The sequence below is a fragment of the Roseibium album genome (assembly GCF_001404515.1).
In the GTDB taxonomy this organism is placed as follows: domain Bacteria; phylum Pseudomonadota; class Alphaproteobacteria; order Rhizobiales; family Stappiaceae; genus Roseibium; species Roseibium album.
Window position 1 is genome coordinate 173,015 of the sequence record NZ_CXWE01000003.1, and the last position, 229,255, is coordinate 402,269.

The following is a 229,255-nucleotide window of genomic DNA, read 5'->3' on the forward strand; positions in this document are numbered from 1 at the left end:
CCACGATATGCACCTCGATCTCGGGCATGTCGGAGATGCGGATCGGTTCATAGGTATCAAAGTTTGTTTCTTCGACAATTCCGTCGGCAAGCGTCACCTGGTTGCGCAGGATGGCACCAAGACCGTAACCGATGCCGCCTTCGACCTGCGCCCGGATATTGTCCGGGTTGATCGGAGTACCGCAATCAACAGCTGCCACGACTTTTTCCACTTTCACCGTGCCGTCATCCCGCAAGGAGATTTCCGCAACCTCCGCAACATAGGATCCGAAGGACTTGTGCACGGCGACACCGCGATATCGACCCTCGGGCGCAGGCTGATCCCAGCCGGCTTTTTCGGCCGCCAGTTTCAGCACTTCCACCTTTCGCGGATCGTCCTTGATCATTTCGAGGCGATACGTGACCGGATCCTTGCCCGCCTGCTTCGCCAGGCGATCCATCATGGTCTCCATGACATAGGCAGTATGTGTGTGACCGACAGAGCGCCACCAGAGAACCGGAACCTTCGTTTCCTGGAAAGCCTGGTCCATGTTCATCAGCGGGAACGCATAGGTCGTGTCATGCGCACCCTCGGTCATGTTGTGGTCGACGCCGTCCTTCATCAGCATCGCTTCGAAAGGCGTGCCCTTGATGATCGATTTGGCCGCGATGTTGTACTTGAATGCAGTGACGTTGTTGTCGCCGTCAAATCCGACCTTGATCTTGTGCGCCGACATCGGACGATAATAACCACCAGCCATATCGTCTTCGCGGGTCCAGATGATCTTGACAGGTGCCGGGTCCATTCCAGCAGCCAGCATCGCCTTTGCCAGGAAGGCGACTTCTGCAACCGGATGACTATCGGCCTGTGCCCGCCGTCCGAAAGACCCGCCGGCCCACATGGTGTTCACTTTCACCTTTTCGAACGGAACCTCGAGGATCGTTGCAGCCACGTTGTGATCGATAGTCTGGATCTGGGAACCGAGCCACAGTTCCGCTGTCTCGCCATCATACAGGAGCGCCGCATCAAGGGGCTCCATGGCACCATGAGCGAGGAACGGAAACTCGAAATCGGCCTCGATAACGCTCGCGGATGCTTCAAGTGCCGCGTCGACATCACCGTCTTCGCGGACCTTCAGCGCCGGCTTTGCTGTCAACTCCTTCAGCTCCGCCATCATGGCATCGCTTGAACGGGTTTCCGCGTCACCGTCATCCCACTCGATTTCCAGAAGATCACGCGCCTTGATGGCAGGCCAGGTTGACTCTGCGACGACGGCTACCCCGTTCGGGATCTGGAGGACCTTGACGACGCCCGGAACTTTCTCCGCCTCGCTTGCGTTGAAGGATTTCAGCTTGCCGCCAAACCTCGGTGAGCGTGCCACCACCGCAACCAGGAGATCGTCGCGCTGAAAGTCCATGGTGTAAGTGTTCGGCGCACCGATTGTCTTGTTCTTCACGTCGATGCGCGGGAAGGTTTTTCCGATATAGACCCACTGATCCGGGGTTTTCAATTGCGGCTCGGCCGGAACATCTTGCTGAGCAGCCAATCCTGCCAGTTCACCGAGTGTCGCGGATTTTCCGGAAGAATGGCTGACCACCCCGTTCGAAACTGTGACTTCACCCGTCGGAACCCCCCATTCCTGTGCAGCGGCAGCAACGATCATGGCCTTGGCCACGGCTCCGGCCTGACGGTATTGCATGAAGGAGTTGGCCATGGCGGTCGAGCCGCCCGTGCCCTGCACACCGAACAGTGTATTTGCGTAAACCTGCGGATTTGACGGCGCGAATTCTGCCGAGACCTGGTCCCAGGACGCATCGAGTTCATCGGCGACCAGCGTGGTAAGCCCGGTTGCAGTCCCCTGTCCCTTGTCCAGATGTTTGGAAAGGACGATGACGGTGTTGTCCGGTCGGATATGCACGAACGGCTGGACAAGTCCACTGTCGCCGGTGGCAGCTTCCGCAGCACGCGGCAGGTGCATCGCGATCATCAGACCGCCAACAGTGCCTGCGGACATCTTCAGGAAGGTCCGGCGGTTCGGCTTTGCGGCTTCGAGCGGCTTTTGCAGCAAATGCAACATGGATCAGGCCTCCATCTTGTCGGATGCAAGGTGGATTGCCTTGCGGATACGGGCATAGGTTGCGCAGCGGCAGACATTTCCGTCCATGGCGGCATCGATATCTTCATCCGTTGGCTTCGGCGTTTCGCTCAAAAGAGCGGTCGCCGCCATGATCTGGCCGGACTGGCAATAGCCGCATTGCGGCACATCCAGCTCGTTCCAGGCGGCTTGCACGGCCTGCGCCGCCTTGCCGTCAACTCCCTCGATGGTGGTGATTTCGGCACCTTCCAGATCACCGACAAATGTCTGGCAGGACCGGATCGGAACGCCATCCCAATGAACGGTGCAGGCGCCGCATGAGGCAATGCCGCAGCCGAACTTCGTTCCGGTCATCCCGAGTTCGTCGCGCAGTGCCCACAAGAGCGGGCTTTCGGGATCGGCGTCGAGCGTCCGCGTTTCCCCATTGATTTTAAGTGTAACTGACATGAAGGACGTCTCCCTTGGCTGGCCTTAACTGGCTAAAGGGTGTAAACTACACTGTGCAGTTTAGTCTTTGTATTCGTATCTGTAAACTCCCTAGTTTACATAGAGTGTCTTTTTTGGGAAAAAAGAGCGGGGAACTGAAAACAAAAAAAGAAATGCAACAAGGGCTGATGTGAGCAGGACATGTCCGTATCCGACCAGAAGAAAAAGCAGATAGTCGAGGCCGCGATCGCGGAATTTCAGGAAAAGGGGTATGCCGGCGCAAGCATGGACCGGATTTCCGAACGTGCACAGGTCTCCAAGCGAACAGTCTACAATCACTTTGAAAGCAAGGACGTTCTCTTCAGGGCCATCAACCAGTGTCTCGCCGACCAGATCAATTCCGCACTTGAACTGTCCTATGATCCTGACCTGCCCATTCGCGATGCGCTCGTCAGGTTGGGCTGGGCAGAGGGCGAACTGATGATCAATCCGTGCTTCATGAGCCTTGCCCGCATGATCATGAGCGAGACCATCCGCGATCCGGAACTCGCTGCCGATATGAATGCCCGCATGACCAAACTCGTCGTTTTCGCCGAATTCATCGAACGCGCGACGAAGGAAGGCAAACTGAAGGCCGAAGATCCCGCTGTTGCCGCCGAACAGTTTCTGGGTCTCATAAAGTCCCGCGCCTTTTTCCCGAACATCTACGCCGCCCGCGTTCCCGACCGTGAGGAGATCGGAAAGATCATCGAGGAAAGCGTCGACTTGTTCCTGGCAAGGTATGGTGTTGCATCAGTGGCAAAATCGGCAGCGGAATAGGCTTTCTCTGAGCCCTGAACCGATCGCGACGACTTGTTCGTCAGGTAGCCTTCTTGTAACGCCGCAAGATTTAAACGGACATCTTTGGTTCAAAACGCTAGAGCCACCCCTTTGTCATCCCTGCGAAGGCAGGGATCCAGTATTCATTGACGGCAGAGACACACCGCCGCGGCGGCGCAATGGATCCCGAACCTCCACTCTGCAGCGTCCCAGACGACAATGGTTCGAGCCCATCAAACAAAACGACGACACAAGCTGACTAACCCGAATTCCCAACCGGCTTTTCCAGCAACTTGCCCCACCGTGTCCGCTCCGCCATCTGTTGGCGCGTCTCCTCGGAAATCAGGCCGTCTACATTTTCCGGAACCCAGCCACCCCCGAGCCCCTTGTAGACCGCGATCAGGTTGGTCAGCACGTTCGCTTCCGCGGCAATCAGCCGTTCTTCGGCGACAAGGAGGCTCTTCTGGGCATCGACCACCCGGTTGTAGGATGCGGTCCCATCTTCATACTGCGCCTCGACCTCAGAAACGGCACTGCGGGCAGCCGCCACGCTGCGGCGCAGGTAAACCGCTTCCTGCTTGGATCGAAGAAAGGCCGTCAGGGCGTTCTCAACTTCCGAATACGCATTGAGAACGGTATTCTTGTAGTTGAGCAGCGTTTCCTGGAATTCGGCATCCTGGACCCGGACATTGTTCTGGATGCGGCCATAGTTCAGGAAGTTCCAGGAAAACCCCGGATTGATGAAACCGGTTGCCGTGCCGTTGCCGAACAGGTTTGAAAAATCATCCGCACTGACACCAATCGCGCCGGAAATGGAGAACGCGGGATAAAGGTCCGCCTTGGCAACGCCGATCTGGGCCGACTGCGCCGCGGCCACATATTCCGCATAGCGTATGTCCGGGCGCCTGCGCAGAAGATCAGCTGGAACACCAATGGCAACTTCTGCCGGGGCACGCGGATAACGGGCTCTCCGCCCAAGGCGCGACTTCATCTTGCCCGGAGGCTCGCTCAAGAGCAGGCTGAGTGCATTATAGGCCTGCGCCAGTTCAGCCTCGTAACCCGGAATGCTGGCAAGCGTGTTGTTGTAAAGAACAGTTGCCTCGTCGACATCCAGCTTGGTTGCCGCGCCGTTTTCCAGACGTAGCCGGGTAAGATCCAGTGATTTTTTCTGCAGGGCTGCATTCTTGCGGGCTGTTGCCACCAGTTGCTGGAGCTCGCGGACGGTCACATAGGTCGCTGCGATATCACCCGTGAGCGTGACAAGCGCGTCATCATAGGAAGCAATGTTTGCCTTCAGGTTGGCGTCGGCCGACTGCACGTCCCTGCGAATCTTGCCCCAGACATCAATCTCCCAGGCAGCATCGAACCCCGCAGACACACGGGTAATGTGGTCATTGACCAGCCCGACCCTCTCCAAGTCCCGGATAAACGGATCTTGGGCGCTGAAACGAATGCTCTTGGAACCACCGTTGATCTCCTGCACCTGGGGAAACAGTTCGCCCCGTGCGATTCCCAGCTGCGCGCGCGCCTGATAGACGCGGACACCTGCCGCCTGCAGCTCCACATTCTGCCGGTAAGCCTGGGCAATCAGGCCGTTCAGGGTTTCGTCCCTGAAGACCTGCCACCACGGCACGGAATTCGCGCTTCTCGTGGTGAACCCGGTTCGGCTGTCGATCGGCAGATCGGCACCGGAACTCCAGCTGTCGAGAATGGGAGCTTCGGGCCGTTCAAAGTCCGGTCCGACCATGCAACCACCCAGCAGCAGCGAGCTGCCGAGAACCGCCCATAGTCTTGCCTTTTGCAATCGCCCCATAAACCTGTCGCCCGTCCTAGACATCAAAAGGTACGATGAAGTTGACCCAGGAATAAAGGCGCATGTTCACGCGCCGGAGGACCGCGACCCAGTTTCCACCACCTCCGGTATAGATTGCAGCGGCGCCATGGGCTCCCGCCGGATAGCGTTTCAGGGCCGGGTCGTCATCGAGAACAATTTCAACCGCGAACCGCCCCTGCGGGCTCATGAACAGGAATTCCGGCACGCGTCCGCGGGGAATGATCTGTCCCTGACCGGTTCCTTCCCAGATGGCCCTCACCTTGCCGTTGAAGATCTGGCCCGGATAGATGTCCAGCGCCACTTCCACCGGTTGACCCGGTTCGACGAATTTCAGGTGTTCCTGATAGAATGTAGCCAGAAAATAGGGATTTGCATCGGCAACGAAAGCTGCGATGGAGCCGACACGGAAACCACCCACGACCAGCCCCGGCCGCGCCTGCTGGCTGATGATCACGCCGTCTTCCGGCGCGTAGATCGTCGTCTGGTCGAGATAGTATTGCGCCTGATCCACCTGGGACTGCGCGGCGGCAACCTGTGCGTTGACACCATCGAATTTCGCATCCACGGCCAGTTGAGCTTTCTTCACATTGGCCTCGGCCTCCGCGACCTGCGCCTCTGCACCGGCCAGCTGCGCGTTCCACTGGTCCAGTGTTTCCTGCTTGGCCCCGCCGCGCGGCACAAGGTTGGAATAGCGGTTCACCTGTTCGTTCGCGAATTGCTCGTTCGCCCGGGCCTGATTGAGGGAGTCGTGTGCAAGCACCACGTTTTCCTCCAGGATCAGCGCATTCTGCTGGGCGTTGGCCAGGTTAGCCTCGGCTTCCGCAAGTTGCGCCGCATAAAGGGTTGGATCAAACTGGTAGAGCTGGTCCCCCTTCTTCACTTTCTGGTTCTGGGAGACGTAGACTTCCTGCAATACCGTGGGATGCGGAAGGCGTGGTGCGATCTGGATCGTCTGCCGGATGACATGCCCGTCGATCGTGTAGGGCGTATAGAACCGCAGAAACACGATCAGCAGAAAAAGAACGTGGAAACCTACCCAGAAGCTCACCACACCCCAGGCGATGTTGAACTTGAGCCACTGAAACTTGTAGAACACCAGCCACATGAAGAGGGCATAAAACCCGAGGATCAACAACGCGACAGTCATGAGGACGCTCCGTCCTTTGCTGCGTTTCGTGTCGCGTCCGCCGCTTCGGTTCCGGACAGTGTTGCCTGGATTGCCGCCGTCCGGGCAACCTCACCCGTCTCCGGATCCTCGTCTTCAGGTGTGTCGCGCATGTCCTTGGGAAGTTTGCGGACATCAATGGTCAGGCTGTCGTGATAGGCCCAGATAAGGGCATGAATCCAGGGAAAGACCGTGAAAAGCCCGATCCATCCGCCGAGCTTCACGGATTCCGCATGCGGATGTTTGCGCTTTTCCGCGAGCTTTCCGGGCAAGCCCCCCAGTGTGATCATCGCATAGAAAAAAGCGATCACGACCAATAGCAGAATCAGAAAGGTCGCGTAGTCATATCCATCGAGTTTGAAGTCGATAAGATCCATTCTACCTCCCAGACCGGCAACACAACCAGACTGATGTTTTTGTCTCCTGAACACCCTCGACCGGAGCGCGACCAATTGCAAGTACCGGCTCGGACGTACCGACGATTGAGCCATCTTTTGCAGGCCGGGGGAACGGCGACCATTTGGCCGAATTGAAGGGCTTGCACCGCCAAGAGAACCGGCTAAATTGCCGAAAATTTTCAACGGTGCGGTAGAACCGCCACAACATCGGACTGGATCCACCCCAAAATGGCGCATGGAGATATCAAAAAAGTCGTGCTGGCCTATTCCGGCGGCCTCGACACTTCCATCATTCTGAAATGGCTGCAGACCGAGTTCGGCTGCGAGGTGGTAACATTCACCGCCGATCTCGGCCAGGGTGAGGAACTCGAACCTGCGCGCAAAAAGGCTGAGATGCTCGGCATCAAGGAAATCTATGTCGACGATTTGCGAGAGGAATTCATCCGCGATTTCGTCTTCCCGATGTTCCGCGCCAATGCCGTCTACGAGGGCGTCTATCTGCTGGGCACTTCCATCGCGCGCCCGCTGATCTCCAAGCGTCTCATCGAAATTGCGGAAGAAACCGGCGCTGATGCGGTAGCACACGGTGCGACCGGCAAGGGAAATGATCAGGTTCGATTCGAACTCTCGGCCTACGCTCTCAACCCGGACATCAAGGTGATCGCGCCCTGGCGCGACTGGTCCTTCAAATCTCGGACCGATCTTCTCGATTTTGCCGAAAAGCACCAGATTCCGGTACCGAAGGACAAGCTCGGCGAGGCTCCGTTTTCCGTGGACGCCAACATGCTGCACTCGTCGTCGGAAGGCAAAGTCCTGGAGGATCCGGCCGAAGAAGCCCCCAATTACGTATTCCAGCGCACTGTCGACCCGACTGAAGCGCCGGACGTCGTCACGGAAATCGAGATCGGTTTTGAAAGGGGTGACGCAGTCTCGCTCAACGGTGATAAAATGTCACAGGCGACACTTTTTGCCAAACTCAATGACTATGGCCGTGACAACGGGATCGGCAGGCTCGATCTGGTCGAGAACCGGTTCGTCGGCATGAAAAGCCGCGGCATATACGAAACTCCGGGCGGCACCATCTTGCTGACGGCGCACCGCGCGATGGAATCGATCACGCTCGATCGCGGTGCATCGCACCTGAAGGACGAGTTGATGCCGCGCTACGCGGAACTGATCTACAACGGTTTCTGGTTCTCTCCGGAGCGTGAAATGCTGCAGGCATTGATTGACAAGAGCCAGGAACACGTCACCGGTACAGTCCGTCTGAAGCTTTACAAGGGTAATGTTATTCTTGTTGGCCGGTCGTCACCCTACTCGCTCTATTCCGAAGAGCTTGTTACATTCGAAGACGACCAGGGCGCCTACGACCAGAAGGACGCCGCGGGCTTTATCAAACTGAATGCCCTGCGCCTTCGCACGCTTGCCAAGCGCGACCGGCTCGACTGAGGCAGACCGACATGGCAACTCCGGCGGCGGCGACCATTGAAAAAGATCTCGCGGCCACCGGTTTCTTGTTGCTGGGTGGTTTTATGCCTGAAGATGCGGACGGTGTTCCGGCACTCTCTGACGGCGCCGCAACCCGAGCGCTGCTTCTGCTCGGCAGCACCGGACCTTCGCTCGGTCCTGTGCTTCGTCTCAGCCCCGAGTATTCCGACAATTGTCCGGACCCGCTGGACCGGTACACAAGACGTGTTCTGGGTACCATGGCGTCCAGGTACGGTTTCCAGATTCTTTTTCCGTTCGACGGCCCCCCCTATCATCCCTTTCAGCGTTGGGCCGTGAGGTGTGGCGGGTTTTCACAAAGCCCGCTCGGTGTCCTCGCGCACACCGAATTTGGCCCCTGGTCTGGCTTTCGCGCTGTGTTTCTGTCATCTTCGCCTTCGGATCTTTTGACACGAACTTCCCGGCAAGGACCCTGTGAGACATGTGTGGACAAACCCTGCCTGACGATATGTCCGGTGAACGCGGTGTCCCTCAAGGGTGATTACGATGTTGCCGGTTGCCGAACCCATCTGGAGCAGAACCCCGATGCGGATTGCTGGTCCGGCTGCCTTGCCCGGCGCGCCTGCCCCTTTGGCGTGGACCACAAGCCACCGGCAGATACCGCCCGGTTTCACATGAAGAGTTTTGTCGGGCTCTAATTTTTTGTTTCGTCGCCGGAGCGCAGTCCGACTGCAGCAAATTGCTCTGGTTGCCGACTATTCGGCCGTTTGAGATGCAACCAGGCGACTTGACCCGGCTCGAACAGTTTTCTGGCTTTTCTATTGAATAGGGGTGGATGGTGATCGCCCACCAAAAGGATTTCGGTCTCTCGAAGGTTTTCATTCAAAGCGATTTCTTTCACGAGATGTGAGATGTTCAACCACTGCTCACTCATTCGACAAAGTTCCTGGTCGCCGAAGACACCGCCATCTTCACATCCAAGTCTTTCGGGGACTTCACCCGGCATGACCGGTTTGTGCGAATTCAGGGTAAGCCAATAAGCAAATTTCGGTTGGGCTTCTTCCCCAGTCAGGTAGGCTTCTACAGATCGGGAAACATCAGCATCACATAGTCCTCTGAACGTGATACCACAAAGACTGAGAAGTTCAGACGGGTTCAATCCCGCACGGTTTTCCAGGAAAAACAATTCCTCAAAACCGATTTTTGGAAACCAGTCTTTGCGTTCGAAGAACTCATTGGTAAAGGCGTGAAATGCCGCTGTCTTGTATCCTGTTTCCAGAGCCCATTTTGGCAGACAATCAGCAAATTTTTTGTGGCGAAAGTCGCGGTAGTCGGCCCGCAGATTGCAAAGTTCTCGTGCTTCTCCAGATGTAGTCGAACCGAAATATTGAGTGGTTCCCTGCTTTATGGCGTACATTGCACCGATTTCTTCATCGAGAAGCGGCCCCCAGACGGTCTTCTGGTGTTCTGGTGAGGAAAATGCGCCTAGCCCTTCAACCATAACGATGAGAACATTACTCCTCTGATCGTCTTGCAGTACTTGTGCGATGCCTGTTTTGAGACTTGCGGCATCCTTGATCGGCACAAACGATTCGGCAAACTGCATTTTAATTTTCATTGCTTCTTGCGGCGTTGCGTTGAGCCAGTGATCCAGGCTGCCGCAGAAAATTGCGAAGACCAGAAAAGATACAAGTGATATATTGTTTCGATGTTTTTTAATGCTTGTCACCATTTTGTAGGTGAGAACCAGCGAAGCTACCAGTATAGCAAGGAAAGCCAGATAGGTAGCTGACTGGCTCAAGTTCAATTCATCTAAAAATTGCATTGAGTCCAAAAGCATCGGCAGCGGCATCTGAAAATATCGCGACACAAACGCGGCGAAATCAAGTAAGTAAACTCCAGTCAATAAAAAAAGAAAAACATATCTATTTAAATATAGACCGGAAATACACACTACTGATATGATAAAAACGAACATAGTCCGTGGAGGACTATATAATATACATATTATTAGATAGATAAAATTAGGAATAATCAATGAATAGGCTGAAAATTTTATTGTTTCCTTAGAAAGTAGCTTAAGATCGTTAATCAATTCAACAGAAGGCAAGGAAAGTTTCAAAATTAAACTCCGCTACACGTTATAGTAGAGTTACGAATAGCAATCCAAGGTTTAAAAATATAATAACATATGCTGGTATTTTTCTCTTTTAACGTGCAATTTACAACTGAGTGCAGGCGAGTGCAAACGCTGACATGAAAAATCACACAAACGAGAGTTATTCTCTGTTATCAGATCAACAGCCTGCGAAGCGCAAGAACGGATAATTCGCTATCCCGTTTTCAAACGAGGCAAAATTCGGTTTGATTTGGTCCGAATTTATCGGGATTCAATTCATCCTGATCACCCCGTCCTGACCCGGACAGGTTTCCAGTGCTTCTGCGGCGGTCCGCCCGTCAATCAGCAGGGCGTCCGGCCAGATTTCGGCGAGCGGAACAAGAACGAATGCACGTTCACCCATGCGCGGGTGCGGCACTTCCAGATTGTCCTCATGAATGTTTCGCGAACCGTAGAGCAGAACATCGACATCGATCACCCTTGGTCCCCAGCGGACCTCTCGGACCCGGCCGAGCTCATTTTCCACTTCAAGACAGCGTTTCAGAAGCTGCTGAGGGCTGAGAATGGTGTCAATGACAACACAGATATTGACGAAATCGTCCTGGGGCACCGGTCCCCAGGGAGGTGTCCTGTAGTTGGAAGAACGCGCAACCAGCGTAATCCCGTCCGTTTCCGACAGACGTCTGACGGCATCATCGAGATTGCCAATCGGATCTCCCAGGTTCGAGCCAAGCCCGAGCGCGGAGCGGAACGGGGCATCGGTTGCGTGTGAGGAGGAATTCATGTCAGTCGGGTGTCCGTTCAAGATGGGTCGCTTCCAGCATACGTACACAATCTGCATGCGGACCGACATCATGGGCACGGACAATTGCAGCGCCTTTCAGGAGCGCTGTCATATGCACCGCAAGTGATCCATGCAGCCGGTCATCCGTTTCCACATTCAGGATCGCGCCGATCATGCGTTTGCGTGACGCGCCGGCCAGGACAGGAAGACCGTATTTTCCAAGGGTCTCGAAGCGATTCAGAATGACGAAATTCTGGTCAACCGTCTTGCCGAAGCCAAAACCCGGATCGAGGATCTGCTTTCCGTTGGGAATTCCGGCCTTGTCGGCCAGATGGAGGGATCTTTCGAAGAACCGGTCAATGTCGTCCATAATATTGATGCTTCCATCAGCCGCCTGCCGGTTGTGCATCATCACCACATGGACACCGGCTTCGGCAACGGTATCGGCCATGGCGGGATCCCGCTGCAGCCCCCAGACATCATTGACGATCACGGCCCCGGCGCGGCACGCCCGCCGGGCAGTTTCCGCCTTGTAGGTATCGATGGAGACAGGAATCCCGAGATCACAGACAGGTTCCAGAACGGGCGCCAGACGCTTCCACTCGTCTTCCAGCGTAATTGGCGCCGAGCCCGGGCGGGTACTTTCAGCACCGATATCCAGAATATCGGCCTTCTCGGAAATCATGACCGCTGCATGCGTCAAGGCAGCCTGGTCTTCATTGTGACGGCCTCCGTCCGAAAAGGAATCCGGGGTCACATTCAAGATGCCCATCACGTGAGCGCGATGCGTCGGCAAGGTATATTCAGCGGCTTTCGCCATTCCCGGACCATCCCTTTCTTGTCTTCCCCGACAGATGCCTGTTTGACCGGGCAGGGTCAAGCAAAGAGCTATGCGGGAAGACACAAAGAACAGCTGCCTATTCGGCGGCCGCCAGACGGGTTGCCCGGTATTTGAAAAGCAGGTGGAGCAACATGCCGACGATCGGCATCAATGGCAACACCGAAGCCAGGCCCACAAGCGGATCGCCAAGCGCGGCGACAATCAGACTGGCAACGATGCCGCCACCGAATTGCATGAAACCGGTCATGGCCGATGCGGCTCCGGCAATGTGAGGGAACGGCGCCATGGAATCTGTGAAACTTGCCGGCAGAATGAATGCGAGTGCAAAAACAAACAGGGCCACCGGTCCCATGACGGTCAGGACTGTCGGCTCCCGTGTCAGCGTCAAAAGGCACATGAGTGTGGATGAACCGATCCAGAGGACCATGCCGACGGGAACAAGCCGCCGCGCCTCGACGACCCGGAGCAAACGTCCCGTCACGACAGTACCGACGATAAACGACCCGGACTGAATGATCATTGCGAGACCGAATTCGAAAGGTGTCAATCCCACTTTCTCTATCAGAATGAACGGCAGAATGGTCGCAAGCGCGTAAAGACCTCCAAGTCCGCACCCGATCAGGATGCTGGAGGCAAGAAACCTCGGATCCCGCAGAAGCGTCAGATAGTTGACGGCGAGTTGGCCGGGATTGAGATGGTGCCGGCCCGGGTTCGGATTGGTTTCAACCTGGCAAAAGACAACGGCCACCATCAGAACCACGCCGTAGATCACCATGCACCAGAAGACTTCGCGCCATCCGAACAGTTCCAGGACAAATCCACCGATTGTCGGAGACACGGCCGGGCCCAGTGCCAGCATCATCGCAATTGCGTTCATGATCCGCGCTGACGCCTGTCCCGTGAACTGGTCACGGACAATCGACCGCGAAACGGAAATGCCGACCGCGGCGCCGATTCCCTGCAGCGCTCTTGCGGCGACCATGAACTCAACCGTCGGTGCAAATGTCGCCAGAAAACTTGAAGCCAGATAGAGGCTCAAGAACGCAAGAGTAACAGGCTTGCGTCCGAATGCGTCTGCCAGCGGGCCGCAGATGAGCTGCGCGATCGCAAATCCCGCGAAATAGGCAGTCAGGGTCAGCTTGACGGCCGCGTCTGTCGTTCCGAAAACCTCGACGAGTGTCGGCATGGCAGGCGTATAGAGCGCCATCGAAACCGGTCCGATGGCGACGAGGCCAGCGCCCAGCAACGATGTGCGCCGCGCGCTCATGATGGCGGTGCCGGACTTCATTTCCGCTTGCCGATGCCTTCCTCGGATATCAGGTTGTCCTTCATGTCCTGCAGCAGTCTTTCCAGAACGGCCCTGTCATCTTCCGGGATATCTTCAAGCGCCTTGGCCCGTACCGACTGCAAGGCTGCTCCGATGCGTTCCAGAAGCGGATTGGATTCCGGCGTCAGTTCAACCAGTTTTGCCCGCTTGTCCTTCGGGTCCGGGCACCTTTTGATCAGACCCGATCCTTCAAGGGAATCCAGATATCCGACCAGCGTCATCGGCTCGACAAACATGATGTCCGCAAGCGCTGCCTGTCGCTGGCCCGGATGGCGCCAGACGTAAAAAAGCGTACGTGCCTCTCCGGCCGTCAATCCGGTCTCCACGTCGGCGAGTGCGGCCTCGAAGCGGCGCCTCAGCAAGCGTGCAAGATCAACGACCAGCATGGTGACGCTGACATTTGGGTAAGCAATGTTCATGGACAGCCTATTAGTAAGGTTCCCTTACGAATTAGGGTTCCAGATACGATCTGTCAATGCACAGAAAGTCGAGGTTCGCCACTTGGGATGCAAGCCTGGACACCACCGCATTGCACAATTCAGGCAGTCCACGTATAAAGGCGCCAAATTCGGCGGGTGCGCCGATGCCAGATTTTACAAGTCCAGACATGTCGCGGGTCCCAATCGGGCCCGCTCTGTCTTTTGGAGCCACTCATGAAACTTCGAAATATTGCCATCATCGCGCACGTCGATCATGGCAAAACAACCCTGATCGACGTCCTGCTGAAGCAATCCGGTGCATTTCGCGACAACCAGCGCACTGAAGAGCGGATGATGGATTCCAACGACATCGAGCGCGAACGCGGGATTACGATCCTGGCGAAAGTCACCTCGCTGGTCTGGAAGGACACACGCATCAACATCGTTGACACGCCGGGCCACGCCGACTTCGGCGGTGAGGTCGAACGTATCCTGCACATGGTCGATGGTGTCATCCTGCTTGTCGACGCTGCAGAAGGCCCGATGCCGCAAACGAAATTCGTGCTCGGCAAGGCACTGAAGCTCGGCCTGAAACCGATTGTCGCCATAAACAAGATCGACAAGCCGGAGCAGCGTGCCGACGAAGTTCTGGACGAAGTTTTCGATCTCTTCGCCGCGCTCGATGCCAATGAAGACCAGCTGGATTTTCCGGTTCTCTATGGTTCCGCCAAACAGGAATGGATGGCGCTGGAACCGGACGGACCGCAGGACAATATGGATCCGCTGTTCGATATGGTTCTGGACAAGGTCGCTGCTCCTGAAGCGGACCCGGGTGAATTTCGCATGCTGGCGACCACGATCGAGTCCGACCCTTTCCTGGGCCGCATTTTGACCGGGCGCGTCGTTTCCGGAACAGCATTGCCCAACATGCCCATCAAGGCGCTTGCCCGTGACGGCAGCCAGGTGGAATCCGGGCGTGTCTCCAAGATCCTCGCGTTCCGCGGACTGGAACGCCAGCCGATCGAACAGGGCGAGGCCGGAGACATCGTCGCCATTGCCGGTATGGCAAAGGCAACCGTCGCCGACACTCTCTGCGCAACCGGCGTCACCGAATCACTGCAGGCGCAGCCGATCGATCCGCCGACGCTGTCCATGACCTTTCGCGTCAATGACAGCCCGCTGGCCGGCACCGAAGGTTCCAAGGTTCAGTCCCGTGTCATCCGCGAACGTCTGATGAAGGAAGCCGAAGGCAACGTCGCCCTCAAGGTGGAAGACACCGGCGAACCGGACGCATTTGTCGTTTCGGGCCGCGGCGAACTGCTGCTCGCAATCCTGATTGAGAACATGCGTCGCGAAGGCTTCGAACTCGGGGTCGGCAGACCCCGCGTTGTCTACCAGTTCGACGATGCCGGCAATCGCCTTGAGCCGATCGAGGAAGTCATCATCGACGTTGACGAGGAACATTCCGGTGTCGTGGTGCAGAAGCTGCAGGAACGGAAAGCCGATCTTCTGGAAATGAAGCCCTCCGGTGGCGGCCGCACCCGGCTCGTGTTCAATGCTCCGACCCGTGGACTGATCGGCTATCAGGCCGAGCTCCTGTCCGACACACGCGGAACGGCCATCTTCAACCGTATCTTCCACGGCTACGAGCCCTACAAGGGCCCGATCCAGGGACGTCATACCGGTGTGCTGCTGTCCAACGGCACCGGTGAAGCCGTTGCCTATGCCCTCTTCAATCTGGAAGATCGCGGCCCGATGATGATCGACCCGGGCACCAAGGTTTATCCGGGCATGATAGTTGGTGAGCACACGCGCGGCAATGACCTGGAAGTCAATGTGCTGAAAGGCAAGCAGCTGACAAACATCCGTTCTGCCGGAAAGGACGATGCGGTCAAGCTGACAACGCCGAAGAAACTCACGCTGGAAGCCGCGCTTTCCTACATCTCAGACGACGAGTTGGTGGAAGTCACTCCCAGCTCCATCCGCCTGCGCAAGGCCATTCTCGATCCGCACGAGCGCAAACGCATCGAACGCGCGGCCAACAAGGAAAGCGCGTAAGGCTGGCTTTGCCGACCGTTTCTGGAAACAGCCCGGGCATCGTCCCGGGCTTTTTTTGTTTCCGGTGGTGGCCTGCAACACACGGGCCGTTGCTCCAGCCGGTGCGGTCGCGGAAACCTCTATCACTCAGGCACTGTCGGGTATTTCATACCGGCAACTTCTTGCATCAACCGGATCACCTGGGTGCTGTATCCCGCTTCATTGTCATACCAGACGTAAAGCACGAGGCGGTTGCCGTCGACGATCGTGGCCTGGCTGTCGACCACACCGGCATGGGTGGAGCCGACCAGGTCAGAGGAGACCAACTCGGTTGACGCCGTGTAGTCGATCTGGTCCTGCATCGGCGATTGAACGGAAATCCCACGCAGGTAGTCGTTCATTTCCGCGTCTGTCGTTTCGCGCTGAAGGTTCAGGTTGAGGATTGCCATGGAGACATTGGGAACCGGCACCCGAACCGCGTTGCCGGTCAACTTGCCCTTCATTTCAGGCAGGCACTTTGCCACTGCGCTGGCCGCACCTGTGCTCGTCAACACCATGTTCAAAGGCGCGGCCCGACCGCGGCGATCGCCCTTGTGATAGTTGTCGATCAGGTTCTGGTCGTTGGTGAAGGCGTGAATGGTTTCCACGTGGCCATTCTCGATCCCGAACCCGTCATTGATCACCTTGAGTACCGGCGTGATCGCGTTGGTGGTGCACGAGGCAGCGCTCAGAATGTCATCATCTTCGGTAATGTCACCATGGTTCACGCCATAGACGACATTCTTGATGTTGCCTTTTCCCGGCGCGGTCAGGATGACCTTCGACGCGCCCGAACATTTCAAGTGTTGACCAAGCCCTTCCTCGTCGCGCCAAATCCCGGTGTTGTCGACCACCAGCGCATTACGGATGCCGTATTTGGTGTAATCCACCTCGGCAGGCGAGTTGGCGTAGATCACCTGAATGTAATTGCCGTTGGCAATAATCGCGTTCTGTTCTTCGTCAACCGTGATTGATCCGCTGAACGCGCCGTGAACGGAGTCCCGCCGCAGAAGGCTGGAGCGTTTCTTCAGATCACCGCCCTTGCCGCCACGCACGACGATTGCGCGCAACCGCATTTTGTTGCCGGCGCCAACGCGCTCGATCAGCATGCGGGCGAGGAGACGGCCAATGCGCCCGAACCCATAAAGAACGACGTCCTGCGGTTCCTGCAAAATAGAGGTTTTGCCGGTGTTGATGCTGGCAAGCTGCTCCAGCACGAAGCTCGAAACATCGCCGCCCTCCTCCATGTAGCGGTGACACAGCTTGCCGAGGTCGACACGGGACGCGGCGAGATCCATCTCAAGCATCGCCTTGACGATTTCGAGACTTTTGGAGACTTCCAGTTCCTGCCCGGTAATCTGCAAGGCATAACGGTGTGCCTTGAGGATCTCGATTGCGGAGTTGTTCAGCAGTCGCCGTCCAAAGATCCGGATGTTGATGCCGTAATCCCGATAGAGATGGCCAACCAGCGGGATCATCTGCTCGGCGGCGGACTGTTGTTCCTTCCAGTTGTCGAAGTGATTATCCATGGCCGCCATTTCCAGCAACTCCCTTATGGTATTTCCAGCGCAATATCTGGCCGTCTTCAGGGTCAGGACCCCGGCTCGCGCCCGGTGTTTAGCTCTTGTGCAAACACAATGTCCATAAGCTGTTTGAAGATTAATCGATTGAAATTGGGGGGCTTTGTCGGCGGAGCATTTTTGTCCCTTTTCGACACATCATGAGCATGCCAGATCATCGGAAATCGACACATGGATGCTTGGGTTGATTGTAAAATCTTAAGGCAGGTACTGGTTGTTCGCGGGCATCATCTGGTGTGGCTGTTAAAGCCGCTTTTCGGTCTTGTGCAGGCATACGTGCACTGCGCTGCAAAAGTCAGCTTCGAACCCAAACAACCGATTGCTGCGCCTTGCATGAAGGTCGGCTTTGCCGCCATTGTCCATAATCACACCAAGCTTTGCGGAGTTATGGTGCCGCTTAAGTTAAGCAGCGCAATAATGTTGTTCCACGGGGAGTGTCGTGAACGCGTGGCTTAGCCTCCGAACCCCGCCACCTCGGGAAGCCATGTGGACAAAGCTGGGAATGCAAAGACGAGGATCAGGCCCAGAAGCATCAGCGCTGCATAGGGCAGGGCGCCGCGGATTACTTCGGACAAAGGGGCTTTGGCAATACCTTTGATGACGAAAAGGTTCATCCCCACGGGAGGTGTGATCAACGCAAGTTCGAGGTTGATCATAAGCAGGATACCATACCATATCGGGTCGATCCCAAGTGCCAGCATTACAGGAAAAACAATTGGCGTCGTGATCAGGATTATCGAGATTGTCTCGAGGAACATGCCCAGCACAAGAATGAGCAACATAACTGCAACGACAAACAGGGCGGGGCTGAGTCCGATTGCCGTCACTTGTTCGACGATCTCGATTGGGAGACGAATGATGGTTACTGCATGACCAAACAGCGCAGCAGCCGCCAGGATCATGAAAAGCATAGCCGTTGTGCGCACTGTCTCAAACGCTGTAACCCAAAGGTCACGGAGACCGAAATTCCGGTAAACCAGAACACTGATTAACAGAGCGTAGAGGCAACCGATTGAAGCAGCTTCAGTCGCTGTAAAGATTCCGAGGTAAATCCCGCCTAACACGACCGGCGGCATCAACAAGGCCCAGATCGACTGTCTTATGCGCGCCCAGATGACCCGCATGCCTGCAAAAGGTTGGGAGACAACTGCGCTCCCAAACCCGGCGCTGATCATCGCCCAGACTGCAAAAATGGCCGCCATCATGATACCCGGCAACAACCCGGCTAGAAAGAGAGCTCCGATCGATGCCTCGGTTACGATTGCATAAAGAATGAGTGGTCCAGAGGGTGGGATTAAGATCCCCAGCGTACCGCCAGCCGCAATCACGCCGTAGGAATAACTCGGGCGGTAGCTGAAGCGCTTCATCTGCGGGATGGCCGTCGAGCCGATTGTCAGCGCCGTTGCAACAGAAGAACCGGAAATGGCTGCGAAAATGGTACAGGAAAGGATCGTTGCAACTCCAAGACCACCACGCAGATGGCCGACCATGGCATTGGCTGCGTCATAAAGGTCCTTGACCACACCAGCACGGATCATCACGTGCGCCATGAAGGCAAACATCGGTATCGCCGTTAGAAGTCCGTTGTTCAGTTTGGCAAACACCGTATCGGCTGCGCTGTTCACGTTGCCTTCCGTCAGCAACATTATGATCAGCGATGTCAGCCCCAGTCCGGCAAAGATTGGCATGCCTGTTAGCAGGAGGACAATCAAACCGGCCAAGATCAGAAACGTCATCATGGCCGGCGCACCGTCACAAGTGTGAAGATGCGAGCCAGCGCCGCAAGGATCAAAATGATCATGCCGATCAGCAGAAAACCTTGTGGAATCCACATTTGGATGCCCAGATATCCATCTGAATAGATGCCGAAGTCATATGAAAACCGCACCATGAGCACCGCGCTATAAAGAACAGCTGCGGCTACCAGGATCACACCAACCATCCCCCAAACCTCGATCAGCCACTGAATTCGGGGGCCAGCGCGTTCAGTCAGCAGGTCGACCCCGAAATGTTCGCCGCGCAAGAGTACTTCGCCAGCTCCGAGGGCCACCATAGCCACAACGATAAAGCCGTTGAGTTCGTCGGAAAAAGTGATCGGTGTTCCAAGGACGTAGCGCATGAAAACGCTATAACTCACCACTCCAAAGACGATGAGCACCAGCAATGCGGCAATGCCTGCCCCGGACAACGTAATCAGGCGCACCCCGCGTTCCACCCCTGAGACCGGCAAGGCCTCAGAGGCGTCAGTTTCATGATCTAGTTTCACGTTAGTTCGAAATCTGGTTGACCAGCTCCAGCAGCTTGACGCCGTCTTCGCCGGTTGCGTCGCCAAACGACTTGTCGAAAGCCGGTACCATTATCGCATTCCAGGCAGCTTCTTCCTCGGGTGTTTGGAAATGCACCTTCATACCGTTATCGGCCAGTTGCTGAGGCGCCGAGGCCGACGCTTCTTCGGACGCGGCAACCGCCCATTCCGCAGCTTTGGTCCCCGCCTCGGCAATCGCAGCCTTCTGCGCATCAGTCAGACCGTCATACCAGGCCGGGTTGAGGTAACCGTGGAAGAACACGCTAAAGAGCGGCACGACCGTGACGTGGTCTTGCACTTCGAAATACTTGCGCGAATAGGCGGCTGCAATATCGGTCATGCCCGCATCGATCACGCCGGTTGAAAGCGCTTCATAAACCTTCGATCCCGACATCGCTGAAGGCGCAGCACCCATGGCGACAAGGCCCTCATCGGCCACTGGGTTCAGTCCCCTGATCTTGACGCCTTCGAAGTCTTCGGGATTGATCAACGGTGACCCCTTCGAAGTCATCGCCGTCATTCGCGTAGTGAAAAGCCACACCGCGTTTTGCACGCCTTTTTCAAGGAGCTTTTGGTCCAGAAACGCAGCCGCATCGCTGCCCGGCCAAGCAGCAAGTGTCTCCAGATCAGTTACGGCATAAGGTTTCAGCGTCACGTTCATGATGGGTAGGGTCTTGCCCCACTGCGGGTTGATCGAAAATGCGCATTCGATGTTGCCTTTGGCCACGGACGGGATGTTTTCCCGCGCGCCAACGAGGCTGTTTGCGCCAAATACCTGAACGTCGATTTCTCCGTTTGACAGGGTTTCAATCTCTTCGGCCCACCGATCGATGACCTTCGCGATATGGTGCGCAGGCGGTAGCTGGTGGCTGCAGCGCATCTCGGTTGCTTCGGCGTGAGCCACACTGCTCATGGTCGTTGCGGCCAGCAATGCGGCGGCTGCAGTTTTCAGGATGTTCATATTCTCCTCCATTTTGTCATCCAGTTGATTGTTGGGCGTGCCAGCTGATCTGGCGCGGAGCTCCTGCACGCGCCAGCGCACCGCGAAGATGTTCATCAGGCATTTCGGATGCGGCGATCTCGCGGGCAGACATCAGCTTTTCCAGATCGATGCCGGTCGCAAAGCCCTTTCGTTCACAAAGGTATATTAGGTCTTCAAAGACCACGTTCCCGGTCGCGCCAGGGGCAAAGGGGCAGCCTCCGAGACCCGCCAGCGAGCCATCGATCACCCGGATTCCAGCGTCGAGGGCAGCAGAGGCATTGGCGACCCCCATCCCCCTTGTGTCATGCAGATGAATGCTCAGCGCGACATCGCCCAGTTCATTTTTTACACACTCAACAAGGTCTTGCACCTGATCTGGGCCTGCAAATCCCACGGTATCCGCAAGACCAATGATGTCTGCGCCGGCGTCCGCACACGCTGCTGCGATACGCACAACTTCGTCTGGGTCGACTTCACCGGCAATCGAGCAGCCGAAAGCCATAGAAATACCGGCCTGAACCAAAGGTAAGGTTTCCGAGTTCCTGGCCATTTCAACGGTTCTACCGACCAGAGCGATTGCGTCCTTCCGAGAACGGCGGGCGTTTGCCTGGCTATGCTCTTCGGTTGCCGAGACGACCGTGACGATTTCACCGACCGGGGTTTGAACTGCATCAGCTGCACCTCGATCGTTCAAGACAAGTGCCGCCGAATGCACGTCAAGACGTTGGCAGATGTCGATGATCTCCCGAACATCCGCGAACTGCGGCATAGCCATTGCCGGAAGGAAAGATCCGATCTCAAAATGTCGAACACCGGCGGAACTTTCCCGTCGCAGCCAATCGGCCTTCGCTGCTGTTGACGGGTGCCGTTGGACCATCTGGAGACCGTCGCGCAAACCGACTTCCCGCAACACGACCCTGTCGGGAGGGTACACTTCGGACAGACGGGTCACGCCGTTCTCCTGTTAACAGCGCCGCTTGCGGCCTGTACTTCAGAAGGTGACAGTCCAAGCTCTGAAAGAACGTTTTCGGTATCATGACCGACATCTGTGACATCGAGTGATGCCGGACGGGGACTGTCGCCATCAACTTCTATGGGCAATCCCGGAGCCCGGAATACCTGCCCACCAGACAGCATCGAGTGCTGTAAACCGCCGGGACGCAAGACATGTGGATCCCGATACATGTCAGCCGGACGGTTGATTGGAGAAAAGGGTATGCCTGAAGCTTCAAGAATTTCGACCAATTCAGTGAAATCGCGTTTATTGATCGCTTCTGCAAAAATGGGGATCGTCCAGTGCCGCGCTTCGATTTGGCTCATTTTCGTCTGGAGCCGGCTATCCTCCAGCAAATGCTCTAATCCGATGGCGTTGCACAATATCTGCCAATGGCCCTCCGTGACAGCACCCACAAAGATCTGGCGCTGGTCATGCGTGTCGAAGATATCGTAGACCGGCCAAGAAAACTCCCGCTCGGGCATAGGGGCTGGTTCGCGTCCGTCCAGATCGAACTGAACCATGTGTTGCATGACAAGCATTAGGCAATTCTCAAAAAGGCCGACGCGTAAGGCGCGCCCCTGGCCGGACTGTTGTCGCTCCATCAGGGCCCCGAGAACCGCAAGAGCCCCGAAAACCCCACCCATGATGTCATTTGCAGACGAACCAATGCGCAATGGACGACCCGTTGGGCCAGTCATGTAGGCCATTCCGGTCATCATCTGAACGACTTCGTCCATTGCCGTTCGATCCTGATAGGGACCGCGCAGGAAGCCTTTGCAGGACGTTATGATCAGTTTGGGGTGCTTGTTTCGCAACTCGGAGGGCGCAAATCCCATCTTGTCAAGTGACTGGTCGCGGAAGTTCTCAACGAAAACATCGGCGGTAGCCAACAGCCGATCGAGCGCAATCGTTCCTGCCTCGGCCTTGAGATCCAAAGTGATCGAGCGCTTGCCGCGATTGAAACTTGGAAAGAACCCACGCCCCATTCCTGTCAGGTGCCTTGTCTTATCCCCTGCAGGAGGCTCAACCTTGATCACCTCGGCCCCGAGATAGGCGAGGACTTGGCCGCAACTTGGCCCCATTATCATGTGGGTCATTTCAACGACCCTGATGCCCTGCAAGGGTCTGAAATCGTTTGACACCGTTTGTGCTCCGGTTGGACTCGCGCCAGCCAACGGTACTCGATCGGCGTGCTTTGCAAAATTTCAATGTTAGTAAAGCTCCTTTCTGTTATTGAGAACGCATGGACAGTCGACAGCTCCGATATTTTGCAGCGATCTTTGAGGAAGGTGCGCTGGCTCGCGCCGCGGATCGGGAAAGGGTCGCAGTGTCTGCTTTGAGCAGGCATCTTTCCAATCTGGAAGCTGAACTTGGAACGCCGTTATTTGAGAGATTGCCAAGGGGCGTTCGGCCGACGGCATCTGGTGCTCGATTGTATGAGCACGCGCGAGCGATCCTGCGCTCCATGCAGGCCGCCAGTGCCGATATCAGAGATAATGCGAACGAGGTTGCGGGTGAGATCTCGGTGGGCTTTGCGCATTCGGCCGTTAAGGCAATCGGTGTGCCCCTGGTGCAGCGTGTCTCGCAAGCCTATCCGAAACTCCGCCTGCATCTTTCCGAGATCTTTTCCGGGTCCACCGCCCAGCAGCTTGCGTCTTCGGAAGTCGATTTGACCCTTACCTACAATCAGTCTCCTGACTCACGCTTCAGGTTCCAGCCAATATTGGAAGAAGAGTTGGTTCTGGTGGGCCGCCCGGATGTAATGGGCGGGACTGATGCAATCAGCTTTGAGGCACTGCTGGAATTACCGCTGATTATTCTTCGTCAAGGCCTGAACACCCGGGCCGTGATGGACGATCCGTCCCTGCTTAGACGGATCGAAGAAAACGCTCAGTTCCAGATAAACTCGATCGCCGCTATCGGCGGATCCCTTCTTTCTGGCATCGGCTGCCTCATAGGCACCGAGTTTATCCTGAAAGAACACATTGACGCAGGCACATTGGTGACTCGCCCGATTGTCAGGCCGAAGCTCAGTCGCGCGCTCTATATCGGAGAATTGAGCGATCGCCCGGCAACGTTTGCCTTAGAGGCTGTGCGTCAACTCTGTATCGAACTCACGGTTGAAGCGGTGGAAGCGCGGCAATGGAAAGCGACGCTGTCAGGTTAACCGCATCACATCGATATCGGTTCGAAGCAGCCGTTCACTGCGAAGTGTTCCGCTGATCGCTTTGCACCACAGGCACCAGTTCGAACAATTTGATCAGATGACGCCTTGGTCCGCTCCCTGTTTGCCGATCTCGATCGCAGCGAAGGCTCAATACGGAACCAGTGTCAAACAGCGGCATTCAATAATGGTTTGGGAGGTGTAGCCCGCATCGCGGCGACAATCACGCCATGCATGCGAACGTATTCTGCATTCGAGAATGCATGACGTTGTAAATACTGCGCAAAACATGAACGTCCGCTCGGCAATCAAAACTGCGCTCATGCGCGACCACTACAGTTCTATGTTGTTAGTTGGACTTTTCTGTCTTTGGTGGGCCGCCGCCAAGCGCTCTGCTGAGTTTGTCCGAGAGTGCAAAGAAACGTTTGCTTTCTTCTGGTCCGAGGATGTTCTCGATAATCTTGTCACCCTCTCGCCAAATGTCTGCGACACCCGCAAGAGCCGTCAGCCCTTCAGCTGTGATGTTGACGACATCGGCGCGTCGATCTGTAGGGTTGGTCTCACGTTGCACGTATCCAAGTGTTTCAAGCCGAGAAATCATCGAACTCATGGTTCCAGGTGAGACGCTGAACTGTTTGGCAAGGTGCTGCTGAGAGGACGGTCCGATTTGCAATAGCGCATCCAGAACAAGAGCTTGTCGATGCCGTATCTTGGATGATCCGAGCAGGTTTTCCAATTGCTTCTCCATTATTGCCGCTGAATGGAGGAAGGGGTGAATTTGTGCGTGCTGACGTTTCATGAACTCACTTTAAGTGAACTTGCGGCCTATCAAAAGAGCCAGAATACGACCAGGAAAAATAGTTCTAATTCAAATTGTTTCAGTTGATAGTAAATCAAAAAGCCGCTAATCAGATGTAATCTCGACAAGCTATGAAAAGGACGCACTATGCGACTTGCCATAATTTCTGCTGCGCTGCTCGGAGCAACTGGCATTGCCGGCGCCGACGCACCAAAGGTTCCGTCTGAAGCGCCGTACATCGTCCTCAGCGACAACCAGGACGAACCAAACGGATACGGGTTTTGCATCGATACATATGGCCCCGGGCGGTCCGATCTGTTGCAGACCCATTCTTGCAAACCACCCAGTGAGGGCGAGCCGCGCAGCTATGAGGGGCATGACACCCGCTTTGAGTACAACACAACCACCATGCAGGTCGTGTCCTACCCTTTCGAAGGCTTCTGCATGCAGGCCTTAGTCGCGACTGGAAAGTCGGAGTTTGCCCTGCTGGAATGCAGCGATCATTCGCGCCAGAAGTTCATTTACAATGAAGCAGATCAGACCCTGAGACTGAATGAGGACAAGGCGATTTGTGTGGCGGTCGCTGCGGAAACCGTCCCAGCGGGTCCCTGGGTGAAACGGCCACTCACTTTGGGAACCTGCGATGAGATCGATGCCTCGCTGAAGCAATGGAAAGTTGTCAGCCAATGACTCAAGTTGGGGTCGGCGGCGAGCTCGACACCTCAGCACAGGAAGGTTTTGAACGTCTGACCCCAACAGCAGTTTCAACCATTGCAGACACCTTTCAACTGACCGCAATGTCCGCTGACCTGGCGTTCATTCACCGAGCAGAAAAAGTCCGGAACCGCCCGCGCGAGTGCCGTCTCCTATGACGAGGCTGCCAGGATCTTCGGCACCTTGTTCGGACGAAGGCGATGGGCGTCCGGCATGCCCTTGCCCAAAAGGGGGCGAAGATACATCCGGAACTCGTCTGTAACATCGTGACCGGAAGCCGTTATGAATTCGTCGGGCATTGTGCGGGTCTTTCCGGCGACCATTTCCAGCGGCACCAGTTCGTAATCCACCGAGTAGTGGCCGGTGCGTTTTATCGTCACCGATCCGTCGCGATCGCCGAACATCCCGTACTGGACGGCCTTTTCACCGACCTCTCGGGCTTCATTCTGGTCAACATCGGAAACGCATCCGACAAAGCTTCGCTGGATATAGCCGAGCGTGTCTCCCCGGACCCGCGTGATTTGCAGCTCCTCCTTGACCTTCTGCGTCAACAGATCGGCCAGTGCACCGCTTCCGGACAATTGCACATTGCCATGTGCATCGCGCTCGACCTCCTTGGCCAGCTTGGCGATGATCGGCTCACCCGAGCCGTCATGGATGCCTTCACTGACGGCAACGACGCAGCGCCCGTAGCGTTCATACACCTGCTTGACGTCACCGATGAACCGATCGATCTCGAAGGTACGCTCGGGCATGTAGATGAGATGTGGACCATCATCGGAGAATTTCTTTCCCAATGCCGATGCGGCGGTGAGAAAACCGGCATGGCGCCCCATGACAACGCCAATATAGATGCCGGTCAGCGCCGCATTGTCGAGATTGATGCCCATGAATGCTTGAGCCACATACCGCGCGGCTGAGGGAAAGCCTGGCGTGTGGTCGTTCTCGACCAGGTCATTGTCGATGGTTTTCGGAATATGGATGCAGCGCAGATTGTAGTCTGCCTTGCGCGCTTCATCATTCACGATGCGAACCGTGTCCGAGGAATCGTTGCCGCCGGTGTAAAAGAAATAACCGATCTTGTGCGCCCGCAGGACCTTGAAGATTTCCTGGCAATACTTCAGGTCCGGTTTGTCGCGCGTCGAGCCAAGCGCCGAAGACGGCGTGTTTGCGACCATTTCCAGATTGTGGGTGGTCTCCTGGGTCAGATCGTAAAAATCCTCGTCCAGTATCCCGCGCACGCCGTGCACGGCGCCGTAGATCAACTCGACGGAGCGGAACTTGCGTGATTCCAGGACCGCCCCAACCATGGACTGGTTGATAACCGCCGTTGGACCGCCTCCCTGGGCGACCAGTACCTTGCCGTGAAACACAGAGATGTCCTCCCGAATCTATCTATAGAAACTGGCACCAATGATGGTCAAAGAACAAGCGTCTAATTGGACGGCCGGCATTATCGGACCAAACTCATCCTCGCTGCGGCCTTGGGCTTGATCACTTGTGGACGCATGGACGCACTTGCGTTTGCTGTCTAGCCCAATCCGGCGCGTAAACCCTTAAATTTTTGCGTCATGCCTCGGACGGATACTCCGGGAGATCCCAAGCACAATCAAAAGCAGGACGACAGGCAGAAGCGCCAGCGGGCTCCCCGCCGCGATCAGTGCCGTGCCCGCCGCACAGGAAATGGACGCACCGGCCTCCGCGAGCGTCGAGGCCTTCGAAGCGACCTGCCGGCGCCGGAAGGTTGTGCGTTCGGCTTGAGATCGAAACCAGAGTTGAACCAGGATTGCACTTGCTGCTGCGATCATCGCGCCGGCAAAGGTGACCACTGCCCCCCATAACGATATGAGCGCCAGGCACAGAGCAATCGGCAGTAGTATTGTGGCGATAAGCGTCAGGACCGACAACACTTTCGCCCAGAGGCGTGTAAACAGGGAGATGGGGGCCGTTGCGATCAGATCGGGGGCATCTTCACCGGAGATGGTCAGCCAGGCAAGGCCGCCGGCAAGCTGGCCGACTGCCATAACGATAACGGGAGCGATAATCACGGAAATCTCGGTGTTCTCGCCAAAACTGACCCAGAGCATGACAGCCGGCGGGATAAGATAGAGAACCTGCATCAGTGTCTGGGAAACCAGCCACGGGTCGCGGAAGATCAGACTGAGTTCCTTGTGAACAAGCGCGCCGAACGGCGAGTAACTGCGAAAGGCCCGTTCGGATGCGCGTCCGCGCGTGGTCTTTTCCGTGACACCGAGTGCCAACACGACAATGCGGCGAAACTGAACCGCGCCAAGCCAGGCTCCCATCGCAAAAAACAGGACGGAGGCTGCAAAGATCAGAATAACGGCATTGGTCTGTCCGGCCACAGCGTGGGCGGGAAACCACCATGGGGAGCCTGCAGACGGCGCATGGTTCGCCAGAAAGGCCGGGTCGAAGAGAGTGAACCGGGAGATCGACCCGAAGGACAGGATTGCAACCACCTGCATCCCGATCAGGAAGGCCGCACCGACAATGGCAGCCAGTATTTGCGCAGTGAGGCGCGTACGCTGCGCGCCCACCGTTCGAAACAGCGCGAGCGTGATCAACACACCTGCTCCTGTTGCGCTCAGCGATACTGAAAGAAGAACCACATATCCCGCAAGCCAATGCTGCCCGCCAAGCACCACGGCAACGTTGAGGAAAGGAGACATGACGAGTGCCGACATCACCCAGCTTGTCAGAGCCATCATGACGATACGCACAAGAAACAGGTCACGGGAGGGCGCGGGTGAAGACAGTATCAGGTCGAGATCATCGCGGGCGTAGAACGCGCGCGTTACCGATTCCATCGCCTGCGACAGCATCATGGTGAAGCTGAGCAGGACAGTGACCGAAAGCATTGCTTGCGTGGTCTGATCGAGCATGATCCCCGTGGCAAAATAGGGCGAAAGCACGGCGTACGCGATCAAATGCATGATCGCATAGAACATGCCCATGCCGATCAGTGCGCGCCGCAGGCTGGTGTTGCGCCAGCCCGAAAACATCCAGGCCCAGTCGCGCCAGGCGAGTCGCAATTCATGCCTTGAAAAACGCATCAGGGCGGAATGTGCTGCGAGTGCGCTCATGCCACCTTCTCGTCAGGGTAATCTGCTTTGCCCGTTTGTGCGCCGCCTTCGGAGCCGCCGCCCACGATTTTGAGGAAAATGTCCTCCAGGGAATTGCCGTCGGCGCTCGCTCGTTCGCGCAACTCTTCCAGCGTGCCTTCGGCAACGAGCTGTCCGCGCGCAATGATCCCGATCCGGTCAGCCATCCGCTCCGCGACTTCAAGGATATGCGTCGTCATGACGATCGACACACCCTGCGCAACAAGGCCGGACAGCACCTTCTTCACCTGCCGCGCAGATCCTGCATCAAGTCCGGTGAGCGGCTCGTCGAGGATTATCAAACGCGGTTCGTGGATCAGGGCACCGGCAAGCGCCACTTTCTGACGCATCCCCTTGGAGAACCCGCCACAACGTTCATTGGAATGAGACGCAAGTCCGAAGGAGTCGAGCAGAGTATCGGCCCTGAAACGCGCAAGGTCCGGTTCCATGCTCCAGAGGCCTGCCACAAACTCAAGATATTCGAGCGGTGTCAGCTTGTCGTAAACCATGGGTTCATCCGGGACCCAGGCCAGGACATGCTTTGCGGCAATCGGGTCGGAAAAAGCGTCGATGCCACAGACCTTGACGGAGCCCGCATCAGCCTCGAGCAGTCCCGCCACCATCCTCAGCGTCGTCGTTTTGCCCGCGCCGTTCGGACCCAGCAGGGCATAGAATTCACCATCACGCACTGTCAGCGAGAGATCGTTTACTGCGGGTTTGCCAAAGCATTTTTTGAGATTGAGAATATCGAGTGCGGCAGGGCTGGAGGACGGCATCAGTATCTCGTCGAAAGGAGGTTTCGGCGAGTTTACCGCGGGGACCTTTCGCTAGGGTAAAATCCGGTCATTAGTCGCGCATCGAGGCACCCTGAACGAACAGAAGAGCCCAAAGTGGCGAAAGATACGTACAGCATTATTGGCTGCTATACGCCCCCAAGTCTGCATTTCAACGTCCTGAGGTAACACCCTAAAAGCCGACACTCATCTTGGACGCAGTGAATTCACAGGTTGGGCGGGAAGCAGACGTTCGCGGCACGGGTAAGGAATGTCCGCTCTGCGGGATTTCTTACCTTAGGTTCACTGGTCGATTTCTGACACAGCGCACCCGTCGCTGCGTTGAAGTTGGTTTCAACAAACCGAGGACTCGGTCCGCAGGAAAAGCATGCTACTAAAAGCCGGCTCCTCCAACGTTTAAGTCTTGGCATTGCGACAAAAGCCAATTCTTAAACACGATTGCGGATCTGGATAGGTAAACTCCATTTGGAATTCCCAGATAATAAGCAAACGAAGTATCGAATGTATGTCCAAAAGGGTTCATCAATACGCCGGTTGAAAGTTCGTTTTGAATCATGCTCTCAGGGAACAAGGCGACACCGAGCCCGTTTATCGTCGAGCTAAGCTGAAAATGCGGCTCTTGCGGTATCAGTTGTGCTTTGGAAGGCAAGAACTCCAGTTGATTGTTGTTGAACCATTCTTGCCATCTCGATTCATCGTCAACATGCAATAACGCGCGGTTTTTCAATTCTGCAGGTAAGGTAAAAGGGTGTTCATGCCAGTACTCCGGACTGCAGACAACAACCATACTTTCAGACCAAAGGCGAAAGACCTGAAATTCCTTCCAATCTCCAAGCCCCCATATGATCCCCAAGTCGGCAAACTCGTTCGGACGTTCTTCTTCCGCGAAAGTATTGTTATGGTTTCGGAACGATAATTGCACGTCCGGGTGAGCTTCCCAGAAATCGCCTAAACGTGGCGAAAGCCATCGACTGGCGAACATCGGCAATATGGCGACTCGTACCGCTTCGGCTCGGCCTGTAATCTGTTCCAATCCTGTCTGAATTGACCGTAAACCATTTTCTACATGCGACGCCAGAACCTTTCCTTGAGAGGTCGGCGCCAATCCCTCAGGCTTCCGATCAAACAGGAGAACCTGCAATTCGTCCTCCAATTTTTTGATGTGATAACTCACCGAACTCTGGCTGATGTTCAAGAATTGCGCAGCGAGCGTAATACTATTAAGCCGCAAAACCACAACAAAAACTTGGATTGAATTGAGATTTCTGACGATTTTCACTATTGGATCGTGTTCCTTCCCAGACCCCTGAAACTTCTAAACATCTAAAAATTAGATGCATTGAAGAATCTTTGTATCACATTTTCATGTGAAATTCGTTGAAAGGAAATCAGGTTCTGTCGCACCATTATGGCAACACCGCTTCCCGGTCGAAATGCCGCTTGCCGGAGTGTTCACAAGCAACTCATGCCTTCGAGCTTAGGAGACATTGCGAAACTATAAGGAGCGAAATATGAGCACGATTATCGAGAATATTCGCAAGTATGGATTACTTGTGATCACCGTGTTGGTAGCGAATACTATTGCTGCGTCAGCGGAAACCACACTTGAAAAGATAAAGCAAACTGGAAAGGTAACGGTCGGAACCGAGGCAGCTTTCCCGCCGTTCGAATTCGTAGAGGACGGCAAGATTGTAGGCTATGGCAAGGACATTCTGGATACGATTGTCGCAGATCTCGGAGTTGAGCTAAACCAGTTGGACCTGCCATGGCAGGGTATTCTGCCAGGTGTTCTAGCCGGGAAATTCGATTTTGTAGCGACCAGCGTAACGATCAAACCGGACAGAGCTAAGAAATATGCCTTCACGGTGCCCATTGCCGAAGGCACGACATGGATTATGAAGCGCAAGGGCGATACATCCGTTATGAGCGTGGAAGACATGGCTGGTAAGGTTGTGGGTACGCAACTTGCGTCAGGAAATGAAGCTGCGTCTCGAGCTTTTGAGGAAGACCTGAAGGCCAAGGGGTTGGGCGGCTTCGGTGAATTAAAGCTCTTCACCAGCTACCCGGAAGTTACACTTGCCTTGGCAAATGGTACATTGGACGTGGCCGTACAGAACCTTCCGAACCTTGCCGTCATCATACAAAAACAACCGGACTTGTTCGAGCTCGTGGGGCCAATCACCGATACAAGCTATCTGGCCTGGGTCACACGTCCAGAAGACACTGATTTGCGCGATTACCTGAGCGATCAAATCCTCAAGATGCGAGATAGCGGAAAGATCGATGAACTTCAGGACAAATGGTTTGGTTTCAAGATGAAAATTCCCGGTGACGGCTATCTGCCTGAAGGCGCTCTTTGAGCTCTGAGTTAAGGTTCACAGCCCCGGCCAGCAACTCCAGGGCTGTGAAGATCTAGACAAAAGCCCTGACAGTTGGGCGGAAGCTGTCAGGGCGGCCTTTACCAGGACTGAGCACAGTGAAATTCGACATCAGCTACACTTTCGATGCATTGCCACGTCTTTTTGAAGGATCTCTTGTTACACTAACTTTGGCACTACTCGGATTTGCTTTTAGTGTCGTGCTGGCGACAATTGTTACAGTCGCACGCACCGCTTCAAAGTCCCGAATTCTTGCTTATTCGGTAGCCATCTACATCAGTTTCATCCGTGGTACACCGCTTCTAGTACAGATATTCCTTGTTTTCTATGTGCTTCCGATTGTTGGCATTAACATTGGCCCGATGTCGGCGGGTATTCTCGCGCTGACACTTAACAGCGCAGCGTTCGTGATTGAGATCCTTCGCGGCGGATTGGCATCTGTGCCGCAAGGCCAGTTCGAAGCCGCCCGTTCGCTTGGTCTCTCGGGATTTGCTCTTTGGGTAAAGGTGGTTCTGCCGCAAACGTTTATGGCTTCAATTCCACCTTTAGTGAATGAGTTCACTCAGGTACTAAAGGCGACCGCACTGCTCTCCACCATCACCGTTGTGGAACTCATGCGCGTTTCACAACAAATATACAGCAATAACTACCACCCGGTGGAAGTCCTTACCGGGGCCTTCGTCATGTACTTTCTGATGTGTTTTGCCGTCAGTCGCAGCGCGTCGTTGCTTGAATCCAAATTTGAAGTCAAGCGGGCATAGACGACCATGAGCATCGATCTGTCAATCATTACAAATTATGGCCCGCAGCTCCTCCTCGGCTTCTGGATGACCATAAAGATCGTGGTCGGCGCGATCATTCTGGGTATGCCATTCGGGTTGGTTCTGGCTCTTGGCCGACGCTCGAGACTGGCAATCATACGATTCTTTGCCACGAGTTTCATTGAGGTTTTTCGCAATACGCCGTTTATCATCCAGGTCTTCATGTTATTCTATGTGCTGCCATTTTATGGGCTGCACCTGCCGGCGGAGTATGTCGGTGTGGTGGCATTGGCCGCCTTTGGGAGTGCTTATTTCGCCGAAGTCATTCGCGGCGGGATAGACGCCGTTGCCAAAGGGCAACTGGAAAGTGCACGAGCCACGGGAATGTCGGACTGGCAGGCGATGCGCTACATCATCTTGCCTCAAACGCTGCCAATCATACTGCCTGCGATGACCAATCAGACACTCTCGCTGGTCAAAGAATCTGCAATCTTGTCCACGATTACCGTCGGCGAACTGACGATGGCGGCGATCACCGTCCAGGGCGAGACATTTCGCCCGTTTGAGGCGTTTATCATGGTCGCGCTTTTGTACTGGGCGCTGAACGAAACCTTGGCGATCATCATGCGCCGGGTTGAACGGAAAGTTTCGAGACGAACGAGTAGCAGTTCCCGAGCCAAGGTCGTGCGCGCAGCTCCCGCCGCGACGGAGGGATGAAGACATGGCAGCGGGCTCTGAAACAAAACACAACTTTCTTGAAATGACCGAAATACGAAAGTCATTCGGTGACATGACCGTCTTGCATGACGTTTCGTTGAGCGTTTCCCAAGGGGAAGTTATCTGCATCATCGGCCCCAGCGGGTGTGGCAAAAGCACATTCCTGCGGACCGCCAACTGGCTGACACCAGCCGATGGGGGCGAGGTGCGCTTGGCAGGCGAACTGGTCGGTGGCGTGCCTGACGCGCGGTCGGTTTCGACGCAAACAAAGGAACTCAACGCGCTACGCGCGCGTGTTGGAATGGTGTTTCAGAACTTCAACGTCTGGCCTCATCTCAGTGTCCTCGAAAACGTAGTTTGCCCACAGATGGTTGTCGCCAAGCGCCGCCGTGGCGAGGCCGAAAAACAAGCGCTCGCTGCGCTGGCAGAAGTAGGACTGGACGACAAGAAGTCAGAATGGCCTGACAATCTTTCCGGAGGGCAAAAGCAGCGGCTTGCCATCGCGCGAGTTCTGGCGATGGATCCGGTCCTGGTGCTGATGGACGAACCAACCTCAGCTTTGGATCCCGAGTTGGTGTCCGGCGTATTGAATGTCCTGAAGCGTCTTGCCCAAAAAGGGATGACGATGATCATCGTGACCCATGAACTGGGCTTTGCCTCCAGCGTGGCCGACCGCGTTGTGTTCATGGAGGAAGGGAGAATTGTCGAAGAGGGTGCACCTGACGTAATCCTTCAAACCCCGAAGACCGAGCGCCTTAAGCTCTTCTTGGAAAAACTTAACATCACCGCCTTCAAACCCAATTCGGATAGTGCTGGCCATCCGACAATGGACTCCGGTTCATGAGTTCTATTTCAGCCGCTTCAGAAAATTCTGCGGTCAAACGCTGGGCGCACAATTGGTCGCCATTGCCCGCCGCTTCAATGCGCACAAGGAGAAATAGTTCATGACATCCGACCTCACAGCTCCTCCCAAACGGGAATTCCAGAGCTTCCACGATTTTCCAATTGTTACTGATCTGGACAACCTGGACGCCGACATTGCGATACTGGGGATCCCCTTTGGCGATCCTTATTCGATGGGCGAAGCAAGTAATGATCAGTCGAATGCTCCAACGCATATCCGGCGGTATTGCGAGCGCGCCCTTCGTGGGCTTGATCGTTATGATTTCGATATTGGCGGTACCCTGCTTGACGGGCGCGACATTAAAGTTGTCGATTGTGGAGACGTCGTTGCCGAAGCCAAGGACGTAGCTGGCAACCATGACCGATCGGAACAGGCGGTGCGCAAAATCCTCGCGTCCGGTGCATTGCCCATTATCCTCGGTGGCGATCACGCTATTCCCATTCCAGTTTTTCGGGCATTCGAAGGACGCGGGCCGATCACATTGGTTCAGGTCGACGCCCATGTCGACTGGCGGGACGTTTTCCATGGTGTGAGCTTCGGATTGTCGAGTGTCATCCGTAGGGCATCCGAAATGGAGCACATTGAAGATATTTACCAAATCGGATTGCGTTCCGCGGGCAGCGGACGGCCGGAAGAAGTTGAAGCCGCGCTGGCGTACGGGTCAAATCTGATCTCTGACATGGAGTTGCAGGAACTTGGAATGAATGCCATTTTGGATCGCATTCCAGATGGCGGCGATTACTATCTGACAATTGATGCTGACGGCGTCGATCCCACAATCATGCCTGCGGTTGCGGGCCCCGCCCCTGGTGGTGTCAACTATTCCCAAATGCGGACCCTGATTCAGGGCTTGGTCAAAAAAGGCAATGTCGTCGGTATGGATATCGTCGAGATTACTCCCAGTCGCGATGTGAATGGGATCACCGCCATTACCGCCGGAAGGTTTATTTGCAATCTGATCGGTACGGCTGTCAGGGCCGGATATTTCGACAAGAAATAGCAGGCAACATTCGTTGGACCGGCCTCACACTCACTGGTGTGAGGCATTGGAAATATAGTGAGAGAACCGTTTTGAAAGCAAATAGGCACGCGATACATAGTCTTGCAGATGCCGTGGTGTCTCTGCGGCTTGAGGACATCCCGCACGATGTCCTGAACCTGGCAAAACGTTGCCTGATCGATGTTTGTGGCGTGACTTTAGCAGGAGCGAATACAGAATCTGCAAAATTGCTTTTGCAGACAGCGGTCGCGACTTACGGGGAGGGCAATTGCGACATTGTGGGGACGCCGCACAGGCTGAATGCGCCTGGAGCTGCGTTTGCAAATGGATCGGCTGCTCACGCTCTCGATTTTGACGATAATTGCTATGCCGGTATTGTGCATGCGTCAGCCGTTGTTTTCCCGGCTGTCCTGGCCATGGCGCAAAAGCACGGTGCAAGCGGGGCCGATCTTCTACTTGGGTTCATTGCAGGATTAGAGGTCGAATTTGCGGTCGCAAAAGCGCTGTCCAATTCAATCTACGATAAGGGCTGGTGGACCACCTCTGCCCTCGGGGCCATCGGCAGTGCAGCAGGCGTCGCCAAAGTCGCGGGCCTGGAACGCGAGAAAACGACTCATGCGCTTGCTCTCGCCACCGCTGGTGCTGGTGCCATACGAGCCGTACGCGGTACTGCTGCAAAGCACTACTATTGTGGCCGAGCGTCCGAAAGCGGTGTTACCGCTGCCATTGCGGCGATACAGGGCGCAACCGGGCCAGCCAACGCATTCGAAGATCAGTCGGGTATTGCGCAGGTACTTAACGGGGGGACGTTCGACCCCGGGGAAATCGAGACGCTGGGAGTGGAATTTAGTATTTCCGACCCAGGCGTCGATTTGAAGAAGTATCCGGTTTGCTACGCCAGCCACGCTTCAGCCGATGCAGTCAAAGAGATTATGGATGCGGAGGGATTCAGCGCCAGTGATGTGGTCGCTGTTACCTGTACAGTGCCGCCGGTTGTGACCTCCAATCTGACTTATCCAAACCCGCAAACCGCCACTGAAGCGCAATTCAGTTTGCACTTCGCGATTGCAGCAATCATTGAGCACGGCGATATCAAACTTGAGCATCTGACAACCGAGATGTTGTCGAGTGCACCAATCAAGCGACTCTTGCCGAAAATTGACGTCAAGGTTGGCGATATCCCGGAGCCATACAGGTCCTCACGCTTGATCTGTCCAGAATGGGGCTATGTCGAGTTGACGACCCAGGCCGGAGATCGCAAATGCAGTTTCGTTGGCTCGCCTTTAGGCTCGGCTTTGAGGCCGATGTCCGACGAAGTGCTGCAGAAGAAATTCAATGCTTGCGCTGAATACGGCAATGTAAACGGCTCAGCTTCTGTACTCTATGACAAAATTCTGAACTTGGAATTGTTGACGAATACCCGGGAATTATTTTCCTAGTCCCGAGACGCCGGTGCTCCAGGCCAATGGCAGTTCACCGACGCCGATAAGTTGATGAATAGAGCGCGAGATGTTCAACAGTGCTTCGTCCTGCCCGAAGCGCCCTATTATCTGAACCGAGTAAGGCAAGTTTCGGTCGTCTGTTCCGGTTGGGAAAGTGATGACAGGCAGGCCGGTATAGCTCCAGATCGCATTCATGCGAAAATCACCCGTCGTAGCGAAGCCTTCCGGAGCCAGATCGGGCGCAACCGGCGCTATCCATGCATCAAGAGCGTGCTCCGCCATCAGTTGCTGCATCCGGAGCTGCACTCTTCTCGCCTGCTTCAGGCTGTCAGACAGCGTTTTCTCGGACACGTTTTGACCGAATTCCAACATTGCGCGGAACTTCGGTTTGTAGATGTCCCGATAGTCGTCGAACCAGCCCTTATGCACTTGGTAAAGTTCTGCATTGGCGATCAAATCATGATTGTCATTGTCGATAGAGATGTCTTCGCACAATGTGATCAGTTTTAACTCGCAACCCGCGCCTTCGAGATTGCGCGCGCTTGCCTCGAACTGCGCTCGAATATGCGGCTTCGCAAGATCGAGATAAGACCCCATTGGCACGCCGATAACCGGTTTGTTCCGAGCACCGTCATTGGTGTTTTGCCAATCGGTCACTAAAACCGGCAGGGATGCAGCAAGCGTTTGCATGTCTTTTGCAAACAACCCGATATGGTCCATGGATTTCGAGTACGGTAACACGCCGTCCAGCGCGACCCGCCCAAAACTCGGTTTGTAACCAAATGTCCCGCAATAGCCCGCTGGTCGGATCACTGAGCCAGAAGTCTGCGTCCCAAGCGCAATGTCACAGAAGCCAGCGGCAACCGCGGCTGCGGATCCGCTGGAGGACCCGCCAGGTGTGTGCCCTAGATTGCGTGGGTTTCGCGTGGGACCGGGATCCGACACTGCAAACTCGGCGGTAACGGTTTTTCCCGCCATGATGGCACCGGCACCGAGAAGACGTGTCACACAACTTGCCTGTGGCCCTTCAAACAGGTGGGCGGGCAGTTCCGAACCGCACCGGGTGGGAAATTGATCGACATTAATGATGTCCTTCACACCAAGTAGCAAACCAGAAAGGGCGAGATCCTGATTTGGTCGGGCACGGGCATCCAAAACACGGGCACCGTCGAATGTTTCACCGACGAACGCCTGCACAACGGGTTCGTACTTTGAGATGTAGGTGACGCGCTCCTTCATCATTTCGGATCTGACATGCTGACGACGCAAATGATACTTGCCTGTATCGGTGGCCGCATCGAATGATGATTTCTGCTTCTACCAGCCACCAAACCGCTCCCAGATTTCAATGTCACGATCGCGATCAGAAATTACATGATACCGATCGTGCGCAACCGAAGTGGCACACACCTGATTTGGAAGAACCCGCAGCAAATCTCTGGGCTCAACATGGGGCAAATTTGCAACACTACCTTCCCGTCACGTTTCGTTGCCATGTCCAACCTTGAGCGGCGGCCTCTTCTGTTCAAGCTATGAACACAGGTAATTATTCCGACGAGTCACTCGGCCGGAGCTTTAACTGGTTTCACTTGAAGAGTTAGTCGTCAAGGTTCGCAGAATGGATGGTTACATTCAATAGGGTATATGGCTGCTCGGAACCTAAACATTCGATCGGACCAATGAATTTTTAGATATCAAATCCCTCTGTTTGCTCAAGTTGCACCAGTCACGGCCAAAAAAATTGTAAGTTGAATTAAATCGGTTGGGTTTAGTGTGTATAAAATCTCGCACTTTTGTCTTCAGACGGTGGCTCAGCGGGTTTGATTTTACTCTTGGTAGAGCGGTGTCATGCACATGTGTTTTCGTGCGGACCAGTTAGCGGCCGCGATGTGCCCAAGACGTGCCGCAGCCAGGTCGAGACACGATTATTCATCTGGAAAGGCCACAACGACGCTGGCTATTTGTCGAATTTGCTTCTTGATTCTTTGCGGCGGATTTTTGCCAATGAAGCGACTGAGGCAAAATCTGTCGTCGTCCTGCGACCTGTTGTTCGCAGTCAAATTTACTCAGCAACGAGCCTGAGTGACCTACTTCTCTACCGGGAACTAACTTAGAGATTAGCCTGCCGCAAAATTGTACCAGGAGCGCTCGCAGTTAGAAAACCCAATTCCCAGGATAGGTCTTATTAAGACGTTCGCTACAGCGTGATCGAGTGTCCGCAATGGGCAGAAAGCAACAGTGCGCCTGCTCTGTGCGAATGTCCGCTACAATGACTTTGCGTACAAAACCGGATAGTCCCCTCCCAGCCCCAGAGATGTCGTTCGTTGGGACCGCACATGTGACAGCCCGTCCGCACTCAGGTTATTTGCCTCGAACAGATGAAAAGTCTGCTTGCCTCGCCAGGCCCCAAAGGAACGTATGTCGGAAATGCGGGCGCAAATCCACCAAGCACAATCGGCAGCTCGTACACAGCCATCGCCTCGAAACAATCCCGACAACAACGACACACACATTCCCTGCCCCTTCCCTAAACGTCGTACTTGCCTGTGTGCGCTGCAATAGGCTCTAATCGACGGCAACGAACCGCACCCCGGGAGGAACCGTTGAGCAAGACCAATCGCGGTAATTTTTTTGAAGACTTCGAGATCGGCCAGGTAATCCGCCACGCAACGCCGCGCACGGTCACAGGCGGCGACCAGGCGCTCTACACCGCGCTCTACGGATCCCGCTTTGCCGTGCAGTCTTCAGATGCATTCGCACGTGCGCTTGGCTATGCCCACGCTCCGGTCGACGATCTGCTGACCTTTCACATCGTCTTCGGCAAGACGGTACCGGATATCTCGCTGAACGCCGTTGCCAATCTCGGTTACGCAGGTGGCCGTTTTCTGGCACCCGTCTACCCGGGCGACACGTTGTCGACCGTGTCGGAAGTGATCGGCAAGAAGGAAAATTCCAACGGCAGGACTGGTGTCGTCTATGTCCGCTCGACCGGCTACACCGCCAATGGAACCGAAGTGCTGGATTATGTCCGCTGGGTCATGGTCAACAAGCGTGATCCCGGTTCGCCGGCGCCCGACCCGGTCGTTCCGGACCTTCCCGCCGCGATCGATCCGGACGCGCTCGGCACCGCGGTTCCCCTGCTGGACAGCGCGAAGTGGGACAACGACCTGTCGGGGTCTGCGTTCCGGTTTGGCGATTATGCAATCGGCGAGAAGATTGATCACGTCGACGGCATGACCGTCGAGGAGGCGGAACACCAGATGGCGACCCGTCTTTATCAGAACACGGCCAAGGTACATTTCAATCAGCATACCGAATCCAAGGGCCGTTTCGGCAAGCGCCTGATTTACGGCGGCCACGTGATTTCGCTGGCCAGGGCCCTGTCATTCAACGGGCTCGGCAATGCCTTTCACATCTCGGGCATCAACGGCGGGCGTCATGTCGCGCCGCTGTTTTCCGGCGACACCGTCTACGCCTGGTCGGAAGTCCTCGACAAATCCGAGATCGAGGGCCGGATGGACGTTGGTGCGCTGCGCCTCCGGCTCACTGCCACCAGGAACCGTTCTTGCCAGGACTTCCCGCTGAAAGATGGAGACGGCAAATACCTGGAAGATGTCATCCTCGATTTCGACTATTGGGTTCTGATGCCGAAATAGGCGGACACGGCGTTCCCCCTTCCAGGTGACGACAAGCCATATCCCGGTTACCTTGCATGAGGGAATGACCTAGAGGAGGCCGGTATGCTGACGACGCTCTCTGGAAGGGAAACCAACCTGCTGTTCGCCATCATGGAGGACATGGTCGCGATCCGGGACGCGCGGAAACTCAGAACGCAGATCGGCGAGCGCCTGCTCGATCTGCTGGAGGCAGACTATTTCGCCTCCTATGTCTGGACAAAATCCGACGGTGACACCGGCGGCGTCTATCTGAACATGGACGAAAGCAACCTTGCTGCGTATGAAAGTCACTACCAGTACTGCGATCCGATTACACCGAGATTCCGCATGTGCCAGCGAGCCGCCCACGTAGAACAGGTTATCTCCAGGGAACAATTCGACCGCACCGAATTCTACAACGATTTTCTGGCCCGGGACGGGCTGTACCATGGCATGAACTATCACGCTTATTCGGCTTCCGGCCATCTCGGCGACCTGCGCATCTGGCGAGGTGGCAATCGCGAGACCTTTCAGGAACGGGATCTTGAACTGCTCGATGCAATCGGAGCCGCATTCGGCAAGGCACTCGGCAACCTGCGATCCGACGCGGAAAAATTGCGCGACACGGACCCGCGTATCCGAGTGGCCAACTGGGCGTCACAGCACGGATTGACGGCTAGGGAACGGGATGTGATCTGCCTGCTCGCCGAGGGAAGGCGGGATCGGGAGATAGCGACGGTTCTCGGCGTTTCGGTGACGACCGTGCGGTCGCATCTCAAGTCGATTTTCCAGAAATCCGGCGCATCCAGTCGCGCAAACCTGATCGTGAGCCTCAACGCACCTGTGCAATAAGTTGCATCTTCTCCTCATTTTTGAGGATGCGGACCGACATATTTGAGCGTTTGCTGTTGCCCCTACCGGAAGAAGGGGAACGATCATGAAAAGGCATATCACCGCCGGCCTGGCAGCTGTGGTTGCGCTTGTCACCAGCCCGGCTTCGGCCACCGAGGACATCACCACAATGTCCGCTCGGGAGGTTGCCGAAGCAATTGCCGCTCAAAGTCTCACCGCCACGGATCTCGTGAAGGCGTTCATTGCAAGAACGGGCGACGACGCCGGCAATGTCTACATCACGCTCGACAGCGAAGGAGCCCTGGCAGCGGCGACGGCTGCCGATGAGGCAGTAAAGGCCGGCGCCGACCTTGGACCGCTGCACGGCGTTCCCCTTGTCGTGAAGGACAATATTGCCTCCGCTGGTTTACCGACCACCGGCGGAACGCCGGCACTGGAAGCCTGGATACCGGCGACAGATGCACCCGTCCTTGCAAAACTCCGGGACGCTGGTGCAATCCTTCTCGGCAAGACCAATCTGCACGAACTTGCCTTCGGCATCACATCCAACAATGCGGCCTTCGGAGCGGTCGCCAATGCCTACAACCCGGAACGTTTTGCCGGTGGTTCGAGCGGAGGAACAGGTGCCGCCATTGGTGCGCGACTGGCTTCTGCCGGACTTGGAACAGATACTGGAGGCTCCGTGCGCATTCCAGCAGCTCTCAATGGTGTTGCCGGATTGCGCCCGACGACGGGTCGATATCCGGCAGGCGGTATCATCCCGATCTCGTCTACGCGCGACACACCCGGACCGATTGCAAGAACCGTCGGCGATCTTGCACTCCTGGACGCCGTAATCACGGGTTCACCGGGCGCACTGCCTGCAGTCGAGCTTAACTCGGTGCGGCTTGGCGTCCCCTCGGGCCTGACTGAAAACCTGTCGCCGGAAACGGAAAGAGTGTTCAGGGCTGCCCTGGACAAACTGGAGAAGTCCGGAGCCACGCTGATCGAAGTCGATATCAGTACGGAACTCGACCTTGCAGGCAAAGCCGGCTTCCCGATCGCCCTTTGGGAAGTCAAAAGAGACCTCGCGGCCTTTCTGGAGCAATACGAAACCGGGCTCACGCTGGATGATATTGCCGGTGCGGTGGCCAGTCCGGACGTCAAATTCGTGTTCGAAAACCTGGTCCTCGGCAACCAGGCGATACCCGAGGAGGTTTACCGGATGGCCATGAACGACCTGCGCCCCCTCGTCCAGTCGGGCTATGCGGATGTCTTTGTGACCAACAAGCTCGATGCACTTGTATTCCCGACAACCCCGCTGGAAGCGCAGTCGATTACGGGATCCGACCAGACGGTCTCCCTCAACGGCGAGGATGTTCCGACGTTCCAGACATTCATTCGCAACACGGATCCCGGTTCGATTGCCGGCATACCGGGATTGTCTTTGCCGATCGGCGTCACCTCTGAAGGACTGCCGGTCGGCCTCGAGCTCGACGGCCCGGCCCATTCAGACCGTCACCTGCTGTCGCTCGGACTTGCCATCGAAGCCGCTCTTCCCGAGATGTCTGCACCGGCGCCGCGTTGACCAAAAGCGACCAGACGGGAAATCTGGAATTTCCTGTCTGGACTTTTGCCAAAATCATGGCACACACTCCCGGAAATCGAGAGGAGCGTGCGCCGTGAAAACAGTTTCGTTCACCCAGATGAAGGACGGTTCGAAAGAAGACTACCAGCTTCTTGAACAGGCCGAAAAGCCGTATCTTGCGATGACGGCGGAAAGGATTCTTTCTGAGCTCCGCCGCCAGGGTGAAGACACGCTGACCGGATACAAGATCACGCGGATGGACCATGGACTTCAGGCCGCGACGCGCGCACGCCGGGAAGGCGCGGATATCGACTGGATCATCGGCGCACTTCTTCATGATATCGGTGACGGCCTTGCACCGCAGAACCATGACCGCTTTTCAGCAGAAGTGATCCGCCCCTTCGTGCGCGACGAAGTCGCCTGGGTTGTTGAACACCACGGCATTTTCCAGATGCTTTATTACGCCCGGCACTACGGCTGGGACGAAAATGCACGGGACCGTTTCAAGGATCACGTGCATTTCAAGGCATGTTCCGATTTCTGCGAACGCTGGGATCAGAGTTCCTTCGACCCGGAATTCCCCACCGATACGTTGGAAAGTTTCGAGCCATTGGTCAGGGAAGTTTTCGCACGCAAGGCTTATGATCCCACCGTCCTGCAGGTAGGCGTCTCAAATGGGTTGCCGACAATCTGAATATCCAGCCGTGACCGTTGAGGTCAGGGCTTGGCGCCCGGCACCACATCCGTGGTGATCGGTCCGACGAGACCTTCTTCCTCGGTCGCTTTCGGTCCGAACGGAACCCAACGTTTCAAGAACCTTCCAGTCGCACTGCCACCGGACTTCTTCTGTGGCGCGAACGCCGTTTCAACGGCAGTACCGGTGGCATCTGCTTGCGGCGCTGCCGGGTTACCGGCGCCCGCAACCGCGGCTGTTGCTTCCTCATTCGTGGCCGATTGCTCGCCCGATGGAATCGCAGCCGTCGTGATACCGGTTTCCTCCGTACCGCCACCGAGCGCCGTCGCAAGGCGGTTGGAGCGATTTTCCCAACGCTGCTGACGTTCGTCACGCGCATCGAACTTTGCAGCAAGCTGCTGGAATTTCTGGTCGTCCTTGCGTTGCTTTGAGGCAACGGCAGATGCAATGCGCGGGCTTACCTGGTATTCCGGGCACTTGGCGCTGGCCCGGAAGGGAACGCCCTCGACCAGTGTTGTCGCGTCAAAGACATATTTCTTTTCGCAAACAGAGACCTTTGGCGGCGTCTTGGTGACCTCGAAATGGTCATAGCCGGTCTTCAACATGTTCCAGTAGCCAAGATGATCGTTGTCGCGGTGGCGCGCCATGTTTTCCGGCGTCATGCGAAACGGAAATGCCTGTACCTGGAAAGAGCGCTGTCCGCCCTTGAAGCTCTCGCGGGCGAGAGCGTAGATGTCTTCCACCTGCTCATCGGTCATGGCATAGCACCCGCGCGAGGAGCACGCGCCGTGCACCATCAGATGCGACCCTGTGCGCCCGTGCGAGCGGTCATACTTGTTCGGGTAACCGAGATTGAAAGCCAGATGGTAGCTCGAATTCGGATTCATGAGCGCCGGCGTGATCTCATAGAAACCTTCCGGAGCCTGACGGTCGCCTTCCTTGAATTTCGGACCGAGTTTGCCGGACCACTTGCAGATCTCGAATTCGTCCAGAAGCTTGAATTTACCCGTCCGGGTCTGCTTCCAGACTTCAAGTTCGGACTCTTCCTTGAAGATACGGATCATGATCGGCGACGTCGAACTCATGTTGAGATCGGTCATCTTGCGCTTGATGGATTCGCTGACGGGACGCAGATGCTTGGGTCCGGCGCCGAACTCGTCGGCCTGACACGCGGCCAGAACACCGGCTGCCAAAACCAGCGCGCCGGCCCTTGATGCCGCGCGGCCGCTCCTGCGGCGTGAACCCGGGTACAGTCCGGCTGGCGATTTCGATAGGCGCCCAAAGACCATGTTACTTTCCCAAACTGATCGGAAACCGAAAAGCTGCGGCAAATGGCTTGCGTCAGCTTCGACAAGGTTTCCTGCGTCTTGCCCCCGCGCAAGGCTAGGGAATGTTAGTTGACGATAAGTTACTGAAACCCGCCTGCCCTCGCGAAGCAAATTCCGGTGATAAATAAAAATATCTTCGGCAGACGACCACCTGAATGCCTCATATGTGCCTGAATGCAGGCAGAATCTGGCCACAGCAAGGCAAACGCGGCCGCAAAATCTGCCAGCGTACCTGTAATTCTTCTGACATTCCCGTGAATTAAGGCACTTCAGGAGATACCTGATGTCTGTTGTTGACGCATTTGGAAACCGGAGCCCTAGGAAAGGGTTCGCCCGATCGCGACGAATTTTTCGCGCCTTTGCTTGCGGATTTCTTCCGGTTCGAGGCCCGACAATTCCTCAAGAGCGGCTTCGATTGACTTGCCGGCAGTATCGATCACGATTTCGCGCGCACGGTGCGCACCGCCCACCGGCTCGACGATAATGTCGTCGATCACACCAAGCTGCTTAAGGTCCTGGGCCGTGATTTTGAGCGCAGTTGCAGCATCCTGCGCCTTGGCGCTGTCCCGCCACAGGATGGACGCTGCGCCTTCCGGCGAAATGACCGAATAAATGGCGTGCTCCATCATGAGCACCTTGTTGGCGGTCGCGATCGCGATCGCGCCTCCCGATCCGCCTTCCCCGATGACAACGGCGACCGACGGCACACCGAGGCCAAGACCGATATCGGTGGACCGCGCAATTGCCTCGGACTGGCCGCGCTCTTCAGCGCCGCGCCCCGGATAGGCACCGGACGTGTCGACGAAGCTCAACAGCGGAATACCGAAGCGTTCCGCCAGTTCCATGATCCTGACTGCTTTCCGGTATCCCTCGGGACGGACCATGCCGAAATTATGCTTCAGCCTGGTTTCGGTGTCGTGGCCTTTCTCCTGGGCGAGAATGGCAACAGACTGGCCGCGAAAGCGCCCGATCCCGGCGATGAGCGCATGATCCTCGGCAAATTTGCGGTCGCCGGCCAGAGGCGTGAAATCTTCAACAAGTCCGGCAACATAATCGACCGCATGCGGCCGGTCCGGGTGCCGGGCAACCAGCGTTTTCTGCCAGGGGGTCAGCTTGGAGTAAAGGTCCTGAAGGGTCTGGGCGGACTTGGTGTTGAGCCGCTCGATTTCGCCGTCGACATTGACTGCTTCACCATCTTCCGCTGCGATTGCCCGCAGTTCCTGGATCTTGCCTTCAATATCCGCGACGGGTTTTTCGAACTCCAGATAGCTGTGCATGTACTTGTTTACCCGAAACATCCCGACCCGCCGGCTGTTGATCGACCGGTCCGGAAATCTGTTACAAAGGTGTTTCCACACCCAGATGGCGTAATGTGGAGCGCTGTATCAAGAGACGCAAGAGGGCGCAAGTCTCCGCCTGAACCTCTCGGACAATTCCAGATACCAGAACATTCCCGAAGCATGAGAAAGTGCGCGCGGCAACATATTCACGCACGCACGAGGATGAGGTGTGAACTACCTGGCAGCCTGATCGCTACCGGCACCGTCTATCGTAAGCTTGCTGGCTTCCACCAGCAGTCGTCCATTCTTGGTGTCGATTGCGATACGATAAGGGACCAGCACGTTGTCCCGTCCCATAGGAGCAATCCAGACTTCCATATTGGCCTTCGCCATATACTTGACGGATTCCTTGGACGGACGGTGACCGGCAACGGGTACCCATCGCGCCTTGCAAACAACCACGGTTCCGTCGTAGCCCCTGCCGGAGACTTCTTTTGTGCCTTCAAAACTCAGTTTGATATCGAAACGGGTCCAGCCGTCGAAAATCGGCAATTTACGGGAACAGGCCTTCGGTCCGAAGCTGTCCTTGGACCGTCTGACGGGCATCAGGGCCGCGCTGAGCGGATCGATCGCGTTGCGTTTGTGGCGCTTGGTGATCTTGACCCGTTCCGGATTCGGTTTGAACTGCGGCGCAACTTCCATGGAGCGGATATTGCGCGATCCCTGGTTCAGATTGACGTAAAAATCGAGATTGGACGCGTGGGACGCCATCCTGTACTTGGACGGGACGACCTTGGAGCCGACGAGCCAGCCCGAGGCTTCGGCACCGCCCTTGCCGGTCGAAAACAACGTGCCTATCCCAGCAGGAGCGACCGTAACCTTGGCCGAATAGGCGTTCCCCTGCATGACAAGCGACAGCGTGCCGCGCCCGATCTTGAAACCGGCCAGAGAGATTGAATAAACCCCGCCGACACCGTTCTTTTTGGCTTCCGCAGGCGCGACAAACAGCGCACCTGCCAGCAATGGGAGGACGACGAGGCGCCCGAATGACGTCAGACCAATCACTTTAACAAACCTCCGCACTGCCCCTCCGGCAGTGAACAACGCCCCCACGCCAACAATGTTCCGCCAAGCCAACCTTAGCATGAAAATCACCTGCCGAACGCAGTCAATCATTCTAAATTATGGTAACTCAGAGGTTAACATCTGAACTTGGCATAAATAAAACCACAGAATCATGCCAATGGGCAGGAGATGTCTTGACGTTGGCGCGAGCTGCCATTATAGCGGGGCAACTTTTTCCGAGAAATGCCGGAGACGATGTCGCCGGACCTCAGGTCCGCGCCGGTTCCGGTTTGGACATGCCGGGTTCCATGTAACGGCCCGGCCGCGAAAACAAAAGGTGATATCATGGCACGCCGTTGCGAACTTTCCGGCAAAGATGTGATGACAGGCAACAACGTCTCTCACGCAAACAACAGGTCCCGCCGCAGGTTTCTGCCGAACCTGTGCAACGTCTCTTTGATGAGCGAATCCCTTGGCGAGAGCTTCAAGCTGCGTGTCAGCGCCCACGCCCTGCGCTCTGTTGAGCACCGTGGCGGTCTGGACGCATACCTTCTGAAGGCATCCGACGACCAGCTCTCCGGCGCTGCCCGCAAGATCAAGGTCAGCATCAAGCGCAAGCAGGCTGACGCCGCCGCTGCCTGATCCAACCCTTTGGGGCAATTGAAATGACGGATACCCGGAGCTTCTCTGCGGGCCATCACGCCATCGCGATTCTCGCGATGGCGCTTGTCGTTGCAGCCTCCAATTACCTGGTGCAGTTCCCTGTCGAGCATGTTGTCGGTGGTATTAACCTGGCCGATACGCTCACCTGGGGTGCGTTCACGTACCCCATCGCGTTTCTGGTCACGGATCTGACCAACCGACGTTTCGGCCCTGTCGCGGCCCGCAAGGTCGTTGTTTCCGGCTTCATCCTGGCAATTGTCGTTCCGATGATTTTCTGGGCTGTCGACGAGGCCTTCACCACCCCCCGCATCCTGATTGCTTCCGGCACCGCGTTTCTTGTCGCCCAGCTGCTTGATGTCACGATCTTCGACAAGCTGCGCCGCCTGACGTGGTGGAAGGCACCGATGGCGTCCTCGCTGATCGGCTCCGTCATCGACACGCTGCTGTTCTTCGGCATCGCCTTTTCCGCAAGCTTTGCTTTTGTCGACAGCCTGTTCGGCATGGAGGACGGCTCGCTGGCCTTCCCGGTCCCGTTCCTCGGCATTGGCGGGGAAACAGAGGTTCTCCTCTGGATGTCGCTCGCGGTCGGTGACCTGATGGTCAAGATCCTCGTGGCCCTCGCCTTGCTGGCCCCCTACAGGATCATCCTGAATATCTTCAGGCCTGTTCCGAATGGTACAGCGGCGTAGATGCTGAATTCAAAATGCGCTTCAAGCTGTTTTTTTATTTAAAATCAATTGATTGAGTCGCTATCTAGTTTCAAAAATGAATAGCTGTTTTATACTTTTTGCCACTCACGCTTCGAAATACGGCTGGTTTGCCAACCGGTGTCGGATCATTCCTCCAGCCTGAACCGCAGGAAAACCGTGCGCTGCAAGATCGACCGGTTATTGTCCGACAGAAGTGTCAGGATCGTCTCTCCTTTGGAATTCTGGTGAACGGCTAAGGCTTCCATATTGTCGATCTGGTACTTGAAATCCGCTTCCAGGATGACTTTGCCCTCAAGCACCGCACCGGGTTTGATCGCCGCCCCGTCAATGCGTCTCAGACGCAGTCCGATCAGGTCACGCAGATTGAATCTCCGCTCCATCAGGATGAGGCCACCGTCCGGCAGAAAGGCCGCGTCGGTCGCATCAAAACGGTTGCTCCGCTTGATGGAAAAACCTTCGACACCGTTCGGCCCGACGATATAGGCAGATAGGTCGTGGGCGTCGCTCTGGCTCGATTCCGCAATGGCAATCAGTTTGCCGGTCAACGCGCTGTCATCCGGTGCTGCGGTGAGCGATTCAAGGCCGGTATTGCGAGGCAGTGCGCGAATCTCGTCCGGCAGATTGACCTCGCCGATCATACGCTCCTTGCCAGTGATCAGCGGCCAGGGATAGTGGTAGATCGCATTCTTGGTTTCCGCAGAGACATAAAGACCCGATTCCGACAGTGTCAGCGCTTCCGTGTCATGACCCCATCTGGCCTGAAGCGTCTTGCCGTCGGTTCCCAGTAGAGGGGTGAAGCGGATTTCACTGATATCAACTGGTTTGCCATCCGTCGTTTGCTTGATCGCACCGCTGACCCAGTGGCCATTGTCCGTCACCGCAAGAAAGGCGTTGCCATCATCAAGGCTGAGAAGTCCGGAAAGGCCGCCGATTTTCCTGTCGGAGGCCAGAAGCTCCAGACCACCAAGAAATGTCAGCGCTCCGAATTTTGTGTCGTCATGACCTATGTGAAACGTCTCTATGATCTTCGTCCGCGCCTTGACAGACCGACCTTCACTCAAGATCTCCTGCGCCAGGGCGACAGGCGTGTCCGCAACCCACACAGCAACGAATGCAGTCAGCACCAGAGCAAAACAGGAACTGAAATTCGGCAACCGACGCGCCATGGTCTCTTCAGAACCTATCGTCGGCCACCGCGGCGCCTGCCGCGGTTCTGATGATCCTGCTGGACCTCGTCGTCGAACAGATCCGCAAGCTGATCTGTCATGGCACCGGCCAGTTCTTCCGCATCCACGATCGTCACGGCCCGACGGTAGTAGCGGGTGACATCATGCCCGATGCCGATCGCAATCAACTCGACAGGTGACCGGGTTTCGATTTCCTCGATAACGTAGCGCAGGTGGCGTTCCAGATAGTTGCCAGGATTGACCGACAGGGTCGTATCATCCACCGGCGCCCCGTCGGAAATCATCATCAGGATGCGGCGTTGTTCCTGACGGGCGAGCAGACGGTCATGCGCCCACAACAGCGCTTCACCGTCGATGTTTTCCTTCAAGAGGCCTTCACGCATCATGAGGCCGAGGTTACGCCGCGCCCGGCGCCATGGCGCGTCTGCAGACTTGTAAATGATATGCCGCAGATCGTTCAGCCGGCCAGGGGTCGGCGGTTTGCCCGCACCGATCCAGCTCTCGCGCGACTGACCGCCTTTCCATGCCTTTGTCGTAAAGCCCAGAATTTCCACCTTCACGCCGCAGCGCTCCAGCGTGCGCGCAAGGATATCAGCACATGTCGCTGCGACCGTGATCGGACGCCCGCGCATGGAGCCGGAATTGTCAAGCAGCAGGGTGACCACGGTATCTCGGAAGTTGGTATCGCGCTCCTGCTTGAAGGCAAGAGGTGACATCGGATCGGTGACTGCACGTGTCAGCCGTGCCGTATCGAGCAGTCCCTCTTCCAGGTCGAAATCCCATGCGCGGTTCTGCTGCGCCATCAGCTTGCGCTGCAGGCGGTTCGCAAGGCGGGCGACAGCGCCCTGGAGATGCGTGAGCTGCTTGTCGAGAAAACCGCGTAACCGGTCCAGTTCAGCCGTGTCACACAATTCTTCAGCAGTGACCGTTTCATCAAACTGATGTGTGAATACCCGGTAATCCGTTTCAGGACGATTGGAAAAGGGCGTGTCCTGCCTGTCGTTCTCACCCGGCTCTTCCGAATCCTCCGCCATGTCCTGTTCGGCGAAGTCTTCCATATCGATGTCAGCGGCTTCGGTTTCCCCCGCTTCCTGCTCCTCGCCGGAAAGCTCCATCTCCTGCGGGGCGGCTTCCTGTTCGCCGGTGTCGTTTTCGTCGTCGCCGGTTTCGGCTTCCTCGTTGTTGCCCTGGTCTTCGTTCTGATCAGGGTCGCTGTCCTGATCCTGATCGCCAAGTTCATCGCCCATATCAAGCGATTTGAGAACATCTCTGAGGCGCGAGGCGAACGAATTCTGATCTTCAACCTCGGTCCTCAGCAGATCCAGTTCCTCGCCAGCCTTCTCCTCGACCCAGCCGCGCCACATGTCGACCAGGTTCGCCGCACTCTCCGGTGGAGGTGCACCGGTCAGGCGTTCGCGAACGATCATGGAAAGGGCATCCTGAAGCGGGGCTTCCTCCCGGCTTGAAATGTCCGGAGCTCCCGACTTGCGGAACCTGTCGTCCAGCATGACGGCAAGGTTCTCGGCAACACCCTGCATCCGCCGCGCGCCGACCGCCTCGCAGCGCGCCTGCTCCACGGCTTCGAAAATGGCTCTGGCATCAGAACCCTGCGGCATGTTTTTCGAGTGCACTGCCTTGTCATGACAGGCCATGCGAAGAGCCATGGAATCCGATAGTCCCCGTGTAACGGCGACATCCCGCGCATTGAGCTTGCGAGAGGGCTCCGGCAGACGGGCGGTCTGACCGCTCAGTCCCGGGCGATCACCTGAGAACACCACCTCAAGTTCCGCATCTCCAGCAATCGCCCGCATTGTTCCGCTGACCGACTGCTTGAAAGGTTCGGTCGACGGCGCGGGCTTGTTGCCCGGAAGTGTATTGTGACCGGGGCGCGGTGCCATGGGTTTCTCAGCTCATCACGACATTGACAGAGGATTCCGGCAGATCTTCCCCGAAACAGCGCTGGTAGAATTCAGCGACAAGGGACTGTTCCATATCGTCGCACTTGTTGAGGAAGGTGAGGCGGAAGGCAAATCCGACATCACCGAAGATTTCGGCGTTTTCCGCCCAGGTGATGACCGTACGCGGGCTCATCACGGTCGACAGGTCGCCATTGACGAAAGCGTTGCGGGTCATATCGGCAAGGCGAACCATCTTCGAGATGGTGTTTCTTCCTTCGTCGGTCTGGAAGTGCTTTGCCTTGGACAAGACGATATCGACCTCGTTGTCGTGAGGCAGATAGTTGAGCGTGGTCACGATCGACCAGCGGTCCATCTGGGCCTGGTTGATCTGCTGCGTGCCGTGATAGAGGCCGGACGTATCGCCGAGGCCGACCGTATTCGCCGTCGAGAACAGGCGGAACGCACCGTGAGGCCGAATGACGCGGCTCTGGTCCAGCAATGTCAGGCGGCCCGAAGACTCCAGGATACGCTGGATCACGAACATAACGTCCGGCCGTCCGGCGTCATATTCATCGAACACAAGCGCGACATTGTGCTGGTACGCCCAGGGCAGGATACCATCCTTGAATTCGGTGACCTGCTGTCCGTCCTTGATGACGATGGCGTCCTTGCCGACAAGATCGATACGCGAGATGTGGCTGTCGAGGTTGACGCGGATACAGGGCCAGTTCAGGCGGGCGGCAACCTGCTCGATATGGGTCGATTTACCGGTGCCGTGATAACCGGTCACCATAACGCGCCGGTTATGCGCGAACCCCGCAAGGATCGCCAGCGTTGTTGCTCGGTCGAACAGATAATCCTCGTCGCGCTCCGGCACATGCTCGGACGGCGTGGAAAATGCCGGTACCTTGAGGCTGGACTTGAATCCGAAAACCTCTTCTACAGAAACTTCAGTGTCCGGCATGGCCATGGCCGCAGTCGTCGTCTCAGTCATCAGTCCTCCGCTGCCCCGGAATATTCGGGCAGGATCATTTGGGAAAAGCCGGCAGGACCCTGCAGGCTTAAAGGAAACCGGCTTTTTTCAGGACGTTGTAGGCCTGGATGATCTCCCGCAGTCGGTCTTCAGAAGATCGGTCACCGCCATTGGCGTCCGGATGGTTGAGTTTTACAAGCTCCTTATAGCGCGCTTTTATCTCGGCGCCACGGGCTGTGTTAGGCAGATTGAGCACATCCAGGGAACGTTTTTCAAGCGTTAGTAGTTTTCTTTGGCGCGGTCTGCGCACCTGTTCCGCGCGCTGCTGCGCATTATTGCGCATATTGGCGCGCGGGTCGTACCCGTCGGGGCCATCGGCGGCCTGCTTGTTGACGCCCATCTGCCAGGTAGGCCGGTGACCTGTCAGACTGTCCTTTTGATAGGACCGGACGTCATCGTCACCCATTCCCATGAAGTAGTTATAGGACTTGTTGTACTCGCGTACGTGGTCGACGCAGAAATTGAAATATTCCCCTTCCCGGTCGCGGCCCTTTGGCGCCCGGTGCATACCGGGACGCTTGCAGCCCGGATGCTCGCACACAGGATGCTTGTCCTGCGCCGCGCGCTCCTTGTCGGGCTTCACTCTAATACTGTCGAAGAGTTTTGATTCCAGTTTCATGCGGTCGAATATCGAGTTCTATCAGATCGCGGACAAGCCGCTGGGTGTTGCATTTCCCCGGTGTCCAAAGTTAATTTCCGGGTTCCGATTCATTCAGGTCTCAAACAGCCCGACACCATATCAGTCGCGACTGTGCCAGCAAAGACTTGACTTTGAAAACTCCGGTCACACGTTGAGGATCATGAGCACAAAAGACACGATTTCCGCCAAACTGACGGCAGAGTTTTCACCGGATTATCTGAATGTGATCGACGAGTCCGAAAACCACAGGGGGCACGGCGGTTGGCGCGAAGGCGGCGAGACACATTTCCGGGTCCAGATTTCCGCGAAAGCCTTTGAGGGCATGAACCGTGTTGCCCGTCACCGGGCCATCCATGAAATTCTGGCCGAGGAACTTGCCGACAGCGTCCACGCGCTGGCTCTGGAAATCCGGACACCGGATGAGCCGGATCCGCGCGCAGCGCGCGTGGCCGGACAGGGTTGATCATCGCTTCTAGGCAGGAACCCGCGACGATTCGCCGCTTGTAGCGACGCGCGGCTGACCGAGCGGCATGATGCGCAGACGCGTGATCCGGTTTTTTTCGCGCCGCAGCACGGTAAAGCGGAAGCCGTGGAACGTGAAGATCTGGCGCTCTTCCGGGATCATTCTGGCTTCGTGAATCACCAGTCCGGCGATTGTCGTTGCCTCGTCGTCCGGAAGGCTCCAGTCCGCGGCACGGTTGAGATCCCTGATCGGAACCGACCCGTCGACGATCACCGAGCCGTCTGCCTGCGGACGCAGACCCTCAAGCTCAAGGTCATGCTCGTCGGCAATCTCGCCGACGATTTCTTCCAGAATATCCTCAAGCGTGACCAGGCCCATCACTTCGCCATACTCGTCGACAACGAGCGAGAAATGCGACTTGTGCCGCAAAAACGCGTTCAGTTGATCCTGCAGGCTGGTCGTATCGGGAACGAACCAGGTGGGGGATGCAATGTCGAGTATGTTGATCTTTGCCGCATCCCCACCTGCTGCATGGAGAGCCCTAAGCAGATCTTTTGCGTGCAGAACCCCGACGAAGTTGTCACTTTCACCGCGCCAGAGCGGCAAGCGTGTATAGGGAGCCGCAAGCGCCGAGTTGACCAGTTTCGCGGCATCCTCGTCCGCATTCAAAGCCAGCATGTTGGTCCGGTGGACCATCACGTCGGAGACTTCCAGTTCGGCAAGATCCAGCAATCCGCCCAGACGGTCGCGTTCACCCTTTTCAAGCCCACCTTCGATATGCTGAAGATCAACCGCTCCGCGCAATTCATCGTGGGCGGACAATATGAATGCATCTGCGCCGATCTGAACACCGGCGAACCTCAGGATATGACGGACAATCCACTCCACGCCGACGACTACGGGGCCAAAGACGGCCACGACGATGCGCACGATGGGCGCTACCATCAGAGCGAAGCGTTCCGGATTGGAAATGGCCCAGGTCTTGGGCAGGACCTCGGCAAAAATCAGCACGAGTGCCGTCATGACAAGCGTTGCGATGGCGACCCCCGCCTCTCCGAAGAGCGACAGGAATACGGTAGTCGCCAGAGCTGAGGCGAGAATGTTGACGAGGTTGTTGCCTAGCAGAAGAGCGCCGATCAGCCGCTCACGGGAGGCGATCAGGCGGCTGGCCACGCGAGCGCGCCAGTCTCCGGTCTTCTCCAGCTGGTGCATACGGGCTCTGGACGCCGCGGTCAGCGCCGTTTCCGAGCCGGAAAAGAAACCTGACAGGAACAGGAGCACGAAGATGGCGGCGATCGCCAGCCAAAGAGCCGATTCCATCATGGTTCGAGTTTCTCCTTGAGGAATTCAGTTACGATAGCGGGGTCGACACCCTTTTCAACGAAGGCATGTCCGATCCCGCGCGTCAAAATAAAAGTCAGCGAACCCCGGCTGACTTTCTTGTCCTGGGCAATGATATCCATGAAGGTCTCGGCGCCAGGGAGCTGGCCCGGTATGTCTTGTAACCTGACAGGAAGTCCCACAGCGGTGAGATGCCTGTGTACCCGCATTACGGTGTCTTCACCGATCAGGCCGAGCCGCGCCGAGAACTCGTGAGCGAGCATTGTGCCGATGGATACGCCTTCACCATGTACAAGGCGCTCGGTTTCATAGGAAACCGCCGACTCAAGCGCATGACCGAAAGTGTGTCCGAGATTGAGAAGAGCACGCTGGCCTGCTTCAAGTTCATCGGCGGCAACAATGTCCGCTTTCGCCTGGCAGGATCGTGCAACGGCTTCATCTCTTTCCGGACCACCTGCAAAGATGGCTTTCCAGTTGACCTCCAGCCAATCGAAAAAATCCGCGTCGCCCAACAATCCGTATTTGGCAACCTCGGCGTAACCGGACCGGAAATCTCGTATTGGAAGCGTGTCGAGCACTGCTGTATCTGCCAGCACGAGAACCGGTTGATAGAAGGCGCCGATCAGGTTCTTGCCGTGCCGCGAGTTGATACCGGTCTTGCCGCCCACCGAGCTGTCCACCTGCGCCAGCAATGTGGTCGGCACCTGAACGAAAGCCATTCCACGACGGGTTGCGGACGCCACGAACCCCGCCAGGTCGCCGACGACGCCACCACCCAGCGCGACAATTGCATCGCCGCGTTCGAGGCGGGTGGCCAGGACGTCATCGCACAGCCGTTCGAACTCGCGAAAGCACTTGGTGGATTCGCCAGCAGGAACCGTCAGCACGGTGTGCACGATGCCTGCTGCGTCCAGACTGGTTGAAAAGGCGTCCAGATGCAGCCCGGCGACGGTTTTGTCGGCAATCACGCAAAGACGTGCCCCCGGCAGAACAGACACTATTTCGGCACCTGCTGTCTCAATCAGTCCCCGGCCGATCTTGATGTCATAACTGCGCGTATCAAGGTCAACGCGCACTGTATTTCTGTCTGATGTGGCCGGTGCCGCGATCGTGTCTGCCATGTGGTCGAAAGTCCAGGTGTCGGGTATGAAATCAGGTATGAGGCGTCGATGAGGTCAATGTGTCCTCACGTTGAAGTAGATAAGCAGCCATGGCGACAATGATCTGATCCACGACCGCATCGTGGGGAACATCCTTGGATGTTACCGTCAGCGCTGCTGTTGCATAAACCGGCTCCCGCTCGTCGAGCAACTGACGCATCGTTCCTTCCGGATCCGCATTTTGGAGCAAAGGCCGGGTTGCACGCCGCCTGACCCGCGCCATGACTGTATCAAAGTCCACTTTAAGCCAGACCGACAAACCGTGTTCCGAAATCTCGGTTCGGGTCGTTTCGCTCATGAATGCGCCGCCACCCGTCGCAAGAACCTGAGGCCCTTCTCCGAGAAGCCTGGCGATAACCCGCTCTTCACCGCTGCGGAAATATGGCTCGCCATGTGCCGCAAAAATTTCGGAAACCGTCATGTTGGCTGCGCGTTCTATCTCGGAGTCAGCATCGATAAACTCAAGGCCGAGTCGCTGCGCAAGCCGCTTGCCGACTGTTGATTTTCCGCATCCCATGATGCCGACGAGCACGATCGACCGGGAACCGAGCGCTGCGACGAGCCGGTCGGGATCTACCGATTTTGCATTCAGTCCTGCGGTATGCACGTTCAAGTCCCGTGTCTTGTCGTTTTCAGTCATGGCTGCGTTGTAACATATTCGCTAAAAAAGACACGTCGTGGAACATCGTCAGCGAAATTCTTTGCGAGCCTTGCGCTTGCCGCTGCGTTTTTGAAACAATCCGGTATTCGATTCGCCCGGGAGATCACATTTGCCGACCCTGACCCGCCTGTTGCTTGTGCTGATTCTGCTTGGCGCGCTTGGCTATGGCGCAATCTATGCCTTGGCAAATTTCGTCGATCCGCGTGAGCGGGAAATCACCGTCAGAGTAAAAAAGGACGGATTCGGACGCTAGGTCTCACACCCGCAAATGAAGTTGTAAGCGCCGGATACAAGGAACTTCCGCCAGACGAAGCACGAAGTGTGCCTGCCCTGGTAAAAGCGGACTGATCCGGCAGATCCAGGCGGTTCTGGCCGTGCCTTGCGATGGTGTGAATTTGCCGGACAAAGGGGCTGCAAGCGCTTGAAAACCGGACAGTTTCCTGCAAGCTTACACTTCCGGCAGTGTCAGGAATGGTGAGAACCGGTATTCCGTCGGTGGTCGGACCCAACCAAGAACTTAGCCATTTTATGTTTGGGCGTCCAAATTGAAAATGGCCGTTCTTGCGGACAAAAAATACCTCCACCGTTTCAGTCTCATTTGCGAAGGCGTGACCTAGGATCTGAACAAATGGCAACCGGCTTCGACCTGGAGAACTTTCTGGAAATGCTCGCCGCCGAAAGGGGGGCGGCAGACAATACGCTCGACGGTTACCGGCGGGACCTTGAGGACTTTTCCGGCTTTCTCGGCGGAAAAAAGATCGCAGACGCCCAAAGCAGCGATGTTTCCGCCTATCTGAGTGATCTGACCAGGCGAGGCTTTGCAGAAACCTCCCAGGCCAGACGCTTGTCGGCCCTGAAGCAGTTCTTCAAGTTTCTCTATTCCGAAGGCATTCGCCAGGACGACCCGACGCGCACATTGTCTGCTCCCAAAAAGCGCGGCAGTTTGCCGAAGGTCATGTCGATGGACGAAGTCGACAGGTTGATCGAGTGCGCGAGAGTGGAGACGGAAACTCCTCAGCGCAGCGCAGCGGCACGACTTCGGGCCCAGCGGATGTATACGTTGATCGAGGTGCTCTATGCGACAGGACTGCGCGTATCGGAACTGGTAGCACTTCCCGTCAGGGCCGCCTTGCGCGACACGCGACTGATCGAAATCAAGGGCAAGGGTGGCAAGGAACGCCTCGTGCCTTTGTCGCATGCAGCACAGGCCGCCATGAAAGACTATGTCGGTCTTCGTTCAGCCGAAGGTGCCTTTGAGAAAAGCCCCTGGTTGTTTCCCTCGCACGGAAACAGTGGTCACTTGACCAGACAGCATTTCGCCCGTGAACTGAAGGATCTCGCAACCAAGGCCGGGCTGGATGCCACCAAGGTATCGCCGCACGTGCTTCGACACGCCTTCGCATCTCATCTTCTTCAAAATGGGGCTGATCTGCGTGTTGTTCAGCAACTGCTGGGCCACGCGGACATCTCCACGACACAGATCTACACGCATGTTCTGGACGAGCGCCTCCGCGAACTGGTTGAAAGCGCGCATCCGCTGGCGCAGCGCGAATAAGACGCCCTATTGCACTGCAGCAATCCCGGTCTTAAAGTCCGTGCCTAAAAAAATAGCATCGGATCTGGAATATGCTGCAGCCTGCCGGCGATTATGACACGCTGAAAACCCGCTTCCAGTGGTCGCTGCCTGATACATACAATGTGGCGGGTGTGGTCAGCGATGCGTGGGCTGCAAGCGATCCTCAGCGGCTTGCAATCCGGCATATCCATACAAACGGAACCGCCGAAGATTGGACACATCAGGCGCTGAACCGGGTCGCCAATCGGCTTGCAAACGCGTTCAGGTCTCTCGGAATTCGCCCTGGTGACCGCGTTGCACTGCTTTTGCCGCAATGCCCGCCGACTGCTATTGCGCATTTGGCTGCCTATAAACTCGGTGCAATCGCGGTGCCTCTCTCGGCCCTCTTCGGGCAGGATGCACTGCGGTACAGATTATCCGATTCCGGCGCCAGGGTCCTTTTCACCGATGCCGCGGGTTTGGAAAAGCTCGACGAAATACGCGACGACCTGCCCGATCTGGAATTTGTTGTGTCGGTGGATGAAGCCGGTTCGAAAGATCTGTCGTTCAACGCTCTTGCCGAGAGGGCAAGTGATCGATTTGAAACACTTGCAACGACCCCGGATGACCCCGCCCTGATGATTTATACGTCCGGCACGACCGGCCAGCCCAAAGGCGTGCTGCACGGGCACCGGGTGCTGATTGGCCATATGCCGGGCATTGAACTTTCCCAGAATTTTCTGGGCAGATCCGGTGATCTCCTCTGGACTCCTGCCGACTGGGCCTGGGCGGGCGGTCTGTTGAACGCGCTGTTTCCGGCGTTGAAACTGGGCGTTCCGGTGGTCTCTTTTGCGTCGCGGAAATTCGACCCGGAGTTTGCATTTCACTTGCTGGAAAGCCAGGGGATAAGGAACGCGTTCATACCGCCGACAGCCCTTAAAATGCTCCGTGCCGTTGATAATCCGGCGAAACGATTCACGTTGAACTGGCGCAGCGTCGGGTCGGCCGGCGAGTCCCTCGGCAGGGAAACCTACGATTGGTTCGCGGAAGAATTCGGCTTCCATGTCAACGAGTTCTACGGACAGACAGAATGTAACGCCGTCCTGGGATCCGCAGCATCACTTGGTGTTACCAGAGCCGGCGCGATCGGAAAGGCAACGCCTGGACATGACGTCGCGATCATCGATGACGGTGGGAACGTGCTGCCGGCGGAAGCATTGGGCCAGATTGCCATACGAAGACCAGACCCGGTCATGTTTCTGGAATACTGGAACAAGCCGGAGGCGACGCAGGAAAAGTTCATCGGAGACTGGATGATCACCGGCGACCAGGGCCTGATGGATGAGGATGGCTATGTACATTTTGTCGGCCGTGACGATGACATCATAACGTCTGCAAGTTACCGGATTGGTCCTGGCGAAATAGAAGACTGCCTGATCAAGCATCCGGCTGTCGCACTGGCCGCCGTCGTCGGCAAACCCGATCCGCTGCGCACCGAGATCGTCAAGGCCTACGTTGTCCTGCGGCCTGACAATGCCGAGAGCGTTGGGCTTGAGGACAATATCAGGGGCTTTGTCCGTGACCGCTTGTCAGCACATGAATATCCCCGTGAAATTGAATTTGTCGAAGACCTTCCCATGACCACCACTGGTAAGGTGATCCGCAGAAAACTGCGCGAACTGGCACGCTCCGAAACAGTCTGACCGGATTTTTACATCAGGATTTGAGCTTTGCCCTGATCGTGCGAGCAACCCGACGGAGTTTCCGTTCGAAAGCCATATCCGCCGCGCAAAGACTGTTTTTCAGATCACCCAGAGGCTGGCTGGCCAGCAGCAGCGTCCCAATCTCCAGGCGGCCACGCCAGAGAGGCTCGATCATCGAATGTCCCGGAACCGCAAGGGAGTCCGCATACCTGAAACCGGATTGCGCCAGATTTTCCCGGAATGTGTGAAGAACCAGCTGGGCACCAGGCGAATAGCGCGCATAGCCCTCGTCAAACGCAATTTTCCAGGAAAAGACACAGCCGCCGTCAACAAATGAGACGAGCGACGCGATAAGACTGTCGCCTGCGCGCAGTTCGTCGATCCGGATTTTGTCCGAATGTGCGCACGAAGCAATCACGCCACGTGAAAAGGCCGCGGTCTGCGGATTGCTGCCCAGCGCGGTTTCCTCCCGCCCCTTCCATCCGGACGCTTCAAGCTCAAGAAACTGTTCGAAACACTCGCGTGTCCTGGCCCCGGTAACTCTCGACAGGTTGACGGTTCCGTGATCCTCGAGCCGGCGAAGGAGACGGCGCATTTCCTTGCGACGCTTGCCTTTGAAGGCGTCTTCCAGCTGTTTTTCGCCTTCGTCCCCGCCTGCATGACTTGCCCGTTCAAACCGGGCTGTCTTCGCAACGTTCATGTTCTCCAGTTTCGTCAACCGCATTGCAACGCCTGAAGCCATTGGCAAGAACGGAACGGCCAAAATGCCGGCACCGCCGGCAGCCGTGTTGACGAATGTCTTTACCTGTTCATCGTCGGCCTGCGGAGACATTAGCGGCGTTCCGAGCGGGGAATATTCCGTCGTCCAGACCATGGCAACCGGAAGAACGAGCCCGGCCGGACATCGTCGGATGGGAGCGGCCATCAACCAGCGGCCAGTCGGTCTCTCTCTCAAGGCCAACAAGCGGATATTCCGCGCACTCATGTTCCTCAGGAACGGCTGCAGGAATGAAGGGTTGAAAAACGGGTTCGGATCAACTGCTTCATCGCACAGGGCCTGCCAGGCCTCGACCGGTGTATTTTCGCCTAGCGGATCGAAGAAAACAGTTTCTATCGCTGATGTGCCTGAGGCGTCAGTCTTCATCCGCGCGCCCTCTGCTCGAGTACATCAAGGGCACAACAAATGTCGTCACATTCAGCTTCCTCTTCGCGGCAATGGCAAGCGCCGACGCTTCAAGGAATATCGCGCAACTGGTCGCGATTGCGGCACCGGCGAGCCCGAACAGTGGTATGAATATCAGGTTGAGCAGCACGTTGAACACAAACGTCACGGCATATATGCCGGCGCAGGTTCGCTGGTGACCGGTCATGGACAGCAATGCATCCGCCGGCCCGACCGACGCGCGTGCCAGAACGCCGATCATGAGGAGCGCGATCAACGGATAACCGCTTTCGAAACCGTTGCCGAATAGCCGCAGCAACAGCGGAGCGACAATCAGCAAACCCGCACCGGCCAAGAGAGACGGCCAGAAAGTCCAGAGCGTCGCCTGCCGGGTATAGGTTGCCAGACCTTTCAGGTCCTGATTGTGCGTATAGGCGGAAAAACGGTGTGCCGATGCTGCCCTGACAGCGAAATAGACGAAATGCACCAGGGCCAATGTTCGTGACGCAGCAAAGTATACAGCGACCTCATCCGGACTTTGGAAGAAACTGACCATGATCACGTCGGCACTGGTGATCAGTTGGAGAAAGCCTTCCACCATCAGCATTGGCAGGGAAACCACGACCCATGATTTCAGCTCGACCCTTGACGGACCGGGCGGGATCTGCTGCGGCAGGCGTTTTCTGAGATGAAAATACTGGTATCCTGCCACGAGCAAGGTCGCCGCGACGGCAACAAACGCCGCAGTTTCCGCGGAGGCCGGCCGACCGGCGAAGACCGCGGCCACCAGCAGTAAAAGGATGGCAAGCGGCCTCCAGATGTAGGTTGGGAGCATTGCGAGTGAAGGCCAGTCGTAACTGCGGGCAATCCCGTCCTGTACGAGGCCAAACGCGAAAAACGGCAGGGCCAGAAACACGATTATGAGTGGCTGATTGTAGGAAGGGTCTATTGCCGGACGCAAAAGGTGGACCAGTCCGATTCCAATCACAGCTGCGCCAATGCCTATCAGAAATGCAATCAGGCGGCTCGCCTTCAGGAAACCGCGCAGCGCGGCAAGATCTCCGGCTTGGCGGTACTGGGGAATGAACCGGCTGGCCGATGTCGAAAACCCCCCACAGGCCATCACGCCCAGAATGATCACGACCGTCCAGGCAACCGAATAGATGCCGTAGTCATGTGCGCCCAGGAGACGTGCCAGGACAATCTGTGACAGATAGGCCAACGCAGCGCCGCCGACACGCACGGCAAACGTGGACACTGCCATGCGTCCTGCCGTCTGTTGGCCTGAAGGACTTCCACGTTTGAGGAATCCGAGTTGGTCTATGCTCTTACCGAGCCCCTGAAACCAGGTGGCGTCTTGAAAACGCTTCGTCCAGGAATGGGCGGTAAATCGCACGTTCAGGGTCCTTGAGAAAATCACCCCGTATTTGTGACATGTGGGACTTAATATTCCGTGGCTTTGAATTGACCGGCACGGAATCAGCTTCACAGATGCGTGATACCCCCTTTGGCCGGCTGTGTACCCGAACTTCGCTGCGGCATCGTCACAGGCACCAGGTCCAGATACGGACCAATTCCGAAACCGAAGGCCGGTTTGGCTTGCTGACCCCATTTCCTGCAAGGCCGCAGGTATCGTGTTCCTGTTCCGGATCAGCAGCAAATGAGAAGAACAGATTGCAAAATGAACCGTTGACATTCATGAAAAATTGAGAACAAATAGGGAACAATTTGTTGGGCAAACAGGATCATGAAACACGGATTGTCGTTTGTTCAATTGGATTGATCTTCGCGGATTCGAAAGGTTGCCTCCCCTACGGTCCGCCCTACGATCCGGTCCCTGTGACGCCGCCAAGCTCAGGGACCGGATCTTTTTCTTTCAACCGAAAATTCCGACGGTAAATTCGAATTAACCATAATTCTCAATTACGTGGCGGAATCCCTTGTCCTTTCTTGCTCGCGAAATAAATAAAGTTTATAGAGTCTTAAAGTTCTCTTATGGGAACCAAAAAAATGGACAATGTGCACACAAGCGAGTGTTCAGGACACACGTTGGCGGTCAAATTTCATCGTCGGCATTCAGCTTGTTATTTGAGGTGATTACCATGATGAAATCGATAATGGCTGCGACCGTTGCCGTGACCGCCCTGCTTGGCGCAAATGCAGCGAATGCGATGATTGTAAATGGCGATTTTGAAGACACGACCACCCTGGACCCGACCGGACTGGTTAAAGGCAACAAGCTTTCAAATCTCGCCACAACCGGTTCGTCCTGGGACGTTTTCAGTGAGATCAGTGGCTGGAAGACCACTGCCGGAGCCGGCATCGAGGTTCAGACGAACCGGACTTTGGGCTCCATCGACGCTCATTCCGGTCAGCATTATATCGAACTGGACAGTCACCCGAAGCCAAACTCGAATTCGACAATGGAACAGGAAGTTTCGCTCGGCGTTGGAACTTATGAGCTTTCCTTCTGGTATAGCCCACGCACCAACGATGCGAGTTCCAATGGCATCGAGTATTCGGTGAGCGATGGTCTCTTGTCCGGCTTCATAACCGGTCCGGGAGCATCTCCGGATACTTCCGTTGGTGTCTGGACCCTTGTAAAGTCACTGTTCAAGGTCGACACCGCAGGCGACTATTCACTCTCATTCGCAGCCACCGGGAAACAAAACACACTTGGCGGCTTCATCGATACGGTGAATTTGACCGCGGTGCCGATCCCGGCAGCCGGACTGTTGCTTCCGGTAGGTGTTGCAATGCTCGGATTTGCAGCCCGCCGCCGCAAATCGGCCTAAGCGAAGACACAGCGGCAAAAAAAAGTGCGGCCCTTGCGGGCCGCATGTGTTTTGGAAACGACTGAACCTGGCAATCTATCTGATTTCGATGCGCCGTGCTGCTCAGTTGTTCCCTATCGAATGAAACGATCCCTAGGCGAACTGACGCCAGAATTGATAGGATCGATCCAGCCGATCCAGTTTCTTGCTTTTTTCGGACGGCTCAATATCTCTGCGATTGAGCAGAATTTCGATCTCTTTCCTGAGTTCATCCATGTGTTTGTTTGCATATCTCAACATATGAAGTCCTCCGCTTAAACAACGTTGCGTCTGAACAAAAGATGTTGTTTCGCAAAGGCATATGCAAATTAAAGATTATTCATAACTGTGGATTTATATGTTTTTTGAATTTAGTAAATCTGATAAAATATCTCGCAAGATCTTTTCTATACTTTCTACACAAGAAGTTATTTTGTAATATCCGCAGACAGTTTTGATGTCAGATCATCAAACCAGCCTGGTTGACCCTGGACGCGCGCTATCAACATGGCACCTTCGAGTTGCGCCAGAATGGCAAAGCTCTGTTTTTCGAGATCAGTATCAGAAAAATCGCGACCCAAAGCGCTGTTCTTCAGCCCGGTTTTCAACCAGAAGGCTGTCCGGTTGAAAAATGTCCTCGCCTCTTCAACAACCGCCGCAGGCAATCCGGCAGATTCCGCAGCCAGGACACCACACAAACACATCTGCCCATCCTGTCCCAGGGCGGCGGCAAATACGGTGCTAAGTCTTCCAACCGGTCCTTCGGCCGTTATTTCCGGTGATCCCGGATCACCGAGCGTCTCCATGAATTGGTCCGTGTATCTCTTGGCAACCCGGGCACCGAGATCGGCTTTCGTCGGAAAATAGTAGTGCACGCTCGAACTCTTCACCCCGACACCGGACGCGATATCGCGGAAACTGAACCCGTTGTATCCGTTTTGACGGATCAGGGTCTCTGCCAGATCGAGAATTTTGGCTTCGGTGTCTGCAATCGGCGCGTTCACGGGTCAACCTCTTTATCTACCAACTGATAGATAGGGGTTGACAGAACCCTTTGCAACACTGATATGTCGACCATCAAATCTATCTATCAGTAGGTAGATAAAATAGCGTATCGAATGTGAGGAATGTGGAAATGATGGATTCAATCGCAATAATTCAAGGTGGCACCTCCGGCATGGGACTGGCCACTGCACACCGACTGGCAGCACGCGGCATTCCGTTGATCCTGATAGGTCGAAGCACAGAAAAACTTGCCGGTGCGAAATCCGACATCGAAAACCGTCACAATGTTCCAGTCGAAATCTGGCAGGCAGATGTAACCGACACACGGGATGTGGACGGTCTCATAAGGAATATCGAGAACCTTGACGGAGCGATTGGATATCTGGTCAACGCGGCCGGATATTTCAGCCCGAAACCGTTTCTGGACCACACGGGCGAAGATTTTGATCTGTACAACGCCTTTAATCGCGGCACGTTTCTGATCACCCAGGCGATTGTGCGCAAAATGGCAGGTGCCGGAAAAGGTGCAATCGTCAATCTCGGCTCCATGTGGGCGCATCAAGCCGTCAAGGCCACACCATCTTCTGCCTATTCCATGGCCAAGGCCGGCCTGCATGCCTTCACCCAACACCTGGCAATGGAGCTCGGGGACCAGGGCATCCGTGTCAACGCCGTTGCTCCGGCGGTTGTGGAAACGCCCATATACGGCGCATTCATTCCCGAAGAACAGATTTCAAAAACACTGAAGGACGGATTTGATGCGTTCCACCCGCTTGGTCGCATCGGAACTGCTGACGACGTCGCATCCACTGTCGACTTTCTGTTGTCGGACGAGGCCAGTTGGGTCACCGGTGCGATCTGGGATGTCGACGGCGGGGTCATGGCGGGCCGGAACTAGCCGATCGAAAAAATTCTTACCGGAGTTGCCCCCATCGTGTGGCTCCGGTGGGGCCCGGACCCCTGATTGAAGCTGATCCACCTCGTTTTGGCTGCGCGCTGGAAGGATGCACGCGGAAAGCACGGTTCATTTTCAAGGGCCTCACAACCAAGCGGTGAGACAAGGCAACCAAATCCGAAAGACGGTTGCTTTGCTTCGCAAGGAACCACCACACTAGGGCGTGTACTCATAAACGGGCGAGCGTCGATGAGCACCTTCGGTGGAACCTCCGAAGACGATCAATCAACCGTGCAGGTCAGCATTGCGGACGAACCGTTAGTTCGCTGCAGCCGCGCCGATGCCCTCTCCGGTCCTGCTTTTGGGTGTGTTCATTGTTTCGTTGAAGCGCACAATTGCAAGAAGGTATGCGAACCGGTATGCGCCACATCTGGTGAAACCCACATGATTGAGCAGCGGCTCATTTAGCGGACAAACGACGGAATCGGGGCGCGTGAACCAGTATGACCGCGGTCAAAAAACGTAGTTCAAGGCAAAATTCAGCCCGTGATAAGTCAGGTCCCCGTCACTCAGAGATGTCGCATAGTTGGCGCCGGCAGTGAAGCCGCCGCCGAAGGCATAATCGAGACCAAGATCGAAATTCACACTGCCACCGTCGTTTCCAACATATTGCTGTGTGGCCGTCAGGCTCGGGTCCTGAATCAGGCTGACGGTGGCGTCCCCCAGATCCAGATTGTTGTATTGATAAAACACGCTGACATATGGACTGAAGTTGCCGTGGTTGTAGCGGGTGCTGAAGCCCACGGAAACGGAGACATTGTCTGAGTTTTGCTCGTCAACGGAAAGAGACCCGCTGCCTGCATTCCCCTCGGTGTAGCCATCAACGTTGATATTCGTGTACCAAAGCCTTGATTCGACACTTGTCGTAAACGCCTTCACAGGTGGAAACCGATATCCGATGGTCCCCTGAACACTGTGGGCACCCGCATTTGTTGATGCCTTGGCAGTCCCCGAGGAGCCTGCATTCCGGTCCAGGTCGAGATCGAAATGGCCGTAGCTGTATACCAGACTGGAAAAAAATCCGTTCTCGTGGATGTATTGTGCGAACGCCGAGAAATGGTCGCTGTTTGACTGCGTGTTCCCCAAATCGTCCACATAATCGGTGTCGGTGTAGTTTCGGCCATAGGCAACGCCGAGCGCGAGGGAATTCGTGATGTCGATGTCGGCGCCCAGCTGACCGCCAACCAGATTACCGTCATAGCCGCTGAAGCTGCCTGTCGAACCGTGATCGATGGAAACGAAGCTGCCTTCCGACCAGACCCTGATGCGGCCCGCCAAGTTGGCAGCGCCCGGGTTTCCGTTGGTCCCGATTGCAGTGTCCGGAAAGGGCGTGTTGCCAGACGGGGGTTCCGCATACCGGTTCAGATATGTTTCGTCGAAATACCCATTTGGACCTGCAGCAGCGCCAGCCCGGGCGGCCAGATACTTGTCGTTCTGCATTCGCGACAAGCGTCGATTGATCAACGCGAGTGTCAGGGAGCTTATGGAGTTGACCTGCGACACGTTGGCAGGGATCGTGTTGAAGGCAATATTCTTCTGTTCGTCAAAAGTAGCGTCAAACAGACCGATGCCGTACAGGATCGTATACATGTGAAAATTTGTGCCGGCCAGAAAAGGCAACCCACCATTTTCGGCAAGCAACGGCTCGGGGTCGTCGCCTGTATTGGCAGCAACCTGATAGGTGTTCCCGTCGCTTGCGTGGACGGCGATCCAGTAGGTTCCTGGATCCAGGGTCAGCCCTGAAATGGAGAATTCATCCAGATTGGTGTTGTTTCCGGCCAACGTGACATTGCTGTAGACGGTTCTGTTTGTGCGCGTTGCGGTTCCGGTGAAGAGCTCCGCATAAGGGGAGGCAAGAGCTCTTACGGAATAGGAAAATCCGTTGGCACCCGTGAGCGTTGAATTTGACAGCTGCACAAAGCGCGTGACTTGTGTTTGCCGCGCAAAGGTATGCTGCGTCAAGAGGATCTGCCGGCCGCCGGCACCGGCCGTCTGATTGTTCAGGGAATTGCTTGCGGCCGAGTTGAAGCCCGTAATCTTGTCCTTGACGGCGAACTCCTGCGCCTGTGAAGAATAAGATAACAGAAAAGCGAATATAGCGAAAATGATGGCTGTTGAACCAAGCCTCATAGCCGCCCCCCAAAAAAACGTTTGCTACAACACGATCCGAAAATTCAGGACCACATTTGTTTTCTTACAACGCATATCGATCGAGCTTTGCTTGCGCAAGTAACGTGCGTCGTACCGCCATACAGATAGCACCTAGAACATGAACATGTCACATTAAAGCTGCCTGTTGAAGCCATTTAGGTGAATGGTCCTGTTCGAGTTCGAAGCGGTTGGTCGACCTAACGGACCAGGCTGCAGTGTCTTGGTACAAAGCAGACATTGAAGTCTGGCATGCGGGTGTGATTCATGCTCCGAATAGGAGCCTTGAGCATGAGACATGCCTTCTCGGTCGCCGAATGGCGGTCGATCGCACCAATCCTTCCGTGCGAATCGGGAGGCGTCCCGCGTGTGGATGACAGGCGTGTCCTGAACGGCATTTTCTGGATTTTGAGATCGGTAGCACCGTGGTGTGATCTGACGGAGCGATACGGTCCCTACACCACCTGCTACAATCGCTTCGTGCGTTGGCGTTGCGCAGGCGTTTGGGGTCGTATCCAGACTGCCATATCGCATCGGGAAGACGCCGAGGTGCAGATGATCGACAGCACGGTAATTCGCACCCATCAGCACGCAAGATGCGTCCAGAATAGTGCCAGCGAAGGCTTTGGACGTTCACGTGGAGGCTGGGCGAACATCCCACCCCGTCGGAACCGGCGCGATCCGATCTGCTTCGGTCCGTATCTCTACCGTCATCGAAATCACGGTGATCGGTTCTTCAACCGGATGAAGCACTGTTGGCACATTTCTAAGCAATTTGAGAAACACGCAGACAACTTCCTTGCTTTCGTCAAGCTTGCTGCCATCCGCTTTGGCTACGCGTTAATGAGTCCACCGCCTAGTGAGCCAGCGCTTCGACATAGTACCAGTTGCCGGCTTTCTTCCGAAAGCGGCTACATTCCCGGTGCGTATTCAGTTTGCCACCTGACAGATACCTTGCTTCGAACAACACTGTTCCTTCACGATCTGCCGCCCCACCCTTTTGCACGTCAAGAACGGTCAATCCGGTCCAGTGATTTTCAGCAGCCCATTTCGCAGTGGCAACCTCATCAAAACCACGCAGATTTTTCGGCCAAAGGGTGGTTCTCAGATACGATATGTCCTGACGCACAAAAGCTGTGTAACGGGACCTCATCAAGGCTTCGGCGGTTACAGGGACCGAAGCCCGGGAGAGATAAGGTCCGCAGCAGGCATCAAAGGACTTGCCATCACCGCAGGGGCATGTTTTTTCCGTCATCCCGGCCTCTAGTTCTCCTGTCATTCTTGCGCTGTCTACCACCAGGCGTGCCTTGCCGCTATCGTCTGAACAGGAATTTCCCGGGGGCATCATTCATGAAACTTGCCACATTCAACATGGAATCATTCGGGTTCGACCGGTATGACGCCACCGCGCTGAAGCCGCGGCTGGACGCGTTGCGTCCAAGGATCATGGAACTCGAAGCGGACATTCTCTGCCTTCAGGAAGTAAACGCACAAAAGATCAAGGGTTCCTCCCATCGCCAGTTTCCGGCGCTTGAACGCCTGCTGGCGGGAACTCCCTATGAGACCTATCATCGAGTTGCCAGCGAACGCGCTCCCGGCAAGGGCCCCGGCGACAAGCACAATCTTGTCTTGTTGTCGCGATATCCGATATCGGAGCATGAGAGCCTGTTTCAACAGCACGCAAACGCGCCGCTCTGGCAACCAACAACAGCCGATCCGGCATACGAAACTCCCGAAGCCATCACATTCGAACGTCCCATCCTGAAATCTGTCGTCGATTTCGGTTCGGCAAAACCCCTGCACCTCTTCGTGGTTCATCTGCGCGCGCCGATCGCGGCGATGATCCGCGGCGGCAAGAACCCGGACCGTTCCTGGAAAAGTGCTTCAGCCTGGGCGGAAGGCTATCAGCTGTCGGTCCTGAAACAGACCGCTCAGGCCCTCGAGCTTCGCCTTTCGGTCGAGAAGCTGTTTGATGAAGACGAAGAGGCCCGGGTTGTCTTGACGGGCGATTTCAATGCGACAGGCGACACAGGCACGTTGCGGTTGCTGCGCGCCGACCCGGACGACACGGCGTCACCTGAATTCGAAAACCGCCGACTGTTTCAACTCGACGCCTCGTTGCCGCTCGACCGGCGTCAAACAGTCATCCACAAGGGCAGGGGTCAGGCGCTCGACCATATACTTGCAAGCCGGGCAATGACGGACAGGACAGCTGACGTTCGGGTCTTCAACTGCGGACTGCCCGACGAGGTCCTTGATGCGGGTGATGACGGATATGCTGGATCCTATCACGCGGCGATGCGTGCGGAATTCGAACTATAGGCCGGATTGTTCACTCAGGCGCGAGCGAACTGATGTATTTCGCCAGGTTCGCGATTTCCCTGTTGCCCAGGCTCATGTTCGGCATCTTGGGATGAGGGTCGGCAAGGAATGTCGCCAGTGTCGCCTCTGTCCAGTCCGGGTCTTTCGCCATGTCATAGAAACTCGGAAGGGAAACGCTTGTCGCCATTGGCTGGTCCTCGGCAACAAGATGGCACGCAGAACACCATTGAAGCGCGAGAGCCTTACCGGCTGCCGCGTCGGCGGCCAACGCAGGGCTAAGAGCGCCGGAAAGGCACAAAACCGCCACCATCATGCCCTGCAATCCAACGCGATGACCCTTGGCCAGAAAAGATTGTGGTGCTTCCTGTTGCCGAACCATGAATTCTCCCTCCTGCGCTTCTGATGAAGACGTGAATTGCAGTGTGTCGGTTTCCTGTTGCACTCACCTTGCGGTGAGTCAAAACTTGCAAAATACCGACAACCTGCGCGCGCTTTTTTGTTGCCTCTCTAGCGCCCGTCAGACAGACTTCGGAAATTCCGAACAAGGGAGATTGATATGGGACGTCGTCTGAAAACCGTCGTTTGCGCTGTCGCAGCGGCCATGCTTGCCATGCCACCGGTTTCTGTCACCGCACAGGATGCTCCCATCTACGCCCTGACGGACCTGTTTCATCCGGTCACGGCACAGAACGGCATGGTTGCAAGCCAGGAAGCCGTTGCCACTTCTGTCGGGCTCGAGATCCTCAAACAGGGTGGGAATGCCGTGGATGCCGCCATCGCGACCGGCTTCGCGCTCGCCGTCACGCTTCCGCGCGCCGGCAATCTTGGCGGCGGTGGTTTCATGATGATCCACATGGCCGAAAGCGGTGAAACCCAGGCACTCGACTATCGCGAAAAGGCACCCTCCGGCGCCTCCAGGGACATGTTCCTCGGACCGGATGGCGAACCCGACAAGCAGAAGTCAAGGTTTTCCGGCCTGGCGATTGGTGTTCCCGGAACCGTCGCTGGATTTGCGGACGCTTTTGCCAGATACGGCAGCGGCAACGTAACCTGGGCAGAATTGGTCGCGCCGGCGATCGAACTTGCCGGTTCCGGCATCACGGTAACTCCGGGTCTATCTTCCGCTCTTGGCGCCAGGGCAGAACGTCTGACGAAGGATCCGGCTACCGCGGAGATTTTCTTCAAGGCAGGCCCCATTCCCTATTTGCCGGGCGAAACACTTGTGCAAGCGGATCTCGCCCGCACGCTGCAGCTGATTTCCGAGCAGGGAGCAGAGGGTTTTTACAAGGGTGACGTCGCCGAAAAGATTGCCAAGAAGGTTCAGGACGCCGGTGGCAGCATGACCGTCGAAGATCTCGCGAATTATGAACCGGTCTGGCGCGAGCCTGTGACGGGAAACTACAGGGGCTATGACATCGCTTCGATGCCACCGCCGTCGTCCGGCGGTGTGCACATTGTGCAGATCCTGAACATTCTGGAAAATTTTCCGATGAATGAATTCGGTCCGAATTCGGCCGACTCGATCCATGCCATGTCCGAGGCCATGCGCCTGGCCTACGCGGACAGGTCGGAATATCTGGGGGATCCGGACTATGTCAGCGTTCCTATCAAGGGATTGACCTCGCCGGACTACGCCGCGGAATTGACGAAAACCATTCAAATGAATGTTGCAAGACCGTCGGAAGACGTGAAACCCGCGGACCCGCTTCCCTATGAAAGTAATGAAACCACGCACTATTCGGTCGTCGACAAGGACGGGAACGCAGTTTCAAACACTTACACGTTGAACTTTTCTTATGGTTCGGGCCTGACAGCTGACGGAACCGGTGTCCTGTTGAACAATGAACTCGACGACTTTTCCGCCAAGCCCGGCGTTCCCAACGCCTATGGCCTGATTGGCGGTACGGCCAACGCGGTCGAGGCCGGCAAGCGACCCTTGTCATCCATGAGCCCGACCCTGGTGTTCAAGGACGGCAAGTTTCTGTTGGCAACCGGTTCACCGGGCGGCAGCCGGATCATCACAACGACGTTGCAGATCGTCCTGAACATTGTCGACCACAAGATGAACATCGCCGAAGCGACGGTCGCGCCGAGGATCCACAATCAGTGGCTTCCAGACGAAATTCGGATCGAAGAGGGCGTTTCACCGGATACAGTCAAGCTTCTGGAAGACCGCGGACACAAGGTCGTCGTCAAGAACGCCATGGGGTCGACGCAGTCGATCATGAATGTCGGCGGTGTGCTTGCCGGTTATTCGGACCCCAGGCGTCAGGGCGCCCTGACAGCAGGTTACTAGGCTTTGGGAGGATAGTGCCTGTTGAGGGTGCTCTGGCTGTCGAGATCTTTCAGGTGCCGGAAGAAACTTTCTGCCGACACCGCCAGAAACGACACCAGGAGCACCCCGATATAAGTCGAGTGCTCGAGCAGTTCGGCCCGATCCCCCACGATGACGTCGAAAATCGTGAAACCGAGAAAAACGGCAATCGAAACGGTGATTGCCAGATCCGTGCGATAGGCAACGCCGGGCTCACCCCGCAGGAGCTTGATTGCCGCCCAGACAAAAAAGCCGGCCGCTCCGAATTCAACAAGTCCGGCAAAGATCAGCGTTGCCTCGACAAGTGCCGGGTCCAGCGCAAGCCTGTCGAAATACATGGTGAATTTTTCAACGCGGTGATTCCCCCACCAGTGAACGAAACCGACATTCTGGCGCGCGAAGAACTTGTCGAGACCGTTCAGCAGCCAGAAGAAAAACCAGAAGACAATGACAACTGCGGTAATAGGTTGGCGAAGTGCGTGCATGACGGATGCCGTTTCATGTGGTCCGGATCAGTCACTGACTAACAGAAAGCCGTTGAAGATTGGTTAGCGATCACATTCGCGTGAGCGCAGTGTTCACTCGATCGTTGTTTCGGAACAAATCGTACCCAGTTGCCGGTCCGCCGAAGCTCAGCTTGCACCCCGCCGGAAGGCTTTGGCTACCATCGAGGCGAAGCGTTGATCAAGACGGATCCGGTCCTGCGCATTCATGTCGGGCCAGACAATCTGTGAGCCGACATAAGCTGCATATTCGAGTTGGGCAATTTCTCTTGCAAGGCTGTCTTCCAGACCCGCATCCCGGTAAAGGCCCACGACAAACTCGGTTCTGATCCGGTCGACATCCTGGACAATTCGCCTCGCAATGGAATTTGACTGGGAAAATTGTCGAACCGCTCTTTCAAGGTCCTGGTCCAGCATGTTGGCAACATCCGACAAGGTCTTTGCGCGTTTGTCGTGCGGTTGCTGCATGATCGCATCCGCCACATCAAGGGTGTTTCGCTGTTTCCACTCCGAAAACAGCTCTTTGAGGAAAACATCGTGATCGGCAAAATGGTGGTAGAACGAGCCCCTTGTCCGTGCGGCGGCGTTGCAAAGGGCTTCGACCGTAAGCCCGGATCCGCCTTCTTGCGCAAGACACGAGAGAGCAAGGTCCAGCCAGTCCTTTTTTGCAAAGCGTTTCCTTGAACTCATCAGGCTCCACCGGCCGCACCAAAAACCGCAATCGGCAGGAACAGCCAGCCTTGCGGCATCGCTTTGTAGGACTGTTTCTTCATTGGGGGAAGCACCAACCCGAGAATACAGAATGATGCCGCCAGGAATGTCGCCATCCATCCGAGTTCCCAACTTTCAGGATAGATCGCCGCGATCGCGAACATCAGCGAGATTGCGGCAAGCGCTATGGTCACGAGATGCCAGCAGTAGTAGCTGACATATTTAGGCACCGGTGCGAGATCAACCGCGTTGAGCAAGGGAACGGCAATTTCCCGACCTCCGAGGAACGTGTGGATCAGGCAGGTAAGCGCGGACAAGCCGGCAGCCAGGGCGAGAAATGTATTCATATCAATCTCCAAACATACCATATGTTATGGTTTGTATATTCTAAACCTGCAGCGCATGCCATGCGACGCACAGTCACGCATCGCCAAACATTTCCCGGAGGATTGATACAGACAGATTGACACTCAAAAAATGGAATGATAGCGCTATCCAAAGCGCTTTGAATAAGTAAGGCGTCCTTCCTGAAACATTGATGGAACCGGGAGAAACGGCGATGCCGATCAGAACCGTCGTCTGGGGCGAAAACGTCCATGAACAGCACAATGCGATTGTTGCCCGGACCTATCCGGACGGCATGCATCAATGTATCGCCGACACGCTCAACGAGGATCCTGATATCGAGGCGACAACAGCGACCCTCCAGGAACCCGAGCACGGACTGACCGAAGAACGCCTTGCCCGAACGGACGTTCTTGTCTGGTGGGGCCACGCCGCCCACGGCGATGTCTCCGATCTCGTCGTCGACCGCGTTTGCGACGCTGTCTGGTCGGGCATGGGTTTGATGTTCCTTCATTCGGCCCATTTCGCAAAACCCTTCAAGCGCCTGATGGGCAGCCCGTGCAATCTTACCTGGCGCGAGGCCGGTGAACGCGAGCGACTTTGGGTCACCAGTCGAAATCATCCGATCACGCAAGGCTTGCCGGACAGTTTCGAACTCGAGATGGAGGAAATGTACGGCGAACCGTTCGGGGTGCCGGAACCTCTCGAAACCGTCTTCATCAGTTGGTTCCAGGGTGGTGAGGTCTTTCGGTCCGGCCTGACCTACAAGCGTGGCGCTGGCAACATTTTCTATTTTCGTCCCGGGCATGAGACCTATCCGACCTATCATGACGCGACGGTGCAAAAAGTGCTGAAAAACGGCGTCAAATGGGCCTTCAATCCGATGGTCCGGATTGCCGAACCGAATGCGGCCCCGAATGTCCCGGTCGACACAGCACCCGAAAAGATCGAGGAACGCGGCCCTAAACTTCATTCCGACGGTGAAGAAGGGTTTCGCTGATCACCTGCCACACCGGAGCAGAAGCCATGTTCTCCGGGTCTCTACATCCAATTGACGACGGAGTTGCCAATGGCCTCCCCTGAAAAACCGATCCGCATCCTAATCCTTGGCACCGGAAACATGGCCCAAAGCCATGCCACCGCCTATCAGAAGTGTCCCGGTGTCGAAATTGTCGCCGGCGTCGACCGGCGCCCCGACCCACTGTCGGAGTTTTGCGAAAGTTTCGGCATTCCCCGACAGTTTCAGGATCTGGAAGAGGCGATTGGCTGGGGTGAATTCGATGCTGTTTCAAACGTGACGCCGGACGCTGCGCATCACCCGACAACACTTATGCTGCTGAACGCCGGCAAGCATGTCCTGTGTGAAAAACCGCTTGCAACCAATGCGGCCGACGCTCATGAAATGGCTGCCCTTGCGAGAAAGAACAATCTCGTCGGCATGGTCAATCTGAGCTACCGGGACGTTGCCGTTCTTCAAGCGGCGGCGGGACTGGTGGCAGACGGTGCCATAGGCGCTCTGCGGCACTTCGAGGCTTCCTATCTTCAAAGCTGGCTCGCTCAACCTGCCTGGGGTGACTGGCGCACCGAAAGCCAGTGGCTCTGGCGCCTTTCGACGGAACACGGCTCCAAGGGCGTACTTGGTGATGTCGGCATCCACATTCTCGACTTTGCCACCTTTGCAGCCGGAAGCCCTGTCTCCGAACTGTCCTGCCGCCTGAAGACTTTCGACAAGGCCAAGGGCAACAGGATTGGCGAGTATCCTCTAGATGCCAATGACAGCTTCACTCTTCAGGCGGAACTGGCGAATGGTGCACTCGGCACCATCAGTGCAACCCGATTTGCCTCAGGTCATCTCAACGACCTGCGCCTGCGTCTTTATGGAGACAGGGGCGGACTGGAAGTTCTGTTTGAAAAACGCAAGGAAAGCTTGCGTATCTGCAGGGATGAAAACCTGACCGAGGGCCGCTGGGAAGATGTCGTCGCAAAACCGGTGCCGACTGTGTACGAGCGCTTTGTCGATGCCATTCGCGACAGGGAACCACCGGAGCCCGACTTCGTTCATGGCGCTCGCCTGCAGGCCGCACTTGACGCGGCTGAACACTCCGATGCTGAAAACGGACGTTTTCTCAAGGTCGAGTGAAGGCCATTGAAGCAATCCCCAAATGAATTGCAGCGGAGCTGGGGGCTCCGCCGCACAAGTGGGTACTATAGCAAGGCACCATCACAGGAAGTCCGCCAGTCTCTCGTCGTGCTTCCATGCAATGTATGCAAAGACTAACGCATTCACCCTGACGCTTCGTTCAGACGAGGCTTCAGGTTTGCCTCTAATTTTAGACGAAACGTGTTTATGGGGCGGGCAAGTCTCGCAGATGCCGGCTTTTCTGGCTCAGTGGAGATGACTGACGGAACTGGAATTGCTTCACATGCAGCCCGGTTTCGCCCCCATATCGTCAACAAAATGCAAAGCGAACGACAGGTGCAATCAGCGGACAGACACCGCACCGGTTCATCCGCTGGTCTGTCCCTTCAATTTCTGCCAAAGTACGGCGATTGAAATGGGACAACAGGTTGCTCGGACATGCGGCGCTTTTTTTTGCTTTTTTCATTGTTGTCATTCGCAGCCTTGCCTGCGAAAGCCGAAATCACCAAGCACGCGTTTATCTTGTCCAATTCCGATTATGTCGAAGTGGATGATCTGCAGACCCCCCAAACGGAGACCGATGAATACGCCAGCTTTCTCGCAGGCCATGATTACAAGATCACTCACGTAAGAAACGAAACGCAAGAAAAGACCCTTGAAGTCTTCGAGACATTTGTCGAGGGCCTTCTGCCTGGCGACGAGGTGGTTCTTGTCTATTCCGGGCACGGATGGTCGGACGGCAGCACCAATTTTCTGGTACCGACGGATGCCCCTGCGCAAGCAACCGACAAGTTCCTGAAAACGAGAACCATTCCTCTCATGAATGGTGAAGACGGGTTGCTGGATGAACTCCGGGCTGCGGAGGTGAGGATCGTCGCGATCATAGACGCCTGCCGCAACAATCCATTCAAACCTCCAAAGGGACGGCGTTCCCAGGCCATGGCAAGGGGCATGACCCAGATGGTCGCAAATGACGGCATGTTCGTTGTTTTCTCTGCCGGTGTGCAGCAGGAAGCTCTGGACAGGTTAACTGGCGACCCGGAGGGACAACGTCTTTCGGTCTTCGCACGATCTTTTCTCCCCCTGCTGCGCGACGGATTGTATCTTGAGGACGCTATCAACGAAGCGCAGATCAAAACGTCCGAGCTTGCGCGTCTTGAAGGCGGACATGTCCAGCAACCCGCTTATTACGATCAGGTATTGGGTTCCACTTGCCTGGGAAAATACTGTGTTCCGAGAGGCATCGAAGCAAGCCTTCAGCTGAATGAGGCATTGTCGCTTCGCGGCGAAGAACGGCGCGCAGCGGTCGCGGCAATCATCGTGAAACACCCCGGCACCGAGGCGGCTCGCACAGCCGAAAAGCTTCTGCAAGACCTGATTGCCGCCGTGCCACCGGAACTCCGCAATGAAACGATCGGGCCGCTGGAACAGGATTCTTCCCCAAACGGCGGCGAACTTGCAGATGAACGGGAGCGTTTCGCCGTGGGCGGAACCGAAATTGATCTGCCGGATGGTGTTTCCATTGACCTGGCTGCAGGACCGTCTTCGCTGGCGGTTGGCGGATTCCATGTACTCAGCAAGGACGGCAGCCGCCTCGTGATCACCAACCCTCATGGGCATCAGAAGAAGATGCTGGTGGTCTACGACACCGAAACAATGACCGTATTGAGCCAAAAGGTGATTTCCGGAGATCCCGGCTCACTTTCTTTCAGCGAAAACTCCGAGTTTTTGGCTATCGGCATCTCGGAACTCACGCTGGGCGACCTGCCATGGGTTTCACGAATTGAATTGCTCAGATCAGATGATCTGTCCCTCGTGCGTGAACTGTCGAATGTCGATGACCTTTTGGGACGGGTCGCCTCCGTCACCTTCAGCCCCGACGGAAATAAAATCGCTGCGGCGGCAGGCTACACAAGTGCAGATTATGGGGTATGGCGCGTTTCCGATGGCAAGCGTATTTTTACGGGCAAAACCGGCGGGAAACGAACCGACATAGTCAGGTTCAGCCCTGACGGAACCAGGCTGATGGCAATCGGGAACGAACCAAACGCCTGGTCTGTCGTGGATGCAGGCAATGGCCGTCCGGTTTCCGAAATCGATGTCACGGAAGTTGGCACGCGGAACCTGGTAGCGCCGCATTTTTCCGGTGACGGCAAGACAATCTTTGCACAAACCGAATTCTCCACCTTGGCGGAACAAAACAGCCTTGTTGGAGAATGGAACGTTTCCGATGGGCGCTTGCTACGCCGCTTTGGAAATCTGAAAGACAGGGAAGATCGCGTTCTGGGCATCTCGCAGGATGACAAGCAAGTTGCGGTTTTGTCTGGTGACAGGAACATTCGCTTCCTGCGGATTGAAGACGGGTCGGTGTCTGACACATTGCTTCTGGAAGGTGCTGAAACAGGCAATCCTGGTTTTTCCGGCGACCTGCGTAAAGTCGCCATATCCTATCCATACGGATTGAGATTGCTGGAACTGCCGTCCGGTCGCGTGATCGCTGATATTCCAAGCCTGGCGTCAAATGTCTCGACGGTCGCATTCAGTCCGGATGGGCGCAGGCTCGCAATGGGGCTCGACAGCGCCTACCAGAAAAGAGTTCCAGCCCCGGCAGATGGCGAAGACAAATTCCAGTTGCAGGCATACCGGGCATTCGGTGTCTGGAACTGGGCATCCGGAGAACCGGCCTTTGTCGACAACGGGGAACAAAACACATTCGAAAGCGCGGGAGCGATGAACTGGCATCCCACCAAACCCTGGCTTGCGGTCGCCGGCAAAGGCGACAACATAGCGATTTTCGAAACCGAAGGTTTTGACATCGACAAGAGGCTTGCGCCTCTGCCGGACAAGGATGCTGCTCAACCCTACGGCGCCGATAATCTCGAATTCATCGCCGGTTCCAACCTGGTATTGAGTGGCTACAACCGGGACGCCCTGAAATTGTGGGACGGCGATACTGGAGAGTTTGTCCGATCGCTTGGCGCGGACAGGTTTGCCGTGTCGAAACAGGGTGACAAGGTTGCCGCGATCGATCTCCATTTTGGATCTCGAAAACTCGACCGAGCCGATCTGCTTCTTTTCAACCCGGAGGATGGGACCCGGCTTTGGACGCAGGACCAGGAAGACAATATCCCCACGGCAATTGAGTTCACCAATGCCGGAGACCGGATAATCGGACTGCTCAGCGCCAAAAATGGGGAAGGTCTGGGCTGGCGTACAAGGCTGGCAATCTGGCGAGCGACGGACGGAAGGTTGTTGGCAAGCTTCGGCGACTTCGAGGGTTACATTGGCCGGTTTGCCCTGTCCGCGAACGACCGCACGGCTGCTGTCGTCACCGAATCGGGACAAATGATCGAGATTTGGGACATTGAAGACCGGCGGAAAATCCGGACACTCCGCTTGCCCAATGCAGAAGTCAGCTCCCTGGACATGAGCCCCGATGGGCGTTTTCTCGCCGTTGGCGCGCGTCCTGCACAAACATTCGTCTTTCAGGTCGATACGGCAAAACTCATCGCACAATTCGCGATCTATGCGGACGGCACCGCCTCTTTCGTAAGAAATCGGCTTCAGTTATCCGATCAAGACCTTATGAGGCGGGTACATGCTTATCTCGGCGGAAACAGATACGCATCAGTCAAGGAACTGAGCGAAGGTCAGATTTCTCCGTCAGACACTGCCGAGCGGGACATCAGTTCACTCAGCCCGGAAGAAGCCATGACGCTTCTAAAGCGCGGCGACAAGGACCTGCGCATTGCTGTTGTCGAGGAACGCGCACAACGTTTCGACGACGGCTTTCGCAAGCAGGTCCAGCGCATTCTTGCAGATGCAGGTCACTACAATGGAGCTATCGATGGCTTGTTCGGGCCCAACACGCTGCGTGGACTTTCAAATTACCTGCAAGGAATTTGAGATCGATGCCAGCCCCAGTCGATGCCGGGGAAACAATCTCGTCTCAAGAACGCCGGGCACCAACAAACTAATTTTGCACAAACGCGTTGTGAGCCGGGTGTTTCCGCTCGAACCTGCGAATTGGACCGGGTGCGATTAACGGCTCTCTCAACCGAGGTTGCGCTTGCCGGAAAGCCGGTTCGTAATATTCGTGGTTTGTCGGGTGCCTCAAAAGAATACTCATCAGACCCCAACCGCTATCGGTTCAGATCTGTCCAGCCGACACATTTTCAAAAATCGCACAAACTGGCAGAGCTGCTTTTTTACCCTCAATTGCCGCGGGCTTTGACCATCGCATCAAGAACGATCAGCTGCTCCGGTGGTAACGCATCGCTTTGCGGCAGGCCGAATTGTTTCTGGAATGCATGGATGGCAGTCACCGTTCCCTCGGTCACGACACCGTCGACCGGACCGGGGTCAAAGCCGAGCGCTTTCAGCTGTTCTTCGATTTCGAGATCCGAACTTGTTCCACTGTTTGAGCTTTGATTGCTCTGTTTTGGATCACTTCCCGTGGAAGTTGTGTAGAGAGGCCCGTAACCTTGGATCAGAATTGAGCCGAATGATTTATGAACGAATCCATCCTGGTCCACGGTTTGGCCGGTGATGAAGCCAAGGCCGCGAAATTCCTGGCCTCTCGTGCCGACGAAATAGCCGACAATATTGGAGATCTTCCAGTCCACGATTTTCCAGTCTGTCGGATTGAGCCCCGCAGCACGGGAATTTGTCATATAAAATGTCCCGGAACCTTCTATCTGACCATCTTCGGCTATTTCCAGACGAAGGTTCATATCGCCAGTTCCGTCCGCCTCGGTGTCAGCCTTAACCACAACATCGTTGACTGGACCGATAATTTCCGCTTCGTCGCTCAAGACGACGACTGGTGTTTCACCGCTCCGCTTGAGACCGCTTGCCCTGTTCAGATGGCTCCACATGTCAGTCACATGTATTGTGATCTGATAGTTCCCCAATTGAACACCGCTAAGCGGTGTGGTGTCCTTGTAGACAAAGCCGGTGGCCGAATGCTGCTGAGCACTTTGACGTATCGCAGAATTGTAGTCAGCCGAGTGATAACTGAAGCTTCCCGATTCAACTGCCCACTCATCATCCGCAAGATGGGGACGGTAGAGTTGCGCCGACACCTTCGTTCGCTGAAAGGATTGTGTGTTCGGTTTGATGACTTCGAAAGATTCGATGTTTGAGAGATTCTCTACAAATGTCAGATTGGAAACCGGCTCAGCTGCCTGAACTTCTCCCCCTTTTCGATCGAAACACAGATCCGTAAGCTCCGCTTTTGCTGGACTGTCCAGGAAACTGTAACGGGTGATTGCCAACCCTTTTTCATGTTTACAGGCTCCCAACTTGTAGTAGACAAATCCATTCTTTTCCGTGCGAGTAAAGTGCCCGGGAGAAGAGTTCGTTTTCTTGGCTTGCGTGCCCGTTGTCTCCGGCACCAGTGCACTCGGCAAGGCCGTTGCCTGGGTTGAGGGTTGCTGGAGCCTGCTGATAACCTTGGCGGAATCGCTCGGCGGTGCGGCCATCGCCATAAGCGTCGCCTCTGTTTGCCTCTCCAGCAGTCCGATGTGCTCCGGTAACAGCCGCCCGAGAACCTCCAGTCCGTTCGTCTGCTGAAAGGCAATGATCGCGGCTGTTGTCGAAGCGTCAGTGACACCATCGACCGGCCCGGGATCGAACCCGAGGATCTTCAGGTATCTTTCATGAGACTGGTTTTGATTGCGCAGGTCCTCCTCATAACCTTCCGATTCGGCGATGGTCTGAGGGGCAGACCCCTGACCTGTGCCTGGCGCCGGACTGGCGTCCTTTGCGACATTTTCGATCTGAAGTACTGGCGCAGAATGGGTCGCAGACCCGGTGTCGGAACTTGGGCCGCTCACGTCACGATCATTGAACTGGCCACGATTTTCGACTTCCTCCGGGTCATAGAAACAAAAATCGTCCGCAGCCGGAACTGTCCGCTCTGCGAGAACGCGCCAGCGCATGCCTTCAACGGCCAGATCCCGTTCGCTGCAGGTGTTGCCGTCCCAGCTGCCTTTCCAGCGGACCTTGACAAGGCGGCTGTCGCGAAAGAACAGCAGGTCCATCTGATACTGCTCTTCGCCGCCGTAAGGAAAGTCAAACACTTCGCCAGATCTGAGATCGACCACGAAAGCGAACCGGCAGCTGGTGCCGCAGCCGATCGTTACAAAGGAATAGTGCCCTGCAAAGTTCACTCCCGCGTTCACGCCGTCGCGCAGTCTCGTCCGATAATCCCTGAATGCATTGTCGCGTCCGTTGAATTGCGGAAACTTCGCTGCGGAATTCAGGATCGCCGTGGGAGGGTAGTCAGCAAATTTGTTGTCGGAACCGCCGCTTCCCTGTTTTGAAGATGCAGCCGGTCGCGCTGCTGCGGCAGTGGCTGCCGTCAAGTCGCGCGCTGTTGGCGTCGCTGGACAATTGCCGATCGCCCTGCTCGATCCCCGGAGCGAAAAGCGGGCCTGTTTTCCGTTCGGCAGGCTCACCAGCACGGTGCTGTGCCGCTTCAGACTGCTGACGATGAAATTGAACTGACCGATGCTTGCATTGGAGTTTTCGACCTGGACCGAGTTGTCGGCATTGAAATGGACCGGTATCGGCTGCCCGCCATCGAAAGCCATCGTCCCTGTCGAACCGGCCGGCGCCTTGTCGCCTCCGATCTCGATCGAAAGAGAGCTTCCGGCGCCAAAGGGAGATGCACCCAGGTCGCAGGCAAGGAGAAGCTGGTTTTGTGGTCCGCTGGTGACCGATGCTTCCCGGATGCCCTGCCCGGTATATGATCCCCAGCGGGCATTCGGATCGTATGCGGGACGCGCGTTGCTTGCCGAAGTCGGTTGCTGCAGCCGCTCGAACCCGTATCCCGTCCATCGGATCGCGGCTTGCCCGCCACCATGACCCAGAACACGAATGACCGGAACCTGCTCATTGCCGATAGAAGGCTGCATGCCGAGAAAGTCTTCCTTGAGCTGCAGCAACTGACCTTCGCGCACATAGATCCTCATCGAGCAGACCTGCATGCCGCACTCGAGACTGGATCGTGGCGAACCGTTGCAGCTGATCCCCCGATGATCGATGAGCAAATCGTCCTTGCCGTCTCCAGTCAGATCGCGTTCGATGAGCCCGCCCGGTTCAAAGGTACCACCACGTCCGTCGCAGGCGACGCCGATCTGTTCATCCCGCAGGTAGGCCGCCGCCCGCGAAATGGTTTTGGGTGAGCCTGGCCCCGCAGACTGCCCCACATTCGGTCCAAAGACCGCCTGCCGGCGTTTTGCGAGCGAGAAACCGTTGCCGTCGCGGTTCGTGCAGGTCAGGCCCTGACGGGAAGAGTGACAGGTTATTCCGACAAACTCTCCCGTGACCCCGTACTCCGCCCTGCTTGACCCGCCGCGATCCTGGCTCGGAGCACCACATTCCATTTGGACAGGTCCCCTGTTACGCATGGAGAAGACATGCCCCCAACCTGATGCGCAATCATTGGGTCGCGGCAGGGCCGGCGGTCCGGATCGGTCAATGATCGTACAGGTAATGTCCGACTGGGCCTGCTCGTTTTCGTCGAAGCCCTCACCCACGGTGCATTGAATGTTTTCCGAGGGCGTTTCGAACGTCCAGACATCTGCAAGTGCCGGCAGGGAGAAAAGGGTTAAGAAGCAGGCGAGCGATGATCTGAACATGTATGACCCTGAGGTATCCGGATAGGCACTGAAATTTGCGTGTAGACAAGTTGTAAAGTTACGCTTGCAACCTGTCACATGATCAAAATCACAAAATCTGTTTATTCGTGCGCAATACGCCATCCGCAGGCGGCATTGCCGGTTTTGCGGGGGCGGTTTATGGCCAGAAACTGCTATTCGGCGAATTGGGCGCGTAGGGATGCACCCCAATCGTTTAGCGACTGAGCCTGTTCAGCATCGGGCATGAAACATTCCCGTCCGAGCAGTTCCTGGTAAGTTCAGCCAACGCCGCCTCGAGCCTTTGAAGTTCCTCTATTTTCTCCCTGACTTTGGCGGTGTGACGCTCGGCTATTGTCTTTACGGACTGGCATTCATCGTCATCGCGGTGCGACAGTTCCAGCAATGCCTTTGCATCGGCAAGCGGAAATCCGAGGTCGCGGCATCTCTTTAGGAAGCGAAGTCGCCCGACATCATCTTCCGAGTAAAGCCGCCTGTTGTTGGCAGCCCGCACCGGTCTGGGGACGACGCCCTCGCGCTCGTAGTAGCGAATTGTCTCAATGCCGACGCCGCTCCGCCGCGAGGCCTCGCCAATCGCAATCATGTGAAATCTCCTCGCTTGATCCTGTAGTTGCTACAGGATTTATAAAGGCACAGACTGCAGCCTGCAACGCATTTTGGCCTGCCACCTGGGAGAATCGGCTTGAGAAAGCACATTGAATTCAGCTACTTGAGCTCTTTCACAGCACTTGGTGTTGCCACCTGCTGCGTGTTGCCCATGACAATGATGTTGCTCGGCTTTGGCGGAAGCTGGCTGGTAATCTTCGGAAAGATAGCGGCGGCCAGTTACTACGTGTTGGCCGTTGCAACGCTTTTTGCCGCATTGTCCTGGTGGTTGTCGCTTCGTCAAGGCGCGGTCTCGCGGCTCAAATGGTGGCTGACAGGCAGCACGGCAGTGACCGCAGCAGCGTGGGTGATCGTTTTTTACGAAACTCAGATCAACGAATTTCTCATTACACAGATGTGAGCACATGGAAAAAGAAAGTATGGAGCTTCAAAGCACGCTGACATGCCCGGAATGCGGACACAGGGAAACTGAGACAATGCCGACAGACGCATGCCAGTGGTTCTACGAATGCAAATCTTGCGGAAGCATCCTCAAGCCGAACAAAGGCGACTGTTGCGTCTTCTGTTCGTTCGCAACGGTCCCTTGCCCGCCAATTCAGGCGGGCGAGAACTGCTGTCGTTGATAGCGATCCAGCCTCCCGGTTTCGAAAACCTCGGTGGCCTGCAATACCCTTGAACCGAACCGGTTACGCACATCGGGACGGGAGCGCGTTCGTCATCTTCCGCAAACACTTTGTAATGAGCTATGGAAACGCGAACAGGCCGCAGCAAGCGGCGAATTGAACCAAGTTCCTGAAAACGAAAAAAGGCCCAGGTGTTGTCCTGAGCCTTTCTGAAAATCTGGAGCGGGCGATGGGATTCGAACCCACGACCCCAACCTTGGCAAGGTTGTGCTCTACCCCTGAGCTACACCCGCATAGTGTCACGAGCGCTCCGGCGGTGGCCGCCTCGGCGTCGGTGGCGCAGTATATGGACTAAGCCGGGACGGATTGCAACAAGGAAATTGAAGAAATTATGTGAGCTGCCTTTCTGTGGACGTCCTGTGAATCGGGATCGTAAAATCCGCGGATTTATGCGGCTTTTCATCAGCGATTGAGCTTGTGGCGCAACCCGTAATCGCGTTAAACAGCCGGAAAGCTCAAATTGTCGGAAAAAAACATGCCAGCGACACGCGACGAACTGATGACCTTCCTCGAGGAACTCGATATCGGGGTTTCGACCGTAGATCACGAACCGGTTTTCACCGTTGCAGAATCCGGGGGTCTTCATGACCGGATCCCGGGCGGTCACACCAAGAACCTTTTCGTGAAGGACAAGAAAAGCCGCCTGTTTCTGATTGTCGTCCTGCATGACGCGGAAATTGATCTGAAAAAGGTTCATCAGATTATCGGTGGCCAGGGCAGGGTCTCCTTTGGCAACGCGGATCTCTTAATGGAAGTCCTCGGCGTGGAACCGGGATCGGTCACGCCGTTTTCACTGATGAACGACCGCGAGGCATTGCGGGTCACCCCGGTTTTCGATGCCGCGATGATGCAGCACGACATTCTCAACTATCATCCGCTGAAGAACGATGCCACCACGACGATCCGCGCGGAAGATCTGGTGAAATTCGCAAAGGCTTGCGGACATGATCCGCAGGTTTTGGCGGTCAGTGAACAGGCAAGGAATGCTGCACATTAATCTTCGCGACGCCGGAGTTTGTATTTCCGGCGCGACAGCTCCATGTTAGGAGCAAATTCAACCAGTTTAGGGTTCCAGATTGGCCGGAGCGCGGCAAGCGCCGGCCGGAAAGCATGAGGCGGGCAGATGAGTAACGGCAACTACAGCGTCGGTGGCCAGGTTGGCGGCGGATTCGGGGCCAGCATGGGCGGCGGCTATGGCGGTCAGGGCGGTGGATTCGGTGGCGACGGCGGCAATGGTGGCCCGACCGGTGGCAGCGGTCCGACCGGCGGCGACCTCATTTTCGATGTTACCACCCAGACATTCATGGCCGACGTTCTCGAAGCCTCGCGCCAGCAACCGGTACTTGTCGATTTCTGGGCACCCTGGTGCGGCCCCTGCAAACAGCTCACGCCGATCATAGAAGCTGCGGTGAAGGCGGCAGGTGGCACGGTCAGGCTGGCAAAGATGAATATTGACGATCACCCGGAGATCGCCGGCCAGATGGGCATCCAGTCGATTCCCGCCGTGGTCGCCTTCAAGGACGGTCAGCCGGTGGACGGCTTCATGGGTGCACAACAGGAAAGCCAGGTGAAGGCCTTCATCGAAAAACTCGGTGGACCGGCCCCGGCGAACGAGGCTGACGCCTACCTGGAACAGGCCACGGAACTTCTGGCGGCGAACGACTTCGCCCAGGCCGCACAGCTGTTCGGTGCCGTGATGCAGATGGAACCGGAAAATGTGAAAGCGTTGGCCGGTCTTGCCCAGTGTTATCTCGGCGCGGACGAACTGGAACGGGCCAAACAGGCGCTAGAACTGGTGCCGGAAGACAAGCGTTCGGACGAAGCCTACACTGCCGCCGTGGCTGCGCTGGATCTCGCCGAGCAGGCCGCGTCCCTCGGTGACCTTGCCGAGTTTCACAATCGTATTGCCAGCAACCCGCTCGATCACCAGGCTCGCTTCGACCTGGCTCTTGGGCTGAACGGCAAGGGTGACAAGGAAGGTGCTGTTGATCAACTGATCGAAATCGTCCGGAACGACCGCGAATGGAACGAGGACGGCGCCCGTATGCAACTGCTGCAGTTTTTCGAAGCCTGGGGCTTCAAGGACCCGGCAAGCAATTACGGTCGCCGCAAACTGTCTGCAGTCCTGTTTTCTTGACGATTGCCGGAAATGACACACATTTACGGGGGATACCGGTGCAATCGGTCCCCGGTGCCGAAACAAACACAATAAGAAGGCGCGGAAATGCAGGCAGGAAACGCCATTTATGAAACGATCGCGGACTTGCCACCGGTCTTGCCCGTGTTTCCCCTTTCCGGCGCATTGCTACTGCCCAGGACACAATTGCCGTTGAACATCTTCGAGCAACGCTATCTCGACATGATGGATGCTGCGCTTTCCGGCAATCGCCTGGTCGGCATGGTGCAGCCTGCGCATGAAGCACCGGGCCAGGAACCGGATGTGCCCGTGCTGGCAGATGTCGGCTGCGTCGGCCGCCTCACGAGTTTCCAGGAAACCGGGGACGGTCGCTATCTTGTGACGCTGCAAGGTGTTACGCGGTTCGCTCTCGGCAAGGAACTGCGCACCTACAGCGCCTTCAGGGAAGTCGAGTGTGATTTCGCGCCGTTCGCGGCCGATCTCAGATGTGGTGACGGTGAAGAGGATGTCGACCGGACCGGGCTGCTTAGAACCTTGCGGGATTATCTGGACGCCAACAATCTCGAGGCTGACTGGCAAAGCGTTTCGGAAGCCGAAACCGAGGTTCTCGTCAATGCGCTCTGCATGATGTGTCCATACGGCCCTCAGGAAAAACAGGCGTTGCTGGAAGCCCGCGACCTGAAGACGCGCGCCGAAACGCTCATTGCGATCACGGAGATGGATCTGGCAAGGTCGCAAAATGATGGCGGCTCGACGCTTCAATAGGGCGCCACGCACCAAATATCCGAATTGAAAGACACTCAGATGACCGAAACGAGCGAACGCCCAGTCGACAGGAAACTGCTTGAGTTGCTTGTCTGTCCGGTGACAAAGGCGACCCTGGAATATGACGCCGAGGCAAGGGAGCTCATCTCAAGATCTGCCAAACTCGCCTATCCGATCCGCAACGGCATCCCCATCATGTTACCGGACGAGGCGCGCAAGCTGGAAGACTGACCGGTTCCGCAAGGTCTGGACACAAACAAAGCCCGGATCGACTGATCCGGGCTTTTGATTGACCCACGCAGATTGCAAGATCAGAAACCGCTAAACATCGGCAATATGTTGATGATGATGATCTGGCGCAAAAAGATGATGCCCAGAAGCAGAACAATGGGTGAAATGTCGATACCGCCAAGATCGGGCATGAACCTGCGTATGGGCCGCAATGCAGGCTCGGTCAGATTGTACAGGACCCTGCCGATGGAATTGATGATCTGATTGCTCGAGTTCACAATGTTGAAAGCGTAGAGCCAGGAGAAGATCGCACTGGCAATGATCACGTAGGTATAGAGTTCCAGCGCAATGAGGATGACGTTGAATAATGCGGTCATGATCTGGTCCGTTGCCGTTCAGTTTCTTTCTCGTTTCTCATGTAGCCCCGAGTCCGCGCGCCTGCAAGACAGCACTTTCAAGAACGCGGAATTGTTTGTAACCGCTTGTCGCATTTTCTCCGCCAGAAGAATCCGGTGCGGAAATGCAACACTTCGACAAAACCGGGATTCCTTAGGCTTTGAGTAAGCCTGCTTCGTGCTATCTTGCCGGCAATGAATTCCATATGGATGTGGCCTTAATGTTCAAGACTTTGTCACGCGTTGCGCTCGCTCTTTCACTGGGCGCCGTGTCCGGAACCGCTCTGGCACAGAGTGGAGAGATCTCCGCCCAGGACGCCAACAAGCAGTTCGTCGTCGATCTGGGGATCGGCGCCATCGCACAGCCACGGTATGAATCAGCAGATTCCTACCTGATCTATCCGATGCCGATCATATCGGTGGGCCGCTTTTATCTTCCAGGTCTTGGACAGGTGGTCGACGGACGCCGCAAGTCGGGGGTCTTCTTCTTTCCCTCCTTCAATTTCATCGGGGAGCGAAAGGCAAGCGACAGCACGGACCTCACCGGAACAAGTACCGTAGACTGGGCGCTGGAACTCGGGCTTGGCGGCGGTTTCCGGACCGAACATTTCCGCGCCTTTGCCGAACTCCGTCAGGGCATCAACGGTCACACCGGCCAGGTTGGCCAGCTTGGTCTCGACGGCATCATCTACCCCAGTGACAAATGGGAAGTCAGCTTCGGTCCACGTGCCAGCTTCGCATCCGGAGAATATATGGACACCTATTTCGGTGTCACTGCGACGGAAGCTGCCAATAGCGGCGGCCGCCTGACGCAATATGACCCGGGTGCGGGTTTCAAGAGCGTCGGTCTCGCAGCGCGCGGCAGTTACGACTGGAATGATGACGTTCGCCTGCACATCCGCGGAACCTACGACCGGTTGATCGGCGACGCGGCTGACAGCCCGATCGCGGAAGCCGGCAGCAAGGACCAGTTCAGTCTTGGCGTCGGCGTCAGCTACCGGTTCGCATTCGACATCTTTTAAGAGCTGAAGCTGCTACGATCGTCATAGGCAAATCGGACCGCGAGGTTCGCTCCAAGATATCTCGACCGGGAATACGGCTGTTGCACAATTCGCCTGACCCGTTTGTTCGGTGTGACAGTCGGAGCCTCTGGTCCGGCCAGGGGAGCGACTATACTCCAAGGCTTCCCGGGCGATCGGCAACGGCAGGAACCATGAAGCGGGTTACGTGTCTTGCTGACCTTACGTCAGCACGAAGTTGATTTCCGAGTCCGGGATGCGTGAGCCGAACCCGGCATTGCCTTCGTGCCGCTAATACGTGAATCAGCCAATAAACCCGTTGATCTGCGCGCAGACCGGCAGTCATTCGCAACCGCTGGTCCAAATCCTCGACATTGGCTCATAGCGAACCGACAGAGCACTGGCGTCTAGGCGGCCCGGATCCTGCTGAGAAAGTCTCAATACGAACACTCGATCAATTCGATACCGCGCGGCAGCTTGGTGTTTTCATCACCGCAAGCACCCAGAATACGGCTCGGATCCAGGTTATCGGCGCCGGTCAAGTCAGCTCCGACAAGACGTGTCCGCCGCAGCAAGGCGCCGTCGAAATTAACATTCGTCAGATTGGCGTTTGAAAGATCCGCACTCACCAGCCGGACACCGGTGAAATCCGCACCGGAGAAATCCGCGCCGTCAGCCTTGATCCGATCCAGCTTGCCTTGCCGGATGCGGGCGTTCTTGAAGTTCGCGCCGGACAGGTCGACACGCTCCAGATTGACCCCGTCCATCTTTGCGCCCTCAAAGGATGCACCGGTCGCAACGGATCTGATAAAACCAGCGCCGCGAAGATCTGCTCCATCAAAATTGGCATTGTTGGCGATGCTGGCGTTCAGGTCCGCGTCCCTGAGGTCGACGTCTTCAAGAATCGCATTGGTAAAATTGGCTTTTTCCAGGTCCGCGGAACGCATGTTCGAACCCGTAAAATTGCTTCCCGAGAAATCCGCACGCTCCGCCTCCGTGCGGCGCAAGTCTGAATTTTGAAAGTCGCCACCGGGAAGAACAGCTTCCTTCAAGTCGGTTTCACGAAGGTTGGCACGGTTGAAGTTCACATTCTCTACGGTCAGGAACCTCAGTTCTGTCAGCCGCAGATCGCAGCGCGGGCAGCCGCCGTTCTTCTTGATGTCGGCCATTTTTTCTTCATCGCTACCGGCAAGCGCTCCGGTGGACAATGAACACAATGCAAAGACACCCAAAAAGCCTGCCAGAAAATGCGTAAACCTGTCGCTCATGCCAAAACCTTTTTTCAGACTTCTCTAAAGATAGGTATCCAATACCAGCAGTTTAAGGACAGTTTCTGTCCAGAAAACGTATATTGTCGAAAATGAGAAAAATGTCGTGAAAAACAAGTCCTGCCGGCATGGCTCCTATGGGAGGAAGAAGCGAGCGGGGTCGCAGTTGCCCACCTCTTCCGTCCACATAAGGCGCTGACGACGCACTACCTGACAATCAGCGTGCCAATTCCATCGCAAAAGGCTTGCCAATTGGTTTTTGCGGATAATTTTCCAGATCTAGTCGCATTCTTCGCCTTCACCACAAGATGCTGATCTGGTTTAGAAAGTCTTCATCTTTCATGCATTGCAAATTGCAAAGCCACTTGCAAACGTGGCTAAGAGAAGGTTAACGCGCAGGCTCTGAACCGCGAACAGGGTCCTCAGGCAAACTCGTCTCTGAGGTCGACCGATGAACGCTCACCAATGTCGTCGTAATGGTTGTCCAGCCATTCTTTTGCGGTCTGGCGGCCAAGATCGCGCAACTCGATCAGAAACGCCCATTCCGCATTGAGCTTGGAGGACGCCTGGAGCGGCTTCAGTTCCCGAGCGAAGATCCGGTGCATGTGCACCTTCATGTATTCCTCAGACGAAAGCTTGCCTTCCTCGATCAACCGGGTCACGAAGTCGATGGCCCTGAGTTCTCTCAGCAGCGTGGAATTGAAGGTGATCTCGTTCAACCTGTTGACGATCTCGCGGGCAGTTCGCGGTACCTGGCGCCGTTCCAGAGGATTGATCTGCACGAGCACGACGTCCGGAGTCGCGGTTTCATAAAACAGCGGATAAAGTGGAGGGTTGCCCATGTAGCCGCCGTCCCAATAGGGCTCGCCATCGATTTCCACCGCCTGGTAAAGCTGCGGCAGACAGGCAGACGCCATCACGGCGTCAAGGGTGACTTCCTTTTCGCTGAACACCCGGATCTTGCCGGAAAAAACATTGGTCGCGGCAATGAACAGCCGGACGCCGGAACAGCAGTGCACCTTGTCGAAATCAACCATTTTCTCGACAACATCCCTGAGCGGGTTGACGTTGAGAGGATTGAATTCATAGGGCGATGCGAACCGCGACACGACATCGAAAAAAAGATAACTCGGCGAATGATCAAGGCTCCAGTTGCCGAGCAGAACGTCAAGGGGTGTTCTCTGGATCGGGCTGAACCGCGCTTCTTCGCTGACCTCGCGCCAGAATGCTTCCAGGCTGGCGCGCGCGCCTTCCTCGCCGCCCGCTTCCATGCCGCTCGCGAGAACCACGGCATTCATGGCACCGGCCGACGTCCCCGTGATCGCATCGATGGAAAGGCGGCTGTCTTGCAGAAACCAGTCCAGCACCCCCCATGTGAAGGCACCATGCGCACCGCCACCCTGCAAAGCCAGGTTAATCTTCTTGGGTTCGGCCACAGCACACACCTTTCCTTTTTACGGCAAGATTTCGCGTTCGGTTATTGCGCCGTCCAGCCGCCGTCGATCGGCAGAACGGAGCCGGTGATGGCAGAGGCCGTATCGCTGCACAGGAAAACGGCATAACCGGCAACCTGATCGACCGTCACGAATTCCTTGGTCGGCTGCGCCTTGAGCATGACTTCCTTCTTGACCTGCTCCTCTGTCATGTTGCGCGCTTTCATCGTGTCGGGAATCTGTGCTTCCACCAGCGGCGTCCAGACATAACCCGGGCAGATCGCATTCACGGTCACACCCTGTTCAGCGACTTCGAGCGCGACAGTCTTGGTAAGACCCGCAATTCCGTGCTTTGCGGCGACATAGGCGGATTTGAAGGGCGAGGCGACAAGCGCATGGGCGGACGCCGTATTGATAATTCGACCCCAGCCACGCTGTTTCATTCCCGGCAGAGCGGCCCGGATGGCATGAAAGGCGGAGGACAGGTTGATCGCAATGATCGCATCCCATTTTTCAACCGGGAACTCATCCACGGGAGAAACAAACTGGATACCGGCATTGTTCACCAGGATATCAACAGATCCGAACTCCTTTTCGGCATCCGCAATCATGCCGGCAATCTCATCGCCATTCAGCATGTTCGCAGACGAATAGCTGCAACGCACGCCAAAATCCGCCTCGATCGCTGCGCGGGTCTTTTCAATCTCGCCGGCATCGCCAAGACCATTGATGACAATGTTTGCACCTTGCTCTGCAAATGCACGGGCACAACCCAGTCCGATCCCGGACGTGGATCCGGTAATGACGGCAGTTTTGTTGGCAAGCATTCGGGATCTCCCAGGAAGTGAATTTGTCTGGTGCAACACTTCAACAGATTTCGCCGCACCGCAACATCACATTGAGGAAAAGTGATTGCCTCGTCATGTCAAAGGGCGGGTGCGCCTCATTTTCCTAGTCCCGCTTCATCCGTTTGGCACCGGCGAGCGCCTTGGTTGCACGCTCACGCGCCATCTGTCTTTGCGCATCCACTTGCTGGAAGTCCTCCTTCTTCAGTCCAAGCTCATTCGCAAACCGCTCGCGGATCAACCCGTAGAAGGTTGCCTGCAGGCTGGCGAAAACCCAGACGAAGATCAGCATCGTCCCCATAGGAAAGATGGCAGATCGGATCTGCAGCCAAAGATCACTTGCCGGCAACAACCCGTCACTCATGCTCAGGAGAAACCCCCAGACGAAGATCAGCAAAGCCGCCAGGAGACTCATGACGAGTGCCGAAAAGGCCATCGCCCAACCGAAGCCGGACGTTGCCCGCCAGCTCTCCCTGAGCGTCAGGGGATCATCGACAGCTGCCGCGGGAAGAACCACGGACAGTTTCTGAACCACCATCAGTGCAATGAATGGTGCCAGAAACATCAAAAGAAGACCAAACCCCGCTGTCAGGGCGGCAATTATCGAAGAAACGATCATCAGAGGAACAAGTGACAGAAACCCGATCAGCCCCAGAACGATCTGGTAGTACATGACACGAAGCGTTCGTTTCCCGAATGTGACCGGAAAGTCGCGGGCGCCAATCAGGATGCGCCGGACATAGGCAATTGCGATCGAGAAGCCGACGAGAAGATTTGCAATGGCAGCCAATGCGCGCAGCGCACCTTCATCGGCCTTGGCCACCGGCTCCGTCATGTAGGACATCGTCGAGAACCCGCTTTCCGGCATCAACGAAGACCCTATCGCAAAATTGAGCGCCAGCAGGAGCAGGATATAGGCCCAACCTGTCTTGAACAGCGTCCCGATATTGTGCTGCGCCAGGGAGACTGAACGTTCCAGGACGGTGATGAACATGAGCTACCCCAGTAATCCTTTGCCAAACACGAAAGTAGAGATTCTTCTGAAAATCGCTAGGGCACAGCAACATTGCAGCCAGACAATTCCCCAATACCTGACCTTTTTCGCCGCAGACCCCGATCCAGCGCTGGAAAGTTCGACCAAATTCCCTCATATGGTGGACACATGCGTAAAACCGGTTGGCTCCAGTCATGATTGATGATTTCGCAAAACCCCTGTCACGCCGCAGATCCGTCGGTGTCATGGTAGGCAACGTCCAGGTCGGTGGCGATGCTCCGATCGTCGTTCAGTCGATGACCAACACAGACACGGCAGATGCAGACTCGACTGTTGCCCAGGTCGCCGCGCTGGCACGTGCCGGCTCGGAAATCGTTCGCATCACCGTTGACCGTCCGGAGGCGGCCGAACAGGTTCCGCGCATCAAGGAGCGCCTGGAACGTATCGGCATTTTCGTGCCGCTGGTCGGCGACTTTCATTATATCGGCCACAAGCTTCTCACCGACTATCCCGATTGTGCCGCAGCGCTGGACAAGTACCGCATCAATCCGGGAAATGTCGGCTTCAAGGCAAAGCGCGATACACAGTTTTCCCAGATCATCGACCTCGCACTCAAGCACGACAAGGCGGTGCGTATCGGCGTCAACTGGGGCTCGCTCGACCAGGAACTGCTAACGCGATTGATGGACGAAAATGCGAAAAGCGCAGCGCCCGTTTCTGCAGCTGCCGTTATGCGTGAAGCCATCATCCAGTCAGGCCTGCTGTCGGCTGAACGTGCCGAAGCGCTCGGCATGGGCCGGGACAAGATCATTCTTTCCGCCAAGGTCAGCCAGGTTCAGGATCTGATTGCCGTTTATGCCGATCTCGGGCGGCGTTGCGACTACGCCCTTCATCTCGGTCTGACGGAAGCAGGCATGGGCACCAAGGGCATCGTCTCCTCGGCTGCCTCCATGGGTATCCTGCTGCAGCAGGGTATCGGCGATACGATCCGGGTCTCGCTCACGCCGGAGCCGGGCGGCGACAGGACCCGCGAAGTTCAGGTCGCCCAGGAACTGTTGCAGGTTATGGGTTTCAGGGCCTTTGTTCCGGTCGTTGCAGCCTGTCCGGGCTGTGGTCGAACCACTTCTACCGTGTTCCAGGAATTGGCCAGCGACATTCAGGATCATATCCGCGATTCCATGCCTGCCTGGCGCGAGCAGTATCCAGGTGTTGAAGGCCTCACCGTCGCGGTCATGGGCTGCATCGTGAATGGTCCGGGAGAATCCAAACACGCGGACATCGGCATCTCCTTGCCGGGTACAGGTGAAACGCCTTCGGCGCCGGTTTTCGTCGATGGCGAGAAGGTCGCGACGTTGCGCGGCGAAGGCATAGCCGACGAGTTCAAGCTGATGGTTCTGAACTATATTGAAAAACGGTATGGCACCGGAGCCAATTCCTCTTCCGACGCGGCCTAGTCGCTATCAGGGATCAACCGAATGATGCAGCAGCCGGGAGTAGCCGAGCCACCGAGAAAGCCGCTTCTGGTGATCACCTCTCAAGTTGTCAGGGGTGGAATCAGCGGCCGTGGTCTGACCTTTTCGCTGGAACGGATCGGACATGACGTCTGGTTTCTGCCGACAATCGTCCTGCCGTGGCACCCGGGGCACGGAAAGGGCACTCGCATTGTTGCGTCATCAACCGACTTTGCCGCGATCATTGGTGATCTGACGACGTCGCCGAAACTCGGCGAGGTCGGTGGCATTCTTACCGGTTATCTTGGCAACGCGGACCAGGCTGCGGCCATCGCCACACTGGTGAAAGCCGTCAAGGCGGCAAACCCGGATGCGCCCTACCTTTGCGATCCGGTTATCGGAGACCACCACAGTGCCTCCGGCGGCGGTCTTTACGTTCCAAAGGCAACCGCACAATCGATCCGTGACGACCTTGTTCCACTAGCAGATATCGTCACGCCGAACGCCTTCGAGCTTGGCTGGCTGACGAAACGGGACATCGAAACAGAGCTACAGGCCCTGTCTGCCGCCCGCGCGCTCGGCAACGAACGTGTTTTGATAACGTCGTCCCCGGCCATGCGCCGCAATGCCATCGCCAATTTGCTGGTCGGTCCACGCGGTGCCGTCGCAGCTGAACACGCGGCTATTGACAGCCCTCCCCATGGAACGGGCGACCTGATTGCAGGGCTTTTCCTGACCAATCATCTCGCTGGCCTCAATGACGAGGAAGCCTTGAAGCGCGCTTCCGCCTCGGTCTTCGAACTCGTCGCAAGAAGCGTCAAGAAAGGGGCGGATGAATTGATGTTCGCCCAGGAACAGCAGTCAGTCGTTCGGGCTATGGCGCTGGTGACCTCGCGGCGCGTGATCGAAACGAAAGCCCGTGCCTGAAGACAACGATCTCTGGCTTGCCGGCGTCGACGGATGCAAGGCAGGCTGGGCCGCCGTCATTCGAAACCTGGCCGATCCGGCGTCAATCCGTCTGGAAATCGTCCCGGATTTCGAATCCCTCGTGAACTTCAGTCCTTCCCTTGGCATTATCGCCGTTGATATGCCCATCGGCCTGCCGGACTTCATTTCACCAGGCGGCCGAGGGCCCGAAAAGGCAGCACGCATGCATCTTGGCGACCGCCAGTCATCCGTCTTCGCCGTTCCGTCCCGTGCTGCCGTCTACGAGACAGATTACAGCGACGCCTGTTCATCAGCATTCAGGACGTCCGAACCACCCAGGAAAGTCTCCAAACAGTGCTTCTTTCTGTTCCCCAAGATCCGGGAGATTGATGCCCTGATGACGCTGGATCTGGAAAAACGGGTCTACGAGGTCCATCCGGAACTCGCCTTCTGGCGGCTGAACGGCGAGCGGGAAATGAGCCTGCCGAAAAAGGTCAAGAGCCGCGCCAATCCGGAAGGTCTCGACCAGCGACGGGACCTTCTCGTCCGCAACGGTCTGCCGAAGGAGTTCCTTGACCAGCCGCCTCCAAAGGGCTGCGGCCGCGACGATCTGCTGGATGCAGCAGCTAACAGCCTGATCGCGGAACGCATTCACCTTGGCCTGGCCGCTCCGTTTCCCGAATTCCCTCGAAGGGATGACCGCGGTCTCAGAATGGCGATCTGGGCTTAGTGCTAACTTGTCAAACACTGGCTCCAGTCCGGCGCTTAGCACCTAAAGACCATCCAGCAATGCCATGATCCCGTTACGGATCTCCGGACCGCGCACGATTTCTCCGTGACAGGGCACGACGACACTGGGAACGTCTTCACCCAGGCGATTACGGACCCAGTTCGAGAAGCGTTCCTTGTCCTTTAACCCGTATTTCGGAAAAGTCTTCAGGAATCCGATTTGCGCTGTGTCCTCACCCTTTTGCCTGATGCCGCAAAAGGCATCGGTGACAACCCACACCACTTCGTTTCCACGTCGGACAACCAGCCAGACTTCACCGGTCTTGAGACCTTCGGGTTCGACGAGCGTGACGGTTTGCGGCAAGACCTCCGAAAGCGCAGACAGGGATCCGAATTGGCTCCCCGTCACTTTTTCGAGCCTGGGTCTAGCTGCATCCGAGCAAACGAGATCTGCATTCCCGAAAGCTTCGACATGCTCGGGAATAGCCTTGTTGTGATAATGGTTTGGTGCGAACAGAAACCGCACGGGCTCTTTGTGCCCAAGCGCCGTGCTGGTGCTTTCGACAGGACTGTAGAGGCAGACCCCTCCGTCAGAAAGACGCGCCACCGTCGCGCGGAGGTTTCCGCGCCGGATGGTCCAAAGACCATCGATACCCTTTACACTTTCCAGCATCGGTTCTTGTCGTGTCATGACAGCTCCATGGATTTCAATTGGCTGCAAAGGATATCGACGAGCTGTATTCCTGCGTCGGTCTTCTGATCCAGCCGGTTTTGGGCGTGCACGCCCATGACCGCGGAGACCAGCCCCTTGGCAATCTGTTCGGGATCAATGTCCGGATCGATTTCTTCTGCTGCAATGGCGTTTTGCAGGCAGACAAGAAAGCTGCTTTCGAGCTCGTGCCAATACCGCCTGACGGCCTCTTCGAGGCGTTTACTTCCAACACGGGCATTCTCAATGCCGGTGTTGACGATCAGACAACCGTACTTGCTTGACGTCATCGACCCGTCCGTCACCAGCGACGTCAGGAAAACGCTTATCTGCCGGAAACCACCGTCTCTCACAGGCTGCATGGCATGAGAGATCGCCCTTTCGGTGTAAAGCTCCAGCGCGGTCAGGTAGAGCCCTTCCTTGCCACCGAACTCGCTGCGGATCGCGAATTGGTTGAGCCCGGTAAGGTGCTCAAGCTCTCTCAGACCGAGAGCCTGATAGCCATGTTGCCAGAACGCGTAGACCACGCGTTCAACAACCTCTTCAACATTGTAACTCTTGGGACGGGCCATTTGACGTTTCTCTACAACTGCATGGAAATTATTCCTATACACTTGCAGAGAAATGTCAAGTGCCCGATTTTCCGAACCCGAACTGCCTGCCCCTTCCCTTTTCGCCAGAACCTGCTAAAACGCGCGCCGCTCATGTGAGGTGAGCCACCGGTCGCAGCCTACCCGGTGCTAGCGAAAACAAGGGACCACATCGTTGAAAGCACTTGTCATCTGTTCCGGCGGAATGGATTCCGTCACACTTGCGCACAAAATGGCGCAGGACCACGAACTCACGGGTCTGATCTCATTTGATTATGGCCAGCGACACAGGAAGGAACTGGATTACGCCAGAGCCTGTGCCGATGAACTCGATACCGAGCATATCCTGATGGACATTGCCAATATCGGCCGCCAGCTGACAGGTTCGGCGCTCACCGATGATCTGGATGTTCCGGACGGCCACTATGCCGAAGACACCATGAAAATTACCGTTGTGCCGAACCGCAACGCGATCATGCTCACCATTGCCTACGGCATCGCTGCCTCGCGCGGCGCGGATGCCGTCGCAACCGCGGTCCATGGCGGTGACCACTTCATCTATCCCGATTGCCGTCCGGCCTTCACGTCCAGCTTCGAGACAATGCAGCGCCACGCGCTCGACGGCTATGCGGAGATCAGTCTGTTTACCCCTTATGTCCATGTCAGCAAGGCGGACATTGCGTCAGAAGGGCTGCGCCTCGGCGTCGACTACCGCAAGACCTGGTCCTGTTACAAGGGCGGCGAAAAGCACTGCGGTCGCTGCGGTACGTGTGTCGAGCGTCGAGAGGCATTCCATCTGGCAGGCGGCATCGACCCGACCGAATACACGGACGCGGACTTCTGGAAGGCGGCCTGCAATGTATAAAATTACCAAGGAGTTTCATTTCTCCGCGTCCCATCAGCTTCTCGGGCTTGGAGAGGACCACCCCTGCAGCCGGTTTCACGGTCACAATTATGTGGTCGAGGTGGAGCTGGCCTCCGACGAGCTGAACACCATCGGTTTCGTCCGGGACTACAATGAGCTGAAGTCTCTGAAAGCCTACATTGACGACACACTCGACCATCGGCATCTCAACGACGTACTCGGCGATGATTGCGTGACGGCCGAACGCCTGGCGAAACATCTGTTTGACTGGTGCAAAGTGGAATGGCCGGAAACCATGGCCGTGCGGGTCAGGGAAACACCGAAGACCTGTGCCGAATACCGGCCGCTGGTCTATGTCCCCGTGGAGGCGCGCCGATGAACACGCAAACCATTCGCGTCAACGAGATCTTCGGCCCGACCATCCAGGGCGAAGGTGCCCTGATCGGTCAGCCCACCGTCTTCGTCCGCACCGGCGGCTGCGATTACCGTTGCTCCTGGTGCGACACGCTGCATGCGGTCGACAGTGCCTATCGGGACGACTGGCATCCGATGACACCTGCCGCCATCATGATGCAGGTGGAGATCCTGTCCGGGCATTGCCCTTTGACGGTGTCGCTATCCGGCGGCAATCCGGCCATCCAGCCGCTTGGCGGCCTGATCGACCTCGGACGCAAGGAAGGTTACCGGTTCGCGCTGGAGACCCAGGGAAGCATCGCGCGGGACTGGTTCAGGGATCTTGACGTCCTGACTCTCAGCCCGAAACCGCCCTCAAGCGGCATGGTGACCGACTGGCAGAAACTGGCCGAGTGCGTGGAAGCCGCAGGCCCGTCGACACAACTGGCCCTCAAGGTAGTGATTTTCGACGAGAACGACTACGCTTATGCCAGGGAAATCGCCTCGCGCTATCCGCAACAATCGCTTTACCTGCAACCGGGCAATCACACACCCCCGGCACCGGATCAGGAAGACGGGGTCATCGATATGGCCGGCATCATGGACCGCATGCGCTGGCTTATCGACCGGGTCACCACCGACCGTCTTTATTCGGCGACCGTCCTCCCTCAGCTGCATACACTCATCTGGGGCAATCTGAGAGGGGTTTGAGTCAGGCCGTCTTTCTCAAACCTTAACCGGCGGAGCCGTGCCAGCTGCATCTCGCGCGCCTGGACAATGTCGTTATCTGGAGAAAACCATGTCCGACAAAAGCATTTACGAAAACCTGACCCAGCTGGGAGCCTCGACGGATCTTCCAGGTGACCCGGACGAGGCTGTTCTGGAAAAGGTGCCAAACCCGCAGGCCGGCACCGGATACATGGTGCGTTTCGTCGCCCCCGAATTTACCTCGCTGTGCCCGATCACCGGCGCACCCGACTTCGCTCATCTGGTGATCGACTATGTACCGGAGGAATTTCTGGTCGAGAGCAAATCGTTGAAACTGTTTCTGGGTTCGTTTCGCAATCATGGTGCGTTCCACGAAGATTGCACGGTTTCCATAGGCAAGCGGCTGGTCGACCTGCTCGATCCGCAGTGGCTGCGAATCGGTGGCTATTGGTATCCACGCGGCGGCATCCCCATCGATGTCTTTTATCAGACCGGTCCGGCACCGGATGGTGTCTGGATCCCGGATCAGGGCGTCCAGTCTTATCGCGGGCGAGGCTGAAGTTCCCAGGCATGGACCGGGCTGGACCCGACATTCTCTCCCTAGATTGTGATATCCAGGTCGACAATGGCGCGTTTACCGATCTTGTACGGTCCCCATTCAAGCGGGTTTTCGATGGCGTTGCCATCCTTGTCGAACCCCTGAAGTTTTACCGAGCAGGTCTCACCAGCAGTGACGGTGAAGCCTCCGCTTTGTGGGAACCTCGCCGAATCCCGGAAGAAAAGTGTCTTGAACCCTCTCAGTTCCCCGTCTCCGGAAATTGTTCCGATTACGGACATCGCATCTTTGGGACCGTAAAGAACACTCACCGGCCCGACTGCGTTTTTCCTCGTGAGCTTGACTGATATCCAGGCCTTGGTTTCGTCTCGGGGTCCCGTTACTTCTTCCGGAATATCCAGTGATCTCAAGCCGAGTGTTCTAAGAAGCTTGTTCACACCTTTGCTGCCTCCCGCAACAATCATCGCTGTCAGAATGTATCCGATAACCTGACCATCCAGCATTTTGGATGGTTGTGTGTAGATATTGAACAGGTCGGTTACGACATCGAGCTTGAAAACGCTCCAGACCAGCAACAGGGAAAAGGCGAACCCGACCAGCGGGTTCAAGGCGGACGTATTGAAATGCCGCATGTAGGGGCGCCACCGGAACAATAGCGCCAGGCCGCTTTCGACCAGAACGGCCAGGATGAACAGGATAAACACCGCCTTGAAGGATTCGGTGTAGACTTCCTGGCTCCCCCAGGGGCCATAGTCCTCCTGGACCGAAACCGTTGCCGTTTGCGTGTCTCCGCCCAGGGTGTAGGTAACCGTGTCCGTAAATGCCCCGCCATTGTCGGGGGCGAAATAGATCAGGACGTTGTCTTTGCTTTCACCCACTTCCGCGGCGACTTTAACACTTCCGTACTTTGCGCCTTCGTTTTCGATGGTCTTTTTCGACCGGAGGATTTCGACCACGCCGTCAGGTTTAACCTGAAATGTGGATTGGGCGAGCGCGGTGGAGGTGCCGCCTGCTGCAATCACGGCAAGAAACACGAGTGTCAGTCCGAACCATTTTCTCAAAGTTCTGCAAGTTAATGATCTTTGTCTCATAACCGCCCCCCAAACTCGTCAGATATCCAATTCCCTCATGATTGAGGAAACAGCCTCGACCACCTCTGGTAATCCACACTAACATTCTCCACACGGTTATAGAATTCATGCAGCAGATCTATTTCCTGCAACGCTGGTCTCTCCGGAACTGAAGTTCGGGGTCGGCAACACCTTGTCCCGATGCGCGCCAGGCATTTTGTGTGCAGGTTCAGAGGCGAGTGAAAATGCAACTTCCAAAAAGAATAAATTTCTCTTCCATCGGCCTACCATGACGCGATATCTATGGCTCGACATCAGCAGGGAATCGGTCTTGCAACAAAAAACGTCGCAATAGACCGGTCAGATATTCCTTCATGACGTACAAACTCCGTATGGCTGAAACTCACGGGTTCCGGCATGTGGGATTTCGTCTCCAGTGGAACGGAAAGGGAAATCATGTCCAAGAAGGGCATCATGATCTGCGGCCACGGCAGCCGCGCGAAATCTGCCGAAGAAGAATTCGCTCTTCTGGCAAAAGGCGTGCGACGGCTGTATCCGGATATTCCGGTCGAATACGGCTTCCTGGAATACTCGGCTCCCAACATTCACATGGGGCTCGACGCCTTGCGCGATGCCGGCGTTTCAGAGATCATCGCCGTACCGGGAATGCTGTTTGCCGCCACCCACGCAAAGAACGATATCCCGTCCGTGCTGACAACCTATCAGGACAAGAACGAAGGCCTCACGGTTCGCTATGGCCGTGAACTTGGTCTTCATCCGCAGATGATAGCGGCATTCCAGGCCCGCATCCTGGAAGCACTCGGTGTTGATCATGTTCACGACGGCGACCTCTATGACACGATGCTGGTTGTTGTCGGTCGCGGGACATCCGACACGCTGGCCAATGCCGAAGCCGCACGCCTGACCCGTATCGTGTCGGAAAACCTGGGCTTCGGCTGGTCGGAAACCGTGTATTCCGGCGTCACCTTCCCCTCCGTCGGCCGCGGTCTGGAGATGGCGCTGAAGCTCGGCTACAAGAAGATCGTCGTCGCTCCCTATTTCCTGTTTTCGGGCAAGCTGATCGACCGGATCTACAACTATGTCGACCGGGTTGCAGCGTCCGTGCCTGACGTGACCTTCTACAAGGCGCATTACCTTTCCGACCAGGACCACGTCATCAACACGTTTGCTGAACGGATCGAGGAAGCCGCTACCGGTACGATTGTCGAGACGCAGGACCTGATGGCATCCTTCAAGGACCGGCTGGCAAAAGGCGAGATCGAGGTTCACCACCACCATGCGGAATTCCGGGATCCGCTGGATGATGAAACAAAGGACGGGGACGGGCACGATCATGATCACCACCACGGTCATGGTGCCGGTCATTCACACGATGACCATGACCATGGCCACGGCCATCACCACCATCATGGGCATAGCCATGGGGTCTACAAGCATATCGGCCACCCCAACGGTCCGCGCACGATGATCGATCAGGGTGTGTGCTGCTGCTTCATGAGCCAGTTTCCCCAGGAAGTCATCGACGAGGAACGTGCTCTGCGCATCGAACCCACCGGGGCCTCCGCCAGCGCCTGACCCTGGGTTGGACCTGAAATTCCATTAGCCGCTGTATCTGGGTCCCGGCTCTTCCCCCAGTGCATCAGCAACAGAAAACAAAATCGCTGAATCGAAAGGATCCCCGCTCAGAGCGGGGATCCTGCATTTGCAACACCTTGATACGGCGGAACGCCGATTGTTACTCCGCTGGCGCACCGGGTGCCGGTGAACCTGCTGCTCCGGAGAACGCCTTGTCCTTGATCTCGACGAACTTGTCCGACATCTGGGAAAGTTTTGCATCCCATTCCGGGTTCGGCGTCTGACCGGCCGTCACCTTGAAGAAGACCTGCATCATCAGCGTGATTGCGAGCGGTTCCAGAACGGCTGCCTTGACTGCCCATGCGAAGATGATGGCGAACACGAGGCCGCCAGCGCTCCAGGATCCCGGCATCAGGTAAACAAGTCCGGCAGCGGGCGCCAGCATGAAGAGAAACACCAGAATGGCAATGATATAGGTGAAAAGCGCGATGAATGCGGCGTTCTTCAGCATCAGCTGGTAGTTTTGTCCGTAAAGGACAAGTGCCTCGCGCGCAGATGCCCAGGCGTTGTCTGATCGGGTCCGGATTGCGTGGGCCAGAATGACCTCATCGACAAAGCCGACGGCAACTTTCATGAATGCCCGGAACAGGGAAACAAGACCGTTCAGTCCGGGTATCGGCAGGACGGAGGCAATGCTTTCGACAAATCCGCTGATCGCCCGGATCACACCTTTCACAAGCTGGTCGAGACCGAAGAGGGCGCTCGACTGAACGAAACGTTCCTTGACCACCTTCGCTCCATACGCCACCTGACCTTGCCCGTCCGGCAGGTCCTTGTCGTCCATGAGTTCGACCAGGACCGCAATGTGCCCGGCCTTGACCGTATAAAGAAGATATTCGCGCAGCAGATAGATCGCTGTTGCCGTCAGCCCGAAACCGATCAAGCCACCCCAGAAGGCAAACCCGGCCTGACTGTCCGGCCCGCCGAACCAGCCTAGCCCATAGCCGATACCGGCACCGAAACCCGTCACGACCACGTATGCAACGGCAATTCCGCCATAAACGACAATTCTGAAAACAAGATAGGGAAAAGTTCGCACCATCAGACCGACGGCACGGGGAAAATCAAAATCCCACATAAAAAACTCCTGTCATTCGCAGGTTATCCAGACAATGACCCTAGGTTAGACAATGTCCGGCCTCTGCGACAAGAGAGGACGTCACAGTTCGTCCCAATCCATTGTGCGGACCCTCACCTGAATGCTCAGGAGCTTTCGCGGCTGTCCTGGGAAGTGTGGTCATGGGGATGGAAAATTCCATGATACCAGAAGCTGTTCCACAGGTGTCTGTGCTGAGAAGTATCGGCCTCTTTTTCGGCTGGTGATCCGGAAGCTGCGTCCGGCTTGTCTGCCTCTGCCGCATCGACCCGGTCAAGATGCTCCCCAAACAGCAGAACGTTGCCGTCGGGATCAACCGTTTCAAATTCCCGCATGTTCCACGGCTGGTTCGCGATGTCTTCGGTAATATTGGCGCCTGCCGCCTTTACCAGCGCATAAAATCCGTCGACGCCATCGACAAAACAGTAGGCTGTCGTGCCGCCTGGCTTGTCGCTTCGTGTCAGGTGCACGCCAGACTTGCCACGTTCCAGCACGGCATATCGCACCGGCTCGCCTTCCTGATCAGCCCATTCGAAAACGACATCGAACAGCAAATTGTCGCGGTAATAGGCAAGAGAAGCCGTAAGATCGCTGACCCGAAGCACAGGGGCGATGTGGGAAATCTCTGGTGATCCGGTTTCAGTCATGGTTCCAAACCCGCAAGTTGCGAAGCCTTGGGAATTCCCGGCGCTAGAAGCACTCGAGCATGGCTCCGGTGTTCTCGTATCTGCCTGTTGCCAGATCTTGCGGTGAAATGCGGAAATAGACAATACCCGCGTCGCCCCAGACCCAGTTCATTGCATTGTCACCGGCAAGGTGCAAAAGCAACAGGCTGTCTGTTGGTCCAGCACTCGGATTGGACTGCAATGCATCGAACTCGCCACCGACACGATGGGGGCGGCTGTCGAAGAGCTTACGCCAGTAGGGCTCAAACGCCTTCAACACGCTCGTCGGAATACTGTCACGAAGTTCCGGATCAACGTAGTTGTCGGCAACGAATTCCCAGAGTTGAACGTAATTCTTGTTGTAAAAGTCCCAAAGTGAGATCTCCCTTTCGAGGGCGAAAAACTCACCGTTGCTGTTTCGTTGAAACCTGAAATAGCTCGTTCGGGTTTGCTTCAGGTATTTTTGAATTTCCAGCCATTCGTCTTTGGCGAGCACCCGATTGCGATCAGATGAACTGACCTGATCGATAATGTTCTCAAGATCCCGGACCGCCTCCATTCGCCAGGCGTGATTGGCGCGAGCCACGGCATCCCGATAGTCTTTTAACGAGTCAGCCGAAGGATAACGGTCCAATACAGCGGCCAGCCGGATCTGGCATCCCAGTTCCACTTCCAGCTTCCGGATATGCTCCCTTTTTGTCTCTATTTTCTCGTCGCCTGGATCACCGTCATCCTGCGGGGAATTCCGAAGCTCTTCCAGCGTGTGTTTTAACGCCGGAATATCCTTTTTGAGCGACGCAAACGCGTCCGGGTTCATCAGGCCTTCAATGACCTCGTCGTTCCACTCCGGCTTCAACGGGTGTTTTCCAAGCCGGGTCCTGATGGAGGTCAGGATCGCAAGCGCCATCTGCTCGGTGAAGGGGTCGGGTACGGGTGGACGCTCCGCATCCGACACCTCCTGACCGGCATAAAGCGTTGCAGCGAAATGATCGGGCGTCACGCGTTGAACTCCGTTTTCGTCCTCCAGGAGACGGTTCGGAACAGTTACGAAATCGACGGGCCAGCGGCGCCAGCTTCTCGGAATCTCGTCGATTCCTTCCAGATACCCGTAATTCGGACCGGAAAAGGTCCCGTCATGCACCGGGCCGAGGTCTTGGGGCAGTTCCCGCTCCACTCCCAGCGACTGTGTATGGATGACCCTGTAACCTTCGCCGTCGCCCTCCGGCCCACTGCTGTTCGGATCGACGAAAAACAATAGCCAGCCATCACGTGGACCAAGGCCGCCCCAAAGATCTTCAGGAAAATCCGAACAGCGCAGCTGCGCCAGAAAATGCAGCGGAATTTCGCCTCGCTGCGGATGATCGCGCGACAGGGATCTCGGCCAGGGCACATTGTCCGGCATCATCGGCAACCCGCCAAACCAGGACCGCGGCGCCTCATCTGCACGGATCGGCACCTGACGGCGCAATACGACCGAGACTGTTTCGAGAATTTCGGTCGGCAACGCAGTATCATGGCCGACATCGTGTGCAGACTGCCCAACCCGGTCGTAAACACCCTCGCGATTGGCTCCTTCCCCAACAACCGTGTTTCTTCTTTCCGCAGGTTGATGAACCACCCGTTTCATACGGCCTCCTGCCCGGTAACCGGAGGCATCCAGCACATTCTGGATACGATCAGCCCCGATGGCGACCGCCTCAAACTGCTTCTTGTGATTGTTCTTTTGAAGAAGATTATAGAGAGTTGAAAAAATCAACCATAAAATAGTAACAAAAATAATCGATATTAGTACCAATCCTGAAATAAATATAATTCCGGCTTCATCTTGAAGATATTCTGGCATTCCAAAGTCCAATGCGAAGCGAGATCCTGATCGATCTATGCTTACATTCATTAAACCTTGGTAAATTGCATCAGCAGCATTTTAAGATCCCGGCTTTCCATGCCTGATAAACCAAAAACGGGCCCAGCAGGGCCCGCTCAAGTCACTCTTTCCGGCTGGTTCTGGTCAGCTCGCTACCAGGTTCCGCAGCACATATTGCAGGATACCCCCGGCCTTGATGTATTCCAGTTCGTCCTCGGTATCGACGCGGCACAGGCATTCGATCGTCTTGGTCGTGCCGTCCTCATAGGTAACCTCGACATCCATCATCTGGCGCGGTTTGATGTCGGCGATGCCCTTGATGGTGACGCGCTCGGTGCCCTTGATGCCGTGAGATTGCCAGCTCTCGCCTTCCTTGAAGGTGAGGGGGATGACACCCATGCCAACAAGGTTGGACCGATGGATACGCTCGAAAGACTGGGTGATCACTGCCCGGACGCCGAGAAGTTTTGTGCCCTTCGCTGCCCAGTCACGGGAGGAACCTGTTCCATATTCCTTGCCGGCGAAGATCACCAGCGGGGTGCCGGCGTCCTTGTAATCCATGCAGGCGTCGTAGATCCATTCCTTCTTGCCGTCCTTCATGGTGACGCCGCCTTCGACACCCGGAACCATCTGGTTCTTGATGCGAATGTTTGCGAAAGTGCCGCGCATCATGACCTGGTGGTTGCCGCGGCGCGAGCCATAGGAATTGAAGTCCTTGCGCGCGACCTGGTGCTCGGAAAGATACTGGCCCGCCGGGCTGTCTGCCTTGATGGCACCGGCCGGAGAGATATGGTCGGTGGTGATGGAATCCAGAAACAGTCCCATGACCGCCGCATTCTCGATGTCTTCGAGCGGTTTCGGCTCCATGGTCATGCCTTCGAAATAAGGCGGGTTCTGAACGTAGGTCGAAGAGACCGGCCAGGTATAGGTCAGTCCACCCTCTACCTTGATGTTCTGCCAGTGTTCATCGCCTTTGAACACATCGCCGTAGCGCTCGCGGAACATTTCCTCGGTGATGGAGACGCGGATGAGATCGGTGATCTCTTCCGTGCTCGGCCAGATGTCTTTCAGGTAAACGGGATTGCCGTCCTGGTCCTCACCGAGTGGATCCTCGGTGATATTGACATTCAGGCTGCCGGCAATGGCATAGGCGACGACCAGCGGCGGTGAGGCCAGGTAGTTGGCGCGCACGTCCGGGTTCACCCGGCCCTCGAAATTGCGGTTGCCGGACAGCACCGAGCAGGCAATCAGGTCGTTGTCGTTGACGGCGGCGGAAATCGCCGGGTCCAACGGGCCGGAGTTGCCGATACAGGTGGTGCAGCCGTAGCCGGCAAGGTCGAAACCGAGCGCATCAAGGTCTTTCTGCAGGCCTGCCTTTTCCAGGTAATCGGTCACGACCTGGGACCCCGGCGCCAGGGAGGTTTTCACCCAGGGCTTGACGTCGAGGCCTTTTTTCAACGCGTTTCGGGCGACCAGACCGGCCCCGATCAGGACCGAGGGGTTGGATGTGTTGGTGCAGGAGGTGATGGCGGCGATCACGACGTCGCCATTGCCGATGTCGTAGTCCTTGCCCTCGACAGCGACGCGTTTCGAAAGCTCATCTGCCTTCTTGAACTCGTCCGCCATGGTCTTGGCAAAGCCGGATGCGGCATCGGAGAGGTTGATCCGGTCCTGCGGGCGCTTGGGTCCTGAAACAGCTGGAACCACTGTGTTGATGTCGAGTTCCAGCGTATCGGTAAATTCCGGCGCTTCACTACCCGCGCGGAACATGCCCTGCGCCTTGGAGTATTCTTCAACAAGCGCCACGCGGTCCTTGTCTCGGCCGGTTGCTGCCAGGTATTTCAGCGTTTCCTTGTCCACCGGGAAGAAACCGCAGGTCGCACCATATTCGGGAGCCATGTTGGCGATGGTAGCCGCATCTTCGAGGCTGAGATTGTCGAGACCCGGACCGTAGAATTCGACGAATTTACCGACGACACCCTTCTGGCGCAGCATTTCGACAACCCGCAGCACAAGGTCGGTCGCGGTGATGCCTTCATTCAGTTCGCCGGTCAGCTTGAAGCCGATGACTTCCGGAATCAACATGGAGATCGGTTGGCCGAGCATGGCGGCTTCCGCCTCGATACCGCCCACACCCCAGCCCAGAACCGCCAGGCCATTCACCATGGTCGTGTGGCTGTCTGTCCCGACCAGTGTGTCGGGGTAGGCGACGGTTTCACCGTTTTCATCCCGGGTCCAGACAGTCTGGGCCAGGTATTCCAGGTTGACCTGGTGACAGATACCGGTTCCCGGGGGCACCGCACGGAAGTTGTCGAATGCAGACTGGCCCCAGCGCAGGAATTCATACCGTTCCTGGTTGCGCTCGTATTCCAGATCGACGTTCTTCTTGAACGCGTCCTTGGTACCGAAATAATCGACCATGACCGAGTGGTCGATGACGAGGTCGACGGGAACCTGAGGGTTCACCTTTTCCGGATCCCCGCCGAGTTTGACGGCTGCGTCGCGCATCGCGGCAAGATCGACGACGGCGGGCACGCCGGTAAAGTCCTGCATCAGGACGCGGGCCGGGCGGTAGGAAATCTCCTGAGTGGATTTCCTTTCCTTCAGCCAGTCGGCGCAGGCGACAATATCTTCCTTTGTCACCGTGCGCCCGTCTTCGAAGCGCAGCAGGTTCTCAAGGACCACTTTCAGCGAAAAAGGCAGTCTGGAAACACCTTCCAGACCGTTCTTTTCCGCTTCGGGAATGGAAAAATAGGTGTAGGTCTTGTCGCCGACCTGAAGCGTCTTTTTGGATTTGAAACTGTCGAGGGACTGGGTCACGGCACGTGCTCTCCTTCACTGTCCGTACAGCCGGACCGCGTCTTTCCAGCTGCCTGTCATGATCTCAGGCGATTCCGGGGAAGGAACCGTATGTGCCCGTTCCGGGCATTATTGCAGCGCTTCTTTTGTTGATCAAACGGCCTTTGCCGACAATTTCGCGCGCCTCGCTGCCCCTATACAAAACTTTGGCACCGTTCACCAGCGATTGAGTGCCTGTCGTGTCCTGGAGGACGCAACAAGTGATCAGCCGTGAAGGCCGGAGCCTTGGTCAAGGAAGTCAGCTTCTTTTTATATACAAACGTATACAAAATTTTCCATACCCGAAATGGCGATGACTTGGCGCCGATCGTCGCACTTCGGGATGATGCTGGCCGAAGACAGGACTGCAACGATGATGCAACCACAGATCGGGGTATCATTGCGACACCTGATTATTGCACCGTTAACCCGTTCCGGCTATCAAATCGGCCATGCGCTGTATTTTCCTGTTTGTATTCGTTTTCAGCCTTGTGGCGTCCGTATTTCAAACCAGCGCCCAGGAACCGGTCCAGGAACCATTGGAGATCGGTGAAGCGGGCACGGAATACCTCCGTTCGATCCGGCTGCAGGGGATCGATTCAGATGTTTCCTATTTTGATCCAACCGCCCCGCCACCGAAGCTGGACACGCAGCAACAGCCATCCGCACAGGAACAGGAAGCCAAGGGCCGGACGTCATCCGGCACCGGCACTCGCTGGACGTTCGGCGTGATCGCGGCTCTCGTGCTGGCCGGGATCGTCTACCTTTTCCTGCGGTTTGGCGGAAACATCGCGGTTTCTCTGAAACGGGACACCGACAACCCGGAGAGCAAACGTTCGGGTGGAGTGCAAAATGCACCTCTGTGGGCCGAGAAGCTTGGATCGTTCAATGACATCCTGCGGATGGCAGACAGGCGGCGCGCACTCGTGTTGCTGACCCAGAAGGTGTTGGCTACGCTTGCCAAGACCAATGGTGTGCTCATGCAGCGCAGCTGGACCGCACGAGACACTCTCGGACATATCCCGCTCGGACAACCGCAGCAGTCGGTTTTGCGGAACCTCGTATTGAACAGCGAACGTGTACAATTCGGCGGACGGGATGTCTCGGAAGATGAATTCCGCGAGCACGTCTCTTCCTGTCGCCAGTTGCTCGGGACAGGTTCGGTATGAGCGACACGACCACCACGCCCCGTTCCGGCGGGCCACGCATCGAGATCCTGTTGATCGCAGCTGTTTGCATAATCGTGCTCGCAGGGATCTGGTATGTCCTGACACAGCGTCAGCAAACACTGCGCAGCTCTCCGGCAGGCCTGGACGGATTGCAGGTCTGGCTCGCGTCAAACGACGTGACTGCCTATAATTTCTCCAGCGGCTGGCCGATTGACCAGACAACGGTCGATCTGCTGGTGCTGCCGGTCTACGACACGTCGCTGGACGAGACGCACACCTCGCCGGCAACGAAAGAAGAACTGCTGCTGCAGCCGGACGAATACGACCTTGGGACCGAGGCAATCCTGACCAAGGCCCAGAGGGTCCCGACACTCCTCGTTCTGCCGAAATGGCGAAGCGGCATGCGACTGACGGGCCTGGCACACCCGTTTATTCTGATCGGCAAGGACGGGATTGCAAAAACTCTCGGTGACGTCACCGGTGGCAGCACGCCTGAAATTGTCTTTGGCAAAACACCGTTTACGGAATTCCGTTACAGGTCGACCGTAGGCGAAGAATTGCGCGCCAGCCTTTACGCTGCGCAGATGTTCCGAAATGAAAGCTGCACACCAATAATCGGTACTTCGGACGCCATGATCCTGGGTGAGTGTCCTCTGCCTTCCGGTCTGGAACCGGACGACGACGGAAGCCGCACCAGCATGCTGGTGCTGTCCGATCCGGACCTTCTGAACAATCACGGACTTCGTCTCGGCGACAACGCCCGGATCGCGCGCGATTTCCTGTCCTCACGGACCGATGAGGGTAACATCGTGATCGATTACAGCCGAACCTCCTGGCTGCGAGATCCATTCGAGGAACCGGAGCGCGAACGGACCTGGGCCGATCTGCAACGCTTTTTCGGCCCCCCCTTTCTCATCCTCTGGCTCGGTGGTGGATTGCTGCTGGCACTCTTCCTCTGGCGCGCGGCCCTGCGTTACGGACCTGTGCTGCGCGACCGCGCTGAACCTGGCGCATCCAAGGCACTTGCGATCGAGGCAAGAGCCAGGTTGATGCGCCTGTCCGGACAGGACGGCGCCCTGGTTCGCGAATATGCGGCGGCCCGGATTTCTGCCGTTGCATCGGCGCTTTTCGGTCCTGCGCACGCAGGCCATTATGCGCAGGAGGATGAATTCCTGAAGTTTGCGGATCGTCAGCATCCTGCAGAAGCGGCCCGGCTCCGCTCGGTGCTCGACGGCATTCAAAAGCTGCCGGTGCGCACCCACGCAGTTGAAGCCATCCACCTCATTGACGAATTTGAACAGGTTTTGGAGCAAATCACCCATGACGCTTGAGGTCCTACGCCAACGGACGGACGCCCTGAGGACCGAGATCGGAAGAACCGTTCTCGGCCAGGACGAAGTCATCGACCTGCTGCTGGTCGCCCTGTTTGCACGCGGGCACGTCCTGCTCGAAGGACCTCCGGGTACGGCGAAAACGTTGCTTGCCCGGAGTTTCTCCGCTGCTCTTGCTCTGGATTTCGGCAGGATCCAGTTCACGCCGGACCTGATGCCCGGCGATGTTCTGGGAACATCCATATTCAATTTCCAGACCAACGCTTTTGTCCTGACAAAAGGTCCGGTGTTTTCGCAGGTTCTCCTGGCGGATGAAATCAATCGCGCGCCACCCAAGACGCAGGCGGCACTGCTTCAGGCCATGAACGAGCGGATGGTCAGTATTGACGGAACAGATCACTCGCTCGGCAGCGAATTCATTGTTGTTGCGACCCAGAACCCGATCGAACAGCAAGGCACTTACCCGTTGCCGGAAGCCCAGCTCGACCGGTTCTTGTTCAAGCTCGTGATCGACTTTCCGCCCGAGGCAATCGAAATGGCGATCCTGCGCCAGCATGCGGCCCAGCCTCTGGAAGCCGGATTGGAAACGGCCAACCTGTCGAAAGTCCTCGATGCCGCGGCGCTTGCCGAAACCCGGTCCCTTGTCGATGGCATTATCCTCAAGGACGACATTCTGGCCTATATTCTCCGTCTTGTCCGGGCCACCCGCGAGAACTCGGAAATCGCCTACGGTGCATCGACACGTGCGGCCGACGCGCTGGTCAGCGCAACGCGAGCATCCGCGGCGTTGAACGGACGTGACTTTGCCATTCCCGACGACGTCAAGCGACTCTTCACCCCGGCCCTTCGCCACCGCATCGTGCTTGGTCCGGCAGCGGAAATCGAAGGACGAAGTTCCGACCAGGTTCTGGAAAACATTCTCAATCAGATCGAGGCACCCCGCTGATCCGGCCGTCCAAAAGACTTCTCGCGCTTGCCGCCGCCACGTTGCTGATCTCCCTGATCATGATCGTGGCCAGCACAGCCTTGCGTGATCTGGCAATCCTTCCCTGGATACTGCTGGCGCTCCTGATCATGGTCGACATGGCCACATCGCTTCGCCGGCCCGGAAATCTGACGGTCGAGGCTCCACCGGAGATTTTTGTTGGAGAAACAGCAACCCTGCACCTGCATCTTGATCGTGCGCGTGCGAACCTGAACGCAAAGCTCGACTGGCCAGAAGGACTGAGCGGCCGGAAGGAATTTGAATTCAACCCCGGTCCGGATGACACGCTTGAAACGAGTGTCCCTTTTCGCGCTGTGCGGCGTGGCGTCTGGCAGCTCGACCATCTCTGGCTCTTTTGGGACTCCCGACTGAAACTGCTTGAATTCGTTCCAAGGCTCGATCTTCAGGCGGAACTTCGGGTCGTGCCCAACATCCGCCAGGTCCAGTCCGGGGAAATCACGACGACGGTCATGTCGACGCTCTACGGCGTCAAGGAAAACCGGGCTCTCGGTGAAGGATCGGAATTTCACCAGTTGCGGGATTTTGTTCCCGGGATGGACATCAAGTCCATCGACTGGAAACGCTCGGCGCGCCGCCGGTCCCTTGTCGCGAAGGAACTGCGCGCCGAACGGAACCATCATGTCATCATCGCGCTCGACAACGGCTATCTGATGCGCGAGGAAATCGGAGGGTTGCCGAAAATCGATCACGCGGTCACGGCGGCGCTCGCGACCGCCTGGGCTGCCGCTATCGGCGGCGACCTTGTCGGCTACTATTCCTACGATGTGCGTCCGCGAACCTTTTCCGCCCCGGCTCCGGGACGCAACGCCTTTGCCCGCTTGCGCAACTGGACTGCCGAGCTCTCCTATGTCAGCCGTGAAACCAACCACACCCTGGCATTGACGGAATTGAACGCCCGCACTCCCAAGCGCAGCCTGATCATCGTCTTCACCGATTTTATCGATACGACATCGGCCGAACTCCTGATCGAGAACATCGGCATCCTCACCAAGCGCCATCTGCTGATCTTTGTTGCCATCCGCGATCCCGAACTTGAAACGTTGATCGAAACGGCACCGGATGACATTGACGGTGCTGCGACACTGGTGGCCGCGAACCAGTCGATCAACGAACGCCGGCTGGTGCTTGAACGGCTCGCGCGCATGGGTGTCACGATTGTCGACGCAAAACCCAATACCGTGACGGCACGTCTCATTTCGACCTATCTCGAGATCAAGGCGCGGGAGATGATTTGATGAAAGATCAGGATCTCATGCGCTCGGCGCGGTTCCGCAAGGAACGTGAAACGGACTGGCGACGCCTTGAAACCCTGGTGCTGGCCGCTGAACAACGGGGCCTGCAGCACATGGATTTCGCGGAAGCCCGGGACCTGGCTTCGCTCTATCGACAGGCGACGACATCGCTTTCGATTGCCCGTGAAATCTCGCTCGACAAGGCCCTGCTCGGGTATTTGGAGGCCCTGACGGCACGCGCTTATCTTTGCGTCTACGCGCCGCAGGAACGACTCGGCGGCGTTTTTCACCGGTTCTTTGCTCAAAGCGCACCGCAGGCCATGCGACGGTCCTGGCCGTTCCTCGTTCTCGGTTTTCTGTGCATGGGTCTCGGCGCGCTTGCCGGATACCTTCTCTATTTCGAAAGTCCGGACTGGTACTATGTCTTTTTGCCGACCGAACTGGCCGGCGGCCGGGGTCCGGACGCGACGTACGAATCTCTCAGGGCGGTCATCTATGATGAAGACCCGAATTCGTCCGGGCTTGGCGCATTTGCGACCTATCTTTTCTCGCACAACACCCGCATCGCCATTTTTGTCTTCGGACTTGGCGTTTTTGCCTGTGCTCCCGCGATCATCCTGACATTCTACAATGGACTGATGCTGGGTGCCTTCTATGCGCTCCATGTCGATCGCGGCCTGGGACCCGACATTGCGGGCTGGCTGTCGATCCACGGCGTCACGGAACTCTCTGCAATCTGTATTGCGTGTGCAGGCGGACTGAAGCTGGGAACGGCTCTTCTCTTCCCTGGAGATCTATCAAGGGTCGCATCCCTCCGCCGGGCCGGGCGGGACGCCGTGAAATTGGCGCTTGTCGCAGCGCTGATGCTGCTCGTTGCAGCATTTCTGGAGGGCTTCGGGCGCCAGCTTGTGCAGGACATGTACATGCGCTTCATCATTGGCTGGGGCATCGGCGCTCTCTGGCTTATCTGGTTCGTGTTCGGAGGCCGGGTGCAAAGATGATCCTGCGTCTGAAAAAGAAGAACAGGAAAAACCGGCCACCGCGGAACGAGTTGATGCCGCCGGAAGGCGTGCCGCTGACCTTGCCGATCGCAGGTGTTGGCGTCCGCCTCGGTGCCCAGATCACGGATATAACGATCACCTTCATGGCGTTGGTCGCCATCATGATCCTGCTGGCGATGCTGAACATCACCAGCCCGCAGACGATGATCGCGATCGGTGCACTGCTGTTCTTTCTGATCCGCGTTCCCTACTACGTTCTTGCCGAACTTGTCTGGAATGGTCAGACGCTCGGCAAGCGCATCTTGAAAATCAAGGTTGTTTCTCATGACGGCGGGCCCCTGACGACCCATGCACTCGTCTTGCGCAACATGATGAAGGAAGCCGAGGTCTTCTTGCCCGGAACCCTTGTCCTGATGCTGGATGCGTCCTCTCCACTGGCCTCTCTCGGCGCCCTTGTATGGATATTGATTTGCCTGCTGATACCGGTCTTCGACCGGTACCGACGACGGCTCGGCGACATGATGGCCGGCACACATGTCATCCATTTGCCGGTTCCGGTTCTGCTGAAGGACCTTGCGAGCGAACCCCGCATGATCTCACTGAACCGCAAGGAATTTGTCTTCCTCTCTCACCAGCTCGACCATTACGGGGCATTCGAACTGCAGACGCTCGAAGGATTGCTGAGAGCACAGAACACGCAACCGACGTCCGATGGCGGTGCGCAACGAAACAAGACAATTGCCGCGATCGTGGAAAAGATCCGCAAGAAGATTGGCTATGCCAACCCGGTACCGCCCCCGGACCGGCTTCGATTCCTTCAGGCGTTCTACAAGGCACAGCGGGAACATCTGGAACAACGCCAGCTGTTCGGTGACCGCCGCGAAAACAAGCACTACGCGAACAATGGAGAGGACGCTTGAGACCTGAAACATCCGTCCGGATGTGTGTCTGAAAAGCGCCTGGATGCTATTTGCGAGACTTTCGATGACCGAGACGAACAGCACAGAATCTATTGTTCCGCTTGGGGTGGGAACACTTATCGGCGACAGCTTTTCGATCCTGTTCAGGAATATTGTTCCTATTGTTCTGATCGCCTTTGTTCCAAGTCTTCTGGGAGTGCTCCTGTCCGGATACCTTGTCGGGTTCGAGGCACTTCTGAGCCTCGGAGAAACGGACGAACCTTCCGGCGCGGCCAGTGCATTGACAAGTCTGGTCGATCTCGTCGTCTATTCGCTGACGACCGCGTTCCTTGTTCAACTCGCCTATGACGCGAAACTGAATCGGCCGATCAGGATTGCGAAATACATCCGCCCTGCGCTGGCGTCGGTCATCCCGATCGCGATTCTGGGCATCGTGGTAGGTTTGCTCATCGGTCTTGCGGCCATCGCCTTTATCATTCCCGGGCTTTGGGTCTACGCCGTTTTTTCCGTCATGGAACCGGCCGTCGTCATCGAGCGGCTCGGCTTCAGGGGCCTTGGGCGGAGCGAAAAGCTGACGAAGAACTATCGTTGGCCGATCGTCGGCGCACTGGTCCTGGCATGGATTTGCGCACTTGTCGTCATCGTGGTCGCACTGTTCGCCGCTGATTTCGCCCTGACCAGCGGTGTTCTTGCCGTATCCATTTTCCTGTACGCGACCTTCACGGCAGTCGGCACCGGTCTTCTCAGCATCCTGACCGCCCTGATCTACGCCCGCCTGCGCGAGATCAAGGAAGGCGTCAGCGTCGACCAGATTGCCGAGGTGTTTGACTGATGTAACAGGGACGACAACAGTTTCCGGACCAGTGCTTGTCGCTCGCATTCATTGGAACTAGGGTATCGGGGTACAAAAACATGAGCCGCCTTCCGATGCCTCCTGGCGGTTTTTCGGGGCCCCATTTGAAATTACGTTTTTAACTGAACGGAGCAATTGCATGACTGACGCATCCCTTGGCCAACCCAGGGTTCCCCTTGGTGTGGGCGCGATTATCGGTGAAAGTTTTTCGATCCTGTTCGGGCACTTCGTCCAGGTCATCATCATCGGATTTGTTCCGACACTGATCGGCTTTCTGATCTCCGGCCTGCTGACCGGTTTTAATGTGGCGCTTGGGCTGGAAGCTCAGGATTTCAGCGGCCCGGGTAGCGCTGTGGCCAGTGTTTTGTCCATCGTTATCAATATGGTGGTCTATTCCATCACGACGGCGCTGCTGGTGCAGTTGGCATACGATGCCAAGCTCTCTCGCCCGATCCGGATCGTCCGGTACCTTGGACCTGCCATAAGCGTCGTGGTGCCGCTCGCGATCATGACGATCGCCGTGACAATCCTGGTTGGTATCGGCTTCATGCTGTTGATCGTCCCCGGCCTCTGGGTCTACGCCGTGTTTGCGGTCATTGCGCCTGTCATAGTGATCGAGCGCGTGGGATTCGGTGCGATGGGACGCAGTCGGTTGCTGACAAAAGAGTATCGCTGGCCGATTGTCGGTGCGCTCATCCTTGCGCTTATCCTGTCCATGATCATCAGTTTTGTCGCACTTTTTGCTGTGGGCATCATTGCCTCGTTCGGATCGATTGGACTGGTTCTCGGCGTCATTCTCTTCGCCGGCCTGTCGACCCTTGGCGCCGGCTACATGAGTATCTTGCTTGCGTTGGTTTACGCTCGTCTTCGCGAAATCAAGGAAGGTGTCAACGTCGACCAGATCGCGTCCGTCTTCGATTGATGTGGATCCGGAGCGCTGTGGATGTCTTGCAGCGCTCCGAAACCATGGTTCAACAATGTCACGGAAGATCAGACCGGCACGGTTTAAAACCTGGACAACCAATTCTGCTTCAAAGAAACCTTCGAATGTGAACCGCCTTGCGCAAACCAGGCGGAAAACAGAACCACGGCAGATGCTGCGACCAACAACCATTAGCGAGCAACTCCAAATTGCGAACTCCGAGCATCAAGCCGACTAAAGCTGCCCCTTCAGCGCAACACTTGGATATACCTGTCAACTCTGGGATTGAGCCACGGCCGCCGCTTGGCACAGGCACCGTGATCGGAGAGAGTTTTTCTATTCTCCTGAAAAACTTTGTTCACGTGATTGTCGCATCAGCGGTACCAGTGATTTTGTTTTTCCTGCCGATTGGCTTCATGATCGGCAACAATCAGATGCTGGATCTGGAGGCACCGCAATTCGACTGGCCGGTCTTGTTGACTTACTTCGCGATTTCACTTTTCGCGATGTGTGCAGCCTTTTCCGTGTCGGCCGCGGCCGTGAACAAGCTTGCATATGACGCGAAGTCTTTTCGAACGGTGAAGGCCTCGAGCTATTTCAAGCCAACTCTCTCGGCTGCACCGGTTATTGCGTTGCTGACCATCGCGATGGGCGCAGCTCTCTTTTTGGTCTGGGTTTCAATCTCCGTCTTAAGCTCAGTTTCATCGCTCCTGACGTTCTTCACATTTCCGGTTTTTTTCGTTGTTTACTTCTGGACGGTCGCGGCCTGCTCCCTCATGCCGGCCGTTGCTGTCGTTGAGAAAGCCGGGTTCTCAAGTCTGAAGCGCAGTATCGCGCTTACAAGAGGCTATCGATTTCCGGTTCTTGGAACCATTTTCCTGGCAGGATTGTGCAGCATCGCAATTCAGATCGCGATTTCGATTTTCACGTTTCTGGTGACGCTGACCGCATCGTTGGCGTCAGAAACCCTCGGCGCCATCCTGTCATTCGCGTCTTCCCTGATCGCGTTCGCGCTCATGATCGGCTACCTGTGTATCGTCACCAGCCTCATTTACATCCGGCTTCGGGAAATCAAGGAAGGCGCAGGTATCGATCAGATTGAAGCCGTTTTTGAATAGCAGGGACACTGCGCCTCACACGCCGCACTCCTTCAGACCTGATCCGGCACGCGCCGATGACAACCATCTGCGGGAAACACCATCGACTTGATAAAGATTAAGGCTGCCGAATTTGCTTGCATGATATCTGCGCGCAGAACTAACAAGACAAACGTTCAAATTCATGCGGAGCAGCCTTCTGAAACTCATCGCCGAAAATCTGACCATTGATCGCGGCGGGCGCCGGGTGTTTCAGGACCTTTCCTTTTCCCTGTCGCAAGGCTCGGCACTGGTCGTGACCGGCGCCAACGGCATCGGCAAGTCGTCGCTGCTGCGCACGCTTGCCGGGCTGGTTCCACTTGCCGCGGGTACGATCCGCCTGGAAGGTGGTGAGACAGACAGGCTTCCCCAGGAACAGGCGCACTATTTCGGCCATCAGGATGCGGTCAAACCGGCTTTGTCCGTTCTGGAGAACCTGCGTTTCTGGCAGAACTTTGCCGCCGCATCCGTTTGTGAAGACTTCACCGGCTCGACCCTTTCCCCCTCGCTGGTCCTGGAAACTCTTGGCATCGGCCACACGGCCCATCTGCCTGCCGCATATCTGTCGGCCGGGCAAAGGCGCCGGCTGTCCCTCTCGCGCCTTCTGGTCACGCCGCGTCCCGTCTGGCTGATGGACGAACCGACTTCCGCGCTCGACAAGACATCCGAACAGCAACTTCTCGGGATCATGAACGATCACCTCGCGTCAGGCGGCCTGATCGTCACGGCCACCCACACCGAATTGGTGCTCGACCGTGTCGAAACACTGCATCTTCAGGCTGCTGATCCCGCCGAACAAGCTCCGGAGGAGGCCTTGCTATGACGGGTTGGGCGATGGCCTTGTTTCAGCGTGATCTGCGCCTCTCGGTTCGCATCGGCGGCAGCGCTCTTGTCGGCGTCCTGTTTTTCCTCGCCGTCGTTACGGTCATCCCGTTCGGCGTCGGCCCGGACCTCAACCTCCTGGCGCGCATTGGCCCTGCCATCCTTTGGATCGGCGCGCTGCTGGCAACGCTTCTGGGGCTAGACAGGCTGTTTCAGGCCGATCGGGAGGACGGCACGCTGGACCTGATGATGATGGCCGGCAGGCCTCTGGAACTGGTGATCCTGATCAAGTGCCTGGCACACTGGATCGCAACCGGGCTGCCGCTGGTCGTTGCGGCCCCCTTGTTGGCAATCTTTCTCAATCTGGATCCGGTATCCATGGGTGCGGTTACGTTGACACTGCTGGTGGGGACGCCCGCCCTGACATTGATCGGCGCTATCGGGGCATCCCTTACCGTGTCATTGCGCAGGGGAGGCCTGTTGCTTGCCGTTCTGGTGATCCCCCTTGCCATACCGGTTCTGATCTTCGGGGTCAGTTCGGCGGACGCGGCCATACACGATCCGGTTCCCTTCCTGACACCGTTTCTGATCCTGTGTGCCCTTACGCTGATCGCCGCTGTTGTTGGTCCTATCGCGTCGGCAGCCGCCTTGCGGTTTTCGGCAGATTAGGAATTTTTGCATGAACCCGGGAACACGAAACCTGCCAACGGGCCAATCGGGTGGTGGAGTTCGTTTCTGTCCGGCCCGGCAACGCATGGGGGTCACGAATTCCCGCGCAGGATGACGTCAATTCGGTTTGGATGATTTTCGCACGGGTTCCCTGTTTCGGACAGGCCCTCACCCCTTCTTGATCAAACGCAATGCGATCTGCGACGCTTGGGTGCATTGAAGGCGGCGGGAGAGTAAAGTAAGTAAGACGCTATGGCATTTTGGGATTATGCAAATCCGACGCGGTTCTTGAGGCTGGTGCAGGTCGTTCTGCCCTGGCTGATCGGTTTTTGTGTCCTCGCATTTGCTGCCGGCCTGTACATGGCCTTCTTCACGGCACCGGAGGACTATCAGCAGGGCAACACCGTGCGGATCATGTACATCCATGTACCGGCCGCCTGGCTCTGCATGATGTGCTACACGGTTATGTCGATCTCATCGATCGGCACCCTCGTCTGGAAGCACCCGCTGGCGGATGTTTCCGCCAAGAGCGCCGCTCCGATCGGCGCGGCCTTCACCTTCATGGCGCTGGTCACCGGCTCGCTGTGGGGCAAACCGATGTGGGGCACCTACTGGGTCTGGGATGCGCGCCTGACGTCAGTCCTGGTCCTTTTGATCATGTATCTCGGCCTGATGACACTCTGGCGGACAATGGATGACCCCATTAAGGCGGGCAAGTCTGCTGCCATTCTGACGCTTGTCGGAGCGCTCAACTTGCCGATAATCAAGTTTTCTGTCGACTGGTGGAACACCTTGCATCAGCCGGCGAGCGTAGTGCGCATGGATGGCCCAACCATCCATCCGGATATTCTGTGGCCGCTGCTGGTCATGGCCGTCGCATTCACGCTCCTGTTTTTCGTCCTCCATCTGATGGCAATGCGAAACGAAATCCTGCGCCGCCGCGTGCGCGCCCTGCGCATGCGCGCCGCGAGCGTATCCCGGCCGGGAACTGCTGCCGCAACGGCGCAGCCAGCGGAGTAGACCAATGGAACTTGGAACACATGCCGGCTTCATCATTGCCTCATACGCTCTGTGTATTCTGACCGTCCTTGTCTTGGTCGCCTGGGTCAGGATTGACAAGGCCAACCAGGAACGCGCCCTGAAGGAACTGGCCGAGCAGGGCATATCCCGTGCCCGGCGGGTTCACGAGAGCAGATAACCAAGATGAGTGCATCCGACACCGACCTCGCGACTGAAAAGAGTTCCGACAAACCGGCAAAAAAACGCGGTTTTCCGGTTTTTGTCCTGTTACCGTTGATCGTGTTCATTGCACTTGCGGGCCTGTTCCTGTTTCAGCTCACCATGGGCAACGACCCCCAGACCATTCCTTCGGCGTTGATAAACAAGCCCGCACCTGATTTCTCGTTGAGTGCTGTCGAAGGTATCTCCAGGGACGGAACTCCGGTCCCGGGGTTTTCCCGAAAAGACCTGCTCGGCAAGATATCCGTTGTGAACGTTTTCGCCTCCTGGTGCGTCCCCTGTCGGCAGGAGCATCCGCTGCTGGAAGAACTCGCCAAGGTCGACGGCATCCAGCTTCTCGGTATCAACTACAAGGACAAACCGGAAAACGCCCGCCGTTTTCTGGGCAGCCTCGGCAACCCCTACAGCCGGATCGGTGCTGACAATGCCGGCAGGGCCGCAATCGATTGGGGTGTATACGGTGTGCCGGAGACTTTCGTCATCGATAAGGAAGGCACAATCCGGTACAAGTTCATCGGACCGCTCAGTCCGACTTCCTACCGGGACGTGTTTCTGCCAGAGTTGAACAAGGTGATTGCCGCAGGCCGGTAACGCAGGGACCGGCTGTAGTCACATTCCCGCGAAATATTGACCATACTCTCCAATGTCACCGGCTCGTGACTCGCGATTGAAAGACAAGTTGCATATTTTACGTGCAATCGAAAAAGGAAACGAGCCAAATGGTGGGTCTCACATATCGGAAAGCGCGGCAGGCTTTCCGAAAGAGCTTTATTGTCGTAGCCGGAATAGTCGGCGTCATTGCAGCAGTCCAGACTGCCGATGCACAGCCGCAGAAGGTGATTGAACTTTTCACAAGTCAGGGCTGCTCTTCCTGTCCGCCTGCAGATCAGCTTGCAGAACGGCTTGTTGAAGAAGATCCGAAAGTGCTGACTGTTCTGATGCCGGTCGATTACTGGGACTATCTCGGCTGGAAAGACACCTTTGCCAGTCCGGTTCATTCGCAGCGACAGCGCACCTATGCCACGCGAAGGGGCGACAGGTCGGTCTATACGCCGCAAATGGTAATCAATGGCGAAGAGCACGTCGTCGGCAGCAGGGAAAGGGATGTTCGCGCCGCACTCGACCGCGCAGAACCTTTCACCGCCGATGTCGAACTGAAGATTTCCGACATGGTTGTCCAGGCCAAGGTGGATGGAAGTCTGCCGGAAGGCGCAATGGCAACGGTTTACTTTCTGCGGATCGAGGACGAGGCAACCGTTGATATCGGGCGTGGTGAAAACGCGGGCCGAAAGATCAAGTATGTCAACGTGGTCCGCAATCTTCAGCCAATCGGTGTTTGGGAAGGTGGAGAAGAAACCTTCCGCATGCCGAAGTCCAAGCTCATGCTGAAAGGCGATGCCCGTTGTGCGATCCTGGTACAGATCGAGGATCACGACGGCCCGGGCAAGATAATCGGAGCAGCCGTGATGGATTGGCGTGACGGTCTCTGACGCCGGTGTTCGGAGGCTGATGATCTTTGGCTTTCTCTGCAGAAAGTGCAGGATTAACGCCTCCATTCCCTTGTAACCTGCGCAAAAACTGATACCCCTTGCCGCGGCTTGATCAGCGCGACAGGGAAGTGAATGGACCTTAAGATCAGGATCCGGGTTGCCGTCATCAGCATTTTCATCGGCATCCTGGTGTTGGGGCTGAAAACCGGCGCTTACGTGCTCACCGACTCGGTCGCATTGCTTTCCGACGCGCTGGAAACCACCGTCAACATTGCCTCTTCCATAGCCGCCCTTGTTGCCATCTGGTTCGCTTCAAAACCTGCGGACAGCAATCACCCCTATGGTCACGACAAGGCGGAATATTTTGCAGCCGTTCTGGTCGGCGTCATGATTGTGCTGGCCGCGATTTCTATTTTTAGGGCGGCGTGGATCGGGTTTACACAAGGTGACAACCCGGAATTTTCGTCTGTCGGTATCGGCATGAACCTGCTGGCTGCGGTAATTAATGGTGCCTGGGCGCGTTATCTGATGCATTACGGAAAAAATGCCAGATCCCCTGCGCTCGTTGCCGATGGAAAACATCTGATGACGGATGTGCTGAGTTCCATCGGTGTGCTTGTCGGCGTCGTCCTGGCGCTTTTGACCGGTTGGCATATCCTCGATCCAGCGCTGGCCCTGCTCGTTGGACTGACGGTTCTCTGGTCAGGTTGGGAACTGGTCAAGGAATCTGTCGGCGGACTGATGGACGAAGCCGTTTCGGCCGATGTTCTTGAAAAAATCCGCATCCAGATTTCCGAACATGGCGAAGGCGCACTGGAGGCACATGATCTGAGAACCCGGATTGCAGGCCGGTCGACCTTTGTCGATTTTCATCTCGTGGTTCCCGGGACAATGTCTGTCGAGTCGGCACACGAAATCTGCGACAGGATAGAAGAAGCCATCACCGAAGGTGTCCCCGGTGCGCATGTCACCATTCACGTGGAACCGGAATACAAGGCGAAGCACTCGGGTATTGTCGTTGTTTAGGGCAACCTATCATGAAGGGCACATGATGAAACTGACAGGAACAGATTTCTGATGCCGGGCTTGCGGAGGCGGACCGTACAGCTGGCCGACCATCTGATCCTGATCGCCGGTGCCCTCATCATGAGCCTGCCGGTCTATTCGCTTTTTGCCGCCACCACACATCCGTCCGGCAGCCCCATGATGCCGCGCCTCGATCCGGGCGCGGCTCTGCTGCAGAACTACGGCGGCTTCATCACGTCCACCGCAGGTTTTTCCGGGGACGTAACCGTCGTGGCGATGCTTTGGAACTCCTTCCTGCTCGGATTTGGCTTCGCTACCTTGAAGGTGCTGACGTCATTGTTCGCGGCCTATGCCCTGGTCTATTTCAGAATAAGGTTTGCCAGTGCGATATTTGCCGTTTTGCTGCTCACGCTGATGCTGCCTCTGGAATCCCGGTTTCTGCCCACCTACGCCGTCGTCGCCGACCTCGGTCTGGTCAACACAAGGACCGGCCTTGTCCTGCCACTGGTCGCTTCCGGACTGGGGACCCTGTTTTTCAGGCAGTTTCTTTTGACGGTCCCCGACGCGCTGCTGGAATCTGCCCGGCTCGACGGTGCAGGAGGCTGGAAGTTCTTCAAGGATATCCTTCTGCCGTTGTCGATCCCGACCGCAGCAGCACTCTTTCTTGTTTTGTTCGTGAACGGCTGGAACCAGTATCTTTGGCCGGTGATCGTCACGTCCGAAGAAGCAACCTATACCCTGGTCAGGGGCATGCAGTTTTTCGGACGCGCAAGTCTGCCCGGACTGATGCTTGCGATATTGGCCGTCATCCCACCGTCACTTCTTGTCATCTTGTTTCAAAGACAGGTCGTTAAAGGACTGTATGACGGCTCTCACTAATGCAGGCATCTGCCTCGAAAAAAGGAAAAGGCGACTACCGTATGGCATTTGAAGCGATCCTGTTTGATTGCGACGGCGTCCTTGTCGATTCGGAAAAGATCTACGTCAGTGTTGAGCGCGAGCATCTGGCCAGGATTGGACTTGACTATGAGATTGACGAGTACATGGACAGGTTCCAGGGCCTTGGCAGCGACGATTTCTGGGCAGAGCTTGATCGCGACCACCGTTCACTCGGCAAGGGTCCCTTGCCGGAATCCTTCGGCTCGGAACTCGACGCCGCCACAATGGAACGGATCGACCGGGAACTCTCCGAGATTGCCGGGATCAAACAGTTTCTCGATATTCACGAGGGACCGAGGGCGGTGGCGTCTTCCTCACGCCTGCAACGGCTGATCCACAAACTGCAGCACACCGGGCTCTATGCCTATTTTGAACCTCACATCTATTCAGGCGAGCAGGTCGCCAACGGCAAACCCGCACCGGATCTGTTTCTGCATGCGGCAAGCAGGCTTGGAGTGGATGCAGCAACCGCCCTCGTCATAGAAGACAGCGCAAATGGCGTTAAGGCCGGTCTTGCGGCAGGTATGACTGTCTGGGGATTTGTAGGTGGTGGCCACAGCCATCAAGGACATACGGAACAGCTTCTGGAAGCGGGCGCCCACAAGGTGGTCGACAGCCATGATGATCTGGCCGGGCTTCTTTTCAATTCAAAAAAGCCCAACTGAGTGATTGATGAATGCGGGGAGCGGCAAAACCACTCCCCGCGGTACAGATTTACCGTCCCAGATCTGCTTCCGGATTGGCACCGATCTTGTGGATCGACAGGTCTGCGCCCTGATATTCTTCCTCTTCGGACAGGCGCAGTCCCATGGTTGACTTGAGAATGCCATAGACAACAAATCCGGCACCCGCAGCATAGCCGACACCCAGCAGTGTTCCGATGATCTGCGAGATCAGCGAGACGCCCCCAAGCCCACCAAGGGCTTCCAGCCCGAAGACACCCGCTGCAAGGCCACCCCAGGCGCCGCAGATCCCGTGCAAAGGCCATACGCCCAGAACATCATCGATTTTCAGTTTGTTCTGGCAGTATTCGAACCCTGTCACGAAAATGGCGCCGGCGACACCTCCGACGATCAGACTGCCGACCGGATGCATGATATCGGAACCGGCACAGACCGCTACGAGACCGGCAAGCGCACCGTTGTGAACAAATCCGGGATCATTCTTGCCGACAATCAAGGCAACCAGAATGCCGCCGACCATCGCCATCAGCGAGTTGATCGCCACCAGACCGGACGCCGCTTCCAGCGCTCCCGCCGTCATGACATTGAAGCCGAACCAGCCGACGCACAACATCCAGGAACCCAGGGCAAGCCACGGCAGGGACGATGGCGGAATACCGATCGGGCGGCCGTTTCGGTCGTATCGCCCGCGTCTTGCACCCAGGAGCATGACGGCGGCAAGGGCAATCCATCCGCCAACCCCATGCACCACGACGGATCCGGCGAAATCGTGGAAACTGGCCCCGAACTGTGCCTCAAGCCAGGACTGAAGTCCGAAATTTCCGTTCCAGACAACCCCTTCGAACAGGGGATAAACAATCCCGACAAGCGCGACAGTTGCGGCACATTGCGGCCAGAATTTCATTCGTTCGGCAATTCCGCCGGAGATGATGGCTGGTATCGCCGCTGCAAATGTCGTCAAAAAGAAGAACTTCACCAGCGTTAGTCCCTGAAGTTCAAATCCTCCTCCGCCTCCCGAAAGGGTCGCTGCATTCACGAAGAACGTCGTGCCATAGGCAAAGGCATAGCCCACGAAGAAATAGGCAACCGTTGAAAGTGCGAAATCGACCAGGATCTTGACCAGTGCATTGACCTGGTTTTTGTGGCGCACCGTTCCGACTTCGAGAAATGCGAAACCGCCATGCATCGCGAAGACGAGGATCGCTCCGACCAGCACGAAAAAGACGTCTCCACCGACAGCAGAATTACTCATGATTGCCCCCCAGTTAGGCAGAATGCCATTAGATTTTGCTTATTGGATCATGAGGAATTCAATTTGCATGCCAAACAGGCAAGTGCCAAAAAAAAGGGCTGAAAACAGCCAGTTTTGCGAACATAAGGCTAATCTTGCCTGCATATGGTTATGTTTAAGTCGCATAAAAAATAATCAATTGAACACTTCTTATGCGTCGACGATTCCCTCACGCATCGGTGCCTCAATGCACTCGATAACAATGGAAGATGATCGACCGGTTTTCACACTATTAACCATGTTATCCGATCATGCTGCCGCTGCGAGGAGAAGGCTGAATCAAATGTTCAAGCGAGCCTTGATAACGGCGATTGTCGTCGGGTCGATACTGACAATTATCAATCAGGTGGATGCCATCTTCGGAAATGCCGAACTGGTTGTTTGGCAGGCGCTTCTTTCAACGGTAGTGCCGTTTCTGGTTTCGCTTGTCAGTGCCTATCTGACACTGAAAACCAGGGATCCGGCAAACAAGACCGGGCAGGAAGCGACTGATCATGAAAGCGAACCTCGAAATAGTACGGACGAAATCCACGTCTCCCCTGGCAATGATCGGGATTTGCCCACCGATGTCGACATCGAACAGCTCAAAGAAGCCTGGGCAGTCGTTTCCCAGATAGGCGAGAACGCCCGGGCCGTAAACACGGCGAGCAAGGAACGGGCGGACTTTCTTGCTGACTTGATATCCACCGCGGAACAGATCCAGGAGGATCTCCATTCCGTCGGGACCCAGGCGCAAAGCTGTACGCAAGATCTTGTCAATGCAGGGGGCAAGATTACCGAAGCCCGCGAAGGTATCCAGTCAATTTCACAGACCTGTATCGGTGCCGCGGAATTGATCGGCCATCTGAACACGGCAACGAGCGACCTCACCCACAAGTTCAACGACATCGAAACCCTCGCGCAGGAAATTTCGTCGATCTCCGCGCAAACCAATCTCCTTGCTCTCAACGCCACAATCGAGGCGGCCCGTGCCGGAGATGCCGGCAAGGGTTTTGCTGTCGTAGCGGGCGAGGTCAAAGTACTCGCCGGGTCGACCGAGAAGGCAGTTGAATCGATTGCGACGATCCTTTCGGAAATGACGCGATCGCTTGCCGAAACGCGCCAGCTTGTCGAAACCGCAAGAGAAAAACTGCAGCTTTCCGATACGCAAAGTGCAAACAGTCTCGAACAGATTTCATCAGTTGAGCATTACCTGAGCGATCTGACTTGTCGCAACGAGGCAACATCGAAACAAATGACTGACAGAACGATGGCACTTGATGAAGTTTCGACGAACCTTCACAAGATCCGTCAGGACACTGAAAACGCTATCAAGGGCTCGGCCCGGAACATCGAACTCGCGCAGCGCGCTTCCGAAACGGTTCAGGAAGTCGCCGAACGACTGCAACAGCCGGCCTGAATGGCGTTCGTACCTCCATGCGCCCCAAAAAAAACCCGGGGTCGCCCCCGGGTTTCCAGTTAGCGGTCCGAGCCAATAGACCGCCTGGGAGATTTGAATTCAGCGTCCTGAAAGGCTCAAAGACGCTGGGATCCCGTTCCGAATTCCGGATAGGCCTCCACACCGATTTCGACTTTGTCGAGACCAAGCGCTTCTTCTTCGTCGGATACCCGTATGCCGATGGTAACCTTGAGGACATACCAGACGATACCGCTGGCCACGAAGGTGAAGGCACCATAGGCAGCGATCCCGGTGATCTGCGTGCCGTAGGATGCATCGCCATTCGTCAACGGAACAATCAGGGTTCCCCAGATACCGGCCAGCAAGTGAACCGGGATAGCGCCAACAACATCGTCGATCTTGAACTTGTCGAGCACCGGAACGGCAAGGACAACAATCGCACCGCCGACACCACCGATGAAGAGCGTTGCCCACATGCTCGGAGCAAGCGGTTCTGCCGTGATCGAAACCAGGCCTGCGAGTGCGCCGTTCAGCGCCATGGTAACATCGACTTTCTTGTAAAGCAGTTGGGTCATGATGACGGCAACCACTACGCCGGCAGCAGCCGCCATGTTGGTATTGGCGAAGATGCGTGAAACATCGGTCACATCGCTGATGGAGCCCATTGCAAGCTGCGAAGCACCGTTAAAGCCGAACCAGCCGAGCCAGAGGATGAACGTACCAAGCGTTGCGAGCGGCATGGATGAACCCGGGAATGGATGAACAGTGCCATCCGCACCATATTTGCCTTTACGCGCACCTAGAATGATGGCACCGGAGAGCGCAGCCCAGCCACCGACGGAGTGAACGATCGTGGATCCGGCAAAATCGGAAAAACCCATCTCGGACAACCATCCGGCACCCCATTGCCAGGAACCGGAAATCGGGTAGAGAAAACCGGTCAGGATCGCTGTGAAGATCAGGAAGGGCCACAGCTTTACGCGCTCTGCAACTGTTCCCGATACGATAGAGGCAGTCGCGGCCACGAAGACCATCTGGAAGAACCAGTCGGAAGCGGTGGAATAGCCTGTATCGAGCGCATCACCGCCGACAGGATCAAAAGAGTACGGACCGAGCGACCCGATGAAACCGCCGTCGACACCGGTGTACATCAGGTTATAGCCGGTGACCCAGAACATGATGCCCGCGATGGAATAGAGTGTGATGTTCTTCAGGCATTGCATCGAAACGTTCTTGGAACGGACAAGACCTGCCTCCAGCATGGCGAAGCCTGCCGCCATCCACATGACGAGAAAGCCGCCAATGAGGAACAAGAGCGTGTTGAAGATGTAGGCGACTTCCGGAGAAACGGCCGGAGTTTCCGGTGCAGCCGTCGCGTCCTGAGCCAATACCGGGAGAGCCGACAGGCTCAACACGGCAAGCGCTGTCGCGCACTTAGCAGCGATACTTTTCATAATACGTTTCCTTACCTAAATCACAGAGCTTCGGCGTCTGTTTCGCCGGTGCGAATGCGCACAGCCTGATCGATCGTATGAACGAATATTTTCCCGTCTCCGATCTGACCTGTTTTGGCCGCGCCGGAGATGACGTCGACTACCTTCTCGACAGCTGAGGTATCGACTGCGACTTCGATTTTCAGCTTCGGCAGGAAGCTCACGGCATATTCCGTACCGCGGTAGATTTCGGTGTGCCCCTTTTGGCGGCCATAGCCTTTTACTTCGGTCACCGTCAGTCCCTGGATGCCGATGCTTGTCAGGGCATCGCGCACTTCGTCGAGCTTGAACGGCTTTATGATGGCCATCACTGTTTTCATTGCTCGTACCATTCCCCTTCTTTCGCCCCTTCCCTGCGAAGGAACCTTGCAGCCCGTCCCGGTGCCTGGCCTGTTTATTGTCCCCTCTGGAAGGATGTTTCAGGTCGCTGGCACGCCATGGTCTGAAAAACCGGACGGGCGTCGGGACTTGATAATCAAGGACCGTGCCAACTTTGCGATAGCGAAAACAAAGTTGTTATTTTTCAGATAGTTGATGAGAGAAACAGTGAGTCAGGGAAGCTGCCCATGTGTGTTCGCTGAATTTGCAGGCAGATGGTCTGATTAAAAAATAACCAGCAAAAATCACGTTGATTAATTTTTATGCAAACTGGGAATGGGCAAAAAACGGGCCCGGGATCCCCTGGATCTGCGGGCCCGGCAATTCGGCGGTAACCGGGTCCGATCAATCAGGCAACTATTCGGCGACGCATTGTCAGGCGGAGAAGCCACCGTCCTTGAGAAAGGCATCTTCGTCTGGCGTCGACTCCCGGCCAAGGATCTTGTTGCGATGAGGAAAACGGCCAAAACGGCGGATAACATCCATGTGGATCAGGGCGTAGTGATAGAATTCCTTGTCACCAAGCAGCCTGCCCAGATCGACGGCCTTTTCCTGGTGCGCCATGTCTTCCGAATGTTCGAACGGCAGATAAAAGAACCCTCTTGCTTCCTTCGGAAAGGCGCGGTCAAAGCCTTTTTCCATCGCTTCCGTTGCAACGGAGACTGCCATCGGATCCGAAGAAAACGCTTCCGGAGTTCCGCGGTAGATGTTCCGGGACATCTGATCAAGCAGAAGCAGCAGTGCAAGGCTCCCGTCCGCGGTCTCGCGCCAGTGATCCAATGCACCGGTCTTTGCAGCTTCAAGAGCATTCTGGAACCGGTCACGGCACTTGACGTCAAATTTGGCGTCGCCGGAAAACCACTTTGAAGGTCCTGCCTGCCACCAGAAATCAAGCACATCCAACGGCGTTATCGTCTTGTCGCTCATTGTAAATTTTCCGTTCGGGCTGTTGATCGCACTGCTTATTCCCACCACGCGGAAACTTGATGAGCAAGTTCTTTGTTCTGTTCAATTGAGGACAGGGACAGGGCCGCTGGCTTGCAACTAGTCTCCACAGGCGAGTTTCTGCCACTTGGCGCTGTGCAATTCGGTGATTTCGTCCAGATAACCGCTTTTCTTCAAGACGGACATTTCCTCCCGAACAGCCTCGGTCAGTGCCGGATCGGTTCCCCTGCTGAAGACGGCCCATAACGGTTTGGCCAGGTCCTCTATGAACACGACGGGTTGCAGCAGGGACCCGTCATATCCCTGCTTGCAGGCGGAAGCTTCAGCAAGAAATCCCGTGAGTGGCAGAAGATCGATCCTTTCCAGATAAAGCATCTCTATCCCCTGTTTGTAATCGGTAATCGGCACAAGGTTTCCGGACTTTTCAAGGCCCAATTCCGTCAGATAGTGGTGCATGTTTCCACCATCCTGGACACCGATTTTCACATCGTGGTCTTTCAGGTCCGCGATCGTTTCAACATCGATCTTTGGTTTTGTTCCGAGTTGGTAGAGATACTGGCCGTAAGGTGAAACTTCTCCAAGCCACAGGAATTTGTCTTCGCGGTCCGGCGTGCGCGACAGGGAAAAAAGCATGACGCCCGGAGTCGTCTGGGCAGTCAGCATCGCCCTTTTCCAGGGCATGAATTCAAACGACCCCACTGTCACCTGATGTCGCTCGCCGACCCTTTCGAACACGGTCAACATGAAATTCGTCACATAGCCGTCCGGATTGCCGTCATTGTCCCATTGGAGAGGTGCAAAGCTTTGCGTTACGATTTGAATTTCAGTTGGTTCGGACCGAACCGGCGCCACTGAAATCAGAAGAGTCCAGGTCACCGCAACCAGCTTTGTCCAACGCCCAACGCTCACTAGAGCCCCCAAAGGCCAAACAGTTTACGCCTGACGGATTCAATATCCGGATCCCCAGGCTCTTCAAAAATTCGATCAGACTTTTTCTAGTCGCGAACCATTAAATCCGATTGAATGATTGGAAAATGATACGTATCTGAAATAACTTGGCCTGAAGTAATATAGCATAGAGTTAATGGAAAATCCTTGGTGTCTGAAACCACACTTGATTTGAAGGGACTGAAATGTCCCCTCCCGGCGCTCAAAACTCGAAAGGCCATGACCCGGCTAGCGGAGGGAGACCATCTGGTCGTCCTCACAACCGACCCTATGGCTGAAATAGACATTCCCCATTTCTGCCAGGAAAACGGTCACGCACTTCTCTCGCGCGAACGCACCGATTTCGGTCACCGTTTCCTGTTGTCAAAGGGTGGCTGACCATGTGCGTCAACGAAAGATCAGGCAGGTGACGCAATACGATTGATTTCGTGGGCCAGTTCCAGGTCCAGGTCGCTCAGGCCGCCGACGTCGTGGGTTGCGAGCGTGATATCAACTGTCCGGTAGACGTTTGACCACTCGGGATGATGGTTCATTTTCTCGGCAACGAGCGCAACCTGCGTCATGAAGCCGAACGCTTCCCGAAAATCCCTGAACTTGAAGGATTTGAAGATTGCCTCCCGTCCTTCGCACAAATGCCAATCCGGCAATGAATTGAGACCTGCGGCCCGGTCTTCCGGTTTCAGTCGCTCAACCATCTGATCCTCCTGTGATTCGAAACCCCCAAAGACTCCGAAGGCGTTGTTACTGTAGATGGGTGACAGCGCGAAGGCGACGACAAACCCTGAATTACGGGATTGCATTTGCCCTGGTCTGGCAGCACGGTGTCCTAAGTTTGAACGGCGGAGAGCGAATTGACCCGGAATGTCTTGTTTGTCTGCCTTGGAAACATATGCCGGTCTCCGCTGGCCGAGGGGATATTCAAGGACCTGATCGGCAATGCGGGGCTTGCCCCCCAGTTCAAAGTGGATTCAGCGGGAACCGGTCCCTGGCATGTTGGCAATCCGCCGGATCAGCGGTCAATCGAGATCGCATTCAGACATGGCATCGACATTTCGGCTCAACGTGCTCGCAAGGTCCGCAAGTCGGATTTTGAAACCTTCGACGCAATTCTTGCAATGGACGGCAACAACCTCAAAACGCTGGCAACGATGAGCGGCCGGCCCAGCGCGGAAATTCGCCTGTTGCTGAACACTCCCCCAATGGATGTGCCCGATCCGTTTTTCGGCGGTCCGGAAGGCTTCGAGGACGTGTTCAGTCTCATTCGGTCAGGCTGTGTCGAATTTCTGGACAGTATTGTCTGATCGCAAGGTGGAACACGACTGCCAGATTTTGACATGTCCTTTTCATAAATCCTTCTTGCTGCCCACGGTATGTATGGCGTTCAGGTTTTTTTGAGCTCGGCACAAAAATGAAAATCTTTTGGTGGTCACTGGCCGCCGTTTTGATTTTGCTTGGACTGGCGACGGTCTGGCTTCCTATTCCAACCGGCGTGCCCCTGCTCGCGCTGGGTCTGATCGTCATTGTCGGGACAAGCCGCACCGCTGCCCGACATCTTCGCAAGCGTCGCCGCGAGACACCCCCGTTGAACAATGCAATCTCCTGGGTGGAAAACAGATCCCCACTCCGCTTCGCCCGTATCCTGAAAAGGACGCGTCCACGCGACACAAGGCATCCGCACAATCCGGAAAACCGGACCTGAACCCCGTGAATTACGCCGCGAAATGCTATCTGAAAGCTAGGTGTCTGAAATTTTGCGGACGAGAGAGCGCAGCATAGCGCGGGCGCGCAGCACCAGGCGATGCACGCGCCGTTGCAGGCGCCGCCCCTTTACCGTGAACCATTCATCCAGCTTCCGGTCGCTGACAACAGGTGGTACCCGCTGGTAGAGCAAATGATGGACGGCAAGTATCAACAGCAGCGTCACCCCCCAGGAAATCAGCGTATCTGAAAAGAAGTGCCCGCCAAATGCGACCCTGTTGACAGACAGGACCAGGCAAAGCGGCAGAAGGAAGGCGAGGGCTGCCTTGCGCCAGTTTGCAGGAACGAGAAAGGCAATGGACGTCAGCCAGATGGCCGCCGAGGCCTCGCCGGAGACGAATGAACAATTGCTGTCGCAGTAGTCCGTGATTTTCCAGACGGGCTGATAAGGCAGATCGCCGCCGAACTCCTCGACATATCGCGGTCTCGGCCGCCCCCAGTTGTCCTTCAGGATCGCATTGACGAGAATGCCGGGTCCAAGAATGAGTGTCGACAAGAGAAAGACCGGCTGGCGCAACGGCATGATCGGTGGCCGGCCGGGTACGAGGAGTTTCAGAACGAGCACCGCGACGCATGTCACGGCGATCACGCGCACAAGAAACGGCCCCAGATGCCTGACCTTGCGCAGAAATGGCTCATTGCTGGCCCAGAACCCGGATATCTCGGAATAAAAAAGTCCGCTTGCCCAAAAATCGACATTTGGAAAAATCAGGAAAAACAGCGATACTGCACAGACATACAACCCGACCGCAATCATAGGGCGTGCGAGACAAGAGCCTATCAACTTGCGAAGGCCGGACGTCGGGCTATTCTTGAGAGGATCGGTTTGTTTCATTTTTGTTTTTCAGACCAACTAGAGAACTCATGATCTAACGTATCTGCCGCGCCCGTCCAATCCCCGAAAGATTCAGACAAAGGCGATTGCGGAGTATCACAAGGTGTCAATGAGCCGCCAGTCCAATCAGTCTGCAGATTCAAAAATAGTCTCGCTGCGACCTGACCCGCGGCCTGTTGTGCAATTCTGGTATGAGTTCGCTTCGACCTACAGCTATCTTTCGGCAATGCGTGTGCAGACACTGGCAAGTGACAGCAATGTCGCCATTGCGTGGCGCCCGTTTCTGCTTGGACCCATATTCAAGAAGCAGGGATGGGACACGTCTCCGTTCAACCTGTATCTGGCAAAGGGTCGATACATGTGGCGGGACATGGAAAGGCAATGCGAACGATACGGCTTGCCGTTCACAATGCCCGTTCCGTTTCCCCAGCACAGCCTGCTTGCGTCCAGAATAGCCTATGGCGGTCGTCAGCAGCCCTGGATCGGAGCTTTTACGCGAGCAGTCTATGTGGCGCAATTCGGTCAAGGTCTGGACATTTCGGACGAAGGTCTGATGGTGGATCTTCTGTTCGAAGCCGGTGCCCCGGTCAAAAAGGCGCTCGAGGAGTCGAGATCATCCGGAACCAAGATTGGACTGAGAGCAGCGGTTTCGGAAGCTGAACGGCTCGGGATCTTCGGTGCACCCAGTTTCGTCCTGGAAAACGGAGACCTCTACTGGGGTGACGATCGGATGGAGCAGGCCCTGGAAAAGGCTGCCCAGTCTTGAGGCTGGACGGGCATTGGACCTTTTTGATGCCGGACCCGCCGTCCCTCCAGGTCATGTGATGACTTCCTGGCAGACAGTTCCATATCAATCCGCACCAGTGCGCCGCATTGACCGTTCCAGAACGGCATAAAGATCCGCGGGCAATATCGGTTTGGAAACGGTCTCCAAAAATCCGGCTTCACGCAACTCGCCCTCGCCAACCGTTTCAAGAGCCGCACTGACCGCGACAAGCGGCAGCAGCGCGGCACCGGGAACCGCTCTGATTTCCCTGGCGGTTTCAATTCCGTTCTTGCCAGGCATGTTCAGATCCATCAGGACCACGTCGTAGCAGTTGCTTTTCACAAGCGAGAGCGCCTGATCCCCTGACTTCGCGACCTCGTAACTGCATCCAAAGGATTCCAGAAGTGTGGAAAGCAACCTGCAATTCGTATCATTGTCGTCCACGATCAGGACATGGGTCTTGACCGCAACAGAGTGTTCCAGTTCCGGTGAGCCCCGGTCCATGCGCGCCTCGGAAGTTGGCACCTTCTTCCGCTTGTTGAGAGGAAGGCGGATATCAAACCTGCATCCTTCCATATTGGAATCGACCAGCACGAGTTCACCTCCAAGCGCGTGCAACAGTCGATCGGCGCCCCACAATCCAAGTCCGGCCCCCGGACCGGCGGCAAGGCCATGTCGACCACGCCTGAATGGCTGGAAAAGATGGGCTGCCTCCTCGGCGCCGATTCCAGGTCCGGTATCGACAACGGAAATCAAGACCCAATCCTGGCCGCCAGCATCAGATCCGCCTGAATCCGAGTTTCCGACCTGATCAACGCAGATCCGGACGGCGCCTTCTTCGGTATATTTCACGGCATTGTCCAACAGGGCAGCGACGACCCGGCGCAATTCAGCGGGATGTCCGGTCTCAATACCGCTTGCCCGGTCCTCGATCCGGACCTCGAAGTCAAGGCGCTTTTCCTCCGCCGCAACCCGGAAAAGGTCCGCGCAGTCCTGAACAACATCGGAAACACGCTGAAAGACGGGCCCGGACCCGGGCTCCGCATCAGTCGTTGCCACCAGTTCTCCGGTTAGGGCCGTCAAGGCATCGATCGACTTTATGAGGATCGACAGTTTCTCAGTCTGATCTTCGTTGAGCGGTCCGTTGCCGATCAGTTCGGCAGTAAGCCGCATCGCGGATAGCGGTGTTCTGAGGTCATGAGCCAACAGTGCGAGGCTGACGTTGTCCTGTTCACGATCCTTCATTGGGCGCATTTCCTCCTGATGGACGAGGCAATCGAACATACCCGGCTGCCTCTGCCAGTTAGACGGCAAAGCGCATCGTCCTCTATCCTTTTCACTTTGAAGGCTGGCGGCGTGCGATCCAATCCCCTAAAAACAATTGCCAACCGCAATTTGACTTCACGGTCTTGATCCCAACCCGTCCAGATTTCGCTTCAGATCCCGGCACGACTACAGATGCTTGCACAAACCCTATCAATCGTCGCACCGGTTTTCCTGCTGATCGGTATCGGTTACTGCCTTGCGCGATTTCAGGTTCTCGATCAGGCCATCGGCGACGCACTCGGCCAATTCGTGTTCATAGTCGCGTTACCGGTTCTCGTCTTCCGCTCCCTGATCCACGCCGACCTCTCGGGTGGATTTCCGCTCTCGCTTTGGGCAAGTTACTTTCTCGGAGTAGGCGCAGCCTGGATCCTCGGAACGCTGGTCATCCGAAAAGGTTTCGGCAGGGAAGCCCGGGCTGGCGCCATCGGTGGCATTTCCGCGTCCTACGCCAACCTGTTGCTGGTTGGAATGCCCGTTGTCTCGGCCGTCTATGGAGACAAGGGCCTGATCCCCGTACTTTTGATCATCTCGATTCATCTGGCAACCATGACCGTCGTCATGGCGATTGCAATGGAACGGACTGCAGCCATCGACAGTGGTGAAGCCAGCCCGCCGATCGGCAGGCTCTTTCTGAACGCCGGCCGGAAAGTGATCGCCAATCCGCTGATCGTCACAATCACCCTTGCATTTGCCTGGCGGCAAACGGGCCTGTCGATCCCGGACATCGGCGAAGACATCCTGGACCGGATAGCGGCAACGGCCCTTCCGCTTGCCCTGCTCTCGCTCGGCATGAGCCTTGTTCAATACGGTCTTCGCGGAAACGTCTTGCCCGGCTTTCTTCTTGGAACGATCAAGATATTCGTCATGCCAGCAGTTGTTTTTCTGGCCGGCACTTTCCTGTTTCAGTTGCCGCCTTTATGGATCGCCGCCGCCACGCTTGCAGCAGGATGTCCTACGGGTGTGAATGCCTACATTTTCGCAAACCGCTACGGCACTGGCCATGCAATGTCGGCCAATGCGATTACGATGACCACCCTGAGCGCCATCGTGACCACGAGCTTGTGGATCTGGTTCCTGGGTTTGTGGTTCGGGCCCGAACTCGGCTAGCGGAAAGTCCGAAACGTTCAAAGACCAATGCGCTTGCGAAGTTCCGCGTGAGTCATTCCGGCCGCACGCAACGATCTCAGGCTTGTATCCTGGCTGGATTTCGAAAGCTTGCGGCCATCCGGTCCAAGAACAAGCCGGTGGTGCCGGTAGCGGGCCTGTGGCAGGCCAAGCAGTTCCTGAAGAACCCTGTGAACGCTTGTCGCGTGATAGAGGTCCTCGCCGCGCAGTATGTCCGTAATCCCTTGCCGGGCATCATCGACGACAACGGACAGATGATAGCTTGTGGGCGTGTCCTTGCGCGCCAAAACGACATCTCCCCACGCAGCCGCATCGACAGGAACCTGCCGTGAAGGCTGAAACAGGGACGGCCCTTCTGCTCCGGCCTCCTCCCAGGTCAGATCTTCTCCGACCCGGCTCAGCGCCTTTTTCATGTCGAGCCGGAGAGCGAAGGTCTCATCACTCTCCTTGCGGGTCTGCACCTCTTCGGGTGAAAGCACCGTGCTGTCACCCGGATAGAGGGGCGCCCCGTCCGGATCTTTCGGCCATGCCTTTCCAGTTGCTTCATAATCCGACACGAAACGCCGGATTTCCGCTCTTGTCAGATAGGCTGCGTACACGAGCCCCATATCCTGCAGTCGTTCAAGGGACGCACGGTACTCGGGAAAGACTTCCGATTGCCGCAGGAACGGTCCTTCCAGCGGCAGGCCAAGCCATGCGAGGTCCTCGAACATGTCGTTTTCCAGCTGCCGTGTGCATCGCGTCTGGTCAATATCCTCAACCCGCACCAGAAAGCGGCCATTGAAGGCCACGGCAGCGCGGACATTCAACAATGCGGAAAGCGCGTGACCGATATGCAGATGGCCATTTGGCGACGGCGCAAATCGGAAGACGGGCTTTGACATTTGAAGAGACGGGACCGGGTTGACGCAGGCGAGGTCATGAACCATGACCGTCGGTATAACTACCATTCCCGGCCGGCGGTGCAAGAGCAGAAAACTTGAGTGACACGATGAAACCGATTGCAACGAAAGACGATGTTCAGGCAGGTTTGAGGGAATTGATCGCTAATGATCCCCGCCTGAAACCGATCGCGGGCAAAGCGGGCGAACTGCCATTGCGCAGACGCGCGGCAAACTTTGCAGGATTGGCGCAGATCATCACGGCCCAGCAGGTTTCTGTTGCCAGCGCCACAGCGATCTTTCAACGGGTTCAAACGCTCGTCACTCCCTTGACGGCTGAAGCATTGGCATCCTTCAGTGACGAAGACCTGGCCGGTGCGGGTTTGTCCCGTCCGAAGGTCAGAACCCTTCGCGCCGTCGGAGCCGCCTGTGAAAATGGGCTGGACCTGGCCAGGCTTACTGAGAGCCCCGCCGACGAGGCACACGCGCAACTATGCGCGATCAAGGGTATCGGACGCTGGAGCGCTGATATATTCCTCTTGTTTTGCGCCGGTCACCCCGACATATTTCCAAGCGGCGATCTTGCGTTGCAAATAGCGGTGCGCGACGCGTTCGGTCTTGATGAAAAGCCGACCCCGAAGGAGCTCGATGACATCGCCTTGCGATGGGCGCCGAACCGGGCCATCGCCGCAAGGCTCTTCTGGGCGTGGTATCGGGTGCTGAAACAGGGCCGGGAAACCTTGCCGGTCTGAGGTTCCCATTCAGTCTCCCGACATTTCCCCGATCGAACGCAGGAGCAATTCGATATCCTGTGGCCGGGACAGCCTGTGATCTCCGTCGGGAACCAGGCTGAAGGTCACATCCTCTCGCGGAAGCGCCTCGACCAGACGTTGCGCGTGACTTGCCGGGACGTCCGGATCCTGTGCGCCCTGAATGATCGTGACCGGGACACCGAGATGAATGTCCCGGTCAAGGAGCAGGTGACTACGGCCATCCTCGATCAGCTTTCCGGTTATGACGTAAAGCTCGTCGGCGTAATCCGATGGTTGCGACCAGCGCCCATCCTGTTGGATCGCCTCACGAATCTCATCGGTAAAGCGCTGTTTCCACATCAGTTCTTCAGTGAAGTCAACGGCCGGCGCGATCAGAACGAGCCCCTTGATTCTGCCGGTTGGCTTCCGGCTCAACGCCAGCAGGAGTGAAATCCAGCCGCCCATCGACGATCCTATGAGGATGGTGTCCCGCTTGCAAAACCTGTCGAAGACGGCTTCCGCCTCTTCCAGCCAGTCGGAAACGCAAGCATTCTCGAAGTCGCCGCCGGAACGGCCGTGACCGGAATAATCGAAGCGAACCACTGCCTGATCCCTGCTTCGCCCGTACTCCGCAACAGCCTCGGCCTTGGTGCCGGTCATGTCGGATTTGAACCCGGACAACCAGAGCAGTGTCGGGTCCTTGCCGGAAACGACGTTCACAGCAATACTGCGCGTCTTGTCTCTTTTTCCGACCTGGATGAATTGCGGTTCCTGCACACCCATACTAAGGCTCTCATTCACTCTTTTTTCCCAACCCGCCATTTGGCACAGCTTCCCCAGTTAGAAAAGCTCTCCGGAGATCCGAATTGAGTCAACTTCCTCCCGCAACAACCGTGTTGCAAGTGATCCCGGATCTCAACTCCGGCGGTGCGGAAAGAACGACACTTGATGTTGCAAATGCAATCGTCGAAGCAGGCGGCACTGCACTGGTCGTCAGCCAGGGCGGACAACTGGTCGCCGAACTGGAAGCGGCTGGCGCGGAACATGTGGTGATGCCGGTCAAGTCAAAGAACCCGTGGACACTCTGGAAGAACGCCGCCAGTCTGGCTGACTTGATAGAAGCGCGGCAGGTAAACATCCTTCACGCACGCAGCCGGGCACCGGCATGGTCCGCCCTTCGCGCGGCAAGGCGCACGCGTACACCATTCGTGACGACTTACCATGGCACCTATAATCAGTCGAATTCCCTGAAAGCGTACTATAATTCGGTTATGGCCCGCGGGGACGCAGTCATCGCCAATTCGAATTTTATCGCGAATCTGATCAGGACCCGTCATCCGTTCGCCCGTGACAAGATTACCGTGATCCCGCGGGGGTCCGACCTGAAAGGCCTTAATCCCGAAAATGTCAGTGCACTGAGGCAGCAGGCTCTGAAAGACAGCTGGGGCATACCCTCCGGACATCCGATTGTACTGAACATGGCCCGTCTGACAGCCTGGAAAGGTCAGAAAGTCCTTGTCGAGGCGATGGCGATCCTGAAGGAATGGGGTTTCGACGAGCCGATTGCCATCCTGGCGGGCGATGCACAGGGACGCGACGGTTATGTCTCCGAACTCAAGAAGACGATTGCCGACAGAGGACTAGGGGATCAGGTCCGTCTCGTGGGCCATTGCACGGATGTCCCGGCAGCGCTGGCGTTGTCAGATCTGTCCGTGGTGGCCTCCGTAGAACCTGAGGCTTTTGGCCGTGCGGCCGTCGAAGCCCAGGCGGCAGGCATACCGGTGATAGTGTCAAATCACGGCGCGGTGCCCGAAACCGTGCTCGCCCCACCGGAAGTCGAAGAAGATCAACGCACCGGCTGGCGGGTCGCGCCGGGAGAGGAAGCAGCACTTGCTGACGTCATGAGAACGGCTCTCGCCCAGTTGCCTGAGGAAAGACAGGCGATGACATCGAGAGCTCTTGCCCATGTCCGGCAGAACTTTTCTGTCGAGACAATGTGTTCAAGGACGCTTGCAGTCTATGCCGGCCTCCTCGATCACGCTGCGAGCGGGTAGGCCTCCTCGACCAGATAAGGGCCGCCTCCGACACTCGACTTGGCCGAAAACAGCACGAAACGCCCGGCAACAAAGGGTTCCGCCTGAAAATTTCCGTGTTCGCTGAGCCACTTTGCAACGTCTTCGTTGGTCGACGTTTTGCAGCGTGCGATGGTCACATGCGGAATGTACTTGCGCCTTTCGGGAGGGAGTTGCAGTCGCTGCAGGATCCGCTCCTGTTCGGCTTGCAACTCGGCCAGTTGAGCCGTTGGTTCGACCCGGGCCCACACCGCATGCGGCTTTCCATTGCCAAACGACCCGAGGCCGTTCAGCCGGATTTCCACTGGCTCACGACGGACACGGTCGAGTGCAGCAGCCACCTCGTCGGCAGTTCGATCGTCAATATCGCCGATAAAACGCAAGGTAAGGTGATAGTTCTCTGGATCAATCCAGCGAGCGCCCCGGAGGCCTCCCCGGAGCATTGAGAGCAAGAGCGCCGTCTGGGACGGTATCTCAAGGCCTGTAAATAGGCGCGGCATGGGTACTCCCTCCGCTGTCGCTGACAAAAGCCATGAGGAATCAACTTCATGAAAATCGCAAGACAAAAATATAAGTTTTTGACGCTGAATCGGAATTCGGATTGGGCGATGTCGGCCAACTTGATTGATCGAAGGTCAATTTGGCAAATCGGCTGGAAGTGATTCTCTTGAGAGATTTTGCGCAGCAATCTCTTACGGTGCCGTGTTGCCGAATTCCTGATGAATCGCATCGATTTTGCCAAGCACGTCTTCGTTCAATGACAGATCAGCAGCGGCAATATCCGTTTCAAGCTGCTCCATCCGCGTTGCTCCGATAATCACGGATGTCATGAAACTGCGCGATTTTGCAAATGCAATTGCCATCTGTGCCGGATCGAGACCGGCTTCCTTCGCCAATGCGCAATACGCGTCCACTGCCTCGAATGTACGAGGGTGCTCGTAGCGCTGCATTTTGTTGAAAAGGGTTTTGCGCGCGCCTGTCGGCAAGGCTCCGTGACGGTACTTTCCGGTAAGGTACCCCTGCGCCAGTGACGAATAGGCCAGCAGGCCGACATTTTCCCGTCTTGACACCTCGGCAAGACCCGTCTCGAAGGTCCGGTTCACCATTGAGTAGGCATTCTGGATGGAAGCGATCCTGGGTACATCGTAAAGTTCCGAGGTCGTGACATAACGCATCGTTCCCCAGGCGCTTTCGTTCGAAACACCGATATGCCGAACCTTGCCCGCCTTGACCAGATCACCCATGATTTCCAGCGTCGACTGGATGCTGTTTTCATCTTCAACCGCTTCTGCATCCTGCCAGCGTGACGGATTGGAGCCGAAACCGGAAACGTTCCGGTCCGGCCAGTGGATCTGATAGAGATCAATGTAATCTGTCTGCAGGTTCTTGAGACTGCGGTCGACCGCAAACTCGATCTGCTTCCGGTTCAACTCACCTTTTTCTCTGTTGTCCCGGAACCAGTCCATGACGGTCCTGCCGACAACCTTGGTTGCCAGGACCACCTGGTCTCGATGGCCGGAATTTCTGAACCAGGTTCCGATGATCCGCTCTGTCCGCCCTTGCGTCTCCTTCTTAGCCGGGATGGGATAGAGTTCGGCGGCGTCAAGGAAATTGATACCTTTTTCAAAGGCGTAGTCCATCTGCGCGTGACCTTCGGCTTCCGAATTTTGTTCGCCAAAGGTCATTGTTCCAAGGCAAAGGGTACTCACCTGCACATCGGTGCGGCCAAGACGGCGCTGTTCCATCAGGAATTCCTTCGAATTTTGAATAGGGTATCCGGCATGCCAGAAAACTGAGTGGCCAGGAAAGAACCCTCAGGAAGACGAGGCTTTTGCCAAAAGCTCCTCCACTTTCGGCAGGATATTCTCAACAATGATCGCAACCCCATCCGCGTTGGGATGCATGCCATCGGATAGATTAAGGTTCGGGTTGAGCGCAACCCCTTCCAGGAAGAACGGGTAAAGCAGCGCATCGTGTGCCTGAGCAAGATCAGAATAGATCGGATCGAACGCCTCGGCATATTCCGGGCCGAGATTTCTGGGCGCAAGCATGCCGGCAAGCAGCACTTCTATGCCGCGGTCCCGCAATCGCCTCGTGATCTCGTTCAGGTTGTTGCGGGTGATATCAGGCTGAATGCCGCGCAACGCGTCATTGGCCCCCAACTCGACAATCACCGCATCGGCATCGGTTCCCACGGACCAGTCGAGGCGGGACAGTCCCCCGGAAGTCGTGTCCCCCGAAACACCGGCATTGACCACTTCAACCGAAAGACCCCTTGCATCAAGTGCCTTTTGCAGCTGCTCCGGAAATCCGTCCTGGGGAGCGAGTTGATACCCGGCGGACAGGCTGTCTCCCAGGACAACAAGCTTCAGGTCGGCGGATTGAACCGCAGTCGTTGACAAACAAAAAAGCAGAAAACACAAGGCTACACGGATTTGGTTCACGCTAAAACTCTTTCAGGACTGGAAGACCAGGCACATCAGGCCCATATGGTCGCACAGCGTCCAATTGTCGAGGGCAGATTTTGATAAGGAAGACGCTAATCATGTCCCTTGTAAAGGTTTAATGATGACAAATACTCCGGCGATCTCTCTCAAGAGCGTACATCTTACACTCGGCGAAGGTGCCGGTAGGGTACATATCCTCAAAGGGATCGACCTGGACATTTCCAAGGGAACGTCTGTTGGCCTTGTTGGACCGTCCGGGTCAGGCAAGTCGACACTTCTGATGGTGATGGCCGGTCTTGAACGGTCAGATGAAGGCACCGTTGTCGTCGCCGGTTCAGAACTTGGCCCCCTTTCGGAGGATCAACTCGCCCGGTTCCGTGGCCGCAATGTCGGCATCATATTCCAGTCTTTTCATCTCGTTCCCAACATGACTGCGCTGGAAAACGTCGCGGTGCCACTTGAATTGGCTGGCGATGCATCGGCTTTTGACAAAGCCAAAGCAGAATTGGACGCCGTCGGCCTCGGCCACAGGATGCATCACTACCCAGCGCAAATGTCCGGCGGTGAGCAGCAACGGGTTGCTGTCGCGCGCGCACTCGTCGTCGAACCTCAAATCCTGATCGCCGACGAGCCGACCGGTAATCTTGACGAGAGAACAGGCAACCAGATCGTCGATCTGATGTTCAATGCCCAACGCGAACGTGGGACAACCCTGGTGCTTGTCACACATGATCCGGGTCTTGCCGAAAGATGCGATCGTATGATCAGGGTCCGCTCCGGAGAGATCGAGGAAACACAATCCGACGCATTGGGTGAGCAGCAAGAGGTTTCTGCATGAGCAGCTTCGTTCCTGCGAACATGCAGAGAAGCAACCAGACCTTCGGGCTGGCCACGCGCTTCGCCTTGAGGGAGCTGCGGGGAGGACTGCGAGGCTTTTACATTTTCATCGCCTGCATAGCACTTGGTGTCGCCGCCATTGCTGGCGTAACCTCGGTCTCCCGGTCCCTCACCAACGGCATTGCAAACGAAGGTCAGGCGATCCTCGGTGGCGACCTGTCCTTTTCACTGATTCACCGGCAGGCCGGGGAGGAGGAAGCCGCCTTTCTGGACACGCTCGGATCCGTATCTCGCGTCGCCACGTTGCGGGCAATGTCACGGCGTTCCGATACGGGAGATCAGGCTCTCGTCGAATTGAAGGCCGTCGACAATTCTTACCCGCTATACGGCTCGCTCGATCTTGCCTCAGGCCAGATGCTTGGCGATGCACTCGCAAAACGCGACGGGGTCTGGGGCGCCGTTGCGGACCTGGCTCTTCTGGCGCGGCTTGACATTTCCGTCGGCGAGACACTGTCCCTGGGTCGCACGACTGTACGCGTTACCGATGTTATCGAGGCTGAACCCGACAAGCTTGCAGGCGGAATGGAATTCGGTCCGAGGTTAATGATTTCGGATGCCGCGATCGGCGACACCGACCTTGTGCAACCCGGCAGCCTGGTTCGCTGGCACTATCGCGTGCGATTGTCCCCCGCGCCTGACATCGACGATCTCGGAAACGTCATCGAACAGGCCAAGAACGCGACACCCGAAAGCGCATGGAGAATCCGCTCACGTGCCAATGCCTCGCCCGGTCTGCAACGCAGCATCGGGCGTTTCGCACAATTTCTGACGCTGGTCGGGCTGACGGCGCTGGTCGTTGGCGGGGTTGGCGTCGCCAACGCGATCCGTGCCTATCTTGAAACCAAGCGGGAAGTCATCGCCAGCTTCAAGTGTCTTGGCGCGACCGGAGACTTCGTCTTCAGGATCTACCTTGTCCAGACGCTGGTCATCGCCATGATCGGTATCTTGATCGGCCTGGTGATCGGAGCATTGATACCGTTCGCTGCCGGCGCCGCACTCTCCGGTGTGCTGCCCGTCCAGCTCGCCGCAAGCATTTATCCGGCGGAGCTCGGACTTGGACTGCTCTATGGTCTGCTGACGGCCCTGGCTTTTGCCCTGTGGCCGCTCGGCCGCGCCCACGACGTTCCACCAACGGCATTGTTCCGGGACATTGTGACCGGTGGCTCCAAGCTTCCGCGCAAGCGGTATCTCACGGCAACGGCGGTTACGGTGCTGCTGCTTGCGGGAATTGCAATCGTCCTGTCCAGCGACAAGTTTATCGCCAGCGTCTACATCATTGCCTCGGCCGGCGCGTTTGTTCTGCTCGTGGCTGTCGCCCGCGCCATCATGTTTGTCGCCCGCCGGTTGCCCGGCGTCCGATCGACCGAATTGCGGCTGGCGATTGCAAATATCCACCGCCCGGGCGCACTGACATCTTCTGTGGTGCTCTCTCTCGGTCTCGGCCTGTCGCTTCTTGTGGCCCTGGCACTCATTGACGGAAATCTGCGCCGCGAACTCACGGCAACCATGGCCGACCGGGCTCCGAGCTTCTTTTTTGTCGACATCCAGAGCCACGAACGCGATGCCTTCGAGCAGGCGCTGAAGGATCAGGCGCCGGGCGGAGAACTGCAGAGCGTGCCCATGCTGCGCGGCCGGATCATCAGTCTGAACGGTATTCCGGCTGATGAATTCGAACCGGCGCAAGAAGGATCGGACTGGGTTCTGCGAGGCGATCGCGGCATCACCTACGAAGGCACCGTGCCGCCGAACTCCAAGCTGGTTGAAGGCAGCTGGTGGCCTGAAGACTACTCCGGAAAGCCCCTTCTTTCGTTTGATGCTGAAGCCGGAACAGAGCTGGGTCTCAAGATTGGCGATCAGATCACCCTCAATGTTCTCGGCCGTGAAATCACTGCCGAGATTGCCAATTTCCGGGATGTCGAATGGCAGTCCCTTTCGATCAACTTCGTGATGGTGTTCTCGCCCAACACATTTGCCGGCGCGCCGCATGCACATCTGATGACCCTCGGCTGGGAGGATGACGTTTCGACAGAAGCCGAGCTCGAACTTTTGAAATCCGTTTCCAATACATTTCCGACAGTCACGGCGGTTCGGGTGAAGGACGCGATTGCCCAGGTCAATGACCTCGTATCCCAGCTCGCATGGGCGATCCGCGGCGCAAGTTCGATCACACTGATCGCAAGCGTCCTGGTCCTTGCCGGTGCACTCGCGGCAGGGCACAGAAGCAGGATCTACGACGCGGTGATCCTGAAAACGCTCGGTGCAACGCGTCCGAGGCTGATACTTGCCTATGCTCTTGAATACGCGATCCTGGGTCTGACAACCGCGGTCTTTGCACTTGTCGCCGGTGGTCTGGCGGCCTGGTTCGTTATCACGCAGATCATGGATGGTTCATTTGTTCTCATGCCCGTCACCGCCGCCGGTGCAGCCGTGGTCGCCCTGGTACTGACCGTCGGTTTCGGTCTGATCGGCACCTGGCGCATCTTGGGTGAAAAGCCGGCGCCTGTGCTCCGAAATCTCTGACAACCGCGCTGTCGACGAAGCAGGAAGTCAGGAATGTGCCGGAAGAAACCGAACATTCCTGACGAACTTCTCGCAAGTCCGGCTTGCATGCTCTTGTGATCTTGGATATCCGGATATCAACGGGACGAGATCGAAAGAAGGGCAGGGTCAATGTTTGAATTTCCGACAAAATTCGTACTGAAATTATTAGCCAGGTCTGCAGCACTTGCTGCTGTGGCCACGATTCCATTTTCGGCACCGGCACTCGCCGAGAGCCCTTTCCATACCGGCGTCTGGCAATTGAACACGCCGGAAGGCCCGCGGGGCCTCGTCGTCAGTGACTGGCTGGTGTTCGAGGACGGTTTGCCGAAACGCTGGCTCTATCGCCGCGCAGGCACAAACGATGAAAACCAGTTCGACTTCTTCAGCCGCACCATGGGCGATTCAGGATATACGCCTGTTGGCATACGCGTTTACCGGACAGGCGAGAATGCAATGAAATACACGCTCGCCCCCAAGGGTGAGGAACCGGTTGAAGTCTCGGCGGTACGCCTCTCCATTCCCAACTTTGAAAATTCCTGCCTTTCGGTCGAGAAGAAAGGCAAGCGCTTTTTCGGCAACTGGGTCGGCACCAGCGGCTCCAAGCTCAAGAAACTGAATGTCGGCAAGAACAAGATCACCATCGACGGTGAAGCGCGCGAAATTTCGATAGAGGAAGTTCGGGTCGGCCGTATGGGCATCACCGAAGGTGGCAAGCCGATTGCCTTTCTGACGGACGCGGGAGGCGACTATGCCGTGCTTCAATGGTTCAAGCCCGGCGTAACCGTTGAACAGATGCGCAACAAGGAACGTGAAATTCTGGATTTTACGTCCGAAGAAATCGTTCGAAATCCGGGCGGTGACTGCGACAGGCAGATAGCATCCCGCCTAAAGGCGATGAAATAACTTTCATTCTTTTAAGCATAATGGCTTATAATGCGGTCTGGAGCAGGTAGATTAAGATTTTTTCACAAATCCTGTCTTGTGCTCCTGTCCGCATTTTCCCATATGTTGAGGGAGTTGTGCTGCACGTAATGGTACATGCAATAAACGATCTAGAAGGGGATTCACGCAACCATGTCGACCTTTGACCGTCAAAATCAAGGCGCCTATACCGTTGCCGGCTCGCGCGCCGAGGCCGGCATCGATCAGGGCCTGCGCGCCTATATGCTGGGCGTCTACAACTACATGACAATCGGCCTGGCACTGACCGGTTTCGCTGCTCTTGGCACCTTTGCGATGGTGTCGAGCAACCCAGGCCTCGCACAGACCCTGTTCAGCGGTCCGCTCTATTTCGTGCTTCTGTTCGCACCTTTGGGAATGGTGATGTGGTTATCGTTCCGCATCCAGTCCATGAGTGCATCGACCGCCCGGACAATGTTCCTGGTGTATGCAGCCGTGATGGGCGTTTCGCTTGCACCGATCTTCATGATTTATACAGGTGGATCGATTGCGCGCGTGTTCTTCATCACTGCCGCCGCGTTCGGCTCGCTGAGCCTGTTCGGATACACCACGAAGAAGGACCTGACCGGTTGGGGATCGTTCCTGATGATGGGCCTGTTCGGCATCATCATTGCGATGATTGTGAATATCTTCCTGCAATCGTCCGCCATGCAGTTCGCCATCTCCGTGATCGGTGTTCTGGTGTTCGCCGGCCTGACGGCCTACGACACCCAGAAGATCAAGGAAATGTACTACGAAGGCGACAGCAGTGAAGTCGCAACCAAGAAGTCCGTCATGGGCGCGCTGCGCCTCTACCTCGACTTCATCAACATGTTCCTGATGCTGTTGCAGCTGTTCGGCAACCGCGACTAAGCAGCCCATCAGACAAATAAACAGAAAAGCCCGGCAGAAGCCGGGCTTTTTTTATGCCTGAACAAACAGGGTTATCAGGCGTCGACGACGCGCAGATGTTTTTTCTTCTCGAGAACACGCAGGACCTGAGCCAGGTCGTGACCGCGCTTCATGATCATGCCACCCGGAGCAACAACGGAATATGCGCCCTGCTTGCGGGCAAGCTTCGGGTCTTTTTCGATGCGATAGAGCGGCATCTCGGAGGACCGTCGAAACACCGAAAAAACCGCCCGGTCGTTCAAGAGATCGATAGCATAATCGCGCCATTCCCCATCAGCGACCATGAGGCCATAGAGGCGCAGTATCGTATCAAGTTCTCGCCGGTTGAAGGCTACAACAGATCTGGAAGACAGAGCCGGTTGGCTTAGCGGCGACGGGTTGGTTCCCGCGCCGCGCTGAAACGCGCTGTCATCGGCTTCGCTCATTCCGCCTCCTTACTGTTCACGACCTGCGCCGTTCAAGAACCCCGATAAAAGAGTTTCCGCCTTTACCTTGTTGTCATGATGCGTTGGCTTTGGGTCGAATGGCAAGCCCGGTGGCTCAGAAACATTTTCAGGCTCGCGACCATGTCGCCGCTTGCAGTCGCTTTTGGCGGGTAAAAATCAAAAAACGGACGTAACGGAAGTTTGCCCCGAAAGAATGATCAAAATTCCATGATTTCGCCGCAATGCAGCCCTTGGCAAGTCAAATTAGCTCCCCATATTTCTATTATACCCTGATGGGTATGACAGGTAGGGACCGCGGAATGCATTAGCCCCCCAGCCCCCCGGGGTTCTTACCGGTCAACCAGGTTTACTTAGTCAAACATCAGGGCAACTGAAGGGCCGGCTATATGCCGGCCCTTTTCATGTTCAGGCTGTACGATTCCGTCGACCTGTTCACCGGCAATGACGGATTATCCGTGAGCCTGGGGAACTGGTTTCATTTTTCGCGTTTCTGCAACCAATTGCCACTTTTCCAATCCCTCTCTTGATGTATCCTTTTCTCAGGATGACCACGGACCTGATAGATCTTCGTGCGGCTCGAGCCGCAGATTGCAACGCGCTGGCAGACATTCACAGCGCGGCCTGGCTGGGTGCGTATCGTGGCCTTCTGCAAGGTGTTGATCTTCAGAAAATGGTCTCCCGCCGCGGCACGGGATGGTGGCGAGGCGCGTTGGCACGTGGGGTGGACATAAAGCTTCTCTGCGTTGCCGACATCCCGGCCGGCTATGCCACCTTCGGCCCCTGTCGCCTGCTCGATACCGGCATGGAAGGCGAGATCTACGAATTGTATCTCAAACCTGAATACCAGGGTCTTGGCTTTGGCCGAACACTTTTCGGCAATGTCCGTAAAACATTGCGTTCCCAAAGACTTCGCGGGCTTGCTGTCCAGGTCCTGAGCGACAATCAGCCGGCCCGGAACTTCTACCGGGCAGTCGGTGGCAAGCTGACGGCAAAATCCTGGTACCGGCTTGGAGGGCGCCGGATGGAGCTGTCCATCTATGCCTGGCCGCAAGCCAATTGATGAGCCCTGCATCTCAGCATTTAGGTGCAATGCAAAATAAAGGGCTTGAACTTCGCCAGCGGGATTGCGATAGACGGCAGCAACGATCAACAGGAGTTTGTGATGCGTATCGACGCCGTGCCGATTGGCAAGAACCCGCCTGAAGACATCAATGTCATCATTGAAGTGCCCGTCGGAGGCGAGCCGATCAAATACGAGATGGATAAGGACGCTGGCGCCATGTATGTCGACCGGTTTCTCTATACCCCGATGCGTTACCCGGGCAACTACGGTTTCGTTCCGCACACATTGTGTGGCGATGGAGACCCGATCGACGTGGTCGTCGTCAACCAGCGCCCTGTCGTGCCGGGTGCGATCATGTCCTGTCGTCCGATCGGTGTTCTCTTGATGGAAGACGAGTCGGGCCAGGACGAGAAAATCATCGCGGTTCCGGGTCACAAGGTCACCAAGCGTTACGACGCGGTGCTCGACATCACCGACCTGCCACAGATCACTGTCGATCAGGTCAAGCACTTCTTCGAGCATTACAAGGATCTTGAGCCAGGCAAGTGGGTGAAGATCACCGGTGTCGAAGGCGCTGAAGTTGCGAAAAGACTGATCGCGGAATCCATTGAGCGCGCTCAGGTCGAAGCCGCAGAATAAACTGCAACAGAACCTGGACAAAGGCCCGCGCGAGGCTGCCTAACGATCAGTTGCAGCCTCGATGCGCTCCATGTCCTGATCGGACAGACCGAAATGGTGTCCGATTTCATGGATCAATACATGGGCAACCACCTCTCCCAATGTATCGTCCATGGCGGCCCAGTAGTCCAGGATAGGCCTGCGGAACAGCCAGATACGGTTAGGCATCTGCCCGCTCCACTCAATGTCACCACCCTGCGCAAGACCCTGCCCTTCGAACAATCCCAGCAGATCATGCGGATCTTCGATTGAAAGTGCGTCCAGAACGTCGTCCGGGGCATAGTCGGCAAGACTGATCTGGATATGACCACAGCGCAGCAGGACGTCGTCCGGCAATCCTGCCAGGACTTCGCTCGCCATCTGCTCGAAATCGGCCAGTTCCGGAGCTTTGCGTTCAGACCAGCCACTGCGGCTTATCGGTCGGACGGATGCCATGTTGCCTGCCTTGATCCTTCAGGAGATTATTTGCCTACAGGTAGGTCACCACGAGGTAGATCACCAGTCCAATCGCAAAGACCAGCCCTGCACCGCGGCCTATCCGGGTGCCCCAGACCTCGATCTGGTCGTCTTCGTTCTTGTCGGCCGCACTCATGTGGCCCTTGGCGCGGTCCGCCATTCGAACAAATGTCGAGCCGGCAATGGTCTCACTTTCAGCCCCGACCCGGTCGAGTGATCTTAAAGCGTCCTCGCGCTGCCGTTCCTTGGAATCCTTGTTTTTGCTCATACGCTCACAGTGGCCTTGTTTCTCCCCTGTTTCAATAGAAACACGGCAAGCAGGCTAAGGGCTGCCAGCCCGGCGGACGCAACTGCGTTCCAGCCTGCAAAGGAAAGACCAAGCATCCGCCAACTGGCTTCCGTACAGCTGACGACGCGCGTGGACTGCAATGCCTGCAGCATGTTTGAAGCCGAAGCCGGCGCTGCACTGCCGCCGCCGCAGTCGTTCGGGCCATCCCAGAACTGCCACTCCGCACCGGCCTGATAAACGCCCAGGCCAGCCCCGTAGGCAAAAATCGCTGCTGCAGCCAGAAGCGTCAGCATCGCAAGCCGGTTCCGCTGCTGTGACAGCAGGATCAGCGCAAGGGCCGTAAGCGGCAATCCGGCATAATAGGGAATACGTTGCTCAAGACAAAGCTTGCAGGGCACGTAGCCGCCAATCAGCTGAAATCCCCAGGCAGTCGCAATCACGACAAGTCCGCCGAGCAGAGAGAGGCCAACCAAATTTCTTGCCCATTGATATTGGGTCATTGTTTCCACTTCACTCAGATGTACCGTAACAAAATGAAGCCGCCGACCAGCAACACCACGAAGAGGGTGAACATGAGACCAAGGCGCTTCTCGATGAAATCCTTGATCACTGGTCCGAACAGATAAAGCAGTCCGGCGACGACAAAAAACCTCAAACCCCTCGAAACAATACTCGCAACAACAAAAACCGGAAGGCTCAGACCGGCAACACCGGAGGCTATCGTTATCACCTTGTAGGGGAACGGTGTCAGACCGGCGATGAAGACGAACCACCAACCCCAGTGATTGAATACGTCACGGAATTCGTCGAATTTTTCCATCTTGCCATAAAAGGACAGGATCGGCACGGCAACCTGCTCGAACAGGAACATGCCGATCAGATATCCGAGCACCCCACCTGCGACCGACGCAACCGTGCACAACAAGGCGTACCACCAGGCCTTTTCCCGGCGGGCAATCACCATCGGGATCAGCAGGATATCGGGTGGAATCGGAAAGACGGAACTTTCAACGAACGATACGGATCCCAACGCGGCGGGTGCGCGTGGTCCGGCGGCAAGGGACAACGTCCAGTCATAAAGGCGTCTGATCATTCCGTTCCATTAGCCGCCCTCGCTTGAAATGTCATCAATGGATGTGCGCATTTTCGCAATCCGGTTTGAAAGAAAGGCCAACGCACCCGTCCTGGGCACTCAAGTGACTCGAATTCAGAACATGGCCCCGAAACAAGCGTGTTGAATATTCGGAAACAAGTTCAAATTCTGAGTGAATTATCCAATATTTTGGCAAACATTTTCAAATAAATATTCTTTGTTTTGCGTTTAAAAAAATAAACACTGCATAAATTCAGACTTTCTCCTTCAATTGATCATCAATTTGTCACACCTTCGCCACAGATATACTGATCAATTACTAAAGGAAACCAGGTATTTTGTGAACAAAACCACGTTCGATTTCATTGACATCCAGCAAAGCTGAGGAGGGGAATTCGATGGCAAGCCAGTACGCGACGTCGGATGCGACACTTGATTACACCGTCAGTGATCAGTGGCAAGACGGGTTTGTGGGGCGAATGGCCCTGTCTTCCCAAGAAGGAGCGAACGGTTGGCGCATTGCATTTCGGCTGGATGCCGAGATTGACGCGATCTGGAATGCCCGCATCATTTCTCACATCAATGACACCTATGTCATCGAAGGTGTCTCTTACAATAGCAGCCTGACCGCGGGTGACACGGCAACATTCGGATTTACGGCCCGGGGAACAGACACATCCATAGATGCGGACAGTGTTTCGATAGACAGTACGCCGGTCGAAACCGGACCCGTCGACCCGGATCCAGAAGAACCTGACCCCGGTGAGCCTGATCCTGTGGACCCGGCGCCAGTCGACCCATCACCTGGTCCGGGCGACTATGTCGATATTACCTCTTTCGGCAACTTCCACGGCAGCAGCAGCCACACCGGTCACGATGAACTCCATGGCGGGCGCACGGCCATCACCACGGAAGCACTCGTGGCTTACAACGGATTGCGCAATTTTCTCGGCTACCAGAACGCGGAACTGGAGACAATCGGCCGATGGGCCTTCGACAACGACCTCACGAACAATGACCAGGCATGGGGTCAGGACTTGCAGGGTGTTGGCCTCTACTACGCGATGCAGGCAGCAAAGGTTGGCTGGATCCGCGACAATGCGTTTGACCCGCAACTCCTGGCCGATATCCAGCGCACGGCACGGCTCGGCGATCCGGCCGATGTCATGACAATGGTCGAGGCAAACAGTCACGAGGGTTTTGCGGACTACCTCATTCAAAACGGACTTGTCGGGACATTCATCAACACGCTGAAGATGGAACCACACTACGGCGGCTGGATGCACGGGCGCGTTCACGGCGACCTGACCTTTCCGGATGGTGATGGTGCCCGGGCTCATGACGTCAACCACCTGACAGTGCTCAGCCATGACCAGACGCAGCCATTCATGAATGACACGTTCGACTGGCCGCAATGGAGCGCCCTGGACGTGCCTCATCAGGACGTCATCGACTATTTTCAGTCCATGGTCATTCTTGGTGATCCTCTTGGCGACGCCCTGCCGGATGGCAGTGCACCCGACCCGGTTGATCCTGATCCCGTCGATCCTGATCCGGTAGACCCAGATCCGGTTGATCCGGACCCTGTGGATCCCGCGTCAGGTCTGTCGGCGGAGTTTCGGGTCGTCAATGACTGGGGACACGGCGCAACGCTCAACATCGTGGTCAGCAACGACGGAACCGAAGACGTCTCGGACTGGGATCTTGAATTTACGCTCGGGTCGGACATACAGCACATCTGGAACGCAGTGGTGGAGTCTCAGGAAGGAGACCGGTACTCGATCGATGACGCAGGTTACAATGCCGGAATCAGTGCCGGCGAAACGATTACGGTCGGTTTCAACACCACGACCGGCGGGTTCGACGTCGCACAGCTCAATGAGGAGGCACAATTCCTCTTCTAGGATGGAATTCCGTTCATAGGCATCTGATGCGGACCGGAGAAACTCAGCATTCGGGAAGATTGACCGCAAGGCCGCCGAGAGACGTTTCCTTGTACTTGTCCCGCATGTCCTGCCCGGTCTGGCGCATCGTCTCGATGCAATTGTCGAGCGGCATGAAATGTGAGCCGTCACCGTGAAGAGCAAGAGAAGCTGCCGAAACCGCCTTGATGGCTCCCATGCCGTTCCGTTCGATACAGGGCACCTGAACAAGACCCCGGACCGGGTCGCAAGTCATGCCGAGATGGTGTTCCAATGCGATTTCCGCCGAATTTTCAATCTGCTCGTTGCTGCCGCCCAGAGCGGCACACAAGCCTGCCGCCGCCATGGCGGAAGCCGAACCGACCTCGGCCTGGCAGCCGCATTCCGCTCCGGAGATGGACGCGTTGTGTTTGATGAGACCACCGATTGCCGCAGCCGTCAGCAGAAAGGTGTCGATGCCTTCGCGCGAAGCGTCGACACAATGATCGCGATAATATCGGATGACGGCGGGAACGACACCGGCAGCACCATTGGTCGGCGAGGTGACCACCTGGCCACCGGCTGCGTTTTCCTCATTCACCGCCATGGCATAGACGGACAGCCAGTCGTTGATCGCATGGGGTTGCTGGCTGTTTGAGCCGCTCTGCTCGAGCAGGCGCCGATGGATTGCCCTGGCGCGCCGCTTGACGCTGAGCCCTCCAGGCAAAATACCTTCCAGTGACAAACCCCGGGCGATGCAGTTTTCCATGACGCCCCAGATTGCCTCGAGCTTCTCATTCAGGATTTTTGCACCGAGAACGGATTCCTCGTTGGCCCGCTTCATCTGGGAAATGGTCAGGCCGGAGTCCCTGCCCATCTGCAACATCTCGGCCGCAGAGCCGAACGGATACGGGTACCCGATGGCTTCCTTCTCCTCGTGAAGGTCGGCATCAGGTGCCTTCTCCGCGGCGAGCAACTCGGCTTCCGTCACCACGAAACCACCACCGATGGAATAGTAGGTATCGGCCAGCAGAACTTCACCGTTCCGGTCAAATGCCGTCAACTTCATACCGTTGGCGTGAAGCGGTAGTGCCGGACCGTAGTCGAAAACAAGATCCGCTTCCGGATCGAAGCGGACCTCGCCACATTTCGACACTTTCAAAACGCATGTGTCTTGCAGTTCCGCCAGTTTTTCTTCTGCCAGATCCGCATCGACCTTGTCTGGGCGAAATCCGAGAAGCCCAAGCATGACGGCCCGGTCCGAGGCGTGACCTTTGCCGGTAAAGGCCAGCGAACCGTGAAGAGAGGCGATTATCCTTGCCACCGCAGCAGGATCGAACTTGCCGTTTTCACCTGCCGTGAGGCGGTTCAGAAAATCAACCGCCGCCGTCATCGGCCCCATTGTATGGGAGGATGACGGTCCGATCCCGATCTTGAAAATGTCAAAGACACTTAGAAACATGGCGGTTCGCTCTTGGAGTCGCGCGGCACATTGTCGTGCCGCGCATCCGGGTTCTTATTCGGCTGCTTCCGCATAATCCGACATCGGCGGACAGGTACAGACCAGGTTGCGGTCACCGTATGCGTTGTCGACACGATTGACCGGTGACCAGTACTTGTCGACATCGAGCGAACCGGCTGGATAACACGCCTGTTCGCGGCTGTACGGACGGTTCCATTCCCCGACCAGATCGGCCACGGTATGCGGCGCATTCTTGAGGGGATTGTTTTCCGCATCGATCTTGCCGTCGATGATGTCCTGGGCTTCCGCCCGGATTGACAGCATCGCATCGCAGAACCGGTCCAGTTCGGCTTTGGGCTCTGATTCCGTCGGCTCCACCATCAGTGTGCCTGCAACAGGCCAGGACATGGTCGGCGCATGGAAACCGCTGTCGACAAGACGTTTGGCGATGTCCTCAACGGTGACCCCTCCGCTGTCGGCCAGCGGACGCGTATCCAGGATACACTCATGCGCAACCCGGCCCGTGTCGGACGTATAGAGGATTTCGTAGGCGTCCTTCAGACGTTCGGCAATGTAGTTGGCATTCAGGATGGCAACCTTGGTTGCCTGTGTCAGTCCAGAACCACCCATCAGCAGAACATAGGCCCAGCTCACCGGCAGGATCGACGGCGACCCGAACGGAGCCGCAGAAACGGGTCCGACCGTGGTGCCATATTGCGGATGACCCGGGAGGTAGGGTTCAAGATGTGCCTTGACCCCGATCGGGCCCATGCCCGGCCCGCCGCCGCCATGTGGAATGCAGAAGGTCTTGTGCAGGTTGAGGTGGCTGACATCGCCGCCGATCATGCCAGGCTGAGCCAGGCCGACCATTGCATTCATGTTTGCGCCGTCAATATAGACCTGACCGCCGTGATCGTGAGTGATCTGGCAGACTTCCTGTACCGTTTCCTCAAACACACCGTGCGTGGACGGATAGGTGATCATGCAGGCAGCAAGACTGTCGGAATGCTGTTCCGCCTTTTCGCGGAAATCGACAAGGTCGATATTGCCCTGTTCGTCGGACTTCACCGGAACCACCTTGTAGCCGACCATCTGCGCAGACGCCGGATTGGTGCCATGCGCGGATGTCGGAATAAGGCAGATGTCACGATGGCTGTCACCACGCGCGGAATGGTAATTGCGGATCGTCAAGAGGCCCGCATATTCGCCCTGCGCACCGGAATTCGGTTGCTGGCTGATCGCATCGTAGCCTGTGATCTGGCAGAGCTTGTCGTTCAGATCGTCAATCATCTCGTGATAACCAACCGCCTGATCGGCCGGAACGAACGGATGCAGGTCGGAAAATTCCGGCCAGGTGACCGGGATCATCTCGATGGTTGCATTCAGCTTCATTGTGCATGACCCGAGCGGGATCATCGACCGGTCGAGTGCAAGGTCCCGGTCCGCCAGACGGCGCATGTAACGCGTTATTTCGGCTTCGGCACGGTTCATGTGGAAGATCGGATGCGTCAGGTAGTCGCTTTCGCGAAGCGCATGCTGCGGCAGCCGGTAGTCGCGATTTGCCTCGCTGTCATCCGTCATGTTTCCGCCGAACGCGCGCCACACGGCCTCGATTGTTGCTGGTCGGGTCTGCTCGTCAAGCGAGATACCGACACGGGATTCGCCGATTTTTCGCAGATTGATGCCATTGGCAACCGCGGCGTCCATGACAACACCCTGAAGCGCTCCGACCTCGACTGTGATTGTGTCGAAGAAGACGGCCGGTTCCACCTTGAAGCCCATGGATTCCAGACCGGTTGCCATACGCGAGGTTTTCCGGTGAACGGACTGGGCAATCGCCTTGATACCGTCAGGACCGTGATAGACCGCATACATGGAGGCGATGACTGCAAGCAGCGCTTGAGCGGTACAGACGTTGGAGTTGGCTTTTTCCCGGCGGATATGCTGCTCACGTGTCTGCAGCGCGAGGCGGTAGGCCTTCTTGCCGCGGCTATCGACGGAAACACCGATGATCCGGCCCGGCATGCTGCGCTTCAGCGCGTCCTTGCAGGACATGTAGGCGGCATGCGGACCACCAAAGCCCATCGGAACACCGAACCGCTGGGTCGATCCGACAGCGATGTCCGCGCCCATTTCGCCCGGAGACTTCAGGAGTGCAAGCGCGAGCGGGTCGGCTGCAACAACCGCCAACGCCTTGTTTTCGTGCAACTTGCCGATGATCTCGGTGAAATCACGAACATGCCCGTAAGTGCCCGGATACTGGAAGATCGCGCCAAACACGGTCGCAGGATCGAGGTCCTCAGGGTTGCCGACGACAACCTCGATGCCGAGCGGTTCGGCGCGTGTCTCGATCACGGCGATATTTTGCGGATGGCAGTTCTCGTCGACGAAGAAAATGTTCGACTTCGATTTCGCCGCGCGCTTGGCCATGGTCATTGCTTCGGCGGCCGCTGTCGACTCGTCCAGAAGCGAGGCATTGGCTATGTCGAGACCGGTAAGGTCCGAGACCATGGTCTGGAAGTTCAGCAATGCCTCCAGGCGGCCCTGGGAGATTTCAGGCTGGTAGGGCGTGTAAGCCGTATACCAGGCCGGATTTTCCAGAATGTTGCGCAGGATCGGAGCTGGTGTCGTCGTCCCGGAGTAGCCCTGTCCGATCAGTGACGTCAGGACCTTGTTCTTGCTGGCCACTTCCTTCATGTGAAAGAGCGCATCACGTTCTGAAAGACCGGGCCCACCCCAGTCGAGCGCTTCCTTCTGACGGATCGCGGGTGGCACGGTTGCGTCGATCAGATCGTCGAGACTGTCGAATCCGATCAGCTTCAGCATGTCCGCCATTTCAGCCGGAGAGGGGCCGATATGCCGCCGATTCGCGAAGTCGTAGGCCTGGTAAGTGGTAAGTTCAAAAGCCATATGTTGCTATCCTTTAGGCAATGAAGGCCTTGTAGGCATCGAGATCCATCAGGTCGTTCAACTGGTCGGTATTCGACAGTTTGATCTTGTAGAGCCAGCCGTCGCCCTCGGGGCTTTCGTTCAATGTCGCAGGGCTGTCCGCGAGCGCTTCATTGGCCTCGACGATCTCTCCGTTGACGGGAGCGTAGATTTCAGACGCGGCCTTGACCGACTCGACAACCCCGATTTCATCACCCTTTTCAAAAGTATCGCCGCCGTCTTTCTGCTCGACATAGACGATTTCACCTAGCTGCTCGGCCGCATGCGCGGTAATGCCGACAGTGGCAATGTCACCTTCAACGGCAATCCATTCGTGTTCTTCGGAATAATAAGTGGTCATGTCGGTCTCTCCCCGATTAGCGCTTGTAATTTTGCTGCACGAAGGGCAGCGAAACGATTTGGGCAGGTTGCGCCTTGCCCCTGATCATCAGGTTGACTCTCGTTCCAGGTTCTGTCGAGTCAGTGCTGATATAGCCCATCGCGACCGGTCCGCCAGCCGTCGGCCCGAATCCGCCCGAGGTCACGACACCGATGGCTTTGCCGTCTTCGCTTTGAACCTCGACACCTTGTCGCGCCGGTGCCCGGCCTTCCGGCCGGATGCCGACGAGTTTGCGCGACGTGCCTTCGGCAATTTCACGCTGAATACGGTCGGCTCCCGGAAAACCGCCTTCTTCACGGCGGCGCTTCTGAATCGCCCAGATCAGCGACGCCTCGATCGGCGACGTTTCATTGTCGATGTCATTGCCATAAAGGCAGAGCCCTGCCTCCAGCCTGAGGGAATCGCGTGCACCCAGGCCCGCGGGTTCGCAGTTTTCGTCCGCAAGGAAAGCACGTGCGACTTCGACCGCACCGTCCTGCGGAATGGAGATCTCATACCCGTCTTCACCGGTGTAACCGAGACGCGAGATCCGGCACTCCACGCCATTGATGGCACCGATAATCGTTTCCATGAATTTCAGGTCCCGAACACCAGGACACAAGTTTCCGACGACATCCTCGGCCTTGGGGCCTTGTACCGCGATCAAAGCCCGGTCGAATATTTCGATCACCTCGATGCCGTCGAGATGCCTCGCCATATGCGGGATATCCTGATGACGCATGGAGGCATTGACGACGACGAAGAAATGGTCACCGGCATTTGAGACGATCAGATCGTCCATGATCCCGCCGTTCTCATTGGTAAAGAAGCCGTAGCGTGCCTTGCCTTCCTTCAGTGTCGAGAATGCCTGCGGACACAGGGCTTCCAGTTTCGCACCGACATTCTCGCCTTTGAGGATCACCTGGCCCATATGGCTGACGTCGAACAGGGCCGCCTTTGCGCGGCAGTGTTTGTGCTCCCCCATGATGCCAAGGGGATATTGCACCGGCATTTCCCAGCCGGCGAAATCGACCATTTTTCCGCCCAGTTCGACATGAAGGTCGTAGAGCGGGGTTCTTTTGGGGGCGTCAGCCATGGCGCCGGTCCTTTCTTGTTATCTTTCAGCGTCAGTCACGCACCACCGTAACGGTACAATGCGCATTGCGCACGACACGGGCAAGGTTCGGACCGATTTCATAGTTCGGAAAATCGCCCTTTGCGGAAGCCATCACGATATGGTCGAAACCTTCCTTGTGAGCCAGTTTGAGAAGTTCGCGGTAGACGCTGCCTTGTTCGATGTGAATGGGTACATCACCGGCACCGCCCGCTTCAAGGACCGCCGCCAGTTTCTGGTGTACGAAATCCTTTGCGCCCGAGCCGTAGTTGGGCGGCAGATTTGGCAACTGGATTATTTCTGGAATAACGGAAACCGCATGCAGTTCAGCACCATAGAGTTTCGCCATTTCCAATGCCGTCGGCAGGGCTTTCTTCCAGGACCGGTCGTCCGTGTGATCAATCGGCAGCAGAATTTTGGTGGTCATCTGTCATCTCCACACAACTGAATTCTATTGAAGGAGAGCCGGAGAACCGGCCCTCCCGCCCGTTGCTTATTCCGCGGCGTTCTTTTCGCCTTCTTCACTGGCACCATTGGTGGCGAAGAATTCCTTGGTGAGCGCGAAGACCACCGGGCTGAGCAATGCCAGCGCGATCAGGTTCGGGATCGCCATCATGGCATTGAGCGTGTCTGCCAGCAGCCAGATAAACCCGAGATCCGCGGTTGCGCCGAAGTAGATCATCGCGATCCACAGGACGCGGTAAGGCACCAGCGCACGGTATCCGAAGAAGAAGCCCACGCATTTCTCGCCATAGAAGGACCAGCCCAAAATGGTGGTAAAGGCGAAGATCGACAGAGCGATCGCGATGAGATAACCACCGACACCCGGCAGCGAGGTCTCAAAGGCGAGCGACGTCAGCGCCGCACCGGATTCTCCACTTGTCCATGCGCCCGAGGAAATGATCGCCAGGCCCGTGATCGAGCAGACGATGATGGTGTCGATGAACGTTCCCAGCATCGCGATGAGGCCCTGGTTGACCGGTCCCTTTGTCGACGCTGCCGCGTGTGCGATCGGAGCAGAACCAAGGCCTGCTTCGTTGGAAAACACGCCGCGGGCGACACCAAAACGGATCGCTGCCCAGACAGCCGCACCTGCAAAACCGCCCTGGGCTGCGGACGGTGTAAAGGCGTATGTGAAGACAAGACCGAGCGTCTCGCCGATGGCACCGATATTGATCAGAAGCACCAGCAGCCCGGCAACGATGTAGCAGATCGCCATGAACGGCACGAGCTTGCCCGCGACCGCACCGATGCGGGTGATGCCACCCAGAATGACGGCAGCAGTCAGAACCATCAGGATCACACCGGTGACCGACGTGTTGAGTCCGAAATTCGCTTCCAGCACGTGGGCAACGCCGTTGGCCTGCACCCCGTTGCCGATACCGAAGGCAGCAATCGCGCCGAAGAGGGCGAAAGCCCATGCGAGCCAGTGCCAGTGCGCGGCAAGACCGTTCTTGATGTAGTACATCGGGCCGCCGACAAAGTTTCCGAGTTCGTCGGTCTCGCGATACTTCACCGCACACACGGCCTCGGCGTACTTTGTTGCCATGCCCACAAGAGCGGTCATCCACATCCAGAACAGCGCACCCGGGCCACCAAGGAAAATCGCAGTTGCGACACCGGCAATGTTACCCGTTCCGATGGTTGCAGAAAGCGATGTCATCAAAGCGTTGAACGGGCTGATCTGGCCCTCACCCTGGTCGGTTCGGCCTTTGAACAGCAGCCCGAAGCCTGTGCCGAGTTTCAGGATCGGCATGAATTTCAGACCGACCTGCAGGAAGAAACCGACACCGAGGATGAGGACCAGCATGAGCGGCCCCCATACGACACTGTTGATCTCGCCTACAATACTACTTAACGCTTCCATGGCTTTCCTCCCAGTACGTTAGGTTTGCTCTCAACTACGCCGGTTGGCATAGAGGCCCGAGAGCGTTGGAATTCTTGTCCGGCCGAAACGCTCGACCATCAGGTTCGCCAGCCGACGATTGTCAGGCGTGGATTGCGCGGCCAAGCGCGTCGAGGCAAGCTTCCTTGACGGCTTCGCCGAGTGCCGGGTGTGCATGGCAGGTCCGTGCGACCTCCTCCACACGTGCACCTTTGCTCATGGCCAGAACCAGCTCGGCAATCAGATCACCGCCGTGGGCACCGCAGATATGCGCGCCCAGCAACGTTCCGTCCGGCGCTGCCAGCACCTTGACGGCGCCATCCGTTTCACCGGCCGAACGTGCTCGGCTATTGGCCATAAAATTGAATTTTCCGGATATATAGTCGGTGCCGGCTTCCTTCAGCGCCTCTTCCGTCGCGCCGACCGACGCCACTTCCGGATCCGTGTAAACAACTCCGGGAACCGTGTTGTAGTCCACGTGCCCGTTTTGCCCGGCGAGCGTTTCGACACAGGCAATCCCGTCTTCCTCGGCCTTGTGCGCCAGCATCGGACCTGGAACACAATCACCAATCGCATAGATGCCGGGAACGGAAGTTGAGAAGGAACCGTCGATCTCGATGAACCCCCGGTCGTCGGTTGCGATACCGAGCGTGTCGAGACCCAGCCCGCGCGTTACCGGGCGACGCCCGATTGCCACGAGAACCTTGTCGGCTTCCAGCGTTTCGGTTGTTTCCTTGCCGACCCGTTCGAGTGTGAGTGTCAGGCTGTCGGCGCCACCCTCGATACCGGTCACCTTGCGTCCCAGTTGGAATTTCAGGCCACGCTTCGTCAGAGCTCGTTGCGCCAGCTTGGCGATTTCACCGTCATTGCCCGGAAGGATACGGTCAAGAAATTCGACGACGGTCACTTTTGCACCCAGCCGCGACCAGACCTGGCCAAGTTCCAGTCCGATAACCCCGGCACCGATAACAACCAGGTGCCGAGGCACATCGGCAAGCGCAAGGGCGCCCGTGCTGCTGAGAATGTTCACTTCGTCGATCTCGACGCCCGGCAGAGGTGCCGGCTCCGAACCCGTCGCGATCAGGATGTTGCCGGCGGCAAGCAGCATTTCGCCGCCGTCACGAGAAACCCTGACGACACCCGGTTCGGGGACCGAACCCCAGCCTTCGACGTGCTCAACACCATTCTTCTTGAACAGGAACGCGATACCCTTGGTCAGATCGCCGACGATCTTGTCCTTGCGGCCCATCATGGCAGCCAGATCAAGGGTCGCGCCGTCTACGCCGATCCCGTGCGCCGCCAAGTGTTTCAGTTCGGCATACTTCGCCGAAGAGGTCAAAAGAGCCTTGGAAGGCATGCACCCCACATTGAGGCAGGTTCCCCCCAAGGAACCGCGCCCTTCCACACACGCAACCGACATGCCCAGTTGCGCAGCGCGAATGGCTGCTACGTATCCACCCGGCCCTCCGCCGATGACAACTAGATCGAAACGCTTCATCCTTGCAGCCTCAGCTTTCGTAGATCGGAAATTTCTTGCAGATCGCAAGAACCTCGGCACGGGTAGCAGCTTCAACGTCGGCGTTGCCTTCCGGGTCCTCGCCAAGAGCATCCAGAACATCGGAGATCAGGTGCCCGATCCGGCGGAATTCCTCGGGCCCGAAGCCGCGCGAACACCCTGCGGCCGTGCCAAGCCGCACACCACTGGTGATCGTCGGCTTTTCCGGATCACCCGGAACGCCGTTTTTGTTGCAGGTGATTCCGGCACGCTCCAGAGCCGCTTCGGCGGCATTGCCCTTGACACCTTTCGGACGCAGGTCGACCAGCATCAGATGATTGTCGGTCCCACCCGAAACGATCGCGCAGCCGCGTTCGATCATGACGTCGGACAATGCCCGGGCGCTGTCCACGACACGCTGGCAATAGGTATTGAACTCAGGCTTCAGCGCTTCGCCAAAAGCCACCGCCTTGGCTGCAATTACGTGCATCAGGGGACCGCCCTGGAGACCCGGAAAGACTGCGGAGTTGATCTTTTTCGCAACGGTCTCGTCATTGGTCAGGATAATTCCGCCACGAGGACCACGCAAGGTTTTATGAGTGGTCGACGTTACAACGTGTGCGTGAGTCATCGGCGAAGGATGCAGACCGGTCGCGACCAGGCCGGCGATATGCGCCATGTCCACCAGCAGCCAGGCTCCGACCTCGTCCGCAATCTTGCGGAATTTGCCAAAATCGATAACCCGCGAATAGGCTGACGCGCCCGCGATAATCATCTGCGGCTTTTCGGTGCGGGCAAGATCAGCCACCTGGTCATAGTCGATCACACCTTCCGGCGTCAGACCGTACTGGACCGGATGAAACCATTTCCCGGACTGCGCCGGCTTGGCGCCATGTGTCAGATGCCCGCCTGCATCGAGCGACATTCCCAGGATGGTGTCGCCTGGCTTCAGGAGAGCCAGCTTGACGGCACCGTTGGCCTGCGCGCCGGAATGCGGCTGCACGTTCGCGAACTGCGCACCGAAAAGTCGTTTCAACCGATCGATTGCTTCCACCTCGACTTCGTCGACGAATTCGCAACCGCCGTAATAACGGCGCGAGGGATAGCCTTCGGCATACTTGTTGGTCAGAACCGAGCCCTGCGCCTGCAGAACGGCCTTGGAAACAATGTTCTCAGACGCGATCAGTTCGATTTGATCCGCCTGTCGCTTCGCTTCACGATCGATCGACCGGGCGATGACCGGATCTGCGTCTTCCAGATTTGTCTGAAACATGGTTCCCTCCATCTGTTTCCCGAAATGCTACTTGTTTCCTTTTCGGCAACTTGTGTTTCTTATAGGAAACTTTTCACACATTTGCAACATTAGTTTGCTTAGGAGAAATTTGACCCCTTTTCGAGAATATGCAAGTTATTGGAGAAACAATGGAAAGGCCGGACATGGATCCCGTTTCACAAAGCTCTGAGGACGACATCACAAACACGCCTGATGCCGATCATCTTGGAAAAATGATCCGTGAGGCTCGTCTCAAAAAGGGCTGGACGCTGGAAGAAGCCGGCAAGGCGGCGGGAATTGGCAGGTCGACCTTGTCAAAGATCGAGAACAACCAGACCCGGCCAAGCTTCGACATTGTCCGACGGTTGACCAAGGCTCTGGAGCTGAAAACCCCGCAACTGTTCGTGCAGTCGGGACCGAGTGACATTTCCGGTCGCAGAGACGTCACCCTCGCAGGCCAGGGCGAATCCCAGGACACCCCGACCTATTCTCACGAACTCCTGTGCACCGAGCTCACCAGCAAGCGCATGTTCCCCTATATCAGCACGATCAAGGCCCGCGACGTCTCGGAATTCGAGTCCTGGATCCGTCACCGCGGCGAGGAATTCATGTTTGTAATCAGTGGCGAACTGACTTTCTTCACCGAGCATTACAAGCCTTTGCCGATGAAGGAAGGTGACAGCGTCTACTACGACAGCGGCATGGGTCATGGCTGTGTCTCCACCGGCAAGGAAGACGCCAAGGTTCTCTGGGTGTCACTGGAATAGGGTGAAGTGCCCGGCGCGCAGGACGGCCGGGCTGCAGATGGTGTTTCCTGTAGGAAACTTACGTCTTGTTGTGGAAAATGAACCCGATGAAGTTCAACAGGACCTGCGCCGCCAGGATTTGCGTGCTCTGGCTCGGATCATAGTCCGGCGCGACCTCTACCAGATCGATACCGGCGACATCGCCCCGTTTTGACAGGCCCTGCAGGATTTCCAGAACGTCATAGTAAAGAAAACCGCCATGGCTCGGTGTCCCTGTACCCGGCGCGATTGAGGGGCAGAAGGCGTCAATGTCAATGGTGACGTAGTAGCGGACACCAGCCGGGATCCGCTCCAGAACGGCATCTGTCCCAAGCTTGCGAACCTGGCGGACAGACAGAATGTCCGAACCCCGCGCACGTGCATCAGCATAGCCTTCCTTCGCGGTTGACGACACATTGCGAATACCGAGCTGTGTCATCCCTGAGACATAGTCTTTTTCAATCGCTCTGCGCATCGGGTTGCCGTGTCCTGCCGTCACCCCGTGACGCTCGTCGACGAAGTCCAGATGGGCATCGATCTGAATTACGTGGATCGGCCCGTTCTTCGCACAATCCTCCTCAAAGGCATTGATGCAGGGAATGTTGACAGAATGATCCCCGCCGATCACGAGCGGTAGTGCACCTGCGTCGAGGATTTTTTTCACGCCGTATTCGATATTGGCGTGGCTCTCCTCGGTCTTGGTGTGAATGATGTCGGCATCGCCGATATCGACAATCCGGACCTCCTCGCCGAGATAGGTGGCGTCATCCTCGTGATCATAGGCGCCTGCATGCCCGAAACTGAACAGCGTCGATGCCTCCCGCACGGACCTTGGACCGAACCGCGCACCGGACCGGAATTGGCAACCGAAGTCAAATGGGGCTCCAAGCACGGCAACATCGGCAGAAATCTTTTCCCAGTCGGAAACGTATTCTCTTTTGCCAAAGGTCGCGATACCGACAAAGGGCAGGTTCAAACGGCCGGATTCATAGCCATGTCCTGACATGAGGCACTCCGTAACATGTGTCATTGCACCAACAAGGGTGGCAACACACACTGCTGGAAAACCGGTCGTTTGGAAACAACTGCGTTTACGCGGCCATCAGGCAATTTCCCGAAGGTAAAAACCGGAAGTGACGAACACCTGAAGATAAAACCGCGCTTGGATACCAGAAAGATGATGGTGCTCGGGCAGCCGGCAGGCGATAGCGCAACATTTGTGGTGCCCCCCGCCGGAATCGAACCGGCACTCCCTAAGGAACGGGATTTTGAATCCCGCGCGTCTACCAGTTCCGCCAGAGGGGCAACTGACACCGGAGAGGGTGCCTATCATGGTCACTCCGGCGATGCAAGCAATAGCTCGCTGTCCAAGACCTGAATTCACAAGCCACCCAATGCTTATCAGGAGTTGTGGAAATTCAGGGCCCCTTGGAATTCTTGCAACATTCGCCAGCGAACAAAAGCGCAAATTGTGCGCTTTTTCTGGACAAGCGTTTTGGGCTTGTTTAGAAAAAGCATCATGAGCAAATCAGGACGGGAAATCGAGCTTAAGCTTGAATTGGATCAGGCGGCCCAGGACGCCATCAAACGGGCGGGCAACATTGAGGGTTTCACCGCCAGCCGCACAGTGACCAAGACCTTGCAGTCGATTTATTTCGACACGCAGGACCAGTCTCTGCGCAAGGCAAAAATCTCTCTCAGGGTAAGAAAGTCAGGCCGCAGCTGGCTTCAGACGGTCAAGATCGGAACAGGAGTTGTTGCCGGACTGTCGTCGCCGATCGAGGCGGAACACCCGGTAAAGGGCCGCGCCCTGGATTTCTCGGTGATCGAAGATCCGGACGTAAGCAAGATGCTTGCAAAGGTTATCGGCGATGCGCCCTTGTCGGAGTGCTTCGAGACGGTCATGAAGCGAACCACCCGCCAGTTGAAGCGGGAGAACGACGACGCTCACGTCGAGCTTGCCTTCGACACCGGCAACATTCTCGCCGGTGAGGGCAGTCAGCCTCTGGTTGAACTCGAGATGGAACTGATGTCGGGTTCGAGCCAGGCGATCTACGAGGTCGCCAAGGCTCTCTTGAAGGATGTTCCCTTCCGGTTTTCGCCCTACAGCAAGGCGGAACGCGGGTACAGGTTCGCCGAAGGCCAGAAATCTGAAACGCCGGATCCCTACTTTGCCGAAAAGATAAAGTTTACGCGCGGAACGAGCGTGGAACTGGCGTTTCGCGATGTGCTGCGCTCCTGCCTGAAGCAGATTTGTGAAAACCGCGTTGTCGTTCTCGCCTCAGAAGATCCTGAAGGCCCGCATCAGCTTCGCGTCGGTCTGCGCCGTCTGCGCAGCGCCTTTCGCCTGTTCAAACCGGTCCTCAATCCTGCGACAGTCGCGCCATTGGACCGGATGGCACGCACGATCGCCCAGGAAGCCGGCTCGATCCGTGACATTGATGTCCTGATCGAAGAGATTGTCGAACCGCTGGTCGACAAGGCACCCGATATCCTGTCTTTCGATGCTTTGCTGGAAGCGCTCCATGCCGCGCGCGACAAGGACACGCGCAGTTCCGTGATCAATCATCTGAAATCTGCCGAGGTCAATCGCTTCATTCTGGATCTTGCAGCCTACACGGAAGGTCGCGGCTGGCTCGATCCGGAAAATTTTCACCAGACGTCGTTGCTGGCGCAGCCGATCGAGGCTTATTCGAGCAAGGCACTCGCCAGGCAGTGGAAGAAGGTTGTCGGCTACGGCAAGCGGTTGGAGGACCTGACCATTCCCGAGCGCCACGACATGCGCAAGGCTATGAAGAAAATGCGTTACGGCATTGAATTCTTCGACAGCCTGTACTCCGCAGACACGGTCAAACCGTTCTTGAAACGGATGAAAAAACTGCAGGATATTTTCGGATATCTCAATGACGTCGCAATGGCTGAATCCTTGCCTGAAAGATGCAACGTGACCGGCAGGAACGCACTCGCCGCAAACCAGGCCATCGGCTTTGTCATCGGTTGGCACGAAGCTCAATGCCAGGCCATGTGGCAACACGCCAAAGGCAACTGGAAGGCCACTCAAGAAACGCCGCGTTTCTGGGTCTGACCTGCAAGGCGGCACACGAAATGCGACCGACTGCAAATCAGATTGGCTGGCCCACGATCGACCGGGTCAGGCATTTGCGACCGATACGAGCGTTTCGCGAAGCCACTTGTGCTTGGGGTCTCGCGTCATGCGAGGATGCCAACTTGCGACAATTTCCAGGTAGGGCAGTTCCAAAGGGGTCCTGATCCGCGAAAATCCGTGGTCAAAAGTTTCGGCGATCCGGCCAGGAACAAAGGCCAGCAGACTTTTTGATTTCATCATTTGCAGGAGCATCGCGAAGGTCGGCACTGCAAGCACGACATTCCTTTCTCTTCCAGCCGCCGCCAGTGTGTCGTCAATCGGTCCGCGAAAACTGCCACCCGTCGGATCGACGAAAGCGTGGTCGAGACTGCAAAGCCGATCCAGCGCAATTTCCTCACCCTCCTCAAAGTTCCCGTAGCTCGAAAGACAAACAAAACCATCCTTGTACAAGATACGCGCAGGCAGGTCAGGCACCGCCAGTTCGCGATCGCTCAAAATGAGATCGATTTCCCCTCTCTCCAGTTGACCGGCAACTCCGTCGGCTGGTCTCGGAAGGATCGACACGCGAGCATGGGGCGCTGCCAGGAACACTTTTTCAGTAAAGGATCCCAGAATCGTGTGCTGGAGATAGTCGCTGCCACAAATTCTGGCTGTGAAGGAAGACCTGCCGGGATCAAAATCGTCCGAAACAAGAAGCAGGCCGATTTCTTCCAAAAGGTCCGCAACCCTTGATGCAATTCCATCAGCCCTCGGCGTGGGCACGATACCGTGAGAGGTGCGCACGAAGAGGTCGTCGTCAAATGTTTCCCGAAGTCGTTTCAGCATCCCGGACACGGTTGGTTGCGTGAGGGAGAGCCTGGATGCTGCCCGTGTAACACTACGCTCTGAGTAAAGCGCATCAAATGCGACCAGCAGATTGAGGTCCGTGTTCCTGATATTGATTTTCGACATAACAGTTATTCAATATTACATTTTGAACAATAACAAGCGAAACGCAAGTATCTCTCTGTTCCGCGAAACTGGTGGCAAAGAGAGATGGCCGAGGAATCGAAAGACTGTCCTGCATTGCAATCAAGCGTGTTCAGGACGCTCCTGTCCGCATGGTCGGAGATGTTCCGGGTTTGGCGTCAGAAACGGCATGACTGCAGACAACTGAATTTGCTCAGCGACTCCGGCCTCAAGGATCTGGCAATCGATCGCAGCGAGATCCCGTCCATCGTCCACGCGGGCACTAACGAACGCCGTCGAAATCATGGCGACTGAAGCGATACCGCGACACGGGAACCCGGTTGGCAACCTGTGCCTGGACAGCGCGGAAACAGCAATCCTCAAGCTTGGCAACGCCTTTTTCGCCCTCAACACATCGGAGAATTCATATGCCAGCAACGTCCAATCCGGCAGCGCGATTTCTGTTCGATCCGCGCTTCGTGTTGCTCGCCGGATCGCTGATTGCGCTCGTGGCTCTTGGCATGCGGCATTCCTTCGGCCTGTTCCTTGATCCTATTGCCGGCAGTCTTCCGGATGTGGACCGGGAAGCCTTCGGGTTCGCGATCGCGCTGCAGAACCTCATGTGGGGTGTGGCGCAACCCTTTGCCGGCATGATTGCCGACCGGTTCGGCAGCGCCAGGGTGATTTTTGTCGGCGGCATGCTTTACGCTGGCGGACTTGTCTGCGCGTCAGCCGCATCGACATCTCTCGGTCTGGTGCTCGGCTTCGGTGTGCTCGTCGGCGTCGGCTTGAGTGCCACAAGTTACGCGGTTGTTCTGGGCGCGGTAGGACGACGGTTTCCACCCGAGCGCCGCACGTCAGCCCTTGGTATTGCCTCGCTTGGAGGATCTTTGGGCATCTTCCTGTCGGTTCCGGTCACCTTGAGCCTGATTGATTCACTGAGCTGGCCCACGGCACTCGTTAGCCTGGCGCTTGTCGCGGCAGTCATCTGTGTTCTGGCGCCGGCCCTGAGTGGACGATCTGTAGAACCCAATGCCGATCAAACGCTGAAATCCGCACTTGGAGAAGCCCTGTCACATCGTGGATTTGTGCTGCTTGTTCTCGGCTTTTTCGTCTGCGGGTTCCAACTCGCATTCATCGGCACTCATTTGCCTGCCTACCTGCTGGACAGGCATCTTGCGCCCTGGCTTGGTGGCGCCGCACTCGCCACGATCGGCGCAACGAATATCGCCGGGACATTCGTCTGCGGTGTACTGGGTGACATTCTCAGCAAGAAGAAGATCCTGGTTGCCCTCTACCTGGCGAGATCTGGTGCCGTGGCAGTGTTCGTTTTATTGGTGCCGTCCGATGTTTCCACACTGCTGTTTGCAGCAGTGATGGGCTTTACCTGGCTCGGAACGGTTCCGCTTACCACTGGAATCGTCGCTCAGATCTTCGGCGCCCGGTATCTGGCAACGCTTGTCGGCATTGTATTTCTCATGCACCAGATCGGGAGCTTTCTGGGCGCCTGGCTTGGCGGGCTCGTGTTCGAACACACCGGCAATTACGACATCATGTGGTGGAGCGTTGTGGCATCCGGCGTCCTCGCCGCGGTGATTCATCTTCCGATCAACGAACGCTCACTGGCAGATGAGGGAGCCGTTCCCGGGAGAGTCTTGCGCAATGCCTGACCGGTCCTGGGTCGTATGGGCCATTTTGAGTTCGATGGTTCTGACGGCCATCTACTGCCTCTGGACCCTGACAGCCGATGCCAACCAGAGGCTGTTCCTGGACCTGGCGGTCACTCGCTTCATTTGTCTTGCGGACCTTCCGCAAGTCTTGGCGTTTCTTTGAACTCGCTGAAACGCCTGAACAAGGAGAAATTCATGGATGCAACTCAGCCTGACGAGGGTCCGGTCCTGCGACTGTTTCAAGTCAAGATCAAGGAGGGTCACGCGGAAACCCTCATGAAGAAATTTGCGACAACGTCCGCAGGCGTCGTTCGGCACGAACCCGGCAATTCAGGATATTTCTTTGGCCGGGGCTTTGCGCCGGATGAGGGTTATCTCGTTTTTGCGTCCCTCTCGGACACTATTGAAGCCGTGAAACAGCGGTTCGGCGACACCTGGCAGCAGTCATTCCTGCCCGAAGGCTACGACGACCTGATCGAGGAACATTCGATACGCCATATTGATTTGAGTTCCGGTTGGTTTGTTCCAGCACGGGAACCGGAGTGAAATTCGGTTTTCGCCAAAAGTTTCCCCGGCAAAAAAAACTCCTTTAAGGTCGTTACAGATCGCATCTGAAGCGGATGCGAAGGGAAGCGTTTGCAAGGGGGCTGCGACGTGATCGAAAACTATTTTGAAAAAGGATTCACCTACAACTGGAATCCGCCGGACAAGATCACGACCGATCCCATGGACGGTGCCATTGTCCGTTCAGGCAGCAGCCATCCGCCGCCACTCACGTATACTGGGCTTCATGCGGGAATTTTTGATGGAGCGGCGCTACCCTCAACTTTGGGCGTTACGATAGGCGCTGTAATACGTCATCGTTGGCTCAACTACGTGCATGGGAGAACGGCCTATGTGCGCTCTACCAATACTGACGTACTGACCGGCTTCATGAGCGGCTGCTGGATATGCTCCTGGAAAGGAAAAAGTGGGAACAGGCGCGTCGGCCACATTGGTACGATTTCGGCGGCAGCAAAGAACAAGCCACCAAATTCTACGGTGAAACAGGCCTTTACCAGCAGCGACGCCATGCGCGTCGGCTCCCACATTCGCGGATACAATCCTGCGGACGCCTGGAATGCAAATGAAGTTTTGCAGGTTACCAACCAGACAAAAATCGTGACCTGGGCTCACATCATGAGCCTTGTAACCACCCGTAACGAATTTTATTCCATCATTATGATGGAGACGAAAACACCTGGAAAGTGGATTTGCGGTGGCAAAAAGAGGGTGCACGGCAAGGACAGGGGAAGAATCCAAACCGCACTGGCCTAAGCCGGGACCGTGCCGCAGGACGCTGGCAAGCCTGCTGACGAGAAGACCTGATGCTGGCAAACATGCTCGAATTACCGGATTACCAAGCTCATGTCATGCCAACGTGTAGCGTCGGTCCCGTTCAAAAAATCGAAATGACGACGTGGATGCGACCGCCGAGCGACCTCCCGCCGCATCACTAGAAATGCAACTCTTCTGCGCGGCCCTTCTTTCACGCGGGCCTTGCTGTCCCACCTGTGTTTTGCCTGCGGATGGACAAGCTTGACTTGTGAAGGATGCTATCTGCAAATCGGGTTTGTGGCGGCGTGCGGCGAATGCACTTCGCTGTTGGAATTGCGTGAAAAGGATAGCGGCGTTGAAATCCCTGCTTGTCAAGAATGCCCGGATTATCGATGGAACGATGGATACTCCATCCGATCCGACGGACATAGCTATCGAAAACGGCCGATTTGCCGACGTTGGCCGTGATCTGACATTCAATGCAGAAGAAGTTGTCGACCTGGCGTCGAGCTATGTACTTCCGGGCCTGATCGACTGCCATGTGCATGTCGTGGCAACCACTGCAAATCTCGGTCGGAATGCCGAACTTCCCAACTCCTGGGTTGCCCTTCAGTCTGCGCGCATCATGAAATCCATGCTCATGCGGGGCTTCACAACCGTGCGCGACCTTGGAGGAGCGGATATCGGGCTGAAACAGGCCGCCGACGAGAACCTGATTGATGCACCAAGGCTCGTTATCTGCGGCAAGGCCCTCTCCCAGTCAGGCGGTCATACAGACTACCGTGGCCCAAATCACTGTCGCGATGTCAGCTACTATGCCGAGCGGCTCGGTTCCCCCGGACGCATTTGCGACGGAGTGCCGGAAGTGCAACGGGCGGCCCGGGAGGAAATCAAGAACGGCGCCCAGTTCATCAAGATCATGGCGGATGGCGGCGTCTCCTCACCGTCCGATCCCATCGGTTACCTCACGTTCTCTGTCGACGAACTAAAGGCAATCGTTGAGGTCGCCAGCAACTTCGGAACCTATGTGGCAGCCCACCTTTATGACGATCATGCGATCCGCCGGGCTCTCGACTGCGGCGTGACCTGTATCGAACACGGTAACCTGATGAGTGATGAAACCATCAACCGCATCGGTCAGGAAGGTCAGTTTGTCGTTCCCACGAACGTGACCTACGATTATCTGGCCAAGGAAGGACAAACGTTCGGCTTGCCGCCAGAGTCGGTTGCCAAAATCGAGGACGTGCGGACACAGGGCCTGGAACGCCTTGCGAAAATGAAAAGGATGGGCGTGGTGATGGGCTACGGATCGGATCTTCTGGGAGGTATGCACGTGCATCAGTCCGACGAGTTCATTCTGCGCGCCCGCCATCTACCCACGGCCGACGTGATTAGATCGGCGACCCTGGATGCGGCCAGGGTCCTGCGCATGGAGGGCCAGATCGGGTGCATAGCGCCCGGTGCTTTTGCCGACCTTGTTGCGGTGGATGGAAACCCGCTTGAGAACATTTCTCTGCTTTGCGATCAGGGTGCCCACATGCCGCTCATCCTGAAGGAAGGGCGCGCGGTCAAGACATCGGGCGCGCTCTGACCTGCTGACCGGGTTCCAACTGTTCAAGGCGCTGGTGCGCAATCCTGTACCGGCGCTTCAGATGAGGCACCTTGGCATCAGATTGAGGGCACTGCCGGAAACCGGCTGCACCAAGCCATGTCGATGTCCTGTCCCTCAGAATTTCCATTTGAAGAAATGATCAACTCGAGTTGATCGCCAAAGGATCGACGAAGTTTTCCCGACACCGAAGTCCGTTCAGCACGCCGGTACCCGGAGCGTCATCCTGGTATCGGGCAAAAGCAAGCCGCATCCCATGTTCAATGGAGCGGTGCTAAATCCCGAAACCATTTGTCAGGAAAACTCGGGAATCTTCGTGGAAAAACAGCCACTTCCTCAATTCCGGAGAGTTTTGCGGAGTGCCTTACCCAATTGGGTAATGTTGGGCAACATGCGAGCAGATATCATCGTTTCTGTTTCAAGAAATTGGTGTTTTAGGCATACTGCAGACAGTGTATTTTCGACGAACTTTACCGCACTGGACAACACTCCGTCTGTTACGGAGTGTTGTCTGGCTCGCCAAAACCGGGAATACTCAGTATAAATACCATTTGAAACGCAACGTAATATTGTCATTGGTTATTTGCTATTCTTGTGTGTCAGATCATGGGAGAATGAAATGAAATTTCGGTCCTTGTTTTTAGCTGGTCTGTTCACGTTGTCCGGTGGCACGGCCTTCGCAGCGTGTGAGTACAACGGGACTTATTATTCAGCCGGATCGCAATTGTGTTTCGACGGCTGGTTACAGGAGTGCACGGTCGCCGACTATTGGAAGGCCGTCGGCATGTGTCACCACCAGCCAGATCAAATGGACCCCCTGGCACATCAAATGGGTTTCAGCACTGTCCTCATCACGCAGAGCCTGAAAGAAAACCAGCCAAAGAATGTAACGCCGATAAAGGCATTCGCACATTTTCACAAAGGCTTGGATGCGGCTTCTTTCGAACATCTCGAGATCAGGCCGCACTGAAGCCCAACGGCATGAACTCGCCGCCTTTTTCAGGGGAAATTCAATGCTGAAACGGGCTGCGAGGCTGCAGGTTTGCTCAACACCGGATGTTTTTGGCGCAGCGGGCAGATTCCCTCAATTCGCGACTTTGCAAAATCACTGATTTTTCCGATGATCGGATTTTTCATTGGTACAAGACCGTTCCTATTCGAATATCGATGAAATATCCGGCATCGCGAACACGTACTGAACAACAAATCATCTCTCCAATTCTACACATCGTCGAAATTTGATACTCTGGGCCATGATTTATTGCTTTGGTGATTTTGAGCTCGACACAACGCGCCAGGAGCTTCGGTGCGGTCATGAGCCTGTCAGTATTGAGCCGCTCGCCCTCGGACTGTTGCAACTGCTTCTGGAAAATCACGACAGGCTGGTCACCAAACAGGAAATCAACTCTGTCTTGTGGGACGACCGGGCGGTCTCCGACGCCGCGTTGACCACCTGCGTGAGATCGGCGCGATCTGCTGTCGGCGACTCGGGGGCGGGCCAGAAGATGATAAAGACCATACACGGACGCGGTCTTCGATGGATCGCACCTTTTGATGTCCGATCGGAAGCAGCCTTCTCAGGTGATCCGGCGGCACCTGCTCAGGACATGCGGGTCCCGCCCTGGCAAAAAGCATCGCCGCGGCCGTCGATTGCAGTTCTGAAGTTTGGTGCAATGGGCGGCGAACCGATTGCCCAGACGCTCGGAGAAGCCATTCCACACGAACTGATTGCCGCAATCGCTCGACTGAGATGGATCTCGGTGATCGCGCGCGGGTCCTCCTTCAGATTCGGATCGGATGACCTCAACCCGGAGGATATTCGCGCGCGTCTCGGCATTCGCTACGTCTTGTCCGGAAGCGTTGAAGTGCTGGGCAGGCATCTGATGGTCAATGTGGTCCTGACGGACACGATCGATGGCCAGGTCATCTGGGCGGATCGAATGAATGCCGCGCTCGACGCGGTTCATGAAATCCGTGAAAAAATCATTGCAGAAGTCATCTTCGCCATCGAGGTCCAGATCCCGTTAAGCGAGGCATCCAAGGCGCGGCTCCGCTCTCCCGACAGCATCGACGCCTGGACGACCTACCACCTCGGACTTCAGTCGCTTTACCGCTTTGACGAGGCCGCAAACGAAGTGGCTGTTTCCATGTTCAAAAAAGCGGTGGCCATGGAACCGGGATTTGCGCGTGCCCACGCCGCGCTGTCCTTTGCGCATTTCAAGACGGCATTCATGCATTATTCAACGAACCGCGGATTTGCCGTCGACGCTGCACGAAGGGCCGCTGAGCGTGCGATCGAGATCGATCCCATGGATCCGTTCGCAAATTTCAGCATGGGCCGGTCTCTCTGGCTGATTGGTGATCTCGACGGCGCAAAGGGTTGGCTTTCCCGGTCAACTTCCCTCAGCCCGAATTTTGCGCAAGGTCTTTATGCAAGGGCATGGACGGAAACCATCTCGGGGTCCAGTACCGATGGCCTGCGCCTCTCGGACGAGGCACGCACGCTTAGCCCGCTTGACCCTCTTCTCTATGCGATGCTCGGAACCCGGGCCCTCAGTCTGTCTGTTGACGGTCATGATCAGGAAGCTGCTGAATGGGGTGAACGGGCAGCCCGGGCACCGGGCGCCCACGACCTTATCCGCGTGATTGCGCTTTTTCTCAACGAACTTGCTGGAAACCATACTCAAGCCTCCGATTGGGCCAGCATGGTACGCGCGGACCGGGAAAGCATGACGCAGGACCTCTTTTTCAGATCGTTTCCGTTTTCGAGTTCAGATGTACGAAAGCGGATTTCCGGAGCATTGAAGACGCACGGCATTCCTTGAATTCCGCGGTTACTCAGCATTTTGTTCGATATCTTCAGGAAATCCTCAGGGCCTGCTCAGGACCCCCGACACAAATCATGCAATCTTCCTCTGCGTAAGGCTGTTACCCGGCGGACATTTGTCCTCACGGGCGTCTCCACAGCAACATATGCGACCAAGAGGAACAAACATGACCGGCAAGACACTCAGGACGACCCAGGGCGTTGGACACACCTATGACAGCATCCTCGATACGATCGGAAACACACCATCGGTTCGGATAAACAACCTGGCGCCAAAGGGCATCGACATGTTCGTCAAGTTCGAGGCGGCAAATCCCGGCGGTTCGGTGAAAGACCGCCTCGCTGTTAACATCATTGAAGCTGCCGAACGCAGTGGAATGTTGAAACCTGGACAGACAGTGGTGGAAGCCACGAGCGGAAACACAGGAATTGGACTGGCCGTTGTCTGTGCGCAAAAGGGGTATCCGCTGGTCGTGACAATGGCGGACAGTTTTTCCATCGAGCGCCGCCGCCTTATGCGCATCCTGGGTGCCAGGGTCGTGCTGACACCGCGCGCGGAAAAAGGCTTCGGCATGTACCGCAAAGCGGTGGAACTGGCCGAAGAACATGGATGGCTGCTGGCCCGCCAGTTTGAAACCGAAGCAAATGCAGAAATACATGCATCGACCACCGCCCGGGAAATCATGGCGGATTTCGAAGGGCAACGGCTGGACTATTTCGTAACCGGATACGGGACCGGCGGAACAGTGACAGGTGTCGGCCGCGTGTTACGCGTCGAGCGTCCCGGGACGAAGATCATCTTGTCCGAACCTGCAAATGCGCAACTTCTCGGCAGTGGTCAGGTTCAAAGCCGGTCTGAAGACGGATCACCGACAGCAAGCCATCCAGCCTTTGAACCCCATCCCATCCAGGGCTGGACCCCGGATTTCATACCCGCCGTGCTTCAAGAGGCTGTCGACAATCACTACTACGATGATTTGCGCCCGGTTCCGGGGATGGCTGGTGTCCAATGGGCGAAAAAACTTGCCAGCCAGGAGGGAATTCTGACCGGGATTTCCGGCGGCGCGTCTTTCGCCGTTGCAATGGAAATTGCACAGAAGTGCGAACCGGGGTCAACAGTTCTCTGCATGCTGCCGGACACGGGCGAACGCTACCTTTCAACGCCACTGTTTGAAGATATTCCCGAGGACATGACCGATGAAGAAGTTGCGATCTCCATGTCGACACCCGGATATCACCTTGCCTGACATGTCCGTTGAATTCTCGGTCCTGCACGCAGCGCTCGACCGCGCGGTCTCGTACCGTGGTCGCGTCACGGACACGCCTTGCGGTCCGGTGCGAAACTACCGGGAAATGCTTGAGGTGTTCTCAGAACCCCTCCCCGAAGCCGGCTCCGAAGACGTCGACGTTTTGAACGACCTGGCAGATCGCGGCGAACAGGGTCTCAATCCGATGACACATCCCATGTTCTTCGGGTGGGTGCTGGGAGGATCGGCACCAGCCGGTGTAGCGGCCGACTGGCTATGCAGTGCATGGGGGCAGAATGCTGCCTTTCATGCCTCATCACCCACATCAGCCGCGATTGAGAGCGTTGCCTCGACCTGGTTGCTGGACCTCCTGGGACTCCCGGCCGATGCCGCCGTCGGTTTTGTCACCGGCGCGACAGTCGGAAATTTTACCGCACTCGCGGCAGCGCGCGGCGCTGTTCTGAGACAAATCGGCTGGGACCCGGACAATGACGGCCTCTTCGGCGCTCCGCCGATAACGGTATTTGTCGGTGACGACGCGCACACTTCCGTGTTTTCGGCCCTCGGTTACCTGGGCCTCGGGCGCCGGCGGGTCAAGCGCGTTGAAACCGATGGCCAGGGCCGTATGGACGCGGTCGGGCTGGCTCGTCAGATCCGCAATCATCGGGGCGCTGCGATCGTTGTCGCCCAGGCTGGCCAGATCAATACCGGAGCATTCGATCCGTTCTCCGAGCTTCAGGAAATTGCCGGAGAAAAAAACGCCTGGCTGCATGTCGATGGTGCGTTCGGGTTATGGGCACGTGCACATCCGCACTACAGGCACCTCACCAAGGGTGTGGAATGTGCGGATTCCTGGGCGGTCGACGGGCACAAATGGCTGCAAACGCCATTTGACTGCGGTTACGCGATTGTCCGTGACAAGAACAGCCTTGAACGGGCCATGTCCGTCGATGCGAGTTATCTGCCATCCGGCGATAACAATGACCGGATCCCGTGTTTTCTCGTGCCGGAGCTTTCTCGTCGTGCGCGAGGACTGCCAACCTGGGCAATGCTGAAGACACTCGGCAAACGGGGTGTTGAGGAGATCATCGCCCGTCATTGCGGAATTGCCCGGCAGATTGCGGATCGTCTGCAACAGGCGACCGGCGTACGGATCGTGAACGACGTCGTGTTGAACCAGGTCATCGTGAGTTTCGGAGAGCCGGGACTGGACTTGCCCGAGAGGAACAGATTGACGGAAGCGGTGATCGAAACGCTTCGTTCGGAAGGTTCGATATTTGTCGGAGGGGCTCGCTGGCGTGAAGAATGGGTCATGCGTATCTCCGTCATCTGCAATGCCACAATGCCTGCCGACGCCGATCTTGTGGCCGACGTCATCCTGGACGCGTGGAAGGCGGTTTCCGGTTCGCAAGAGTAAATGGAAGGCGATAAGGCCAAGCCCTGGCGTCAGGCGCCGTCACGCATTGCATCCCGGATGACGAAATTGTCCAGCAAACCTCGAAAGGCCTGGTTCCGGCGGTACCAGGTGCCGATCTTGACCCGGTCCATGCCATGGCTGACGACCGCCGGAACAATGCCGGTTTCCGTGACAAGGGCGCCGTCCAGATAGAGCTGTGTTTTTTCGCTGGTCCGGTCGATAACAAGCCTGACCTGATGCCAGTTCAAGGTCATTGCGCCGGGACCGGACGCCAGCCGCGCCTTTGAACCGGTCACGTCCTCCATCGCGACACTCAGGACAGGTTCCTCGCCGTTGGAAAGATTGAAGATGACATGGCGGATGCGATCTCCGCTTTTGCCACTGACCACAGCGACGGTTTTGACCGGGGCGCTTTTTTCATAGGGATTGGTCCAGTCCTCCGCCTTGATGTCGAATGATATGTCGACACGCTCGGAAAGACTGATCATGTCCGGCGTCTTGATTTCCACGTATCGGCCATCGCCCTGGGCAAAATAAGCCTGACCCGTCTTCCCGGCAGAAAAGACGGCTTTGCCGTCAACCGACTGAGGGTGAAGATCGATTTCGCCGATCGTGTCGACAGTGCCTTCAAATCCCAGTTGTACATAGGCGCCTTCGATCGGTGCCGTTACGTGAGCACTTTTCTGCCCGGGGATCAGCCACACGGCAATCAGAACAGCACAACAGGCTGTGGCGACGACCGCTACAAGTGCTGTTCTACTCATTTTCTGCTCCCGGGTGGTCAGGTCTGCATCGGCAATCGGTCTTTGAACTAAGGGTAAGCCTAGTATGAAATTCTTAAGCGCCCGTGATCCCGGCCGGAACACCATTCAAAACACGTCTTGCCGCATGGTGTCTGCCAGACCGGGACACCGCTTGAAATGCATCTGCACATGAAGATACCGTTTTCAACGAAACAGCGTATGTATCTGCCAGCGTCAGGGTCCGGTCCAAAGCAATGAAGATATCACCTGAACTTCGCGACACATTCCGATGCATCGGCAAGGTCCGGAACCTCGCGAAGAAAGAGTGCGTATTGGAACAGGGGGACGTCAGCCGCCACGCATACTTCGTCGAGTCGGGATGTCTGCGTCTTTGGCACAATGACGAAGGCAAGGATGTGTCGCTGAAGTTCTTCCTGCAGGAGGAACTCTGCGCATCCCTGCAGAGTTTTCATCAGGAACTGCCGAGCAAATACGGCCTTGAAACGATTGCCCCATCTGTCGTGCGGGTGTGCACAAAGCAGGATCTCCGGAATTTCATGGAGCAGTCACCGGCTTTCAGAGAGTACGTCGATTCTGTCATGGTTCACTGCATGGCGAATTATCAGGACCTCTTTGCGGACCGAATTTCCAATTCTCCCGAAGATCGGTATCAGGTCCTGATCGAACGGGAACCGGAAGTCCTGAACACGGTTCCGCTCCACTACATCGCATCGTATCTCGGAATTACACCAGTCTCGCTGAGCAGAATTCGCCGGAAAATGGAAAAGTCTTAACAATCGTTAAGGCAAAAAAACACGTTATTTCCTAGTCCTGTTCTCAGGAGCGGACGTTCGTTTGATGACGACGGCCGAGCGTTTGGTCACCTCCGGAATTTGATGAAAACCGCATTCCATCAACACCAAACGGCAAGTAACGGAAGTTCAGTCATTTGCGATCTTTCGACACAGAAGAATTGTGAAGAGACGAGTGAAACGAGATGACGCGTTCCAGAATTCCGACAGGCCGGGCCCTGTTGCTCTTTGCCGTTCTGGCTGGCTTCACAAGCTTCTGGTTCACATTGCAATTCACCTGGACACCTGAATTTCAGGCGACTGCCCTGCCTGACGGCCCCACCCACTCCAACTACCATGCGTTCCGGGGCGCAATGCTGGCGTTGGGGGTCAACCTGCTCTTGGCATGGGTTGGCATAAGGGCCAACGCCATCAGGCTTGAAAGTTGGGCGATTGTTGTCTTCATGGCGGTCTTTTACTACGCAGGCTGGTGGCTTGCCTGGCCAATCTGGGGACTGCATGCGCCATATTTCTCGGCAGAGGTAGTCCACGCTGTTGGTACCGTTTGCAGCCTTGCAGGTCTGGCAACTCTCAAACCTGATCTGAAGGCGCTGTAAATCCATGGCAACGATGCAGGCATGGGTCGCACGCGACTATGGGCCGCCCGAAAAGGTTCTTCGGCTTGATAAACTGCCGATACCCGAGCCGCAGGGTCGGCAGGTTCTTGTACGCATTCTTGCGTCATCGCTGAACCCGATTGATCTTCGAATGGTTCAGGGATACGGCGCTCGGCTTCGACGCCTGGTCGCACGAGAGGAGTTTCCGTTCATCCCGGGACGAGATGTCGTTGGAGAGGTGGTTGAATCCGGTTCTGAAGTCACGAAATTCGAAACCGGCGACCTCGTCGTTGGAATTACCGACCTCAGGGAAATTGGCGCGCACGCACAGTTCTCGGCCATAAGCGAAACCAACTTGACGCATGCACCGCCCGGTATCCCGCCAGGAAAACTGGCTGCCATTCCCTATGTCGCCATGACCACCTGGAGCGCACTTGTCGGCCGTCTGGATCTCGATCCGAGTTCGGCTGCCGGGAAGTCGCTGTTCGTGCACGCCGGATCAGGCGGCATTGGCAGTTTCACCATCCAGTGGGCCAAATCTCTGGACATGAAGGTTTCAACCACATGCGGTCCGTCAAACGTCGAGTGGGTCAAGGAGCTTGGCGCAGATGTCGTGATGAACTACAGGGATCAAGACTATCGAGAGATCGTTCAAGATGTCGATTTTGCCTACGACACTCTGGGTGGAAAATACGAGAAAGGAACGGTGGCGCTTGTGAAAAGCGGTGGTGGTTACGTTTCACTCATTCATCCGACCATGCGCTACACGGACAGGTTTGGGCTATTTGGCGGTGGGCTGGCTGCAATCGGTACCCTTGTGGGTCGAAAGATATTGCACGGCATGAAGGGGAGAAAATATGCCTGGGCGATCGCGCAGCCCAGCGAGGCAGGCATTACACATGTCATGGGAAAGGTGGGCAGCGGGAAGATCCGCGCGGTGATCGACCGCGAATTGCCGATGAAAGACATCATATCCGGGTTCGAACACCTTGCATCGGGCCGCGCAAAGGGGAAAGTCGTACTTCTCCGGGAAGATGTCTAACCAGGACAGGTCTCCTGGCCGGACACTGGAGTCGGCCCTGAAACCCGCGACGAACCTCGGCAGAAAGGCACGCCACACTGCGGCGAGCGTCCACTGCCCTTTCCAGTCTTCAGAGGTCAAATCTGTTCAGGGCATCAGTGCAGGTTCCTGTGCAAGCTGTTCCAGAAGACGGGCAACGGCCTCGGCGCCCGGATCATTGTGACCCGACAGATTGGCTTCAGAAACATAGCTCGCCCTGCCGGCACGCGCCCTGGTGATCCGAGACGTTGCATCCGCGCCTTGTCGAGCTTCCCTGGCTGCTGCCTCGATACCGTTTTCCAGTGCATTCAGCGCCGGCATCAGGGCATCGATCATGGTCCGGTCACCCGGCTTGGCACCACCGACCTGCATGATGCGGTCAAGGCCCGCTTTCAAGGCACCGATGGAGTTCCGCCCGCTTGAAGAGGCATCACCCGCTGCCGCGAAGAAAATCGCCAGAAGAACGCCGGAAGACCCGCCCATGGTCTGGCTCAGTTCCAGGCCGATCGCCCGGTAAAGCTGCGTCAGGTCGGCGAGCGGCATACGGTCGAGCGCGGTGATCAGTGCGCGCGATGCCGTCGCCAATGTGCTGCCCGTGTCACCGTCACCTGACTTTGCATCAAGCGCGTTGAGATCGGCTTCAGCCGCAATCAGGATATTGCAGCACTTTTCGATGAATTTCCGTGTCGCGTCGTTGTTGGACGGCAGCGGCTGGATCGGTGACAACCCGTCCGGCAGCGGCAGGATGGACACCGGTCCGAGCGCAAGACACCCCGGCCAGACCCAGGGCGCGACCGGTGCCTGCAACAAGGCCTCCTCGGTCTTGCTGACAGCAAGAAGGGACACTGAAAATCCATGCATGTCGAGCGAAGTCATCATGGATGCCGGGCCGACCAGCCAGCGGATCTGCCCGCCGATGCGCGAGTGCGTGAGTTCCTCGGCGAGTACCGACATTTCCAGCGGCGTCGTGCCACCGAGATTGTTCAGCAGTGCCACATGCGGTCCTGGTGTAAGCGTCGGCTCAAGCCGGTCGACAACCATGGCCATCGCCGTTTTTGCATTGGAAAAAGCGACCTGTTCGACACCGGCCTCGCCATGAATGCCAAGACCGAGTTCAGCCATGCCGGCCTTGATCCTGTCTTCCTTCGGCGATCCGGGGATCGTGCACGTATCAAGAGACATGCCGATCGAGACAGCGCCCGAGATCACCCGCCCCGCGGCCTCGGTAACGGTCTCAAGGTCGGCACCCTGATCTGCAAGCGCACCGGCAATCTTGTGGACGAACAGTGTGCCCGCCACGCCCCTGGCCTGAGGAAGGTCCGGCAGTGCGACATCGTCGTCAACGATCACCATGTTGACCTTGAGGCCGAAGGCCCGGGCCCTCTCGACCGCAAGGCCGAAATTCAGCCGGTCCCCGGTGTAGTTCTTGACGATGACCAGGCACCCGGCCTTTCCTGTCACGGCAAGAATGCCAGCAAGAACCGCATCGACCGAGGGTGAGGCGAAGACTTCCCCGCACACCGCGGCCGTCAGCATTCCCTGGCCGACAAACCCCGCGTGACTGGGCTCGTGACCGGAACCGCCACCGGACACCAGGGCCACTTTCGACTTGTCCCAGTCGGTCCGCACGACCACCTTGATGTGCGGGTATCCGTCAAGCCGGGCCAGCCGGCCGCCCGCTGTTCGCAAAGCACCGTCAATGGCTTCCGTGACGAGTGTTTCCTTTGAGTTGATGAACTGCTTCATGTTCCCTCTCCTCAGGTGATACGGACGCCGCTTGCATCAAAGAAAAGCGGATTACGAGGTTGAATGGCGACAGTGTCTCCGGGTTCCAGATCCGAATGCGGTTCGGAAAGCGTGACAACGTCATGGCCATCCAGCGTCAGGTGAAGGCGTATCTGGTCGCCCAGATGTTCGATACGCTTGACCATCGAACCCTTGCCCTCACCCTGCTGGATGTGTTCGGGCCGCAAGCCCATCTTGTCCGCGCCCGCCGGAGCCCCGGCGAACATGTCGGCCGGAAGCACGTTGATACGCGGTTGTCCGAGCCGCCCGGCGACATAGAGATTGACCGGATTCTCGTAGATTTCCCGGGGCGTCCCGAATTGCACCAGCCGACCATGGTCAAGCACTCCGACATGGGTCGACATGGTCATGGCCTCGATCTGGTCATGTGTCACGTAGAGAAGTGTGGCTCCGAGGCTTTCCTGAATCCGCTTCAATTCGATGCGAAGATCCGAGCGCAGCTTGGCGTCGAGTGAGCTGAGCGGTTCATCCATCAGGAAAATTGTCGGTTCCCGTACGAGGGCCCGGCCGATCGAAACCCGCTGCATTTCCCCGCCGGACAGCTCGGTTGCCTTGTTGTTCATCTTGTGTGAAATGCGAAGAACTTCGGCGATCTCTGAAACCTTGCGTTCGATCTCTTCAGCAGGTGTTTTCAGGAGCGGTGAGCGCAAGGGAAAGGCAAGGTTGTCCTGCACGCTCATATGCGGATAAAGCGAATATTGCTGGAACACCATCGCCACATTGCGCTGAGCCGGTGTGTCATCGACAACAGAGCGGCCACCGATGGAAACATCACCACTATCAGGCTGCTCCAATCCGGAAATCAGCCGCAGGATCGTGGTCTTTCCGGCACCGGTCGGCCCGAGCAGTGTAACAAGAGCCCCGTTGGGAATGGTCATGGTCACGTCGTCGACCGCGATCGTTTCGCCAAAGGCCTTGGAAAGATTGGACAAACGCACTTCAGACATGGGAGAGGATCCCCTCGTTGAGATCCGACCGCAAGGCGCGTCCCGATTGATTGTCGAACAGCGTCGCAGTGGTTCCGTTGAATTCGAGCGCGACGGTCTCGCCTGGCTTTGCCGGTTGATCCGACGCAATCCTGGCCTTGAGGTTTCCTCCGGATGTCTTCACGGTGACTATCTGGGTGGTTCCGAGATATTCGGCGGCAACGATTTCGCCGCGATTGTCGCCCTCGTCGCGAAGCGAGATGTGCTCCGGCCTGATGCCGTAGACCAGATCCCCCTGGAAGGGTTCACGAACGGTAGGCACGGCGAGGTCAACATGATGAAGCCGGACATTCGACGATCCTGCGTGCACTTCGCCATGGAACCTGAGGAAATTCATGGATGGTGAGCCGATGAAATCGGCGACAAACATTGTTGCCGGCTTGTCGTAGATGTCCTGCGGCGTGCCGAATTGTTCGATCACGCCATGGTTCATGACGACGATCTTGTCTCCCATCTGCATCGCCTCGAGCTGGTCGTGTGTGACATAAACCGTCGTTGCCCCCATGCGGTCGTGCAGCGCCCGCAACTCTTCGGCCATATGCTCGCGGAACTCCGCATCCAGGGCCCCCAGCGGTTCATCCATCATGAAGGCCTTCGGCTCGCGGACAATTGCCCGTCCAAGAGCGACCCGTTGCCTGTCACCGCCGGAAAGACCGCTTACAGGCCGGTCGAGGATGTCCTCGATTCCAAGAATCCGTGAGACTTCGGCGACCTTGTCCTTGACCTGACGTGTCGACATACCCTGACTGATCAGCGGATAAGAGATGTTGCGCCTTACATTCATGTGCGGATAAAGCGCAAACATCTGGAACACGAAGGCGATATCCCGCTGTCTTGCCGGTTTCTGTCCAACTTCTTCCTTGTCGATATAGATTTCGCCTGATGTTGGAAGTTCCAGGCCCGCGATCATGCGCAACGTGGTTGTCTTGCCGCATCCCGACGGTCCAAGCAGCATGAAGAATTCGCCGTCCTCGATTTTGAAAGAGGAGGACTGCACGGCGGTGAAATCACCGAATTCCTTCCTGAGATTTTTGATTACGATCTCGGCCATGACGCGTTGTGCTCTAATCTGGAAAGTGGCTGACGACGATGAACATCACCGTGCCAGTCAGCGTGACGATAAAGGAATAGGTGTAGGCCCACAGCACGACCGGCTGCATCAGCATGACGACACCGATTGCAATGAGAACCGAGGCGAGCATTTCCCAGGGGCCGCGCCGGAACCGCATCAATCCATGAACGAACTGGCTCATTTGCGCACCGCTCCGAAGGTAATGCCGCGCAGGAGATGCTTGCGAAGCAGGATTGTGAACACCATGACCGGCACCAGGAACAGCGTTGCTCCAGCCGCAACGGCAGGCCAGTCCTGCCCGCCGACACCGATGATCGTCGGAATGAATGGCGGTGCCGTTTGTGCCGTTCCCGAGGTCAGGAGCACAGCAAAGGCATATTCGTTCCAGGAGAAGATCAGGCAGAAGATCGCGGTCGACGCGATCCCGGTTGCTGCCTGTGGCAGCACCACCTTGTAGAAGGCCTGGAACCGCGTATAGCCATCGATCAGGGCCGCTTCCTCGTACTCGCGCGGTATTTCGTCCATGAATCCCTTGAGTAGCCAGACCGCGAGCGAAATGTTCACCGCGGTGTAGAGCAGGATCATGCCCAGATGCGTGTCGGATAACCCAAGTGTCCGGAACATCAGGAAGATCGGGATTGCCACGGCAATGGGCGGCATCATCCTGGTGGAAAGGATAAAGAACAGGAGATCGTCCTTGAGCGGCACCTTGAACCTTGAAAAGGCATAAGCGGCCAGGGTTCCGAGGAAAACGGACAGGAAGGTCGATCCGAAACCGATTATGACCGAGTTAAGAAAGCGCTCGCCGTAACGCGAGGGCCCCGCAATCACCATGTCGCGATTGCGCACGACTTCCTCATACCATGTCACCGGCGGAGGCAGCGCCTCGAGTGTTTCTGGGGAGACACGCGTGCGCGTGGTGAAGAGATTGACGTAACCCTCAAGCGACGGTTCGAACAGGATCTTTGGCGGATACGCAATGGCATCGACCGGCGACTTGAACCCCGTTGTCAGGATCCACACGAGCGGGAGCAGGGTAATGACGGCGTAGGCCACGACCAGGGTGCCTGCCAGCCATTTTTGTAGCGACGAGGGTTCGGTAATGGAATAGCTGCTCATCTTTCCTTCACCTTGTTCAGCGCCTTGACATAGATGGACGCCAATCCGAACACCGTCACGAACAATATGATCGCGTAAGCGGATGCATAGCCCGTGCGCCACTTTTCGAAGGCTTCGCGTTTCAGATTGATGGATGTCAGCTCGGTGATCGATCCCGGACCACCGCCTGTCAATTGAACAACCAGATCGAACATCTTGAAGTTTTCAATCCCCCGGAACAGGACGGCCAGCATCAGGAAGGGCAGCACCATCGGTATGGTGATCGTCCAGAACTGCCGCCACTGGCTGGCCCGGTCTATCTCGGCGGCCTCATAGATGTAGTCGGGAATGGATCGGAGACCGGCAAGGCATATCAGCATGACGAAGGGTGTCCACATCCAGGTATCGACGATCACGATGGACCAGGGCGCGAGCGTGACATCGCCGATCATCTGGAACGACGACGGATCGATACCGGTCAGGAAGGAAATGCCATAGTTGAACAAGCCGATCTGCGGCTGATAGAGGAACGTCCAGAAGTTTCCGACGACCGCCGGAGACAGCATCATCGGCAGAACGATGAGGGTTGTCCAAAGGTCGTTGCCCTTGAATTTGCGGTTGATCAGCCATGCGAGCGTGAACCCGATCAGGACCTGAAAGAATATGGTCCAGAACAGGAAATGCGCCGTTGCCTGCATTGTCAGCCAGATATCCTCGTCGGTCAGGATGCGCTCATAGTTGCGCAGGCCGATGTAATCGACCTCCCGGTTCGGCCGGTTGGCGCGGAAATTCGTGAAACTAAGGTTGATGGTCCAGATGAGCGGGAAGATGTTCACCGCCAGCAGCAGAAAGATCGTCGGCAACACGAACAGCCAGGCGATGGCCCGATCGCTTAGGCCGCGAATTTTGGACGCGACAGAGGGCGGCGTCGCTTTCGCCACGCGGTCGATAGGGGTGTCTGACATCTTTTGCCCGTTCGAAGAAAATTTCCGGAAAGCCCGGCCGGCTCTCATATGGCGACGTGCGCCACGCATTGCCCGCCGGAGTTTCGGCTGCAGGCGACCGACCGGCTGCCGGCCGGTCGTCTGCGCGCCCCAGTCCTAGAGCTTGCCTTCGTCTTCGAAGACCTCGGTCCAGTCTTCGATGAGCTTGTCCAGGGCTTCCTGCGCCGTTCCCTTGTCGGCCACGACATAGTCATGCAGGCGCTTTTGCATCGCCAGCAGAAGTTCCGCATAGGCCGGCTCCTGCCAGAAATCCATGACGCCGTCCATGGCGAGCAGGAAGTCGGCTGCAAACGGTGCGCTGTCGGCAAAGTTTGGATCGTTCAAAACGCTGACATGACAGGAATACCCACCGAGGCTCCACCATTTTTTCTGAACGGAGGGTTGCGCGAACCACTTGATGTATTCAAGCGCAGCGTCCTGCTTGTCGGAATAGGCAACAACCGAAATGCCTTGCCCGCCGAGTGTCGATGCTTCCTTGAGCTGACCCGGATTGACGAAGAAGCCGATCTTGTCGCCTCCCGTGTCCGGATCCGCGTAGAGGCCCGGGAAGAAGGCAAACCAGTTCATGGCCATGGCCACCTGGCCCGACTTGAACGCATCAAGTGACTGTTCCATGTAGCTGTCGGTGTAGCCCGGCGGTGTCGAGGTCTTGTAGAGTTCCTTGTAGAACTCCAGACCGGCGACGGCATCCGCCGAATTCACGGCACCTTCCATGTCATATTTGCCCGGCGTGTTTTCGTATTTGAAGCCGAACGGATACATCGCGCTGGTGGCACCCATGGTGATGCCTTCCGAACCGCGTTCGGTGAAGATTGCAGCCCCATAGCGCTTCTGGCCGTCAATTTCACGACCCTGGAAGAACTTGGCAACCTGCAGGAGTTCCATCTGGGTCTTTGGCGGCGCCAGGTCACGCCCGTGCTCTGCCTTGAATGCTTCCTGAATTTCGGGCTTGGCGAACCAGTCCTTGCGATAGAACCAGCCGTTTGCGTCCCCCATCGCCGGCAGCGCATAGTAATTCGGCGTTCCCTTCGGCCAGGTCGAGTAGGCATAGACGGTCGCCGGAGCGAAGTCGTCCATGCTGATGCCTTCCTTGTCGAAGAACTCGTTCAGCTTGACGTAGTGGCCGTTTTCCGCACCACCGCCGATCCACTGGCTGTCGCCGATCAGGAGATCGCAGAGCTTGCCGCCCGAATTCAGCTCGTTGAGCATGCGGTCGGCAAAATTCGGCCAGGGCACGAATTCGAATTTCATGGTGTGACCGGACTGGGTCTCGAATTCCTTGGACAATTCCACAAGGGCATTGGCCGGATCCCATGCAGCCCAGCACAACGTCAGTTCGTCGGCGGACGCGAGAGAGACGTTAAGCCCGCTCGCCGCCACAAATGCGGTCGCCGCGAGAAGTTTCGCAGATTTCATTGCTGATTTCCTCCCGTTTGGTCGCGCTCCGGCGCAGGCCGGGCGGCAGCACTCCTCCAAGTGCGCGCCAACCCTATTTGACATACGTATGTCAAGTCAACAAATAAACTGACATACGTCTTTCTTTTTGAACGAAACCGACAGATGAATCCATCGAGCTCTTCGGTCAAGTGGTTCATTTTATTCGATTAATAAGTGAAAATGCGTCGGATATCGTCGCGATGCAGGTTAGTAGAGATTTTCCCGCATGACGATTTCGATGCGAATTTGCTCCTGCGCTTCGTAGATTTCGATGTCATCGCATTTCGCCCGAAGCACGCGCAGGGCACTCCTGGCGAGATGTCCGACATTCTGCACGATGATCGCATCCACGCCCCCGTCGACCAATGCCTGACGGGTTACGGAGGTCAGGTCGTGCGCAACCACAACCAGGTTCTTGTCGCCCGCGTGATCACGCAAAGCGTCCAGCATCGCTGTGTTTCCCGATCCCATGGAATAGATGGCCCTGAGTTCGGGATGCTCTGAAATGGCTCGCTCTAGAGTTTCGTGAATTCTCTTGGCGTCATCGTGAAACTCGATGGTGGGCAGCGCCGTAAGACCGGGATAATCGCGCGAGAGAATCTCGTCGAGACCATAACGGCGCTCGATGCTGTCGCGCGCCACCATCGAATTGGTTGTCACCAGAATGCTGCCGGTTTCATTCCTCAGAAACTTGCCGAGCAACGCGCCCGCTGTTTGGCCTGCCGAAAAATTGTCTATGCCGATGAAATGATCACACCTGGAATTCGGCAGATCGGAGACCAACGAGACGACATAGGCACCCGCGCTTTTTATATGCGCGACAGCGTCCCTGACCTGAGGCGTTTCGGGCACCATGATGGCAACACCGTCGAGCTGACCCAGATCAAGTGATTTCAGACATTTGACGATTGCGTGCGGGTCGGCCGCATTGACATAGCGAACTTCGACATCAGCCCGGTCCGTTACTTGCGCATCCGCCGCCTCGCGAACCGCCGCCGCGACCGTATCGACAAAACTGCTGGGCCCCTCCGGCAGCACAAATACGAAATTGTAGCGCCGCTTCTTTGCAAGATTGGCGGCATTCGTATCCCGGACATAGCCGAGCTTCCTCACCGCCGCCTTGACGCGCTCCGCATTCTTGGGCCTCACGTCTGCCCGGCCGTTCAGTACCCGGTCAACGGTCGAGAGACTGACGCCCGCCTCGCGCGCAATATCATGAACCGTCGGCTTCACATTTCTTCTCCCAGTGACACCCAATCTGTCGTGCCAAACTGACATACGTCAATCAAAATGTTGTTCGTTTGGAATGTTGTCCATGATTTCCGTTCTAGTTCAGCCGGTTACGGTAGTGTCTTGCAAAGCTTGAGTAAATTTTATGCCAGCAGAGTACGGATCTTGTCGCCGTTGACGGATACGGACGTATTACCGGATTTTGAACTGAATTCCGGCTCGTCGGGTGTTTTGATTGTCCTTCGGATTTGGGATGAACATCGAGAGCAACAGGTTGGGAATTTCGCTTCGGCCCCTATCGCTCATGGTGGGCGTGCGCCGCTCGCAGGCGTTACTCACGATGGAGCCAGCGTCTCGGTGTGGCCGTCTATGGCCAGTATCTGGCCGGAGATCTTTCTTCCGGCATCTGACGCAAGAAACAATATCGAGTTGGCGACATCGTCGGCATTGACCCATGTCTTCATTGAGACACCGGTGACATAAAGTGCCCGCACTTCGTCCTCACTCATGTCACGCGCCACCGCTTCCTTGGCAACAACCCTGTCCATGCGAGGTCCCTCGACGGCGCCCGGACAAATTGCGTTCACGCGAATACCGAAGGGCCCAAGCTCCATAGCAAGGGTTTTCGTCAATCCGACGATTGCCCACTTGGCCGCGGCATAGGGCGACCGCATCGGATACCCCATGAGACCTGCCGTGGATGACGTCAGCGTTATCAGGCCGGAACGTTGTGCCTTCATGACGCGCGCAGCCCAGCGGCAGGTGAGAAATGCACCGTGCACGTTAGCCGCGATGCAGTTCTGCCAGTCTTCGTAGTCAAGAGTTTCGATCGCACCGGCAGGGCCGCCCGTTCCGGCATTCGCGCACACGACATCGACACCACCCCATTGGGTTTCCAGAGCATCCAGGAAGCCGGCCATTTCGTTTTCCGCGGTGACATCGGCGACCGCGGAAACCGCTTGCGGGTAGTCCGCCTGGAAATTTGCGACCGCCGCCGGGTCTGCGTCGCAAATGGCGACCTGCGCCCCTTCACTCAGGAATCGCTCGGCAATAACGCGGCCAATCCCCGCAGCACCTGCCGATACAAAAACGCGCCTGCTCATGCGATTGCACCTTTCCAAAAAGATTGCCGACCAAATCAAGTCGGCTGGAGTAAGCGTCAATCGACGCCCGGAAGTCACGCGGATACACGGCCGCGTCGCCCTTGCGATACCCTGTGACGCATTCGACAGATTCAATGCGACATTAGTTCGCACAATCAATGGACGCTGACCCGGTTTCTGTGCAACGCTGCAGGATGGGCGGACGTAAATGATGGAGGGGATATGTCAGACTCGTCTGAATCAAAGAAGATGCTGGACCCGGATCCCCGGGTCTGGGACTTCGAGACGGAATACGAACTTGGACAGGACAATATCCGGCCTTTCGGTCTGGATCTGCACAATCCTGTCTTCCTGATCTCCAGTATCCTGATTGCCGCATTCGTTTTGATCGCGCTTGCGAACCAGGAAGCCACCGCATCTTTCTTCGGATGGTTGCGACCGTGGCTGACCAGCACATTCGACTGGTTCCTTGTGCTGTCGGTAAACGCAATTACTCTCTTTTGCCTCGCATTGATCGTTCTGCCTGTCGGCTCGGTCCGTATTGGTGGCAAGGACGCAAAACCCGATTATTCCTACGCCGGCTGGATCGCGATGATGTTTGCGGCTGGCATCGGCATCGGACTGCTGTTCTTTGGCGTTCTTGAACCGGTCTACTACAACTTCGCCGAAAGTGGCGGTGCAAGTCCGCTCGGGATAGATATCAGCGAACCGGGGAACGAGTATGCCGGCGTCGTCGGCACGATCCACCACTGGGGCCTGGAAGGCTGGGCGATTTATGCTGCTGTCGGGTTGTCGCTGGCGATCTTCTGCTACAATCTCGGGCTGCCGCTGACCCTGCGTTCGGCGTTCTATCCCTTGCTGGGCGAACGTGTCTGGGGCTGGTGGGGCCATATGATCGATACGCTTGCGGTCTTCGCAACACTGTTCGGCCTGACCACATCGCTGGGTCTTGGCGCGCAACAGGTCGCCGCGGGTCTTTACGAAGTTTTCGGTATCGAACCGACCCCGACGGTGACAGTGCTGCTTATCATCTTCATTACTGCGATCGCTTTGGGTTCGGTTTTGCTCGGCATGGACGCCGGCGTGAAGAGACTGTCTGAAATCAACATGATCATGGCCGTCGGTCTGTTCATCTTTGTAATTCTCGTGACCGGAGTAGGTGTCGCAATCTCGCGCTACTTCTCTGTCATGACCGACTACATTTTGATGCTACCGGCGCTATCGAACCCGTTCGGGCGAGAGGATACGAGCTTCTTCCACGGATGGACCACGTTCTACTGGGCGTGGTGGATTGCATGGTCACCGTTCGTAGGCATGTTCATCGCCCGGATTTCAAGGGGCCGGACAGTGCGTGAATTTGTGCTGTGCGCTTTGATCGCGCCGACGGCAGTGTGCGCTCTTTGGATGTCAACCTTCGGCGGCGCGGCTATCGATATGCTGAACGCAGGCGGCGCAGAAGGTGTCCGCGCAACGGTGATCGAGGCGTACAAGCCGGAAGGGGCCCTCTTCGGCTTCCTGAAGGAACTGCCATTCTACCAGATCGTTGCACCGATCTCGTTGCTGCTGATCATCATCTTCTTCGTGACATCGTCGGACTCCGGTTCGCTCGTGATCGACACCATCACGGCTGGCGGAAAAATGGATGCGCCTGTTATTCAGCGCATTTTCTGGTGCACGCTGGAAGGTTTGGTCGCCATCGCGCTGCTGCTCGGTGGCGGGCTGTCTGCACTCCAGGGAGCAGCGGTCTCGACCGGCATTCCGTTCACGGTCGTTGTTCTGATCATGTGCTATTGCCTGTGGCTGGCCCTGAGAGCCGAGCGGGCGAAAATGTAGAATGCTGACGAAGGCGGCGGGCACTTGCCTGTCCGCCGCCTTCTGATCTTCCGTCAAGCGGAACAGTCTTCCGGCTCCGGTTCCGGCGACGCACTGTCAGGGGTTCAACCGTCCTTGTAATAGTAGCTGTAACCGTTGAGCGCCGGCGCACCTCCCAGATGCGCGTAGAGAATCCGCGATCCTTCTGGAAACCTGCCTTTTCCGACTAGATCGATCATTCCCTGCATCGACTTGCCCTCATAGACCGGATCCGTGATCATGGCTTCCGTCTTCGCCGCCAGACGAATTGCATCGTTGGTTTCTTCCGAAGGAACGCCGTAGGCGGGATAGGCATAGTCGGGATTGATGACGATTTCCTCTTCAGACACCGGGCGGCCCAGTTCAACGAGTTCTGAAGTGTTGTCGACAATCCGGCGAACCTGATCGCGTGTCTGCTCGAGCGTTCCCGATGCATCGATACCGATCACCCTGTCAGCCCTGTCCTGAGCCGCGAAGCCGACAATCATGCCGGCCTGGGTCGATCCCGTGACAACACACACGATGACATAGTCGAACTTGAAACCAAGCTCGGCTTCCTGAGCTCTGACTTCTTCAGCAAAGTGCACATAACCGAGGCCACCATACTTGTGGACGGATGCCCCGGCCGGAATGCCGTAAGGTGTCCCTCCGGCATCGCGGACTGACTGCATGGCATCTTCCCAGCTTTTCCGGATCCCGATGTCAAACCCATCCTCAACCAGCCTGGAATCCGCGCCCATCAGGCGTGTCAGGAGAATGTTGCCGACACGGTCGTAGACCGCATCGAAATGCGGCACCCATTTTTCCTGAACCACGACGCATTTCATGCCGATTTTCGCGGCAGTGGCAGCAACCATCCGTGTGTGGTTCGATTGTACGCCGCCGATCGAGACCAGGGTGTCGGCACCGGAGGCGATCGCATCCGGGACGATGTATTCAAGTTTGCGGAGCTTGTTGCCGCCAAACGCGAGACCGGAATTGCAATCCTCGCGTTTTGCGTAGATCTGGACCTTGCCGCCAAGTGCATCCGTGAGACGGGGTAAATGCTCGATCGGCGTAGGTCCGAAAGTCAATGGATACCTTTCGAATTGTTCAAGCTTCATCGGGATCTTCCTTGTGGAATTGAGATGAAACAAGGCTGACAGAAACTACTCGGAAGGTGCTTTCAAACTTTCGCAAAATGATCGGATATAATTCGGAAAATCTTCCTTGATTGTCTAAATGGTTTCTATCAATCTATATTGGATGAAAGAATCTTCCACATTGCATTCTCTCGACAGAACCGACAGGAAAATCGTCAAATTCCTCCAGGAAGACGGCAGGCTCTCGAATGCCGACCTTGCCGAACGGGTAAATGTCAGTCCGGCAACCTGTCACAGGCGCACGCAGCGCCTGTTCGATGAGGGCGTCATCGGCTCGGTGCGTGCCATTGTCAATCCGGAGCAGGTGGACCGGGCTGCCCTGGTCATTGTCGGCGTTGTTCTGGATCGATCGACACCGCAGAGCTTTGCGGAATTTGAAGACGCTGTCAGAAGATTGAATTTTGTACTGGACTGCCACCTGGTTGCCGGCGACTTTGACTACTTCCTGAAGATCAGGGTCAAGGACATGGCAGACTTCAACAGGCTACACGGGGAAAAGCTGATCGCGTTGCCCGGCGTGCGCCAGACGCGAACCTTTTTCGTCATGAAGGAAGTTACGGACAACGCCCCGCTTTCATTTTGACATCCGCCAGCCTGGCCAATTGAACCGGGTCTTTTCAGATATCCGCGGCCATTTCTCAGACGTCCCCATTCACGACAAGCTGGATCCGGTCCGCCGCGGCCCGCGCCCGCGTGTATTGGATCGGGCGGCCCGTCATGTCGAGATTGACGCTTTCAACCACAAGAACTGGCTGTCCGAGCGGAATGCCGAGTTGCTGCGCATCCTTTGCCTCCACGAGTTCCGAGGTGATGCGGGTCTCCTTGCGGCGATAATCCTCGATACCTGCCAGTTCGAGTGCCTTTGTAATCGATCCCGTCTCGGCATAGTCGGCGACGAAATTGGGAACACGTGACCGTTCGAACCAGTTTGTACCGACGATTATCGGAACGCCATCCGCCACGCGAAGGGTCTCCAGACGGATCAGCATGGTGCCGAGCGATATACCGAGCTGGTTGGCAAGAAGCGCATCTGCCTCTTCCAGCGCGGATCCGATCAGGCGGCCGCTGGGAGCGCGGTCCTGTTCGGAAACAATTTCCGAAAAACGCGTTCGCGGGCCGATCGGATAGCTGAGAGGTGCGGAGGCAACAAATGTGCCGCGGCCCTGATCTGCCCTCAGGATACCCTCCGACGTCAGCGCCGCAATGGCGCGTCGCACGGTGTGACGGTTCACACCGAAACGCTTTGCAAGATCCGATTCCGGCGGCAGACGGCTGCCTTCTTCGAAGGCACCACTGACTATTTCAGCCTTCAGGGTTTCCATGATTTGCCGCCAGACGGCAATGCCTGCACTGCGATCAAGAATGGTGTGGTTTGTCATGCGCTCGTCATCAAATTTCGATACCAAAGAGTCAACTCTAATATTTGTATAGACAAATAGACAAATTCTCGATAGAAAAATCCCGATTTCGATTTTCTCTCCAATGATCGCCAACCCGAAGGCGCGACTCATGACCGAAACCACCCCGACAAACCTGCCTGAGGACGGACACTCCGCCCGTCAGAAAAACATGGCAACCCTTGCGGCCGCAACGCCTGCGGACATTGCCGAAAATTTTCGGAAGCTGGATGCTCCGGCCTATGAATTGGTGCGCCAGCCCGAGACCGGCCTCGTCATGGTACGTGGCCGCATGGGCGGCACCGGAAGTCCGTTCAATCTTGGTGAAGTCACTGTCACCCGTTGCGTCGTTCGTCTGGCATCCGGAGAAACCGGCAGCGCCTACAGTCTTGGTCGCAACAAGGAAAAGGCGCTTCAATCAGCTGTGATCGACGCCCTATGGCAACGCGCCGATGCGCGAGAACAGATCGAGGAGATGATCATCGCTCCGCTTGCTGCCGCTCAGGAGACCACGACCGAAACCGTCCGGGAGGAAACCGAGGCCACCAGGGTCAATTTCTTCACTATGGTCCGGGGAGACAACTGATGGAAAGCTCCGCAGCACCACGCGGCAATAACGGCCATGACACTCCGCTCGCAGCCGGTTTCACCGATCCGGTCCACGACGCCCAGGCCTGTTTCCGTACCATCATGCATGTCATGGCAAGACCCGGCACTCGTCAGACCCTCCAGGTTGGAGACCTCACTCCGCCGGAGCCGTTGACACCGGTAGCCGCGGCGATCGCCCTGACCCTGTTCGACTACGACACGCCGGTCTGGCTCGACCGGGCCTTAATGCAGTCGGAAGCCGTGAAGGCGTTTCTCCGTTTCCACACCGGTGCCTCGATTCTGCCGGAACCCGTCAACGCGGCTTTTGCGCTTGTCATTGAGCCGCAATCGATGATTTCGCTGGCAAGTTTCAACCAGGGTTCAGCCGAGTATCCTGACCAGTCAACCACGGTCGTCCTGACGGGCCAGGTTTTCGACAAGGCCCGGACCGTTACCCTGGAAGGTCCCGGCATAAAGACGAAGACATCTTTCAGCACAGGTCCGACCCCACCGGTCTTCTGGGATCAGGTTATCTCCAACAACCGCCAGTTTCCCCGTGGCATTGACCTGATCTTCGCCGGAAAAACGGAGATCGCTGCACTTCCCCGTTCCACCCGCGTCACGCTCACGGAGACCTGATCTATGTATGTTGCCGTCAAAGGTGGCGAGAAAGCCATCCGCAACGCTCACAAGCTGCTGGCCAAGCGTCGCCGGGGTGACACGTCAGTCCCCGCGCTGACCCTTGAACAAATCGCCGAACAGCTTTCCCATTCCGTCGCCCGCGTCATGGGCGAAGGCTCTCTTTACGACGAAAAGCTGGCCGCACTCGCTATCAAGCAGTCTCGAGGCGACCTGATCGAAGCTGCCTTCCTGATGCGGGCTTACCGGACGACGTTGCCGCGTTTCGGCTACAGCCAACCCGTCGATACTGCGAAAATGCTGGTCGAGCGGCGAATATCTGCCACATACAAGGATCTGCCCGGTGGACAGGTGCTTGGTCCGACATTCGACTACAGCCACCGGCTGCTCGATTTCTCCCTCGCTGCAGAGGACGACGAACGTACGCCTCAGGCTGAAACAGCTGAAACCCGCGACGAACCCGTGCCGCGCGTCACCGACCTTCTCGGCGACGAGGGCCTGATGGAACCGGACCCCTTGACCGACGAGGACGCACCTGTCGGCGACCTGACTCGCGAACCGCTGTCCTTCCCCGCTGATCGGGACCTGCGCCTCCAGAACCTTGCACGGGGCGACGAGGGTTTTCTGCTCGCACTCGCCTATTCGACCCAGCGCGGCTATGGCCGAACACACCCGTTTGCAGGTGAAATTCGTTATGGTGAGGTTGAAGTCGAATTTTACGCGGAGGAACTCGGTTTCGCCGTGACGCTTGGCACGATAAAGGTCACCGAGTGCCAGATGGTCAACCAGTTCCAGGGGTCTGCAAAGGCGGCACCCACCTTCACGCGTGGTTATGGTCTTGTTTTCGGTCAGGTTGAGCGGAAGGCCATGTCCATGGCAATGGTCGACCGCTCGATGCGATGGCAGGAACTGGGAGAAGAACAGACTGCGCCTGCACAGGACATCGAGTTCGTCCTCTCCCACTCCGACAACATCCAGGCGACAGGCTTTGTCGAACACCTGAAACTTCCGCATTACGTCGATTTCCAGGCCGAGCTCGACCTCGTCCGCCGCATGCGCGGCGAATGGTTCGAGAAACGCGCAAGCGCGGAAAGCGATGGAACTTCCCGGGAGGCTGCGGAATGAGCAGCGGCCTCAGCCATATCACCTTCATCGTCAGCGACCTCGAAAGGATGTCGCAAATACTGACTGATGTGCTGGACGGCCGGGAAGTTTATGCAAGCGGAGAGAATACCTTCTCCCTGTCACCGGAAAAGTTCTTTCTGGTCGGCGATATCTGGATTGCGATCATGCAGGGAACGAGCCTGCCCGAACGCAGCTACAATCATGTCGCCTTCAAGATCCAGGAAAGTGAATTCGAGACCCGGCTGGACGCTATCGGAAGGCTCGGCCTCGAATGCAAGCCGCCGCGCCATCGCACCGATGGTGAAGGCAGGTCGATCTACTTCTATGACCACGACAATCACCTCTTTGAGCTGCACACGGGAACCCTGGAAATGCGGCTGGAGAATTATTCCAGGATTCTCCAGAAGCGGAGGGCTACACAATGAACGACACAGCCGAGATCTATGATCAGGGCGAATACAACTTCGCTTACCTCGACGAGCAGACCAAGCGCATGATCCGCAGGGCGATCCTGAAAGGCATCGCGATACCAGGTTATCAGGTGCCCTTTGCTTCACGCGAAATGCCGATGCCCTATGGCTGGGGTACGGGTGGGGTTCAGGTCACCGCGTCTATCCTCGGCCGGGACGATTGTCTGAAAATGATCGACCAGGGCTCCGACGACACGACCAATGCTGTTTCACTGCGGGGATTCTTCGAAAAGACCGCAGGCATCAGGACGACCTACGAAACGTCCGAGGCAACTGTCATCCAGACCCGTCACCGCATCCCGGAAAAAACCCTGACAGAGGACCAGATCCTTGTTTTCCAGGTTCCCATTCCCGAGCCGCTCCGCTTCCTGGAGCCGCGCGAGACGGAAACCCGCAAGATGCATGCCCTTGAAGACTACGGCCTCATGCATGTGAAGCTCTACGAGGACATTGCCAAGAACGGTCACATCGCCACGACCTATGCCTATCCCGTAAAGGTCAATGACCGTTACGTGATGGACCCGTCTCCGACGCCCAAATTCGACAACCCGAAAATTGACGAGATGGCGGCCCTTCAGCTTTACGGGGCCGGGCGGGAAAAGCGCATCTACGCCATTCCGCCCTACACCAGGGTAAAGAGCCTCGACTTTGAGGATTATCCATTTGAGGTCCAGAAATTCGACAAGCCCTGCGGCCTTTGTGGAGCGGAAGACGTTTACCTCGACGAGGTCATTCTGGATGACAGGGGTGGACGCATGTTCGTTTGCTCTGACAGTGATTTTTGCGAGGAACGCCGGGCTGCCGGCCATGCAGGGCCGATGGCGGCCGATCCGGCAGCGCTCCAGATCGGCGGAAATACTCAAGGGGAGACGGCCTGATGAGCCTGTTTCAAGCCGACGAACCGCTGCTGCAGGTTCACAACGTCACCCGCTATTATGGCGACCGGGTCGGTTGCGCCGACGTTTCGTTCGATTTGTGGCCGGGCGAAGTGCTTGCCATTGTCGGTGAAAGCGGTTCGGGCAAGACAACCCTGCTCAACTGCCTTTCAACGCGGCTGGCACCGACGGCAGGCGCCATTGAATACCGCATGCGTGACGGTTCCATGCGCAACCTCTATCAGCTCTCGGAGGCCGAACGCCGGCTCCTGATGCGCACCGACTGGGGCTTTGTCCACCAGAACGCAGCCGACGGACTTCGCATGAATGTGTCTGCCGGCGCCAATGTGGGTGAACGGCTGATGGCCGTAGGCGACAGGCACTACGGCAACATTCGTTCCACTGCCGACGCCTGGCTGGGCCGGGTTGAAATCGACAGCGACCGGATCGACGATGATCCCCGCTCGTTTTCCGGCGGCATGCGCCAGCGTCTGCAGATTGCCCGAAATCTGGTGACACGCCCCCGGCTCGTCTTCATGGATGAGCCGACGGGAGGTCTCGACGTCTCCGTTCAGGCGCGCCTTCTCGATCTGCTGCGCCGCCTCGTCGCCGATCTGGGCCTGTCGGTCGTGATCGTCACGCACGATCTGGCAGTTGCACGTCTGCTGTCTCACCGCATCATGGTGATGCGACACGGCAACGTCATCGAGGCCGGTCTGACCGACCAGGTTCTGGACGATCCGCGAGAGCCGTATTCACAACTGCTCGTTTCCTCGATTTTACAGGTGTGAGGTCTGAAATGCCCGTCCGTCTTTATCTCAACAATGTCGGCAAATCCTTCACAATGCACTTGCAGGGCGGCTCGGTCATTCCCGTCGTCGACAAGGTCGAATTTTCGGTCAATGCAGGAGAATGCGCCGTGCTTGGTGGCCCGTCGGGTGCTGGCAAGAGCTCCATCCTGAAAATGATCTACGGCAACTACCGTTGTGATCAGGGCCAGATCCTGGTCACCATCGGCGACGAAATCATCAACGTCGCAGGTGCCGAACCCCGCCGTATTCTGAAATTGCGTGAGGATACTATCGGCTATGTCAGCCAGTTTCTGCGGACAATCCCGCGCGTGTCCGCAGAAGACGTCGTCGCAGAGCCGCTGGTCGCACAAGGCACAAGTGAAGAAGAAGCAGTTGAAAAGGCGCGCTCGCTGCTGACGCGGCTGAACGTTCCCGAGCGCCTCTGGACCCTTCCTCCTGCGACATTCTCCGGCGGCGAGCAGCAGCGGGTCAACATCGCCCGCGGGTTCATAGCCCACTATCCGATTCTGCTGCTCGATGAACCGACTGCCTCGCTTGACGCGGCCAACCGGGCGGTCGTCGTCCGCCTGGTGCAGGAGAAAAAGGAACAGGGTGTTGCGATGGTCGGCATTCTTCACGATCAGGACGTCCGTGAGGAAATTGCCGACCGCATCATCGACGTCACCGGGTTTGCCGCAGAAGTGGCCGCCTGACGTTCTTGGCCAAGGAAACAGTTGCAGGTGGGGGAAAACTGTCACAGAAAGGTCATCCCCCTCCTATAGGCCGGGCTTCCCGGCCACCACGAAAACGACCGTGATTCTGATATGCGCTACGCCATCTATTTTGCCGCCGACGCAGACGATCGTTTGATGCAGCTCGGCAATACCTGGTTGGGAAGGGACCCGTTCTCCGGGTCGGATCTCTGCCAGCCGGCGCTTGACGGCATCGACAGAGAACGTTTCCTGCACCTGACCAGCAGCCCGCGTCGCTACGGGTTTCACGGGACGTTGAAGGCACCGTTCCATCTAGATCCCGAACGGAGCGAGTCTGCCCTTCTGGAGGCCTGCCGGGATTTTTCAGGTGACCTTGCACCGTTCGAGATCCAGGCTCTCAGTGTAAACAGGCTCGGCAGGTTTCTCGCCCTGACACCGGATAATGCCGAGCCGGACCTCGCAGCCTTCGCAGCCTTGTGCGTGCATCGGTTCGAGAGGTTTCGAGCGCCGCTTTCCGGGGCTGATCTGGAGCGCCGCCGCAAAAGTGGCCTGACACCAAAACAGGATTCCTATCTGACCGGTTGGGGCTATCCATACATCTTCGATGAATTCCGCTTCCACATGACCTTGTCCAGCAAGCTGGAAAATGATGCCGAAGCCACTGCCCTGGCAGCGGCGGCCAGGAATTACTTTGCAGCGGTAACGGGGCAGTCACGCACTTGCAGCTCATTCGCTCTCTATGTCGAGCCCGAGAGAAACGCTCCATTCGAGGTTCACACGGTGTTCGAGCTGACCGGAAGCACATCAGCGCAAACGGCCGAGTCCCTTGCCGCCCCTTTGACCCGCAAGGAGAACGCATGAGTACGGATCTGAAAATCTTCAAGAACGCCAGGCTCATTCTGGCCGATGAAGTGAAAGATGGCTCTCTTTCGGTTTCCGGCTCGGGTCTGATCAATGCCATCGACGCGCCCACCAGCGCAAACGGGCATGATTGCGAAGGGGACTATCTCCTGCCGGGCCTCGTCGAGCTGCACACCGATCACCTTGAGACACATTACGCACCACGGCCCATGGTCCGCTGGAACCCCGTAGCTGCCGTTCAGGCACATGACGCGCAGATCGCCTGTTCCGGCATCACCACAGTCTTTGATGCTCTGCGTGTCGGCATGGATCAGGACGCAAATCTGCGCTATCGCGACATGCGCATCCTCGCCGACGCAATTGAGACCGGCAAGAAAGAGGGCAGACTGCGGGCGGATCACTTCATTCATCTGCGCTGTGAGGTCTCCGCATCCGATGTCATGAACGCCTTCAGTGTGTTCGAGGACGATGACAGTATCCGGCTGATTTCGCTGATGGACCATACGCCGGGTCAGCGGCAGTTCGTTTCCCTGGACGCCTACAAGGTTTATTTCCAGGGCAAAAAGGGCTTTTCCGACACCGAGATGGAAGATTTCATCAGGCACCGGCAGGAAAGTGCCTGCGCGCTTGCGCCGGAAAATCGCAAACGCCTTTCTGCCATAGCGCGGGCTCGCGGCATTTCCATTGCAAGCCACGACGATGCCACCAGGGAACATGTTGACGAAGCGATCGAACTGAACACCAGAATTGCGGAATTTCCGACCACGAGGGAAGCAGCAAAGGCCTCTCACGACGCGGGCATGGCTGTTCTGATGGGTGCTCCCAATGTCGTGCGCGGCGGGTCCCACTCCGGAAACGTTTCTGCAAGGGAACTGGCGGAGGCAGGTCACCTGGATGTGCTTTCCTCGGACTATATTCCGGCGTCCCTCATTCAGGCAGCTTTCCATCTTGCCAATGAAGTCGAGAAAATTTCCTTGCCCCAGGCCGTCAAGATGGTGACCGAAACGCCCGCAAGATCCATCGGACTTTCGGATCGGGGCGCATTGGAATGCGGACTGCGCGCCGATCTTATCCAGGTGAAACTGGTCGGCAATGTTCCGATCGTGCGCGGTGTCTGGCGCGAGGGACGGCGGGTTGCCTGAAGCAGATACAGCAAACAAGCCGAAACTCGGCCCCGGTAGAATGGTTCTTGTGGTCGGTCCGAGTGGTGCCGGCAAGGACACGCTGATGTCCGCGCTCAGGGAAAAACTCGAGGGTCATGCGAATATTCACTTTGCCCGGCGCGCCATCACTCGCGAAGCAGATACCGGCGCGGAAGATCACGAGACGCTGACACGTCCGCAATTCGACCGGCTCGTGAGCCATGAAGAAACAGCCCTTTCCTGGGAAGCCCATGGACTTGGCTATGTCATCCCCAAGGTCTACGACGCTCACATCAGCGCAGGCGATACGGTGATCGCCAACGGGTCGCGCCGCATTCTGCAAAGAGCGGCGGACAAATACGAAACCGCGATCGTTCTCCTGATCACGGCGCCTGTCCCCGTTCTCGCCGAGCGCCTGGCCGCGCGCGGCCGGGAAAGCAGACAGGACATCGAAAGACGCTTGCAAAGAGCAGATCTCGAGCCTGAAAACGTACCGAACCTTGTTCGCATCGAAAACACCGGACCGGTGGAGAACAGCGTATCGAGGATGATGGTGGCCTTGTCGCTTCAGGACTGACCCGTCGCACATTGTCTGACGCAATCCTTCGGATCTGAAATATTCTGCAAGGTACCCTGTAACGCTTCGACAGCGATTGTGGTACGATCCGTTCATTGATTGAGAAAATATTACAAGAGGCCGATTGAAGCCTCTGAAAAATGTGTTGTTTCACAGCCGGCTAATTCCACAGTTGTGAACAGATGCAGCAGACCCAAGCAGTCCGATCAGAACGCCTTTTTGATGGAGAGTGATTTTGGCCGAAGCTTTTAATTTGCCGTTTGAATACGTGAACCGCCTTACCAATCCCGGTCTTCCGACCAGCGCAGGACCTGTCAAGCTCAACCAGTATCTTTGCAAGGACCGCGGAAACGGGGGCAACGACAGCGCGCACAGTTTTTACAAGAACTTCCGCTGGATCAAGAACGAATTCGGTGAAAACCTGAACCGGCATGTCGGTGGAAGTGCGATCGACCTCGCGCTGAAGGGACAGGGCAATGATCAGACCTTCGTCAAGATCTGGAATTTCATGCTGAAACACAAGGACCTGCTCGACAAGTACAAGGTCGATGTTTGCGGACGTGCCAACAAGGATGGCTCCAAGGATGTCGAGCAAAGGGGCAAGATCAAGAAAATCTACTTCGACAAGATGTCGGATCGCGGCGCGCTGCAGGAGATGGTGCAGGACCGTTTCTTTGGCATGGACTGCATCGGCTTTGTCGCCAATTTCCTGATCTGGGTCGGGGAATGGGACAAGTATTATGGCGTTTCGCCACGGAAGTATCCCGAACGGGTCTGCAAGATCAACATCGACGAAGTCAGCGAAGTCAAACCGCTGGACTTCATGGTCTGGAACGGTCACGTCGCCCTTGTCGACTGGGTCTGGCAGCAGATCGACGACAAGAAGGCGCGGATAGACATGTGCCAGAGTTCCAGCGGTGGGCCTCAATGCAACCAGTGGGTAATCCTGCGGCAGACCGGCGGCAGAGGCATCAACGGGGGACGGGAATTCACGATCGACGGCGGAACGCCCGCTCCTCCCGTGCGGGGCCACTTCACGATCTGGCGTCGTGAAGGTTTCTGGTACTGATCGCGCAAACTGGCAAGCGCATCGCGCAGTCGGTGACCATACACATGAGGCCCACTGGCCGGCATTCGCCGTGGGCTCTCATGCGGTCCTGATATTCAGACTCGATTTCAACCAATTGGCATAGTCTGCAAGCGCGGTTTCGTCCCTGGAACAATAAGTCCATTTTTGCTTGCGCTGCGCCCGGATGAACCCGGCGCGTTTCAGCAGTTCGATGTGCCGGCTCATCGTCGGCTGGCTTATCCCGAAATGCTCCGCGAGCATCTGGACACAGACCCCCGTTTCTACAGGATCCGCTGATTCCTGGTGTGCAAAGTGTTCCATGGGCCTGTCCAGCAGTCGCAGGACTTCTATCCGGGTCTCATTTGCAAGTGCCTTGACTTGGTCTTCTCGATTCGACATAACATAGTTATATAGCAATTTTGCTAATTGTCAATGCGAAGGAAAAGACCGATGCTGCATCTCAACGAACGATTTTCCTTTGAAGGTCAGTCCATAGCATGGGGTTCGCTGGGTGAGGGCGACCCGATCGTGCTTGTGCATGGTTTTCCCTGGTCTGCCCAGTCCTGGAGGGCAATCGCACCCTGGTTGGCAAAGACCCACAAGGTCTATTTTTTCGACATGCTCGGGACCGGTCTGTCGGAAAATAATGCAGCTCAGAATGTCACCGAATATGTTCAAAGCGACCTGCTGGAAGCGTTGATCGGACACTGGGAACTGAAAAGACCGCAGGTCATCGGCCATGATTTTGGTGGCCTCGCCGCTTTGCGGGGACACTTCGTCAACGGCATTGACTACGGCAAGCTTCATCTCGTGAACGCGGTTGCCGTCCTGCCGTCCGGGTCGCCGTTTTATGCCCATGTTGCAAATCACGAGCCCGCATTTGCAGGCTTGCCCGACTATGCCCATGAAGCTCTTTTTCGGGCCTATATCCAGGCTGCAGCTCATTATCCGCTCCGGGAAGAGGCGACCAGGATATATTTCGATCCCTGGTCTGGAGAGGCTGGCAAGGCGGCGTTCTACCGCCAGATCGCGCAGGCTGATATCACCAACATAAAAGAGGCGCAAAAACGCTACGGTCCTACCGATTTTGATGTTCACCTCACCTGGGGAATGCGAGACACTTTCATTCCGCCGGCACAAGGCCGCGAGCTTCAGGACCTTCTGCAGGCCAAGAGCTTCACACCGATCGAGGACGCTGCCCATCTGGTGCATGAAGATGCGCCGGCAGCCTTGCTGGGATCGTTGGCAGGGCGTGTTTGACAAGGTCGTCAAAATCGATCGCTGCTGACCTGAAGACAGTGACGTAATGTCACTTTCTTCAAAGTGAAACAAATATAACCAAGCTCTGAATAAATTCACAGGATCAAAAAATTAATTGGGAAATTTCCAAAAAACTTTTCTTTAAGTCCGCAGTCGCCTACTCTGTTTCTACTGCATTGAAATCAGCTGTTAATCGAGTATCCCAGGTATGTCCAAGGCCCTTTTTGACAAATACGGTGGCTTCAAATCCGTAAGCCGCGTTGTAATGGCTTTTTATGACAAGATTCTCGATTCCGATCAGGTCGGCGACTACTTCGACGACATCGACATGCCGAAATTGATTGATCATCAGACCAAGTTCATTTCATCTCTTCTCGGTGGTCCGGTTTCCTATTCCGATGAGCGGCTCAGGAGAGCACATGCCTCGCTTGACCTGACACACGAAGATTTCGATGAGGTGAGCAGGCTCCTGAGCGAAACGCTCGCGGAACATGACTTTACGCCCCAGGACATCGACACGGTCATTTCGGAAATCGAAGCCCGCCGGACCTGTATTCTTTCGACGGGCCGCTCATGAGTATCACGGCCATCAATCAACAGCTTCTGCGCGCCATCGGCGTTGGTATCGCCGTTGTCCGGGGAGATGACTTCCAGTTCGTTTTCAGCAACGCCCCCTTCGCGGACTGGTTCGGAAAACCCGATCCCGGGTCTCCGTTGCAGGACGTTCTTCATGATATCGACATGGATGGTGTACGCGCAGCGCTGGACCAGACCGGCCGCTATTCCGGTGAGATCTCTGTAAAGCTGAAACGCCGCACGCTGGTGATCGCCCTTTCGATATCCGGAGCGGACGAAGAGACAAACGACCTGTTCGTCGTCGAATGTCAGAACATCACCCGGATCCGTGAACTGGAGTCGATGATCGACAGTTACTCGTCCATGGTCGAGCGTAACACCCGCGAACTGGAACGGGAAAAGGAACGCGTGGAACGCCTGTTACTGAACCTCATGCCCCGCACTGTCTATGAGGAGTTCAAGACATTCGGTGTCGTGACGCCCCAGCTTTACGAAAGCGTCTCCGTTGTCATGCTGGATTTTGTCGATTTCACTCGTTTTTCGACCAATCATGACCCCACGGTCACACTCGGCGAGTTGAACGACATTTTCACGGCGTTCGACCGGATTGCCGAACAATTCGGTTGCGAAAGGATCAAGACCATCGGCGATGCCTATCTTGCGGTCGCCGGGATGCCCGAACCTTCTCCTGACCACATGCGGGCGGTTGCAAATTGTGCGGTGCGCTTCATCCGCTATCTCGAGCGTCGCAATCAGAGCCACCAGTACAAGTGGGAAGCACGCATAGGCCTTGGCACCGGGTCAGCCGTGGGCTCGGTCGTCGGCATCCAGAAATACGTATATGACGTTTTCGGATCAGCCGTGAACCTTGCCGCGCGCCTGCAGGCATTTGCCAATCCCATGTGCGTCGTTGCCCCCGATTCGATGAAGGAATTCCTCGTTGAGGAATTTCATCTTGACGATCTCGGGAAACAGGAAATACGCAGTTTCGGCGAAATGCGCCTGATGCGGATCAGCCCGGGTATCGAACTGGCCCGCAAAGCCGGCAGGTTTTGAGGCGACCCTGCCGGACAGAAGGTAAAGCCCACGCCCTGATCTTGAGGCACTATTCCGCGGCCTCGCGATGTTTTTCGGTCCAGTCGAGACAGGAGCGCAACAGGCGCAGGTACAGTTTTGGCGGGTAGTAGTCGTGGGTCGACTTCGGATACCCGACCAGATGTGCATCCGCACCCTCTCGCTTCAACGCACGATAAAACTCCTCCAGTTGCGTAAAGGGAACATTGTCGTCCAGTAGTCCGCCTTGAATGAGCACAGGGGTCTGCACATTCTTCACATGGAAGATCGGTGAGCGATCCAGAAACATCTGCAGATTGTCGATGAAACTGCCCCCCAGGTACCAGCTTGTCTGAAAATAGCCGTTGGTGCCCTCCAGACTGATATAGTCCGTTTCTCCGGCAACCGGGCATGCAGACCTGAACCGGTCGGTCTGGGTGATGATCCAGCTGGTCAGCGTACCACCATTGCTCTGGCCGATCACGAACAGCTTCTCGGGATCCGCCAATCCCTGGGCGATGACGTGGTTTACGCCCGTCATGACGTCGTGAAAGTCCGGGCCACCGAAATTGCCGATCAGGTCTTCCCGGAAATTCCGGCCATATCCGAGTGTACCGCGATAATTGATGCGCAGAACGAAATACCCGTTTTCCAGATAGGCCGCCGTCGCAAAGAATCTCATCAGCGGCAGGTATTCGTTGAAGTCAACGCCATTCGGACCGCCGTGTATCTGCACGACCAATGGATATGTCTCGCCTTCCCGGTAGTCCTCCGGATAGCTCAAAAGACCCTCGACAGGCGTTGTGTCGAGCGACGTCCACTCGATCAGCTCGGTCCTGAGTGCCCCGATCCCATCGAACTCGCTGTTCACCTGCGTGACCCTTGAAGGATCGAACTGGGCGACATCGGTGACATACGCCTCGGGGGGTTTTGCGTGTGTCTGTCCGATGAAGGTGAGTGTCTGTCCGTCTGAACTAACGTCGACAAAGGACGACGTCAGATAGGTATTGAGGCCCGGCACATCCAGATCTCGTGGAGATCCGAACACTTTCAAGTACGAGGATCCGTCGATCGGCATCTCGTAGAAGGAATAGCTGACACGGTCATTCTCTATGTAGTAGAGGCTCTTGGAATCGGCCGCCCACTCCCACGGAAACGGAAGCCGGTTCTTGCTGTTGGGGAGATTGATGATATCGCCGCCATCGACCGGGAGAAGTTTGATATCCCAAAGGAAAGACCATTTGAAGGGGCCCGGTGCGTTTATGAATGCAATCCATTTGCCGTCCGGCGAGAATTTTGGAAAATATTTCCAGTGCTCATTTCCTGCATCGATACGACTGAATTCCCTGGTTCCGACATCGGCAATTGAGAGCTGCGCCCTCGTCCAGTAGTCGAGGCCGGGTCGTTCCTGATGCGCAAACACGATCCGGCGGCTGTCGGGAGCCCAGTCATACGACCAGTTGCCGCCCCATTCGCTAACCGAGAATTCTGCATCCCGCGTCAGGTTGATCACGTTTCCGTCCGGTTTGACACCCTTCAGTTTTTGCAGCCAAAGGTGATTTTTGACGAAGACATCTGAATCTTTCACATCCGGCGGAACCAAATCCGGATCTGCCATGACAAATGCAATTGAATTGCCGTCCGGCGCCCATTTGAAACTCGAAATATCCCGCGAAACGCGGGTAATCTGCTGGCCGTCACCCCCAGCGGCCTCGACGACCCAAATATTGTTTATCCCCGTTTCGGTAGACAGATAGGCAACGAAGCGCCCGTCCGGTGACCACTGCGGCGCGGATTTTTCAGCAGACCGCTCCAGCAACGTTCGCACGTTGCCACCATCGGTGTCGGACACGAAGAATTCGACCGGATATTCGTCCTTGACCAGATCGACGCTGTTCACACCGTAAAGCAGCTTTGAATCGTCGGGAGAAAACGAGAGGTCTGAAAGACGTTTTACATTGAGACTGGTTTCGGGGCTCCAGGAGCCTTGTGCGAAGGATTCTCGCGCCGGCAACGCAAGACAAAGCGTGACACACAAGAGGATGAATTTCTGCGAAACGGTGCCCCGCATGGACATGACGATACTCCAATCAACAACGAAAGGTGGTGTCTTTGTCCAACACTATACCGCAAATGCTATTGTTGATTTTCACAAGGTCGGGATTTGCGGCCCAAGTGCTCAGGCAGCGCGGAAACATGACTTGCCGACCGGTCTCGCACGACGATGGCACCGCTCGTCCTGTCTGGCAGGTCACCTGGCCCGACACGGCAGGACGCGCGGTGTCAGTTACTGTCTTCTTTCTTTTTCTTGCCCAGAACGCTTCCAAGCAATCCGGGAGGAAGGCCGAAGCCCTCTTCAACGGCTTTCAGCACTTCTTCGTCATCGACATCGCCGTCGATAACCTTCTGGACATCGATCTGGGTCCGCCCACCGGTCGCGCGTTGAATAACCTCGTTTGCCGTATCAACCAGCTCCCGCGGAGCGTCCTTGTTTCCCTGGAGTATCGAGATCAGCTCGCCACCCGTTTCCTGAAGCTGCTTGTAGGCCGCCTCCGGGTTTTGCAGAATACCGGCAATATCGGGATAGATCCGGGGGTCATTCCAGGACCCTTCGATGACAATTGGAACGCCGAGACCCGCCATTTTCTTGTCCTCGCCCTTCCGGCGCGGCATCGGCGGTTGCCCTTCCAGGGTCGGAACGATATTTGGCTCCACGCGCCAGTTGAGGCTTTGCTGCGGCAAGTCCGTCGTTCCCTTGCCGTTCATACGCAACAACGGCCCGACCATGGCAAGATCTTCGGTCTTGGCGATCCCGTTGGCAATTTGAAACGAAGCCCCGAGGGTACTGAAGTCGGTCTTCGCCGAGGGATTTTCCTGCCAGCCGAGCAATGTTTCGACAGAAAGACCCCGCACCATTTTCGGAATATTGATACCCCTGATTGCTCCGTCCACGAATTCATAGTCGGCCGAACCGTTCAAACCCTGGACCAGCGCTTGCTGCGATCCGCCGCTTGACGTCACATTGAGATTGATCGAGGTGCTGCCTTCAATCCACTCAAATTCAGCCGCGTCGCGCAGCAAGGGATAGGCATTGAGCCCGCTCAGCGAAAACTGCGCGGCGACTTCAGGTGTTTCCGAAGCTCCGTTCAACGTGACAGTTCCCTTGCCCGCGCCTTCGTATAGAGCCAGCTTTTCCAGGTTCGCAGTCAGAACCCCGTTTTGAATGGTCGTGGAAAGCGCACTCTCGTCGATCTTGATCTTGTTCCAGCGAATCTCGCGCGTCGTGACCTTGAAATCCGCATCGACGGCCCGAAGACCCTTGAAGTCGATCGGATCCGTGTTCCATCCGGATGCCGGCTTTTTGCTTTCGTTTCCGCCACTTGCATTGCCTGAAGACCCGGACCCGCCAGAGCCGCCACCGGTTCCTGTGCTGGAGCCGTCACTAAGATACGGATCCAGCACCAGCTCGCGCAGCGCCAGTCGTGCCGTCACCTTCGGCTTGGCACCAAGTTCGATCCTCCCGTTGGCTTCACCGCTTGTCTCATCAAGTGTAAAGCGGGTTTCTTCGAACGAAACCGCACCGGGCTGCATACCGAAAATCCCGGAGGCCTTGAAGGTTTTCAGCCCGCCCCCCGAACCAAGCGGCTGACCAAGCCAGCCCATCAAACCACGCAGATCAGCCGTATCCACATTGACCGCGCCATCGACATTGCCGCTCATTGCGACCTGTCCGGCAAAGCCCGCACTAACCCTGTTGCCTTTCAGGGAAACGGATACAGGTGCTGAGTTTCCGCCAAGCAACTTTGCGGTATCGGCCTCGCCTGTCAGGCTGAATGCTTCACCCCGCCATGAAAGCGCGCCCGAAAGGGAGATCGGTTTTTCAAGGCCCTGAAGATCCACGTCCAGCGCAAGGTCGGTCAGACGGTCCGCCTCCGGGTCACCAACGGTGGAGGACAGGCCGAGGCCACCAATTTCGCCCTCTGAAATCGAAATCGACCCGTTCATGTCGAGACCGGCAATCAGTTCCGCGCCTGTCAATCCGACGGTATCGAATGCCATATCGGCGCTCAGCTTTCCTCTTGCCGGCAAGTCCTGGCCTGCCAGAAGAAGAAGGTCCTTGATCGATCCATCCTTCAGGACCATGCGGCCGGACACTTCCGGCACGAGACCTGCGAGATCCGCGTCTGCCGCACCACCGAGCGAAAGCTGGCCGAGCACAAGATGCAGATCGGCAACGGAAATCGACGCTTCCGAGCCTGAAATCCTGGCGTCGAATGAATAGGCCCCCGGGTCTGCCTCCAGGCTCTGACCGGCGAGCGCTGCCAACGACTTCAATGATGGTCCCGCGGCATTCAGGGTCAGTTCGGCGCGCGTTGGCTTGAGCCCTGTTTCACCTGACATTGTGATGGAATTTTCACCGGTCGAAATCGTCAGGTTGACCGGCACCTGATCGCCGGATGTCAGCCCCAGCGGATTATCCAGCCCACCGGCGACATTGAACGGTATGTCCTGAAGCACGAAACTGGAAGTCAGATCGACCTCACCGCCGAGATCCGGAGCAGTGAGTGCAAGATCCAGATTGCTGATCCGAACCGGCTCGCTTGTTGACGGATCCTTGTAGGTGAGCATGCCACCGTTGATCGTAAGACTGTCGACACCAATGCTTTTCAGGTAGTTTCCGGATGCGGTCGCAGGCTTCGATTGGGGCGCTTGCGTTGCCGAGGTCTGATCAGCCTGAGCGGCTTGTCCGGATTGGGCGGCAAGGTCTTCGCCAAGACCGAGATTCCGGCGCGGTTCCCAGCTGGTCGATCCGTTTTGACCCACTTCAAGATAGATGTCCGGCTTGTCCAGAGTAATGCCGGTGACCTGGATGTTGCCCGTTATCAACCCACCCCAGGCGAGACCGAACTCCACTCGTTCCGCCTTTGCAAATTCAATACCGTCGGCACCGGCTTCTCCCGCGACACCGATATCCTGTGCGTCGAGAGCAAACCCGGGAAACAGGGAAAGCGACACGGGACCGTCAAGCCGGACGCGCCAGCCAAGTCGCTTGTCCACCTGTTCAACCACCTGACGTTTGATTTCGTCCTTGGGCAGGAACAGCGGAACGACCAGAACGATCGTCACCAGCAAGATCACCAGACTGCCCAACCCGATCAAAAGCCGTCGCATATTTGAGCGTCTCCTTTCGCGAATCGGCCCTAATGTAGACCAAACGCACCTTCGTCCACACCCACACTGCACTGTGAATTTGACAAAAGCAGGAAACAATACGAATTCGCAACCGTCGAGCGCAGAGCTTCCTCGGAAATCGTCACGCCTGGGAAAAGGCAACCATGTGATTGTCCCACGAAAAGCCAGGAGGCCGCGCCAGGATCTCGGCTGGCAGGTCTGGTTCGTTGACCAAAGACAAACCGCCATTTCCGTCAGAAATCAGAAAACTACCCTGATCGATGGGCGCGACACCGCAGCCATCGGGGATCGCCTGCGCGCCAAGGAAACCGCCTGTTCCTGCGTCCCAGAATAGGGTCTGGCCGCCACGCGGTGCGGATGTGGCAATGACATCGCCGGAAATGCTGGCGGTTACGGACCCGATGTAATTGTTCAGATTGCCTGTGAATGACGCTGGTATTTCTGTCGTATAGGGCGCTTCGTCAGGTGCGAAGACGGCAACGAGCGGCGGCGCATCAGATGCCGGCCCCTCATATTGGCCACCGACCCAGGCCCGCCCCTTTCCGTCCAGGGCCATGTGCCGCAAGGATAATTGATGCAGGGACCTGTCCAGTTCATGTTGTCTTGCCAGATCGCCTGTTTGTACATCAACAAAGGCGATCGAGGGCGCCATGGTGGCAAGATTGAGCTTCTCTCGACCCATGTCCGGGTGCGTTTCAATGCCGCCATTTGCAATCACGAGTGTCCGTCCGTCGGACGATAGCGCGATATCGTGCGGTCCAAGACCAAAAGAACTGATTTCACCGATCCGTTTCGGCAGGTGGCCACTCACGTCGTAGACGCCCACGACCCCGCGAACGGCTCCAAAATCGTTCTCCACCGCATAAAGCAGACGGCCATCGGCCGAAAAACAGCCATGGCCATAAAAATGCCTGCCGGGTTCGGAGACAATCACGGAAGGGTCGGAGTTCTGAAAAGGTTGCACAAACAGAGCGAACGTCCCGGGACGCCGTGCAAAGGCAACAAAACGCTGCCCGTCCGGAGAAACGGCAATACCATGACCACGTCCGGGGAGCGTTATTCTGGCAAGGATCTGTCCGTAGTCGTCCAGCAGTCCTATGCCGAAGTCACCATTGGAATTCCGGTAGGCGCTGGCAAAAAGTACAGCATCTTCGCCGTCTTTCCGCTCCAGCAGGCTTTCTGCCAGTGGCGACCGCGAAAAGGCAGGCAACGTTGCGATACCGCCCAGCGCCGTCAAGAACCCGCGGCGCGAAAACGTGTGTCGTTCAGTCGCCGTCAAGGGCATTGAACCCTCCGGCAAGTCCCAGGCCACCGGCGACACCCTGGGTCATCAGCTCCTGGATCGAGGAAAGCGTGATCAACAGGGCAGCAACCTGATTGTAACCATCGTTCTCGCTGAATGTCCTGCGCAAGGGCGGATTGAGTGCATCCAGGAAGTTCCTGGCATTCTTGAATTCAAAACCGAGCGTATCCAGTGTCCACTGATCGTCGGATGACATCATTGGTTTCAGATCCATGCTGGACAGCGCATCGTCGATACCGGCAAGCTCGCCCGTGAGGTAGACAACCGCATTGCCCGAGCGTGAAAAGGGAAACCGGTTCGGTTTTGTTTTGTCCTTCGACTTTCCCATCGCCGGCAAAATATCCTGATCCTTGGTAATCGTGATACCGGTTGCCAGCGAATTGAAAACGTCCTCGATGGCTTCCTTCGAAGTACGATAACGGTCATTGTCCGGCCCGGCAGACAGAAGAATTTTGCTGTAACCGTCCGGGTCGATCCAATCGGCCGAGGTGTCATGCGCAATCTTGGAAACGTTCTGCGCAATGGCGAGAGCGTACCCGCACGTGTAGTCCTTGTTGTCACTGTCATTTCCGAGGACGACTTCCGTGTCCTTGTTGAAGGCAATCAGCTCCAGTGCAGTCAGGCTCTGAACCGCGACGCTTTTCTTGCCAAGGCGCACAGGCGACAAAACGCTGTTGTCCGCCGCCGCATAGAGTTTTCTGATCTGCTTTTGCGCCCTGCCGCGCGGGTCAGGCCGGAAAGACAGGCGGCTTAGCCTGTCGTCTTCAAGGAGGGGACCGAACCTCAGAAACTGAATGCGTGAAAAATCACGTATGGTTTCCGAAAAGGCGGTTTGAAATCCAAGGACGTTTGCCTCGGTTGCCTCGATGCAGATGGCTGAAACGGCATTGGGCAGTTTTCCGGCGCTTTCAGAAAAATCGGCTGCCGCCGGGCGAAAATAGCCCGAAATGATATTTTCAAGCGGTGCGTTGAAATCAGCTGCTTGCGATGGAACCGCAAGAAGGATCGCAGCAATTCCCAGGACCAGGTTTTTCATCAAAGAGACTCCAAGAAACGGATCAGCGCCTGTCGATTTTCCGGCGGCATTGCAACAACAGTATCACGTGCCGCCTGTGCTTCGCCGCCATGCCACAGAACGGCTTCCAGAAGATTGCGTGCCCGTCCGTCGTGCAGGAACCTTGTATGGTTGTTTACCGTCTCGGTCAGGCCGATGCCCCAGAGCGGCGGCGTCCGCCATTCCCGTCCGTTTGCATCACCCACAGGGCGATTGTCAGCAAGACCCTCGCCCATATCATGCAGAAGAAGGTCCGTATATGGCCAGATCAGCTGGAACCTGTGCGCCGGGTTTGCGGCATTTCTTCCTGTTACATATTTTGGCTGATGGCATTTGGCGCAACCCGTTTCGTAAAAGACCTGCTTGCCCTTCAGGACGACCGGATCGTCAACATCGCGCCGCATCGGCACTGCGAGGTTTTCCGAATAGAAAGTCACAAGATCCATGACAGGATCAGGGGCCTCGGAAACGCCGAGCGTCACCTGCTCGCCATGCGGCAAGGCTCTGCATTCGGTTTGCAATTCCGTGCAATCGCCGTAGTTGTCGGGCCGGTCCGGCGTGCTGATGCCGATATCGCCGGAAAATGCACCCGCCGTCTGGGTCCGGATAGAGGGGTTCGATGCCTTCCAGCCGAACCGGCCAATGGTGAACTCATCGGTTTCCGGATCACGCACGCGGCTGATCCTGCCTGAAACGCCATCCCCATCGAGATCCTCCGGATCCGCAAGCCTCTCCAAGTCGCCAGGGTGGATGGCTTGAAGAAGGCCAAGCCCGATCATCGGCGGCGCAACACGGGGGGAAATCATGGTGTCGGGATGCATGTCACCAAATCCGAGATCGCGGATCTGGTAGACGGGTTTTTGAAGAATGGCTGTCTCACCGCCATTCATGTGAACTTCGATGTCTTGCGTTCCGATATCGAACCGTCCTTCGCCGGGAAGGCCCTGCACAGCAAAGGCCTGGAACTGACCGCCATAGACCGGTTCCGGAACACGCAGGATTTTCCGCGCCGACAGGGCCAGTTGCTGTTCTTCCGTCTGAGGCGGAATTGAAAGACGCAGGAACAGCGAAACCGCTTCATCCCCCGGACGTGGCGGACGGCCCCGGCCGTCCTTCAGATGGCAACCCTGACAGGAGCGCGCATTGTAGAGCGGTCCAAGACCGTCTGAGGCGCGTGTCGACGAGGGCGAAGAAGTCCAGAGTTTCTTGAAAAGCCCGTTTCCGACCTTGAAATCGTGCTGCTCTTCGAACGTCAGGTTGGCATTCGAGTGCGAAAATGCATCCCGATTTGGGCGGCGGGTAGAGGTGCCGGCTCCGCCCTGCATCGGCTCGAACGGTTCGGGCGCTTCAAAATCGGCAGGCGCCGAGAGTATGTTCGCGATCCTGGCCCTGTCTTTCTCCGACAGGTCGTCGCGGTGGGAAAACGGATCCCCTGCAGCGACAGGATTGACTGCAAGAAAAACACACAAAACAGCGCTCTTGGCGGCGTTCGACCGAAGGGCCAGCCTCATAAATCGCATCCTGATTGTGACCTGCGAGCCCCAATTCGCAGATAGAAAAGCGTCAGGCGGCCCGAGAGCCGCCTGACGAGATTTGCTTATTCGAAAACCGCGCCCGGGTTGTCAAGGCTGTCGGAACCTTCAAACGCGACTTCGTCCAGACCGAGCACTTTTACGACGCGTTCGATGGACGCCGTCTGATCGACCAGAGCGTCGACGGCGGCCTGCACAACGGCGTTGCCCTCGTCGTTGCCTTCACCAATCATCTGGTCATAGGCTTCACCACCTTCGGCCCGCGCCTTCATGACCTCGAACGCAGCCAGCGTCGCGTCGAGCTTTGCCTTCATCTCGTCGGCAAGTGCCGGATCCTTCGCCGCGAGAATGTCAGCGAGCGAAGCACCTGAAACATCGTTGCCAAGCGGGCTTGAATACGAACCGAAGTAGACGTTTCGGATACCGATGACATCATTGAGGTGCGACATGTGGGTGTTGTCGGCGAAGCAGTCATGCTCTTCCTCCGGATCATGCAGCAGAAGGCCGAGTTTGATGCGTTCCCCGGCAAGTTCACCGTAGGAAAGCGACCCCATACCGGTCAGGATCGTCGCAAGACCGCCGTTTTCTCCCTTGGCTGCCAGCTCTTCACGTGCCGCTCCGCCAGGCGCCCAGGCGGCTGCCATTTCTTCAAGATCGGAAATCAGAAGGTCGGTGACTGCTCGCAGGTATTGGACCCGCCGCTCACAATTCCCGCCGGTGCAGTTGGCCGGATCGAAGTCCGTCGCGGGACGGGAACCGGCCCCGGCGTCGGTGCCGTTCAGATCCTGACCCCACAGCATGAATTCGACAGCGTGATAACCGGTGACCACGTTGGCCTCGACTTCACCGGCTTCCTGAAGCTGGTCAGCCAGCAAAGACGCGGTAATATTGCTCGCATCGATTGTTTCGCCACCGGCCTTGAGGGACGGATTGGCAATCAGGTTGGCCGCATAGAACGGGTTTTCTTCTGAATCTTCACCATAGGACGCGTCAACATAGTCGATCAGGCCTTCGTCGAGCGGCCACGCATTTACCTTGCCTTCCCAATCATCGACGATCGCGTTGCCGAAACGGTAGGCTTCGGTCTGCTGGTAGGGATTGCGCGCTTCGATCCACGCAGAGCGTGCGTCTTCCAGGTTTGCCTCGGTCGGCTCATCGAGGAACTTGTCGATAGCAGCCTTCAGCGTCTTTGCCGTTGCAAGGGAATCGGCATAGCTCGCCTGGGCAATATCGCCGTAATTCGACAGGACATCAGACGGCGCCGCTGCCATTGCAGGCGTGACAAACAGGGCCGTAGCCGTCAGCAGGCCAAACTTGAGTGATTTCATGGGTCCACCCCCTTTTCAATGCAATCGGGACCGCGAACGCCACCCCGTTTTTGCAATTACAAAAATTTAAACAACGCCAGCGGGCGTCGACAGCCTGTCGGTCAAACCATTTCCTGAAGCATAGTGTCAAGTTTAAAATCAAGAAAAATCAATAGTTTAGAAAGATTCCAAAAAGTTGACTCGAAAATACCGGATTAAATCCCCACCTGACACGCTTAAAGGTATCAACAACTCTTTGATGCCAAAGTGGGAATGGTATAGCTATTTAAGGAAGGCAAGCAGGGATGCCGGAAACAGGAAAACCAAGACATGCTGAATGCGCTGAAAAGCTTTGTCCGGGAAATCACATTTGGTGACGACGGCAAGAAGAAGTTCGCAGAAGACGACAAGCGTTTGGCTGCGGCTGCCCTGTTGTTTCACCTGATCGATATCGACGGCATCATCGAGGAAAGCGAAAGCACGAAACTTCGCGAGATTCTGCAAAGTCACTACGACCTGTCCGACAAGGAAACGACGGAACTGATCGCCGCTGCCAAGCAGCGAGACGAAGAGGCCGTCGACCTTTATGGTTTCACGTCCGTATTGAAACGGACGGCCGACGAGACAGAGCGCCTCGCGATCGTCGAGATGATGTGGGAGATCGTTTACGCGGACGGCCACGTCCACGAGTTTGAAGACAATACAATCTGGCGTGTCGCCGAACTTCTGGGAGTTTCAACGCGAGATCGCATGACGCTCCGGCACAAGGTTGCGCAAACTGCACCTGAAGAAACGGACAGCGAGTAGCAATCCGGTCTCGAATCCGGGCGACCAACGATAGCCGGGGAAATTTCATTGAACAGTTGTTGGAGCGGGGGTCGATTTTTTTGGCGGGCTCCCTCATATTTGTCTTATGAGATTTGAACGCGCTCCAGCCGGTAACTGTCCCAAGGTCCTCATTGTCCTCCACCAGGAAGCCTCCTCACCCGGCCGTGTCGGAATGGAACTTGTCAAACGCGGCTTCACACTGGATATCCGAAAACCCCGTTTCGGTGACACGCTGCCTGACACCATGGCCGGGCATGCCGGTGCTGTGATATTTGGTGGTCCGATGAGCGCCAACGATCCCGATGCTTTCGTTCACAAGGAAATTGACTGGATCAAGGTACCGCTGAAGGAGGAAAAACCTTTTCTCGGTATCTGTCTCGGGGCCCAGATGATGGTCAGGCACCTGGGTGGCACGGTCGCCGGTCACAGGGACGAACTTGTCGAGATCGGCTATTACCCCTTGTCGCCGACAAGCACCGGCAAAACAATGATGGACTGGCCGAAAAAGGTTTATCAGTGGCACCGGGAAGGTTTTGACTGTCCGGGTGGAGCTGAATTGCTGGCTTCTGGCCCGACGTACCCCAATCAGGCCATTCGTGTCGGACCGGCCGCTTACGGCATCCAGTTTCATCCGGAATTGACTCACCAGATGATGGTCAAATGGACCACAAAGGCAGCGCCGCGCATGGAACTGCCCGGAGCTCAGCAACGCCGCGATCACTTCGCCGGCCGCTTCATCCACGATCCTGCCGTCAGGAAATGGCTCGACGATTTTCTGGATCTCTGGATCGGGACAGCACAAGCGCCGGTTATGCACGCCCAGATGAGAGCGGCGGAATGATCCGCCACCAACTGGTTGCCGGTCTGCGCATCTAGTCTGCGGAAACGATTTCTCCAGGCCGCCAGGTTTTCTCGAACCAGGGTTCCTCCGGTCCGTACAGACGCAGGATGGCAAACCATCCCTTGTTCGCGATGGTCTGGATCCAGTTCTGCTGCTTCCCTGACGGCGCTTCGGGACCGAAGTAAAGCGTTACTGATCCGTCGTCGTTGACGGCCAGATCATCACGTTGATTGTTCTTGCTCGGGAACGGCTGACCGGTCTGAAGCTCGGAGCGGGTCTGAGGGTCATAGATAACGACCGACCAGAAGTCTTTCGCAGGAACGTCGGCCGGTATGGTGAGCGAGTAGGTTTTGGAGCCATCCAGGAATTCCCCCACGCTATCCGTGACATTCAGGGCGTATTGCGAACCTTTGCCCGGGAGCTTCAGAACCATTGCCGGCGTGTTGACGGTTGCCATGTAGAAGAACATCGTTCGGGCATCCAGATACCGCCCACCGTTGCCCTCGTCACGCAGCCACTGCCAGTTACTGCCTATGAAAGCGGTATACCAGCCACTGTTTTCATACAGATAGGCAGTCTTGTCGCGTGGTTTCAGCCAGATCGATCGGGCGGTGGCATTTCCTATGGCGACCGCCTCCGTCAGAATTTGCTTCATACGCTCATCAGGATCGAAGGCTTTGCCCCTTTCGATCCCGATCGCGGCCGCAAGACCACGCAGTTCGGGATCGAATGTCGATATCGGCTCTTTCTGGATTACCGTATTCAGTTCGTTGTAGAACTCGAACGTATTGGCGTGAATGGTATTGAACGCCTTCCTGGAAACATTGATGAATTCCATCTCTGGTGGTGCGGATCTGTCACGAAGAGGGTAGATCTTCAGGCCGGTCCGATAGGCTTTGACAGCCGCATCGGTCTTGCCGTCGACAAGGAACCCGCGGGCGATGAACCAATTGATGTAACTGGTCGATTTCGAAACGAAGTAGGTTTCACCCTCGACCTCCGCCTTGTATCCGCCGACCGGCGGCGCAAGATCGCCCTCATAGTCGGGCGGCAATATGAGGTATTTCCCGCCCTCTCCCTTGTCGGGGCCCGGCACGCCCATGTCGGTAACAAATCTGAAATAGGCATCATTGACCGTCGTCGGCCCCTGACCCTTCGGAATCTCGATGACGACCGGACCGTCGCGCTGCAGATCCAGAATGGTCGAACCATAGACCGTGTCGGTGTTGCCGGTCAGAAACAACGGATTTGAGTCCATCAAATCCTCAAACACCGCAAACTTGTTTGCGGCATCGACACCGACTTCGACCATCCCTCTTCGGATACCCTCTATGGAAGTCGCGGGTATGAAATTCAGAAAAACCTCGACACCGCGCATGAAGTCGAGTGTGTCAAACATCAGGGCACTGGTTTCGGGTGTCGGTCGTCCATCGACGAATTTTAGGGTACCGAAGCGCGTTTCCACTTCATCCGGGGTCAGGATGTCTTCCGGGATCGGCGTATTGTAGTTCGGAAGGTCGACTTTGTTTTCAGACGCCAGCCCAAACTGGACTTGAAGGAGAACAAACGCAGTAAAAAACAATAAGGAATTCTTCATGACGGGCTCCCGGATCGAGGCGAACACACAAAGGTGTTCACCTCGGAGACTGGAGAGTTTCCCGCAGAAGTCAATCAAAACGCTACGTTAGCTTGCAAGGGCAAGATCCTTTGCCTCACCCTTGCGACTGCGTGAAACAGGCCCTGCCTATTTGATCCTGGCGTCTTCTACCGGATATCCAAGACCGCCTTGCTCGCCGAAATTCTCAAGATGGCACTCGCTGCAGGCTGTGAACACGTTGACTGCTTGCGGCGATCCGTTGGGCGCGACCATCATGTAGTACCAGTCATCGGTCTTGGGCGATTTTCCGGCCGCGACCTTTTCCATGAGGAACAGCGGTCCCTTGGTAACCTTGCCGTCGTCATCGATCGCAAAGGATTCCTTGGCGATTTGGGTTCCCGCCGGAATGGAAACATTTTCCGGCTTGTACTTCAGATACTCGTCGGCACCGATGGAATTCACGTAGGTCACCAGAAACCTGCCACCGTGAAAGCCGGGTGCTGCCGGAAATGCACTTGCTTTGGTCCAGCCCGGATAATCCTTCACGAACGCTTCCGGTATCCAGCGTTTCGAGCCCTTCTGGTATCCGGCCTGCAGATCAGACTTCAGACAATCATAGACCGCCTCGGCTTCATCGCCGGTCAACTCGTAACCCGGCTTGTTTACATCGCAAGCCGCATAGGCGGATGTCGTGAAAACAAGGGATGCGATTGCACCTCCCAGCCAAACAGGTAGCTTCCTCATTGTTCTCTCCCTAAGCTAACGCCTTTGATCAAAGACGTGGCCACGGAAGCTTCAAGCTTTGGAGAGCCTGTTTACAACTCACATGAATGGTGATGAGTCGTGATTTGGCGTGATCGACACTGTTTTAGCAATTGATAACAAGTAACTAGAAAGCAAATCGCACCAATGTGCGATCTGCTCACCTTTTCTCGATCAACTTTCGAAGACCACGAGAAGGTCTTTTGCGTCAATTTGTGCGCCAGGAGTGACCAGCACTTCTTTGACTTTACCGTCTCGCTCCGCATGAAGCGCTGTTTCCATCTTCATGGCCTCGATGGAGACGAGGACATCACCGGCCTTGACGTCCTGCCCGGTCGCAATGGCAACCGTGGAGATGACGCCCGGCATCGGCGCGCCGACATGCGCGGCGTTTCCGTCTTCGGCCTTGCGCATCGCGGCGGCACCGGTTGCGCCGTGAGCGCGGTCCGGGACCTTGACATTACGTGGCTGCCCGTTGAGCTCGAAGAATACTTTCTTCTCGCCCTTTTCATCCGTTTCCCCGATCGCCTGACACCGCACGACCAGTGTCTTGCCGGCCTCAAGATCGACAAAAACCTCTTGGCCTGCTTCCAGCCCGTAAAAATAGACCGGCGTCGGCAGGACCGAAGTCGGTCCGTATTGCTGCTGTGCCTTGTCGAAATCGGTAAAGACCTTCGGGTACATCAGGTAGGCCGCAAGATCCGTGTCGTTGATATCACCTCCCGTCGCGGCCGCTGCAGTCTTGCGTTCCGCGTCAAGATCGGCGTCTTCCAGCAGCGACCCCGGACGAACGGAGATGGGCGCACTTCCCTTGAGCACCTTTTCCTGCAACGCGGCCGGCCAGCCACCCGGCGACTGGCCGAGATCGCCGTGAAGCATCTTGACGACACTGTCCGGGAAGGCGACATCCTTGTCCGGATCCTCGACTTCTTCGACGGAAAGCCCCTGGCTGACCATCATCAATGCCATGTCGCCGACCACCTTTGAGGACGGTGTCACCTTGACGATATCCCCAAACATCATGTTGACGTCTGCATAGGCCTGCGCGACTTCATGCCAGCGGGTTTCGAGCCCCAGCGATCTTGCCTGCTCTTTCAGGTTGGTGAATTGACCGCCCGGCATTTCGTGCAGGTACACTTCCGAAGCGCCAAATCGCAGATCACTTTCGAATGCGCGATACTGCGTCCGAACGGCCTCCCAGTAGAAGGATATCTGACGGATCGTCTTGGCATCGAGCCCCGTTTCACGCTCGCTTCCACGCAAGGCCTCCACGATCGATCCGAGACAGGGCTGTGACGTCAATCCGGAAAGCGCGTCCATCGCGGCGTCGACGGCATCGGCCCCTGCTTCGACCGCGGCGAGAATAGTTGCAGCCGCAATTCCGGAAGTATCATGGGTGTGGAAGTGGATCGGCAGATCCGTCTCGTCCTTCAGGGTCTTGATCAGGACCCGTGCCGCCTCCGGCTTGAGCAGGCCTGCCATGTCCTTGATACCGAGAATGTGCGCACCTGCCGCTTCCAGTTCCTTGGCAAGTCCGACATAATATTTCAGGTCGTATTTCGGTCGCGCACTGTCGAGCATGTCGCCCGTGTAACAAAGCACGCCTTCACAAAGCTTGTTCGCTTCCTGAACCGCGTCCATCGAGACGCGCATGTTTTCAACCCAGTTGAGGCAATCAAAGACACGGAACAGGTCAATTCCATTTTCCGCGGCTTGCTTGACGAAAAACTTGACGGTGTTGTCAGGGTAATTCGTGTAACCGACACCGTTGGAGCCGCGCAGCAGCATCTGAAGGAGAATGTTCGGTGCTTTCTCGCGGATGAGATGCAGCCGCTCCCACGGACTTTCGGTCAGGAACCGCATTGCGACGTCGAAGGTCGCTCCTCCCCAGCATTCCAGTGAAAACAGCGTCGGAAGGCCGACGGCATAGGCATCGGCGACATTGACGATATCATGGGTCCGCATGCGTGTTGCCAGCAGCGACTGATGACCATCACGCATCGTGGTGTCTGTGATCAGTGCCCGTTTCTGGCCTTTCATCCAGTCCGCGAACCCCTTGGGACCGAGTTCATCGAGAAGTTGCCGTGTGCCGGACGGCTTGTCGTCGCCGAAATCCGGAATGGTCGGGGGCGCCACATCCTTGGGCGGACGCGCCCGGTTTTTGGTCTCCGGATGTCCGTTGACCGAAACGTCCGCGATGTATGTCAACAACTTGGTTGCCCGGTCCTGACGCTTGGTCTGTTCGAAAAGCGAAGGAGTCTCGTCGATGAAACGGGTGGTGTATTTGTTTGCCCGGAAATCATCGTGATCAATGATGTTCTCCAGGAAGACAAGGTTTGTCGCCACGCCGCGGATCCGGAACTCCCGCAAGGCGCGGTCCATGCGCTTGCGCGCGTCTTCCGCCGTCGGCGCCCAGGCCGTGACCTTTTCCAGAAGCGGGTCATAAAACCGTGTGATCACCGCGCCCGAATAGGCGGTACCGCCGTCCAGGCGAATGCCGAAGCCCGTCGCGCCGCGATATGCGGTGATCCGGCCATAGTCCGGAATGAAGTTCTGTTCCGGGTCTTCCGTGGTGATCCGGCACTGAAGTGCATGACCGTTGAGGCGAATGTTCTCCTGCGCCGGAACGCCGCTTTCCGGTGTGCCGATCCTGGCACCTTCCGCTATATGGATCTGCGCCTGCACGATATCGATGCCGGTCACTTCCTCTGTGACCGTGTGCTCCACCTGAACTCGCGGGTTCACCTCGATGAAGTAAACGGCACCCGTGTCGGCATCCATCAGGAATTCGACCGTTCCCGCACCCCGGTAGTTCACCGCACGGCCGATTTTCAGACCGTATTCGCAGAGCTCCTGGCGTTTCGCTTCTTCCAGATAAGGTGCCGGTGCACGCTCGACGACTTTTTGGTGACGACGCTGGATGGAGCAGTCCCGCTCAAACAGATGCACGACGTTCTCGCCATCGCCCAGGATCTGAACTTCGACGTGACGCGCCTGCTGCACGAGTTTTTCAAGATAGATTTCGTCCTTGCCAAAGGCGGCCATTGCTTCGCGTTTGGCCGCCAGAACTTCTTTTTCGAGCGTCGCCTCGTCCGGGATGACGCGCATTCCCCGGCCACCGCCACCCCAGGACGCTTTCAGCATCACCGGATATCCGATTTCGAGCGCTTGTCGCTTGATATCACCAATATCGTCCGGAAGCGGGTCGGTCGCCGGCATCACCGGGACACCGGCCTCGATCGCCAGGTTTCTTGCAGCGACCTTGTTGCCGAGACGCCGCATCGTGTCGGACCTCGGGCCGATGAAAGTGATGCCTGCAGCATCACAGGCATCCACGAATTCGGGACTTTCCGAGAGCAGGCCGTAACCTGGATGAATGGCATCTGCACCGGCAAGCCTGGCAACACGGATGATTTCGTCGATGGAAAGATAGGCTTCGATCGGACCAAGCCCCTTGCCGACCTGATACGCCTCGTCCGCCTTGAAGCGATGAAGCGCCAGTTTGTCCTGTTCGGCATAGATCGCGACGGTCTTCAGACCCAACTCATTGGCGGCACGAAATACCCGGATCGCGATTTCAGACCGGTTCGCAACGAGAATTTTTGTTATTGCCAAAAGCCCATTCCCCTAATTTTTCGCAAAAGCAAGGCCGATTTTGCGCAAGATTTCTACTTTGGTCGAAGGCACTTGAAAAGGGGCAGAAAGGGTGTCCTTTTCTAAACTTGGAAAATATTTTTGCGCCTGCACGGGTAACTCATGGAAAACGCGTGCGAATTGCCGAAAGTTACGAGTGTAACTAGACTTATAAAAAAT

General features: G+C 56.5%; 218 protein-coding genes, 2 tRNA genes and 1 pseudogene (1 of these 221 only partly in view). 112 read left to right on the forward strand and 109 right to left on the reverse strand.

The window, feature by feature from the left end:
• Nucleotides 1–2,056: the 5' portion of a xanthine dehydrogenase family protein molybdopterin-binding subunit gene (locus LA5095_RS10245; RefSeq protein ID WP_055114624.1), read on the reverse strand. Its footprint begins 134 nt before the window's first position; 2,056 of the gene's 2,190 nt are visible here — the first part of the coding sequence; the start codon lies at nt 2,054–2,056; its stop codon lies beyond the left edge, outside the window.
• A 3-nt stretch (nt 2,057–2,059) separates the two neighbouring features.
• Complete coding sequence (locus LA5095_RS10250; RefSeq protein WP_055114626.1) at nt 2,060–2,521, reverse strand: (2Fe-2S)-binding protein; 462 nt, start codon at nt 2,519–2,521, stop codon at nt 2,060–2,062.
• Between the two features lie 180 nt (nt 2,522–2,701).
• On the opposite strand from LA5095_RS10250, the gene LA5095_RS10255 reads away from it, so the two are divergent.
• Nucleotides 2,702–3,319, forward strand: a complete 618-nt coding sequence (locus tag LA5095_RS10255; protein ID WP_055114628.1) for a TetR/AcrR family transcriptional regulator — start codon at nt 2,702–2,704, stop codon at nt 3,317–3,319.
• Nucleotides 3,320–3,578: 259 nt separating this feature from the next.
• Here the strand turns inward: LA5095_RS10255 and LA5095_RS10260 are convergent, their stop codons facing one another.
• Genes LA5095_RS10260 through LA5095_RS32670 form a run of 3 tightly spaced genes read right to left on the reverse strand, consistent with a single transcriptional unit; the run spans nt 3,579 to nt 6,695 of the window.
• Complete coding sequence (locus tag LA5095_RS10260) at nt 3,579–5,132, reverse strand: efflux transporter outer membrane subunit (RefSeq protein ID WP_055114630.1); 1,554 nt, start codon at nt 5,130–5,132, stop codon at nt 3,579–3,581.
• A gap of 16 nt (nt 5,133–5,148) precedes the next feature.
• The gene (locus LA5095_RS10265) at nt 5,149–6,300 is read right to left on the reverse strand and encodes an HlyD family secretion protein (RefSeq protein WP_055114632.1); all 1,152 of its coding nucleotides are present in this window, start codon (nt 6,298–6,300) and stop codon (nt 5,149–5,151) included.
• On the reverse strand, nt 6,297–6,695 hold the full coding sequence (locus LA5095_RS32670; protein ID WP_055114633.1) for a DUF3302 domain-containing protein: 399 nt from the start codon (nt 6,693–6,695) through the stop codon (nt 6,297–6,299). The genes LA5095_RS10265 and LA5095_RS32670 overlap by 4 nt, the downstream gene beginning before the upstream one ends.
• Before the next feature lie 249 nt (nt 6,696–6,944).
• Between LA5095_RS32670 and LA5095_RS10275 the strand changes: the two genes are divergently transcribed.
• Together LA5095_RS10275 and LA5095_RS10280 are read left to right on the forward strand one after the other, a co-directional pair.
• Nucleotides 6,945–8,165, forward strand: a complete 1,221-nt coding sequence (locus tag LA5095_RS10275) for an argininosuccinate synthase (RefSeq protein WP_055114635.1) — start codon at nt 6,945–6,947, stop codon at nt 8,163–8,165.
• A gap of 11 nt (nt 8,166–8,176) precedes the next feature.
• Entirely contained in the window at nt 8,177–8,860 is a 684-nt protein-coding gene (locus LA5095_RS10280; RefSeq protein WP_055114637.1) for a hypothetical protein, read from the forward strand.
• On the opposite strand, the gene LA5095_RS10285 is transcribed toward LA5095_RS10280, so the two are convergent.
• The 5 genes from LA5095_RS10285 to LA5095_RS10305 all read right to left on the reverse strand — a co-directional run bounded on the left by LA5095_RS10285 (nt 8,857) and on the right by LA5095_RS10305 (nt 13,652).
• Complete coding sequence (locus tag LA5095_RS10285; RefSeq protein WP_055114639.1) at nt 8,857–10,014, reverse strand: sulfatase-like hydrolase/transferase; 1,158 nt, start codon at nt 10,012–10,014, stop codon at nt 8,857–8,859. The genes LA5095_RS10280 and LA5095_RS10285 overlap by 4 nt on opposite strands.
• Nucleotides 10,015–10,552: 538 nt before the next feature.
• A complete protein-coding gene (folK, locus tag LA5095_RS10290) occupies nt 10,553–11,065 on the reverse strand; it encodes a 2-amino-4-hydroxy-6-hydroxymethyldihydropteridine diphosphokinase (protein ID WP_055114641.1) in 513 nt (170 codons plus the stop codon).
• A gap of 1 nt (nt 11,066) precedes the next feature.
• Nucleotides 11,067–11,885 (reverse strand): dihydropteroate synthase, encoded by an 819-nt coding sequence (folP, locus tag LA5095_RS10295; protein WP_055114643.1) that lies wholly within the window; start codon nt 11,883–11,885, stop codon nt 11,067–11,069.
• Nucleotides 11,886–11,982: 97 nt separating this feature from the next.
• Entirely contained in the window at nt 11,983–13,194 is a 1,212-nt protein-coding gene (locus LA5095_RS10300) for a multidrug effflux MFS transporter (protein WP_055114645.1), read from the reverse strand.
• Complete coding sequence (locus LA5095_RS10305; RefSeq protein ID WP_055114647.1) at nt 13,191–13,652, reverse strand: MarR family winged helix-turn-helix transcriptional regulator; 462 nt, start codon at nt 13,650–13,652, stop codon at nt 13,191–13,193. The genes LA5095_RS10300 and LA5095_RS10305 overlap by 4 nt, the downstream gene beginning before the upstream one ends.
• A gap of 234 nt (nt 13,653–13,886) precedes the next feature.
• Here LA5095_RS10305 and typA point away from each other — a divergent pair, with 234 nt between their 5' ends.
• Nucleotides 13,887–15,710, forward strand: a complete 1,824-nt coding sequence (gene typA, locus LA5095_RS10315; RefSeq protein WP_055114651.1) for a translational GTPase TypA — start codon at nt 13,887–13,889, stop codon at nt 15,708–15,710.
• A gap of 122 nt (nt 15,711–15,832) precedes the next feature.
• Here typA and LA5095_RS10320 read toward each other — a convergent pair whose 3' ends face one another.
• Nucleotides 15,833–17,266: a glyceraldehyde-3-phosphate dehydrogenase gene (locus LA5095_RS10320; RefSeq protein WP_055114653.1), complete on the reverse strand. Its 1,434-nt coding sequence runs from the start codon at nt 17,264–17,266 to the stop codon at nt 15,833–15,835.
• Nucleotides 17,267–17,479: 213 nt separating this feature from the next.
• Here LA5095_RS10320 and LA5095_RS10325 point away from each other — a divergent pair, with 213 nt between their 5' ends.
• A complete protein-coding gene (locus LA5095_RS10325; protein ID WP_055114655.1) occupies nt 17,480–17,764 on the forward strand; it encodes a hypothetical protein in 285 nt (94 codons plus the stop codon).
• On the opposite strand, the gene LA5095_RS10330 is transcribed toward LA5095_RS10325, so the two are convergent.
• The 5 genes from LA5095_RS10330 to LA5095_RS10350 are packed head-to-tail and all read right to left on the reverse strand — an operon-like array spanning nt 17,761 to nt 22,734.
• Nucleotides 17,761–19,047 (reverse strand): TRAP transporter large permease, encoded by a 1,287-nt coding sequence (locus LA5095_RS10330; protein ID WP_055114657.1) that lies wholly within the window; start codon nt 19,045–19,047, stop codon nt 17,761–17,763. The two genes, LA5095_RS10325 and LA5095_RS10330, sit on opposite strands and share 4 nt — an antisense overlap.
• Nucleotides 19,044–19,574, reverse strand: a complete 531-nt coding sequence (locus tag LA5095_RS10335; protein WP_055114659.1) for a TRAP transporter small permease — start codon at nt 19,572–19,574, stop codon at nt 19,044–19,046. The genes LA5095_RS10330 and LA5095_RS10335 overlap by 4 nt, the downstream gene beginning before the upstream one ends.
• 1 nt (nt 19,575) lies before the next feature.
• On the reverse strand, nt 19,576–20,574 hold the full coding sequence (dctP, locus tag LA5095_RS10340) for a TRAP transporter substrate-binding protein DctP (protein WP_055115556.1): 999 nt from the start codon (nt 20,572–20,574) through the stop codon (nt 19,576–19,578).
• A gap of 16 nt (nt 20,575–20,590) precedes the next feature.
• On the reverse strand, nt 20,591–21,547 hold the full coding sequence (locus tag LA5095_RS10345; protein ID WP_055114661.1) for a hydroxymethylglutaryl-CoA lyase: 957 nt from the start codon (nt 21,545–21,547) through the stop codon (nt 20,591–20,593).
• The gene (locus LA5095_RS10350) at nt 21,544–22,734 is read right to left on the reverse strand and encodes a CaiB/BaiF CoA transferase family protein (RefSeq protein WP_055115558.1); all 1,191 of its coding nucleotides are present in this window, start codon (nt 22,732–22,734) and stop codon (nt 21,544–21,546) included. The genes LA5095_RS10345 and LA5095_RS10350 overlap by 4 nt, the downstream gene beginning before the upstream one ends.
• A gap of 101 nt (nt 22,735–22,835) precedes the next feature.
• Here LA5095_RS10350 and LA5095_RS10355 point away from each other — a divergent pair, with 101 nt between their 5' ends.
• On the forward strand, nt 22,836–23,759 hold the full coding sequence (locus LA5095_RS10355; protein ID WP_029062569.1) for a LysR family transcriptional regulator: 924 nt from the start codon (nt 22,836–22,838) through the stop codon (nt 23,757–23,759).
• Nucleotides 23,760–24,105: 346 nt separating this feature from the next.
• Here the strand turns inward: LA5095_RS10355 and LA5095_RS10360 are convergent, their stop codons facing one another.
• Nucleotides 24,106–24,492, reverse strand: coding sequence for a MarR family winged helix-turn-helix transcriptional regulator (locus LA5095_RS10360; protein WP_158510363.1), 387 nt, complete (start codon nt 24,490–24,492; stop codon nt 24,106–24,108).
• A gap of 210 nt (nt 24,493–24,702) precedes the next feature.
• On the opposite strand from LA5095_RS10360, the gene LA5095_RS10365 reads away from it, so the two are divergent.
• The gene (locus LA5095_RS10365; protein ID WP_055114665.1) at nt 24,703–25,245 is read left to right on the forward strand and encodes a hypothetical protein; all 543 of its coding nucleotides are present in this window, start codon (nt 24,703–24,705) and stop codon (nt 25,243–25,245) included.
• Between the two features lie 176 nt (nt 25,246–25,421).
• Here the strand turns inward: LA5095_RS10365 and LA5095_RS10375 are convergent, their stop codons facing one another.
• From LA5095_RS10375 to LA5095_RS10390, 4 genes are all read right to left on the reverse strand, one after another.
• Nucleotides 25,422–26,642, reverse strand: a complete 1,221-nt coding sequence (locus tag LA5095_RS10375; protein ID WP_082442478.1) for a 6-phosphofructokinase — start codon at nt 26,640–26,642, stop codon at nt 25,422–25,424.
• A 183-nt stretch (nt 26,643–26,825) separates the two neighbouring features.
• Complete coding sequence (locus LA5095_RS10380; protein ID WP_055114668.1) at nt 26,826–28,373, reverse strand: hypothetical protein; 1,548 nt, start codon at nt 28,371–28,373, stop codon at nt 26,826–26,828.
• Nucleotides 28,370–29,167 carry an ABC transporter ATP-binding protein gene (locus tag LA5095_RS10385; protein ID WP_055114670.1) on the reverse strand — a complete coding sequence of 266 codons (798 nt, stop codon included), beginning with the start codon at nt 29,165–29,167 and terminating at the stop codon, nt 28,370–28,372. Before LA5095_RS10385 ends, LA5095_RS10380 begins: the two co-directional genes overlap by 4 nt.
• Before the next feature lie 391 nt (nt 29,168–29,558).
• On the reverse strand, nt 29,559–30,464 hold the full coding sequence (locus LA5095_RS10390) for a LysR substrate-binding domain-containing protein (RefSeq protein ID WP_144435949.1): 906 nt from the start codon (nt 30,462–30,464) through the stop codon (nt 29,559–29,561).
• Between the two features lie 232 nt (nt 30,465–30,696).
• Here LA5095_RS10390 and LA5095_RS10395 point away from each other — a divergent pair, with 232 nt between their 5' ends.
• The 6 genes from LA5095_RS10395 (at nt 30,697) to LA5095_RS10420 (ending at nt 36,384) form a co-directional block, all read left to right on the forward strand.
• Nucleotides 30,697–31,545, forward strand: a complete 849-nt coding sequence (locus LA5095_RS10395) for a transporter substrate-binding domain-containing protein (RefSeq protein WP_082442479.1) — start codon at nt 30,697–30,699, stop codon at nt 31,543–31,545.
• Between the two features lie 116 nt (nt 31,546–31,661).
• Entirely contained in the window at nt 31,662–32,324 is a 663-nt protein-coding gene (locus LA5095_RS10400; protein WP_055114674.1) for an amino acid ABC transporter permease, read from the forward strand.
• Nucleotides 32,325–32,330: 6 nt separating this feature from the next.
• Entirely contained in the window at nt 32,331–33,041 is a 711-nt protein-coding gene (locus LA5095_RS10405; protein WP_055114675.1) for an amino acid ABC transporter permease, read from the forward strand.
• A gap of 4 nt (nt 33,042–33,045) precedes the next feature.
• A complete protein-coding gene (locus tag LA5095_RS10410; RefSeq protein ID WP_055114677.1) occupies nt 33,046–33,885 on the forward strand; it encodes an amino acid ABC transporter ATP-binding protein in 840 nt (279 codons plus the stop codon).
• Nucleotides 33,886–33,985: 100 nt separating this feature from the next.
• Nucleotides 33,986–34,945 carry an agmatinase gene (locus LA5095_RS10415; RefSeq protein WP_055114679.1) on the forward strand — a complete coding sequence of 320 codons (960 nt, stop codon included), beginning with the start codon at nt 33,986–33,988 and terminating at the stop codon, nt 34,943–34,945.
• The gene (locus tag LA5095_RS10420) at nt 34,894–36,384 is read left to right on the forward strand and encodes an MmgE/PrpD family protein (protein WP_082442480.1); all 1,491 of its coding nucleotides are present in this window, start codon (nt 34,894–34,896) and stop codon (nt 36,382–36,384) included. The genes LA5095_RS10415 and LA5095_RS10420 overlap by 52 nt, the downstream gene beginning before the upstream one ends.
• On the opposite strand, the gene LA5095_RS10425 is transcribed toward LA5095_RS10420, so the two are convergent.
• Nucleotides 36,373–37,629 carry an amidase gene (locus tag LA5095_RS10425; RefSeq protein ID WP_055114684.1) on the reverse strand — a complete coding sequence of 419 codons (1,257 nt, stop codon included), beginning with the start codon at nt 37,627–37,629 and terminating at the stop codon, nt 36,373–36,375. The genes LA5095_RS10420 and LA5095_RS10425 overlap by 12 nt on opposite strands.
• A 1,361-nt stretch (nt 37,630–38,990) precedes the next feature.
• On the opposite strand from LA5095_RS10425, the gene LA5095_RS10430 reads away from it, so the two are divergent.
• The 4 genes from LA5095_RS10430 (at nt 38,991) to LA5095_RS10445 (ending at nt 43,156) form a co-directional block, all read left to right on the forward strand.
• Entirely contained in the window at nt 38,991–40,043 is a 1,053-nt protein-coding gene (locus tag LA5095_RS10430; RefSeq protein ID WP_055114686.1) for a MaoC family dehydratase, read from the forward strand.
• Between the two features lie 84 nt (nt 40,044–40,127).
• A complete protein-coding gene (locus LA5095_RS10435) occupies nt 40,128–40,895 on the forward strand; it encodes a helix-turn-helix transcriptional regulator (protein ID WP_055114688.1) in 768 nt (255 codons plus the stop codon).
• Nucleotides 40,896–40,980: 85 nt separating this feature from the next.
• Complete coding sequence (gene iaaH / locus LA5095_RS10440) at nt 40,981–42,462, forward strand: indoleacetamide hydrolase (RefSeq protein ID WP_055114690.1); 1,482 nt, start codon at nt 40,981–40,983, stop codon at nt 42,460–42,462.
• A 94-nt stretch (nt 42,463–42,556) separates the two neighbouring features.
• Nucleotides 42,557–43,156 carry an HD domain-containing protein gene (locus LA5095_RS10445; RefSeq protein WP_055114692.1) on the forward strand — a complete coding sequence of 200 codons (600 nt, stop codon included), beginning with the start codon at nt 42,557–42,559 and terminating at the stop codon, nt 43,154–43,156.
• A gap of 23 nt (nt 43,157–43,179) precedes the next feature.
• Here LA5095_RS10445 and LA5095_RS10450 read toward each other — a convergent pair whose 3' ends face one another.
• The 3 genes from LA5095_RS10450 to LA5095_RS10460 form a co-directional block, all read right to left on the reverse strand.
• Complete coding sequence (locus tag LA5095_RS10450; RefSeq protein ID WP_055114694.1) at nt 43,180–44,445, reverse strand: L,D-transpeptidase family protein; 1,266 nt, start codon at nt 44,443–44,445, stop codon at nt 43,180–43,182.
• Between the two features lie 356 nt (nt 44,446–44,801).
• On the reverse strand, nt 44,802–45,761 hold the full coding sequence (locus LA5095_RS10455; RefSeq protein WP_055115563.1) for an acetyl-CoA carboxylase carboxyltransferase subunit alpha: 960 nt from the start codon (nt 45,759–45,761) through the stop codon (nt 44,802–44,804).
• A gap of 237 nt (nt 45,762–45,998) precedes the next feature.
• Nucleotides 45,999–46,847, reverse strand: a complete 849-nt coding sequence (locus LA5095_RS10460; RefSeq protein ID WP_208992639.1) for a DUF3108 domain-containing protein — start codon at nt 46,845–46,847, stop codon at nt 45,999–46,001.
• Between the two features lie 327 nt (nt 46,848–47,174).
• Here LA5095_RS10460 and rpmB point away from each other — a divergent pair, with 327 nt between their 5' ends.
• Nucleotides 47,175–47,471 (forward strand): 50S ribosomal protein L28, encoded by a 297-nt coding sequence (gene rpmB / locus LA5095_RS10465; protein ID WP_029062583.1) that lies wholly within the window; start codon nt 47,175–47,177, stop codon nt 47,469–47,471.
• A gap of 23 nt (nt 47,472–47,494) precedes the next feature.
• Complete coding sequence (locus tag LA5095_RS10470; protein WP_055114696.1) at nt 47,495–48,181, forward strand: queuosine precursor transporter; 687 nt, start codon at nt 47,495–47,497, stop codon at nt 48,179–48,181.
• A 146-nt stretch (nt 48,182–48,327) separates the two neighbouring features.
• Here LA5095_RS10470 and LA5095_RS10475 read toward each other — a convergent pair whose 3' ends face one another.
• The 4 genes from LA5095_RS10475 to LA5095_RS10490 all read right to left on the reverse strand — a co-directional run bounded on the left by LA5095_RS10475 (nt 48,328) and on the right by LA5095_RS10490 (nt 52,939).
• Entirely contained in the window at nt 48,328–49,368 is a 1,041-nt protein-coding gene (locus LA5095_RS10475) for an esterase-like activity of phytase family protein (RefSeq protein WP_055114698.1), read from the reverse strand.
• A gap of 14 nt (nt 49,369–49,382) precedes the next feature.
• Nucleotides 49,383–51,287 (reverse strand): cobaltochelatase subunit CobT, encoded by a 1,905-nt coding sequence (gene cobT / locus LA5095_RS10480; protein ID WP_055114700.1) that lies wholly within the window; start codon nt 51,285–51,287, stop codon nt 49,383–49,385.
• Between the two features lie 7 nt (nt 51,288–51,294).
• Nucleotides 51,295–52,281, reverse strand: a complete 987-nt coding sequence (cobS, locus tag LA5095_RS10485) for a cobaltochelatase subunit CobS (RefSeq protein WP_029062587.1) — start codon at nt 52,279–52,281, stop codon at nt 51,295–51,297.
• Nucleotides 52,282–52,348: 67 nt separating this feature from the next.
• Nucleotides 52,349–52,939: a DnaJ domain-containing protein gene (locus tag LA5095_RS10490; RefSeq protein WP_055114702.1), complete on the reverse strand. Its 591-nt coding sequence runs from the start codon at nt 52,937–52,939 to the stop codon at nt 52,349–52,351.
• Between the two features lie 181 nt (nt 52,940–53,120).
• Between LA5095_RS10490 and LA5095_RS10495 the strand changes: the two genes are divergently transcribed.
• The gene (locus tag LA5095_RS10495) at nt 53,121–53,423 is read left to right on the forward strand and encodes a BolA family protein (RefSeq protein ID WP_055115567.1); all 303 of its coding nucleotides are present in this window, start codon (nt 53,121–53,123) and stop codon (nt 53,421–53,423) included.
• A 9-nt stretch (nt 53,424–53,432) separates the two neighbouring features.
• Here LA5095_RS10495 and LA5095_RS10500 read toward each other — a convergent pair whose 3' ends face one another.
• From LA5095_RS10500 to LA5095_RS10510, 3 genes are read right to left on the reverse strand one after another with little or no spacing between them, the layout of a single operon-like run.
• Nucleotides 53,433–54,746, reverse strand: coding sequence for an HlyC/CorC family transporter (locus LA5095_RS10500; RefSeq protein WP_055114704.1), 1,314 nt, complete (start codon nt 54,744–54,746; stop codon nt 53,433–53,435).
• Nucleotides 54,743–55,885: a 3-dehydroquinate synthase gene (gene aroB, locus LA5095_RS10505; RefSeq protein WP_055114705.1), complete on the reverse strand. Its 1,143-nt coding sequence runs from the start codon at nt 55,883–55,885 to the stop codon at nt 54,743–54,745. The genes LA5095_RS10500 and aroB overlap by 4 nt, the downstream gene beginning before the upstream one ends.
• A 31-nt stretch (nt 55,886–55,916) precedes the next feature.
• The gene (locus LA5095_RS10510; protein ID WP_055114707.1) at nt 55,917–56,564 is read right to left on the reverse strand and encodes a shikimate kinase; all 648 of its coding nucleotides are present in this window, start codon (nt 56,562–56,564) and stop codon (nt 55,917–55,919) included.
• Between the two features lie 130 nt (nt 56,565–56,694).
• On the opposite strand from LA5095_RS10510, the gene LA5095_RS32910 reads away from it, so the two are divergent.
• From LA5095_RS32910 to LA5095_RS10520, 3 genes are all read left to right on the forward strand, one after another.
• Entirely contained in the window at nt 56,695–56,838 is a 144-nt protein-coding gene (locus LA5095_RS32910) for a hypothetical protein (protein WP_172670721.1), read from the forward strand.
• Between the two features lie 375 nt (nt 56,839–57,213).
• Nucleotides 57,214–58,140, forward strand: a complete 927-nt coding sequence (gene xerD, locus LA5095_RS10515; RefSeq protein WP_055114709.1) for a site-specific tyrosine recombinase XerD — start codon at nt 57,214–57,216, stop codon at nt 58,138–58,140.
• Between the two features lie 71 nt (nt 58,141–58,211).
• Complete coding sequence (locus LA5095_RS10520) at nt 58,212–59,843, forward strand: AMP-binding protein (RefSeq protein ID WP_055114711.1); 1,632 nt, start codon at nt 58,212–58,214, stop codon at nt 59,841–59,843.
• 13 nt (nt 59,844–59,856) lie between these two features.
• Here LA5095_RS10520 and LA5095_RS10525 read toward each other — a convergent pair whose 3' ends face one another.
• Complete coding sequence (locus LA5095_RS10525; RefSeq protein WP_055114713.1) at nt 59,857–60,987, reverse strand: GNAT family N-acetyltransferase; 1,131 nt, start codon at nt 60,985–60,987, stop codon at nt 59,857–59,859.
• A complete protein-coding gene (locus LA5095_RS10530; protein ID WP_055114715.1) occupies nt 60,977–62,269 on the reverse strand; it encodes an oligosaccharide flippase family protein in 1,293 nt (430 codons plus the stop codon). Before LA5095_RS10530 ends, LA5095_RS10525 begins: the two co-directional genes overlap by 11 nt.
• A gap of 838 nt (nt 62,270–63,107) precedes the next feature.
• On the opposite strand from LA5095_RS10530, the gene LA5095_RS10535 reads away from it, so the two are divergent.
• Complete coding sequence (locus tag LA5095_RS10535; RefSeq protein WP_055114717.1) at nt 63,108–63,800, forward strand: VPLPA-CTERM sorting domain-containing protein; 693 nt, start codon at nt 63,108–63,110, stop codon at nt 63,798–63,800.
• Nucleotides 63,801–63,932: 132 nt separating this feature from the next.
• On the opposite strand, the gene LA5095_RS32675 is transcribed toward LA5095_RS10535, so the two are convergent.
• Both LA5095_RS32675 and LA5095_RS10540 read right to left on the reverse strand, forming a co-directional pair.
• A complete protein-coding gene (locus tag LA5095_RS32675; protein WP_156958712.1) occupies nt 63,933–64,079 on the reverse strand; it encodes a hypothetical protein in 147 nt (48 codons plus the stop codon).
• Nucleotides 64,080–64,246: 167 nt separating this feature from the next.
• Nucleotides 64,247–64,822 (reverse strand): TetR/AcrR family transcriptional regulator, encoded by a 576-nt coding sequence (locus tag LA5095_RS10540; RefSeq protein ID WP_055114719.1) that lies wholly within the window; start codon nt 64,820–64,822, stop codon nt 64,247–64,249.
• A 131-nt stretch (nt 64,823–64,953) separates the two neighbouring features.
• On the opposite strand from LA5095_RS10540, the gene LA5095_RS10545 reads away from it, so the two are divergent.
• Nucleotides 64,954–65,721, forward strand: a complete 768-nt coding sequence (locus tag LA5095_RS10545) for an SDR family NAD(P)-dependent oxidoreductase (protein WP_055114721.1) — start codon at nt 64,954–64,956, stop codon at nt 65,719–65,721.
• Between the two features lie 510 nt (nt 65,722–66,231).
• Here the strand turns inward: LA5095_RS10545 and LA5095_RS10550 are convergent.
• Nucleotides 66,232–67,908, reverse strand: coding sequence for an autotransporter outer membrane beta-barrel domain-containing protein (locus LA5095_RS10550; RefSeq protein WP_055114722.1), 1,677 nt, complete (start codon nt 67,906–67,908; stop codon nt 66,232–66,234).
• Nucleotides 67,909–68,217: 309 nt separating this feature from the next.
• Here LA5095_RS10550 and LA5095_RS32015 point away from each other — a divergent pair.
• Nucleotides 68,218–68,786: pseudogene (locus LA5095_RS32015) on the forward strand (IS5 family transposase).
• Here the strand turns inward: LA5095_RS32015 and LA5095_RS10555 are convergent.
• Complete coding sequence (locus tag LA5095_RS10555) at nt 68,783–69,181, reverse strand: YchJ family protein (protein WP_055115569.1); 399 nt, start codon at nt 69,179–69,181, stop codon at nt 68,783–68,785. The pseudogene LA5095_RS32015 and the gene LA5095_RS10555 overlap by 4 nt on opposite strands.
• A gap of 95 nt (nt 69,182–69,276) precedes the next feature.
• Here LA5095_RS10555 and LA5095_RS10560 point away from each other — a divergent pair, with 95 nt between their 5' ends.
• The gene (locus LA5095_RS10560; RefSeq protein WP_055114723.1) at nt 69,277–70,248 is read left to right on the forward strand and encodes an endonuclease/exonuclease/phosphatase family protein; all 972 of its coding nucleotides are present in this window, start codon (nt 69,277–69,279) and stop codon (nt 70,246–70,248) included.
• Nucleotides 70,249–70,258: 10 nt separating this feature from the next.
• Here LA5095_RS10560 and LA5095_RS10565 read toward each other — a convergent pair whose 3' ends face one another.
• Complete coding sequence (locus LA5095_RS10565) at nt 70,259–70,627, reverse strand: c-type cytochrome (protein WP_306359827.1); 369 nt, start codon at nt 70,625–70,627, stop codon at nt 70,259–70,261.
• A gap of 177 nt (nt 70,628–70,804) precedes the next feature.
• Between LA5095_RS10565 and ggt the strand changes: the two genes are divergently transcribed.
• Nucleotides 70,805–72,544: a gamma-glutamyltransferase gene (gene ggt / locus LA5095_RS10570; protein ID WP_055114725.1), complete on the forward strand. Its 1,740-nt coding sequence runs from the start codon at nt 70,805–70,807 to the stop codon at nt 72,542–72,544.
• On the opposite strand, the gene LA5095_RS10575 is transcribed toward ggt, so the two are convergent.
• From LA5095_RS10575 to LA5095_RS10585, 3 genes are all read right to left on the reverse strand, one after another.
• On the reverse strand, nt 72,541–73,047 hold the full coding sequence (locus tag LA5095_RS10575; RefSeq protein ID WP_029062601.1) for a hypothetical protein: 507 nt from the start codon (nt 73,045–73,047) through the stop codon (nt 72,541–72,543). The two genes, ggt and LA5095_RS10575, sit on opposite strands and share 4 nt — an antisense overlap.
• A gap of 147 nt (nt 73,048–73,194) precedes the next feature.
• On the reverse strand, nt 73,195–73,755 hold the full coding sequence (locus LA5095_RS10580; protein ID WP_055114726.1) for a TetR/AcrR family transcriptional regulator: 561 nt from the start codon (nt 73,753–73,755) through the stop codon (nt 73,195–73,197).
• Nucleotides 73,755–74,123, reverse strand: a complete 369-nt coding sequence (locus tag LA5095_RS10585; RefSeq protein ID WP_055114727.1) for a hypothetical protein — start codon at nt 74,121–74,123, stop codon at nt 73,755–73,757. The genes LA5095_RS10580 and LA5095_RS10585 overlap by 1 nt, the downstream gene beginning before the upstream one ends.
• Before the next feature lie 212 nt (nt 74,124–74,335).
• Between LA5095_RS10585 and LA5095_RS10590 the strand changes: the two genes are divergently transcribed.
• The 3 genes from LA5095_RS10590 (at nt 74,336) to LA5095_RS10605 (ending at nt 80,167) form a co-directional block, all read left to right on the forward strand.
• The gene (locus tag LA5095_RS10590) at nt 74,336–75,121 is read left to right on the forward strand and encodes a ThuA domain-containing protein (protein WP_055115572.1); all 786 of its coding nucleotides are present in this window, start codon (nt 74,336–74,338) and stop codon (nt 75,119–75,121) included.
• A 90-nt stretch (nt 75,122–75,211) separates the two neighbouring features.
• Nucleotides 75,212–76,261, forward strand: a complete 1,050-nt coding sequence (locus LA5095_RS10595; RefSeq protein WP_055115574.1) for a Gfo/Idh/MocA family protein — start codon at nt 75,212–75,214, stop codon at nt 76,259–76,261.
• 438 nt (nt 76,262–76,699) lie between these two features.
• A complete protein-coding gene (locus LA5095_RS10605) occupies nt 76,700–80,167 on the forward strand; it encodes a caspase family protein (protein ID WP_055114731.1) in 3,468 nt (1,155 codons plus the stop codon).
• A 308-nt stretch (nt 80,168–80,475) separates the two neighbouring features.
• Here the strand turns inward: LA5095_RS10605 and LA5095_RS32020 are convergent, their stop codons facing one another.
• On the reverse strand, nt 80,476–83,907 hold the full coding sequence (locus tag LA5095_RS32020) for a peptidoglycan-binding domain-containing protein (protein WP_082442481.1): 3,432 nt from the start codon (nt 83,905–83,907) through the stop codon (nt 80,476–80,478).
• A gap of 214 nt (nt 83,908–84,121) precedes the next feature.
• Nucleotides 84,122–84,508 (reverse strand): MerR family transcriptional regulator, encoded by a 387-nt coding sequence (locus LA5095_RS10615; protein WP_055114732.1) that lies wholly within the window; start codon nt 84,506–84,508, stop codon nt 84,122–84,124.
• 99 nt (nt 84,509–84,607) lie between these two features.
• Between LA5095_RS10615 and LA5095_RS10620 the strand changes: the two genes are divergently transcribed.
• Together LA5095_RS10620 and LA5095_RS33215 are read left to right on the forward strand one after the other, a co-directional pair.
• Nucleotides 84,608–84,931, forward strand: a complete 324-nt coding sequence (locus tag LA5095_RS10620; RefSeq protein WP_055114734.1) for a hypothetical protein — start codon at nt 84,608–84,610, stop codon at nt 84,929–84,931.
• A gap of 19 nt (nt 84,932–84,950) precedes the next feature.
• The gene (locus tag LA5095_RS33215; RefSeq protein WP_082442528.1) at nt 84,951–85,154 is read left to right on the forward strand and encodes a GDCCVxC domain-containing (seleno)protein; all 204 of its coding nucleotides are present in this window, start codon (nt 84,951–84,953) and stop codon (nt 85,152–85,154) included.
• Between the two features lie 218 nt (nt 85,155–85,372).
• Here LA5095_RS33215 and LA5095_RS10625 read toward each other — a convergent pair.
• Nucleotides 85,373–85,447, reverse strand: a tRNA-Gly gene (locus LA5095_RS10625).
• Between the two features lie 242 nt (nt 85,448–85,689).
• Here LA5095_RS10625 and LA5095_RS10630 point away from each other — a divergent pair.
• The 4 genes from LA5095_RS10630 to LA5095_RS10645 all read left to right on the forward strand — a co-directional run bounded on the left by LA5095_RS10630 (nt 85,690) and on the right by LA5095_RS10645 (nt 88,347).
• Entirely contained in the window at nt 85,690–86,211 is a 522-nt protein-coding gene (locus tag LA5095_RS10630) for a prolyl-tRNA synthetase associated domain-containing protein (RefSeq protein WP_055114736.1), read from the forward strand.
• Nucleotides 86,212–86,394: 183 nt separating this feature from the next.
• A complete protein-coding gene (gene trxA, locus LA5095_RS10635) occupies nt 86,395–87,351 on the forward strand; it encodes a thioredoxin (protein ID WP_208992675.1) in 957 nt (318 codons plus the stop codon).
• A gap of 87 nt (nt 87,352–87,438) precedes the next feature.
• Nucleotides 87,439–88,116, forward strand: coding sequence for an LON peptidase substrate-binding domain-containing protein (locus tag LA5095_RS10640; protein WP_055114738.1), 678 nt, complete (start codon nt 87,439–87,441; stop codon nt 88,114–88,116).
• A 39-nt stretch (nt 88,117–88,155) separates the two neighbouring features.
• Nucleotides 88,156–88,347 (forward strand): Trm112 family protein, encoded by a 192-nt coding sequence (locus tag LA5095_RS10645; protein WP_029062614.1) that lies wholly within the window; start codon nt 88,156–88,158, stop codon nt 88,345–88,347.
• Between the two features lie 80 nt (nt 88,348–88,427).
• Here LA5095_RS10645 and LA5095_RS10650 read toward each other — a convergent pair whose 3' ends face one another.
• Complete coding sequence (locus LA5095_RS10650; protein ID WP_055114741.1) at nt 88,428–88,724, reverse strand: YggT family protein; 297 nt, start codon at nt 88,722–88,724, stop codon at nt 88,428–88,430.
• Nucleotides 88,725–88,963: 239 nt separating this feature from the next.
• Between LA5095_RS10650 and LA5095_RS10655 the strand changes: the two genes are divergently transcribed.
• Complete coding sequence (locus LA5095_RS10655; protein WP_055114744.1) at nt 88,964–89,764, forward strand: MipA/OmpV family protein; 801 nt, start codon at nt 88,964–88,966, stop codon at nt 89,762–89,764.
• A gap of 434 nt (nt 89,765–90,198) precedes the next feature.
• Here the strand turns inward: LA5095_RS10655 and LA5095_RS10660 are convergent, their stop codons facing one another.
• From LA5095_RS10660 to LA5095_RS10675, 4 genes are all read right to left on the reverse strand, one after another.
• On the reverse strand, nt 90,199–91,029 hold the full coding sequence (locus tag LA5095_RS10660) for a pentapeptide repeat-containing protein (RefSeq protein WP_055114746.1): 831 nt from the start codon (nt 91,027–91,029) through the stop codon (nt 90,199–90,201).
• 422 nt (nt 91,030–91,451) lie between these two features.
• Nucleotides 91,452–92,465: a patatin-like phospholipase family protein gene (locus LA5095_RS10665; RefSeq protein ID WP_055114748.1), complete on the reverse strand. Its 1,014-nt coding sequence runs from the start codon at nt 92,463–92,465 to the stop codon at nt 91,452–91,454.
• Between the two features lie 41 nt (nt 92,466–92,506).
• Nucleotides 92,507–93,289: a 3-hydroxybutyrate dehydrogenase gene (locus tag LA5095_RS10670; RefSeq protein WP_055114750.1), complete on the reverse strand. Its 783-nt coding sequence runs from the start codon at nt 93,287–93,289 to the stop codon at nt 92,507–92,509.
• Between the two features lie 124 nt (nt 93,290–93,413).
• Nucleotides 93,414–94,301: a hypothetical protein gene (locus tag LA5095_RS10675; RefSeq protein ID WP_055114752.1), complete on the reverse strand. Its 888-nt coding sequence runs from the start codon at nt 94,299–94,301 to the stop codon at nt 93,414–93,416.
• 194 nt (nt 94,302–94,495) lie between these two features.
• Between LA5095_RS10675 and ispG the strand changes: the two genes are divergently transcribed.
• The 3 genes from ispG to LA5095_RS10690 are packed head-to-tail and all read left to right on the forward strand — an operon-like array spanning nt 94,496 to nt 97,409.
• Nucleotides 94,496–95,755, forward strand: coding sequence for a flavodoxin-dependent (E)-4-hydroxy-3-methylbut-2-enyl-diphosphate synthase (ispG, locus tag LA5095_RS10680; RefSeq protein ID WP_055114754.1), 1,260 nt, complete (start codon nt 94,496–94,498; stop codon nt 95,753–95,755).
• Nucleotides 95,756–95,779: 24 nt separating this feature from the next.
• A complete protein-coding gene (gene pdxY / locus LA5095_RS10685) occupies nt 95,780–96,679 on the forward strand; it encodes a pyridoxal kinase (RefSeq protein ID WP_108874454.1) in 900 nt (299 codons plus the stop codon).
• Nucleotides 96,672–97,409 carry a DUF429 domain-containing protein gene (locus LA5095_RS10690; protein ID WP_055114758.1) on the forward strand — a complete coding sequence of 246 codons (738 nt, stop codon included), beginning with the start codon at nt 96,672–96,674 and terminating at the stop codon, nt 97,407–97,409. Before pdxY ends, LA5095_RS10690 begins: the two co-directional genes overlap by 8 nt.
• Nucleotides 97,410–97,451: 42 nt before the next feature.
• On the opposite strand, the gene LA5095_RS10695 is transcribed toward LA5095_RS10690, so the two are convergent.
• Together LA5095_RS10695 and LA5095_RS10700 are read right to left on the reverse strand one after the other, a co-directional pair.
• Nucleotides 97,452–98,099, reverse strand: coding sequence for a hypothetical protein (locus tag LA5095_RS10695; protein WP_055114760.1), 648 nt, complete (start codon nt 98,097–98,099; stop codon nt 97,452–97,454).
• Nucleotides 98,096–98,689 carry a TetR/AcrR family transcriptional regulator gene (locus LA5095_RS10700; RefSeq protein ID WP_055114762.1) on the reverse strand — a complete coding sequence of 198 codons (594 nt, stop codon included), beginning with the start codon at nt 98,687–98,689 and terminating at the stop codon, nt 98,096–98,098. The genes LA5095_RS10695 and LA5095_RS10700 overlap by 4 nt, the downstream gene beginning before the upstream one ends.
• A gap of 193 nt (nt 98,690–98,882) precedes the next feature.
• Here LA5095_RS10700 and queC point away from each other — a divergent pair, with 193 nt between their 5' ends.
• From queC to queF, 4 genes are all read left to right on the forward strand, one after another.
• Nucleotides 98,883–99,572 (forward strand): 7-cyano-7-deazaguanine synthase QueC, encoded by a 690-nt coding sequence (queC, locus tag LA5095_RS10705; protein WP_082442483.1) that lies wholly within the window; start codon nt 98,883–98,885, stop codon nt 99,570–99,572.
• On the forward strand, nt 99,565–99,951 hold the full coding sequence (gene queD / locus LA5095_RS10710) for a 6-carboxytetrahydropterin synthase QueD (RefSeq protein ID WP_055114766.1): 387 nt from the start codon (nt 99,565–99,567) through the stop codon (nt 99,949–99,951). Before queC ends, queD begins: the two co-directional genes overlap by 8 nt.
• Nucleotides 99,948–100,676: a 7-carboxy-7-deazaguanine synthase QueE gene (queE, locus tag LA5095_RS10715; protein ID WP_055114768.1), complete on the forward strand. Its 729-nt coding sequence runs from the start codon at nt 99,948–99,950 to the stop codon at nt 100,674–100,676. Before queD ends, queE begins: the two co-directional genes overlap by 4 nt.
• A gap of 88 nt (nt 100,677–100,764) precedes the next feature.
• Nucleotides 100,765–101,232 (forward strand): preQ(1) synthase, encoded by a 468-nt coding sequence (queF, locus tag LA5095_RS10720; protein WP_055114770.1) that lies wholly within the window; start codon nt 100,765–100,767, stop codon nt 101,230–101,232.
• A gap of 41 nt (nt 101,233–101,273) precedes the next feature.
• Here queF and LA5095_RS10725 read toward each other — a convergent pair whose 3' ends face one another.
• Nucleotides 101,274–102,290 carry a hypothetical protein gene (locus tag LA5095_RS10725; protein WP_055114772.1) on the reverse strand — a complete coding sequence of 339 codons (1,017 nt, stop codon included), beginning with the start codon at nt 102,288–102,290 and terminating at the stop codon, nt 101,274–101,276.
• 465 nt (nt 102,291–102,755) lie between these two features.
• Between LA5095_RS10725 and LA5095_RS10730 the strand changes: the two genes are divergently transcribed.
• Nucleotides 102,756–103,895, forward strand: a complete 1,140-nt coding sequence (locus LA5095_RS10730; protein ID WP_055115578.1) for a sirohydrochlorin chelatase — start codon at nt 102,756–102,758, stop codon at nt 103,893–103,895.
• Nucleotides 103,896–104,055: 160 nt separating this feature from the next.
• Here LA5095_RS10730 and LA5095_RS10735 read toward each other — a convergent pair whose 3' ends face one another.
• The 4 genes from LA5095_RS10735 to acnA form a co-directional block, all read right to left on the reverse strand.
• On the reverse strand, nt 104,056–105,033 hold the full coding sequence (locus LA5095_RS10735; protein WP_055114774.1) for a hypothetical protein: 978 nt from the start codon (nt 105,031–105,033) through the stop codon (nt 104,056–104,058).
• A 125-nt stretch (nt 105,034–105,158) separates the two neighbouring features.
• A complete protein-coding gene (locus LA5095_RS10740; RefSeq protein WP_055114776.1) occupies nt 105,159–105,698 on the reverse strand; it encodes a bleomycin resistance protein in 540 nt (179 codons plus the stop codon).
• A gap of 43 nt (nt 105,699–105,741) precedes the next feature.
• Complete coding sequence (locus LA5095_RS10745; protein WP_158510364.1) at nt 105,742–107,343, reverse strand: DUF1963 domain-containing protein; 1,602 nt, start codon at nt 107,341–107,343, stop codon at nt 105,742–105,744.
• A 381-nt stretch (nt 107,344–107,724) separates the two neighbouring features.
• Nucleotides 107,725–110,400, reverse strand: a complete 2,676-nt coding sequence (acnA, locus tag LA5095_RS10750) for an aconitate hydratase AcnA (RefSeq protein ID WP_055114782.1) — start codon at nt 110,398–110,400, stop codon at nt 107,725–107,727.
• A 470-nt stretch (nt 110,401–110,870) separates the two neighbouring features.
• Between acnA and LA5095_RS10755 the strand changes: the two genes are divergently transcribed.
• The 18 genes from LA5095_RS10755 to LA5095_RS10840 all read left to right on the forward strand — a co-directional run bounded on the left by LA5095_RS10755 (nt 110,871) and on the right by LA5095_RS10840 (nt 126,838).
• Nucleotides 110,871–111,587: a hypothetical protein gene (locus tag LA5095_RS10755; protein WP_055114784.1), complete on the forward strand. Its 717-nt coding sequence runs from the start codon at nt 110,871–110,873 to the stop codon at nt 111,585–111,587.
• Nucleotides 111,584–112,918: a hypothetical protein gene (locus LA5095_RS10760; protein ID WP_055114786.1), complete on the forward strand. Its 1,335-nt coding sequence runs from the start codon at nt 111,584–111,586 to the stop codon at nt 112,916–112,918. The genes LA5095_RS10755 and LA5095_RS10760 overlap by 4 nt, the downstream gene beginning before the upstream one ends.
• The gene (locus LA5095_RS10765; RefSeq protein ID WP_055114788.1) at nt 112,908–113,864 is read left to right on the forward strand and encodes an AAA family ATPase; all 957 of its coding nucleotides are present in this window, start codon (nt 112,908–112,910) and stop codon (nt 113,862–113,864) included. The genes LA5095_RS10760 and LA5095_RS10765 overlap by 11 nt, the downstream gene beginning before the upstream one ends.
• Nucleotides 113,865–113,923: 59 nt before the next feature.
• Nucleotides 113,924–115,159, forward strand: a complete 1,236-nt coding sequence (locus LA5095_RS10770; RefSeq protein WP_108874456.1) for a DUF58 domain-containing protein — start codon at nt 113,924–113,926, stop codon at nt 115,157–115,159.
• Complete coding sequence (locus LA5095_RS10775) at nt 115,159–116,157, forward strand: stage II sporulation protein M (protein WP_055114790.1); 999 nt, start codon at nt 115,159–115,161, stop codon at nt 116,155–116,157. Before LA5095_RS10770 ends, LA5095_RS10775 begins: the two co-directional genes overlap by 1 nt.
• A complete protein-coding gene (locus LA5095_RS10780) occupies nt 116,154–117,077 on the forward strand; it encodes an RDD family protein (RefSeq protein ID WP_055114792.1) in 924 nt (307 codons plus the stop codon). Before LA5095_RS10775 ends, LA5095_RS10780 begins: the two co-directional genes overlap by 4 nt.
• 64 nt (nt 117,078–117,141) lie before the next feature.
• The gene (locus LA5095_RS10785; protein ID WP_055114794.1) at nt 117,142–117,909 is read left to right on the forward strand and encodes a hypothetical protein; all 768 of its coding nucleotides are present in this window, start codon (nt 117,142–117,144) and stop codon (nt 117,907–117,909) included.
• A gap of 160 nt (nt 117,910–118,069) precedes the next feature.
• Nucleotides 118,070–118,852, forward strand: a complete 783-nt coding sequence (locus tag LA5095_RS10790; protein WP_055114796.1) for a hypothetical protein — start codon at nt 118,070–118,072, stop codon at nt 118,850–118,852.
• Between the two features lie 386 nt (nt 118,853–119,238).
• Complete coding sequence (locus LA5095_RS10795; protein ID WP_144435951.1) at nt 119,239–119,970, forward strand: hypothetical protein; 732 nt, start codon at nt 119,239–119,241, stop codon at nt 119,968–119,970.
• Between the two features lie 178 nt (nt 119,971–120,148).
• Nucleotides 120,149–120,811, forward strand: a complete 663-nt coding sequence (gene ccmA, locus LA5095_RS10800; RefSeq protein WP_055115582.1) for a heme ABC exporter ATP-binding protein CcmA — start codon at nt 120,149–120,151, stop codon at nt 120,809–120,811.
• Nucleotides 120,808–121,479 carry a heme exporter protein CcmB gene (ccmB, locus tag LA5095_RS10805; protein WP_082442485.1) on the forward strand — a complete coding sequence of 224 codons (672 nt, stop codon included), beginning with the start codon at nt 120,808–120,810 and terminating at the stop codon, nt 121,477–121,479. Before ccmA ends, ccmB begins: the two co-directional genes overlap by 4 nt.
• 252 nt (nt 121,480–121,731) lie before the next feature.
• A complete protein-coding gene (locus LA5095_RS10810; RefSeq protein ID WP_055114800.1) occupies nt 121,732–122,499 on the forward strand; it encodes a heme ABC transporter permease in 768 nt (255 codons plus the stop codon).
• A 4-nt stretch (nt 122,500–122,503) separates the two neighbouring features.
• Nucleotides 122,504–122,677, forward strand: coding sequence for a heme exporter protein CcmD (gene ccmD, locus LA5095_RS10815; protein WP_055114802.1), 174 nt, complete (start codon nt 122,504–122,506; stop codon nt 122,675–122,677).
• A 5-nt stretch (nt 122,678–122,682) separates the two neighbouring features.
• The gene (locus LA5095_RS10820) at nt 122,683–123,309 is read left to right on the forward strand and encodes a DsbE family thiol:disulfide interchange protein (RefSeq protein ID WP_082442486.1); all 627 of its coding nucleotides are present in this window, start codon (nt 122,683–122,685) and stop codon (nt 123,307–123,309) included.
• 128 nt (nt 123,310–123,437) lie between these two features.
• Nucleotides 123,438–124,208: a DUF1223 domain-containing protein gene (locus LA5095_RS10825; protein WP_055114804.1), complete on the forward strand. Its 771-nt coding sequence runs from the start codon at nt 123,438–123,440 to the stop codon at nt 124,206–124,208.
• Between the two features lie 132 nt (nt 124,209–124,340).
• Entirely contained in the window at nt 124,341–125,234 is an 894-nt protein-coding gene (locus tag LA5095_RS10830) for a cation diffusion facilitator family transporter (RefSeq protein WP_055114806.1), read from the forward strand.
• Between the two features lie 51 nt (nt 125,235–125,285).
• Entirely contained in the window at nt 125,286–126,113 is an 828-nt protein-coding gene (locus LA5095_RS10835; protein WP_055114808.1) for a carbohydrate ABC transporter permease, read from the forward strand.
• A gap of 41 nt (nt 126,114–126,154) precedes the next feature.
• Nucleotides 126,155–126,838, forward strand: a complete 684-nt coding sequence (locus LA5095_RS10840) for an HAD family hydrolase (RefSeq protein WP_055115588.1) — start codon at nt 126,155–126,157, stop codon at nt 126,836–126,838.
• A gap of 49 nt (nt 126,839–126,887) precedes the next feature.
• Here the strand turns inward: LA5095_RS10840 and LA5095_RS10845 are convergent, their stop codons facing one another.
• Nucleotides 126,888–128,108 (reverse strand): ammonium transporter, encoded by a 1,221-nt coding sequence (locus tag LA5095_RS10845; protein WP_055114809.1) that lies wholly within the window; start codon nt 128,106–128,108, stop codon nt 126,888–126,890.
• A gap of 322 nt (nt 128,109–128,430) precedes the next feature.
• Between LA5095_RS10845 and LA5095_RS10850 the strand changes: the two genes are divergently transcribed.
• A complete protein-coding gene (locus LA5095_RS10850) occupies nt 128,431–129,546 on the forward strand; it encodes a methyl-accepting chemotaxis protein (RefSeq protein ID WP_158510365.1) in 1,116 nt (371 codons plus the stop codon).
• A gap of 116 nt (nt 129,547–129,662) precedes the next feature.
• Here LA5095_RS10850 and LA5095_RS10855 read toward each other — a convergent pair whose 3' ends face one another.
• The 4 genes from LA5095_RS10855 to LA5095_RS10870 form a co-directional block, all read right to left on the reverse strand.
• Nucleotides 129,663–131,000 carry an ammonium transporter gene (locus LA5095_RS10855; protein WP_055114813.1) on the reverse strand — a complete coding sequence of 446 codons (1,338 nt, stop codon included), beginning with the start codon at nt 130,998–131,000 and terminating at the stop codon, nt 129,663–129,665.
• A 20-nt stretch (nt 131,001–131,020) separates the two neighbouring features.
• Nucleotides 131,021–131,359 (reverse strand): P-II family nitrogen regulator, encoded by a 339-nt coding sequence (locus LA5095_RS10860; protein WP_082442488.1) that lies wholly within the window; start codon nt 131,357–131,359, stop codon nt 131,021–131,023.
• A gap of 433 nt (nt 131,360–131,792) precedes the next feature.
• Nucleotides 131,793–132,344 carry a DUF924 family protein gene (locus tag LA5095_RS10865; protein ID WP_055115590.1) on the reverse strand — a complete coding sequence of 184 codons (552 nt, stop codon included), beginning with the start codon at nt 132,342–132,344 and terminating at the stop codon, nt 131,793–131,795.
• 117 nt (nt 132,345–132,461) lie between these two features.
• Complete coding sequence (locus LA5095_RS10870; RefSeq protein ID WP_055114818.1) at nt 132,462–133,271, reverse strand: substrate-binding periplasmic protein; 810 nt, start codon at nt 133,269–133,271, stop codon at nt 132,462–132,464.
• 189 nt (nt 133,272–133,460) lie between these two features.
• Here LA5095_RS10870 and LA5095_RS10875 point away from each other — a divergent pair, with 189 nt between their 5' ends.
• Nucleotides 133,461–133,688 (forward strand): sulfurtransferase TusA family protein, encoded by a 228-nt coding sequence (locus tag LA5095_RS10875; RefSeq protein ID WP_029062655.1) that lies wholly within the window; start codon nt 133,461–133,463, stop codon nt 133,686–133,688.
• 20 nt (nt 133,689–133,708) lie between these two features.
• Here LA5095_RS10875 and LA5095_RS10880 read toward each other — a convergent pair whose 3' ends face one another.
• Nucleotides 133,709–134,005, reverse strand: a complete 297-nt coding sequence (locus LA5095_RS10880) for a 4a-hydroxytetrahydrobiopterin dehydratase (protein WP_055115592.1) — start codon at nt 134,003–134,005, stop codon at nt 133,709–133,711.
• Between the two features lie 156 nt (nt 134,006–134,161).
• On the opposite strand from LA5095_RS10880, the gene LA5095_RS10885 reads away from it, so the two are divergent.
• Together LA5095_RS10885 and LA5095_RS10890 are read left to right on the forward strand one after the other, a co-directional pair.
• Nucleotides 134,162–134,611, forward strand: a complete 450-nt coding sequence (locus tag LA5095_RS10885; protein ID WP_055114820.1) for a low molecular weight protein-tyrosine-phosphatase — start codon at nt 134,162–134,164, stop codon at nt 134,609–134,611.
• Between the two features lie 107 nt (nt 134,612–134,718).
• A complete protein-coding gene (locus LA5095_RS10890) occupies nt 134,719–135,009 on the forward strand; it encodes a hypothetical protein (RefSeq protein WP_055114824.1) in 291 nt (96 codons plus the stop codon).
• 36 nt (nt 135,010–135,045) lie between these two features.
• On the opposite strand, the gene LA5095_RS10895 is transcribed toward LA5095_RS10890, so the two are convergent.
• Nucleotides 135,046–135,903: a phosphatase PAP2 family protein gene (locus LA5095_RS10895; RefSeq protein ID WP_055114826.1), complete on the reverse strand. Its 858-nt coding sequence runs from the start codon at nt 135,901–135,903 to the stop codon at nt 135,046–135,048.
• A gap of 109 nt (nt 135,904–136,012) precedes the next feature.
• Here LA5095_RS10895 and LA5095_RS10900 point away from each other — a divergent pair, with 109 nt between their 5' ends.
• Nucleotides 136,013–136,669: a 2-hydroxychromene-2-carboxylate isomerase gene (locus tag LA5095_RS10900; protein ID WP_082442491.1), complete on the forward strand. Its 657-nt coding sequence runs from the start codon at nt 136,013–136,015 to the stop codon at nt 136,667–136,669.
• An 84-nt stretch (nt 136,670–136,753) separates the two neighbouring features.
• Here the strand turns inward: LA5095_RS10900 and LA5095_RS10905 are convergent, their stop codons facing one another.
• Nucleotides 136,754–137,914: a hybrid sensor histidine kinase/response regulator gene (locus tag LA5095_RS10905; RefSeq protein ID WP_055115596.1), complete on the reverse strand. Its 1,161-nt coding sequence runs from the start codon at nt 137,912–137,914 to the stop codon at nt 136,754–136,756.
• A gap of 213 nt (nt 137,915–138,127) precedes the next feature.
• Here LA5095_RS10905 and LA5095_RS10910 point away from each other — a divergent pair, with 213 nt between their 5' ends.
• Entirely contained in the window at nt 138,128–139,102 is a 975-nt protein-coding gene (locus LA5095_RS10910) for an AEC family transporter (protein WP_055114828.1), read from the forward strand.
• A gap of 17 nt (nt 139,103–139,119) precedes the next feature.
• Here the strand turns inward: LA5095_RS10910 and gluQRS are convergent, their stop codons facing one another.
• On the reverse strand, nt 139,120–140,004 hold the full coding sequence (gene gluQRS / locus LA5095_RS10915) for a tRNA glutamyl-Q(34) synthetase GluQRS (RefSeq protein WP_055115597.1): 885 nt from the start codon (nt 140,002–140,004) through the stop codon (nt 139,120–139,122).
• Between the two features lie 107 nt (nt 140,005–140,111).
• On the opposite strand from gluQRS, the gene LA5095_RS10920 reads away from it, so the two are divergent.
• Nucleotides 140,112–140,753, forward strand: a complete 642-nt coding sequence (locus LA5095_RS10920; RefSeq protein WP_055114830.1) for a DNA-3-methyladenine glycosylase family protein — start codon at nt 140,112–140,114, stop codon at nt 140,751–140,753.
• A 9-nt stretch (nt 140,754–140,762) separates the two neighbouring features.
• Here LA5095_RS10920 and LA5095_RS10925 read toward each other — a convergent pair whose 3' ends face one another.
• Nucleotides 140,763–141,536 carry an alpha/beta hydrolase gene (locus tag LA5095_RS10925; protein WP_055114832.1) on the reverse strand — a complete coding sequence of 258 codons (774 nt, stop codon included), beginning with the start codon at nt 141,534–141,536 and terminating at the stop codon, nt 140,763–140,765.
• Nucleotides 141,537–141,619: 83 nt separating this feature from the next.
• On the opposite strand from LA5095_RS10925, the gene LA5095_RS10930 reads away from it, so the two are divergent.
• Nucleotides 141,620–142,807 (forward strand): glycosyltransferase family 4 protein, encoded by a 1,188-nt coding sequence (locus LA5095_RS10930; RefSeq protein ID WP_055114834.1) that lies wholly within the window; start codon nt 141,620–141,622, stop codon nt 142,805–142,807.
• Here LA5095_RS10930 and thpR read toward each other — a convergent pair.
• From thpR to LA5095_RS10945, 3 genes are all read right to left on the reverse strand, one after another.
• Nucleotides 142,789–143,325 (reverse strand): RNA 2',3'-cyclic phosphodiesterase, encoded by a 537-nt coding sequence (thpR, locus tag LA5095_RS10935; protein ID WP_029062666.1) that lies wholly within the window; start codon nt 143,323–143,325, stop codon nt 142,789–142,791. The two genes, LA5095_RS10930 and thpR, sit on opposite strands and share 19 nt — an antisense overlap.
• A gap of 192 nt (nt 143,326–143,517) precedes the next feature.
• Nucleotides 143,518–144,570, reverse strand: a complete 1,053-nt coding sequence (locus LA5095_RS10940; protein WP_055114835.1) for an NADP(H)-dependent aldo-keto reductase — start codon at nt 144,568–144,570, stop codon at nt 143,518–143,520.
• A gap of 69 nt (nt 144,571–144,639) precedes the next feature.
• The gene (locus LA5095_RS10945) at nt 144,640–145,248 is read right to left on the reverse strand and encodes an arylesterase (protein ID WP_209013187.1); all 609 of its coding nucleotides are present in this window, start codon (nt 145,246–145,248) and stop codon (nt 144,640–144,642) included.
• A 145-nt stretch (nt 145,249–145,393) separates the two neighbouring features.
• Here LA5095_RS10945 and LA5095_RS10950 point away from each other — a divergent pair, with 145 nt between their 5' ends.
• The 4 genes from LA5095_RS10950 (at nt 145,394) to LA5095_RS10965 (ending at nt 150,522) form a co-directional block, all read left to right on the forward strand.
• Nucleotides 145,394–146,110 carry an ABC transporter ATP-binding protein gene (locus LA5095_RS10950; protein WP_055115602.1) on the forward strand — a complete coding sequence of 239 codons (717 nt, stop codon included), beginning with the start codon at nt 145,394–145,396 and terminating at the stop codon, nt 146,108–146,110.
• Complete coding sequence (locus LA5095_RS10955) at nt 146,107–148,689, forward strand: ABC transporter permease (RefSeq protein WP_082442494.1); 2,583 nt, start codon at nt 146,107–146,109, stop codon at nt 148,687–148,689. The genes LA5095_RS10950 and LA5095_RS10955 overlap by 4 nt, the downstream gene beginning before the upstream one ends.
• Before the next feature lie 150 nt (nt 148,690–148,839).
• Nucleotides 148,840–149,613 (forward strand): hypothetical protein, encoded by a 774-nt coding sequence (locus tag LA5095_RS10960; protein ID WP_055114837.1) that lies wholly within the window; start codon nt 148,840–148,842, stop codon nt 149,611–149,613.
• Nucleotides 149,614–149,784: 171 nt separating this feature from the next.
• Nucleotides 149,785–150,522: a Bax inhibitor-1/YccA family protein gene (locus LA5095_RS10965; protein ID WP_029062672.1), complete on the forward strand. Its 738-nt coding sequence runs from the start codon at nt 149,785–149,787 to the stop codon at nt 150,520–150,522.
• A 74-nt stretch (nt 150,523–150,596) separates the two neighbouring features.
• On the opposite strand, the gene LA5095_RS10970 is transcribed toward LA5095_RS10965, so the two are convergent.
• Nucleotides 150,597–150,986, reverse strand: a complete 390-nt coding sequence (locus LA5095_RS10970; protein ID WP_055114839.1) for a DUF2794 domain-containing protein — start codon at nt 150,984–150,986, stop codon at nt 150,597–150,599.
• 547 nt (nt 150,987–151,533) lie between these two features.
• On the opposite strand from LA5095_RS10970, the gene LA5095_RS10975 reads away from it, so the two are divergent.
• Entirely contained in the window at nt 151,534–152,067 is a 534-nt protein-coding gene (locus LA5095_RS10975; RefSeq protein ID WP_055114841.1) for a GNAT family N-acetyltransferase, read from the forward strand.
• A 102-nt stretch (nt 152,068–152,169) separates the two neighbouring features.
• Nucleotides 152,170–152,709 carry an inorganic diphosphatase gene (gene ppa / locus LA5095_RS10980; protein WP_055115606.1) on the forward strand — a complete coding sequence of 180 codons (540 nt, stop codon included), beginning with the start codon at nt 152,170–152,172 and terminating at the stop codon, nt 152,707–152,709.
• 39 nt (nt 152,710–152,748) lie between these two features.
• Here the strand turns inward: ppa and LA5095_RS10985 are convergent, their stop codons facing one another.
• Genes LA5095_RS10985 through LA5095_RS11000 form a run of 4 tightly spaced genes read right to left on the reverse strand, consistent with a single transcriptional unit; the run spans nt 152,749 to nt 154,586 of the window.
• Nucleotides 152,749–153,183 (reverse strand): metallopeptidase family protein, encoded by a 435-nt coding sequence (locus LA5095_RS10985; protein ID WP_055114844.1) that lies wholly within the window; start codon nt 153,181–153,183, stop codon nt 152,749–152,751.
• Between the two features lie 34 nt (nt 153,184–153,217).
• Complete coding sequence (locus LA5095_RS10990; RefSeq protein WP_055114846.1) at nt 153,218–153,472, reverse strand: hypothetical protein; 255 nt, start codon at nt 153,470–153,472, stop codon at nt 153,218–153,220.
• Nucleotides 153,469–153,993 (reverse strand): disulfide bond formation protein B, encoded by a 525-nt coding sequence (locus tag LA5095_RS10995; RefSeq protein ID WP_055114848.1) that lies wholly within the window; start codon nt 153,991–153,993, stop codon nt 153,469–153,471. Before LA5095_RS10995 ends, LA5095_RS10990 begins: the two co-directional genes overlap by 4 nt.
• Nucleotides 153,994–154,007: 14 nt before the next feature.
• Nucleotides 154,008–154,586 carry a YqaA family protein gene (locus LA5095_RS11000; protein ID WP_055114849.1) on the reverse strand — a complete coding sequence of 193 codons (579 nt, stop codon included), beginning with the start codon at nt 154,584–154,586 and terminating at the stop codon, nt 154,008–154,010.
• 398 nt (nt 154,587–154,984) lie between these two features.
• Between LA5095_RS11000 and LA5095_RS11005 the strand changes: the two genes are divergently transcribed.
• Nucleotides 154,985–156,490, forward strand: coding sequence for a cellulose binding domain-containing protein (locus LA5095_RS11005; RefSeq protein ID WP_055114851.1), 1,506 nt, complete (start codon nt 154,985–154,987; stop codon nt 156,488–156,490).
• Nucleotides 156,491–156,533: 43 nt separating this feature from the next.
• Here LA5095_RS11005 and LA5095_RS11010 read toward each other — a convergent pair whose 3' ends face one another.
• From LA5095_RS11010 to glyA, 8 genes are all read right to left on the reverse strand, one after another.
• Entirely contained in the window at nt 156,534–157,949 is a 1,416-nt protein-coding gene (locus LA5095_RS11010) for an L-serine ammonia-lyase (RefSeq protein ID WP_055114853.1), read from the reverse strand.
• A 54-nt stretch (nt 157,950–158,003) separates the two neighbouring features.
• On the reverse strand, nt 158,004–160,859 hold the full coding sequence (gene gcvP / locus LA5095_RS11015) for an aminomethyl-transferring glycine dehydrogenase (RefSeq protein WP_055114855.1): 2,856 nt from the start codon (nt 160,857–160,859) through the stop codon (nt 158,004–158,006).
• Between the two features lie 13 nt (nt 160,860–160,872).
• Nucleotides 160,873–161,238 carry a glycine cleavage system protein GcvH gene (gene gcvH, locus LA5095_RS11020; RefSeq protein ID WP_029062683.1) on the reverse strand — a complete coding sequence of 122 codons (366 nt, stop codon included), beginning with the start codon at nt 161,236–161,238 and terminating at the stop codon, nt 160,873–160,875.
• A gap of 16 nt (nt 161,239–161,254) precedes the next feature.
• Nucleotides 161,255–162,352 (reverse strand): glycine cleavage system aminomethyltransferase GcvT, encoded by a 1,098-nt coding sequence (gcvT, locus tag LA5095_RS11025; protein ID WP_055114857.1) that lies wholly within the window; start codon nt 162,350–162,352, stop codon nt 161,255–161,257.
• A gap of 31 nt (nt 162,353–162,383) precedes the next feature.
• Nucleotides 162,384–162,797 (reverse strand): universal stress protein, encoded by a 414-nt coding sequence (locus LA5095_RS11030; RefSeq protein WP_029062685.1) that lies wholly within the window; start codon nt 162,795–162,797, stop codon nt 162,384–162,386.
• A 66-nt stretch (nt 162,798–162,863) separates the two neighbouring features.
• On the reverse strand, nt 162,864–164,237 hold the full coding sequence (locus LA5095_RS11035; RefSeq protein WP_055114859.1) for an alanine/glycine:cation symporter family protein: 1,374 nt from the start codon (nt 164,235–164,237) through the stop codon (nt 162,864–162,866).
• A 121-nt stretch (nt 164,238–164,358) separates the two neighbouring features.
• A complete protein-coding gene (lpdA, locus tag LA5095_RS11040) occupies nt 164,359–165,753 on the reverse strand; it encodes a dihydrolipoyl dehydrogenase (protein ID WP_055114861.1) in 1,395 nt (464 codons plus the stop codon).
• Nucleotides 165,754–165,763: 10 nt separating this feature from the next.
• Nucleotides 165,764–167,023: a serine hydroxymethyltransferase gene (gene glyA, locus LA5095_RS11045; RefSeq protein ID WP_104702759.1), complete on the reverse strand. Its 1,260-nt coding sequence runs from the start codon at nt 167,021–167,023 to the stop codon at nt 165,764–165,766.
• Between the two features lie 149 nt (nt 167,024–167,172).
• Between glyA and LA5095_RS11050 the strand changes: the two genes are divergently transcribed.
• A complete protein-coding gene (locus LA5095_RS11050) occupies nt 167,173–167,790 on the forward strand; it encodes a helix-turn-helix domain-containing protein (RefSeq protein WP_208992640.1) in 618 nt (205 codons plus the stop codon).
• Nucleotides 167,791–167,848: 58 nt separating this feature from the next.
• Here the strand turns inward: LA5095_RS11050 and speB are convergent, their stop codons facing one another.
• Nucleotides 167,849–168,814 carry an agmatinase gene (gene speB, locus LA5095_RS11055; RefSeq protein WP_055115610.1) on the reverse strand — a complete coding sequence of 322 codons (966 nt, stop codon included), beginning with the start codon at nt 168,812–168,814 and terminating at the stop codon, nt 167,849–167,851.
• 214 nt (nt 168,815–169,028) lie between these two features.
• Nucleotides 169,029–169,113: transfer RNA gene (locus LA5095_RS11060), tRNA-Leu, on the reverse strand.
• A 214-nt stretch (nt 169,114–169,327) separates the two neighbouring features.
• Between LA5095_RS11060 and LA5095_RS11065 the strand changes: the two genes are divergently transcribed.
• Nucleotides 169,328–170,893, forward strand: a complete 1,566-nt coding sequence (locus LA5095_RS11065) for a CYTH and CHAD domain-containing protein (protein ID WP_055114864.1) — start codon at nt 169,328–169,330, stop codon at nt 170,891–170,893.
• Nucleotides 170,894–170,959: 66 nt separating this feature from the next.
• Here the strand turns inward: LA5095_RS11065 and LA5095_RS11070 are convergent, their stop codons facing one another.
• Nucleotides 170,960–171,865 (reverse strand): LysR family transcriptional regulator, encoded by a 906-nt coding sequence (locus LA5095_RS11070; protein ID WP_055114867.1) that lies wholly within the window; start codon nt 171,863–171,865, stop codon nt 170,960–170,962.
• 159 nt (nt 171,866–172,024) lie between these two features.
• On the opposite strand from LA5095_RS11070, the gene LA5095_RS11075 reads away from it, so the two are divergent.
• The 7 genes from LA5095_RS11075 to LA5095_RS11100 all read left to right on the forward strand — a co-directional run bounded on the left by LA5095_RS11075 (nt 172,025) and on the right by LA5095_RS11100 (nt 177,428).
• Nucleotides 172,025–172,177, forward strand: a complete 153-nt coding sequence (locus tag LA5095_RS11075; protein ID WP_104702762.1) for a YjiS-like domain-containing protein — start codon at nt 172,025–172,027, stop codon at nt 172,175–172,177.
• 113 nt (nt 172,178–172,290) lie between these two features.
• Nucleotides 172,291–173,532: an MFS transporter gene (locus LA5095_RS11080; RefSeq protein ID WP_055114871.1), complete on the forward strand. Its 1,242-nt coding sequence runs from the start codon at nt 172,291–172,293 to the stop codon at nt 173,530–173,532.
• The gene (locus LA5095_RS32680) at nt 173,525–173,695 is read left to right on the forward strand and encodes a hypothetical protein (RefSeq protein WP_158510366.1); all 171 of its coding nucleotides are present in this window, start codon (nt 173,525–173,527) and stop codon (nt 173,693–173,695) included. Before LA5095_RS11080 ends, LA5095_RS32680 begins: the two co-directional genes overlap by 8 nt.
• Before the next feature lie 32 nt (nt 173,696–173,727).
• On the forward strand, nt 173,728–174,078 hold the full coding sequence (locus LA5095_RS11085; protein WP_144435952.1) for a hypothetical protein: 351 nt from the start codon (nt 173,728–173,730) through the stop codon (nt 174,076–174,078).
• A 108-nt stretch (nt 174,079–174,186) separates the two neighbouring features.
• The gene (locus tag LA5095_RS11090; protein ID WP_055114875.1) at nt 174,187–174,849 is read left to right on the forward strand and encodes a hypothetical protein; all 663 of its coding nucleotides are present in this window, start codon (nt 174,187–174,189) and stop codon (nt 174,847–174,849) included.
• A 355-nt stretch (nt 174,850–175,204) separates the two neighbouring features.
• Nucleotides 175,205–176,440, forward strand: a complete 1,236-nt coding sequence (locus LA5095_RS11095) for a metal-dependent hydrolase family protein (RefSeq protein WP_196900238.1) — start codon at nt 175,205–175,207, stop codon at nt 176,438–176,440.
• Between the two features lie 637 nt (nt 176,441–177,077).
• On the forward strand, nt 177,078–177,428 hold the full coding sequence (locus LA5095_RS11100) for a hypothetical protein (protein ID WP_055114877.1): 351 nt from the start codon (nt 177,078–177,080) through the stop codon (nt 177,426–177,428).
• A gap of 29 nt (nt 177,429–177,457) precedes the next feature.
• Here the strand turns inward: LA5095_RS11100 and LA5095_RS32685 are convergent, their stop codons facing one another.
• On the reverse strand, nt 177,458–177,595 hold the full coding sequence (locus LA5095_RS32685; RefSeq protein WP_158510367.1) for a hypothetical protein: 138 nt from the start codon (nt 177,593–177,595) through the stop codon (nt 177,458–177,460).
• Between the two features lie 116 nt (nt 177,596–177,711).
• Here LA5095_RS32685 and LA5095_RS11105 point away from each other — a divergent pair, with 116 nt between their 5' ends.
• The 3 genes from LA5095_RS11105 (at nt 177,712) to LA5095_RS11115 (ending at nt 181,949) form a co-directional block, all read left to right on the forward strand.
• The gene (locus LA5095_RS11105) at nt 177,712–179,283 is read left to right on the forward strand and encodes a winged helix-turn-helix domain-containing tetratricopeptide repeat protein (RefSeq protein WP_055114879.1); all 1,572 of its coding nucleotides are present in this window, start codon (nt 177,712–177,714) and stop codon (nt 179,281–179,283) included.
• 169 nt (nt 179,284–179,452) lie between these two features.
• Complete coding sequence (locus LA5095_RS11110; RefSeq protein ID WP_055114881.1) at nt 179,453–180,532, forward strand: PLP-dependent cysteine synthase family protein; 1,080 nt, start codon at nt 179,453–179,455, stop codon at nt 180,530–180,532.
• Between the two features lies 1 nt (nt 180,533).
• Nucleotides 180,534–181,949, forward strand: a complete 1,416-nt coding sequence (locus LA5095_RS11115) for a pyridoxal phosphate-dependent decarboxylase family protein (RefSeq protein WP_055114883.1) — start codon at nt 180,534–180,536, stop codon at nt 181,947–181,949.
• A 29-nt stretch (nt 181,950–181,978) separates the two neighbouring features.
• On the opposite strand, the gene LA5095_RS11120 is transcribed toward LA5095_RS11115, so the two are convergent.
• Nucleotides 181,979–182,713 carry a LamG-like jellyroll fold domain-containing protein gene (locus LA5095_RS11120; RefSeq protein ID WP_055114884.1) on the reverse strand — a complete coding sequence of 245 codons (735 nt, stop codon included), beginning with the start codon at nt 182,711–182,713 and terminating at the stop codon, nt 181,979–181,981.
• A 233-nt stretch (nt 182,714–182,946) separates the two neighbouring features.
• On the opposite strand from LA5095_RS11120, the gene LA5095_RS11125 reads away from it, so the two are divergent.
• The 3 genes from LA5095_RS11125 to LA5095_RS11135 all read left to right on the forward strand — a co-directional run bounded on the left by LA5095_RS11125 (nt 182,947) and on the right by LA5095_RS11135 (nt 185,142).
• Nucleotides 182,947–183,486, forward strand: coding sequence for a Crp/Fnr family transcriptional regulator (locus LA5095_RS11125; RefSeq protein ID WP_055114886.1), 540 nt, complete (start codon nt 182,947–182,949; stop codon nt 183,484–183,486).
• A 203-nt stretch (nt 183,487–183,689) separates the two neighbouring features.
• Nucleotides 183,690–184,100: a hypothetical protein gene (locus LA5095_RS11130; protein ID WP_055114888.1), complete on the forward strand. Its 411-nt coding sequence runs from the start codon at nt 183,690–183,692 to the stop codon at nt 184,098–184,100.
• Between the two features lie 4 nt (nt 184,101–184,104).
• Complete coding sequence (locus LA5095_RS11135; protein ID WP_055114890.1) at nt 184,105–185,142, forward strand: zinc-binding dehydrogenase; 1,038 nt, start codon at nt 184,105–184,107, stop codon at nt 185,140–185,142.
• A gap of 126 nt (nt 185,143–185,268) precedes the next feature.
• On the opposite strand, the gene LA5095_RS11140 is transcribed toward LA5095_RS11135, so the two are convergent.
• From LA5095_RS11140 to LA5095_RS11180, 9 genes are all read right to left on the reverse strand, one after another.
• Nucleotides 185,269–186,906: a dihydroxyacetone kinase subunit DhaK gene (locus LA5095_RS11140; protein WP_055114892.1), complete on the reverse strand. Its 1,638-nt coding sequence runs from the start codon at nt 186,904–186,906 to the stop codon at nt 185,269–185,271.
• Nucleotides 186,907–186,917: 11 nt separating this feature from the next.
• Entirely contained in the window at nt 186,918–187,913 is a 996-nt protein-coding gene (locus LA5095_RS11145; protein WP_055114893.1) for an ABC transporter ATP-binding protein, read from the reverse strand.
• Nucleotides 187,906–189,003, reverse strand: coding sequence for an ABC transporter ATP-binding protein (locus LA5095_RS11150; RefSeq protein ID WP_055114895.1), 1,098 nt, complete (start codon nt 189,001–189,003; stop codon nt 187,906–187,908). Before LA5095_RS11150 ends, LA5095_RS11145 begins: the two co-directional genes overlap by 8 nt.
• 13 nt (nt 189,004–189,016) lie before the next feature.
• A complete protein-coding gene (locus LA5095_RS11155) occupies nt 189,017–189,205 on the reverse strand; it encodes a hypothetical protein (RefSeq protein WP_029062708.1) in 189 nt (62 codons plus the stop codon).
• A complete protein-coding gene (locus tag LA5095_RS11160) occupies nt 189,202–190,143 on the reverse strand; it encodes a carbohydrate ABC transporter permease (RefSeq protein WP_055114896.1) in 942 nt (313 codons plus the stop codon). Before LA5095_RS11160 ends, LA5095_RS11155 begins: the two co-directional genes overlap by 4 nt.
• Nucleotides 190,140–191,087, reverse strand: a complete 948-nt coding sequence (locus tag LA5095_RS11165) for a carbohydrate ABC transporter permease (RefSeq protein WP_029062710.1) — start codon at nt 191,085–191,087, stop codon at nt 190,140–190,142. Before LA5095_RS11165 ends, LA5095_RS11160 begins: the two co-directional genes overlap by 4 nt.
• Nucleotides 191,088–191,222: 135 nt before the next feature.
• A complete protein-coding gene (locus LA5095_RS11170) occupies nt 191,223–192,542 on the reverse strand; it encodes an ABC transporter substrate-binding protein (RefSeq protein ID WP_055114898.1) in 1,320 nt (439 codons plus the stop codon).
• A 228-nt stretch (nt 192,543–192,770) separates the two neighbouring features.
• Complete coding sequence (locus LA5095_RS11175; protein WP_208992641.1) at nt 192,771–193,796, reverse strand: LacI family DNA-binding transcriptional regulator; 1,026 nt, start codon at nt 193,794–193,796, stop codon at nt 192,771–192,773.
• A gap of 332 nt (nt 193,797–194,128) precedes the next feature.
• Nucleotides 194,129–194,896 (reverse strand): SDR family oxidoreductase, encoded by a 768-nt coding sequence (locus tag LA5095_RS11180; RefSeq protein ID WP_055114903.1) that lies wholly within the window; start codon nt 194,894–194,896, stop codon nt 194,129–194,131.
• Nucleotides 194,897–195,118: 222 nt separating this feature from the next.
• Between LA5095_RS11180 and LA5095_RS11185 the strand changes: the two genes are divergently transcribed.
• Nucleotides 195,119–196,729: a BCCT family transporter gene (locus LA5095_RS11185; RefSeq protein WP_055114904.1), complete on the forward strand. Its 1,611-nt coding sequence runs from the start codon at nt 195,119–195,121 to the stop codon at nt 196,727–196,729.
• A 104-nt stretch (nt 196,730–196,833) separates the two neighbouring features.
• Here LA5095_RS11185 and LA5095_RS11190 read toward each other — a convergent pair whose 3' ends face one another.
• A complete protein-coding gene (locus LA5095_RS11190; RefSeq protein ID WP_055114906.1) occupies nt 196,834–197,850 on the reverse strand; it encodes a 1-aminocyclopropane-1-carboxylate deaminase in 1,017 nt (338 codons plus the stop codon).
• Nucleotides 197,851–197,992: 142 nt separating this feature from the next.
• Between LA5095_RS11190 and LA5095_RS11195 the strand changes: the two genes are divergently transcribed.
• Nucleotides 197,993–198,472, forward strand: coding sequence for an Lrp/AsnC family transcriptional regulator (locus tag LA5095_RS11195; protein WP_055114908.1), 480 nt, complete (start codon nt 197,993–197,995; stop codon nt 198,470–198,472).
• A gap of 55 nt (nt 198,473–198,527) precedes the next feature.
• Here LA5095_RS11195 and phnF read toward each other — a convergent pair whose 3' ends face one another.
• A complete protein-coding gene (gene phnF / locus LA5095_RS11200) occupies nt 198,528–199,268 on the reverse strand; it encodes a phosphonate metabolism transcriptional regulator PhnF (RefSeq protein WP_055114910.1) in 741 nt (246 codons plus the stop codon).
• A gap of 130 nt (nt 199,269–199,398) precedes the next feature.
• Between phnF and phnG the strand changes: the two genes are divergently transcribed.
• The 11 genes from phnG (at nt 199,399) to LA5095_RS11255 (ending at nt 208,136) form a co-directional block, all read left to right on the forward strand.
• Nucleotides 199,399–199,872, forward strand: a complete 474-nt coding sequence (gene phnG / locus LA5095_RS11205) for a phosphonate C-P lyase system protein PhnG (RefSeq protein ID WP_055115615.1) — start codon at nt 199,399–199,401, stop codon at nt 199,870–199,872.
• Complete coding sequence (gene phnH / locus LA5095_RS11210) at nt 199,872–200,513, forward strand: phosphonate C-P lyase system protein PhnH (protein ID WP_055114912.1); 642 nt, start codon at nt 199,872–199,874, stop codon at nt 200,511–200,513. Before phnG ends, phnH begins: the two co-directional genes overlap by 1 nt.
• Nucleotides 200,514–200,516: 3 nt before the next feature.
• The gene (locus LA5095_RS11215; RefSeq protein ID WP_055114914.1) at nt 200,517–201,638 is read left to right on the forward strand and encodes a carbon-phosphorus lyase complex subunit; all 1,122 of its coding nucleotides are present in this window, start codon (nt 200,517–200,519) and stop codon (nt 201,636–201,638) included.
• Nucleotides 201,635–202,063, forward strand: coding sequence for a FosX/FosE/FosI family fosfomycin resistance hydrolase (gene fosX / locus LA5095_RS11220; protein WP_055114916.1), 429 nt, complete (start codon nt 201,635–201,637; stop codon nt 202,061–202,063). The genes LA5095_RS11215 and fosX overlap by 4 nt, the downstream gene beginning before the upstream one ends.
• The gene (locus LA5095_RS11225; protein WP_055114918.1) at nt 202,060–202,986 is read left to right on the forward strand and encodes an alpha-D-ribose 1-methylphosphonate 5-phosphate C-P-lyase PhnJ; all 927 of its coding nucleotides are present in this window, start codon (nt 202,060–202,062) and stop codon (nt 202,984–202,986) included. The genes fosX and LA5095_RS11225 overlap by 4 nt, the downstream gene beginning before the upstream one ends.
• Nucleotides 202,986–203,774 carry a phosphonate C-P lyase system protein PhnK gene (gene phnK, locus LA5095_RS11230; protein ID WP_055114920.1) on the forward strand — a complete coding sequence of 263 codons (789 nt, stop codon included), beginning with the start codon at nt 202,986–202,988 and terminating at the stop codon, nt 203,772–203,774. Before LA5095_RS11225 ends, phnK begins: the two co-directional genes overlap by 1 nt.
• 8 nt (nt 203,775–203,782) lie before the next feature.
• Nucleotides 203,783–204,487 carry a phosphonate C-P lyase system protein PhnL gene (phnL, locus tag LA5095_RS11235; RefSeq protein WP_055114922.1) on the forward strand — a complete coding sequence of 235 codons (705 nt, stop codon included), beginning with the start codon at nt 203,783–203,785 and terminating at the stop codon, nt 204,485–204,487.
• A gap of 111 nt (nt 204,488–204,598) precedes the next feature.
• Entirely contained in the window at nt 204,599–205,348 is a 750-nt protein-coding gene (locus LA5095_RS11240) for a DUF1045 domain-containing protein (RefSeq protein ID WP_055114924.1), read from the forward strand.
• Nucleotides 205,345–206,490, forward strand: a complete 1,146-nt coding sequence (locus tag LA5095_RS11245; protein ID WP_055114927.1) for an alpha-D-ribose 1-methylphosphonate 5-triphosphate diphosphatase — start codon at nt 205,345–205,347, stop codon at nt 206,488–206,490. The genes LA5095_RS11240 and LA5095_RS11245 overlap by 4 nt, the downstream gene beginning before the upstream one ends.
• Nucleotides 206,483–207,067 (forward strand): phosphonate metabolism protein/1,5-bisphosphokinase (PRPP-forming) PhnN, encoded by a 585-nt coding sequence (gene phnN / locus LA5095_RS11250; protein ID WP_208992642.1) that lies wholly within the window; start codon nt 206,483–206,485, stop codon nt 207,065–207,067. Before LA5095_RS11245 ends, phnN begins: the two co-directional genes overlap by 8 nt.
• Nucleotides 207,068–207,302: 235 nt before the next feature.
• A complete protein-coding gene (locus LA5095_RS11255) occupies nt 207,303–208,136 on the forward strand; it encodes a hypothetical protein (RefSeq protein WP_144435953.1) in 834 nt (277 codons plus the stop codon).
• Between the two features lie 78 nt (nt 208,137–208,214).
• Here the strand turns inward: LA5095_RS11255 and LA5095_RS11260 are convergent, their stop codons facing one another.
• Nucleotides 208,215–208,457, reverse strand: a complete 243-nt coding sequence (locus tag LA5095_RS11260; RefSeq protein ID WP_408008900.1) for an ArsR/SmtB family transcription factor — start codon at nt 208,455–208,457, stop codon at nt 208,215–208,217.
• Between the two features lie 129 nt (nt 208,458–208,586).
• On the opposite strand from LA5095_RS11260, the gene LA5095_RS11265 reads away from it, so the two are divergent.
• The 3 genes from LA5095_RS11265 to LA5095_RS11275 all read left to right on the forward strand — a co-directional run bounded on the left by LA5095_RS11265 (nt 208,587) and on the right by LA5095_RS11275 (nt 211,028).
• On the forward strand, nt 208,587–209,396 hold the full coding sequence (locus LA5095_RS11265) for an alpha/beta fold hydrolase (protein ID WP_055114935.1): 810 nt from the start codon (nt 208,587–208,589) through the stop codon (nt 209,394–209,396).
• Nucleotides 209,397–209,604: 208 nt separating this feature from the next.
• Nucleotides 209,605–209,973, forward strand: coding sequence for a group I truncated hemoglobin (locus LA5095_RS11270; RefSeq protein WP_055114937.1), 369 nt, complete (start codon nt 209,605–209,607; stop codon nt 209,971–209,973).
• Nucleotides 209,970–211,028: an adenylate/guanylate cyclase domain-containing protein gene (locus tag LA5095_RS11275; protein ID WP_055114939.1), complete on the forward strand. Its 1,059-nt coding sequence runs from the start codon at nt 209,970–209,972 to the stop codon at nt 211,026–211,028. Before LA5095_RS11270 ends, LA5095_RS11275 begins: the two co-directional genes overlap by 4 nt.
• Before the next feature lie 49 nt (nt 211,029–211,077).
• On the opposite strand, the gene LA5095_RS11280 is transcribed toward LA5095_RS11275, so the two are convergent.
• The 6 genes from LA5095_RS11280 to LA5095_RS11305 all read right to left on the reverse strand — a co-directional run bounded on the left by LA5095_RS11280 (nt 211,078) and on the right by LA5095_RS11305 (nt 221,435).
• Entirely contained in the window at nt 211,078–213,102 is a 2,025-nt protein-coding gene (locus LA5095_RS11280; RefSeq protein ID WP_055114941.1) for a S9 family peptidase, read from the reverse strand.
• A 206-nt stretch (nt 213,103–213,308) separates the two neighbouring features.
• A complete protein-coding gene (locus tag LA5095_RS11285; RefSeq protein WP_055114943.1) occupies nt 213,309–216,197 on the reverse strand; it encodes an AsmA family protein in 2,889 nt (962 codons plus the stop codon).
• Nucleotides 216,198–216,339: 142 nt separating this feature from the next.
• Nucleotides 216,340–217,503 (reverse strand): DUF1513 domain-containing protein, encoded by a 1,164-nt coding sequence (locus LA5095_RS11290; RefSeq protein WP_055114944.1) that lies wholly within the window; start codon nt 217,501–217,503, stop codon nt 216,340–216,342.
• On the reverse strand, nt 217,484–218,557 hold the full coding sequence (locus tag LA5095_RS11295) for an imelysin family protein (RefSeq protein WP_055114946.1): 1,074 nt from the start codon (nt 218,555–218,557) through the stop codon (nt 217,484–217,486). The genes LA5095_RS11290 and LA5095_RS11295 overlap by 20 nt, the downstream gene beginning before the upstream one ends.
• Entirely contained in the window at nt 218,557–220,086 is a 1,530-nt protein-coding gene (locus tag LA5095_RS11300; RefSeq protein WP_055114948.1) for a di-heme oxidoreductase family protein, read from the reverse strand. The genes LA5095_RS11295 and LA5095_RS11300 overlap by 1 nt, the downstream gene beginning before the upstream one ends.
• 86 nt (nt 220,087–220,172) lie before the next feature.
• Complete coding sequence (locus LA5095_RS11305; RefSeq protein ID WP_055114950.1) at nt 220,173–221,435, reverse strand: imelysin family protein; 1,263 nt, start codon at nt 221,433–221,435, stop codon at nt 220,173–220,175.
• 309 nt (nt 221,436–221,744) lie between these two features.
• Here LA5095_RS11305 and LA5095_RS11310 point away from each other — a divergent pair, with 309 nt between their 5' ends.
• Both LA5095_RS11310 and LA5095_RS11315 read left to right on the forward strand, forming a co-directional pair.
• Nucleotides 221,745–222,221, forward strand: a complete 477-nt coding sequence (locus LA5095_RS11310; protein ID WP_055114952.1) for a tellurite resistance TerB family protein — start codon at nt 221,745–221,747, stop codon at nt 222,219–222,221.
• Nucleotides 222,222–222,327: 106 nt separating this feature from the next.
• Nucleotides 222,328–223,083: a glutamine amidotransferase gene (locus LA5095_RS11315; RefSeq protein WP_055114954.1), complete on the forward strand. Its 756-nt coding sequence runs from the start codon at nt 222,328–222,330 to the stop codon at nt 223,081–223,083.
• A 31-nt stretch (nt 223,084–223,114) separates the two neighbouring features.
• Here LA5095_RS11315 and LA5095_RS11320 read toward each other — a convergent pair whose 3' ends face one another.
• From LA5095_RS11320 to pyc, 3 genes are all read right to left on the reverse strand, one after another.
• Nucleotides 223,115–224,680 (reverse strand): DUF1254 domain-containing protein, encoded by a 1,566-nt coding sequence (locus LA5095_RS11320; protein WP_082442497.1) that lies wholly within the window; start codon nt 224,678–224,680, stop codon nt 223,115–223,117.
• Nucleotides 224,681–224,827: 147 nt separating this feature from the next.
• The gene (locus LA5095_RS11325) at nt 224,828–225,424 is read right to left on the reverse strand and encodes a cytochrome P460 family protein (protein ID WP_055114957.1); all 597 of its coding nucleotides are present in this window, start codon (nt 225,422–225,424) and stop codon (nt 224,828–224,830) included.
• A gap of 192 nt (nt 225,425–225,616) precedes the next feature.
• Nucleotides 225,617–229,057, reverse strand: a complete 3,441-nt coding sequence (gene pyc / locus LA5095_RS11330; protein ID WP_055114959.1) for a pyruvate carboxylase — start codon at nt 229,055–229,057, stop codon at nt 225,617–225,619.
• Nucleotides 229,058–229,255 lie beyond the last annotated feature (198 nt).

Bases quoted from the DNA above. Each gene is read 5' to 3' on its own strand.
- LA5095_RS10250 (WP_055114626.1), bottom strand. From the start codon at position 2,521: ATGTCAGTTACACTTAAAATCAATGGGGAAACGCGGACGCTCGACGCC.
- LA5095_RS10255 (WP_055114628.1), top strand. From the start codon at position 2,702: ATGTCCGTATCCGACCAGAAGAAAAAGCAGATAGTCGAGGCCGCGATC.
- LA5095_RS10260 (WP_055114630.1), bottom strand. From the start codon at position 5,132: ATGGGGCGATTGCAAAAGGCAAGACTATGGGCGGTTCTCGGCAGCTCG.
- LA5095_RS10265 (WP_055114632.1), bottom strand. From the start codon at position 6,300: ATGACTGTCGCGTTGTTGATCCTCGGGTTTTATGCCCTCTTCATGTGG.
- LA5095_RS32670 (WP_055114633.1), bottom strand. From the start codon at position 6,695: ATGGATCTTATCGACTTCAAACTCGATGGATATGACTACGCGACCTTT.
- LA5095_RS10275 (WP_055114635.1), top strand. From the start codon at position 6,945: ATGGCGCATGGAGATATCAAAAAAGTCGTGCTGGCCTATTCCGGCGGC.
- LA5095_RS10280 (WP_055114637.1), top strand. From the start codon at position 8,177: ATGGCAACTCCGGCGGCGGCGACCATTGAAAAAGATCTCGCGGCCACC.
- LA5095_RS10285 (WP_055114639.1), bottom strand. From the start codon at position 10,014: ATGCCGCTGCCGATGCTTTTGGACTCAATGCAATTTTTAGATGAATTG.
- folK (WP_055114641.1), bottom strand. From the start codon at position 11,065: ATGAATTCCTCCTCACACGCAACCGATGCCCCGTTCCGCTCCGCGCTC.
- folP (WP_055114643.1), bottom strand. From the start codon at position 11,885: ATGGCGAAAGCCGCTGAATATACCTTGCCGACGCATCGCGCTCACGTG.
- LA5095_RS10300 (WP_055114645.1), bottom strand. From the start codon at position 13,194: ATGAAGTCCGGCACCGCCATCATGAGCGCGCGGCGCACATCGTTGCTG.
- LA5095_RS10305 (WP_055114647.1), bottom strand. From the start codon at position 13,652: ATGAACATTGCTTACCCAAATGTCAGCGTCACCATGCTGGTCGTTGAT.
- typA (WP_055114651.1), top strand. From the start codon at position 13,887: ATGAAACTTCGAAATATTGCCATCATCGCGCACGTCGATCATGGCAAA.
- LA5095_RS10320 (WP_055114653.1), bottom strand. From the start codon at position 17,266: ATGGCGGCCATGGATAATCACTTCGACAACTGGAAGGAACAACAGTCC.
- LA5095_RS10325 (WP_055114655.1), top strand. From the start codon at position 17,480: ATGGATGCTTGGGTTGATTGTAAAATCTTAAGGCAGGTACTGGTTGTT.
- LA5095_RS10330 (WP_055114657.1), bottom strand. From the start codon at position 19,047: ATGATGACGTTTCTGATCTTGGCCGGTTTGATTGTCCTCCTGCTAACA.
- dctP (WP_055115556.1), bottom strand. From the start codon at position 20,574: ATGAACATCCTGAAAACTGCAGCCGCCGCATTGCTGGCCGCAACGACC.
- LA5095_RS10355 (WP_029062569.1), top strand. From the start codon at position 22,836: ATGGACAGTCGACAGCTCCGATATTTTGCAGCGATCTTTGAGGAAGGT.
- LA5095_RS10365 (WP_055114665.1), top strand. From the start codon at position 24,703: ATGCGACTTGCCATAATTTCTGCTGCGCTGCTCGGAGCAACTGGCATT.
- LA5095_RS10380 (WP_055114668.1), bottom strand. From the start codon at position 28,373: ATGAGCGCACTCGCAGCACATTCCGCCCTGATGCGTTTTTCAAGGCAT.
- LA5095_RS10385 (WP_055114670.1), bottom strand. From the start codon at position 29,167: ATGCCGTCCTCCAGCCCTGCCGCACTCGATATTCTCAATCTCAAAAAA.
- LA5095_RS10395 (WP_082442479.1), top strand. From the start codon at position 30,697: ATGAGCACGATTATCGAGAATATTCGCAAGTATGGATTACTTGTGATC.
- LA5095_RS10405 (WP_055114675.1), top strand. From the start codon at position 32,331: ATGAGCATCGATCTGTCAATCATTACAAATTATGGCCCGCAGCTCCTC.
- LA5095_RS10410 (WP_055114677.1), top strand. From the start codon at position 33,046: ATGGCAGCGGGCTCTGAAACAAAACACAACTTTCTTGAAATGACCGAA.
- LA5095_RS10415 (WP_055114679.1), top strand. From the start codon at position 33,986: ATGACATCCGACCTCACAGCTCCTCCCAAACGGGAATTCCAGAGCTTC.
- LA5095_RS10425 (WP_055114684.1), bottom strand. From the start codon at position 37,629: ATGATGAAGGAGCGCGTCACCTACATCTCAAAGTACGAACCCGTTGTG.
- LA5095_RS10435 (WP_055114688.1), top strand. From the start codon at position 40,128: ATGCTGACGACGCTCTCTGGAAGGGAAACCAACCTGCTGTTCGCCATC.
- iaaH (WP_055114690.1), top strand. From the start codon at position 40,981: ATGAAAAGGCATATCACCGCCGGCCTGGCAGCTGTGGTTGCGCTTGTC.
- LA5095_RS10450 (WP_055114694.1), bottom strand. From the start codon at position 44,445: ATGGTCTTTGGGCGCCTATCGAAATCGCCAGCCGGACTGTACCCGGGT.
- LA5095_RS10455 (WP_055115563.1), bottom strand. From the start codon at position 45,761: ATGCACAGCTATCTGGAGTTCGAAAAACCCGTCGCGGATATTGAAGGC.
- rpmB (WP_029062583.1), top strand. From the start codon at position 47,175: ATGGCACGCCGTTGCGAACTTTCCGGCAAAGATGTGATGACAGGCAAC.
- LA5095_RS10470 (WP_055114696.1), top strand. From the start codon at position 47,495: ATGACGGATACCCGGAGCTTCTCTGCGGGCCATCACGCCATCGCGATT.
- LA5095_RS10475 (WP_055114698.1), bottom strand. From the start codon at position 49,368: ATGGCGCGTCGGTTGCCGAATTTCAGTTCCTGTTTTGCTCTGGTGCTG.
- cobT (WP_055114700.1), bottom strand. From the start codon at position 51,287: ATGGCACCGCGCCCCGGTCACAATACACTTCCGGGCAACAAGCCCGCG.
- cobS (WP_029062587.1), bottom strand. From the start codon at position 52,281: ATGACTGAGACGACGACTGCGGCCATGGCCATGCCGGACACTGAAGTT.
- LA5095_RS10490 (WP_055114702.1), bottom strand. From the start codon at position 52,939: ATGAAACTGGAATCAAAACTCTTCGACAGTATTAGAGTGAAGCCCGAC.
- LA5095_RS10495 (WP_055115567.1), top strand. From the start codon at position 53,121: ATGAGCACAAAAGACACGATTTCCGCCAAACTGACGGCAGAGTTTTCA.
- LA5095_RS10500 (WP_055114704.1), bottom strand. From the start codon at position 54,746: ATGATGGAATCGGCTCTTTGGCTGGCGATCGCCGCCATCTTCGTGCTC.
- aroB (WP_055114705.1), bottom strand. From the start codon at position 55,885: ATGGCAGACACGATCGCGGCACCGGCCACATCAGACAGAAATACAGTG.
- LA5095_RS10510 (WP_055114707.1), bottom strand. From the start codon at position 56,564: ATGACTGAAAACGACAAGACACGGGACTTGAACGTGCATACCGCAGGA.
- xerD (WP_055114709.1), top strand. From the start codon at position 57,214: ATGGCAACCGGCTTCGACCTGGAGAACTTTCTGGAAATGCTCGCCGCC.
- LA5095_RS10520 (WP_055114711.1), top strand. From the start codon at position 58,212: ATGCTGCAGCCTGCCGGCGATTATGACACGCTGAAAACCCGCTTCCAG.
- LA5095_RS10525 (WP_055114713.1), bottom strand. From the start codon at position 60,987: ATGAAGACTGACGCCTCAGGCACATCAGCGATAGAAACTGTTTTCTTC.
- LA5095_RS10530 (WP_055114715.1), bottom strand. From the start codon at position 62,269: ATGGCAGTGTCCACGTTTGCCGTGCGTGTCGGCGGCGCTGCGTTGGCC.
- LA5095_RS10535 (WP_055114717.1), top strand. From the start codon at position 63,108: ATGATGAAATCGATAATGGCTGCGACCGTTGCCGTGACCGCCCTGCTT.
- LA5095_RS32675 (WP_156958712.1), bottom strand. From the start codon at position 64,079: ATGTTGAGATATGCAAACAAACACATGGATGAACTCAGGAAAGAGATC.
- LA5095_RS10545 (WP_055114721.1), top strand. From the start codon at position 64,954: ATGATGGATTCAATCGCAATAATTCAAGGTGGCACCTCCGGCATGGGA.
- LA5095_RS10550 (WP_055114722.1), bottom strand. From the start codon at position 67,908: ATGAGGCTTGGTTCAACAGCCATCATTTTCGCTATATTCGCTTTTCTG.
- LA5095_RS10555 (WP_055115569.1), bottom strand. From the start codon at position 69,181: ATGACGGAAAAAACATGCCCCTGCGGTGATGGCAAGTCCTTTGATGCC.
- LA5095_RS10560 (WP_055114723.1), top strand. From the start codon at position 69,277: ATGAAACTTGCCACATTCAACATGGAATCATTCGGGTTCGACCGGTAT.
- LA5095_RS10565 (WP_306359827.1), bottom strand. From the start codon at position 70,627: ATGGTTCGGCAACAGGAAGCACCACAATCTTTTCTGGCCAAGGGTCAT.
- ggt (WP_055114725.1), top strand. From the start codon at position 70,805: ATGGGACGTCGTCTGAAAACCGTCGTTTGCGCTGTCGCAGCGGCCATG.
- LA5095_RS10575 (WP_029062601.1), bottom strand. From the start codon at position 73,047: ATGCACGCACTTCGCCAACCTATTACCGCAGTTGTCATTGTCTTCTGG.
- LA5095_RS10580 (WP_055114726.1), bottom strand. From the start codon at position 73,755: ATGAGTTCAAGGAAACGCTTTGCAAAAAAGGACTGGCTGGACCTTGCT.
- LA5095_RS10585 (WP_055114727.1), bottom strand. From the start codon at position 74,123: ATGAATACATTTCTCGCCCTGGCTGCCGGCTTGTCCGCGCTTACCTGC.
- LA5095_RS10590 (WP_055115572.1), top strand. From the start codon at position 74,336: ATGCCGATCAGAACCGTCGTCTGGGGCGAAAACGTCCATGAACAGCAC.
- LA5095_RS10605 (WP_055114731.1), top strand. From the start codon at position 76,700: ATGCGGCGCTTTTTTTTGCTTTTTTCATTGTTGTCATTCGCAGCCTTG.
- LA5095_RS32020 (WP_082442481.1), bottom strand. From the start codon at position 83,907: ATGTTCAGATCATCGCTCGCCTGCTTCTTAACCCTTTTCTCCCTGCCG.
- LA5095_RS10615 (WP_055114732.1), bottom strand. From the start codon at position 84,508: ATGATTGCGATTGGCGAGGCCTCGCGGCGGAGCGGCGTCGGCATTGAG.
- LA5095_RS33215 (WP_082442528.1), top strand. From the start codon at position 84,951: ATGGAGCTTCAAAGCACGCTGACATGCCCGGAATGCGGACACAGGGAA.
- LA5095_RS10630 (WP_055114736.1), top strand. From the start codon at position 85,690: ATGCCAGCGACACGCGACGAACTGATGACCTTCCTCGAGGAACTCGAT.
- trxA (WP_208992675.1), top strand. From the start codon at position 86,395: ATGGGCGGCGGCTATGGCGGTCAGGGCGGTGGATTCGGTGGCGACGGC.
- LA5095_RS10640 (WP_055114738.1), top strand. From the start codon at position 87,439: ATGCAGGCAGGAAACGCCATTTATGAAACGATCGCGGACTTGCCACCG.
- LA5095_RS10645 (WP_029062614.1), top strand. From the start codon at position 88,156: ATGACCGAAACGAGCGAACGCCCAGTCGACAGGAAACTGCTTGAGTTG.
- LA5095_RS10650 (WP_055114741.1), bottom strand. From the start codon at position 88,724: ATGACCGCATTATTCAACGTCATCCTCATTGCGCTGGAACTCTATACC.
- LA5095_RS10655 (WP_055114744.1), top strand. From the start codon at position 88,964: ATGTTCAAGACTTTGTCACGCGTTGCGCTCGCTCTTTCACTGGGCGCC.
- LA5095_RS10660 (WP_055114746.1), bottom strand. From the start codon at position 91,029: ATGAGCGACAGGTTTACGCATTTTCTGGCAGGCTTTTTGGGTGTCTTT.
- LA5095_RS10670 (WP_055114750.1), bottom strand. From the start codon at position 93,289: ATGCTTGCCAACAAAACTGCCGTCATTACCGGATCCACGTCCGGGATC.
- LA5095_RS10675 (WP_055114752.1), bottom strand. From the start codon at position 94,301: ATGTTCATCACCGTCCTGGAACGTTCAGTCTCCCTGGCGCAGCACAAT.
- ispG (WP_055114754.1), top strand. From the start codon at position 94,496: ATGATTGATGATTTCGCAAAACCCCTGTCACGCCGCAGATCCGTCGGT.
- pdxY (WP_108874454.1), top strand. From the start codon at position 95,780: ATGCAGCAGCCGGGAGTAGCCGAGCCACCGAGAAAGCCGCTTCTGGTG.
- LA5095_RS10695 (WP_055114760.1), bottom strand. From the start codon at position 98,099: ATGACACGACAAGAACCGATGCTGGAAAGTGTAAAGGGTATCGATGGT.
- LA5095_RS10700 (WP_055114762.1), bottom strand. From the start codon at position 98,689: ATGGCCCGTCCCAAGAGTTACAATGTTGAAGAGGTTGTTGAACGCGTG.
- queD (WP_055114766.1), top strand. From the start codon at position 99,565: ATGTATAAAATTACCAAGGAGTTTCATTTCTCCGCGTCCCATCAGCTT.
- queE (WP_055114768.1), top strand. From the start codon at position 99,948: ATGAACACGCAAACCATTCGCGTCAACGAGATCTTCGGCCCGACCATC.
- queF (WP_055114770.1), top strand. From the start codon at position 100,765: ATGTCCGACAAAAGCATTTACGAAAACCTGACCCAGCTGGGAGCCTCG.
- LA5095_RS10730 (WP_055115578.1), top strand. From the start codon at position 102,756: ATGTCCAAGAAGGGCATCATGATCTGCGGCCACGGCAGCCGCGCGAAA.
- LA5095_RS10735 (WP_055114774.1), bottom strand. From the start codon at position 105,033: ATGTGGGATTTTGATTTTCCCCGTGCCGTCGGTCTGATGGTGCGAACT.
- LA5095_RS10740 (WP_055114776.1), bottom strand. From the start codon at position 105,698: ATGACTGAAACCGGATCACCAGAGATTTCCCACATCGCCCCTGTGCTT.
- LA5095_RS10745 (WP_158510364.1), bottom strand. From the start codon at position 107,343: ATGAAACGGGTGGTTCATCAACCTGCGGAAAGAAGAAACACGGTTGTT.
- LA5095_RS10755 (WP_055114784.1), top strand. From the start codon at position 110,871: ATGCGCTGTATTTTCCTGTTTGTATTCGTTTTCAGCCTTGTGGCGTCC.
- LA5095_RS10760 (WP_055114786.1), top strand. From the start codon at position 111,584: ATGAGCGACACGACCACCACGCCCCGTTCCGGCGGGCCACGCATCGAG.
- LA5095_RS10765 (WP_055114788.1), top strand. From the start codon at position 112,908: ATGACGCTTGAGGTCCTACGCCAACGGACGGACGCCCTGAGGACCGAG.
- LA5095_RS10770 (WP_108874456.1), top strand. From the start codon at position 113,924: ATGATCGTGGCCAGCACAGCCTTGCGTGATCTGGCAATCCTTCCCTGG.
- LA5095_RS10775 (WP_055114790.1), top strand. From the start codon at position 115,159: ATGAAAGATCAGGATCTCATGCGCTCGGCGCGGTTCCGCAAGGAACGT.
- LA5095_RS10780 (WP_055114792.1), top strand. From the start codon at position 116,154: ATGATCCTGCGTCTGAAAAAGAAGAACAGGAAAAACCGGCCACCGCGG.
- LA5095_RS10785 (WP_055114794.1), top strand. From the start codon at position 117,142: ATGACCGAGACGAACAGCACAGAATCTATTGTTCCGCTTGGGGTGGGA.
- LA5095_RS10790 (WP_055114796.1), top strand. From the start codon at position 118,070: ATGACTGACGCATCCCTTGGCCAACCCAGGGTTCCCCTTGGTGTGGGC.
- ccmB (WP_082442485.1), top strand. From the start codon at position 120,808: ATGACGGGTTGGGCGATGGCCTTGTTTCAGCGTGATCTGCGCCTCTCG.
- LA5095_RS10810 (WP_055114800.1), top strand. From the start codon at position 121,732: ATGGCATTTTGGGATTATGCAAATCCGACGCGGTTCTTGAGGCTGGTG.
- ccmD (WP_055114802.1), top strand. From the start codon at position 122,504: ATGGAACTTGGAACACATGCCGGCTTCATCATTGCCTCATACGCTCTG.
- LA5095_RS10820 (WP_082442486.1), top strand. From the start codon at position 122,683: ATGAGTGCATCCGACACCGACCTCGCGACTGAAAAGAGTTCCGACAAA.
- LA5095_RS10825 (WP_055114804.1), top strand. From the start codon at position 123,438: ATGGTGGGTCTCACATATCGGAAAGCGCGGCAGGCTTTCCGAAAGAGC.
- LA5095_RS10830 (WP_055114806.1), top strand. From the start codon at position 124,341: ATGGACCTTAAGATCAGGATCCGGGTTGCCGTCATCAGCATTTTCATC.
- LA5095_RS10835 (WP_055114808.1), top strand. From the start codon at position 125,286: ATGCCGGGCTTGCGGAGGCGGACCGTACAGCTGGCCGACCATCTGATC.
- LA5095_RS10840 (WP_055115588.1), top strand. From the start codon at position 126,155: ATGGCATTTGAAGCGATCCTGTTTGATTGCGACGGCGTCCTTGTCGAT.
- LA5095_RS10845 (WP_055114809.1), bottom strand. From the start codon at position 128,108: ATGAGTAATTCTGCTGTCGGTGGAGACGTCTTTTTCGTGCTGGTCGGA.
- LA5095_RS10850 (WP_158510365.1), top strand. From the start codon at position 128,431: ATGTTCAAGCGAGCCTTGATAACGGCGATTGTCGTCGGGTCGATACTG.
- LA5095_RS10855 (WP_055114813.1), bottom strand. From the start codon at position 131,000: ATGAAAAGTATCGCTGCTAAGTGCGCGACAGCGCTTGCCGTGTTGAGC.
- LA5095_RS10860 (WP_082442488.1), bottom strand. From the start codon at position 131,359: ATGAAAACAGTGATGGCCATCATAAAGCCGTTCAAGCTCGACGAAGTG.
- LA5095_RS10865 (WP_055115590.1), bottom strand. From the start codon at position 132,344: ATGAGCGACAAGACGATAACGCCGTTGGATGTGCTTGATTTCTGGTGG.
- LA5095_RS10880 (WP_055115592.1), bottom strand. From the start codon at position 134,005: ATGGTTGAGCGACTGAAACCGGAAGACCGGGCCGCAGGTCTCAATTCA.
- LA5095_RS10890 (WP_055114824.1), top strand. From the start codon at position 134,719: ATGAAAATCTTTTGGTGGTCACTGGCCGCCGTTTTGATTTTGCTTGGA.
- LA5095_RS10895 (WP_055114826.1), bottom strand. From the start codon at position 135,903: ATGAAACAAACCGATCCTCTCAAGAATAGCCCGACGTCCGGCCTTCGC.
- LA5095_RS10900 (WP_082442491.1), top strand. From the start codon at position 136,013: ATGAGCCGCCAGTCCAATCAGTCTGCAGATTCAAAAATAGTCTCGCTG.
- LA5095_RS10905 (WP_055115596.1), bottom strand. From the start codon at position 137,914: ATGAAGGATCGTGAACAGGACAACGTCAGCCTCGCACTGTTGGCTCAT.
- LA5095_RS10910 (WP_055114828.1), top strand. From the start codon at position 138,128: ATGCTTGCACAAACCCTATCAATCGTCGCACCGGTTTTCCTGCTGATC.
- gluQRS (WP_055115597.1), bottom strand. From the start codon at position 140,004: ATGTCAAAGCCCGTCTTCCGATTTGCGCCGTCGCCAAATGGCCATCTG.
- LA5095_RS10920 (WP_055114830.1), top strand. From the start codon at position 140,112: ATGAAACCGATTGCAACGAAAGACGATGTTCAGGCAGGTTTGAGGGAA.
- LA5095_RS10925 (WP_055114832.1), bottom strand. From the start codon at position 141,536: ATGGGTGTGCAGGAACCGCAATTCATCCAGGTCGGAAAAAGAGACAAG.
- thpR (WP_029062666.1), bottom strand. From the start codon at position 143,325: ATGCCGCGCCTATTTACAGGCCTTGAGATACCGTCCCAGACGGCGCTC.
- LA5095_RS10940 (WP_055114835.1), bottom strand. From the start codon at position 144,570: ATGGAACAGCGCCGTCTTGGCCGCACCGATGTGCAGGTGAGTACCCTT.
- LA5095_RS10950 (WP_055115602.1), top strand. From the start codon at position 145,394: ATGACAAATACTCCGGCGATCTCTCTCAAGAGCGTACATCTTACACTC.
- LA5095_RS10955 (WP_082442494.1), top strand. From the start codon at position 146,107: ATGAGCAGCTTCGTTCCTGCGAACATGCAGAGAAGCAACCAGACCTTC.
- LA5095_RS10960 (WP_055114837.1), top strand. From the start codon at position 148,840: ATGTTTGAATTTCCGACAAAATTCGTACTGAAATTATTAGCCAGGTCT.
- LA5095_RS10965 (WP_029062672.1), top strand. From the start codon at position 149,785: ATGTCGACCTTTGACCGTCAAAATCAAGGCGCCTATACCGTTGCCGGC.
- LA5095_RS10970 (WP_055114839.1), bottom strand. From the start codon at position 150,986: ATGAGCGAAGCCGATGACAGCGCGTTTCAGCGCGGCGCGGGAACCAAC.
- LA5095_RS10975 (WP_055114841.1), top strand. From the start codon at position 151,534: ATGTATCCTTTTCTCAGGATGACCACGGACCTGATAGATCTTCGTGCG.
- ppa (WP_055115606.1), top strand. From the start codon at position 152,170: ATGCGTATCGACGCCGTGCCGATTGGCAAGAACCCGCCTGAAGACATC.
- LA5095_RS10985 (WP_055114844.1), bottom strand. From the start codon at position 153,183: ATGGCATCCGTCCGACCGATAAGCCGCAGTGGCTGGTCTGAACGCAAA.
- LA5095_RS10990 (WP_055114846.1), bottom strand. From the start codon at position 153,472: ATGAGCAAAAACAAGGATTCCAAGGAACGGCAGCGCGAGGACGCTTTA.
- LA5095_RS10995 (WP_055114848.1), bottom strand. From the start codon at position 153,993: ATGACCCAATATCAATGGGCAAGAAATTTGGTTGGCCTCTCTCTGCTC.
- LA5095_RS11000 (WP_055114849.1), bottom strand. From the start codon at position 154,586: ATGATCAGACGCCTTTATGACTGGACGTTGTCCCTTGCCGCCGGACCA.
- LA5095_RS11005 (WP_055114851.1), top strand. From the start codon at position 154,985: ATGGCAAGCCAGTACGCGACGTCGGATGCGACACTTGATTACACCGTC.
- LA5095_RS11010 (WP_055114853.1), bottom strand. From the start codon at position 157,949: ATGTTTCTAAGTGTCTTTGACATTTTCAAGATCGGGATCGGACCGTCA.
- gcvP (WP_055114855.1), bottom strand. From the start codon at position 160,859: ATGGCTTTTGAACTTACCACTTACCAGGCCTACGACTTCGCGAATCGG.
- gcvH (WP_029062683.1), bottom strand. From the start codon at position 161,238: ATGACCACTTATTATTCCGAAGAACACGAATGGATTGCCGTTGAAGGT.
- gcvT (WP_055114857.1), bottom strand. From the start codon at position 162,352: ATGGCTGACGCCCCCAAAAGAACCCCGCTCTACGACCTTCATGTCGAA.
- LA5095_RS11030 (WP_029062685.1), bottom strand. From the start codon at position 162,797: ATGACCACCAAAATTCTGCTGCCGATTGATCACACGGACGACCGGTCC.
- LA5095_RS11035 (WP_055114859.1), bottom strand. From the start codon at position 164,237: ATGGAAGCGTTAAGTAGTATTGTAGGCGAGATCAACAGTGTCGTATGG.
- lpdA (WP_055114861.1), bottom strand. From the start codon at position 165,753: ATGAAGCGTTTCGATCTAGTTGTCATCGGCGGAGGGCCGGGTGGATAC.
- glyA (WP_104702759.1), bottom strand. From the start codon at position 167,023: ATGTTTCAGACAAATCTGGAAGACGCAGATCCGGTCATCGCCCGGTCG.
- LA5095_RS11050 (WP_208992640.1), top strand. From the start codon at position 167,173: ATGGAAAGGCCGGACATGGATCCCGTTTCACAAAGCTCTGAGGACGAC.
- speB (WP_055115610.1), bottom strand. From the start codon at position 168,814: ATGTCAGGACATGGCTATGAATCCGGCCGTTTGAACCTGCCCTTTGTC.
- LA5095_RS11065 (WP_055114864.1), top strand. From the start codon at position 169,328: ATGAGCAAATCAGGACGGGAAATCGAGCTTAAGCTTGAATTGGATCAG.
- LA5095_RS11070 (WP_055114867.1), bottom strand. From the start codon at position 171,865: ATGTCGAAAATCAATATCAGGAACACGGACCTCAATCTGCTGGTCGCA.
- LA5095_RS11075 (WP_104702762.1), top strand. From the start codon at position 172,025: ATGTTCCGGGTTTGGCGTCAGAAACGGCATGACTGCAGACAACTGAAT.
- LA5095_RS11080 (WP_055114871.1), top strand. From the start codon at position 172,291: ATGCCAGCAACGTCCAATCCGGCAGCGCGATTTCTGTTCGATCCGCGC.
- LA5095_RS32680 (WP_158510366.1), top strand. From the start codon at position 173,525: ATGCCTGACCGGTCCTGGGTCGTATGGGCCATTTTGAGTTCGATGGTT.
- LA5095_RS11085 (WP_144435952.1), top strand. From the start codon at position 173,728: ATGGATGCAACTCAGCCTGACGAGGGTCCGGTCCTGCGACTGTTTCAA.
- LA5095_RS11100 (WP_055114877.1), top strand. From the start codon at position 177,078: ATGAAATTTCGGTCCTTGTTTTTAGCTGGTCTGTTCACGTTGTCCGGT.
- LA5095_RS32685 (WP_158510367.1), bottom strand. From the start codon at position 177,595: ATGAAAAATCCGATCATCGGAAAAATCAGTGATTTTGCAAAGTCGCGA.
- LA5095_RS11105 (WP_055114879.1), top strand. From the start codon at position 177,712: ATGATTTATTGCTTTGGTGATTTTGAGCTCGACACAACGCGCCAGGAG.
- LA5095_RS11110 (WP_055114881.1), top strand. From the start codon at position 179,453: ATGACCGGCAAGACACTCAGGACGACCCAGGGCGTTGGACACACCTAT.
- LA5095_RS11115 (WP_055114883.1), top strand. From the start codon at position 180,534: ATGTCCGTTGAATTCTCGGTCCTGCACGCAGCGCTCGACCGCGCGGTC.
- LA5095_RS11120 (WP_055114884.1), bottom strand. From the start codon at position 182,713: ATGAGTAGAACAGCACTTGTAGCGGTCGTCGCCACAGCCTGTTGTGCT.
- LA5095_RS11125 (WP_055114886.1), top strand. From the start codon at position 182,947: ATGAAGATATCACCTGAACTTCGCGACACATTCCGATGCATCGGCAAG.
- LA5095_RS11130 (WP_055114888.1), top strand. From the start codon at position 183,690: ATGACGCGTTCCAGAATTCCGACAGGCCGGGCCCTGTTGCTCTTTGCC.
- LA5095_RS11135 (WP_055114890.1), top strand. From the start codon at position 184,105: ATGGCAACGATGCAGGCATGGGTCGCACGCGACTATGGGCCGCCCGAA.
- LA5095_RS11140 (WP_055114892.1), bottom strand. From the start codon at position 186,906: ATGAAGCAGTTCATCAACTCAAAGGAAACACTCGTCACGGAAGCCATT.
- LA5095_RS11145 (WP_055114893.1), bottom strand. From the start codon at position 187,913: ATGTCTGAAGTGCGTTTGTCCAATCTTTCCAAGGCCTTTGGCGAAACG.
- LA5095_RS11150 (WP_055114895.1), bottom strand. From the start codon at position 189,003: ATGGCCGAGATCGTAATCAAAAATCTCAGGAAGGAATTCGGTGATTTC.
- LA5095_RS11155 (WP_029062708.1), bottom strand. From the start codon at position 189,205: ATGAGCCAGTTCGTTCATGGATTGATGCGGTTCCGGCGCGGCCCCTGG.
- LA5095_RS11160 (WP_055114896.1), bottom strand. From the start codon at position 190,143: ATGAGCAGCTATTCCATTACCGAACCCTCGTCGCTACAAAAATGGCTG.
- LA5095_RS11165 (WP_029062710.1), bottom strand. From the start codon at position 191,087: ATGTCAGACACCCCTATCGACCGCGTGGCGAAAGCGACGCCGCCCTCT.
- LA5095_RS11170 (WP_055114898.1), bottom strand. From the start codon at position 192,542: ATGAAATCTGCGAAACTTCTCGCGGCGACCGCATTTGTGGCGGCGAGC.
- LA5095_RS11180 (WP_055114903.1), bottom strand. From the start codon at position 194,896: ATGAGCAGGCGCGTTTTTGTATCGGCAGGTGCTGCGGGGATTGGCCGC.
- LA5095_RS11185 (WP_055114904.1), top strand. From the start codon at position 195,119: ATGTCAGACTCGTCTGAATCAAAGAAGATGCTGGACCCGGATCCCCGG.
- LA5095_RS11190 (WP_055114906.1), bottom strand. From the start codon at position 197,850: ATGAAGCTTGAACAATTCGAAAGGTATCCATTGACTTTCGGACCTACG.
- LA5095_RS11195 (WP_055114908.1), top strand. From the start codon at position 197,993: ATGAAAGAATCTTCCACATTGCATTCTCTCGACAGAACCGACAGGAAA.
- phnF (WP_055114910.1), bottom strand. From the start codon at position 199,268: ATGACAAACCACACCATTCTTGATCGCAGTGCAGGCATTGCCGTCTGG.
- phnG (WP_055115615.1), top strand. From the start codon at position 199,399: ATGACCGAAACCACCCCGACAAACCTGCCTGAGGACGGACACTCCGCC.
- phnH (WP_055114912.1), top strand. From the start codon at position 199,872: ATGGAAAGCTCCGCAGCACCACGCGGCAATAACGGCCATGACACTCCG.
- LA5095_RS11215 (WP_055114914.1), top strand. From the start codon at position 200,517: ATGTATGTTGCCGTCAAAGGTGGCGAGAAAGCCATCCGCAACGCTCAC.
- fosX (WP_055114916.1), top strand. From the start codon at position 201,635: ATGAGCAGCGGCCTCAGCCATATCACCTTCATCGTCAGCGACCTCGAA.
- LA5095_RS11225 (WP_055114918.1), top strand. From the start codon at position 202,060: ATGAACGACACAGCCGAGATCTATGATCAGGGCGAATACAACTTCGCT.
- phnK (WP_055114920.1), top strand. From the start codon at position 202,986: ATGAGCCTGTTTCAAGCCGACGAACCGCTGCTGCAGGTTCACAACGTC.
- phnL (WP_055114922.1), top strand. From the start codon at position 203,783: ATGCCCGTCCGTCTTTATCTCAACAATGTCGGCAAATCCTTCACAATG.
- LA5095_RS11240 (WP_055114924.1), top strand. From the start codon at position 204,599: ATGCGCTACGCCATCTATTTTGCCGCCGACGCAGACGATCGTTTGATG.
- LA5095_RS11245 (WP_055114927.1), top strand. From the start codon at position 205,345: ATGAGTACGGATCTGAAAATCTTCAAGAACGCCAGGCTCATTCTGGCC.
- LA5095_RS11260 (WP_408008900.1), bottom strand. From the start codon at position 208,457: ATGGAACACTTTGCACACCAGGAATCAGCGGATCCTGTAGAAACGGGG.
- LA5095_RS11265 (WP_055114935.1), top strand. From the start codon at position 208,587: ATGCTGCATCTCAACGAACGATTTTCCTTTGAAGGTCAGTCCATAGCA.
- LA5095_RS11270 (WP_055114937.1), top strand. From the start codon at position 209,605: ATGTCCAAGGCCCTTTTTGACAAATACGGTGGCTTCAAATCCGTAAGC.
- LA5095_RS11275 (WP_055114939.1), top strand. From the start codon at position 209,970: ATGAGTATCACGGCCATCAATCAACAGCTTCTGCGCGCCATCGGCGTT.
- LA5095_RS11280 (WP_055114941.1), bottom strand. From the start codon at position 213,102: ATGTCCATGCGGGGCACCGTTTCGCAGAAATTCATCCTCTTGTGTGTC.
- LA5095_RS11285 (WP_055114943.1), bottom strand. From the start codon at position 216,197: ATGCGACGGCTTTTGATCGGGTTGGGCAGTCTGGTGATCTTGCTGGTG.
- LA5095_RS11290 (WP_055114944.1), bottom strand. From the start codon at position 217,503: ATGCCCTTGACGGCGACTGAACGACACACGTTTTCGCGCCGCGGGTTC.
- LA5095_RS11295 (WP_055114946.1), bottom strand. From the start codon at position 218,557: ATGAAAAACCTGGTCCTGGGAATTGCTGCGATCCTTCTTGCGGTTCCA.
- LA5095_RS11300 (WP_055114948.1), bottom strand. From the start codon at position 220,086: ATGAGGCTGGCCCTTCGGTCGAACGCCGCCAAGAGCGCTGTTTTGTGT.
- LA5095_RS11305 (WP_055114950.1), bottom strand. From the start codon at position 221,435: ATGAAATCACTCAAGTTTGGCCTGCTGACGGCTACGGCCCTGTTTGTC.
- LA5095_RS11310 (WP_055114952.1), top strand. From the start codon at position 221,745: ATGCTGAATGCGCTGAAAAGCTTTGTCCGGGAAATCACATTTGGTGAC.
- LA5095_RS11315 (WP_055114954.1), top strand. From the start codon at position 222,328: ATGAGATTTGAACGCGCTCCAGCCGGTAACTGTCCCAAGGTCCTCATT.
- LA5095_RS11320 (WP_082442497.1), bottom strand. From the start codon at position 224,680: ATGAAGAATTCCTTATTGTTTTTTACTGCGTTTGTTCTCCTTCAAGTC.
- LA5095_RS11325 (WP_055114957.1), bottom strand. From the start codon at position 225,424: ATGAGGAAGCTACCTGTTTGGCTGGGAGGTGCAATCGCATCCCTTGTT.